Source organism: Pseudomonas sp. H1_A03 (assembly GCF_054685145.1).
The window spans coordinates 2,406,028-2,635,980 of sequence record NZ_CP162829.1 but is presented as its reverse complement, the minus strand read 5'-3'; the positions used below and the strand labels follow the sequence as shown (position 1 = coordinate 2,635,980).

Genomic DNA, 229,953 nt, shown 5'->3' with positions numbered 1-229,953 from the left:
CTCAGTACCACATTGAAATCATCGCAGGCACTGTCGCGCACCTGACGCAGGAACCGTGCATCAGCGCCCTCCCCCGGCCAATCCTTGAGCACACTGATGCTACGTCCATCCGCCAGGCGAAAGCCGGCAATGTCCAGCGCATTGGCGGAGGCATGCTGGCTGAGACGCCCTTCAGCGCGGTTATACATGTTGCGGCAGGCGAAGCTGCCCAGGTGATCGACCCGCGTCACCGCCTGGCCAAACACCGCCTGGGCCGCCGGCTGCAAGCTGTGCCGCTCAAACAAGGCGAACGCGACCGCGAGTGGGCAACTGGCGAGAAAGCTACTGCTGAGCCCAACCGCAGCGCCCTGCACACGCAAGGTATTGCGCAAAGGGCAGGCGGCATCGGCGGGGGAATCGGCCTGACGGCTGACGCGCAGGCCGGAGGTTTGCAGCACTTTGTCGCACAGCGCCGGATCATCCTGCAGACGTCCCAATTTATAACGCGTCAAAAAGTTGGGGCTGGCGCGCACATCCAACGGCGCCCAGGGGTTCCACTCAGCCGGCAACGGCACCCAGCCACGCCAGACACCGACGGCAAACACCCCGCCCAGAACCAGCAGTACGCCGATAACTTTGAAGAAACGCACCGCTTAGTCCTTAAAGAACTGGTTGGCCTGACTGAACGGCATTTTGCGGTCGGTGAAGGTGAACGTGCCCAGCTCATAGACTTCCTGGGCCGCGCGGTAGAACTCACCATAGGCGGCCAACGCCAGCGCCGAGCCGACGCTGATACGCCGCACGCCCATCTCGCTCAACTGCGCCACGCTGAGGTTCAAGCCGCCGGACATCAACACATTCACCGGCTTGGGCGCGACCGCCTTGACCACCGCCAGCACTTCCTCGGCAGTGCGCAGGGCTGGGGCATACAGCACGTCGGCACCGGCTTCGGCGTAGGCTTGCAGGCGGCGGATGGTGTCAGGCAAATCCAGACGACCATGCAGGAGGTTTTCCGCGCGGGCAGTCAGGGTGAAGGGGAATGGCAGGCTGCGCGCGGCGGCAACGGCAGCTTCCACGCGCTCGACGGAAAGGTCGAAGGGATAGATCGGGTCGGCGGCAATACCGGTGGCATCCTCGATGGAACCGCCAACGATACCCGTGGCCGCGGCACGCAGGATCGTCTGGGCGCAACCTTCGGGGGTGTCACTGAAGCCGTTTTCCAGATCGGCCGCCACCGGCAACGCTGTGGCTTTGACGATCATACTGGCGTTGATCAACGTGTCATCCAGGGACAGCGCCCCTTCCGCATCCGGGCGCCCCAGGCTGAACGCATACCCCGCACTGGTGGTGGCCAGCGCCTCAAACCCCAGGCTGGCGAGCATCACAGCGGAACCTGCATCCCACGGGTTGGGCATCACAAACGCACGGTCGCGCTCATGCAAGGCCTTGAAGGTTTCGGCGCGAAGGGTTTGGGCATCCATGTCTGGCTCCAGGCGGAAAAAGGTGCCCTAGAGTAACCCCAGTTGCTCCGCTACGGGAGCTCGATCCAGGGTTGCCAGCGCTGGCAGGCCAGGCAGGCGCACCCTCAACTGGTCGTGAAACCGCAGCGCCAATTGCGCGGCGAGGCGGTTGTCCGAGGTGTGCAGGAACACGTAGGGCGTGCGGCCTTCTTCAATCCAACCGGCAACTTTCTCCACCCAGGGGACCAGGAACGGGTCATTGGCTTCCAATTCGGGATGGCCGATAAAACGCACTTGGGGAAACTGCGTCAGCGCCGCCGGACGCGGTGGCACCTTGGGCTTCTTGGATTGCGCGTGCAGCACGGCCGCCGAGGTGGACGTGCAACTGAACAAAGCGCGCGGGTCAAGGCAGACCCGCTCGACCCCGCGATCACGCAACAAACGGTTGAGCCGGCGCTCGGCATCTCCATTGGCGAAAAACTCAAGGTGCCGCACCTCGACAGCCATCGGACGCTCGAGCCCATCAATAAAACCTGCCAACTCACCCAGACGCTGCGGCGTGAACGTCGCGGGCAGCTGCAACCACAATGGCGATACCCGCTCACCCAGCGGGCTCATCAAGCCAACAAAGCTTTCTGCCGCCGGCAGTTGTTCGATCAGGTTGCCGCTATGGCTGATATCACCGGGAAATTTGGCCGTGAAGCGGAAATCGTCAGGCATGATTTCGGCCCAGCGTTGCACCGTCGCAGCTGAAGGGCGGGCATAAAAGGTGGTATTGCCTTCAACCGCGTTGAAGACCTGGGAATAGAGCGCAAGGTAGTCGCTGGAACGGGCATCGGCGGGGTACAGGTACTCGCGCCAAGCGTTTTCGCTCCAGGACGGGCAACCGAGGTAGTAAGGCAGACGCATCAGATGTGGATGTCGAGGCCCAGCACTTCCATATCCCATTCGACAAAACCGGCAGTGGTCAGGTAGCTGGCCAGGGCGGTGGCGACGCTTTTGCTCATGGAGCGCGGGAAGACCATGTCTTGCTGACGGGCTGGAAGACCGCTGATACGAGCGCCTGCGGAACCCTGGGCATTTTGCTGTGCTTCGGACTGGACTTCGATAAAGTCCGGCGAATCTTCGACGGACTCGTCTACCGTAACGTTTGCCTTGCGTGGCTTACGCTTGATGGGGTAGGACGGTGAGGAAAATCCATCTATACGCATGTATGCGAACTCGGTATCGGTGATGGCATTTTAGTGGCGCAATCCATAACGCGCAAATGCTCTGGTGATAACTAGAACACATAATTTGAAAAAGGTTTAAAAGCGGGGGCAAATTCTGACGATTGGTGAATTTAGCCCCAAAGTGCCAGCATTTTTGACGTCAAATAATCCCGCGTTCAGCTTTAGTCTGCGCAACCTTATCGCGCAGATAAACCGGAGCAGCCTGGTCCGCCGGAATCGCTTCACCCCGCTCGAACGCGAAGCGCGCGAGGGTCAATAAGTCTTCGGCATGAGGCAACATCGCAGCGTCCTGGCCGGCCAACGACACGGCAATGCGTTCGCCATACCCCCAGCCGGTGCCGGCGCCGAACCAATCACCGCTGGCATCCAACGGCAACGCAGACGACTCCGGCGGCTGCACTGCTTCCACGCCCACCAGGCGCATCTCGCCCGCCGTTGCGCGATAGCAACCCCAATACACTTCATCCATCCGCGCATCGATAGCGGCCGCCACCTGCTGCGCGCCGTGTTCGCGCAAGGCACGCTGCGCCAGTACCGCCAGGTTGGACACCGGCAACACCGGGCGCTCCAACGCGAACGCCAGCCCCTGCACCACGCCGATGGCGATGCGCACACCGGTAAACGCGCCCGGGCCACGGCCGAAGGCGATGGCATCGACCGCAGCCAACGTAGTACCTGCGTCTTCAAGCAGTTGCTTGATCATTGGCAGCAGCTTCTGCGCATGCAGGCGCGGGATCACCTCGTAGTGGCTCGTTACCTTGCCATCGTGCAGCAAGGCAACGGAGCAAGCTTCAGTCGCGGTGTCCAGGGCCAGCAGGGTGCTCATCGTTGTGGGTGTCCAAGTCGAAAAAAAGTGCGCCAGTATAAACAACAACGGCCCGCAAGCGGGCCGTTATCCGTGAAGCCAGTCGAGGGATCAGCTCAGTGCTTGCAGCACTTTGGCAGTGATCGCTTCAACCGAGCCGACGCCAGGAATGTGGCTGTACTTCGGCTTGCCGTTAGCGGCGGACAGCTTCTGGTAAAAATCCACCAGCGGTTTGGTCTGGGAATGGTAGACCGACAGGCGATGACGCACGGTTTCTTCGGTGTCGTCTTTACGCTGCACCAGGTCTTCGCCAGTCACATCGTCCTTGCCTTCAACCTTTGGCGGGTTGTAGACGGTGTGGTACACGCGGCCAGAAGCTTCGTGAACGCGACGGCCAGCAATGCGCTGGACGATTTCTTCGTCTTCAACCGCGATTTCGACGACGGCATCCAGCTCGACGCCGGCCTTCACCAGGGCTTCGGCCTGGGGAATGGTGCGCGGGAAGCCGTCGAACAGGAAACCGTTCTTGCAGTCTTCCTGGCTGATGCGTTCCTTGACCAGGTTGATGATCAGGTCATCAGAAACCAGGCCACCGCTGTCCATCACGCTCTTGGCGATCAGGCCCAGCTCGGTGCCGGCCTTGACGGCCGCACGCAGCATGTCGCCGGTGGAGATTTGTGGAATGCCGAATTTTTCAGTGATGAACTTTGCCTGAGTACCTTTACCGGCCCCCGGAGCTCCCAGCAGAATGACGCGCATTGATGTGCTCCTCAATTTTTTATAGAGATGACGCTCGGATTCGCCGCGTGGGGCCAATCTCGTAAAATAGGGTTTGTAACTGTATGAGCCCAGCCGTCCAAAACGGCCAAAGGCTGATCAAGATACACAGCAGGCCCTAACCACACAAGCCGCCGAAAGTCGCAGGAACCGTGCCCGGCTTACGTCATAGGTAGGGTGTGCCTGAGTGCAACCCGGCCGCATAAACGCCAGCCGCCCTTTTCAGGACGGCCGACGTGCTTTATCTGCAAGCCATTGAGAACACGCAAAAAACCTTAGCCGGTGTTACGCAAACCAGCGGCAATACCGGCCACAGACACCAGCAGCGCCTGTTCCAGAGGGCTGTCCTGCGCCGCTTCCTGCTGGCGCGAGCGTGCCAGCAGCTCGGCTTGCAGCAAGTGCAAGGGGTCGAGGTAGGTGTTGCGCAGGCGGATGAACTCAAGGGTGTCAGGGCTATGGGCCAGCAGTTGCGACTGACCGGTCAGGCCAAGCACCACGCTGCACGCCTGCGACAATAGGTCGCGCAGGTGCGCACCCAATGGCAGCAGGTCTGGCTGCACCAGCCGCTCGTCATACAGACGGGCGATATCGGCATCGGCCTTGGCCAGCACCATTTCCAGCATGTCGATGCGGGTACGGAAGAACGGCCATTGCTCACGCATCTGCCCCAGCAGTTCGCCTTCGCCGCGCTCCAGCGCCTTGCTCAGTGCCGCTTCCCAACCAAGCCAGGCCGGCAGCATCAGGCGGGTCTGGGTCCAACCGAAGATCCATGGGATCGCACGCAGGCTTTCAATCCCGCCCGCACGGCGCTTGGCCGGGCGACTGCCCAATGGCAAACGGCCCAGTTCCTGTTCCGGCGTGGACTGGCGGAAGTACTCAACGAACTGCGGATTTTCCCGCACAACGGCGCGGTAAGCGCTGACACCGTCTGCCGCCAATTCATCCATCAAATGGCGCCAGGCCGGTTCAGGCGGCGGCGGTGGCAACAGCGTGGCTTCGAGTACCGCCGCCAGGTAAAGATTGAGGTTCTGTTCGGCGATATCCGGCAGGCCGAATTTAAAGCGAATCATCTCGCCCTGCTCAGTGGTACGGAACCGCCCCGCCACCGAACCCGGTGGCTGCGACAGGATCGCCGCGTGCGCCGGGCCGCCGCCACGGCCGACCGTGCCGCCACGACCGTGGAACAACAGCAATTCCACTTGTTGTTCGCGGCATATATCCACCAGCCGTTCCTGCGCCCGGTACTGCGCCCAGGCAGCGGCGGTGGTGCCGGCGTCCTTGGCTGAGTCCGAGTAGCCAATCATCACTTCTTGCGGGCCCTGCAAACGCGCGCGATAGCCCGGCAGCAGCAACAGTTGCTCGATCACAGGACCGGCGTTATCCAAGTCGGTCAGGGTTTCGAACAGCGGCACCACGCGCATCGGCCGTTGCACGCCTGACTCTTTAAGCAGCAGTTGCACTGCCAGCACGTCGGACGCCGCGCCCGCCATGGAAATGACATACGAACCCAAGGAGGCGGCCGGGGCGGCGGCGACTTCCTTGCAAGTGTTAAGCACCTCGGCGGTATCGGCTGACGGTTTGAAATAACTCGGCAATAGCGGTCGACGGTTGGCCAGCTCCTTCATCAGGAAGCTGATGCGCGCGTCTTCGTCCCAGTCTTCGTAACGTCCCAGCCCCAGATAATCGGTGATCTCGGTCATCGCCGCCGAATGGCGACTGGAGTCCTGGCGCACGTCCAAGCGTACAAGGAATAAGCCAAAGGTCACGGCCCGACGCAGGCAGTCGAGCAGCGGGCCATCGGCGATCACGCCCATGCCGCACTCATGCAGCGACTGGTAGCACAATTCCAGCGGCTCCAGCAGGTCACGGTTGCTCTGCAACACCTCGGCCGGCGCCGGGGTGCTGCTGCTCAACGCCGCGTGTGCCCATTGGCGCGTGGCGCGCAGGCGTTCGCGCAGTTGCTTGAGCAACGCGCGATAAGGCTCGACGCTGTCACCGACCTTGGCCTGCAACGCCGGGCTGGCCTGTTGCATCGACAGCTCCGAGGCCAGGTGATCGATATCACGCAGGTACAAGTCGGCCGCCATCCAGCGCGCCAACAACAACACTTCGCGGGTGACCGGCGCAGTGACATTCGGGTTGCCGTCACGGTCGCCGCCCATCCAGGACGCAAAGCGGATCGGCGCCGCTTCCAGGGGCAGGCGCAGGCCGGTGGCGGCGTGCAACGCCTGGTCAGCCTTGCGCAGGTAATTAGGGATGGCGTGCCACAGCGAATGCTCGATCACCGCAAAGCCCCACTTGGCCTCGTCCACCGGGGTGGGCCGGGTACGGCGGATTTCTTCGGTGTGCCAGGCTTCAGCGATCAGCCGTTGCAGGCGCTGGCGGATCTGCTCGCGCTCGGCGGTCGTGAGGTCGCGGTGATCCTGCAGGGCCAGTTGGGCAGCAATGGCATCGTATTTCTGGATCAGGGTACGGCGCGCCACTTCCGTAGGGTGAGCGGTGAGGACCAGTTCAATCTCCAGGCGCCCCAACTGGCGGGCCAGGGATTCGTTGCTATGGCCTTCGCTTTGCAGGCGGGCGAGCAACTCCGGCAATACGCGGGATTCAAACGGCGCGGGTTGCGACTCATCGCGTCGGTGAATCAGTTGGTATTGCTCGGCGATGTTGGCGAGGTTGAGGAATTGATTGAACGCACGGGCCACCGGCAACAGTTCGTTTTCCTGCAGCTGATTCACGCGGGTACTCAGTTCATCGCCAGCGCCGCGGCGATCAGCCTTTGCGCCTTTGCGGATCTGCTCGATCTTGTCGAGGAAATCATCGCCGTACTGCTCTCGAATGGTGTTGCCCAACAGCTCACCCAGCAGGTGAACATCCTCACGCAAGCGTGCATCGATATCACTCATCAGCCAATCTCCAGCCAGAAATCCGGGACGCGCAGGTCTGCCAGAGTGCCGCCAGCGTCCATTTATGACAAGACTTTAAACCTTGTGAGTTGCAGCTAGTCTCAAGGTTGAGTCGTCGCGTTTACCTACGCAGGCGACTGGTTGCTCATCACCGCCTGCCAACGCAGGCTTTATTGAGGTTGCCATGAAAATCCGAGAATTGGCCCAGCATTGGGAAGAGAACGCCAAGGGTCGCCTGACCAAAACCGAGTACGCGATTCATCTGGATGTAGAGGCGGCCGCGAGGCTGGCGGCCATCGCCGAAATGTACCCCAAGCGTCAGACCGAAGAATTACTGGGCGAGTTGATCGGCGCGGCCCTGGAAGAGCTTGAAGAGAGCTTTCCGTACGTCAAGGGCGAGCATGTGATTGCCACCGACGAAGAGGGCGACCCCCTTTACGAAGATGTCGGTCCAACCCCTCGCTTCCTGTCACTTTCGCGGCGGTTTCTGCACGACCAGTCTGCCAGCGACGAAGACCCGCAACGCTGACCCCCTCTTCAAAACTTCCTTTTCACCCAAGTATTCCGGGCTTTTATCGAGCCCGGCATACCGTTCGTGCAGCAGAAAGTTCCAACTTTTTGCCCTGACCAATCAGTCAAAAAAAATTTTTAGGCAATTCGCCATCTTTGCTGAACTATTCAAAAAAGCCTCGGGTCACACCGAGTAAGCCATCACTTGGAACAGCCGTTTGAATAGGCGTCCGCAGCTTTAAAGCTAGTCCGCCGCCGCTGACCACCTGAGATGGATTTTGATGTTATTAGGAGTTATCTAATGGAGTTGAAGACGATGAAGACCAGCACTGCCAAATCCTCGTTTAACCCTCTGCGCGGGCTCAAGTTGGCCGCGCTGGCAATCGGCACCAGCTTCGTTTTGGCTGGCTGCGCCGGCAACCCTCCGACCGAGCAATATGCGGTCACCCAGTCTGCGGTGAACAGCGCTGTCAGCGCCGGCGGCACCGAGTACGCGGCTGTAGAAATGAAGTCGGCCCAGGACAAGCTCAAGCAAGCTGAGATTGCCATGCACGACAAAAATTACGACGAAGCCCGTCGCTTGGCCGAACAAGCCGAGTGGGACGCTCGCGTTGCAGAGCGCAAATCCCAGGCTGCCAAGGCTGAACAGGCTGTGAAGGATTCCCAGAAGGCTGTTGATGAGTTGCGTAAGGAAGGCATGCGCCCGGCTGCTATCCAGCAGAAGTAAGACGCTTCCTGTGACCGAATCGCACCCGATAAAGAATTGAAAGGACGACACGACTATGCGTAAACAATTGATGATCCCTGCCCTGCTGGCGATGAGCGTTGCACTGGCGGCTTGCTCCACCCCGCCGAACGCGAACCTGGAAAATGCACGGACCAACTTCTCGTCCCTGCAAACCAACCCGCAAGCGACCAAGCTCGCGGCGCTGGAAACCAAGGACGCCAGCGAATGGCTGGACAAGGCTGACAAGGCTTACCGCGACAACGAAGACCAGAAGAAAGTCGACCAACTGGCCTACCTGACCAACCAGCGTGTTGAAGTGGCCAAAGACACCATCGTGCTGCGCGAATCCGAAGCCAAGCTGAAAAACGCCGGCGACGAACGCGCTCGCGCTTTGCTGGATGCTCGTGATGCGCAGATCAAGCAGCTGCAAGACAGCCTGAACGCCAAGCAGACCGATCGCGGCACCCTGGTGACCTTCGGTGACGTGCTGTTCGCCACCAACAAGTCTGACCTGAAATCCAGCGGCCTGGTTAACATCACCAAGCTGGCTCAGTTCCTGCGCGACAACCCGGACCGTAAGGTGATCGTCGAAGGCTACACCGACAGCACCGGTTCCGACTCGTACAACCAGAGCCTGTCGGAGCGCCGTGCAGCCTCCGTGCAACGCGCACTGGCTCAGCAAGGCGTGGACATCTCGCGCATCGTGACCCAAGGCTATGGCAAGGAATACCCGGTTGCCGACAACACCAGCGTGTCGGGCCGTGCAATGAACCGCCGCGTTGAAGTGACCATCTCCAACGACAACCAACCGGTCAAGCCACGGTCTTCCGTTGCTAACTGATTGATTGGCGCCGCATAAAAAAACCCACCTCACGGTGGGTTTTTTTCGGCTCGTCAAACTGAATGGTGCGATTCGTATCCTCGGCTGGCAGTTCAATCTTTGCGCTGGCCGGTTCATCCATCCGTTGATCGCGCTTGTACCTGCGAGCAGCTTCCTGTTCCAGCGCCACATGCTGTCTTGCCATGGCCAACATGTTTTCCAATACAGGAATATGTATTTTCATCCTCGACCCAATCTGAGTAGGTTGCACCTTTTTATGTGAGAGCTTGAGCCGAAACGGTTCCAGACATTTCCTCTGCGAATGTCCCATGCCGCTACGTGACTTGCGTGTGCCACGCGTCACACCGCCTGCTCCGTTGCGGATTGTCGGTCTAACTCAACATGAAAAACCGCCCAATAGAGGCGGTTTTTTGAGGGAGCGCGAATTACCCGCCGACCTTGCCTGAGCCCTGTGTCTCCGGCATTTGGATTTGGCCCTGACTGCCAGCCTGACCCTCTTGTGCGCCTTGATCGCCTTGCGCGCCCTGTGCACCCTGAGCCTTCTGTGCCAGCAGCTTCTCCAGCAGTTTCATCAGTTCGTCGAGGCCAGCTCCGCCCTCGCTACCTTGACCGCCTTTAGCACCTTGTGCCTGCATTTCTTTGATTTTATTTTGAACGTCTCGGATCTGCTGATCGAGGCCTTGGTTTGATTGGGCGCCCCCAACATTGGCACCAGCGCCCATGCTCCCTACGCCCGACACTCCGTTTATACCCGCCATATATGCTCACTCCAGACTAATGAAAAAAATGGGCCGATCAGCATCGCCAATCAGCCCATAATCTGTGGTGAGCGCGCCAGGCTGGTTCCGGCCGGCTGAACGCCTGACAGGCGTTAAATCATTAAACGGTACGCAAAACGGAGCTTTCCCACAGCGCTGAAAACAGCGTTCACTCCTGCAATTGCGGGGTTTCTTGCCCCATGCATCGCACGGCCTGCTTCTTGTTGTTCACCAGCACACCGCTGAGGCCTTTCTGCTCGGTGTCGAACATCACCAGCACGCCATCCACGCATTGCGCCACTTGCGCGGCCGGGGTCAGGGAGATCTTGTAGTCCTCGCCGGGCACGGTCTTGAGCAGGGTGAAATCGCTGAGCAGCAATGCATCTTCGGGTTTGGCAAAGTGCAGGTAACCGTAGAACCACAGGCAACCGACGGTACCGATGATAGTGCCAATACCGGTGAGGATCAGCGGGATCATATTGCGTTCTTCGCTCATTGCGGGCTCTCTGATGAATCAACTTTTCGAGTGGGATAGTTCGGAATTTCGCCCAGGCGACGTAGGCCGTTGAAGTGTTGCGGGTCGTCCAGATAGCGCAGCATCACGGTTTGCCAGGTCTTGTCGGCAAAGGTTTGCACATGGCCGCCCCGGGTCAACTGCAGCACCCTTGGCGGCGGCGCGGCCTGGTACAGGCGGATGCCATTGGCCACTGGCACAATGGGGTCATCCAGACTGTGGAACAACAGTTTCGGCACACCCGTCAGCTGAGGCATGGCGCGGATCGCACTGTCGGCGTCCGGTACCAGCCAGGACAGGGGCACTTGAAACGGCCATGTTAACCAGGAAGTACTGAGGGCGAATTGTCCTACGTCACGATAACTGGCGGGCACGCCGTCCAGCACCAGCGCCTTGAGCCGGGATTGACGTTCCGGATGGGCTGCCAGGTAGTGCACCGCCAGCGCGCCACCCAGGCTTTGGCCCAGAACGATCAGCGGCTGGCCCTGGGTTTCGGGCGCCTTGTCGATCCAGCTGAACGCCGCATCAACATCCTGATAGACCGCGGGTAATGATGGCTTGCCTTCCGACAGCCCATAACCGCGATAGTCCAGCAGCAGTACTTGGTAACCCTGCTCAGGCAACCACCAACTGCCGCCCAGGTGCCAGGCGAGGTTGCCGCCGTTGCCGTGCAAGTGCAGCACCGTGCCCTTGAGCGGCACGCCGGGCTTGGCCGGTAGCCACCAGGCGTGAAGCTTCACGCCATCGGCGGTGGTCAAGGTGACGTCGCGGTATTGCAGGCGGGCTTTTTCCGGCGTGAACGGCAGGCCGGGCTCGGGGTAGAACAGCAGGGAGCTGCAGCCGTTCAAAGTGAGTAGCAGGCACAAAATGCCGAGGATTCTCATCCGTTGAAGCCTCGCTGGAAGGTTGTACTCATTTCTCAAAAACAAATGAGATCAAATGTGGGAGCTGGTTCGCCTGCTCCCACCTGTTTGATCCGGTTTCCTCAAAGAATATTCGAATAATCTGCCTCGATCCGATCCAGGCTCAAGTGGTTGAGGAAGTTGGAGAAGCACATCCACGCCGCCAGCGCGTTCATATCGCGGAACTGCTCCGGCAAGTACTTGGGCGGCACCACCAGGCCTTCGTCGACCAGCTGACGCAGGGTGCGCATGTCTTCCAGGGTGGTCTTGCCGCAGAACAGCAGCGGCACTTGCTCCAGCTTGCCTTTACGCACGGCGAGCTGAATGTAGTTGTAGACCATGATAAAGCCCTTGAGGTAGGACAGATCCTTGGTAAACGGCAGACCGTTCGGCACCGAGCCACGGAATACGCGACTGGCGTTGCCATAGCTTTCGCCCATCTCAAAGCCTTGCTCGCGGAAGAACTCAAACACCTGCAGGAAGTCGGCGCCCTCCTCCACCATGTGGATGGCACGGGTGCGGTTGGTCAGTTTGCGCAGGCGGCTCGGGTAGGAGGCAAAGGTGATGATTTCCATCAGGATCGCCAGGCCTTCCTGGGTCACGGTGGAGGACGGCGGGCCCTTGGACAGGAATGTGCAGATCGGTTGGTTCTGCCCGTTTAGCGTGGTGCCAACATGCACCAGGCCTTCATGCACTTCCAAGGCGCGCACGTCGCGGTCATTGAACATCGCGTCGGCGCGGATCTTGATGTAGTCGGCGCCCGCCGCGGCGTCGGCGACAATACCGTCGGACTCGAACACGCGGATAGTCTCTTCGGCCTCGCCAAATACCTTGTTCAGGCGTGTTTGCAGCAGCGCCACGGCGTCCTTGGCGGTGAGGGTCTTGGCTTCATCCTTCAAATCGCCACGGCCGTCGATGTTGTTCAGATAGTCAGAAAGCATCAGGCCCAGGTCCGCCAGGGTCGGGTCGCCAGCGTGGAACGCATCGGAGGCGGCGCCGTACAGTTCCTGGGATATCAGGCCGAAATCCTCGGTACCGCGCGCTTCGAGCATGCGCACCACCATGCGATATTCCCGGCACATGCGGCGCATGATCTGCCCCACGGGGCTGAACTGGCCGAGGCGACGGGTAATGTCGCGCTCGATGTTCTGGAACTCCAGCTTTACCGCGCTGGAATCAAACGACAGCGGTCGGTTCCGGTAGTAGTCGCGGTCCACCGCGGGCATTTCCTTGCCCTTGGCCTTGAGGAATCCCTGGCGAATGTTGTCGTCCCACTTCACGGCGTCGAGGACGCGAATCGGTGTCTGCGCCAGCACAATGCGATCAGACAAGGTGCGTATCGTCTGCTGGTAATCGTCCACCCGGTGCTTCCTCTTTAAACGTTATTTGCCCGTGCGCTGGTAGCGCACGGCTTCCACGAATACATCGGCGTTGGCCGGGTCATCCAGGTAGGCAAACACTTGGTCCATGGGGCTGTCGACCAATACCCCATCGCCTTCGACGGTTTCCACGGTGTCGCCGTGCAGCACCTGTTGCCCGATGGCCTGGTGAATCTGTTCCAGATCGAGGTTATAGACCACCAATTCGTGCTTATCGTCGAACTCGAATCCTGCCAGGAAGTAATGCCCTCCGAACTTGGCCGGCAACGGTGCCGACAGATACCAGCGGCTGCCATGACGCGAAACCGTAAACAGGTATTCATCGCGCTGGGCCGGTGTGGCTTTAGGGTAGCTCACCGCCTTATAGCGATGCTCACCAGCACCGCTGATTTGCAGATTGAGCGGTTCGCCCCAGGCATTCCTGCTGGTCCAATGGCCCAGCAATTCATCCGGCGCCGCCTCATGAGCCGGCAGCGGGTCCTTGAACGTCACCAAGCAACCGCTGAGCAACAGGAACGACAAGGCGATTACCGCCACACGCCAGGTTTTCATTGGACTCCCCCGGTGTCAGACCGAGGCCAACACCAAATGCATATAACGCTTGAGAATTTCAAGCATCTCTTCACCGGTCAGAGGCTCTGCGCCGCCCAGCAGGCCCTGATATTCCATCCGACTGATTATCGCCGTCAACACTTTGGCATCCTGTTGCGGCTCGCGGGAGCCCAGTACCTGGAAAAACTGCCCTGTGCCCTGCAACAGAATCTGCTGATGGGAACGCACCAGCTCAGCCAACCGCGGGTTCAGCAGCGCTTCCTGGCGAAAGGCCTGCTCGGCCATCAGGTGCTCACGGCGGTTGGTCAGTTGGCGCAACACGTAGTCAGCGGTCAAACGCGCAATATCATCGGCCAGTTGCGAGCGTGACTGCGGGCTGCCGTCGCCATAGGCGACCATTTCACGCAGCAGACCCTCGTTACGCACCCACAGCTTGCCCATGAACGCGGCACTGCGTTCGACGTATTGGGCGAAGGTATCGGTGAGCAAGTCATCGATATCCTTGAAATAGTAGGTGGTGGCCGACAACGGCACCCCCGCCTCTGCCGCGACTGCCCGATGGCGCACGGCCCGTACGCCATCACGCACCACGATGCGCATCGCCGCATCGAGAATGTCTTGCCTGCGTTGCTCACTGCCCCGTCGACTGGCCTTACGGCCCTGGTACTGGACGCTTTCAGCCACGGCAGCAGCAATGCCGGCGGCGCCTTCTTGAGCCATTACGCGGTTCACGACACACATCCTTGAATAGAACAAAACCTGGCGCTGTTTGCTTGACGCTTATAAACGCCGCATAAAAAAGCCGCCTTATAAAGGCGGCTCTGGATTTCGCTACGGTTACGCTTGTGGCCGCATGTGCGGGAACAAGATCACATCGCGGATCGACGGCGAGTTAGTCAACAGCATCACCAGGCGGTCGATGCCGATCCCTTCACCGGCGGTTGGCGGCATGCCGTATTCCAGGGCGCGCACGAAGTCGGCATCGTAGTGCATGGCTTCGTCGTCGCCGGCGTCCTTGTCAGCCACCTGGGCCATGAAGCGCTCGGCCTGGTCTTCCGCGTCGTTCAACTCGGAGTAGGCGTTGGCGATTTCGCGGCCGCCGATGAACAATTCGAAACGGTCGGTGACGTTCGGGTTGTCATCGTTGCGACGGGCCAGCGGCGACACTTCGAACGGGTACTGGGTAATGAAGTGCGGCTGTTCGAGCTTGTGCTCCACCAACTCTTCGAAAATCATCACCTGCAATTTGCCCAGGCCTTCGAAGCCCAACACTTTGGCGCCGGCTTTCTTGGCAATGGCGCGGGCCTTGTCGATGTCGGTCAGGTCGTCAGCGGTCAACTCGGGGTTGTACTTGAGGATCGAATCGAACACCGACAGGCGCACGAACGGTTCGCCAAAGTGGAACACCTTGTCGCCGTACGGCACGTCAGTGCTGCCCAGGACCAACTGTGCCAGTTCGCGGAACAGTTCTTCAGTCAGGTCCATGTTGTCTTCGTAATCGGCGTAGGCCTGGTAGAACTCCAACATGGTGAATTCTGGGTTGTGACGCGTCGAAACGCCTTCGTTACGGAAGTTGCGGTTGATCTCGAACACTTTCTCAAACCCGCCAACCACAAGGCGCTTGAGGTACAACTCAGGCGCGATACGCAGGAACATTTCCAGGTCCAGTGCGTTGTGGTGGGTTTCAAACGGCTTGGCTGCTGCACCACCGGGGATGGTTTGCAGCATCGGGGTTTCCACTTCCAGGAAGTCACGCTGCATCAAGAAGCTGCGGATGTGCGCGATGACTTGCGAACGCACGCGGAAGGTGTGGCGCACGTCTTCGTTGACGATCAGGTCAACATAGCGCTGGCGGTAGCGCTGCTCGGTGTCGGTGAGGCCGTGGTGCTTGTCCGGCAGCGGGCGCAGGGATTTGGTCAGCAGGCGTACGCTGGTCATTTCAACGTACAGGTCGCCCTTGCCGGAACGGGCCAGGGTGCCTTCGGCGGCGATGATGTCGCCCATGTCCCAGGTTTTCACCGAGGCCAGGGTGTCTTCAGGCAGGGTCTTGCGGTTGACGTAGACCTGGATACGCCCGGTCATGTCCTGGATCACCATGAACGAGCCACGGTTGAGCATGATGCGACCTGCCACCTTGACCGGGATCGCCGCTTCTGCCAGCTCTTCCTTGGTCTTGTCCGCGTATTGCTTCTGCAAGGCATCGCAGTAGTTTTCGCGGCGGAAGTCGTTCGGGAAGGCATTGCCCTTGGCGCGCTCGGCAGCCAGCTTTTCCTTGCGCAGGGCGATCAGGGAGTTTTCTTCCTGTTGCAGGGCTTGCGGGTCGAGTTGTTGGTCGCTCATGTCTTTAAATATTCCATCAGGTTCGTTGCCCCCGGCCTGCGGCCGGGGATCGCCGGCATGCCGGCTCCTAAAACGGGGTTACAGGCCTGACTTCAGGCTGGCTTCCAGGTATTCGTCGATATCGCCGTCGAGCACCTTGTCGCAGTCGCTGCGTTCGATGTTAGTGCGCAAATCCTTGATCCGCGACGCATCAAGCACATAAGAACGGATCTGGTGACCCCAGCCGATATCCGACTTGGTGTCTTCCAGCGCCTGGGAAGCGGCGTTGCGCTTCTGCATTTCCTGCTCGTACAACTTGGCCCGCAGCATTTTCATGGCGGTGTCCTTGTTCGCGTGCTGGGAGCGTTCGTTCTGGCAGCTCACCACGGTGTTGGTCGGTACGTGGGTAATACGTACGGCCGAGTCGGTGGTGTTTACGTGCTGGCCACCGGCACCGGAGGAGCGGTAGGTATCGATGCGGAGGTCGGCCGGGTTGATCTCGATTTCGACCTTGTCGTCGATCTCTGGCGAGACGAACACAGCAGAGAACGAGGTGTGCCGACGGTTGCCGGAGTCAAACGGGCTCTTGCGCACCAGGCGATGCACGCCGATCTCGGTCCGCAGCCAACCAAAGGCGTATTCGCCCTTGATGTGTACGGTCGCGCCCTTGATACCGGCGACTTCACCGGCGGACAGCTCCATGATGGTCGCTTCGAAACCGCGCTTGTCAGCCCAGCGCAGGTACATGCGCAGCAGGATGTTGGCCCAGTCCTGGGCCTCGGTGCCGCCGGAACCGGCCTGGATGTCCAGGTAGGCGTTGTTCGGGTCCATTTCGTGGCTGAACATGCGACGGAATTCAAGCTTGGCGAGGTTGTCCTCGAGACGGGCCAGCTCGGCGACGACATCGCCCACTGCGCCTTCGTCGTTTTCTTCGACGGCCATGTCCAGCAGGTCACGGCAATCGGCCAGACCGGTGTTCAACTCGTCGAGGGTATCGACGATCTGCGCCAGCGCAGCGCGCTCGCGGCCCAGTTCCTGGGCGTATTCAGGTTTGTTCCAGACAGCAGGATCTTCAAGCTCGCGATTGACTTCGGTCAGACGCTCATGCTTTTGATCGTAGTCAAAGATACCCCCGAATAGTTTCGGAGCGCTCGGACAGGTCCTTGATGGTGTTAAGGATCGGGTTGATTTCCATGGCGGGCAGCACTCGTTGGCGAACTTTTGAAAGCCGGCGAGTATAACGGCAAACGTCCGGAAACGGCAGTCCGCTTGGCCGAAAAGGCGGGGTTTGTAGGCTATCGACAGAACAATGGAGATCAAATGTGGGAGCTGGCTTGCCTGCGATTGCGGTCCGTCAGTTACCACATCTGTATCTGATACACCGCTATCGCAGGCAAGCCAGCTCCCACAGGGGTTTTACGGTGCTTCGAGTTATTCGATACACACCTGATTGCGCCCATTGTGCTTGGCCGTATACAACCCCTTGTCCGCCGCCATGATCAACTGTCGGCAATCCGTGCCCTGCACCGGTGTCATGGTCGACAGGCCGATACTGATGGTCAGGCTCGCCCCCTCAGCCGGCGCTATGTGCGGGATTTTCAGCGCGGCAACGGCCATGCGTAGCTTTTCAGCCACCAGGCGTGCGCCGCCCGGCGACGTATTCGGCAGTACCAAGGCGAACTCTTCACCGCCGTAGCGCGCTGGCAGGTCCGAGGGGCGACTGCTGGCTTCGCGGATGGTGGTGGCGACTTTGCGCAGGGCTTCGTCGCCTTCGACGTGGCCGAAGCTGTCGTTGTAGGTTTTGAAAAAATCCACGTCGATCATCAGCAGCGACAGCTGGGTCTGGTCGCGCATGGCACGACGCCATTCCAGTTCCAGGTATTCGTCGAAGTGGCGGCGGTTGGACAGCCCGGTGAGGCCGTCGGAGTTCATCAAGCGTTGCAGCACCAAATTGGTGTCTAGCAGTTGCTGCTGGCTGACTCGCAGCGCTCGATAAGCCGCGTCCCGTTGCAACAAGGTCATGTAGGAGCGCGAGTGATAGCGGATGCGCGCCACCAGTTCGATATTGTCCGGCAGCTTGACCAGGTAGTCGTTGGCGCCGGCCGAAAATGCCGCGCTCTTGATCAGCGGGTCTTCCTTGGTGGAAAGCACGATGATCGGAATATTTTGCGTGGCCGGGTGGTTGCGGTATTCGCGCACCAGCGTCAGGCCGTCGAGGCCAGGCATCACCAAGTCTTGCAGGATCACGGTCGGTTTGATGCGGATCGCCTGGGCAATCGCCTGGTGCGGGTCGGCGCAGAAGTGGAAGTCGATGTTTTCTTCATGGGCCAGGCCACGTCGCACGGCTTCTCCGATCATGGCCTGGTCGTCGACCAGCAACACCATGGCAGCATTTTCATCGGTCTTGATGTCGTCGATCTGTAAATCATTCATGTGCAATCACCTGAATTACTTTCCTGCTGGCCAGCACCCTGGAGGGTCTTGATCATTTTGCGAAGACCTCCAGTAATCGGGGCGCAATTCTGTCCAGTGGGCGAATTTCAACAGCAGCATCAATCGCCGCCGCCGCTTTGGGCATGCCATACACCGCCGAGCTCTGCTGATCCTGGGCGATGGTTAAATAACCTTGTTCACGCAGCAACTTGAGGCCTTGGGCCCCGTCGCGCCCCATACCTGTCAGCAAGACGCCAACGGCGTCACCATTCCAATGGCTGGCCACGCTTTCGAAAAACACGTCGATCGAAGGCCGGTAAATCTCGTTCACTGGCTCTGCGGTATAGGCTAGCGTGCCATTCTTCAACAGACGAATATGGTGGTTGGTGCCGGCCAGCAGCACTACACCGCTTTGCGGTGCCTCACCCTCGCGGGCCAGGCGCACCGGCAGGCCAGAGGCGCTGCTCAGCCACTCGGCCATGCCGGCGGCAAACACCTGGTCCACATGCTGCACCAATACAATGGCGGCCGGAAAGTCTTGAGGCAAACCCTTGAGCAGGATTTCCAGGGCCGCCGGGCCACCTGCCGAGGACCCGATAGCCACCAGGCTCTGGCGCTTGCCGGTGGCGCGCGGTGGTGCGGCGTCGGCACGCAGGCGGCTGCCACGCTGGCCGATCAACCAGCCGATATTGAGGATCTTGCGCAGCAGCGGCGCCGCCGCATCCTTGGGGTTGCCCACGCCCAGCGGCGGCGTGTCCACCACATCCAGGGCGCCATGGCCCATGGCTTCGAACACGCGGCTGACATTGGCCTGGCGGTCGACGGTGACGATAACAATGGCACAGGGGGTCTCGGCCATGATCTGCCGAGTGGCTTCCACACCGTCCATTACGGGCATGATCAAGTCCATCAGGATCAGGTCCGGGGTCAGCTCAGCGCAGCGCTGCACCGCTTCCAGGCCATTGGCTGCCACCCACACAACCTGGTGAGCAGGTTCGAAACTCAAGGCACGGCGAAGGGCCTCAACCGCGAGGGGCATGTCATTGACGATTGCGATCCTCATGCGCGCGCGCCTCCGATCAGTTCCACCACCGCGTCGAGCAACGCGTCATCATGGAAACTGGCTTTGGCTAAATAATAGTCGGCGCCGGCGTCCAGTCCACGACGTCGGTCTTCTTCGCGATCCTTGTAGGACACCACCATCACCGGCAACGATTGCAGGCGACTGTCACGGCGCAAGAGTGTGACCAATTCAATACCGTCCATTCGAGGCATATCAATGTCTGTGATCAGCAGGTCAAAGTCTTCGGAACGCAGGGCGTTCCAGCCGTCCATGCCATCAACCGCGACGGCCACTTCATAACCACGATTAAGTAACAATTTGCGTTGCAGCTCACGCACGGTCAGCGAGTCATCCACCACCAGCACCCGTTTACGCGGCGCCTCGGTGGTTTGTTGGCTACGCCGGGCAATACGTTCCAAACGTCCGGTGTTGAGCAACTTGTCCACCGAACGCAGCATGTCTTCAACGTCGACGATCAACACCACCGAGCCGTCGTCCAGCAAGGCGCCGGCGGAGATGTCCTGGACCTTGCCCAGGCGATCATCCAGCGGTAACACCACCAGCGTGCGCTCGCCGATAAAACGCTCCACAGCAATCCCGTACACGGCATCGCGCTCGCGGATCACCACCACTTTCAACGTGTCTGACTGACTCTGCCCCGCCGGGCGCTGCAACAACTGGCTGGCGGCGACCAGGCCGACATGCCGGCCTTCGTGCCAGAAATGCTGGCGGCCTTCGAGTTGCACAATATCGTCGGGCGCCAGGTCGCACATGCGCTCGATATGGGCCAGCGGGAACGCGTAGGCTTCTTCACCGACTTCCACCACCAGGCTGCGTACCACCGACAAGGTCAACGGCACTTCCAGGTGGAAACGACTGCCCTGCCCCGCCGTCTGCTCCAGCACCACGGCACCACGCAGTTGGCGGACCATATGCTGCACCGCATCCAGCCCGACTCCACGCCCGGACACTTCGGTGACCTTGTCGCGCAGGCTGAACCCCGGCAGGAACAGGAACGTCAGCAACTCTTCTTCGCTCAGGCGCAGGGCGGTTTCAACCGGCGACAGATGGCGGTCGACGATGGTGCCGCGCAAGCGCTCCAAGTCGACGCCATTGCCGTCATCGCTCAATTCCAGTACCAGCAAACCGGCTTGATGAGAGGCGCGCAGGCGGATCAGGCCTTCAGCCGGCTTGCCTGCGAGCAGGCGTTGCTCAGGCATTTCGATGCCGTGGTCGACGGCATTGCGCAACAAATGGGTGAGTGGCGCTTCGAGCTTTTCCAGCACGTCGCGGTCGACCTGGGTCTTTTCACCCTCGATTTCCAGGCGCACCTGCTTGCCCAGGCTGCGGCCAAGGTCGCGCACCATGCGCACCTGCCCAGCGAGGACATCGGCAAACGGTCGCATGCGGCAGGCCAGGGCGGTGTCATACAGCACTTGGGCGCGCTGCCCGGCCTGCCAGCCGAATTCGTCCAGTTCAGCATGTTTTTCCGCCAGCAAGGCCTGGGCTTCGCTCAACAAGCGGCGGGTGTCGGCCAGGGCTTCCTGGGCTTCGAGGTTCAAACCCACGGTTTTGAGCTGGCCGTCCAGCGTATCGAGGGCGCGGACACTTTGACTTTGAATGCGTTTTAGGCGCTGCAGGCTGGCCAGGTAGGGCTTGAGCCGCTGGGTTTCCACCAGGGATTTGCTCGACAGGTCGAGCAGGCTGTTCAAGCGCTCGGCGGTCACCCGCAGTACGCGCTCGCCGCCTTCGGTCATGCGTTTGTTCTGACGCGGCGGCTCGGCGGCAACTGGCGGCGCGGGCTCGGGTTCCGGCGGCAGTTCTTCAACAACCGGTGCCGGCGCTGGCGGCGGCGTAGCCTTGACCGGCGCCTGGGACGGGTCCAGCAGGCGCTCCATCAACGCCACATAAGCTTCGATGTCGGCCGACCCCACGTCATTGCCCGGCGTGGCGATGCGCATCAGCAGATCAGTGCCTTGCAGCAACGCATCAATATGTTCGGGTTGCAGGTACAGGCGGCTTTCCTGGGCGCTCACCAGGCAATCCTCCATGACGTGGGACACGCTGACCCCGGCGTCCACCCCAACGATGCGCGCGGCGCCCTTGAGCGAGTGCGCCGCACGCATGCACGCTTCAAGCTGGTCGGCCTGGGTCGGGTTGCGTTCCAGGGCCAGCAGGCCCGCGCTGAGTACCTGGGTCTGCGCATCGGCTTCCAGGCTGAACAGTTCCAGCAGCGAGGCGTCGCGCATCTGGTCGGGGGTCATGTGAGGCTCCGGGTCACGGCGGACAACAATTGCGCCTCGTCCAGCCAACGCAGGCTGCGGCCTTTCCACTGCAACACGCCCTGGGTGAAGCGGCCGCTGGCCTGGGTGCCGGAGGCCGATGCGGCCTTCAGGGTGCGCTCATCGATAGCATGGATACCGTCGACTTCATCCACCGGCACCACCACCGGGCCATCCTGGGCGGCGATGATCAACATGCGCGGCATGATGCGCCCACCGCTGGCGCCCTGGGTGGTGGCGTCCAGGCCCAGCAACTCGACCAGCGACAGGCACGCCACCAGCGCGCCGCGCACGTTGGCCACGCCAAGCAAGGCGCGGGAGCGCTGGTGTGGCAGGGAGTGAATCGGTTGCAACGGCGCCACTTCCACCAGACAACGGGTGGCAATGCCCAGCCATTCTTCGCCGAGGCGGAACATCAGCAGGGAACGTGTGACCACCTCCTCGCCCAATTCGACCGCGTTGTACGCGCGATGCGCGTCCTGCTGCAATGCGTAGCGATCCAGCAAGCGCGTGGCCGCCGCCGAGTACACCGAGCAGTTGCGGCAATGGATATGGTCCGCCAGCAACGGGCAGGACTTGTCGCCATGGATGCCGATGCGGTTCCAACAGTCATCGATGGCCTGGGTGTCAGCCAGGGTCAGGTCCAGGCCTGCGGTGTCGAGCGCCTCGGTGTTATTCATCGCTTGGACTCACTGTCAGCTCGCTCGCTCCGCGCGGCCCGCGCTTGCAAGCGGCGCGCCCCCGCACTGTCACCCTGAGACTCAAGCAACGCGGCCAGGTGCATCAAGGCCTGCGGGTGCTGGGGTTCCAGGTACAAGGCTTTTCGATAATAGCCCTGGGCCTCCAGGGCGCTGCCGGCCACGTCGCTGAGCAGCCCCAGCCAGTAGAACACTTGGGCGGCCGGCGGGTGGTTGTTCAGGTATTGCTCGCAAGCGGCGCGAGCATCAAGGCTTTTGCCTTCATTGGCCAGCGTGGCGATCCGACTGAGCAGATCAGCCGCGTCGGAATGCGCCACCTTGATTGGCATCACTTGGGCGCTGACCGTGCTGAACGGCCGCGGCTTGGTAGGAATCGGTGCCGCACTGCGCTGCGGGATGGGAGCGGCGATAGGCACAAACGCTGGCTCCGGCTTGACCGGCTCAGCCTGCCGACTGAACGCAAAGGACTGCGGCACACCAATCGAACGCATGCCATGGCGCCCCAGCAGGCTGCCCTCGGCCGGGCCGATAAACAGCACGCCGTCCTCATGGGTCAGGCCCTTGAGTACAGCAAACACTTGCTTCTGGGTCGGCTGGTCGAAATAGATCAGCAGGTTGCGACAGAACACAAAGTCGTAGCTCGCCTCATTGGCCAGCAGCGCCGGGTCAAGCAGGTTGCCGACTTGCAGGCGCACCTGTTCGCGCACACGGTCGGCGATGTGGTAGCCGTCGCCGAATTCGGTGAAATGTCGGTCGCGAAACGCCAGATCGCCGCCGCGAAACGAGTTCTTGCCATACACCCCGCGTCGCGCGCGCTCAACCGACAGTGGGCTGACATCCAGGCCCAGCACCTTGAACTGGTGCGGCGCCAAACCGGCATCCAGCAGCGCCATGGCAATCGAATAAGGTTCTTCGCCGGTGGAGCACGGCAGGCTGAGGATGCGCAGTGCGCGCATCTGCTTGATGTCGAGCAGGCGGGCCTTGGCCAGGCGGGCCAGGGTTGCAAAGGATTCGGGGTAACGGAAAAACCAGGTCTCGGGGACGATTACCGCCTCGATCAGCGCTTGCTGTTCATCCTCGGAGCTTTGCAGGTGCTGCCAGTATTCGCCGGCCGCTTGGGCATTGACGGCCTGGCTGCGTTGGCGCACCGCACGCTCGATGATGGCTTCGCCCACAGACGCGACGTCCAGGCCGATGCGCTCTTTCAGGAAGGCAAAAAAACGCGGGTCGTGGCTCATGGGCTCGGCTCTGCAGAAAACAGCAAGGCGCGCACTTCGTCGGTGAGCAATTCGTTAACCCCAATCCACTGCATCAAGCCCAAGGCATCTTCACGCACCAGCCCCAGGTACGGCGCCTCGCGGTTATCCAGGCCATAAGGCTTGAACTCGCCAAGGTCGCAACGCAGGGTGTCGGTGGCTTGTTCCAGGATCAGCCCCAGCCAATGCGCTTGAACCCAAGGCTGCGGCTGGTAATTGACCAGCACCAGGCGCGTGCTGGTGCGCGCCTGGGCCGGCGTGCCGAAGGCCAGGGCGCTGAGGTCGATGACCGGCACCAGCGCGCCACGATGGGCAAAAATGCCCGACACCCACTGCGGTGCATGGGCAATCGGCTTGAGCGGCAAGCGCGGCAGTACCTCGGCGACTTCCGTGGCCCTGAGGGCAAAACGCTCGTCGCCAATGTGGAACACCAGGAACAACGCCTTTTTCGCTGCCGGGACGGCACCGCGTTTAGCCGCGAGATCGCTCATCAGACTTTGAAACGCGACACGCCGCTGCGCAGACCGACCGCAACCTGGCTCAGCTCATCAATGGCAAAGCTGGCCTGGCGCAGCGAGTCGACAGTCTGGCTGCTGGCATCGCCCAGTTGCACCAGCGCGTGGTTGATCTGCTCGGCGCCGGTAGCCTGGGCCTGCATGCCTTCGTTGACCATCAACACCCGCGGCGCCAGCGCCTGTACCTGATGGATGATCTGCGACAGCTGCTCGCCCACTTGCTGCACTTCAAACATGCCGCGACGTACTTCTTCGGAGAACTTGTCCATGCCCATCACCCCTGCGGACACCGCCGACTGGATCTCGCGCACCATCTGCTCGATGTCGTAGGTGGCCACGGCGGTCTGGTCGGCAAGGCGGCGAACTTCGGTGGCAACCACGGCAAAGCCGCGACCGTATTCACCGGCCTTCTCGGCCTCGATGGCCGCGTTGAGCGACAGCAGGTTGGTCTGGTCGGCAACCTTGACGATGGTCACCACCACCTGATTGATGTTGCCGGCCTTCTCATTGAGGATCGCCAGCTTGGCGTTCACCAGGTCGGCGGCGCCCATGACCGAGTGCATGGTTTCTTCCATGCGCGCCAGGCCTTGCTGGCCAGAGCCGGCGGCGACCGACGCCTGGTCGGCAGCGGTGGACACTTCGGTCATGGTGCGCACCAGGTCCTTGGACGTGGCAGCGATTTCGCGGGACGTGGCGCCGATCTCAGTGGTAGTCGCAGCGGTTTCAGTGGCGGTGGCCTGTTGTTGCTTGGACGTGGCGGCAATCTCGGTGACCGAGGTGGTCACCTGCACCGACGAGCGCTGGGCCTGGGACACGAGGGCGGTGAGCTCGGTCATCATGTCGTTGAAGCCGGTCTCTACCGCACCGAATTCGTCCTTGCGCTCCAGGTTCAGGCGTTTGCTCAGGTCACCAGTGCGCATGGTTTCAAGGATGTCGACGATGCGCTGCATCGGCGCCATGATCGCGCGCATCAGCAGCAGGCCACACAGGCCAGCGGCAAGGATGGCGATAAGCAGCGACACGGCCATGCTGATCTTGGCAGACAGGACTGCCTCGTCGATCGCCGCCGTGGCGCGGTCAGACACGTTCTTGTTTTCAGTGATGATGTCGTTGAGCTTCATGCGCCCTTCAGTCCAGATCGGCGTCAATTGCTCCTCGACCAATACGCTCGCGCCCGGCAGGTCGTTGGCTTCGACGCGCTCCAGCACCTGGGCGAGGACTTTGTTGTACGTCGTGTGCGCCGCCTTGAAGTTATCGAATTCCATGCGGTCAGCTTGGCTATGAATGGTTTTTTCATAGTTGGCCATCTGCTGTTCGATACGCGCTTCGAAGGACTTGTAGTTCGACCTGTCGGTGTTGCTGAGCGTTTTTTCGTCGCGCAGACCAATGATATCGACGGTTTCAAGGTAGCTGTCGACCCACGCGCTGCGGATCATCGAGCTGAGGTAAACGCCCGGTACCGCGTCGTCACGCACCAATTCCTGGCTGGTTTCGATCTTCAGCAACCGTGAGTAGGAGACCACAACCATTAACAGCATGATGGCGATAATGACCGCAAAGCTTGCCAAGATCCGTTGGCGCAAGGTCCAGTTCTTCACAGTAATTCCTCGAAGGGCCATTCAAATGGAGGGAGTATAGCTGAGCGGGTGCCCTCATTTATCAATGGGTTTTGACGCAGCGCGCACGGAATGCAAAAACACCCCGGACCGCCAAGGCAGCCGGGGTGCTTGTATTAACAAGCGCGTTTAAAGTGTGGCCTGGCGCACCTGTTTTTCCAGCTCCAACTTCAAGCCAGGCTCCAGTTTCAACTGACGGGCCAGTTCATCGAGGTAGGACTTCTCCATGAAGTTCTCCTCATCCACCAGCATCACACTGGCGATGTACATTTCGGCGGCCATTTCCGGAGTGCCGGCCGCCCGCGCCACATCGGCAGGGTCCAGGGGTTTGTTCAGTTCGGCATGCAGCCAGCTTTGCAGCTCGCGGTCGTTATCCAGCTTGGTGAACTCGCCTTCGATCAGCGCGCGCTCGCGCTCGTCCACATGGCCGTCAGCCTTGGCTGCCGCGACCAGCGCCTTGAGAATGCCTTGGCTGTGTTGCTCAACCTGAGCCGGTGGCAGGCGGTCGATGGTTTGCGGCTCACCCTGGGGGGCATTGGCCTGTTGCGCTTGCCAGTTACCGTAAGCTTTGTAGGCAATCACCCCCAACGCCGCCAACCCACCGTAAGTCAGGGCCTTGCCGCCGAAATTGCGCGCCTTCTTATTGCCCAGCAACAGGCCCATCGCGCCGGCTGCCAGCGCGCCGCCACCCGCACCACCGAGCAGGCTGCCCAGGCCGCCACCGCCGAGCAAGCCGCCAAGAGCGCCTTTATCGTCCTGTTTCCGCTGGCCGCCGGCCTTGTTTTGCAACATGTCCTGGCCAGACTTGAGCAACTGATCGAGCAATCCACGGGTATTCATTCAAAGCCTCCAGACACTTGGGTTCGTAGGACCAATAGGCCTCCAGCGTAAAACTAAGTGCCAAAAAGCCTTTGCCTAGAGTGCTTCCAGATGTAACGCGGCTACCCTTCGCTTAAATCGATATACACTTGAGCAAATCTATAAAAATACCCCACTGGTAATTCCAGCATGATGACCTTGCGTCAAATCCGGCACTTCATTGCCGTGGCCGAGACCGGCTCGATCTCCGCCGCCGCGCAAACTGCGTTCATTTCCCAGTCCACACTGACCCTGGCGATCCAGCAACTGGAACAGGAAATCGGCGTGAACCTGTTCAACCGTCACGCCAAGGGCATGACACTCACGCATCAAGGCCATCAATTCCTGCGCCAGGCGCACCTGATCCTCGCCACCGTCGACAACGCCAAGCGCAGCCTGCAACAGAGCACCGACCAAGTCGCCGGGCAGTTGATCATCGGCGTGACCAGCCTGGTGGCCGGCTATTACCTCGCAGATTTGCTGACACGCTTCCAGCGCGCCTACCCCAATGTAGAAATCCGCGTGATGGAGGATGAGCGCCCGTATATCGAGCATTTGCTGGTCAGCGGCGAGATCGACGTGGGCGTGCTGATCCTGTCCAACCTCGAAGACCGTCACGCCCTGCAAACCGAAGTACTCACCCATTCGCCTCACCGGCTATGGCTGCCGGCGCAACATCCGTTGCTGGAACACGACAGCATCAACCTGGCCGATGTGGCGCGCGAGCCGTTGATTCAGTTGAACGTCGACGAAATGGGCCACAACGCCCAGCGCATGTGGACCGGTGCGGGCCTGCAGCCGCGCGTGACCCTGCGCACCGCCTCCACCGAAGCCGTGCGAAGCCTGGTAGCGGCCGGCCTGGGCGTGTCGATCCAGCCGGACATGACCTACCGCCCCTGGTCCCTTGAAGGCGACATTATCGAAGCGCGGCCGATTGCCGACCTCAGCCAAACCCTCGATGTAGGCCTGGCCTGGCGTCGTGGCACGGCGCGGCCGGCACTGGTCGACCCGTTCCTGACGGTTGCGCGTGAACAGCCGCACCCACGCAAGCCATCTATTTAATCGAATGCTGCATTCAGTATTTAGTATTTGTTGACCTCGCGCCTGACCTCTACTCTCGGCTCATCCATAAGAGAAAGGTCAGGTGCCTCGTAAGAGAACGCCCATGGCCATACAAGAAAAGAGATCGCGAAAAATGTCCGGCGCGCCCACCCCGCTGCTTACTGCGTTGCTGATCGACGGCGAACTGGTCCAAGGCCAGGGTTTTGTCGAGCCGATCCTCAACCCGGCCACCGGCGAAGTCCTCACCCAGATCGCCGAAGCCAGCACCGAGCAAGTGGAGGTTGCGATCCTCGCCGCCCACCGCGCCTTTACCGGCTGGTCACGCACCACACCGCAGCAACGTTCGAACGTCTTGCTGGGCATCGCCGATGCCATCGAAAAACAAGCCGACTACCTGGCCCGCCTGGAATCCCTGAACTGCGGCAAGCCCTTGCACCTGGCGCGCCAGGATGACTTGAGCGCCACTGTCGATGTGTTCCGCTTCTTCGCCGGCGCCGTGCGCTGCCAGACCGGGCAACTGAGCGGCGAATACCTGCCGGGCTACACCAGCATGGTGCGCCGTGACCCAATCGGCGTCGTGGCCTCGATTGCACCGTGGAACTACCCGCTGATGATGGCCGCGTGGAAAATCGCTCCAGCCCTGGCCGCCGGTAATACGCTGGTGTTCAAACCATCGGAGCACACGCCGCTGTCGATCCTGGCGCTGGCCCCTGTGCTTAAAGCGCTCTTGCCACGTGGTGTGATCAACATTCTGTGTGGCGGCGGCGAAGGCGTCGGCAGTCATCTGGTCAGCCACCCCAAGGTGCGTATGGTGTCGCTGACCGGCGATATCGTTACCGGGCAGAAAATCCTGCAAGCGGCATCCAAAACCCTTAAACGCACGCACCTGGAGCTGGGCGGCAAAGCGCCGGTGATCGTGTGCAACGATGCTGACCTGCAAGCCGTGGTCGAGGGCGTGCGCGCCTATGGTTACTACAATGCCGGCCAGGACTGCACTGCCGCGTGCCGCATCTACGCCCAGGCCGGCATTCACGACAAATTGGTTGCCGAACTTGGCGCAGCGGTCAGCAGCCTGCGCTTTGCCGGTAAACGCGACGCCGACAATGAACTGGGCCCGTTGATCAGCACGCGCCAGCGCGACCGCGTCGCCAGTTTTGTCGAACGCGCCCTCGGCCAGCCGCATATCGAACGCATCACCGGCGCCGCCGTGCATTCCGGCGCGGGCTTCTATTACCAGCCCACCCTGCTGGCCGGCTGTAAACAGAACGATGAAATCGTGCAGCGCGAAGTGTTCGGACCGGTGGTTACGGTGACCCGCTTCGACGAACTGGAACAGGCGGTGGACTGGGCCAACGACTCGGAATACGGCCTGGCGTCCTCGGTGTGGACCCAGAACCTGGACAAGGCCATGCAAGTGGCGGCGCGCCTGCAATACGGCTGCACCTGGATCAACAGCCATTTCATGCTGGTCAGCGAAATGCCCCACGGCGGCTTGAAGCGCTCGGGGTATGGGAAGGATCTGTCCAGCGATTCACTCCAGGACTACAGCGTGGTGCGCCACATCATGGCGCGCCACGGCCAGCATCTTTAAAACAACAACTAAGCTCTTGCGTTACCGGCTACACACACTGCCCCGACCATAATTAAAGAAGAGGGAACCCCCATGTCTGCGCACAAGACCGCACTGCTCAGTGCCCTGACCACCGCGCTGCTGGCCAGTGCCAGCCTACAGGCCGCCGAACCGCTCAAGGCTGTTGGCGCGGGTGAAGGCCAACTGGATATCGTCGCCTGGCCCGGCTACATCGAACGTGGCGAAAGCGACAAGGCCTACGACTGGGTCACAGGTTTCGAGAAGGAAACCGGCTGCAAGGTGAATGTGAAAACCGCCGCCACCTCTGACGAAATGGTCAGCCTGATGGCCAAGGGTGGGTATGACCTGGTCACCGCGTCGGGCGATGCCTCGCTGCGCCTGATCGTCGGCAAACGCGTGCAGCCGATCAACACCGCGCTGATCCCCAATTGGAAAAATATCGACCCGCGCCTGAAGGATGCGCCGTGGTACGTGGTCGGTCAGCAAACCTACGGCACCCCGTACCAGTGGGGCCCGAACGTGTTGATGTACAACACCAACGTGTTCAAGACCGCGCCCACCAGCTGGGACGTGCTGTTCAACGCCCAGAACCTGCCGGACGGCAAGCCGAACAAAGGCCGCGTGCAGGCGTATGACGGCCCGATCTATATCGCCGACGCGGCGCTGTACCTCAAGTCGACCAAGCCGGAGCTGGGCATTCAAAGCCCGTATGAACTGACCGAAACCCAGTACAAAGCCGTGCTCGAACTGTTGCGCGCCCAGCAACCGCTGATCCACCGCTACTGGCACGACACCACCGTGCAAATGAGTGACTTCAAGAACGAAGGCGTGGTCGCCTCCAGCGCCTGGCCGTACCAGGTCAACGGTTTGCAGAACGAGAAACAGCCGATTGCCTCGACCATTCCCAAGGAAGGCGCCACCGGCTGGGCGGACACCACCATGCTGCACACCGAGGCCAAGCACCCGAATTGCGCCTACAAGTGGATGGATTGGTCGCTGCAACCCAAAGTCCAGGGCGATGTAGCCGCCTGGTTCGGCTCGCTGCCGGCGGTGCCGGCGGCTTGCAAGGAAAGCGAACTGCTTGGCGCCGAAGGCTGCAAGACCAATGGCTTTGACCAGTTCGAAAAGATCGCCTTCTGGAAAACCCCGCAGGCTGAAGGCGGCAAGTTCGTGCCGTACAGCCGCTGGACCCAGGATTACATTGCGATCATGGGCGGCCGCTAAGCCTTCCTGACAACGCAGGACAACATGTGGGAGCGGGCTTGCTCGCGAATGCGGTGTGTCAACCAACACATCTGTAACTGATCCACCGCTTTCGCGAGCAAGCCCGCTCCCACATTTTTGACCGCGCTCACAGATTCCCCGTTTTTTCAGAAGTCCAGGCCGGGCCGCTGCGACGACCCGCGCCTTTTTGGAGCACCGCACCATGACCCTTGCAGTCCAATTCACCCACGTTTCCCGTCAGTTCGGCGAAGTGAAAGCCGTTGACCGGGTTTCCATCGACATCCAGGACGGCGAGTTCTTTTCCATGCTCGGCCCTTCCGGCTCAGGCAAGACCACCTGCCTGCGCCTGATCGCCGGGTTCGAACACCCGAGCGCAGGCTCGATCCGTATCCACGGCGAGGAAGCCGCCGGCTTGCCGCCGTATCAGCGCGATGTAAACACTGTGTTCCAGGACTACGCGCTGTTCCCCCATATGAATGTGCGCGACAACGTCGCCTACGGCCTCAAGGTCAAGGGCGTCGGCAAGGCCGAACGCCTCCATCGCGCCGAAGAAGCCTTGGCGATGGTCGCCCTCGGCGGTTATGGCGAGCGCAAGCCGGTGCAGCTTTCCGGTGGGCAGCGTCAGCGCGTAGCCCTGGCCCGCGCCCTGGTCAATCGCCCACGCGTATTGCTGCTGGATGAGCCGTTGGGCGCCCTCGACCTCAAGCTGCGTGAGCAGATGCAGAGCGAGCTGAAAAAACTGCAACGCCAACTCGGCATCACCTTTATTTTCGTGACTCACGACCAGACTGAAGCGCTGTCGATGTCTGACCGTGTGGCGGTGTTCAACAAAGGTCGCATCGAGCAAGTCGACACCCCGCGCAACCTGTACATGAAGCCCGCCACTGCCTTTGTCGCCGAGTTCGTCGGCACGTCCAACGTGATTCGCGGCGAACTGGCCCAGCGCCTCAGCGGCAACCCGCAGCCCTTCTCGATCCGCCCGGAGCACGTGCGTTTTGCCGAAGGTCCGCTGGGTGCCGGCGACGTGGAAGTCAGCGGTGTGCTGCACGATATCCAGTACCAGGGCAGCGCCACGCGCTATGAGCTGAAGCTGGAAAACGGCCAGGCGCTGAACATCAGCCAGGCCAACAACCAGTGGCTGGACATCAGCAGCGGCCATCAGGTCGGCCAGTCCATCACCGCCCGCTGGGCGCGGGAAGCCATGACGCCGCTGACCGACATCGCAGGCGAGGTGTGACATGAGCCTGGCCCTATCCCAACCGCCAATGCGCAGGTTTTCCAACCTGCTGTACCGCAAGCCCAACCTCTACCTGGCGATGCTGCTGGTGCCGCCGCTGATCTGGTTTGGCGCGATCTACCTGGGCTCGCTGCTGACCCTGCTGTGGCAAGGCTTCTATACGTTTGACGACTTCACCATGGCGGTCACGCCGGACTTGACCCTGGCCAACTTCGCCGCGCTGTTCCAGCCGTCGAACTTCGACATCATCGTGCGCACCTTGAGCATGGCGATTGTGGTGTCGATTGCCAGTGCGGTGGTCGCGTTCCCGATTGCCTATTACATGGCGCGCTACACCACGGGCAAGACCAAGGCGTTTTTCTACATCGCAGTGATGATGCCAATGTGGGCCAGCTATATCGTCAAGGCGTACGCCTGGACCTTGCTGCTGGCCAAGGGCGGCGTGGCGCAGTGGTTCGTGCAGCATTTGGGGCTGGAGCCCGTGTTGCAGTTCGTGCTGGGCATACCCGGCGTGGGCGGCAGCACCTTGAGCACCTCGCACCTGGGGCGGTTCATGGTCTTCGTTTATATCTGGCTGCCGTTCATGATTCTGCCGATCCAGGCGTCCCTGGAGCGTTTACCGCCGTCGCTGCTACAGGCTTCGGCCGACCTTGGCGCCAAGCCGCGCCAGACCTTCATGCAGGTGATTCTGCCGCTGTCGATTCCGGGGATTGCCGCCGGTTCCATCTTCACGTTCTCGCTGACCCTGGGCGATTTCATCGTGCCGCAACTGGTGGGCCCACCGGGTTACTTCGTCGGCGGCATGGTGTACGCGCAGCAAGGCGCCATCGGCAATATGCCCATGGCCGCAGCGTTCACGTTGGTGCCCATCGTGCTGATCGCGGTTTACCTGTCCATCGTCAAACGCCTGGGGGCCTTCGATGCACTCTGAAAAATCCAGTTTGAGTTTGAAGATCGCAGCCTGGGGCGGCCTGGTGTTTTTGCACTTCCCGATCCTGATCATCTTCCTCTACGCCTTCAACACCGAAGAAGCCGCGTTCAGCTTTCCGCCCCAAGGCTTTACCTTGAAGTGGTTCAGCGTGGCCTTCGCCCGGCCGGACGTGCTGGAGTCGATCAAGTTGTCCTTGCAGATCGCCGCCATCGCCACGCTGATTGCGATGGTGCTTGGCACGTTGGCGTCGGCGGCGTTGTATCGCCGCGAGTTCTTCGGCAAGCAAGGCGTGTCGTTGATGTTGATCCTGCCGATTGCGCTGCCGGGGATCATCACCGGTATCGCGCTGCTGGCGACGTTCAAGACGTTGGGCATTGAGCCGGGGATGTTCACCATCATCGTCGGCCACGCGACGTTCTGCGTGGTGATCGTCTACAACAACGTCATCGCGCGCTTGCGCCGCACCTCCCACAGCCTGATCGAAGCCTCGATGGACCTGGGCGCCGACGGCTGGCAGACCTTTCGCTACATCATCATGCCCAACCTCGGCTCGGCGCTGCTGGCTGGCGGCATGCTCGCGTTTGCGCTGTCCTTCGACGAAATCATCGTCACCACCTTCACCGCCGGCCACGAGCGCACCTTGCCGCTGTGGCTGCTCAACCAGCTCAGCCGCCCACGCGACGTGCCGGTGACCAACGTGGTGGCGATGCTGGTGATGCTGGTGACGATGGTGCCGATTCTCGGTGCGTATTACCTGACGCGCGGCGGTGAAAGCGTGGCGGGGAGTGGCGGTAAATAACTGACAAGACCCTGCCTCTGAAGAAACACGGTCAATGTGGGAGCTGGCAAGCCAGCTCCCACATTTGAATCGCATTTATTCAGGGGTAAACACTCGTTTTAGGAGAGCTGAACCATGCAAACCAAGCTACTGATCAACGGCCAACTGGTAGAAGGCGAAGGCCCGGCCCAAGCCATATTCAACCCTGCACTCGGCCGCGTGCTGGTGGAAATCAAGGAAGCCAGCGAAGCCCAGGTCGACGCCGCCGTGCGCGCTGCCGATGCCGCCTTCGAAGGCTGGTCGCAAACCGCGCCCAAGGATCGCTCGCTGTTGCTGCTGAAGCTGGCGGACGTGATCGAAGCCCATGGCGAAGAGCTGGCCAAGCTGGAATCGGACAACTGCGGCAAGCCTTACAGCGCCGCGCTGAACGATGAAATCCCGGCGATTGCCGACGTGTTCCGCTTCTTTGCCGGTGCCAGCCGTTGCATGAGCGGCTCGGCCGGCGGTGAGTACTTGCCCGGGCACACCTCGATGATCCGCCGCGACCCGGTGGGCGTGATTGCCTCCATCGCACCCTGGAACTACCCACTGATGATGGTCGCCTGGAAAATCGCCCCGGCCCTCGCCGCCGGTAATACCGTGGTGCTCAAGCCGTCAGAACAAACCCCGCTGACCGCGTTGCGCATGGTCGAACTGGCCGCTGAAATTTTCCCGGCCGGCGTACTCAATCTGGTGTTCGGGCGTGGGCCAACCGTCGGCAGCCCACTGGTGAATCATCCGAAAGTGCGCATGGTCTCGCTGACCGGCTCCATCGCCACCGGTGCAAACATCATTTCCAGCACCGCCGACAGCGTTAAGCGCATGCACATGGAGCTGGGCGGCAAGGCGCCGGTGATCATCTTCAACGATGCCGATATCGATGCTGCCGTGGAAGGCATTCGCACCTTTGGCTTCTACAACGCCGGGCAGGATTGCACCGCTGCGTGCCGGATCTACGCGCAAGCGGACATCTACGATGCGTTTGTCGAGAAGCTCGGCGCCGCGGTCGCCAGCATCAAGTACGGTTTGCAGGATGATCCGGCCACCGAACTGGGCCCGCTGATTACCGCTCAGCATCGCGACCGTGTCGCCGGGTTTGTCGAACGCGCCGTGGCACAACCGCATATTCGCCTGGTCACCGGCGGCAAGGCGGTGGAAGGCAATGGTTTCTTCTTTGAGCCGACCGTGCTGGCCGACGCGCAGCAGGACGACGAGATCGTGCGCCGCGAGGTATTCGGGCCCGTGGTGTCGGTGACCAAGTTCACCGATGAAGCGCAAGTGCTGGGCTGGGCCAATGATTCGGACTACGGCCTGGCGTCATCCGTATGGACCGCCGATGCAGGACGCGCCCATCGTTTGGCCGCGCGCTTGCAGTACGGCTGCACCTGGGTGAACACCCACTTCATGCTCGTCAGCGAAATGCCTCACGGCGGTCAGAAACTGTCCGGCTACGGCAAGGACATGTCCATGTACGGGCTGGAGGACTACACCACCGTTCGCCATGTGATGTTCAAGCACTAATGCTGTGCCCCCTGTGGGAGCAGGCTTGCTCGCGAATGCGGTACATCCGGCACACATGTGTCGACTGACACACCGTATTCGCGAGCAAGCCCGCTCCCACAGGGGATCTCCTTATAACAATAAATAATTCGCAGGTTCCCATGGATATCACCCGCCGCGACTTCCTCAACGGCGTCGCTGTCACCATTGCCGCCGGTATGACCCCGCTGCAACTGCTTCAAGCCGCTCCCGATGGTCGTTACTACCCACCCGCCCTTACCGGCTTGCGCGGCAGCCATGTCGGCTCGTTTGAAGTGGCGCACCAGATGGGCTGGGAAAAGAAGGTGTTCGACACCGAAAAACTACCGATCACCGAGGATTACGATCTAGTGGTCGTGGGTGGCGGCTTGAGTGGGTTGTCGGCGGCGTGGTTCTACCGCGAGAAGCACCCCAAGGCGAAGATCCTGATCCTGGAAAACCACGACGACTTCGGCGGCCACGCCAAGCGCAACGAGTTCCAGGCCGGCGGCCGCATGATCATCGGCTACGGTGGCAGCGAGGCGTTCCAGTCGCCCAACCACCTTTACAGCAAGCACGTGAACGGGCTGTTGAAAAAGCTCGGGGTGAACATCAAGCGCTTCGAAACCGCCTTCGACCGCCAGTTCTACCCTGGCCTCGGCCTGTCGCGCGGGGTGTTTTTCGACAAGGAAAACTTCGGCGAAGACAAACTGGTGACCGGCGACCCAACGCCGATGGTGGCCGACGACATCGCCCCGGACCGACTGAATGCGCGCGCCATCGGCGATTTCATCAATGACTTTCCGTTGCCAGCCGCGGACCGCCAGGCCCTGATCGAGCTGCACACAGCGCCCAAGGATTACCTGCTGGGCAAGACCGCCAACGAAAAAGCCGCCTACCTGGCAGCCACCAGCTACCGGGATTTTTTACGCAAGAACGTAGGACTTTCCGAAGGCGCGGTGAAGTACTTCCAGAGCCGCACCAATGACTTCATGGCCCTGAGCATTGATGCGGTGGCGTCGTCCGACGCTTATAACGTGGGTTTCCCTGGCTTTGCCGGGATGAATCTGGCGCCAATCAGTGAAGAAGCGGCGGCGGAAATGGAAGAGCCCTACATCTACCATTTCCCGGACGGCAATGCGTCGGTGGCGCGGTTGCTGGTGCGCAGCCTCATCCCAGGTGTGGCGCCGGGCCATACCATGGACGATATCGTGCTGGCGGCCTTTGATTACGCCAGGCTCGATCAACCCAAGGCGGCGGTGCGGCTGCGTTTGAATAGCACGGCGGTGAGTGTGCGTAACGTCGGTGACGGCGTGCACATCGGCTACAGCCGTGGCGGACAACTCGCACAGGTGCGCGGCAAACGCTGCATCCTGGCCTGCTACAACATGATGATTCCTTACCTGTTGAAGGACCTGCCCGCGCCCCAAGCCCATGCCCTGAGCCAGAACGTCAAATACCCGCTGGTGTACACCAAGGTGGTGATCCGCAATTGGCAGTCGTTCCAGAAACTGGGCGTGCACGAAATTTACGCGGCAACCCAGCCTTACAGCCGGATCAAACTGGACTACCCGGTGAGCATGGGCGGCTACGACCACCCGCGCGACCCGACGCAGCCGATTGGCTTGCATATGGTCTACGTACCCACCAGCCCCAACAGCGGCATGAACGCCCGCGACCAGGCACGCGCCGGGCGAGGCAAGTTATATGGGCAGACGTTCGAGCAACTGGAAGCGCAGTTGCGTGACCAATTGCAACGCATGCTTGGGCCGGGTGGGTTCAACCACCAGACCGATATTCTGGCGATCACTGTCAACCGCTGGTCACATGGTTATGCGAGCTTCTCCAACAGCTTGTTTGATGATACCGATGAGAACGAAGCGTGGATGAAGCTGGCGAGGAAGCCGGTGGGGCATGTGAGCATTGCCAATTCGGACGCCGCGTGGAGTGCGTATGCGCATGCGGCGATTGATGAGGCGTATCGGGCAGTCGCTGAAGTGAGCTGACCTGAGAAGGACCTGGAAATGTCTTGTTTCACATGCAACGCCATCACCCCGCTATCAATCAATTTTCCTGCGTCATCGAACCGCTTAAGCTATCCGGCGTCTGTTTAATGTCCGTTGCGTTTGGCCGAAGGCATGTCCGAACCGTAATTTCTGATCCGCTACGTGCCAGGAACGGCGCGGGATTTGCTCACGACAGGTTGTCTCTATGCACCGCAGGAATTTGCTCAAAGCGTCCATGGCCATTGCGGCTTACACCGGTTTGTCGGCCAGCGGCCTGCTTGCCGCCCAGGCCTGGGCCGGGAACCGTGCCGCCGATGGCAAGGCCGTGGCGTTCGATTTCGAATCGCTGAAGGCCCAGGCCAAGCAACTCGCCGGGACCGCTTACAAAGACACGAAACAAGTGCTGCCGCCCACCCTGGCGACCATGACCCCGCAGAATTTCAACGCCATCGGCTACGACGGCAACCACTCGTTGTGGAAGGAATTGAACGGCCAGCTCGACGTGCAGTTCTTCCACGTCGGCATGGGGTTCAAGACGCCGGTGCGCATGCACAGCGTCGACCCCAAGACCCGCGAAGCCCGTGAGGTGCATTTCCGCCCTTCGCTGTTCAACTATGAAAAAACCACGGTCGACACCAAACAGCTGACCGGCGACCTGGGTTTCTCCGGCTTCAAGCTGTTCAAGGCGCCGGAACTGGACCGCCATGATGTGCTGTCATTTCTCGGCGCGAGCTACTTTCGCGCAGTGGATTCCACCGGCCAGTACGGCCTCTCCGCCCGTGGCCTGGCCATCGACACCTACGCGAAAAAACGCGAGGAATTCCCCGATTTCACGCAGTTCTGGTTCGAAACCCCGGACAAGAACGCCACCCGCTTCGTGGTCTACGCCCTGCTCGACTCGCCGAGCGCCACCGGCGCCTACCGCTTCGATATCGACTGCCAGGCCAACCAGGTGGTGATGGCGATCGATGCGCACATCAATGCGCGTACCGCCATCGAACAACTGGGCATCGCGCCGATGACCAGCATGTTCAGTTGCGGTACCCATGAGCGCCGCATGTGCGACACCATCCACCCGCAAATCCACGACTCGGACCGCCTGGCGATGTGGCGCGGCAATGGCGAATGGATCTGCCGCCCGCTGAACAACCCGGCCAAGCTGCAGTTCAACGCGTTTGCCGACATCGACCCCAAAGGCTTTGGCCTGGTGCAGACCGACCATGAGTTCGCCAGTTACCAGGACACCGTGGACTGGTACAGCAAGCGCCCGAGCCTATGGGTTGAGCCCACCACGGCTTGGGGTGAAGGCTCCATCGACCTGTTGGAAATTCCTACAACCGGCGAGACCCTCGATAACATCGTGGCCTTCTGGACCCCGAAAAAACCCGTGGCAGCCGGCGAATCACTGAACTACGGCTACAAGCTGTACTGGAGCGCCCTGCCACCGGTGAGCACGCCGTTGGCCCAGGTAGACGCGACCCGCTCAGGCATGGGTGGCTTTATCGAAGGTTGGGCACCGGGTGAGCACTACCCTGAGGTGTGGGCGCGCCGTTTCGCCGTGGACTTCAAGGGCGGTGGCCTGGACCGCCTGCCACCCGGCACGGGGATTGAGCCAGTGGTGACGTGCTCCCATGGCCAGGTCAAGGATTTCAGCGTGCTGGTGCTGGATAACATCAAGGGCTACCGCATCCTGTTCGACTGGTACCCGACCAGCGACAGCGTGGAGCCGGTGGAACTGCGCCTGTTTATCCGTACCCAGGACCGCACCTTGAGTGAAACCTGGTTGTATCAGTACTTCCCGCCGGCACCGGACCAGCGTAAGTACACGTGATACCGGTGGGAGCTGGCTTGCCAGCTCCCACCTTGTTTAACGACGATCCTCAGAACCGCGACACACTCTTCATCGCCCCAATCAAATAGCGCATTGCCATCTGATCGTTCTCGGTCAGGGCGCGGTACTGCGCCAGCAATTCCACTTCATCTGAGCTCAACCTTCGCCCCCGCAACGACATCCTGCGGGTCAGAAAAGACGTCACCACACCCGCTACACCATAGGACTTGGCCATGGACTGGTTCTCCTGATATGCATCGAATACTCCTGTTGCCCATTACCCGTCTCCCATGAAGCGCAATGCCTCAGTGAGCAAACCCACTGACTTCCTGGGCCAGAAATCAGGCTTACCCTAAGGGTAGAAAAAATCTGGTCTCGTGTGGGATTTTTTTAGAGTATTAACTTAAATAATTGCTTAGGTAACAAATACCTACAGACATATCCGACACCTGCGCGCGTAAAAAACCCACCGGGTCAGGGTGGGTTTCAGTCAGCGAGTCCAACAGCGGATTAATCGCGCAGATCAGACTCATGAATCGGCTGGTCGCGATGGGTCGCCCTTTGATACTGCGCCGGCCAGATCGCCTTGCGCCCGCCCAGGTCGTCGTCGGCATGCAGCGGCCAGTAAGGGTCACGCAGCAGTTCACGCGCCAGGAAGATGATGTCGGCCTGGCAGGTGCGCAGGATGTGCTCGGCCTGGGCCGGCTCGGTGATCATGCCAACGGTGCCGGTAGCCATGCCCGACTCTTTGCGCACCCGCTCGGCGAAACGGGTCTGGTAGCCCGGGCCGGTAGGGATCTCGGCGTTAGCGGCCGTGCCACCGGACGATACGTCAATCAGGTCCACGCCAAGGTCTTTCAGGCGACGCGCCAGTTCCACGGTTTCGTCCGGGTTCCAGCCATCTTCCACCCAGTCGGTGGCCGACACCCGCACAAACAACGGCAGCTCCTGGGGCCAAGCTTCACGCACGGCCTCTGTGACCTGCAGCACCAGGCGGATACGGTTTTCAAACGAGCCGCCGTACCTGTCCTGACGCTGATTGCTGATCGGCGACAGGAATTGATGCAACAGGTAACCATGCGCTGCGTGGATTTCCACCACTTCAAAACCCGCGGTCAACGCACGCTTGGCGGCGGCGACAAAATCGGCGATCACTTGGTGGATCTGCCCCTCATCCAACTGCTTGGGTTGAGTGTGCTGAGGATCGAAGGCAATCGGCGAGGGCCCTACCGGCACCCAGCCGCCCTCCTCCGCCTGGACACTGCCGTGCTTGCCGATCCAGGGCCGATGGGTGCTGGCCTTGCGCCCGGCGTGAGCCAATTGAATGCCGGCCACAGCGCCCTGTGCCGCAATAAAGCGCGTGATGCGTCGCAACGGTTCGATCTGTGCGTCGTTCCACAAGCCCAGGTCCTGAGCGGTGATGCGGCCATCAGCGGTGACAGCGGTGGCTTCGGTAAAAATCAGCCCCGCACCGCCGACCGCACGGCTGCCAAGGTGTACCAGATGCCAGTCATTGGCCAGGCCGTCGACCGCCGAGTACTGGCACATCGGCGAAACCGCGATGCGATTGAGCAGGGTCAATTGGCGCAGGGTATAGGGTTCGAGCAGCTGACTCATGGCGCACCTCTTCTGGGTTCTATGGGCACTGTTCAACAGTGCTTAGAGCCTAGTCGACAACGGTGGAATGCACAGGGTTCAGAAAGAGAAGCGGGAGCCGATTGCCGGCTCCCGTGTTGCAAAAGCTTACATTTCGACCTGGGTACCCAGCTCGATCACCCGGTTTACCGGGAGTTTGAAGAAGCGCAGGTTGCCGTTGGCATTCTTCAACATGAACGCGAACAACGCCTCGCGCCAGCGCGCCATGCCCTTGATGCGAGAGGCGATCACCGTCTCGCGGCTGAGGAAGTACGTGGTGCGCATCGGGCTGAAGTCCAGGTCATCCAAGTGACACAACTTCAGCGCTTCAGGCACGTCCGGCTCGTCGGTAAAACCAAAGTGCAGGATCACCCGGAAGAAGCCTTCGCCGTAGGCATCCACTTCGAAGCGCCGTGCCGCCGGTACGCGAGGAATGTCCTCATAGACCACCGTCAGCAACACCACTTGCTCATGCAACACCTGGTTATGCAGCAGGTTGTGCAACAGCGCGTGGGGCACAGCGTCCGGGCGCGCGGTGAGGAACACGGCGGTGCCCTGGACCCGATGGGGTGGCTGCACGCGGATACTGCTGATAAAGATCGGCAGCGGCAGGCCGCCTTCGTCGAGACGCTCCACCAGCAATTGTTTGCCGCGCTTCCAGGTGGTCATCAGCACGAACAACACGATCCCCGCCAAAACCGGGAAGGCGCCGCCCTGGATGATCTTCGGCACGTTGGCGGCGAAGTAGAGCCCGTCCACCAGCAGGCAGCAGACCAAGACCGGTACTGCCAGGATCGGCGGCCATTTCCACAGCAACAACATCACCGCCGACACCAGGATGGTCGTCATCAGCATGGTGCCGGTTACCGCCACGCCGTAGGCCGACGCCAATGCGTTGGAGGATTCGAACCCCAGCACCAGCAGGATCACGCCCACCATTAGCGACCAGTTCACCGCGCCGATGTAGATCTGGCCCTGCTCGGCACTGGAGGTGTGCTGGATATGCATGCGCGGGATGTAGCCCAGTTGGATCGCCTGGCGCGTCAACGAGAACGCACCGGAAATCACCGCCTGGGACGCAATCACCGTGGCCAGGGTGGACAACACCACCAGCGGGATCAACGCCCAGCTGGGTGCCAGCAGGTAGAACGGGTTGCGCGCGGCTTCCGGGTCACCCAGCAGCATCGCGCCTTGGCCGAAATAATTGAGTACCAGCGCCGGCAGCACCAGGATGAACCAGGCGCGGGCAATGGGTTTGCGGCCGAAGTGGCCCATGTCGGCGTACAGTGCTTCGGCGCCGGTCAGTGCCAGCACCACCGCGCCAAGGATAGCCACGCCAATGCCCGGGTGAGCCTCGAAGAAGCGCACCGCCCACATCGGGTTCATGGCACTGAGTACCTCAGGATGCAGGGTGATGCCATACACACCGAGACCGCCCAGGACCAGGAACCAGGTCACCATCACAGGTCCGAACAGCTTGCCGATGTGGTCAGTGCCGTGCTTTTGGATCAGGAACAAGGCCACCAGCACAACAAGGGCGATGGGCACGACCCATTTTTCCAAGCCGTCGAACGCCAGCTCAAGGCCTTCAACCGCCGATAACACGGAAATCGCCGGGGTGATCATGCTGTCGCCGTAGAACAGCGCCGCGCCGCACAGGCCACACACCACCAGGAAGCTGCGCAGCTTCTTGCGCTCCCCCGCCGCCCGTCGCGCCAGTGCAGTCAGAGCCATGATGCCGCCCTCGCCCTGGTTGTCGGCGCGCAGCACAAACAGCATGTATTTGATCGAGACGACCCAAATCAGCGACCAGAAGATCAGCGCCAGGATCCCCAGCACACCGTCATGGTTGACCTGAACCCCATAGCCGCCGTTGAACACCTCTTTAAGGGTGTAGAGCGGGCTGGTCCCGATATCGCCGTAAACCACCCCGACCGCTGCCACCAGCATGCCAATCGGCTTTGCGGTGGAATGCTCGGCGCCTGCCGCCGGACTACTTGCCTGACCCATCAACCACTCCTGCCCTTATGACCTGCGGTCTTTATAAACAACGCCTCTAAGCTGACCCTAGCATGCGCTGTTTTACTTCTCGTAACAGACGTTTTATTGACCTTAGGATTTTACCTACGCGCAACGGCGCGAAGCATAGCGCAGCACTCGTCGCTTTTCCCTGCATAAAGCTGGTCAAGTGCGCTGCCCGTCGCTAGAATTGCGCACTTTTTGATCAGAGGCACACTTCAAGTGCCCATCCGTTGTCTCGTCGTGCACGATCGGCAGCGTCATTCAATACCGAGGTTAGACATGTCCACCACCATCGCAAAAGCCAACCCCAAGGTTGGCTTTGTTTCCCTGGGTTGCCCGAAGGCTCTGGTTGACTCCGAGCGCATCCTCACGCAACTGCGCATGGAAGGCTATGACGTTGTGTCCACCTACCAGGACGCTGACGTGGTGGTGGTCAACACCTGCGGCTTCATTGACTCGGCCAAGGCAGAGTCGCTGGAAGTGATCGGCGAAGCGATCAAGGAAAACGGCAAGGTCATCGTGACCGGCTGCATGGGTGTGGAAGAAGGCAATATCCGCAATGTGCACCCAAGCGTGCTCGCGGTGACCGGCCCGCAGCAGTACGAGCAGGTGGTCAACGCCGTGCACCAGGTGGTGCCGCCACGCCAGGACCACAACCCGCTGATCGACCTGGTGCCGCCGCAAGGCATCAAGCTGACCCCGCGCCACTACGCGTACCTGAAGATCTCCGAAGGCTGCAACCACAGCTGCAGCTTCTGCATCATCCCGTCGATGCGCGGCAAGCTGGTCAGCCGCCCGGTGGGTGACGTACTGGACGAGGCCCAGCGTCTGGTCAAATCCGGCGTGAAAGAGCTGCTGGTGATCTCCCAGGACACCAGCGCCTACGGCGTCGACGTGAAATACCGCACCGGCTTCTGGAACGGCGCGCCGGTGAAAACCCGCATGACCGAACTCTGCGAAGCCTTGAGCAGCCTGGGTGTGTGGGTGCGCCTGCACTACGTTTACCCGTACCCGCACGTGGACGAGCTGATCCCGCTGATGGCCGCCGGCAAGATCCTGCCGTACCTGGACATCCCGTTCCAGCACGCCAGCCCGAAAGTGCTCAAGGCCATGAAACGCCCGGCATTCGAAGACAAGACCCTGGCGCGCATCAAGAACTGGCGCGAGATCTGCCCGGAGCTGATCATCCGTTCGACCTTCATCGTCGGCTTCCCCGGCGAAACCGAAGAAGACTTCCAGTACCTGCTGGACTGGCTGACAGAAGCCCAACTGGATCGCGTCGGCTGCTTCCAGTACTCACCGGTTGAAGGCGCCCCGGCCAACCTGCTGGACCTGGCCGTAGTGCCGGACGACGTCAAGCAGGACCGTTGGGAGCGTTTCATGGCGCACCAGCAGGCTATCAGCTCGGCGCGCCTGCAACTGCGCATCGGCAAGGAAATCGAAGTGCTGATCGACGAAGTCGACGAGCAAGGCGCGGTTGGCCGCTGCTTCTTCGATGCACCGGAAATCGACGGTAACGTGTTTATCGACGATGCCAGCGGCTTGAAGCCGGGTGACAAGGTCTGGTGCACCGTGACGGACGCCGACGAGTACGATTTGTGGGCTGAAAAGCGCGACTGATCGGCGACAAAATCAAAAGCCCTGCATCTGATCAAGATGTGGGGCTTTTTTAGGTCTATCGTTTGCCCATCGCCCCTCACTGGCAGGAAGCAGCGGCATGCGTCAGCATTCGGTTATCCATACCCCCAAAACCAGCGATTATCAAAAACTGACTGAAATCTGGGAGTCCTCAGTGCGGGCCACCCACGATTTTTTGCCGGAGAGCTACATCGAGCGACTGAGGCATCTGGTGCTGACGCACTATTTGGACACAGTGATGCTGATCTGCACCAAGGACTCGCATCAATGCATCACCGGGTTCGCTGGCGTGGCCGCGGGCAAGGTCGAAATGCTGTTTATCGACCCGCAGCACCGGGGCCAGGGCCTTGGCCGGCAATTGCTGCGCTATGCCATTGAACGCATGAACGCCGACGAACTCGAGGTGAACGAACAGAACCCCCAGGCCCTGGGCTTTTACCTCATGCAAGGCTTCGAGGTGGTCGGACGCACGGAGCATGATGGCCTGGGCCAGCCTTATCCGTTGCTGCGTCTGCGTTTGCGCCAGGCGCAACAGCAGTCCCGCCAGGGTTAAATGAAATGGGGCCGGGATTAACCGGCTCCAGGCAGGTACAATAGCCGCCCCCTTTTGTTACGGCCCTTGTCATGACTGACCCCATACGCCTCTCCAAACGCCTTATCGAACTGGTCGGTTGCTCCCGTCGGGAGGCTGAGCTGTTCATTGAAGGCGGCTGGGTCTCGGTGGACGGTGAAGTGATCGACGAGCCGCAGTTCAAGGTCACCACCCAGAAGGTCGAACTCGACCCCGAGGCCAAGGCCACCGTGCCCGAGCCGGTGACCATCCTGCTGCACGCCCCTGTCGGCGTGGATGCCGAAACGGCCATGGCGTCGATCAGCGCCGAAACACTCTCGGAAGAACATCGCTTCAGCAAGCGCCCGCTCAAGGGCCACTTCCTGCGCCTGACCGCCAGCGCCGACCTGCAAGCCAAGGCCAGCGGCCTTCTGGTGTTCACGCAGGATTGGAAGATCCTGCGCAAGCTGACCGCCGATGCCGCCAAGATCGAGCAGGAATACGTGGTGGAAGTCGAGGGTGACATGGTTGCCCACGGCCTCAACCGCCTGAACCACGGCCTGACCTACAAAGGCAAGGAGCTGCCGGCCGTCAAAGCCAGCTGGCAGAACGAAAACCGCCTGCGTTTTGCAATGAAAAACCCGCAGCCGGGCGTGATTGCACTGTTTTGCGAAGCGGTTGGCCTCAAGGTCATCGCCATTCGTCGTATCCGCATCGGCGGCGTGTCCATCGGCAAAGTGCCGGTTGGCCAATGGCGTTACCTGTCCGGCAAAGAGAAGTTCTAAGCCGCTCCCCTATTATCGACACCGCCTGCCTGGGCGGTGTCCACCGTTGAAAACCAGGATTGCCCACCATGATTCACAATGACGTACTGCGCAGCGTGCGCTACATGCTCGACATCAGCGACAACAAAATGGTCGAGATCACCAAGCTCGGCGGCATGGACGTAACCAAGGAAGACCTGCTGACCTACCTCAAGAAAGATGAGGAAGAAGGCTTCGTGTTCTGCCCGGATGAAGTCATGGCGCACTTCCTTGATGGCCTGGTGATCTTCAAGCGCGGCAAGGACGAAAGCCGTCCGCCGCAGCCGATCGAAACCCCGATCACCAACAACATCATCCTCAAGAAGCTGCGCGTGGCCTTTGAACTGAAGGAAGACGACATGCACGCCATCCTCAAGGCGGCCGAGTTCCCGGTGTCCAAGCCTGAGTTGAGCGCGCTGTTCCGCAAGTTCGGCCACACCAACTACCGGACCTGCGGTGACCAGTTGCTGCGCAACTTCCTCAAGGGCCTGACGCTGCGGGTTCGTGCGTAAGCCATGAATTACCATGTCTCGCCCGTCGGTTTCGTGCGCTCCTGCTTCAAGGAGAAGTTCGCGATCCCGCGCCAACCGCAGCTGGCACCCGCCGCTCGGGGCGTGCTGGAATTGGTGGCGCCGTTCGACGGGGGTGAGGCGGTGCAGGGCCTGGAGCAGGTCAGTCATGTGTGGCTGCTGTTTCTGTTCCACCAGGCCCTGGAAGACAAGCCGCGCCTGAAAGTGCGCCCGCCGCGCTTGGGTGGCAACACCTCCATGGGCGTGTTTGCTACCCGCGCGACCCATCGCCCCAATGGTATTGGCCAGTCGGTGGTGAAACTGGACAAGGTCGAGCCAGGACGGTTGTGGATTTCCGGGATAGACCTGCTCGACGGCACGCCGGTGCTGGATATCAAGCCATATGTGCCGTATGCCGACATTGTCGACACGGCCACCAACGGGATCGCCAGCGCTGCGCCGCAGCTGATTCCCGTGCAATGGCTGAAGACTGCGCTGCATCAGGCGCAAAGCCATGCTCAGCGCTTGGATGAGCCGTTGGTGGCGTTGATTGAGCAGTGCCTGGCGCAGGACCCACGGCCGGCGTATCAAACGCCGGGGCCGGAGCGAGAGTATGGCGCGCAGTTCTGGGACGTGGATGTGCGTTGGCACTATCCCGAGGCTGGGCTGATTTGTGTGTTGGAAGTGCTTCCAGCCAGCTAAACGCCGAAAACAACTGTGGGAGCTGCTTCTGTGGGAGCTGGCTTGCCTGCGATGCAGACGCCTCGGTCATTCATTTGAACCGAGGTGATGCTATCGCAGGCAAGCCAGCTCCCACAGAAACCAGCTCCCACATTTTTTGATCTGTGTTTATTTCTCGACGAACGCTCGCTCGATCAGGTAATCACCCGGCTCACGCATGCGTGGCGACACTTTCAGGCCGAAGCTGTTCAACACTTCACTGGTTTCATCCAGCATGCTCGGGCTGCCGCACAGCATGGCGCGGTCGTCCTCGGGGTTGATCGGTGGCAGACCGATGTCGCTGAACAACTTACCGCTGCGCATCAGGTCGGTCAGGCGGCCTTCGTTTTCGAACGGCTCGCGGGTCACGGTTGGGTAGTAGATCAACTTGTCACGCAGGGCCTCGCCGAAGAATTCGTTCTGCGGCAGGTGCTCGGTGATGAATTCGCGGTAAGCGACCTCGTTGACGTAACGCACGCCGTGGCACAGGATCACTTTTTCAAAGCGCTCGTAGGTTTCCGGGTCCTGGATCACGCTCATGAACGGAGCAAGGCCGGTACCGGTGCTGAGCAGGTACAGGTGTTTGCCCGGCTTCAAATCGTCAAGCACGAGGGTGCCTGTCGGTTTTTTGCTGATGATGATCTCGTCGCCTTCCTTCAAGTGCTGCAATTGGGAAGTCAGCGGGCCATCTGGCACCTTGATACTGAAGAACTCCAGATGCTCTTCCCAGTTCGGGCTGGCAATGGAGTAAGCGCGCATGAGCGGGCGGCCGTTGGGCTGTTGCAGGCCGATCATCACGAACTGACCGTTCTCGAAGCGCAGGCCCGGATCACGGGTGCACTTGAAGCTGAACAGAGTGTCGTTCCAGTGATGAACACTGAGGACACGCTCGTGGTTCATGTTGCTCATGTACGGGGAACTCCTGGAAATGGGTCTGCGCCAAAGGTGTAGATGCGCAATTGCACAGCATTCTAATGGCGGCGACAATATCTGTTAACTGGATTATTAAGATAAGGGTTATCGGTTATATCGATATGCGATTTACTCTCCGTCAACTGCAAGTCTTCGTCGCCGTCGCCCAGCAGGAAAGCGTCTCACGCGCTGCTGGCCTTCTGGCCTTATCTCAATCCGCCGCCAGCACCTCGATCACCGAGCTGGAGCGTCAATCCAGCTGCCAATTGTTCGACCGCGCGGGCAAGCGCCTGAGCCTCAACGCCCTCGGTCATCAGCTGTTGCCCCAGGCCGTGGCGCTTTTGGACCAGGCCAAGGAGATCGAGGACCTGCTCAACGGCAAGTCCGGGTTTGGCTCCCTGGCGGTCGGCGCCACCCTGACCATCGGAAATTACCTCGCCACGCTGCTGATCGGCAGCTTCATGCAGCAACATCCCGAGAGCCAGGTGAAGCTGCATGTGCAGAACACTGCACATATCGTGCACCAAGTCGCGCACTACGAAATTGACTTGGGTCTAATCGAAGGCGACTGCAGCCACCCGGACATCGAGGTGCAAACCTGGGTGGAAGATGAGCTGGTGGTGTTTTGTGCGCCGCAGCATCACCTGGCCAAGCGTGGCGTGGCGACCATGGCAGAGTTGACTCATGAAGCCTGGATTTTGCGCGAACAAGGCTCAGGCACGCGCTTGACGTTTGACCAGGCCATGCGCCATCACCGCAGCGCGCTGAATATCCGCCTGGAGCTGGAACACACTGAGGCCATCAAACGGGCGGTGGAGTCAGGGTTGGGGATTGGCTGTATTTCCCGGCTGGCGCTGCGTGACGCGTTCCGCCGTGGCAGTTTGGTACCCGTGGAAACCCCGGACCTTGACCTGGCCCGGCAGTTCTACTTCATCTGGCATAAACAGAAGTACCAGACCTCAGCGATGCGCGAGTTCCTGGAGCTTTGCCGCGCCTTTACCGCTGGGGTCCAGCGCAGCGACGAGATCGTGCTGCCGAGCATTGCCTGAGCCTTAGATCAGGATCACGGCCCACACCAGGGTGATCATGGTCAGCGCGACAAACTGCGCAGCGCTGCCCATGTCCTTGGCGTTCTTCGACAGCGGGTGGCGGTCCAGGGAGATGCGGTCGATGGCGGCTTCAACCGCCGAGTTGAGCAGCTCGACAATCAGGGCCAGCAGGCACACGGCGATCAACAACGCGCGTTCGACGCGGCTGACATTCAGGAAAAAGCTCAGCGGGATCAGGATGACGTTCAGCAACACCAATTGGCGGAATGCTGCCTCGCCCGTGAAAGCCGCGCGCAGGCCATCCAGGGAATAGCCACCTGCGTTAAAGATACGTTTGATACCGGTTTGACCCTTGAAAGGCGACATAGACGTAGGCAACTGAACCAAAGAAGTGGGGAAACTAGATCACGCCAAGTCAAAAAAGCGTGAACCGCTGAACGCTTAATGCTGCGAAATTGACTCAAGTTGTTGCAGGAGCAATGCCGCCTGGGTGCGCGTACGCACGCCCAGCTTGCGGAAGATCGCCGTGACATGGGCCTTGATGGTCGCTTCCGATACGCTCAGCTCGTAGGCAATCTGCTTGTTCAACAAACCTTCGCAAACCATGGTCAGCACACGAAACTGCTGCGGCGTCAGGCTGGCCAGTCCATCGCGGGCGGCCTTGGCTTCGTCGGACACGTTAATTTCTTCAAACGCTTGCGGCGGCCAGGACACATCGCCATCCAGCACGGTGCGCACGGCTTTCTGGATATCTTCCATGGCACTGGACTTGGGGATGAAACCGCTGGCGCCAAACTCCTTGGAGCGCACCACCACATCGGCGTCTTCCTGGGCCGAAACCATCACCACGGGGATCTGCGGGTATTGCCCGCGCAACAGCACCAGCCCGGAAAAACCATAGGCGCCGGGCATGTTCAGGTCGAGCAGCACCAAGTCCCAGTCGGACTTTTCGGCAAGGCGGGCTTCCAGTTCGGCAATGCTGGCCACCTCGACCAGGCGCACGTCCGGGCCAAGGCCTAGGGTCACGGCTTGATGCAGCGCACTGCGAAACAGCGGGTGGTCATCGGCTATCAGGATTTCGTATGTGGCCATTGATTAAATGATCCTGTTTTTTATGGGAGTCCTGATGGGTTCAGGGCTCGCCAGTACACAAGGCGGCAGCCAGGCAGCTGTCGCCACAGGGCACGCTCAACGTCAAAAGCACCTGAAACGACGTCGAAAATTCACGGTTGCACCCCAATCGGCGCTCAGCATGCCCAGCGTAGCCTGGGGGGTCAAGCACTACGCCCACGGGCATTTTAGCGACGTGCGGGTTTAGGGGGCCATCATGCAAACGTCGTGTGGCTATCCCGCGTGTATATAGGGCGCAAGACGAGTATGGACGATGTCCGTCGGGTCCAGGGGTAACTGGAATTTGGCCGCCAGGTAATGCGTGCTGAACACGTCGAGGTAGGCATCGAGTACTTCGCAGGCAGCCTGGTCATCGGCCAGTTCAAGGCACAGGGCGGCGACTTCGGCGGTGCAAAAATGATCATCACGCTTGGACCGGCGCAGTTTGTAGCGCGACAGTTGCTCCGGCGCCAGGCTGAGTACCGGCAAATGCTCAAGGTAGGGGCTTTTGCGGAACATCTTGCGTGCTTCACTCCAAGTGCCATCCAGCAAGATGAACAACGGGCGCTTGCCCTCCTCCACCTTTACTTCGCTGACCACGCGCTCGGGCGCCACAAATTCACCGGGGAACACGATGTAGGGCTGCCACTGCGGGTCGGCCAACAAGGTGAGCAAGTCCGGATCGACTTCGGTGCGCGACCAAGCGAATGCGGTGGTGTCCTCGATTACGTCGGCGATCAGCCAGCCGGTGTTGCTGGGCTTCATCGGTTCCACGTCATGCATCAGTAGACACATGGCAGATCGGGCCTCGACCTTGGGGCGCCAGGCACACAGACAGTATTGCGGGATAACCCGGCAACCGGGGCAGCGTTCGGCACGCGAGCCACGATTGAGGAACGGCCGCACGGCGCGAGCCAGACGTTGGGTACGCAGGCGGGAGACGGCGTGGCTCATCGGATGCGCCGGTAAAACGGGTAAATCGACACGGTGGAAACTCGTGGAAGGCTGAAGTGGCCGCAGTTTACCAGCGATACGCCTGGCTGTAGTGGCAAGGGCTCACCTATAATTGCGCGCCACTGAACGCACAGCCCAGTGGCTGGTCTATGCACCAGTAACCGAATCAGGAGAGTTTCATGCTGCGTTCCATGCTGCGTCTTGTCGCCCCATCCGTCGCCCTCGCGCTGGTATTGCCCGTGTGCGCCCAGGCGGCCTCGCTGCTGGAGGCCCAAATGAACAGGAAGCTGCAAAGCGTCGCGGCTGAGAGCAATAAGGACCTGCCCCGGGAAATCGACGAAAAAACCCTGGAAGTGGCCTACACCGTTGAAGGCATGCAACTGATCGATCACCTGAGCGTGATGTCCGACCGCGCCGAACAGATGCGCGCCAACCCCAAGGCTGTGTACTTCCAGCTTGGCCAAAGCGTATGCCTGAACAAAGGCTACCGCGAGCTGATGGCCAAAGGTGCAGTGATGCGCTACGAAATCACCGAGAACAAGACCAACCGTCCCGTGGCGTCGGTCAAATTCGTTGAAGCAGATTGCCCGGCACCGGCTGCGGCGAAAAAGAAAAAGTAACTGTTTTACCTTCGCGCGCTGCTGCCCGGCAGCGCGCACTCCCCCCGCGTCAACTCCTTCCAGGCAACCAAGTGCCCTATTGAGCGACCAATAAGTGGTTGCCAGCCAAGGGTTTTTCGGCCCATGATCAAGTCATTCCAGCCATTTATTCTCAGCACTTTTCATGCTGTTCTGTAACATTTTCAGGGCAAAAGAAGGTTGCCCCCTGCGGCAAGCAGCGACACATGCAGTGTCGTAGCCTCCGGCGAACCTCTCGTCGGCCACCCGGGCCCTGCAAGAAGGAGACGTTGAATGCCTTACGAACCGAATGACCGCCTGCTTCGACATTTTGAAGAGAATGGGGCCGACCTCACGCAGCAGGTCGAAGCTCAACTCCAACTGATCGCTCCCAACAGCCCGAATATCCCCCTGTATCGCGACATGATCCTCACCGTGCTGCGCATGGCTCAGGACGACCGCAACCGCTGGAACGCCAAGATCACCCTCCAAGCCATCCGCGAATTGGACCATGCCTTCCGCGTGCTCGAACAGTTCAAGGGCCGCCGCAAAGTGACAGTGTTCGGCTCGGCACGCACCCCGGTGGAAAGCCCGCTGTACGCCCTGGCCCGCGAAGTCGGCGCAGCGCTGGCACGCTCGGACCTGATGGTGATCACCGGCGGTGGCGGCGGCATCATGGCCGCCGCCCATGAAGGCGCCGGCTTGGAACACAGCCTGGGGTTCAACATCACCCTGCCGTTTGAACAGCATGCCAACCCGACCATTGATGGCACTGAGAACCTGCTGTCCTTCCACTTCTTCTTTACCCGCAAGCTGTTCTTCGTCAAGGAAGCCGACGCATTGGTGTTGTGCCCAGGCGGTTTCGGCACGCTGGATGAAGCGTTGGAAGTGTTGACCCTGATTCAGACCGGCAAGAGCCCGCTGGTACCGGTAGTGCTGTTGGACGCCCCAGGCGGCGGGTTCTGGCAAGGTGCCCTGGACTTCATCCGCAGTCAGTTGGAAGCCAACCGCTATATCCTGCCTACCGACCTCAAGCTGGTACGCCTGGTGTACAGCGCCGAAGAGGCAGTGGAAGAGATCAACCAGTTTTATGCCAACTTCCACTCCACGCGCTGGTTGAAACGTGAGTTTGTGGTACGCATGAATCATCCGCTCAGTGAGCGGGCATTGGCCCATTTGCAGAGCGAGTTTGCCAGCTTGCGGCTGAGTGGGGACTTCCAGCAGCTCGGGTATACCGGCGAGGAACATGATGAGCCGAGGTTCAGCCACTTGACGCGACTGGTATTCAACTTCAACGGGCGCGATCAGGGCCGGCTGCGGGAACTGGTGGATTACATCAATTTGCCGGAGAACTGGGCACAGGCTCAGGGGAAGGCTCAGCAGCGGGTGGCGCCGGAGCCGGCGTGATTTTTTAAGCAAAAAAAAAGGCCCACTATTTTCATAGTGGGCCTTTCTTATGGCGGCTTAGGTATCTACACAATATTGTAGTGAGCGGGCTTGTCCCGCGCTGGGTGGCAAAGCCACCCCAATAAAGACACTGCCAAGTTCCAGATAAAACCAAGTCGCCTGGTTTGGGGCGGCTTCGCCACCCAGCGCCGGACAAGCCCGCTCACTACACCAACTGTGTTCAGTCGTCCATATCCCGACCGCTCAACAAGCGACTGATCATCTCCATCGAAAACCCGCGATAACTCAGGAAGCGTCCCTGCTTCGCACGCTCTCTGGCATCAATCGGAAGATGGCCAGAAAACTTGCGCCGCCAGGTGTCTTCCAACTGTGCCTGCCAGCTGATACCGCACTCACGCAGGGCAAGATCGATATCCGCACGCTGCAATCCACGTTGGCTCAGTTCTTCGCGAATACGCGCCGGGCCATAGCCGGAGCGGGCTCGATAGGAGACAAAACTTTCGAGGTAACGGGCTTCTGAAAGCAGCCCCTCTTCCGTCAAACGGTCGAGGGCAGTTTCGATCATCTCGGGTTCCGCGCCGCGCTGACGCAATTTACGCGTCAGCTCGACTCGACCATGCTCGCGTCGAGCGAGCAGGTCCATCGCGGTGCGCCGAACGGCGACGAGTGTATCCAGTACAACTGTCATCGTTTGCTTCAGATATCAGTGTCGGCTTCTTCCACTTCTTCAACCGGCTCACGGTTGGCGGCAGCTTTCACGTCTGGCGCTGGGGTCAGCAGCTTGTCGCGGATCTGCTTCTCAAGCGTGGCGGCGATGTCCGGGTTGTCTGCCAGGAACTTGGCCGAGTTGGCCTTGCCCTGACCGATCTTGCTGCCATTGTAGGCATACCAGGCACCGGATTTTTCGACGAAACCATGCAGCACGCCCAGGTCGATCATCTCGCCGTTCAGGTAGATACCCTTGCCGTAGAGAATCTGGAATTCAGCCTGACGGAAAGGCGGGGCCACTTTGTTCTTCACGACTTTAACGCGGGTTTCGCTACCCACAACCTCGTCACCTTCTTTCACCGCGCCGGTACGGCGGATATCCAGACGGACCGAAGCGTAGAACTTCAACGCGTTACCACCGGTGGTGGTTTCCGGGCTGCCGAACATCACGCCGATCTTCATACGGATCTGGTTGATGAAGATCACCAGGCAGTTGGCGTTCTTGATGTTACCGGTGATTTTACGCAGCGCTTGGGACATCAGACGGGCTTGCAGGCCCACGTGCATGTCGCCCATTTCGCCTTCGATTTCAGCCTTGGGAACCAGGGCAGCCACGGAGTCGACCACGATCACGTCGATGGCGTTGGAGCGCACCAGCATGTCGGTGATTTCCAGGGCTTGCTCACCCGTGTCCGGCTGGGAAACCAGCAGGTCGTCAACGTTGACGCCCAGCTTGCCGGCGTATTCAGGGTCCAATGCGTGCTCGGCGTCGACGAACGCGCAGGTGGCGCCCATTTTCTGCGCTTGGGCAATCACCGACAGGGTCAGGGTAGTTTTACCGGAAGATTCAGGACCGTAGATTTCAACGATACGGCCTTTTGGCAGGCCGCCAATGCCGAGCGCGATGTCCAGACCCAGAGAGCCAGTGGAAATAGCCGGGATCGCCTGACGGTCGTGATCGCCCATACGCATTACGGCACCCTTGCCGAATTGACGTTCGATCTGACCCAGGGCCGCAGCCAAGGCTTTCTTCTTGTTGTCGTCCATTAAAGTCCTCACGTAATCAATAAGGCCGGGGCGGCCAACACCTGTATAAGTAGACAGTATTGTTCCACAAAGATCGGAGATCGCCTACCCCTGATTTTCTATTTCTGCTGCAGCTCGTCGCAACAACCCCTCTAGCGCAGCCTTTACCGTTTGTCGGCGGACCTCGTCGCGGTTGCCAGGGAAGTGTTCCAGTTCGGCCGTGACGTCCTCGCCCACGCCAAAGGCCAGCCAGACAGTGCCCACCGGTTTGTCCCGGGAACCGCCATCCGGCCCCGCCACACCGCTGACCGCGACGGCAAATCGCGCCAGGCTCTTTTCCTGTGCGCCACGCACCATGGCTTCCACCACTTCCTGGCTGACGGCGCCAACTTTTGGAAACAACGTTTCCGGCACATTCAATTGCCGCGTCTTCTGTCGATTGGAATAGGTGACATAACCCGCCTCGAACCAGGCAGAACTCCCCGGAATCCGCGTGATAGCTTCCGCGATACCGCCGCCGGTGCAGGACTCGGCAGTGGTGACATGGGCGTTGAGCACCTGTAGACGGCGACCCAGTTCAGCAGCCAGTTGAGTGATTTCCTTCACGGTCGTCTCCAGACGTAGGCGGGGGTTTGCCTACCCTACAGGAGCCAATCGCACGCGCAAGTGACGGACTGTCTCAAGAAGCTAGCGGGCGACGGCGCGCACGTACGCCTGACAGGCGCGCAAGGCGATCAGGGCGTTATCACCGTCGTCGGTGATCCCGATAATTCGCTGAGCATGCGCCGGGTCAAGTCGGGCTCGCGGGGCTGCATGAACCACGCCGCCGGGGGGGGTGGTGGCTGGCACTGAACAGTCACTGGAAGCGTCGAGAAGGACTGACAACCGCACATCAGCAGTGGCCAGCCGATCGCGCAGAACAGCCTGGTGATGGTGCGCATCGCTCAACTCCCGAGCATGTTGTGTGTCGCTGGCGCTGAGTTGTTGCTCCAGGGCCAGCCGTTGCTCTTGCTCAAACTGTTGCTGGTGCAGAGCGGCCTGGATCTGTGTTGCCGACAAATGTTCAATCCGCGCCGAGTACCGCCATGCCTGCACCTGCCAGACAACTGCCACCAGCAGGCCCACGCCTATCAGCCGGCACACATTTAGGAAACGCATAACACCGCCTTCGCCCGCGCCCACAGCCGCAGGCGATCCTCCAGCCCATTGAGCCCGCCGTTGATGCGCCGCGTGATGGTGGTGAACTGCCCCTTGTCAGCCAGCTCGTTCAGGCCATTGCTCTGCCAGAACCAGCCGGCCGAGGCGGCGGCCCATTGGGGCAACTCGAGCAGCATCGGCTCGCGCAACAAACGGTCATCGCCGAACAATGCCCGGCTGCAGGCCAGATAATTGTGACTACCGGTAATCTGGATCAGCCCCCTGCCCCGGTATGCCTGGCCGTCGCCATCGGCTTGCGGGGTATTGCCCAGGCGCGCGGCCAACGGGCCGGTGTCGTACCTGCTCAGGTACGCATCACTGCCCAGTTCGCGCACATGGCGCAACTCGGCGGATTCGTGGCCGACCTGGGCGAGGAAGGCGGCGATGCGTAGTGGGCGGTCGATCTCGTAGCGAACGAACGCTGCATTCAGGGCGGTTAAAAACAGGCCCGCACGCGCACGGGCGCCAGGCATCACCTGAAGCAGTTGGGGAAGCGTCATGAGCATGGGTTTGACTCTTGGTGATCACGCCATCTTTGTAGGCAATGGTCGTCATTGGCACACCATCTGGCGGGTGTGTGCATCTGCGTGGCCGTGGAGCAACACCACAGACCACCAGCAACACAGTGCCGGTACCACCATCGCCACTTCATAGAGAAAAGTGGCCGAGGTACGACCTGTACAAATAAGTCAGCTCCAGCAGAACTCCCAGCTCGGAGCAATGGGTGTGGTGGAGTCGAAAACGAAAAGGCTCGCTCAGTGGCAGGCCGTGAATTAGCGTGAACGCCAGAGCAGTCCGCCCTGGCGAAGCTCGGAGCGGATCACCTCTTTGACCTGTTAGTCCAGGTTAAACTCGAAGCCCTCAAGCTCGCCCATGCCAAAACCGGCTGCGTATGGTCGGCCATATGAGCCTAACTTAACTCGAATAGACCAATTCGCTGCGAGACTGTTGTCGATTGTTGCGTCAGAGATGGTGGCCTCGTTGATATAGGCCCTTGCGTCATCAACCTTGAAGGGATCAGGCGGTTCAGGATCTGGCTGGTCCAGCTTGCCGATCATGTACCGTACAACACCATCGTGGATGACAGTCGTCAAGCCGTTCTTGATGCTGACCCGTGTACCGGCAACCTTAGCCTTCTCCAGGCGATCGGCCAGCTCTTCTTCTGTTTCGAGTCGGGCGTAGGTTAGGAAGAGGCGGGAATTGAACGACTCATCGCCGTAGCTCGCATCGAACTCTTCGAATTCGGCGACATGGCGATACCGCTCGGGGAGCTTCTGCAGCTCGGCCTGCATGAACTGGAGCAGGTTGGCGGTATTCTTGGGCAGGTCGTACTTGCTCCAGCTGGCCACTTCGACCGACACCATCTGACGCTCTGGCGCATTGGCCGCGCTGCCGCGGGTGCAAGAGTTAATCTCGAACTCACCGGTGACGGTATTGAGCTTCCAGCCGGAAACGCCCGGCACGCAGTTGCTGGACTGGATAGTGCCGGACATTTTCCTTGCCTCATAACGAGAAAAGCCCAGCGCGACGGCTGGGCTCTATTACGCAAGGAGATAGAAGATCATGGAGTCCAGTAAGCAATCTTGCCGCCTGCACCAACAGCTACAAAATTGCCGTTGCCGTAGGCGACGCTCCGGATATCGGTTCCTGCGAAAGTGTTGACTTGCTGAACCCAGCCGATCCCATCCTCGGAAACGGCTGTCTTGCCGCCGTCGCCGACAGCTACATACTTGCCATTACCGTAAGCAATGTCGCGGATGATGGTTCCACCGAAACTGGTATCTTCAACAGCAGTCCAGTTAAGCCCATCGGATGAATATGCCATCTTGCCATCCGCACCAACGATAAACATTTTCCCGTTGCAAAGCTTCATGGAAAGGATGGTGCTAGTGCCGAAGGTGCTGGTTACGGTCGAGAATGATTGCGAATCATTTGTCGCCATCTTCACAGCGCTAAGCAGCTTCCCATTCGATCCCGCAACCAACACAAAAACGCCAATGACGTTGACGCAGTACACTGTCTCGCTAGAAGTGAAGGTCGTAGTGCGCTCCACCTGGCCTGACCAATCACCATAACGGGAAAAGACTTTACCGTTAGACCCAACCAGTATCCAGGTCGTGTTGCTGCCGTTAATTGGCTGATAATACACAACGCCTTGCAAGTCTCCGGACGCGCGAACAGTTGCCGTAATGTCTGTCCAAGCCCTTTCAGGGCGTGCTGTGCTGCCGTAGGCCACATTGCCGGATTGAGAAAGGGCTTGAAGCTGTGTCCCAAGACCGTTCCAGTACAGGTCGTTGAGGACCTTTCCGCTATCAGAGGTGACGACGTCCTTAAGCTTGGTCCAAGCTGTACCAGTCGCGCCTCCGCTGACAAGCTGAGTGGTTGTGGGAAGACCGTTGCCACCAGCCGCATAAAACTTGCCGTCCCCAAAAACCACGCGCCTAAGCATGCCGGTGTTATCCACCGGTTGCACTTGGGTCCAAAGATCTTGCAAGGTTTGAGACGCCGAATTTGCGTTTTCCATTTTAAACTCCGTTACTTAGCTGATTTAAGTTCAGGCCTCTGTATTGGGCGTATGGCGCTCATGGGCGATTGCTCGAGGCTCGTGGCCTTCACATGATTCAGCGTCCCACATCGGGAACATTTGATCTGGAGCTCTGTAAACCCACCCGTACGGGCGAGAAGTCTTTTGCAGTTACCGCATCTGAATTCGTTCAACATCTGCAAGTCCGTTTATTTATCTGCCAAGCCCCCTCCCGCTCGTGCGAGCAGTGGGGGCCTTGGCTGGCTTGGAAGCTACTGTTGCGATCTGGCAGTATCGAGACCAGGCCGAGGCTATCCCGTAGCAATGCATGGACTACTCCTGCAACGGGCGGTATTGATCCGGATCGTCGATATTCGTGACTTCCCAGGTGCGGGCAAACAGCGGTTTACCTGTGGGATCTTCGAGCAGTGACGGGCCGAGATAGAGGTTTTGGGTGAAAGACACGCTCCAGGTGTCGTAGTCCGTTTCCGCGCCGGTGAGTGCGGAAGGTGCCGCGACAATCGCGGTGGGCAAATCGCACTGATCGGGCGGCAGGCCCCAACGGTTATCCAGGGCCAAGTCCATCAATTGGCTGGCCAGGTCGCAGGCGTCAAAGGGCGCAGCCCCGCTGGCGACCATGGCCTTGAGTGAAACTGACAAAGCGTGTGCCTTGCGCCCGGCAAGGGAGCGAACGCCCGGGCCGTTGCGCTCCACGCTGATCAAAATCCCGGTTTTATCTCCTGTTCCGGAGAAGTCCTGGTGGTTGCCTACTAGCAGTTGTGGGAAAGCGCTTTTCAGCGCGTCCGCAATCGCCACGGGCAGTTGGGAAGGTTTTTCGAGAAGTGTCATCTGCTTGCATCCTTGCAGCCGTTACTGCTGATCCGGGCGAGAGTTCGGGGGCTCGTTGACCCCAATGCGCTTGGCAGCCCAGCGTTCATAGAGGCCGATGGCCACGTCCGCGCCGGCCATGGCGGTCAGGCAACCAATGGCGCCGGAGGTCCAGATCGACATGCCGGCGGCATAGCACAGCATCAACGCCGATACCCCGCAGACCATGCACGCCCCGGACCGCAGCGCCAGGCGCCGGATCAGCGACCAACCGCGAGCGCCCTCCTTGTCGGCACGCCACATTTCGCCGGACACCCCACCCACCAGGGCCAGTGCGATCACCAGCCAGACAGGCATTTCCGCTAACACTTGCTGCTCGTTTGTCATGTCACGCCTCCTGGCTGAGCCTGCCGGCAAGGGGCCGGTATCTGGGTAAATCCATTTATAGGTAGGCATTCCAAAAAGCCCGGTTGCCCGGGCTTTTCAGTAATGCGGTCCCGCTTCGAACTGTCGGCGCTACTGGCGCGGTACGGTTCTTTCCTCAATGTTTTTCCGACCACGATCCCTGTCTGCCGGATAACTGCTTCTGGTGCTTTACGCTGCACACCCGGGTCAGTTGCCAACCCTCTGAACCGTTAAGGCCGGTTCATCGCTGCCTGTTCTTGTAACGTGATGAAACTAAAGAGCGTCGGCATCCTTGCCGGTGTTACTTGGCGTCCCTGCCATCGCTCAGATGGCATCCTTGCCGATGTTGCGTGCCTTCCTTGTCTTCCTTGGCAGCATCCTTGCCGCCTCCACCAGACCATGTTGGCTGGCTTGAGATGGAGAATATGCATGTATGCATATACAGTCAATGCATAAATGCATTTATTTCTGCGCATAAAATGCACAGATGCATTTGAAGCCCTGCAGGCAAAGGCTTTGTCGTTTTTCAGACGAAAAAAAACCCACTCGTTGGTGGGCTTTGTCTTACAGAGGACGGTTAACGGGCGTACATGCCCCACCAGAATACATGGCCGAGGATGCTGATCTGCTCATCCTGGATATCCTGAAAGCTGTAGTCCTCGTCCGGATGCTCATCCCGGTTGAAACTGCGCAGGCGAATCCCGGAAGGCAGGCGGTAGAGCTGTTTAACCCGCAGTTGGCCGTTGTGATTGATGGCATACAAGTCGCCATCGACGATGTCACCAATGCCACTCTTGCCCGCATTCACCCCGACCGTCGCGCCATCACGCAACACCGGTAACATGCTGTTGCCGCGCACCGTCACACACTTGGCCTGGTCGAACTGCACACCGTTATGCCGCAGGCTGCGTTTGCCGAATCGCAGGCTGGCCTTCTCGCTTTCCTCGATGACGAATCTTCCTGATCCAGCAGCCAATTCAACCTCGCGCAAAAAGGGGATCGACACCTCGTCATCATTAACGGGCGTGTCGTCGTCCCACAGGCTTATGTCCTTGAGTTCCGAATGCATCGGGTCGCGCCCGTCATCGCGCAAAGCCCCCACCGCCGCGCGGCCGCGCAGTTGGTCGGTGCTCACGCGGAAGTACTCGGCGATGCGCGAGATGTGCTTGTCCGACGGATCAACGATCTTGCCGCTGAGGATCCGGGACAATGTGGATTGAGGCACGCCAGTGCGCCGGTGAAGCTCCGTGGGGGAGATCCGGTCGCGGTCCAGCAGCTCTCTTAAGACGATAGAAACGTTGCGTTTTTGCATAACGGGGATAGTGACGGGAGTTTTTGGGGTTGGCAAATGCTAATTTGCATTCTTATGCATAAATCATGCATTTACCGGGCCGACCTACCTATATTGATGTGAACTGCGAACCCCCAACCTCGCGTGTTAACCTTGCGCCCATTGCAAAATCAGCCGGGCCGAGTGCCCCACCTTTGCCCCATCACTTTCAACGAATTTGCCTATTACCCAATGAGTAAAAACACCTCCGATCTGTCCTCCCACACCCCGATGATGCAGCAGTACTGGCGCCTCAAAAACCAGCACCCTGATCAGTTGATGTTCTATCGCATGGGCGACTTCTACGAGATCTTCTACGAAGACGCGAAGAAGGCCGCCAAGTTGCTGGACATCACCCTGACCGCGCGTGGGCAGTCGGCGGGGCAGTCGATTCCGATGTGTGGGATTCCTTACCATTCGTTGGAAGGCTACCTGGTCAAGCTGGTGAAACTGGGCGAGTCGGTGGTGATCTGTGAGCAGATCGGCGATCCGGCCACCAGTAAAGGACCGGTTGAGCGTCAGGTGGTGCGCATTATTACGCCGGGGACGGTGAGTGATGAAGCGCTGCTGGATGAGCGTCGCGATAACCTGATCGCCGCGGTGCTGGGTGATGAGCGTCTGTTCGGGCTTTCGGTGCTGGATATCACCAGTGGCAACTTCACTGTGCTGGAGATCAAGGGCTGGGAGAATCTGCTGGCGGAGTTGGAGCGCATCAATCCGGTGGAGTTGTTGATTCCGGATGATTGGCCGAAGGACTTGCCAGCGGAAAAACGTCGTGGGACCAAGCGTCGTGCACCGTGGGATTTTGAGCGCGATTCGGCGTTGAAAAGTCTGTGCCAGCAATTCTCGGTGCAGGACCTCAAAGGCTTCGGCTGCGAAACCCTGACCCTGGCCATTGGTGCTGCCGGTTGCTTGCTTGGCTATGCCAAGGAAACCCAGCGCACGGCCCTGCCGCATTTGCGTAGCCTGCGCCATGAGCGTCTGGACGACACAGTTGTGCTCGACGGTGCGAGCCGTCGCAACCTGGAGTTGGACACCAACCTGGCCGGCGGACGCGATAACACCCTGCAATCGGTGGTTGACCGTTGCCAGACCGCCATGGGCAGCCGTTTACTGACCCGCTGGCTGAACCGTCCGTTGCGGGACTTGAGCGTGCTGCGAGCGCGTCAGTCGTCTATTACCTGCCTGCTGGACGGCTATCGCTTTGAAAAGCTGCAGCCGCAGTTGAAGGAAATCGGCGATATCGAGCGCATTCTGGCGCGGATCGGCCTGCGCAACGCGCGCCCGCGTGACTTGGCGCGCTTGCGCGACGCCCTCAGCGCCTTGCCGCAACTGCAGGTCGCGATGACTGAACTGGATACGCCGCACCTGCAACAGCTTGCGGTAACCGCTGGCACCTACCCGGAACTGGCGGCGCTGTTGGAAAAAGCCATCATCGACAACCCGCCCGCGATCATCCGCGACGGTGGCGTATTGAAGACCGGCTACGACAGCGAGCTGGATGAACTGCAATCCCTGAGCGAAAACGCCGGGCAGTTCCTGATTGACCTGGAAGCCCGCGAAAAAGCCCGCACCGGCCTGGCCAACCTGAAAGTCGGCTATAACCGCGTGCATGGCTACTTTATTGAATTGCCCAGCAAGCAGGCCGAGTCGGCACCTATCGACTATCAACGTCGCCAGACCCTCAAAGGCGCCGAGCGTTTTATCACGCCGGAGCTGAAAGAATTCGAAGACAAGGCACTGTCCGCCAAGAGCCGCGCCCTGGCTCGGGAAAAAATGCTCTACGAAGCGTTGCTGGAAGACTTGATCAGCCAACTGGCGCCGTTGCAGGACACCGCCGCCGCCCTGGCCGAACTGGACGTGCTGAGCAACCTGGCCGAACGTGCGCTGAACCTTGACCTGAACTGCCCGCGTTTTGTCAGCGAGCCGTGCATGCGTATCGTGCAAGGTCGCCACCCTGTTGTAGAGCAGGTGCTGACCACGCCGTTCGTCGCCAACGACCTGTCGCTGGACGACGACACCCGCATGCTGGTCATCACCGGTCCGAACATGGGCGGTAAATCCACCTATATGCGTCAGACCGCCTTGATTGTGTTGCTCGCGCATATCGGCAGTTTTGTCCCGGCCGCGAGTTGCGAGCTGTCACTGGTTGATCGCATTTTCACCCGGATCGGTTCCAGCGATGACCTGGCCGGTGGCCGTTCGACCTTTATGGTGGAAATGAGCGAAACCGCCAATATCCTGCACAACGCCACCGAACGCAGCCTGGTATTGATGGACGAAGTGGGACGCGGCACCAGCACCTTCGACGGCCTGTCCCTGGCCTGGGCGGCGGCCGAGCGCCTGGCGCATTTGCGCGCCTATACGCTGTTCGCCACCCACTATTTCGAACTGACCGTTCTACCGGAGAGCGAACCACTGGTGGCCAACGTGCACTTGAACGCCACCGAGCACAACGAGCGCATCGTGTTCCTTCACCATGTGTTGCCGGGGCCTGCCAGCCAGAGTTACGGCCTGGCCGTGGCACAACTGGCCGGTGTGCCGAACGACGTAATCACCCGCGCTCGCGAGCACCTCAGCCGGCTGGAAACCACGGCGCTGCCCCATGAAACCGTGGTCACCAGCGCTGCCAAAGCCTCCAACAAGCCAGCCGCGCCGCACCAGAGCGATATGTTCGCGAGCCTGCCCCATCCGGTACTGGATGAGTTGGCAAAGCTTGACCTGGACGACTTAACGCCGCGAAAAGCGTTGGAATTGCTCTATGCACTGAAGACACGGGTCTAACGCAGACGCTTGCAAGCTGATATTATCTCGCGCGGTTTGGGATGCTGCGGGCTTTTAGCCTGGCCTGCAGACTATCGCTCCCGAACCTCGCGGACCCCGCCATAAGGGGTTTCGCTGCCGCCGCCTGAGGAGAAAATTAGAAATGACCTTCGTCGTCACCGACAACTGCATCAAGTGCAAGTACACCGACTGCGTAGAAGTGTGTCCGGTGGACTGCTTCTACGAAGGCCCGAATTTCCTGGTTATCCACCCGGATGAGTGCATCGATTGCGCCCTGTGTGAGCCTGAATGCCCGGCCGTCGCTATTTTCTCCGAGGATGAAGTCCCGGCAGAGATGCAGCAATTTATTCAGTTGAACGTCGAGCTGGCGGAAATCTGGCCGAACATCACTGAGCGCAAGGACCCGATGCCGGACGCAGCGGAGTGGGATGGCAAAAAAGGTAAGATTGCAGAGCTCGAACGCTAATAACGTCGCCTCCCCCTAAAAAGGCCCCTTGCGGGCCTTTTCGCGTTTTTGGATGGCGGGTTTCACTTTTCTACAGGCAAAAAAAAGGGGCGGTATGACCCGCCCACATTTTTTCCCTAGTCCCTTTATTCCTTTTCATCATCCTGATGAATCGCATCCTGCGACGTTCCTTCAACCATCGTTCCTTGATGGCTGTGCCAATCCGTGGACACAGGGCTGATGTTAGAGAGTTCCATAGGAAGTTCAAAGGCTTCTAACCCATTGGCTGACAGGCTCTCGCGGAAACCATGAAATAATTAATTGTTATATTTCAATTAGATAGAAAAAGCTCTCGAAGAACTGGGCCGCACAAGACGGGTAAAAAAACCAATCGCTTACGAAAAAGTAAGTAAATGCTTACACGACCAATTGCGTAAATGCGTAACAGACACCGCTTGACCGTCCTCCAGACATGAAAAAGCCCCGACAGGGTCGAGGCTTTTTCCCTGCATCACCCTCAGTCGTCGCTGACGGTAATAGTCGGCATGGCCGGCGCTGCGGCTTCCTGCAGGACGATTCGCGCGCCCACGTGACGTGCAAGCTCCTGATAGATCATGGCGACCGGGCTATCCGGCTCGGCTACTACGGTGGGCTTGCCGCCGTCCGCCTGCTCACGGATCAGCATTGACAACGGCAGCGAGGCCAACAGTTCCACACCGTATTGAGTCGCCAGCTTCTCGCCACCGCCCTCACCAAACAGGTGCTCGGCGTGGCCGCAGTTGGAGCAGATATGCACCGCCATGTTCTCAACCACGCCCAGCACCGGGATATTGACCTTGCGGAACATCTCCACGCCTTTTTTCGCGTCGAGCAGCGCCAGGTCCTGGGGGGTGGTGACAATCACCGCGCCGGCCACCGGGACTTTCTGCGCCAGGGTCAGCTGGATATCGCCGGTGCCTGGCGGCATGTCGATCACCAGGTAATCCAGATCGCCCCAAGCGGTCTGGGTAACCAGTTGCAGCAACGCGCCGGAAACCATCGGCCCGCGCCAGACCATCGGCGTGTTGTCATCGGTGAGGAAAGCCATGGACATCACTTCCACGCCCAGGGATTCGATAGGCACGAACCACTTCTGGTCCTTGACCTTCGGCCGCGTGCCTTCGGCGATGCCGAACATCACACCTTGGCTCGGGCCGTAGATATCCGCGTCGAGAATGCCCACGCGCGCACCTTCACGAGCCAGGGCCAGGGCCAGGTTGGCCGCCGTGGTGGACTTACCCACGCCGCCCTTGCCGGACGCCACGGCTACAACGTTCTTGACGTTGGCCAGACCCGGAATCTGCGCCTGGGCCTTGTGCGCGGCGATCACGCATTGAATGTCGACCTTGGCCGACCGTACGCCGTCCAGGCCTTCGATGGCCATTTGCAGCATCTGCGCCCATCCGTTCTTGAAAAGGCCTGCGGCATAGCCCAATTCCAACTGGACCGACACCTGGTCGCCGTGGACTTCGATGGCGCGCACACAGCCGGAACTGACCGGGTCCTGGTTCAAATAGGGGTCGGTGTACTGGCGAAGAACGGCTTCCACCGCTGCGCGATTGACGGCGCTCATGGGCTACTCCCGAAAAAGACTGACTGAAACAGGCGGCTATCCTAACCGTTCCAGCAGCCCAACGGCATGCTTTCGCAGGTTCGGAGGATTCTGAAACAGCGCCACGGGGTGAAATATATTTCCCGGCGCTTTATAGTGGCCGACCTCCGTTTCATCAAGTAGCCGAGCCCCATGTCCGAGCCACGCAAGATCCTCGTCACCAGCGCCCTGCCCTATGCCAATGGTTCGATCCATCTTGGCCATATGCTTGAGTACATCCAGACCGATATGTGGGTGCGCTTCCAGAAGCATCGCGGCAATCAATGCATTTATGTCTGCGCGGACGACGCCCACGGTTCGGCCATCATGTTGCGCGCCGAAAAGGAAGGCATCACCCCGGAACAACTGATCGCCAATGTGCAGGCTGAACACAGCGCCGACTTTGCCGAGTTCCTGGTGGATTTCGACAACTTCCACTCGACCCACTCCGACGAGAACCGCGAGCTGTCGAGCCAGATCTACCTACGTTTGAAAGACGCCGGGCACATCGCCCAGCGCTCGATCACGCAGTATTTCGACCCTGAAAAGAAAATGTTCCTGGCCGACCGCTTCATCAAGGGCACCTGCCCGAAATGCGGCACCGAAGACCAGTACGGCGACAACTGCGAAAAATGCGGTGCAACTTATGCACCGACAGACTTGAAGGATCCCAAGTCGGCGATCTCCGGCGCCACCCCGGTGCTCAAGGACTCCCAGCACTTCTTCTTCAAGCTCCCGGACTTCCAGCAGATGCTGCAAAGCTGGACGCGCAGCGGCACGCTGCAGGACGCCGTGGCCAACAAGATCGCCGAATGGCTGGATGCCGGCCTGCAGCAGTGGGACATCTCCCGCGATGCGCCGTACTTCGGCTTCGAGATCCCGGGCGAGCCGGGCAAGTACTTCTATGTGTGGCTGGACGCGCCGATCGGCTACATGGCCAGCTTCAAGAACCTGTGCGATCGCACGCCTGAGCTGGACTTCGATGCCTTCTGGGCCAAGGATTCCACCGCCGAGCTGTACCACTTCATCGGCAAGGACATCGTCAACTTCCACGCCCTGTTCTGGCCGGCGATGCTTGAAGGTTCGGGCTACCGCAAGCCAACCGGCATCGCGGTGCATGGCTACCTGACGGTCAACGGCCAGAAGATGTCCAAGTCCCGTGGCACCTTTATCAAGGCGCGCACCTACCTGGACCACCTGTCGCCGGAATACCTGCGCTACTACTACGCCTCCAAGCTGGGCCGTGGCGTCGATGACCTCGACCTGAACCTGGAAGACTTCGTACAGAAGGTCAACTCGGACCTGGTCGGCAAGGTCGTCAACATCGCCAGCCGTTGCGCCGGGTTTATCCACAAGGGCAACGCCGGTGTACTGGTGGCCGAGAACGCCGCGCCGGAACTGACGGAAGCGTTCCTGGCCGCTGCGCCAAGCATCGCCGACGCCTATGAAGCCCGCGACTTTGCCCGCGCCATGCGCGAGATCATGGGCCTGGCCGACCGCGCCAACGCGTGGATCGCCGACAAGGCGCCGTGGTCGCTGAACAAGCAGGAAGGCAAGCAGGCGGAAGTCCAGGCGATCTGCGCCACGGGCATCAACCTGTTCCGCCAACTGGTGATCTTCCTCAAGCCGGTGCTGCCATTGCTGGCCGCGGATGCCGAGGCGTTCCTCAATGTGGCGCCGCTGACCTGGAACGATCACGCCACCTTGCTCAGCAACCATCAGTTGAACGAGTTCAAGCCGCTGATGACCCGTATCGACCCGGTTAAAGTCCAGGCCATGACCGACGCTTCGAAAGAAGACCTGGTCGCCAGCCAGACAGACACCGGCTCGGCTGCGCCAGCCGGCAACGGTGAGCTGGCCAAAGATCCGATCTCGCCGGAAATCGACTTTGATGCCTTCGCTGCCGTGGACCTGCGTGTCGCGCTGATCGTCAAGGCTGAAGCCGTGGAAGGGGCCGACAAGCTGCTGCGCCTCACACTGGACATCGGTGACGAGCAACGCAACGTGTTCTCCGGGATCAAGAGCGCTTACCCAGACCCGTCCAAGCTCGACGGTCGGCTGACCATGATGATCGCCAACCTCAAGCCACGGAAAATGAAGTTCGGTATTTCCGAAGGCATGGTCATGGCGGCCGGCCCTGGCGGCGAAGAGATCTACCTGCTGAGCCCTGACAGCGGCGCCAAGCCGGGTCAACGGATCAAGTAAGCCCATGGGCCTGCTGCAAGCGAATTAGGTCTACTGTAGGAGCCCGGCTTGCCGGGCTCCTACAACTCCACAACACGCCCGTTCGCTCAACGGCATGCCAATGATCACCCCATGAATCTGATTCAACGTATCGACGCGCTGCTGCCGCAAACCCAGTGCGGCAAATGCGGGCATCCCGGCTGCAAACCCTACGCCGAGGGTATTGCTCAAGGCGAGGCGATTAACAAGTGCCCGCCTGGCGGACAGGAGACCATTGCTGGCCTTGCGCAACTACTGCATGTGCCAGTGCTGGAACTGGATACCAGCCGAGGGGAAGCGCCGGCCCAGATCGCCTATATTCGCGAGGCCGAGTGCATCGGCTGTACCAAATGCATCCAGGCCTGCCCGGTGGATGCCATTGTTGGCGCGGCCAAGCTGATGCACACCGTGCTCATCGACGAGTGCACCGGCTGCGACCTCTGCGTTGCGCCATGCCCCGTAGACTGCATTGAAATGCGCCCGACAGCGACCGTATTGCCAATTGTCGGCGGCCTGGCCGCCAATGATCAGCAACGCCATGAACGAGGGCTCAAGCGCGACCGCGCAAGGCGGCGTTATGAACATCGCAATGCGCGGCTGCAGCGGGAAGAAGCGCAAAAACTCGCCGAACGCCTGGCTCGGGCCAAACGCTCAGTACCGGTTTTACCTGTAGAGGTCGGTACCGCACAGGATGCGGCGATAAAAAAAGCCAAAATCACGGTCGCAATGAGTCGCGCCCAACTGCATAAATCCTTGAAGGCTTTCGGTCACCCGCCAACCTATGAACAACAGGCGCAGTTGATTGTCCTGCAGCAGCAGTACGAAGCAGCAGAACAAGCGCTGGCGACCCTGGAACCGGGCACCGCATCGAAGGCCGTCGGTACGACCATGAATATGGCTGACCTGAAACGCGCCAAAATCCAGCTGGCGATGCGCCGTGCGGAATTGAAGAAAGCCCAGGACTTGAACGCCGACGCGCAGCAACTGGCCGAGGCACAACATAACCTCGACGAGGCGCAGCGCCAAGTCGATGCCCATGGCAACATCTGATCCGCAAAAACCTGCTGCGTGTATTACTACAATCCCGCCGACTGACTCCTAGGAACGCCCCACCCCATGAACGCCGCAAAACGCCTGGAAATTTTCCGCAGGCTTCACGAAGACAATCCGGAACCCAAGACCGAACTGGCTTACACCACGCCGTTCGAGTTGCTGATTGCGGTGATCCTGTCGGCGCAATCCACCGACGTAGGCGTCAACAAGGCCACGGCGAAGCTGTATCCCGTGGCGAACACGCCGGAAGCGATTTATGCCCTGGGTGTGGACGGGTTATCGGAGTACATTAAGACCATTGGCCTGTACAACAGCAAGGCCAAGAACGTTATCGAGACGTGCCGCCTGCTGGTCGAGCGGCATGGCAGTCAAGTGCCGCAAACCCGTGAAGAACTGGAAGCCCTGCCGGGCGTTGGCCGTAAGACCGCTAATGTGGTGCTCAACACCGCATTCCGGCAACTGACCATGGCCGTGGACACCCACATATTCCGGGTCAGCAACCGCACCGGCATCGCCCGCGGGAAGAATGTGGTGGAGGTGGAAAAGCAGCTGATGAAGTTCGTGCCCAAGCCCTATCTGCTGGACTCCCACCACTGGCTGATCCTTCACGGGCGCTATGTTTGCCAGGCTCGCAAGCCGCGTTGCGGTAGCTGTCGCATCGAAGACTTGTGCGAATACAAGGAAAAGACGTCCGACGATTGAGGGATCATTGGTTTTCTCGATCAGTCGATTGAAAAAATCTTTTTTACCGGATCATGGATTATCGTTATAAGGAGCGCCAACGGCAGTCTTAGCCCGGAGTGAACCTTATGAGCACTGGCAAAGAACAACTGGAAGTGGAAGACGACCTCGTTGAATCGGATGACGATGTGGCCGAGGCACCAGTGGCAGAGGTCGCCAAGACCAATTTGAGCAAACGCCGCACCATCGACAACCTTTTGGAAGAAAGACGCTTGCAAAAACAGCTGGCCGATTACGACTTCGATCTCTGATCGAGCGGTTGACGGCCGGAAGCCTCCCTCACGGAGGCTTTTTTCTGCCGTTTATCCAAGCAATGCGTGGTGCGCTGCCCTCTTCTATACCAAGCCGTTACGCTGGGCCAGTTCAATCAGGTCTACGAGGGAGCGTGCGTTCAGCTTGAGCAGCAAACGTGTCTTGTAGGTGCTGACGGTCTTGTTGCTGAGGAACATGCCGTCGGCGATCTCCTTGTTGGTTCGGCCCCTGGCCAGCTGCTGTAATACCATCATTTCCCGTCCCGACAGGCGCTCGACCATATCAGCCTCACTGGCATTGCCCATGGTGGAGCGTACCGAGTTCAGCGCCTGGTTCGGGAAGTAGCTGTAGCCCGACAAGACCGCCTTGATCGCACTCAGCAACTCGGTCAGGTCCTGTTGCTTGCACACGTAGGCGGCAGCCCCCGCCTGCATGCAGCGCATGGAAAAATGGCCAGGGGCCTGGGACGTAAGCACCAGCACCTTGAACGGCGCAGGTTGTTTGGTAGAGGACAGCCGGCAAATAACTTCCAGGCCATCAAGTTTGGGTATCCCAATATCCAGTATGACAATGTCCGGCATATGCTCCCGCGCAAGTTGCAACGCATCGACACCGTTATCGGTCTCGGCAACGACCTCATAACCATGACGTTCCATTAGCATACGCACAGCAAGACGAATGACGGGATGATCATCCACGATCAGCACTTTATTCATGAGAAAGTCCAATTTCGCTGTTCGAATTATTTAGAGCAAGCACAATAGCCTAGTCGTTTACTAGTTGGCATAGCATTCACCCCCAAGCATTAGCAAGCAGAGACCCAACCCACAGCGATAAAGGAATTGGCCTACAAAAAAACGCCGTCTCGGACGTATCCAGTTTTATGGATCCTTTCAGACCTTTCCGGGGACTTACATACTTTGAGTGAAATATCCATGGCGTATGGGGGGCAGGGTAAACGCGCCGCACGTAACTCTCAGGAAATGCCCCTTGCCTCTGGCCTGCTGCCGAGAAACCCAGCAAGAAAAAACGAGTCGGTTTAGTTCCATTCAACATATCCACTTACTTCCATATTTCCTACAGACCATTCTGCGATTTATATATTCGCGGTACTTACATGAGTGAATTTTCTGTAAGACCAGTTCCTACGCAGATGTAAAAAATTCATTCCCCCTACAAACTTTCAACAACAATTCATTCAAGGCCTTCATTTGAGAGAGACCTCGGCCAAAAACATCAACACATGTTTAAGCGTTATAAACACCACAAGTACCGACAAAAACCCAGGCAAAAAAAATGGCCCCTTGTACAAGGGGCCATTCTTCACAGCGCGCGCAAACTTAGAACAACGAGCGACCTTTGTTGGCCGCAATGCGCATGCGCAATGCGTTCAACTTGATAAAGCCTGCTGCGTCCGCCTGATTGTAGGCGCCGCCGTCTTCTTCGAACGTGGCGATGTTGGCATCGAACAGCGAGTCATCGGACTTGCGACCGGTCACAATCACGTTGCCCTTGTACAGCTTCAGGCGCACAACGCCGTTCACGTGGGCCTGGGAAGCGTCGATCATCTGTTGCAGCATCAGACGCTCAGGGCTCCACCAGTAGCCGGTGTAGATCAGGCTGGCGTACTTGGGCATCAACTCGTCTTTGAGGTGAGCCACTTCGCGGTCCAGGGTGATGGACTCGATGGCGCGGTGGGCACGCAGCATGATGGTGCCGCCCGGGGTTTCGTAGCAGCCACGGGACTTCATGCCCACGTAGCGGTTCTCGACGATGTCGAGACGGCCGACGCCGTGTTCGCCACCGATACGGTTCAGGGTCGCCAGTACGGTGGCCGGGGTCATTTCGACGCCGTCCAGCGCGACGATGTCGCCGTTGCGGTAGGTCAGTTCCAGGTACTGGGCCTTGTCAGGAGCGTTCTCGGGGGAGACGGTCCATTTCCACATGTCTTCTTCGTGTTCGGTCCAGGTGTCTTCCAGCACGCCGCCTTCATAGGAGATGTGCAGCAAGTTGGCGTCCATCGAGTACGGGGACTTCTTCTTGCCATGACGCTCGATCGGGATCGCGTGCTTTTCAGCGTAATCCATCAGCTTTTCACGGGACAGCAGGTCCCATTCACGCCAAGGAGCAATCACTTTCACGCCTGGCTTGAGTGCATAGGCGCCCAGTTCGAAACGTACCTGGTCGTTGCCCTTGCCGGTAGCGCCATGGGAAATGGCATCGGCGCCGGTTTCGTTGGCGATTTCAATCAGGCGCTTGGCGATCAGCGGACGTGCGATGGAAGTACCCAGCAGGTACTCGCCTTCGTAGACGGTGTTGGCGCGAAACATCGGGAAGACGAAATCGCGGACGAACTCTTCGCGCAGGTCGTCAATGTAGATCTCTTTCACGCCCATGGCTTGCGCCTTGGCACGTGCAGGTTCGACCTCTTCGCCCTGACCCAGGTCAGCGGTGAAGGTCACCACTTCACAGTTATAAGTATCCTGCAGCCACTTGAGGATCACCGAAGTGTCCAGGCCGCCGGAATACGCGAGAACGACCTTGTTTACGTCGGCCATGCCATCACTCCACGGGGTTGTACGGAAAGGCGTCGATTCTACCGACCAAAACCGTGAATTTACAGGGGCGCGACAGCAAATGAAGATAAAGCGACAGATTATGTCGAACGGGCGACTGATGGTCGCACCTGATGCTGGCACTTTATGACGTGTGCGCAGGGTTGCTCGGGCCCGTAGCCTGGGGGGCCGGTTTCTCGGGGGCGGCCACGCGCTCCAGCTGGATATTGACCCGACGATTGCGCGCCCGGTTGGCCGCATTGGTGTTGGGCGCCAGCGGGTAGCTTTCGCCATGAAAGCGCAGGGTGACCTGGGATTCCTGGACGCCATTGGCTTTGAAGTAGTCCATCACCGCCAAGGCGCGGCGGCGCGAGACATCGCGGTTGGTCAGGCGGTTGCCACTGTTGTCCGAATGGCCATTGAGCTCGATATGGTTGACGGTGGGGTCGGCTTTCATGAACGCGAGAATCACGTCGAGTTTCTTCTTGGCAGCCGCGTCCAGCTCGATGCCGCCACCGGGGAATCCGACTTCGGTCTGTTTGACCTGATCGTAATTCATCGGCAACAGCTTGGTGGTACACAACTGGTAGTCGTTGTAGGCCTTGTTGAATTTGACCGGCAACAGGCGGATTTCCGAGTAACCGCCTTCACGTCCGTAATGGCGAACGGTCGGGCTACGCCCTTCCAGCAAGCCATTGAACAGCCGCCCGGCCTGGGCCTGGGAGCTGTTGAACAACACGTCGCCACTGCCGGCACGCACGGCGCCGAGGTTGATATCACCACGCCCCGGCTGCCAAGGGGCGGCGGCGGCCAGCAACGTGGCCGAGCCCGCACCCAGCGAGCCGTTATAGGCTTTGAGACGAAACGTCGCCTGCTCGCCGGCCCGGCGCACGAACTCACCCGAACCGAAGTCGGTGATCGGCTGGGTCAGGCGGCACTCGAACTGGTCCCCTTCTACCTTCCACTCAATATTCTCCAGACGTGTCTGGAACGTGAGGGCCATCGCAGGCAGGCTGGCGAACACACTGAGCAGGGCTAGATAATGCTGGCGCACGGGAGGCTCCACTGGTTTCTACAACACTTCAAAGCGTCATACATCGATAAGGCATACGAAAGGCTATCGGTTGCCTCCTGCAAAACTTGATAGCGAGTGCCTGCAAGAGTCTTTTCCGGTAGCATTCCCACCAGATTGACCCGCCTGGAATCCCCAATGTCCGACCGCCTGACCCTGCTGCGTCCCGACGACTGGCATATTCATCTTCGCGATGGTGCTGCGTTACCCCACACCGTGGCCGATGTAGCGCGCACCTTTGGCCGCGCCATCATCATGCCTAACCTGGTACCTCCGGTGCGTAACGCCGAGCAAGCCGATGCCTATCGCCAGCGAATCCTCGCTGCACGACCGGCCGGCAGCCGCTTCGAACCGTTGATGGTGCTCTACCTCACCGACCGCACCCAGCCCGAGGAAATTCGCGAGGCCAAGGCCAGCGGTTTCGTGCACGCCGCCAAGCTGTACCCGGCGGGCGCGACCACCAACTCCGATTCCGGCGTGACCAGTATCGACAAGATCCTGCCAGCCATCGAAGCCATGGCCGAAGTCGGCATGCCGCTGTTGATCCACGGTGAAGTCACCCGTGGCGACGTGGACGTGTTCGATCGCGAGAAGATCTTCATCGACGAACACATGCGCCGTGTGGTCGAGCTGTTCCCGACCCTCAAGGTGGTGTTCGAGCACATCACCACCGCCGATGCCGTGCAGTTTGTCACCGAGGCCTCGGCCAACGTCGGCGCGACCATCACTGCGCATCACCTGCTGTACAACCGCAACCACATGCTGGTGGGCGGGATTCGGCCGCACTTCTATTGCCTGCCAATCCTCAAGCGCAACACCCATCAGGTGGCCTTGCTGGATGCTGCGACCAGCGGCAACCCGAAGTTCTTCCTCGGCACCGATTCCGCGCCCCACGCCCAGCACGCCAAAGAAGCGGCGTGCGGCTGTGCCGGTTGCTACACCGCCTATGCAGCCATCGAGCTGTACGCCGAAGCGTTCGAACAGCGCAACGCGCTGGACAAGCTCGAAGCGTTCGCCAGCCTCAACGGCCCGCGTTTCTACGGCCTGCCGGTGAATACCGACCGCATCACCCTGGTTCGTGAAGACTGGACCGCCCCTGCCAGCCTGCCGTTTGGCGAGCTGACCGTTATCCCGCTGCGCGCCGGTGAAACACTGCGCTGGCGCCTGCTGGAGGAAAGCAAGTGAGTGAAGACCATTACGACGACGAACATGAGCACAGTGGTGGCGGTTCCCGTCACCCGATGGCCGAGCGGTTTCGCGGTTATCTGCCAGTCGTCATCGACGTAGAAACCGGTGGTTTCAATTGCGCCACCGACGCACTGCTCGAAATCGCCGCGACCACCATCGGCATGGATGAACAGGGCTTTGTGTTCCCGGAACACACCCACTTCTTCCGTGTCGAGCCGTTCGAAGGCGCCAACATCGAAGCGGCCGCCTTGGAGTTCACCGGGATCAAGCTCGATCACCCACTGCGCATGGCGGTGAGTGAAGAAGCGGCGCTGACCGATATCTTCCGCGGCGTGCGCAAGGCGTTGAAGGCCAATGGCTGCAAACGCGCGATTCTGGTTGGCCACAACAGCAGCTTCGACCTGGGCTTCCTGAATGCCGCCGTGACGCGGTTGGACATGAAGCGCAACCCGTTCCACCCGTTCTCCAGCTTTGACACCGCGACCCTCGCCGGCCTGGCTTATGGCCAGACGGTATTGGCGAAGGCCTGCCAGGCAGCCGGTATCGACTTTGACGGTCGTGAGGCCCATTCGGCCCGCTACGACACAGAGAAGACCGCCGAGCTGTTCTGCGGCATCGTCAACCGCTGGAAGCAGATGGGCGGCTGGGAAGACTTCAACGACTGACACCGCAAGCTTTTGTAGTGAGCGGGCTTGCCCCGCGCTGGGTGGCGAAGCCGCCCCAAACCCAGGCGCCTCGGTACTTCTGAGAAACCGAGGTGGCCTTATTGGGGCGGCTTCGCCACCCAGCGCGGGACAAGCCCGCTCACTACAGTCGTTTCCCGCGTATAAAAAAACCGGCCTTCTCAGGCCGGTTTTTTTTCACCGTGAAACTGGCTTACAGCTTGCCAGCGTTCTCGGTCAGGTAAGCCGCAACGCCTTCTGGCGAAGCATTCATGCCTTTGTCGCCTTTTTTCCAGTTGGCAGGGCAGACTTCGCCGTGCTCTTCGTGGAATTGCAGTGCGTCGACCAGGCGGATCAGCTCTTCCATATTACGGCCCAGTGGCAGGTCGTTGATGATCTGGGAGCGAACAACGCCCTTGTCATCGATCAGGAATGCGCCACGGAACGCTACGCCGCCTTCGGACTCAACGTCGTAGGCCTTGGCGATGTCGTGCTTCATGTCGGCAGCCATGGTGTATTTGACTTTGCCGATGCCGCCATCGTTGATAGCCGTGTTGCGCCAGGCGTTGTGGGTGAAATGAGAGTCGATGGAAACGGCTACCACTTCAACGTTGCGCGCCTTGAAATCGTCCATGCGGTGGTCCAGAGCGATCAGCTCCGAAGGGCAGACGAAGGTGAAGTCCAGCGGGTAGAAGAACACCAGGCCGTATTTGCCTTTGATGGCTTCAGACAGTTTGAAGCTGTCAACGATTTCGCCATTGCCGAGAACGGCTGGAACGTCGAAATCCGGGGCTTGTTTGCCGACGAGTACGCTCATTGGGTATCTCCTGATGTAAGGGTGACGATTGAAGTAAAAGGACCGGCCCTGAGTCTGCCGTTTATAAGCGACAGCCCTGTGACGCAGTCACGCTTCGTGAAGACCGGCCATCATACACTGAAAAAACCGTTCGTCAGTGCGGGCGCGATGCCAGCAAATACCTGGCGAATCTACTTTGACAATCATTCTCGTTAACATTAAGATCCATCGCACTTAAGCCTTAACCCGCGATGGTTCTCCCTTATGTATGTGTGCCTCTGTACTGGCGTCACCGACGGACAAATCCGCGAAGCAATCTACGAAGGTTGCTGCAGCTACAAGGAAGTACGTGAAACCACCGGTGTGGCCAGCCAGTGTGGCAAATGTGCTTGCCTCGCCAAGCAAGTGGTACGGGAAACCCTGACGCAGCTGCAGACAGCCCAGGCCGCGCTCCCCTATTCAGCAGAATTTACACACGCCTGATTTGGCCTATTTTAGAGAACCGGACTTAGTGTCCGGTTTTTTTATGCCCGAAATTCAATTAGTTAGCGCCAAGACGCGGAACACAAACATTCTTATTCCGATTAATTTTCATTTATTATTCAATAACTTAGGTTTGACACTAGGGATTGCGCCGCTCAAACTCCGCTCTATATACAGCTATTACAGGGCAGGACCCCAGTCATGAAAGGCGACATCTCAGTCATCCAGCAACTCAACAAAATCCTTGCCAATGAACTGGTCGCGATCAATCAGTACTTTCTGCATGCGCGCATGTACGACGATTGGGGCCTGGAAAAGCTGGGCAAGCGTGAATACAAAGAATCGATCAAGGCCATGAAGGACGCTGACGCGCTGATCAAGCGCATCCTGTTCCTGGAAGGCCTGCCAAACGTGCAGGACCTGGGCAAGCTGAACATCGGCGAACACACCCAGGAAATGATCAGCAGCGACCTGGGTTTTGAGCGCAAGAGCCACAGCGATCTCAAGGCCGCCATCGCTCACTGCGAACTGACCGGCGACTACGGTAGCCGTGAACTGCTGGAAGATATCCTGGAAGACCAGGAAGAACATATCGACTGGCTGGAAACCCAACTGGGCCTGATCGACAAAGTCAGCCTGGAAAACTACCTGCAATCGCAGATGGGTGAATAACCCATCAGCACGCAGGCATAAAAAAGCCCCGCTCTCATACGAGAAGCGGGGCTTTTTATTGCGTCCGGATCAAGCTTCAGTCTTGGCTGCCGCTTTTGCCGCTGCATCTTTGATCAACGACTGCAACGAACCGTCTGCGGCCATTTCAGTGATGATATCGCTACCGCCGACCAGCTCACCGGCGACCCACAGTTGTGGGAACGTAGGCCAGTTGGCGTACTTCGGCAGGTTGGCGCGGATTTCAGGGTTTTGCAGGATATCCACGTAAGCGAATTTCTCGCCACACGCCATGATGGCCTGGGACGCCTTCGCGGAGAAACCGCACTGAGGAGCGTTGGGTGCGCCCTTCATGTAAAGCAGAATGGTGTTGGCAGCAATCTGCTCTTTGATCGTTTCGATGATATCCATGGAACACCTCGGCTGGAACTTTGCGACTCACAGGTCGGCACGGTGGCGCATTGTAACGCAAAATCCCAGCGAGGTGCTCAGGCGGCTGCTACCTGGACCGGAACACCATTGAGCGCCGCATTGCCCGACAACTCGTCCAATTGCCGTTCGTCGGTCAGGTCATTCGCGCTCGCTCCGGGTTGCGCGCTGGCGATGCCCATCTGGACGCCCGGGCGACCATGGCCCCAGCCGTGGGGCAGGCTGACGACACCAGGCATCATGTCCAGGCTGGAGACAACGTCCACCTCGATCATGCCAATCCGAGAACTCACCCGCACCCGCTGGCCATCCAGTAAACGCCGGCTGGCCAGGTCGTCAGGATGCATCAGCAATTGATGACGCGGCTTGCCCTTCACCAGCCGGTGATAGTTATGCATCCAGGAATTATTGCTGCGCACATGGCGACGGCCGATCAGCAACAGTTCGTCGGCCACAGGCCCCGGCTGCGCGGCAAACCGCACCAGGTCGGCGAGGATAACTGCCGGCGCCGCCTGCACCTTGCCATCAACGGTTTTCAGACGCGCGGCAAGGTTGGGCTGAAGCGGCCCCAGGTCCACGCCATGGGGATGGTCGGCCAGCATCGCCACCGATAATTTGTGGCTGGAGGCATCACCGTAAGCGCCCGCGCGCAGCCCGAAATCGATCATCTGCGCCGGCGGCATCGTCGGCTTGAGTGTGGCGCCGGTCTGAGCCGCAAAGGCCTTGGCCAGCCCGACGAAGATTTCCCAGTCATGCAGCGCACCCTCGGGCTTGGGCAAGATCGCCTGGTTGAAACGGGTGACGTTACGCACCGCGAACATATTGAAGGTCGTGTCGTAGTGATCGTTTTCCAATGCTGACGTGGACGGTAGAATCAAATCGGCATACCGCGTGGTCTCGTTGATATAGAGGTCGACGCTGACCATGAACTCCAAGCCATCCAGGGCTTGCTCCAACTGCCGCCCGTTAGGCGTCGACAACACCGGATTACCGGCCACTGTCACCAACGCGCGGATTTGTCCTTCGCCTTCAGTGAGCATTTCTTCCGCCAGGGCCGACACCGGCAACTCGCCACCGTACTCCGGACGCCCGGAAACCCGGCTCTGCCAGCGATTGAAATGCCCGCCACCGGTTGACGCCACCAGATCCACTGCGGGCGTGGTGCACAAGGCGCCACCCACACGGTCGAGATTGCCAGTCACCAGGTTGATCAGTTGCACCAGCCAATGGCACAGCGTGCCGAACGCCTGGGTTGATACGCCCATGCGCCCGTAGCACACCGCTTTGTCCGCTGCGGCAAAGTCGCGTGCCAATTGACGTATCTGCTCGGCGGGCACCGCGCATTGACGGCTCATGGCCTCGGCGGTAAACCCGGCGATCACGCGGCGTACATCCTCCAAGCCTTCAACCGGCAAATGGCTGTCGCGGGTCAGGTGCTCGGTAAACAAGGTGTTGAGCACCCCGAACAACAGCGCCGCATCACCGCCTGGGCGCACGAACAGATGCTGATCAGCCATCGCCGCCGTCTCGCTGCGCCGTGGGTCGACCACCACCACTTTACCGCCCCGCGCCTGGATCGCCTTGAGGCGCTTTTCCACGTCGGGCACGGTCATGATGCTGCCATTGGATGCCAGCGGGTTGCCGCCCAGGATCAGCATGAAGTCGGTGTGGTCGATGTCCGGGATCGGCAGCAACAGGCCGTGGCCGTACATGAGGTAGCTGGTGAGGTGATGGGGCAGTTGGTCGACCGAGGTGGCGGAAAATCGATTGCGCGTCTTCAACAGGCCGAGGAAGTAGTTGCTGTGGGTCATCAGCCCATAGTTGTGCACGCTGGGGTTGCCCTGATACACCGCCACCGCATTCTGCCCGTGGCGCGCCTGAATGCCCGCCAACCGTTCGGCTACAAGCGCGAAAGCCTCATCCCAGGCGATCGGCTGCCATTCGGTACCCACCCGCAACATGGGCTGGTGCAGGCGGTCAGGATCATTCTGGATATCCTGCAGCGCTACGGCCTTGGGGCAGATATGCCCTCGACTGAAACTGTCCTGGGCATCGCCCTTGATCGAGGTGATCGCCAGGCTGCCGTCGTCGGCTCGGGTGGTTTCCAGCGTCAGGCCGCAGATGGCTTCACACAGATGGCAGGCACGGTGGTGGAGAGTCTTGGTCATGGCCAGTCTCTTATAAGGGCTTTGGTCCAACTATGGGCCGCGACCGGCACGCGCGCCACCAACGTTCGCCCCGTGAATCGACAAGCATCAGGCCAGGCCATGGCTAAGCATGAGCAAATGTTTCAGAAACCTCACACACTCGCGCTGAAACCGACGCAGCCTGGCCTGCAGCCGCCCCCGCGCATTGCAAAAGGTTGCTACGCCAGTGTACAAATGGCCCGCTGCTGTCTGGAATTCGTCTTCAAAAGCGCCTTGGCGCCCTGCTTGAACACCCTTTAAAAACGTAGCCCTATTGGTAAGACGCGACATTTAATTATAAGATCGCGCCTTCCCCTATTTCGTCGCCCCGTGCGGCTTTCGCCGCAGGTCTCGCCCGTTGTCACAATAAACAAGGCTTTGAGTATCTGCGGTCTGTTGCAAAAAGGTAGTTAATGATGAGCGCAAGGCACTTTCTCTCCCTGATGGATTGCACGCCCGAAGAGCTGGTCAGCGTGATCCGTCGAGGCATTGAGCTTAAAGACCTGCGTAACCGCGGCGTACTGTTCGAGCCTTTGAAAAACCGCGTGCTCGGGATGATTTTCGAGAAGTCGTCAACCCGCACTCGCGTATCTTTCGAAGCCGGCATGATTCAACTGGGCGGCCAAGCCATCTTCTTGTCCTCGCGCGACACCCAACTGGGCCGTGGCGAGCCGATCGCCGACAGCGCGAAGGTCATGTCGAGCATGCTCGACGCCGTGATGATCCGTACCTTTGCCCACAGCACCGTGACCGAATTTTCCGCCAACTCCCGCGTACCGGTGATCAACGGCCTGTCCGATGACCTGCACCCGTGCCAGTTGCTGGCCGACATGCAAACCTTTCTTGAGCACCGCGGCTCGATTCAGGGCAAGACCGTGGCGTGGATCGGCGACGGCAACAACATGTGCAACAGCTATATAGAAGCGGCGATCCAGTTCGACTTCCAATTGCGCGTTGCCTGCCCGGAAGGCTATGAGCCTGATGCGCGCTTCCTGGCGCAGGCCGGTGACCGCGTGACCCTGGTTCGCGACCCGCGTGACGCGGTGATCGGCGCGCACTTGGTGAGCACCGACGTCTGGACCTCCATGGGCCAGGAAGACGAAACCACCAAGCGCCTGGCCCAGTTCGCCCCGTATCAAGTGAACCGCGCCCTGCTCGACCTGGCCGCGCCGGACGTGTTGTTCATGCACTGCCTGCCGGCGCACCGTGGCGAAGAAATCAGCCTTGACCTGCTCGACGATCCGCGTTCGGTCGCCTGGGACCAGGCCGAGAACCGCCTGCACGCGCAAAAAGCCCTGCTCGAATTCCTCGTCCCGCCGTCGTACCACCACGCATGAGCCAGCCATTACTGCTGAACCTGCGCAATCTGGCATGCGGCTATCAAGATCAACGGGTGGTGCAGAACCTCAACCTGCACCTGAATGCCGGCGATATCGGTTGCCTGTTGGGCTCTTCGGGCTGCGGCAAGACCACCACGCTGCGCGCCATTGCCGGGTTTGAGCCGGTGCACGAGGGTGAAATCAGCCTGGCGGGCGAAGTGATCTCCAGTGCCGGGTTCACCCTGGCGCCGGAGAAACGCCGCATCGGCATGGTGTTTCAGGACTACGCACTGTTTCCTCACCTCAGCGTGGCCGATAACATTGCGTTCGGCATTCGCAAGCATCCGCAGAAAGACCGCGTGGTCGCTGAGTTGCTGGAACTGGTGAACCTGAAGAACCTGGGCAAGCGCTTTCCTCATGAACTTTCCGGCGGCCAGCAGCAACGCGTCGCCCTTGCCCGCGCTTTGGCGCCGGAGCCGGCCCTGTTATTGCTGGACGAACCGTTCTCCAACCTGGATGGCGAGTTGCGACGCAAGCTCAGCCACGAGGTGCGCGATATCCTCAAGGCACGCGGCACCAGTGCGATTCTGGTGACCCATGATCAGGAAGAAGCCTTCGCGGTCAGCGACCAGGTCGGTGTTTTCAAGGAGGGCCGCCTTGAGCAGTGGGACACGCCCTACAACCTCTATCACGAACCGCAGACGCCCTATGTCGCCAGCTTTATCGGCCAGGGTTACTTCATTCGTGGCCAGTTGAGTTCGCCGGAATCCGTGAGCACCGAACTCGGCGAGCTACGCGGCAACCGCGCCTACACCTGGCCTACCGGCGGCGCGGTGGACGTGCTGCTGCGCCCGGATGACATCGTCTACGCTCCAGACAGCACGCTGAAAGCGCAGATCGTCGGCAAGACGTTCCTGGGGGCGTCTACCTTGTACCGCCTGCAACTTCCGACAGGCGCGCAATTGGAGTCGATTTTTCCCAGCCACGCCGACCATCAGGTGGGGGCGGATGTAGGAATTCGGGTGGCGGCTGAGCATCTGGTGTTGTTTCAGGCGTCAGGGAGTACAGCAGCGCAAATCCCTAAAATCGAATCCGGCGTACGCCGCTACAGCCCCGCGCACTGACAAAACCGAATCCAAAAATGTGGGAGCTGGCTTGCCTGCGATAGCATCAACGCGGTGTAACTAACACACCGAGGTGCCTGCATCGCGGGCAAGCCCGGCCCACACATGGGTTATCCACAACCTTCCATAGTAGATTCAGGCCCGGCCAATCGGCGCGAATTTGGCCTGGGTATGCTCAGCCAGCACCGCCGCCGACAACTCCACTTCCAACCCCCTCCGCCCCGCACTTACAAAAATCGTCGCGAACGGCTGCGCCGTCACATCGATAAACGTGCGCAACCGCTTCTTCTGCCCCAGCGGGCTGATGCCGCCTAGCAAGTAACCCGTAGAGCGCTGCGCCGCTGCCGGGTCGGCCATTTCGACTTTTTTCACCCCGGCAGCGTGCGCCAGCCCCTTCAGGTCGAGACTTCCGACGACCGGCACCACCGCCACCAACAATTCGCCTTTCTCACTGCTCGCCAGCAAGGTCTTGAACACCTGCGCCGGATCGAGGCCCAACTTCTCCGCGGCCTCCAGGCCATACGAAGCCGCCTTGGGGTCATGTTCGTAACTGTGGATACGATGTTCGGCGCGAACTTTTTTCAACAAATCCAATGCAGGCGTCATGGTGTCTCCGGGCATGGCAAACAGATGGCCGATTCTAGGCCAAGCCCACGCAAAACGCTCTAGTACGCCCGCTCTTAAGGTACACACGCAAGATGACAAGCGTGATCATTCACCAGACCAATAGTTTGAAAGTGACTGATAGTTCACTTTCGACCTTTGACAGCGGTCATTCTTGTCTATATTTTTTCGTTTCCGAATGCTGTAGGAATAGTCCGCAGCATTCAAGCAGTAAGCCGTGTCCGGGATGGGGATCCTTGCCACGGTGAAAATCGCGCAATAACCCGTTGAGGTTGTGCGCTAGACAAGAACAACAACTGAGGTTTTCCATGACAACTGCTCTTCAACAGCCTTCACTTTCGAGCCAATGTATGGCCGAGTTCCTGGGGACTGCGCTTCTGATCTTCTTCGGTACGGGATGTGTCGCTGCGCTCAAGGTCGCGGGTGCCAGCTTTGGCTTGTGGGAGATCAGTATCATCTGGGGGGTGGGCGTCAGCATGGCGATCTACCTGAGCGCCGGCATTTCCGGGGCGCACCTGAACCCCGCCGTCAGTATTGCACTGTGCATTTTCGCCGACTTCGACAAACGTAAACTGCCCTTCTATATCCTCGCCCAGATCGCCGGTGCCTTCTGCTCGGCCGCGTTGGTGTACACCCTCTACAGCAACCTGTTTTTCGATTACGAACAAACCCACCATATGGTCCGCGGCACGCAAGCCAGCCTGGAACTGGCGTCGGTGTTTTCCACCTACCCCCATGCGCTGCTGAGCACCGCCCAGGCCTTCCTGGTGGAAATGGTCATCACCGCGATCCTGATGGGCGTGATCATGGCCCTCACCGATGACAACAACGGCCTGCCACGCGGCCCGCTGGCCCCGCTGCTGATCGGCCTGCTGATTGCGGTGATCGGCAGTGCCATGGGCCCGCTGACAGGCTTCGCGATGAACCCGGCGCGGGATTTTGGGCCCAAGCTGATGACCTTTTTCGCCGGCTGGGGTGAAATGGCCTTTACCGGTGGCCGCGATATTCCTTACTTCCTGGTACCGATTTTCGCGCCGATTGTTGGCGCATGCCTCGGTGCTGCAGCGTATCGCGGGCTGATTGCCCGTCACCTGCCAAGCACCGCACCTGCTATAGCTGAAGAAACACCTGACACGGCTGTCAACGGCAAAACCCGTATTTCCTGATCACGCCAGCCTGGCCGCTCCTGCCCTTTTGCGGCCCGGCTGACTACCGACTTTCTTATTTTCCAAGGCATTCGACATGACCGATATTCAGAATAAGAACTACATCATCGCCCTTGACCAGGGCACCACCAGCTCCCGCGCGATCATCTTTGATCGTGACGCCAACGTGGTCTGCACCGCCCAGCGTGAATTCACCCAGCACTACCCACAGCCGGGCTGGGTCGAGCATGACCCGATGGAAATCTTCGCCACCCAGAGCGCGGTGATGGTCGAGGCCCTGGCCCAGGCCGGCCTGCACCATGATCAGGTCGCCGCCATCGGCATCACCAACCAGCGTGAAACCACCGTGGTGTGGGACAAAATCACCGGTCGCCCGATCTACAACGCCATCGTCTGGCAATGCCGCCGCAGCACCGAGATTTGCCAGCAACTCAAGCGCGACGGCCACGAGCAATACATTAATGACGCCACCGGCCTGGTCACCGACCCGTACTTCTCCGGCACGAAGCTCAAGTGGATCCTCGACAATGTCGAAGGCAGCCGCGAGCGTGCGCGCAACGGCGAGCTGCTGTTCGGCACCATCGACAGCTGGCTGATCTGGAAATTTACCGGCGGCAAGACCCACGTCACCGACTACACCAACGCCTCGCGCACCATGCTTTTCAACATCCACACCCTTGAGTGGGATGCGAAGATGCTGGAGATCCTCGACGTGCCGCGCGAAATGCTGCCGGAAGTGAAGTCGTCGTCGGAAATCTACGGCCGCACCAAAAGCGGCATCGCTATCGGCGGTATCGCCGGCGACCAGCAGGCTGCACTGTTCGGCCAAATGTGCGTTGAAGCAGGCCAGGCCAAGAACACCTACGGCACCGGCTGCTTCCTGCTGATGAACACCGGCGACAAAGCGGTGAAATCCAAGCACGGCATGCTTACCACCATCGCCTGCGGCCCGCGTGGCGAAGTGGCCTACGCCCTGGAAGGTGCCGTATTCAACGGCGGCTCCACCGTGCAATGGCTGCGTGACGAGCTCAAGATCATCGCCGACGCCACCGACACCGAATACTTCGCCAGCAAGGTCAAGGACAGCAACGGCGTGTACCTGGTCCCGGCGTTCACCGGCCTGGGCGCGCCGTACTGGGACCCGTATGCCCGCGGCGCCCTGTTTGGCCTGACCCGCGGCGTACGCGTGGATCACATCATTCGTGCGGCCCTGGAGTCGATTGCCTACCAGACCCGCGACGTGCTCGACGCCATGCAACAGGACTCCGGCGAACGCCTCAAAGCCCTGCGTGTGGACGGCGGCGCGGTGGCCAACAACTTCCTGATGCAGTTCCAGGCCGATATCCTCGGCACCCAGGTCGAGCGCCCGCAAATGCGCGAGACCACTGCATTGGGCGCCGCGTACCTGGCAGGCCTGGCCTGCGGCTTCTGGGGCAGCCTGGATGAATTGCGCGGCAAGGCGGTGATCGAACGCGAATTCGAACCGCAGTTGGACGAAGTCGCCAAGGAGAAGCTCTACGCCGGCTGGCAAAAAGCGGTAAGCCGTACCCGCGACTGGGAACCGCACGAAGGCGCTGAATAAGCCAAGCGCCGGATCCATATAGGGTTGTAACTGGCAGGGAGCGGATTCCTGCGTCATCATGGGCCACTTTTGTATGGCAGCCCAAAGGACGCCCCATGAATCTGCCTCCCCGCCAGCAACAAATCCTCGAACTGGTCCGCGAACGCGGCTATGTCAGCATCGAGGAAATGGCGCAGCTATTCGTTGTCACCCCGCAAACCATCCGCCGCGATATCAACCAGCTGGCGGACGCCAATCTGCTGCGCCGCTACCACGGCGGCGCGGCCTATGATTCCAGTGTCGAAAACACCGCGTACGCCATGCGTGCCGACCAGATGCGCGACGAGAAACAGCGCATCGGCGAAGCCATCGCGGCGCAAATCCCCGATCACGCGTCGCTGTTCATCAATATCGGCACCACCACCGAATCCATCGCCCGTGCGCTGCTCAACCACAACCACCTGAAAATCATCACCAACAACCTCAACGTCGCCACCATGCTCAGCGCCAAGGACGACTTCGACGTGTTGTTGACGGGCGGTAATGTGCGCCGTGACGGCGGCGTGGTGGGCCAGGCGAGTGTCGACTTCATCAACCAGTTCAAGGTCGACTTTGCCTTGGTGGGTATCAGCGGTATCGATGAAGATGGGAGCTTGCTCGACTTTGACTACCAGGAAGTGCGGGTTTCCCAGGCGATTATCGCCAATGCGCGCAAGGTCATCCTGGCGGCCGACTCCAGCAAATTCGGGCGCAACGCCATGATTCGCCTGGGGCCGATCAGCCTGGTGGATTGTCTGGTGACCGACCAACAGCCGGTGCCGGCGCTGGTGCAATTGTTGAATGAGCATAAGGTCAGATTGGAAGTAGTGTGACCTGTAGTGAGCGGGCTTGCCCCGCGCTGGGTGGCGAAGCCGCCCCAATATGGCCACCGCGGTGCATCTGATCGACTGCGGCGCCTGGGTTCAGGGCGGCTTCGCCACCCTGCGCGGGGCAAGCCCGCTCACTACATAAGTAGCTCCGCCCTCCCATTGATGTTCACAAATTTTCCTTTACCCGCCCTTCGATGAGTTTTTTCAATCGAAGTCAGGTGGCTGTGCGCGCGTTTATCCGCTACTATTTTCGCAAATGAACATTAATGTTCGAATTCCAATACGAAAAAGATCGCGAGGCCAGCCGATGAATCCTTCTACCTTGCCTGCTCCACCGCTTGCCGAAGTCTATGACGTTGCCGTTATCGGCGGCGGAATCAATGGCGTCGGCATTGCAGCAGACGCAGCCGGTCGCGGTTTGTCGGTTTTCCTTTGTGAAAAGGATGACCTGGCCAGCCACACCTCTTCCGCTAGCAGCAAGCTGATCCACGGTGGCCTGCGCTACCTTGAACATTACGAGTTCCGCCTGGTGCGCGAAGCGTTGGCCGAACGCGAAGTGCTGCTGGCCAAGGCCCCGCACATCGTCAAGCAGATGCGTTTCGTGTTGCCGCACCGCCCGCACCTGCGTCCAGCATGGATGATCCGCGCCGGCCTGTTCCTGTACGACAATCTTGGCAAGCGCGAAAAGCTCGCCGGCTCTAAAAGCCTCAAGTTCGGCCCGGACAGCCCACTGAAAAGCGAAATCACCAAAGGCTTCGAGTACTCCGATTGCTGGGTCGATGACGCCCGCCTTGTCGTCCTGAACGCCATGGCCGCCCGCGAAAAAGGTGCGCACATCCACACCCAGACCCGTTGCGTCAGCGCCCATCGCAGCAAGGGCCTGTGGGAAATGAACATGGAACGCGCCGATGGCAGCCTGTTCTCGATCCGTGCCCGCGCACTGGTGAACGCCGCTGGCCCATGGGTGGCCAAGTTCATCAAGGATGACTTGAAACTGGATTCGCCCTACGGCATCCGTTTGATCCAGGGCAGCCACCTGATCGTGCCGAAACTCTACGAAGGTGCCCACGCGCACATCCTGCAGAACGAAGACCAACGCATCGTTTTCACCATTCCGTACCTGAACCACCTGACCATCATCGGCACCACCGACCGCGAATACACGGGCGACCCGGCTGCAGTTGCGATCACCGAAGGTGAAACCGACTACATGCTCCAAGTGGTCAACGCACACTTCAAGAAGCAACTGAGCCGCGACGACATCGTTCATACCTACTCTGGCGTGCGCCCGCTGTGCAACGACGAGTCGGACAACCCGTCGGCCATTACCCGCGACTACACGCTGGCGCTGTCCGGCGGCACGGGTGAGGCACCGATCCTGTCGGTGTTTGGCGGCAAGCTGACCACCTATCGCAAGCTCGCCGAATCGGCGATGGCGCAACTGGCGCCGTATTTCACCCAGATGCGCCCGAGCTGGACCGCCAGGGCCAGCCTGCCCGGCGGCGAGGACATGACCACGCCAGAAGCCTTGGCCGAGGCCATTCGCAACAAATTCGACTGGGTACCGAGTGAAATCGCCCGCCGTTGGTCAACCACTTATGGCAGCCGCACATGGCGCTTGCTGGAAGGCGTGCAATCGATCGCTGACCTGGGCGAGCACCTGGGTGGCGGCCTGTATACCCGAGAAGTCGATTACCTGTGTGCTGAAGAGTGGGTGACCCAGCCTCAAGACATACTGTGGCGTCGTACCAAGCTGGGCCTGTTCACCACTGCGCAAGAACAGGAGAACGTGCAGCGTTATCTGTCCAAGGTCGAGCAGAACCGCAGCAAGATTGAAGCGGCCTGACTGCCAATAACAACAAAAGCCCCTGCACCGTGAGGTCCAGGGGCTTTGTTTTGCATTCGGTTTTCCGAACGCGACAGCCAGCCCTATTCGGTTTGCCGGACCCGGAGATACGGTTTTTTCTGACATATAAAGTTAATTTTCTTAAAAATCATAGCTTTAAGCTTTTAGTACCGGTCTGGCACGACTCATGCTCTACACTCTTGGACGATTGCCTGAGACGCCTCAGGAGCCGTTACGGGCATTCGCTGTACAAGAGAGCCGTTTAGCCGGCTTCATAAAAAAAACAAATGTCGAGGAAGTATTGATGCGCATCGTTCCCCATATTCTGGGCGCAGCTATCGCTGCTGCTCTGATCAGCACTCCAGTTTTCGCCGCCGAACTCACCGGCACGCTGAAAAAGATCAACGACTCCGGCACCATCACTCTCGCTCACCGCGACAGCTCCATTCCGTTTTCCTACATCGCGGATGGTTCGGGCAAACCAGTGGGCTACTCCCACGACATTCAGTTGGCGGTCGTCGAGCAACTGAAAAAAGACCTGAACAAACCCGACCTGAAGGCCAAGTACAACCTGGTGACTTCGCAAACCCGTATTCCGCTGATCCAGAACGGCACCGCGGACCTCGAGTGCGGCTCCACCACCAACAACGCCGAACGCGCCCAACAAGTTGATTTCACCGTCAACATTTTCGAAATCGGCACCCGTCTGCTGGTCAAGAAAGACAAGGATGGCAAGCCGAGCTACGCCGACTTCGCTGACTTGAAAGGCAAGAACGTCGTGACCACCGCTGGCACCACGTCCGAGCGCATCCTCAAGTCGATGAACGCCGACAAGCAGATGGGCATGAACGTCATCTCCGCCAAAGACCACGGCGAATCCTTCCAGATGCTGGAAAGCGGCCGTGCCGTTGCCTTCATGATGGACGACGCCCTGCTGGCCGGTGAAGAAGCCAAGGCCAAGAAGCCGGGTGACTGGGTCATTACTGGTACTCCACAGTCCTTTGAAGCCTATGCTTGCATGGTGCGTAAAGACGACCCAGCCTTCAAGAAGGCTGTCGATGACGCCATTGTCGCCCTGTACAAATCCGGCGAAATCAACAAGATCTACAGCAAGTGGTTCGAGAGCCCGATCCCACCCAAAGGCCTGAACCTGAACTTCCCGATGAGCGAAAAGGTTAAGGCTTTGATCGCTACTCCGAGCGACAAACCGGCTCCGGAAGTAAAAATCTGATACCTGACTAAGCTTATGTCCTGAGGGAGCCAACCCTCCCTCAGGCGTCTGTTACTACCTGCTGGCAATACATTGGAACACTCGACCTGGCGGTTTTCGAGCCGATCGTGTGTGCCTGGCGTTCACCGTCGGGCGGGAAAGGATCTTCCCCAAGCGGGTGCTTGTACATCGATCGATTTCGGGGGAGACCCTAATGAATTACAACTGGGACTGGAGCGTGTTCTTCAAGTCCACTGGCGTGGGCAGCGAGACTTATCTCGACTGGTACATCGCCGGCTTGGGCTGGACCATCGCCATCGCTGTCGTGGCATGGATTATCGCCTTGCTGCTGGGGTCCATTCTGGGCGTCATGCGCACCGTGCCGAACCGTCTCGTAGCGGGCATTGCGACCTGCTATGTGGAACTGTTCCGTAACGTGCCGCTGCTGGTTCAGCTGTTCATCTGGTATTTCCTGATACCCGACCTGCTGCCGCAGAACCTGCAAGACTGGTACAAACAAGACCTCAACCCGACTACTTCGGCTTACCTGAGCGTCGTCGTGTGCCTGGGCCTGTTCACCGCCGCCCGGGTGTGTGAGCAAGTACGTACCGGTATCCAGGCGCTTCCGCGTGGCCAGGAATCAGCTGCACGTGCCATGGGTTTCAAGCTGCCGCAGATCTACTGGAACGTGCTGCTGCCCCAGGCCTACCGGATCATCATTCCGCCACTCACTTCGGAATTCCTCAACGTCTTCAAGAACTCCTCCGTGGCGTCCTTGATCGGCCTGATGGAACTGCTGGCACAAACCAAGCAGACCGCCGAGTTCTCGGCCAACCTGTTTGAGGCCTTCACCCTGGCCACGCTGATCTACTTCACCCTGAACATGAGCCTGATGCTGCTGATGCGCATGGTCGAGAAGAAAGTCGCGGTGCCCGGCCTGATCTCCGTGGGGGGTAAATAATGGACTTCGATTTCAGCGGCATCATCCCCGCCATCCCCGGCCTGTGGAACGGCATGGTCATGACCTTGCAGTTGATGGTCATGGGCGTGGTCGGCGGTATCATCCTGGGTACGATCCTGGCGCTGATGCGCCTGTCGTCCAGCAAACTGCTGTCCCGCGTGGCCGGCGCTTATGTGAACTACTTCCGCTCGATCCCGCTGCTGCTGGTGATCACCTGGTTCTACCTGGCGGTGCCGTTCGTGCTGCGCTGGATCACCGGCGAAGACACCCCGATCGGTGCGTTCACCTCCTGCGTCGTGGCCTTCATGATGTTCGAAGCCGCGTACTTCTGCGAAATCGTGCGGGCCGGCGTGCAGTCGATCCCCAAGGGCCAGATGGCGGCGGCACAGGCGATGGGCATGAGCTATGGCCAGACCATGCGCCTGATCATCCTGCCCCAGGCGTTCCGCAAGATGACCCCGTTGCTGCTGCAACAGTCGATCATCCTGTTCCAGGACACCTCGCTGGTCTACACCGTGGGCCTGGTGGACTTCCTCAACTCCGCCCGCTCGAACGGCGATATCATCGGCCGCTCCAATGAGTTCCTGATCTTTGCCGGTGTCGTCTACTTCATCATCAGCTTTTCCGCCTCGCTGCTGGTCAAGCGTCTGCAAAAAAGGTTTGCCGTATGATCTCTATCAAGAACATCAACAAGTGGTATGGCGACTTCCAGGTGCTGACCGATTGCAGCACTGATGTCAAAAAAGGCGAAGTGATCGTGGTGTGCGGGCCGTCCGGCTCGGGCAAGTCCACCCTGATCAAGTGCGTCAACGCGCTGGAGCCGTTCCAGAAGGGCGACATCGTGGTCGACGGCACCTCCATCGCCGACCCGAAGACCAACCTGCCGAAACTGCGTTCACGCGTGGGCATGGTGTTCCAGCACTTCGAGCTGTTCCCGCACCTGACCATCACCGAAAACCTGACCATCGCGCAGATCAAGGTGCTTGGCCGCAGCAAGGAAGAAGCCACCAAGAAGGGCCTGCAACTGCTTGAGCGCGTGGGCCTGTCGGCGCACGCCCACAAGCACCCGGGCCAGCTTTCTGGCGGCCAGCAACAACGTGTGGCCATTGCCCGCGCCTTGGCCATGGACCCGATCGTCATGCTGTTCGACGAACCGACCTCAGCCCTCGACCCGGAAATGGTCAACGAAGTACTGGACGTAATGGTGCAACTGGCCCACGAAGGCATGACCATGATGTGCGTGACCCACGAAATGGGCTTCGCCCGCAAAGTGGCCGACCGCGTGATCTTCATGGACGCCGGCAAGATCATCGAAGACTGCCCGAAAGAAGAATTCTTCGGCGACATCAGCGCCCGCTCCGAACGCGCGCAGCACTTCCTTGAGAAAATCCTGCAGCACTAAAACAGCATTGTTCTCCCTTTGAGAACCCGGCTAGTGCAGGCACTGGCTTATGTGGGAGCTGGCTTGCCTGCGATGGCATCGCCTCGGTGCAACTGTGACACCGAGGCGCCTGCATCGCGGGCAAGCTCGGCTCCCACATAAGCCAGTGCCCACACAAGTGGGTTTACAGCAGGGCTGACAGCGCTGGTTGACCCAAGGCATCTGTGATGAAATGCGACCCCCACCAATTTCGCGCCGCACCGCCATCACTTGCTGTGAAACCACGTTTGATTCGCCAACTGTTCCTGCCGCCGTTGATCATCGCCCTGATGATCGGCCTGGGTTATATCGGCTTCTGGATCAGTGAGTACTACGGCATCCGCACCCTCAGCGATACAGGCGAACGCCAGCTGGAGCTGCATGCCCGCACTGTCGAAAGCGAGCTGAGCAAATACACCTACCTGCCCAGCCTTCTGGAGCTGGAGTCCAGCGTCTCCAAACTGCTGGCCGACCCAACCCAGGAAACCCGCAAGACCGTCAACGACTACCTCGAAGGCCTGAACCGACGCAGTCGCAGTCGGGCCATCTACGTGATGGACACCACCGGCCGCGTGCTGGCCACCAGTAACTGGCGCGATGCCGACAGTTACCAGGGGGAAGACCTGTCCTTTCGTGCCTACTTCCAGAACGCGGTGCGTGGCCAGCCCGGGCGGTTCTATGGCATCGGCAGCACCAACGGCGAACCCGGCTACTACCTGGCCCACGGCCTGGAAGAACACGGCAAAATCATCGGCGTCGCCGTGGTCAAAGTGCGCCTCGAAGCCCTGGAGGAACGCTGGCAACGCGCGCGACTCGAGGCCTTCGTGAGCGACGAGAACGGCATCATCATCCTTTCCAGCGACCCGGCCCGCCGCCTCAAGGCCGTGCGCCCGCTGAGCGATGACACCAAGGAGCGCCTGGCCCACAGCTTGCAATATTACTGGGCGACGCTGAACGAGCTGGAGCCCTTGGCCCGCGAGCGCTTGAACGAAGGCGCCGAGAAACTGACCTTCCCGGCCAATAGCGAAGTGGTGAATGATGAGCGCGAAGTCAGCTACCTTGCCCAAACGCGGCCGCTCAACGACACGCCGTGGAATTTCACCCTGCTCACCCCGCTCAACGACCTGCGCCAAGCCGCGATCAACCAGGGCATTCTGGTGGCCGTGGCCTTTGGCCTGGTGGCGTTCCTGCTGATTGCCTGGAACGAGCGGCGCAAAGTCATCGCCACCCGCCTCGCCGCGCGCGAAGCCCTGCAGGAAGCCAACAGCCAGCTGGAGCGTCGGATTGCCGAACGCACCGCCGACCTGCGCGCCAGCAACGAACGGCTCAAGGGCCAGATCCGCGAACGCCGCCAGGCCGAAGAAACCCTGCGCCGCGCCCAGGATGAACTGGTGCAGGCCGGCAAACTGGCGGCCATCGGACAGATGTCCACCAGCATCGCCCACGAATTGAACCAGCCCCTGGCCGCCTTGCGCACCTTGTCCGGTAACACCGTGCGTTTCCTCGAGCGCGGCGCCCTGGACACCGCCAGCGCCAACCTCAAGACCATTAACGAACTGATCGACCGCATGGGCCGCATCACCGCCAGCTTGCGCTCGTTTGCCCGGCGCGGTGACGACCAGGGTGAAGCCAGCCTCGTCAAAGCCGTGGACGCCGCGTTCCAGGTACTCGGCGCGCGCCTGGACGGTCTGTCGCTGAGCGTGCACCGTGACTTTGCCCCCGCCCAACTGCAAATCGACCAGACGCGCCTGGAGCAGATCCTGGTCAACCTGATCGGCAATGCCCTCGACGCCATGCAGGCCCAACCTGCCCCCGAGCTGTGGCTGGACGGGAGCAGCAGCGAGGGCAAATATCGCCTGCACGTGCGCGACAACGGCCACGGCATCGACGCCGAGGCGCGCAAACATTTGTTCGAACCGTTCTTCACCACCAAACCCGGCGAGCAAGGCCTGGGCTTGGGCCTGACGCTTTCCGCCAGCCTCGCGGCGGCCACTGGCGGCAACCTTGCCGTGGAACATCCGGCCAGTGGTGGAACGGCCTTTGTCCTGAGCCTGCCGCTGGCGGGTGCTCAAAAAGCTGAGTCGACATGAATACAGACGCTACAGCCCCTAAAGACGACCTCACCGTACTGATCGTCGAAGACGACCCCCATGTACTGCTCGGCTGCCAGCAAGCCCTGGCGCTGGAAGACATCCACAGCGTCGGCGTGGGCAGTGCCGAAGAAGCCTTGAAGCACATCGGCGAGAACTTCGCGGGCATTGTGATCAGCGACATCCGCTTGCCGGGCATTGACGGCCTGGAGCTGCTCACCCGCCTCAAGGCCCTGGATAAAAGCCTGCCGGTGGTGCTGATTACCGGGCATGGCGATATCTCCATGGCGGTCGGCGCCATGCGCAACGGCGCCTACGATTTCATGGAAAAGCCCTTCTCCCCCGAACGCCTGGTGGACGTCGCCCGCCGCGCCCTGGAGCAGCGCGGGCTGGCGCGGGAAGTCTGGTCGTTGCGCCGTCAACTGGCCGAGCGCGACTCCCTTGAGGGCCGCATCATTGGCCGCTCGCCCGCCATGCAGAACCTGCGCGAGCTGATCGCCAACGTCGCCGACACCTCGGCCAACGTGCTGATCGAAGGCGAGACCGGCACCGGCAAGGAATTGGTCGCGCGCTGCCTGCACGATTTCAGCCGGCGCCATTCGCACCAGTTCGTCGCGTTGAACTGCGGCGGCTTGCCGGAGAACCTCTTCGAAAGCGAGATTTTCGGCCACGAAGCCAACGCCTTTACCGGCGCCGGCAAGCGTCGTATCGGCAAGATCGAACACGCCCACGAAGGCACGCTGTTCCTCGATGAAGTGGAAAGCATGCCGATCAACCTGCAGATCAAACTGCTGCGGGTGTTGCAGGAACGCACCCTGGAGCGCCTGGGTTCTAACCAGAGCGTGGCGGTGGATTGCCGGGTGATCGCCGCCACCAAGTCCGACCTCGACGAATTGAGCCGCGCCAGTCAGTTCCGCAGCGACCTGTACTACCGCCTCAACGTGGTCACCCTTGAACTGCCACCTTTGCGCGAACGCCGCGAAGACATCCTGCAGCTGTTCGAACACTTCCTGCAGCAGTCTTCCCTGCGCTTCGACCGTACCGTGCCGGAGTTGGACAACCAGACCCTGTCGAACCTGATGAGCCACGACTGGCCCGGCAACGTGCGCGAACTGCGCAACGTCGCCGAACGCTTCGCCCTGGGCCTGCCCGCCTTCAAGAAAAGCGGCGCCGGCAGCGGCAACCACGGCCTGGCCTTTACTGAGGCGGTGGAGGCCTTCGAACGCAACCTGCTCAACGATGCCTTGCAACGCAGTGGCGGCAACCTGACCCAGGCCAGCCAGGAATTGGGGATGGCCAAGACCACCTTGTTCGATAAAGTTAAAAAGTATGGGTTGAGCCACTGATGGATCTATTCTTGAAAGCCGCCCTGGGCGCGGCAGTGGTGCTGATCCTGGCGGCGCTGGCCAAGACCAAGAACTATTACATTGCAGGGTTGGTACCGCTGTTTCCGACCTTTGCGTTGATCGCGCATTACATCGTCGGCAAGGGCCGCTCGGTGGACGATTTGAAGACTACGATCCTGTTCGGCATGTGGTCGATCATTCCGTATTTTGTGTATTTGGCGACGTTGTATGTGGTGGTGGATCGGATGCGTTTGGAGGCCTCTCTAGCCGTAGCAGCGGTAGCGTGGTTGATGGCCGCAACGGTGTTGGTGAGCATTTGGGTACGCGTCCACACCTGACACAACTCGATCAAACTGTGGGAGCTGGCTTGCCTGCGATTGCGGTATGTCTGCGCCAGATGAGTTGGCTGATACACCGCTATCGCAGGCAAGCCAGCTCCCACATTTGAATTGAGGTGTGTCAGGTAGGTCAGCGGACTATTTTGTCCACTTGAATCCCCAGCTTCTTCAGGCGGTACCAGAAACTCCTCTCGGATATCCCGATCTTCGCCGCCGCCGCAGCCTGCACGCCATTGCTTTCTTGCAACGCCGCGAGTATGTAGGCCTTCTCCACCTCTGCCAGCGCCGCATCCAGATCCTGAGGAATCCCCGGCCCGTCGCTGAGGATCGCAGTCACGCCGCCCTCGCTCGGCGTCGAGGCAAACAAATAACCCGGCAGGTCGATATCTTCGATCACGGGTGAGGCGGCCACGATGGTCGCCCGCTCCACGCAGTTCTGCAATTCACGAATATTGCCCGGCCAGTGATACGCCGCCATCGCCTGCAACGCTTCGGCACTGAAACCCGTAATGCGCTTGCCGGCAGTGGCACTGAGGGTCTGGGCGAAGTGACGAGCCAGGGGCGCAATGTCCTCCACACGCTCGCGCAACGCCGGCAAAGGAATCGGGAACACGTTGAGGCGGTAATACAGGTCTTCGCGAAACTCTTTGTTAGCCACCGCCTCCAGCAGGTTCTTATTGGTGGCGGCGATTACCCGCACATCCACCTTGCGCTCGCGGGGGTCGCCCACCGGTTCGATCACCCGTTCCTGCAAGGCGCGCAGGATCTTGGCCTGTAACGCCAGGGGCATATCGCCCACTTCATCCAGAAACAAGGTGCCTTTATCAGCCTGCTGGAAGCGCCCTACCCGATCAGCCACAGCGCCGGTAAACGCGCCTTTGCGATGGCCGAACATTTCGCTTTCCAGCAAGCCTTCCGGGATCGCCGCGCAATTGACCGCCACGAACGGTTTGTCAGCCCGGCAGCCGTGTTTGTGGATAGCGCGTGCGACCATTTCCTTGCCGGTGCCGCTTTCGCCGGTCAGCAGGATGGTGGCGCTGCTGTCGCGCACCGAGTCGACCGCTTGCAGCACTTTGCGAAACGCCGGACTGTCGCCCACCAGGCTGTCGAACTGCGCGTGCTCATCCAGCTCGGCACGCAGGCGTGCGTTGTCGCGCATGATGTCGCGAAATTGCAGGGCCTTGGCCACGGTGATGTCCAGCTCATCGATATCGAATGGCTTGGCGATGTAGTCGTAGGCGCCGTTGCGCATCGACTGCACGGCGTTTTTCACTGTGCTGTAGGCGGTCATCACAATCACCGGCACGTGCGGGTAGCGCACCTTGATCTCGGCCAGCAGCGCCGGCCCGTCCATGCCGGGCATGCGCCAGTCGCTGATCACCAGGTCGATGTCTTCCTGCTCCAGCACCTTGAGCGCGTGCAGGCCGTTGCCGGCGATAAACACCTGCACGTCGTTCTGGCCCAGGGCCGAGGCGAGCAGGTCGCAGAGCTTGGGTTCGTCGTCGACTACCAGAATGTTATGCGTCATGACTGTCCTCGTCGTCTTCGCCCATCGCCGGAATGTACAGGCTGAACGTGGCGCCGGCATCTTTCTCGCTGGCACATTCGATGCTGCCGTCGTGACTTTCCATGATCGAATAGACTTTAGCCAGGCCCAGGCCGGTGCCGGAAGCCTTGGTGGTGACGAATGGCGTGAAGATACGCTCGACCATTTCCGCCGGAATGCCCTGGCCAGTGTCGGCGATGCTGATCACCGTATTTTCGCCCACGGTGCGAATGCCCAGGGTCAGGCGCCCGCCTTCGGGCATTGCGTCGATGGCGTTGAGAATCAGGTTGAGGCACGCCTGTTTGAGCTGCTTGGCATCCGCGTAAATCGTCGCCCCCGGCGCCTGGTCATCGATGTGTGCATCGATGTTATGGGTGGCCAATTCCGGGCCGCAGAAGCCGAGGATTTCCTCCACCAAGGGTCGCGTTGGCTGCAGCACGCGCAACGGCGGGTTGGGCTTGGCAAAGTCGAGAAACTCGGTGATCAGGTCGTTGATGCGGCTGACTTCACTGATCACGTATTCCAGGTGACGCTTGTCGGTTTCCGCCAGGTCAGCGCGACGGTGCAGCAGTTGCGTCGCCGTCTTGATGATCCCCAGTGGGTTGCGGATCTCGTGCGCCAGGCCCATGGCGACTTCACCCAAGGCGTGCAGGCGATCACGTCGACGCAACTGGGCTTCAAGGTGATGCAACTCGCCCAGGCGCTCGGTCATATGGTTGAAGGTGCTGCTCAACTGCGCCAGCTCGTCGCCGCCGCTGACCTCCACGCGGTGCGCGTAGTCGCCGGAAATCACCGCATTTACACCTTGGGACAGGTCGCGCAAAGGCTTGGTCAGGCGTCGCGACACCAACACCCCGGCCGCCAACGACAGCGCCGAACTGAGCAGGAAGATCAGCACGAACAGATTGCTCTGGTTCACCAGCCCAACCAGGCTGGTGTGGCGCAGCAGGCCGCTGAAAATCACGCCTTGCAGGTCACCGGCATCATTGAAGATCGGCCAGTACAAACCGCTGTAGTTATTGGTGAACTGCTCGCTGGGCTGCCTTGTGGCGCGCATCGCGGTTTCGACGTTCTTGGGGATGCGCGAAGGGTGATCCTCAAACCGTTGGGTCGAGAAAATCTCGGAAAAACCGTCCGGGTTGGCCAGGTACAGGCGCAGGTCGAGGGAATGCACATCGGCCACGCTGGTGAGGAAACTGCTGTCCAGGTAAGTCCCGACCAGCAGCTCGTAATCAACGCCGTCCTGGGAGGTCTCGAACGTCGAGACCACGATGCCGGTGGACACGCCCCCCACCTGCACAGTCTGCAACACCGTATTTTTGGCCAGGCTGATCTGCTTGACGATGTCGGAGGCGGCGGTACTGAACACGACTTTTTGGTCACTGGTGCGAATCAACGCTACCACGTCGATATCGGTGGCATCGGCAATGTCGGCGGTCAGCCGGTCGTGTTTGGCGGCTTGCTTGCTCTCAGGCGGGCTGGTGTAGCGCAGGAACAATTTGGCCATACGCGCGTTGTCATGAAGGATATCGCCGATCTCGTCCTTGACGATCTTGGTGGATTCCTGCAGCCAGATGCGCACGTTGCTGTCGAAGATCTGCGACAACGTGGTGGCGGCCAACTCCGCCGCGATCATGGTCGGGATCACACTGACCAACCAGAACGCCAGCACCAGCTTGCGCTGGACGCTCCAGCGCGAAATGGCAAAGGGGCGGGCTTTCTGGCGGGTCTTGGTAATCATCAGGTTTCGCTTATCGCAGCAGCCATGGCGGGGTCGGAACGGTCCGGTCGAATAAACACTTTTACAAGCTTGAGCAGGCCGTTGACCAGCCGGTTGCGGTGGCGGAAAAACACACGGTTACCCTGGAACTCACAGCCCAGGCGCAGCTTACTGGCATACCCGGCCTGCCCGCACTCATACAACGCAATATTATGCTGAATACAGTAGTCGACGTTGGTCAGCCAACTACGGAAGTACAGGTTGTAGTCGCGGGTGAACGCGACGTCGTGCCCGAAAAACTTGTCCACCAGCCGTTGTTCGTCCACCAGCATCAGGTTGAACGCCACCAGTCGCTCGTCTACCCAGTAAAGAACACAGACCGCGCGCTGATCAAGCCGCTCGAGCACGCCGGTGAAGTAGCCGGCAGGCAGCCGTTCGAACTGCAACTCGGCGCGTGTCAGCGTGGCTTCGTAAAGGCGCATGACTTCGGGCAACACGTCGTCGATATTGCGCCGCCATTCCACCCGCGGCCCCGGCGCACGCAGTTTGCGGCGCAGGTCCTTGCGGGTGGATTTGCCCAGCGAGCCGAGGTAAGCATCTACCGATCCATAAGGCAGCGGCAACACGCCGGTGGGCAGGCTCGGCATGCTTTGAAAGCCTGCCGCCCGGCAACTCTCGAGCCAATGCGGGTCTCTGCTCGGCGCGTCCTTGACCGCCACCAGGCCGATACCCACGTCATCAGCATCCCGGCGCGCGGCTTCCAGCAGGTGCTTGAGCATCTGCGGGCGGCGCGCATCTGCCACACCACTGGCGAAACCCACGTCGCAACGTTCGGCCACCGGAGAGCCGAGGGCATACAACCCCAACTGCAAAAGCCCGGGCCACAGCCGCTCTACACGCTCGGTCAGGCGCTTGCCGGCGCCCGATACCGTGGTGTCGAGGCGATAATGAGTAATGAACGCGGCGGCCACCGCCACCAGCGTTCCATTTTCATAGACAGCCAGGTAACGCCACTGAAAATCATCGATAGCGGCGTTTTCCACGGCGACGTAATAGTCCCAGTCCTCCAGAGCGCCCGGGAAACAGTCGTTCCAGGCACTGCGCTGGATGGCCCGGATGGTTGGGAAGGCTTGGGTGGTAATCACGTATTTCCCTTATTTCTTTGGCGAACGCCGATCCAATGTGGGAGCTGTCGAGCCCCAGCGAGGCTGCGATAGCATCACCCAGGTTTCACTGATAGACCGAGGCGCCTGCATCGCAGCCTCGCTTAAGCTCGACAGCTCCCACACCGACCCGATTTGGCAGAACATAATGCGTGTGCTGGTCGATGAACTCGGCACTCAACTCGATCACCCGGCGGTATTGCAGGTCGACGGTGATCATGTGGTAGCAGTTGTCCAACAGAATCTTGGTCACCGGCCCGCCCAAGTGGCGCTCCACGTAATCGGCGTTCCAGCGGCTGGTGATGTCGTCCTCGATGGAATGCAACACCAGCGCCGGTACGTTGATCGATGGCATGCGTTTTTTGACCACGGCGTTCATCCAGTGCAATTCACGCACGGTCACGCCTTCCATCGTCAACAAGCCCGCTTCGCTGCTTTCGCCCTCTTTCATCTGCCGTTCAACGATGGCCCGCAGGCGTTCGTTCTTGATGCCGTAGGGCGGTTTCTCGGTAAACCGGAACAGGCGCACGCCGAACGGAATACGGATCAGCAACGGCGTGATGAACGCCATTTTGTTGATGCTCCAGCCGTCGTACTTGAGCGTGGTGGAGTACATCAGCAAGCCGGCGACCTGGCCTGGATGCTCCGACGCCAGGTACATCGACATCACCGCGCCCATCGACAAACCACCGACAAAGACCTGCTCGTGCCGCTGTTTCACACCGACGAAGGTCCTGCGCACGCCTTCGTACCAGTCGCGCCAGCCCGTGGCCTGCAGGTCGCTGTTGTCACCGCAGTGCCCGGCCAGGGTGGGCACATACACCGTGCAATTGCCCGCCTTGGCGAGGCCCTTGGCGACCTGGCGCAATTCCGTCGGGGTGCCGGTCAGGCCGTGGATCAACAGGATCCCGACCGGACCTTCACCGAGAACGAAACCGGCAGTACCTTCACCGAGGTCGATCTCTGCCTGGCTCACCGATTAGTCGCCCGCACCAGCAGTTGTTCGAGCAACTTCAGGCCCAGTTCGATTTCCGGGTAGCTGATTTCCAGGGACGGTGCCAGGGTGATCACGTTTTTGTAGTAACCACCCACGTCGAGGATCAGGCCGAGTTTCTGGCCATCTACGACCATGTCGCCTTTCATGCCTTCTTCGACCATGTAGTCCAGGGTCGCCTTGTCTGGCGTGAAACCGTCTGGGCCGCAGATTTCGCAGCGCAGGGCCAGGCCCAGGCCGTCAACGTCGCCAATGATCGGGAAACGTTTCTGCAGGTCTTGCAGGCCTTCAAGGAAGAACTTGCCCTTGGCCATGACCATCGCGCCGTAGTCGACTTCGTTGGTCATCTTGAACATTTCCAGGCCCACCGCCGTGCCCAACGGGTTGGAGGCGAAGGTGGAGTGGGTCGAGCCTGGTGGGAAGACTTTGGGGTTGATCAACTCTTCACGGGCCCAGATGCCGCCCAGCGGGTTGAGGCCGTTGGTCAGCGCCTTGCCAAAGACGATCACGTCCGGCTGCACGTCGAAGTGCTCGATCGACCACAGTTTGCCGGTGCGATAGAAACCCATCTGGATTTCGTCGGAGACCATCAGGATGCCGTGCTGATCCAGCACATGCTTGAGTTCGCGGTAGAAGTTCATCGGCGGGATCACGTAGCCGCCGGTGCCCTGGATCGGCTCGACGTAGAAGGCTGCGTATTCACACTGATTGGTTTTCGGGTCCCAGACGCCGTTGTATTCGGTCTCGAACAAGCGGGCGAATTGCTGCACACACTGGCTGCCGTATTCTTCCTTGGTCATGCCTTTAGGGCCGCGGAAGTGGTACGGGAACGGAATGAAGTTGGCGCGCTCACCAAAGTGGCCGTAGCGGCGACGGTAGCGGAAGCTCGAGGTGATCGACGACGCGCCGAGCGTACGGCCGTGGTAGCCGCCTTCGAAGGCGAACATCAGGCTCTTGCCGTTGGAAGCGTTACGCACCACCTTCAAGGAGTCTTCGATGGACTGCGAACCGCCCACGTTGAAGTGCACGCGACCGTCGAGGCCGAACTTCTTCTTGGCGTCCACCGCGATCATTTCCGACAGCTCGATCTTGCCCTTGTGCAGGTACTGGCTGGCGATTTGCGGCAGGGTGTCGATCTGCTGTTTCAACGCATTGTTCAGGCGCGGGTTGGCGTAGCCGAAGTTGACCGCCGAGTACCACATTTGCAGGTCGAGGTAGGCCTGGTCCTCGGTGTCCCACACGTAGGAGCCTTCGCAACGGCTGAAAATACGCGGCGGCTCGATGTAGTGGACGGTGTCGCCGTAGGAGCAGTATTTGGCTTCTTTATCCAGAAGGATCTGGTCTTCGGCGGTAGCGATACGGATATCAGACATGGTGGAAGAGTTCCTGATTGTCGGAAGAGGTGTTGAAGGTGGTGGCGTTGGCGGCGATGCCTTGTGGCAGCAGCGCCAGCAATGCAGGCACTTCGGCAAAGGTGTCGAAGCGCGCGTGAGGGATGTGGTTGGCCACGCAGTAGTCGGCGAGGCTGCCCTTGGCGAAGACGAAGTCGGCGGTGGAGGCCACGCACATGTCGGACTTGCCGTCGCCGATCACCAGCACGCGTTTGTGGCGCGGGGTGGATTTGCACTTGCAGTTGCCGGAAGCGGCACGGCAGGCGTCGCTGGCGTACGGGAAGTCGATGCGCCAGCTGTTCTGGTCGACCTGGCGCAGGCGGTTGGCGAGGATCGGCAGCAAGGTCACGTAGTTGCGCGAGAGGATCCGCGCGATGCCCTGCTCGATGCCGTCACTGACCACTTCAATGGACGCGCCCAGGCCGATCACGTGATCGACGAAGTCCGGGAAGTCCGGGTCAATCTCGACGCTGTCGAAATACGCCAGCAGTTCGGAGGGCGTTGCCTTGATCAGCGCCAGTTGGCGGCTCAGGCATTCGCGTGAACCGATGTGCCCATCCAGCCATTCCTGTTCGATGGTTTCCCACTCGGGGCCGGCGAAGCGTTGGAGGACGTTGTCGATGACATCGGTGGGAGTAATGGTCCCGTCGAAATCACACACGATATGCCAGTGGATCATCTACGTTTACCTTGTAGGGGCGCGCTCAGTGCGCTTGCACAAGGGGGTAGAGCAGGGAGTGTGCCAACTGGCCGGCGCCCAGCGGGGCCGGGGCTTTGCCTGATGTGCCGAGGCAATATGTGTCGTGCAAGCTACAATTTTTGTAGCTTGCTACAAACAAGATGAGTGCTTGCGTACGGAGGGCCCTTCGCGCGTTCATGCGTGCCTATCCAGACGAGGAAACGGCTCCATGCTCAAGGCTACTTCTGCTGTATTCGCCGGTTTACTGGGGCTGTGCGGCTTCTCCAGCACGGTCCGGGCCGATGCAATCACTGGCGAAGTGGGCGCGGGCTTCAGCTACCAGCCCCACGACCCCACCGGCAGCCGCTATGAAACACGGCCCGTGCCGTACCTGGATCTGGACTGGGGCGATGTCAGCCTGAGCACCGATGACGGCTTGACCTGGAGCGCGCTGAACACCAACGGTCTCACCGCCGGCCCCTATATCAATTACCTGCAAGGACGCACCTCCAACGGCTCGCTGCAAGGTTTGCGCAATGTATCGGACATGGCTGAGATAGGCGGCTTCATCCAGTACGCGCCCGCCGATTTCTGGCGCATCTATGCGCGGCTGGGCCAGGCCGTGGGCGGCGGGCATTCGCAAAGCGGCGCGCTGGGCAAGCTCGGCAGCGAACTCGGGTACCCACTGGGCGGCGGGATCATCGGCAGCACCGGCCTGGCGGCGAACTTCGCCGACGCGCGCCAGACCCAGACGTATTTTGGGGTAGATGCCAATGAATCCGCGGCCTCCGGGATTCGCCCGTACAACGCCAGTGGTGGTTTCCAGAACGTGACGCTGACCCAGAGTTTCGAGTTCCCGCTGGACGCAAAATGGTCGCTGCTGACCAGTGCCAGTTGGGTGCATTTGGTGGGCTCGGCGGCGGACAGCAGCATCGTCAAGCAAACCGGCGACGTGAATCAGGGCCAGGTGCAGACGGCGATCAGCTACAAATTCGATTAATTCCGTAGCAGCTGTCGAGCCCCAGCGAGGCTGCGTCAGGCGCGACTCGATCCTGAATCGGCAGCGCGTCCGACGCAGCCTCGCTGGGGCTCGACAGCTGCTACGAGAGAGTGAGAGAGACCTCAGTTCTCTTCGCCTTCCGCCAGCAAAGCAATCCCGCCAATAATCACCGCTACCCCCACCCAGTGCAGCGGGCTGATGTGTTCCCCCAGCCCCAGCCACGAACCGAGCAACACCACCACAAACACCAGTGAGCTCAGCGGGAACGCCAGGGACAGGCTGCTGCGCCGCAGGATCAGCATCCACACGAAGAACGCGCCGATGTAGCAGGCTATCGCCGCCAGAATGCCTGGGTTGCGGGCCACCTCACCCAGCCATTGCCAGTTGAAATCCATCTGCCCCAATTGATTACCGGCCACTTTGGTAAACAACTGGCCAGCGCTTTCGGTGCAGATCAACAAGGCCCACAACACCACAGTGCCGAAGCGCCCGTGCAGCCATCCGGTATTCATCATTTGCGTATTCATGCCTGACTCCCTGCAATTGCCACCAACATCACACCCAACGTAATCACCAGCGTGCCCATCCAACGGCGGCGGCTGACGGTTTCGCCCAGCACCACCTTGCCCGCCAGCACCACCCCGCAATAGGCGAGCGCCGCCGCTGGAAACAGCAGGCTCAGCGGCGCACGCGACAGGGCTTCAAGCCAGACGAAAAACTCGACGACATACGCACCGATCCCCGCCCACAGCAACGGCGCATTAAACACCTGGCCCCAGAACGCGTTCAGGCGGAAACCGCCGTCCAGCTCGGGTAAACGGTCCAGGCCGAGCTTGAAACACAGTTGGCCGATCACATCGAGCACGATGGAAAACGCCACCAGCAACACCACCGTCAACGTCACGGAAACAGCTCCTCAAACAGGTCGATCAGGGCTTCATTGGTCGCCGCATTGCGCTGCAGATCCTCTGCGCTCCAGCGCTCGGGCGGTGGCTGGTCGGACTTGGCCTCCCAGCGCTTGAACGCATTGCTGAACGCCGGTGTGGCGAACTCGCCGCACACGTCGATACCGATGATGCGTTTGCGCGCCGCCAACGCCCGCAGGGCTTGCAGCAGGTGGGTCAAGCGCATGCCGCCCTGGTCCCAGTTGGTGGCCGCGTCTTCGCTGGCCAGCACATCCTTGTCGAGGGTGATCCAGATCGCTTCGGTGGGCAGGCTGCTGATCATCTGATCGAGGAACGCGGTCCAGTCCAGCTCGGCCAGGTTGCGCCAATGCAAATGGTCTTCGCGCTGCTGATGGCCGGCGCCATCCCCCACCCGCCCCCAGACTTTCGACGGCGGATGCTGCCAGGGAAACAGCTGCAAGTGCCCGCGCTTGAGGGCACCGAGGTTGCCGCCACGCAGTTGTGGGTTATGCAGGTCATCGCTGCACGGGCCGAGGGTGACGATGCGTTTGATCGCCGGCATTTTCAGCGCACGGTTGACCCAGGAGCCACAGTGACGTTTGGGCGCAAAGCGCACCCAGTCGGGGTGGTTGTCGAAGTGGATCAGGCTGATGGGTTCTTTCAAGTCGGCGAGAAACGCCGGCGTCAGGTGGTGATAATCGCCGGAGCCGACAAACAGGATTTCCGGCCGCGCATCCTTAGGCCGAGGCCGCAGGGCCAGGCGTTCAGCGAAGCGCTTCCAGGTTTTTTCGGTGGACCACAGGCGCAGCTTGGGGCCCAGGTCCAGCAGGTCGATACGCGTGGCACGGCCGCTGGCCAAACGCCGGGCAATCGGCGCCTGGCCGGTGAGGCTGTGGTCGAGGTCAAGAATGTTCAAGGCAGTGTTCCCCTAGGGCTTTAGGGGGTCAATGCAAGGGACGGGCCAGCGCCTATCTTGAAGACAATGAGCAAGCCCGCTCCCACACTTTGAACTGCGCTCGACTTTAGGATTTGGCTTCGCTGATGATCTGCCGAATCGCGCCGACAAATGCCTCGGCCGGTTGGCCACCGCTGACGGCGTACTGATCGTTGAACACAATGGTCGGCACCGAGGTCACGCCACGGGAAGTCCACAGCTGTTCCTGTTCGCGGACATCGGCGGCGTATTCATCGCAAGCAAGAATCTCGGCCGCACGTTTGATATCCAGGCCAACGCTTTCGGCGATGATCGCCAGCGTCGCATGATCGGAAGGGTCCTGCCCATCGGTGAAATACGCCTTGAACAGCGCTTCCTTGAGGTTGTACTGCAAGCCTTCCAGCCCGGCCCAATGCAGCAGGCGATGGGCGTCGAAGGTGTTGTAGATACGGCTCTGACCATCGGTGCGAAAAGCAAAGCCCAACTCAGCCCCCATGTCGCGGATTCGCGCACGGTTTGCCTGGGACTCTTCGGCAGTGGAGCCGTATTTTTCGGTGATGTGCTCGACGATGTTCTGGCCCTCGGCGGGCATGTTCGGGTTCAGCTCAAACGGCTGGAAATGGATCTCGGCCTGTACTTCGGCGCCAAGCTGGTCGAGGGCTTCGGTCAGGCCGCGCAGGCCGATGATGCACCAGGGGCAGGACACGTCGCTGACGAAATCGATTTTCAGGGGAGTACTCATGGTAGGCAACCTCGCAGGCTTCAATACGCCGTAAAGGGTGCACGATACACCAATGTCACAGCAGCTTCGAAGGCGCGACCGGGTCAATCTGCGCCCAATGTGCGGCATCTTCGCGATGAGCCTGCAGGTACGGCAACACCGCTGTCAGCAGCGGCGCCTTGAACGCTTCCTGGAAACGATGGGCCATGCCGGGAATCAACTTCAACTGGCTGCCCTGGATATGCGCCGCCAGGTGCACGCCGTGCATCACCGGCAGCAACGGATCGGCGGTGCCGTGGACCACCAGCGTCGGTACACGCAGTTGGTTGAGCAACGGCACGCGGCTCGGTTCGGCGAGGATCGCCATGATCTGGCGCTTCACGCCTTCCGGGTTGAAGGCGCGGTCGTAAGACAGCGCCGCCTGGTGCAGCAACGCCTGGCGATCATCCTTCACGTTCGGGCTGCCCAGCGCCGCGAGCAAATCGGCCTGCTGCTCCAGCGCCACTTCACGATTCGGCGCACTGCGTCGCGACAACAACTGCACCAGCGCCGCATTGGGTGCCGGCAAGCCTTCGGCACCGGAGCTGGTCATGATCAGGGTCAGGCTTTCCACGCGCTGCGGCGCCATCGCCGCCAGGTGCTGGGCGATCATGCCGCCCATGCTTGCGCCCAGTACGTGAAACTGCTGGATCTGCAAGGCGTCCATCAAGCCCAGGGCGTCGTCGGCCATATCCGTCAGCGTGTAGGGTGCCGCCACCGGCAGGCCGAGCTTGTAGCGCAGTACCTCAAAGGTCAGGTTGGCGTTTACCGGCGCCTGGCGCCAGGTCGACAGGCCGACGTCACGGTTGTCGTAGCGGATCACCCGGAAACCCTGTTGACACAGGGCGACCACCACTTCGTCCGGCCAGTGGATCAACTGCCCGCCCAGGCCCATCACCAGCAACAAGGCAGGGTCGGACGCACGACCGATGCTCTGGTAAGCAATGCTCACCTGAGCCAGGTCGACCGTTTGGGTCGGGACATTGACATCACATCGAGAAGCCGCAAAAGACGGCAGGCCGAACAGTAAAGCGGCCAGTAAAAACAACACGCGCATGAAAAACACCGAAACGCAGAACCCCAGTAGAGCGCGAGTCTGATGAAGTTTGTTCAAGCGCGCTGCCACACTTCCATGACAGTTTGATGAAGAGTGCCCAGCGGTCATGGTCGACACACGTTGCAACATGAGACAAACTCACGCCATCCGCCTTCGTCACAAATTATCTTCATGGAGAGCCCGTGCTCGAAATCCGTCACCTCAAGACCCTGCACGCCCTGCGCGAGGCTGACAGCCTGGTCGAAGCCGCCGAACGCCTGCACCTGACGCAATCGGCGCTGTCCCACCAGTTCAAGGAGCTGGAAGAGCGCCTGGGCATGCAACTGTTCGTGCGCAAGACCAAGCCGCTGCGTTTCACGAGCGCCGGCCTGCGCCTGTTGCAACTGGCCGACGCCACCCTGCCCTTGCTGCGCGGCGCCGAGCGTGACATTGCGCGGTTGGCCGGCGGCACCGCCGGGCGTTTGCACATGGCGATTGAATGCCACAGCTGCTTCCAGTGGCTGATGCCGACCATCGACCAGTTCCGCGATGCCTGGCCGGAAGTCGAGCTGGACCTGGCGTCCGGTTTCGCCTTCGCGCCGCTGCCGGCCCTGGCGCGCGGCGACCTCGACCTGGTGGTGACCTCCGACCCGCTGGAACTGCCGGGCATCACCTATGTGCCGCTGTTCACCTACGAAGCCATGCTGGCGGTGGCCAACCAGCACGCGCTGGCGAACAAGGCGTACATCGTGCCGGAAGACTTGCTGACCGAAACCCTGATCACCTACCCGGTGGAGCGCGACCGGCTGGACATCTTCACCCGCTTCCTGGAACCCGCCGACGTCGAACCGGCCCAGGTGCGCACCTCGGAACTGACAGTGATGATGATGCAATTGGTCGCCAGCGGCCGTGGCGTGTGCGGCATGCCGCATTGGGCGCTGCATGAATACAGCTCGCGCGGTTACGTGAAGGCCAAGCGCCTGGGCGAGAAAGGCTTGTTTGCGACGCTGTACGCGGGGATTCGCGCGGACATGCTGGACGCGCCATATATGCGCGACTTTTTGCTGACGGCGAAGGACACGTCGTTTTCAACGCTGGATGGGGTGAGTGCTGTTCGCTGAGCGGCACTCATTAGAAAACATTGAACATCAGTGATCTTCCAGTTCGCGCCACATGTGGATCTTGTCGAAGTATTCAACGCCGACGCGCACTGCCAATGGCTCCAGGCCGTATTGGATAAAACCGCAGCGTTGGTACAAGGCAAACGCCGCGTCATTACCGGCCGTGACGGTCAGCTGGATCACCTTGAGGCGCGGCTGCTTACGCGCCTCATCCAGTGCCGCTTCAACCAACTGACGGCCCAAGCCCTTTTGCTGGTGGCCCGCGTTCACATACATGCCGAACAGCGTCACCTTGTGCCGAGCCTTCTCTCGTGGCTCGTATGCAAGGCCGACAATGCCGGCCAGCTCATCCCCTTCGTAGGCACCGAGCAGCCGGTCCAGCGGACTGCCCAAGCGTTTTTCCCACCAGCTCAACGGCATCGCGGCACGCTCCGCCACGCTGGAGGTGAATGCCTGGGGATAGGCGCCATAGGCCTCGAGCATCAATGCACGATAGGCCTCGGCGTCATGCGTCCCCAGCGTGCGAACAATCATGCGGTCAGCGATGAGCGGTAAAACGGCAGGATCAAATCGCGCGTCAAGGGTGCCAACTGCAAGCCGCCGTCACCGGCCGGGTCAATCCAGCGGACCTCTTCAATTTCGGCGGCGGGGGTCACCGCAACGTCGATCTGCACCTGGAACAACTCGGCTTCCACGGTAAAACCCGGCTCGTTGGCGGCCGGTGCGGAAAACGTGCCGAGGTAGACGGCGGCACTGGGCTCGATACGCAAGTTGAGCTCTTCGTGCAGCTCGCGGGCCAGGGCTTCGACGGGTTGCTCGCCAGCGTCAATCTTGCCCCCCGGTTGCATGAAAGCCTGGGTGCCGCGCTTGCGCACCAGCAGGGTTTGGCCGTCGCTGCCGATCAGGAGGGCGGCGGCGATGCGGATAGTAGAAGTGCTCATGAAAGGTCTGCTGTCTCTTCGGGTACTTTGATAAAAATGGCGTATTTCGCGCCTTCCATTGCCTCGAACGCAATGAGCTTGTCCACCAGCGGCAGGTTCAGCACCTTGCCGGCATTGAGCAGGAGCATGCCGTTATCGGCATTGAGGTTACGCGCCAGGACCATACCGTCAGCCAGCTCACGGGTGGTCAGGACCTTGACGGTGGGATCACCCAGCGTCACATCACTGAGGAACTTGGCACAAGCCTGCACGAAAGCCTCGACCAGGCTCGGATCGTAGAGGCGCCCGGCATACTTTTGGATATAGAGCAGCGCTTCATCACTGTTCATCTGTCGCTCAAGGATCAGCCCTTTCTGCAACTCGATGAAATCCACCGCCAGTTTCAGCAAGCGTGAACCAAACGGGATCGCATCCTCCTTGAGGTGATCGGGGAAACCACTGCCGTCGTAGCGCTCCTGATGATGACGAATGATCCGCGCCGCATCCTTCATCGGCTCCAGCGTCATCAACAGCGACTCGCTCTGCGTCGGATAGGCGCGGTACAGATCGCGGTCGGTGCTGTGCAGTTTATCGGCCGGGGCAGTCATCATGCTGTCGGTCCAGCTCAGTTTGCCGATGTTATAGAGCGCGGCGGCCATGGTGAGGTCGCGTGTGCTGACCTCGTCGATGGCCTGCGAGGCGCAATACACACGGATCAGCTCGATCAACTGGCGGTTGGTCTGCTTGTCCTTGGGCAAGCGCAGGTTGGCCAGCAGCGAAAACACTTCGGTGCCCGTCACGTAGCTGCGCTTGAGTTCTTCGTAAGCCAGGTCGAGCATGTCCGCGGTCTGCTGCAGCTCGCCGGTACGCGACTCCACGCGTTTTTCCAAGGTCGCATTGAGCGCCTTGAGCTGCTCGTTCTGCACCAGGGTCAAGCGTTCAAGCCGCTGATGTTCCAGGGCCTGCTGCAGGATCAGCTTCAGTTCATCGTCATTCCAGGGTTTGCCGATATAACGGTGGATCTGCCCTTCGTTGATCGCCTTGATGATTGTCGGCAGGTCAGCGTAACCGGTCAGCAGGATACGACTGGTGGTGGGATACAAGCGATGGACTTCAGCCAGCAACTGCGCGCCGTCCATACCTGGCATGCGCGCGTCGCTCATGATCAGGTCGATGGGTTGGGCCGCCATTATTTCCAGAGCCTGGGCCCCGCTGCCGGCAAGCACCACATTAAAGGGCTGGCCGCGCAACAGGCGACGCAAGCTGTTGAGGATCGACTCTTCATCGTCGACCAGCAAAATGGTGGGTTGTGCGGTGGAGAGCGTAGCGAATTGTTCATCCATGCCTGCTGCGCCTTCGAATCAAATTGAATTGAGCTAAATTGAACCCGTGTGCCGAGCCGTCTTCCCTCGCTTGGCACGCGGGCTTGATTTGACGCCAAGTAGCCGTCGATATCAAGGGAGTTCGACTATGCTGTCAGAGCAGGCAGACGCCCCGCTCACGATGCACCCAGGGAAGGAACCGTCATGCCGTCGAATCACTTGCAGTTGTGGTGCGCACAATGACCCCGGATTCCGTACGGGCCAACCGGCGCATTCTGATCGTCGATGACACCGCCTCGATCCATCAGGACTTTCGCAAGATCCTCTGTGCCGAAGGCGAACCCTCCCTGGAAAACCTCGAGGAGGCCCTGTTCGGGACCCCGGCCAAAGTGCGTCAGGCGTTCGAGCTCGACTCGGCCTATCAGGGTCAGGAGGCCCTGGCCCTGGTGAACAAGGCCCTGGCCGCCAACGCGCCCTATGCCATGGCCTTCATTGACATGCGCATGCCACCTGGCTGGGATGGCTTGCAGACCATCGAACACCTCTGGAACGTCGATCCCCACCTGCAGATCGCCCTGTGCACCGCCTACTCCGATTACTCCTTCGAGGCCATCGAAGCGCGCTTAAAGTACAACGACCAGTTGCTGATCCTGAAAAAGCCCTTCGATCACCTGGAAATCCGCCAGATGGCCAGCGCCCTGACCTGGAAATGGCAACTCGCCCAGGACATTGCGCTGAAAGTGATCAGCCTGGAACGCACCGTCGAAGAACGCGTGCAGGAGCTGCTCAAAGTCTCGCACCTGCTGCACTACGATGCCCTGACCGAACTGCCCAACAGCACGTTGTTAGGCGACCGGCTGACCCAGGCAATTGCCCTTGGCCGGCGGCATGACACGCAAATGGCGGTGATGTTTATCGGCCTGGACCGCTTCAAGCGCATCAATAACGCCCTGGGCTACCCCGTGGGCGATGAGGTGCTGCAGCAGGTCAGCCAAAGCCTGGTGGCGGCGGTGCGAAGTTCGGATTCGGTGTTTCGCTACGGTTCCGACGAGTTCGTGGTCCTGCTCAACGACATCTTGCATCCCCAGCAAACCCAGCACGTTGCGCAAAAGATCCTCAAGGCCATCCGCGCCACCCGTCACGTCGCCGGGCATGACCTGAGCATCACCGCCAGCCTGGGTATCAGCATTTGCCCCAATGACAGCGGCACAGCGGTGGAGTTGATCAAACAGGCCGAAACCGCCATGCACGCCAGCAAAGAGCGCGGCCCGGACGATTTCAGTTTTTATACCGAAGACATGAACCTGCACGCCCAACACCGGCAAAACCTGGAAAGCGCGATTCACCATGCCCTGGAATGCAACGAATTTGCCCTGCACTACCAGCCGAAGCTGGATCTGAAATCCGGGCAGATCGTGGGGGCGGAAGCGCTGCTTCGCTGGTTTCAACCGCGTTCGGGTTGGGTCAGCCCGGCTGACTTCATTCCGGTGGCTGAGGACACTGGATTGATCGTGCAGCTGACCCAGTGGGTATTGCGCCAGGCCTGTGAACAAACACAAGCCTGGCGTGAGATGGGCCTGCCCGCGCTACGCATCTCTGTGAATATCTCAGCCATCGATTTCCGCCAGCGGGACTTCGTCGACAACCTCGCCGCGATCCTCAAGCAGACGCGCCTGCCGCCGGCCCTGTTGGAGCTGGAGATCACTGAAAGCGTGCTGATGCAGAATGTCGACGACACGGTCGATATCCTGAACAGGATCAAAGCCATGGGCGTGCGCCTGGCCCTGGATGATTTCGGCACGGGTTACTCCAGCCTGAGCTACCTGCGACGGTTTCCCATCGACGTGCTGAAAATCGACCAATCGTTCATTCATGGCCTGAAGGTAAATAGCCAGGACGAACAACTGATCAGCGCTATTATCGGCATGGGCAAAAGCCTGGGCTTGACTATCATCGCCGAGGGCGTAGAAACCCTCGAGCAATTGAACTTCCTGCAACACCAGCTGTGCGAGGAAGGCCAAGGCTATCTGTTCAGTAAAGCGGTGCCCTCAGAGGACTTCGCCCAGTTACTGCAGAAGGGCTGCGCGACACTGATGCCCGATCAATAGCCCTACGCCTGCAAGGAGTGCTCGCTTGAACGACGTTTCAACCTGCCGTACCAGCCTCTTCCTCACGCTGTGGCTGGGCCTGGGTGCGCCATTGATGGCCGCGCCGTTGGAAGAGGCCCTGAAACCGTTGCCCGCGGTCCCTGCATTGGACCCGGCCAAGGTTGAACTGGGCCGCCAACTGTTCAACGAGCCGCGATTGTCGGCCAATAACACGCTGTCCTGCGCCAGTTGCCATCACTTGGCATCGGGAGGCGCCGACGACAAACCCTTCTCCATTGGCTTCGACGGCAAGCCGGTAGAACTCAACACGCCGTCGGTGTTCAACGCCAGCCTCAATTTCAAGCAGTTCTGGAATGGCCGCGTCGACACGTTGGAAGCACAGGTCGAACACGTGGTGATCAGCCCGGTGGAAATGGGCAGCGACTGGAAAACCGTGGTGCAGAACCTCGCTGCCCTGCCCGCCTACCAGGCCGCGTTCAAACAGGCCTACCCGGACGGTGTCACCGCCGCTAACGTACAAAATGCCTTGGCCACCTATGAGCAAACGCTGCTGACCCTTAACTCACGGTTTGACCAATATCTCCTAGGCAATACCGAAATCCTCACGATCCAGGAAAAATATGGCTACCAGCGGTTCAAGGACTACGGCTGTATTGCCTGCCACCAGGGCATCAACATCGGCGGCAACATGTTCCAGAAGTTCGGTGTGATGGGCGACTACTTCAAGGCGCGCGGCAATCCGGTCGAATCGGACCTGGGGCGCTACCTGCTGACCCAGGACGAAGAAGACCGCCACGTGTTCAAGGTGCCCAGCTTGCGTAACGTCGCGGTCACGGCGCCCTACTTTCACGACGCCTCGGCCAAGACACTGCAAGAGGCGGTCGACGTGATGTTCAAGTACCAACTGGGGCGCACCCCGTCCCAGGAAGACAAGGACCTGATTGTCCAGTTTCTCAAGACCCTGACCGGCGAATGGGCAGGCAAGCCTTTATGAGCATACCGTCATGACCCTGTCCCGCCGCCTCTCCAGCCAAGTGTTGCTTAGCCTGATGACGCTGCTGTTGGCGTCCACCCTGGTGTTTCTGTACCTCAAGTCTTCCCGTGACCAGACCGCCACCTACACACACTCACGGGACCTGATCCGCCAACTCCAGCAACTCAATGCCCAATGGGACAGTGAAGTGTTGAAGGCCAGGATCGCCATCACCCACAACTATGATCCGCTGGTGGCACCCCTGCGGGAAATGACGCGGTTATGGGTAGACCTGGAAAACGGCGACGCCTACCACGACCCTGCTGACCTGCAACGTTGGCAAGCCAGCCGGGATGCTTATCAGGCCGCGATCAAGGAAAAAGCGCGGTTGGTGGACCAGTTCAAATCCCACAATGCGGTGCTGCGCAACTCATTGGCTTTTTTACCAACCGCTGAGGACGACATTCAGGCTCAGTTCAACCGCTTTAATGATGAAGACCGGCTGCAACTGCAAGGCGTAGCTACCGACACTTACGACTTGCTACTCAGCAGCCTGGAGTTCGCTCAGGTCACCAGCGACGAGCTCGCGGCCGATATCCTGGTGGGCCTGGGCAAACTGGCGATCAACAAGGAGCGATTGCCCAGTGATTTCCAGGCGCCGGTTGAGATCCTCAGTAATCACATTTCGCTGATCCTGCGCGAACAGCCGGTGGTCAACGGTTTGCTCGAACGAATCGCCGCAGTCCCGGTGGCCGAACGCCTGGACGAGCTGACCACGCATCTCAATCAGGACCAGCAAGCCTCTGACCTCATCGACCATCAATACCATCGCTACCTGCTGATTTTCTCGACCTTATTGGTGGCGCTTTTACTGTACCTGGCGGTGCGCCTGCTGCGCAGTTTCGCCGAAATCAACCGAGTCAACCGCGCGCTGCACGCGGCGAACGAGACCCTGGAACAACGCGTGGAGCGGCGCACCCAACAACTCAAGGATGCCCAGAGTGAACTGCTCGACAGCGCGCGACAGGCCGGCATGGCGGAAATCGCCACCAACGTGCTGCACAACGTGGGCAACGTGCTCAACAGCGTGAATATCTCCGCCGACCTGGTCACGCGAAAGCTGCGCAGCAGCAAGGCATTGGGCCTGGGCAAAGCCATGCAGTTGATCAACGAACGCCAGGGGGACCTGGGCACCTTCTTGACCGAGGATGAAAAAGGCAAGCTACTGCCCGCCTACCTGAACCAACTGGTGGACGCCATTGCGCAGGAACAACAAGGCATGGCGGATGAAATGGCGCAGCTGAGTAAAAGCGTCGACCATATCAAAGACATCGTCTCCACCCAACAATCCTATGCCGGTGCGTCTGCGGTTCGCGAACCGGTGCATATCAGCGCCCTGATGGAAGATGCCTTGCGCATGAACGCAGGGGCGCTGAATCGGCACAACGTCACGGTGGTCAAGCATTACGCGCAACTGCCGGAAATCCTAGCGGACAAACACCGGTTGCTGCTGATCATGGTCAACCTGATCAGCAATGCGAAGTACGCCATGTCCACCCTCTCCGACCGGCCGCGGCAAATGACCCTCACGGTGCAGTCGCTGAATGACGACACCTTGCAGATCAGCGTGAAGGATGAGGGCGAAGGCATACCGGCAGAAAACATGACACGAATCTTCACTCACGGTTTCACCACTCGCAAGGAAGGCCATGGCTTTGGCCTGCACAGCTGCGCCCTGGCCGCCGTGGAAATGAATGGCCAGCTCAGCGCGCACAGCGACGGGCCGGGCCTGGGCGCGGTGTTTACCTTGACCATCCCTCTTACTCTTGTCGGAAGCCCCGCATGAACCAACCTCCCAACCGGCGCATCCTGCTGATCGACGACACGCCGTCGATTCATGACGATTTCCGCAAGATCCTGGTGCCGACCGTTGAATCGAACCCGCTGCTGGATGACATGGAATCGGCGCTGTTCGGCGACACGGCCAAAGCCCAGGCCCAGGTTTTCGAGCTGCACTCGGCGTATGGCGGGGAAGAAGGCCTTGGCTTGCTGACCACGGCCATGGCGGAAAAACGTCCCTACGCGCTGGCCTTTGTCGACATGCGCATGCCCCAAGGCTGGGATGGCGCCCGGACCATCGAAGCGTTGTGGAAAATCGCCCCAGACCTGCAAGTCGTGGTGTGCACCGCTTATTCGGACTACTCCTGGGAAGACCTGCTGGAACGCCTGCACGCCCATGAACGCTTGCTGATTCTGAAAAAACCCTTCGACAACATCGAAGTCCAGCAGATGGCCAACACCCTGGCGAATAAATGGGACATGGCCCGTCGCGCCTCGCTGCAGACCACCCACTTGGAACATTTGGTGGAGCAACGCACCCAGGCGCTGCAACTGGAAATCGACGAGCGCAAGCACCTGGAAAGCCAACTGGTGCAGTCCGAAAAACTCGCGTCGCTGGGGCAGCTTGCGGCGGGTGTCGCCCATGAAATCAACAACCCGGTGGGCTTTATCTCCTCCAACCTCAGCACCCTGGACGGCTACTTCAACCAGCTGCAACAGATACTGGATGCCTATCAACGCGCCGAAACGCTGATTGCGCCGCCGGAACAGCGCGATCAGCTCAAGGCACTGCGAACCGACCTTGAGCTGGAGTTTCTCAAGGAGGACATTCCGATCCTGATCAAAGAGTCCAAGGAAGGCATTGGCCGCGTGGTGCAAATCGTCAAAGACCTGAAAAATTTCTCACGGGTGGACAATGACCAGACCTGGCAGTTTGCGAACCTGCAACAGGGCATCGATTCAACACTGAACATCGTCGCCAGCGAACTCAAGTACAAAGCCGACGTGGTCAAAAACTACGGCGCATTGCCCGAGATCGAATGCCTGGCATCGCAGCTCAATCAGGTGGTGATGAACCTGGTGATCAATGCCGCGCAAGCCATGGGACCGGAGCGCGGCACCATTACCATCAGCAATGGCGTGGAAGGCGATAACATCTGGCTGGAGGTGGCGGACAACGGCTGCGGGATTGCCCCCGACGCCGTGCAGAAGATTTTCGACCCGTTCTTCACCACCAAACCCGTAGGCGAAGGGACGGGACTAGGGCTGTCGCTCTCCTACGGTATCGTCAAGAAACACCATGGCGATATTTCCGTCAGCAGCGAACTCGGCAAAGGCACCAAATTCCGCGTGGTATTGCCGATTCGGCAGACGGCGGCGTAGGGCACGCCGCCGAATAAGCCGCAAAGATCTACGCCGCTTCCTGGAAATCCATCTCCGGTGGCTGTTGCGAGAAGCCACGGGTGAGCACGCCCAAGTAAACCAGGCCAATTGCCAACCACGCTAGGCCCAGGTAGATCGCCAGGTGATCGAGGCTGACCATCAGCCATAAATCCGCGAGCAGGCCGATGGTCGGGAATACCAGGAACAGGATCAGCTCACGCACACCCCGCTGCTTGGCGCCGATCCAGTAATGGAAGATCACCGACAGGTTCACCAGACTGAACGCCAGGAAGGCGCCGAAGTTGATAAACGATGTGGACGTGGTCACGTCCAGCTTCAACGCCAGCAGCGCCACCACCGCGCACAACAGGATGCTGTTGACCGGCGTACCAAAGCGCGCATGCAGGGTGCCAAAGAACGACTTGGGCAACACGCCATCGCGGCCCATCGCAAACAACAAGCGCGAACCACTGGCCTGGGCCGACAGCCCCGAGGCGAACTGGCCGACGATCAGGCCGATCAGGAAGATCGACACAAACAGGTCGCCACCGATGTTGCGCGCGATTTCATACGCCGCCGAATCCACATTGGCGAATTCGAAAGACGGGTGCGCGATCTGCACAAAGTAGGACACCGCCACGAAAATCAGCCCGCCTATCAAGGTGATCAACATGATCGCCCGTGGGATGGTGCGGCGCGGGTCGCGGGTTTCTTCGGTGAGGGTGCTGACCGCGTCAAAGCCCAGGAATGAATAGCAAGCGATGGCCGCGCCGCTCATGATCAGCGGCAGTTGCATCTGGCCGTTGAAGAACGGGGCGGTCGTCCATAAAGGCTTGCTCGCATCACCCCCGATGTAGTGGATACACAGCGCCACAAACGCAATCAACACCAGGAACTGCACCAGCATCAGCAAGGCATTGATGCCGTTCGCCAGCTTAAGGCCGACGATATTGATGGCGCTGGTGATGCCAATAAACGCCAACACCCAGATCCACTGCGGCACCGCCGGGAACGCTGAATTGAGGTACGCCGCACCGATCAGCCAGATCGCCATGGGCAGGAACAGGTAGTCGAGCAGCACCGCCCAGCCGGCGATAAAACCCAGTTTCGGGCTGATGGCTTTGCGCACGTAGCTATAGGCGGAACCGGCGACCGGAAACGCCGAGGCCATGCGCCCATAACTCATGGCGGTGAAGAACATCGCCACCAGCGCCGCCAGATAAGCGGCGGGGACCATGCCCGCAGTGGATTGCGCCAGGATACCGAAGGTGCCGAGCACAATGATCGGCGTCATATAGGCGATGCCGAACAGCACCACCGACCCTAATGACAGGGTGCGTTGCAAATGAGCCATGAGCGATTCTCCGCGAAATTATTAGATTTATGGCAGAACTGAAGTCGGTGAAGCAGGTGTCATTTTTCTTATGTTGATATTGATCGTTCCCACGCTCTGCGTGGGAATGCAGCCCGGACGCTCCGCGTCCGCTCTTAACATCGTGACGCGCAGCGTCACAGGAGGCATTCCCACGCAGAGCGTAGGAACGATCATCAGTGCTAAGGAATCAGCAGTTCGCGCGTGCCGTCAGTGTGCTCGATCACCTCACCCGGCAATTTCAAACGCTGGTCATCCAGGTAGCGGTAGTCCTTGCGCGCCGCTGCCAATTGGTCGAGATCCAGCTCGACCGTGAATTGCCCTTCGTCACGCCCGGCTTCAAACAGCAACGTACCAAACGGGTCCACCAGCGCACTGCCACCGGCAAACAACAATCCGCCATCCCCCTCTTGCACTCGGTTGACCATCAGCGCAAACGCCTGGTTTTCCTGGGCGCGCGCCATGATCGCGGTGCGGTGCGTGGGGCCGTACGGGTCCATGTTGCCGTTGGTGACGATCAGTAACTCGGCGCCCAGTTGCGCGTTGGCACGGGCGGTTTCCGGGAACTCAATGTCGTAGCAGATCAACAGACCGACGCGCACGCCGTTCCAGAGGCAAGTGGCGTAGCGATCGCCTGGGGTGAAGACACCGCGATCCGAGGCCCACAGATGGGTCTTGCGATAACGCAGGGCGATGCCTTCGGGGGTGATCAGCAAGGTGGTGTTATAGAATTGCCCGCCGTCGCTTTCGGCCATGCCGATCACCACGGCGACATTGCGCGCGCGCGCGGCCTGGATCACAGCCTGCACGGTAGGCCCGTCCAGCGGTTCAGCGATGTCGGCGACGGTCTCGGCGCTGGGGAAGCCCATCAGGTGGGTTTCCGGGAAGACGATCAGTTGCGTATCCGCAGCCGCTGCAGCGATCGCCGCCAAGGCCCGCTCAAGGTTGTAAGCTGTACCGTTATCACGGCCCGCCAACTGGGCAAATTCGACCTTCATGGGTATTCCTTGTTCTGTGTACGTGCCGCAGTATGCGCAGGCGCAACCGGCCAGGGAATCACGCGGCGGGGGTAACCCGATAGGGGTAGATCAATGACCATGTCGTTGCAAGACATCGCCTGGCACCGTTCGGTGGGGCAAATGATAGACGCCCTGGACCAGCCCAATTTCTGGACCCAGCTTGTCCGGCTGCTGGACCAATACGTGCCGTTCGACAGTTGGGTCGTATTGCTGTTCAGCAGCGAACACCGCCCGCTGGTATTCGCTGAATGCCCAGGCGCCGATGGCACGCCGGATCATTTGTTCCAGGACTACCTCAACGGCCTGTACCTGCTCGACCCCTTCTACATCGCCAGCCGTGAACACTCGCGCACCGGGCTGTTGCGCCTGGCCGAAGTGGCGCCGGAGCACTTCGAACTCACCGAGTACTACCAGCGCTACTTCCGCCTGAACGTGGTGGCTGATGAAATCCAATTTAATTGCCAGCAGCCGGATGGGCGTACCCTGTGCCTGTCACTGGGCTCCAGGCAGCGCTTTGACCCGGCGCAGATTGCCCTGCTGTCGTTGATCCAGCCCTGGGTGCTGGGCCTGCTGCGCCAGCGCCTGCCCTTTGAACTGCACCAGGTCAGCGCCCCGCAGCCGCCGATCCAGAATGATGAGTGGGGCGCGCAACTCACCGCCCGCGAGCTGGATGTGGGTCGCTTGATGCTCAGCGGTTGCTCCAGCAAAGAAATCGCTCGTAAGCTGGAAATCTCTGTTGAAACCGTGAAAGTCCATAAGAAACACATGTACAGCAAGCTAGGGATCAAATCCCAGTCAGAGCTGTTCTCGATCTTTCTACAGGCGCAAAACGCCTAGCCGATGAGTCCGAACCCAGGAAACCCGTATGAGCCTGTCGCTACTGAGTCGTTACGCTTTCTTTGCCGTGTGCGTCATTTTCACCCTCGCCAGCCTCCCCTTTATCGAACATGAATGGCTGTGGCCGATCACGGTGGTCACTGGCGTGTTGAGCCTGATCGGTATTTTCGACCTGCTGCAAAGCCCCCACGCCGTGCGCCGCAACTACCCGATCCTGGGCAATATCCGTTACCTGGTGGAAGCCATCCGCCCGGAAATCCGCCAGTACCTGCTGGAGTCCGACAGCGACGCCCTGCCCTTTTCCCGGGCCCAGCGCTCATTGGTGTATTCGCGCGCCAAGAATGAATCTGCCGACAAACCCTTCGGCACCTTGATCGACGTGTACCAGTCAGGCTTCGAATTCATCGGCCACTCCATGCGCCCCGCACCGCTCAGCGACCCTAGCGCCTTCCGTGTAATGGTTGGCGGCCCGCAGTGCACGCAACCGTATTCGGCGTCGGTGTTTAATATCTCGGCAATGAGCTTTGGCTCGTTGAGTGCCAACGCGATTCGCGCGTTGAACCAAGGTGCCAAACTGGGCAACTTCGCCCATGACACCGGCGAAGGCAGTATCAGCCCCTACCACCGCGAGAACGGCGGCGACCTGACCTGGGAATTGGGCAGCGGCTACTTCGGCTGCCGCACCAGCGACGGCCGTTTCGACCCGGAACGTTTTGCCGTGCAGGCGCAGAACCCGCAAGTGCGCATGATCGAAATCAAGATGAGCCAGGGCGCCAAACCCGGCCATGGCGGGATTCTGCCCAAGCACAAAGTCACCCAGGAAATTGCCGACACCCGCGGCATCATGATGGGCGAAGACTGCATCTCGCCGTCGCGCCACAGCGCGTTTTCCACCCCTATCGAACTGATGCAGTTCATCGCCCAACTGCGCGAACTGTCCGGCGGCAAACCGGTGGGCTTCAAGTTCTGCCTGGGTCACCCGTGGGAATTCATGGGCATCGCCAAGGCCATGCTCGAAACCGGCATCCTTCCGGACTTTATCGTGGTGGATGGCAAGGAGGGCGGCACCGGCGCCGCGCCCGTGGAGTTCACCGACCATATCGGCGTGCCGCTGCGCGAAGGCCTGCTGTTTGTGCACAACACTCTGGTGGGCCTGAACCTGCGCGACAAGATCAAGCTCGGCGCCAGCGGCAAGATCGTCAGCGCGTTCGACATCGCCAGCGTCCTGGCCATCGGCGCCGACTGGGCCAACTCGGCGCGGGGCTTTATGTTCGCGATCGGTTGCATTCAATCGCAGAGCTGCCACACCAACAAATGCCCGACCGGCGTTGCTACCCAAGATCCGTTGCGTCAACGTGCGCTGGTGGTCCCGGACAAGGCCCAGCGCGTATTCAACTTCCATCGCAACACGCTCAAGGCGCTGGCGGAAATGCTCGCCGCGGCCGGCCTGGATCATCCGTCGCAACTGTCGGCCAAGCACTTGGTACGGCGGATGTCGGCGACAGAGATCAAGCTGTTTTCGCAGTTGCATGTGTTCCTCAAACCCGGTGAATTGCTGACCGGCGAGGTGAATGGCGAGTTCTATTCACGCATGTGGCAGATGGCGCGGGCGGACAGTTTTGAGCCACATGAAGTGGCGGCGGCTTAAAAAGGAGAGACACCGTGTTGAAAGTCATCGCCGAAGATTTCATCAAGCCCGAACACCTGGAAACGGTGCGCCCGTGGTACGAAGAACTGGTGGAAAAAACCCGCCAGGAACCGCTGTGCATTGCCTACGATCTGTTCGTTGATCAAAAAGACCCGGGGCATTTTATCTTTGTCGAGCAATGGCCGGACCAGGCCGCACTCGATACACATTGCCAGACCGAACACTTCACTCGGCTGGTCCCACAGATCAATGCGTATGAAGCCAAGCCCTGCCGGGTGCTGTTGATGGATACGTTCTAAACCACGACTTCCCGCTGAACCGGACCACCGACGGCATCGTTGCAAACAGGAGATTCACATGCCGTTACTGGACTTGGCCGCCATCGCCGAGCAACTGCCTGACAGCTGGAAATCAACGCGCCTGGGCCAGGTCGGCCCGGCGCGGATCAAGGTGTTGCGCATGGATGAGAAGGCCTATGAAGAAGAAACCCACGACTACAACGAAGGTTTGCTGGTGATCGACGGCTGCTTGCGCCTGAGCATCGGTGATACACACATCAACGTGGCCGCCGGCCAGATGTACCTGGTCGAAGCGGGTACCGCCCATGGCGTACTCGCCGGCAGCCAAGGCACGTTAGTCATCATCGATGTCTAGAGACATTCAGTAATACCCAGCCTTTGCAATTGCTTACAAATACCGCCAACCTGCGCCCGCCCGACGGGTGGCGTGCGCCAACGCCCACGCCTGCCTGTCTTTAATAAACATTTCGTACAAGAGCCCGCTGCCATGCTGAACGGACGCGACCCGCGCATCGATTTTTTTCGGGGCCTGGCGTTGATCTTCATTTTCTGGGATCACGTCCCCCACAACCCCCTCGGCCAGATCACGCTGCGCAACTTCGGCTTCAGCGATGCGGCTGAGGTGTTTGTATTTCTTGCCGGCTACGCTGCGGTATTGGCCTACGGCAAGATCCTGCAACGCGATGGCTATTGGATTGCCTCGCTGAAAATCCTGCGGCGTGCCTGGGTGTTGTATGTGGTGCATATCTTCCTGCTGGCGATGCTGATGGGCATCGTGTTCTTCGCTAACAGCCACGTGGAAACCCGCGACCTTGTCGAAGAGATGGGCCTGACGCATTTCGTCACCCACCCGCAGCAAGCGTTGACCGATGAGCTGCTGCTGCGTTTCAAACCCAACCTGATGGACCCGTTGCCGCTCTACATTGTGCTGCTGGCAGGGCTGCCGCTGGTGTTGCCGTTGATGCTGCGCAACACCTGGGCGGTGGTGACCGTGTCTACGACGATCTACTTGCTGGCGCCGTGGATGGGCTGGAATCTGCGGGCGATTGCCGATGGTGTCTGGTACTTCAACCCGGTGACCTGGCAACTGCTGTTCATACTGGGAGGCGCGGCGGCGCTCTACAGCCGACAAGAACGGCCGGTGGACACCCGGCCACTGCGCCGCCAGCCGATGTTTGTCGCGGCAACCCTTTATGTGTTGATGGCCGGCGTGCTCACGCTGTCCTGGCGCTGGCCGCAGATCCACGATGCGCTGATGCCGTCGGTGATCAGCGACCTCATCTACCCCATCAGCAAGACCGACTTGTCACCGCTGCGCCTGCTGCACTTCCTTGCCCTGGCTTATGTCACCGCCAAGCTGCTGCCGGGCCGTGGCTGGACCGAAAACTGGCTGGCGCAACATACCTGTCGCATGGGGCGTTATTCGCTGGAGGTGTTTTGCCTGGGCGTCGTGCTCGCGCCGTTGGCGGACATGATCAATGCCATGGCCGGGGATGCCTTGGCGATGCAATTGCTGACCGCTGTGGCCGGTGCTGCACTGATGGGGTTGCTCGCGCTGTGGCTGGAGTTCAACAAGCGCCTGGATCAGTCGCTCAAGGCAGGCGTGCACGCGGGATAGACTGGATGGCCCGCCGCACGCAGCGGGCCATTTGTGGCGTCAGGCCGAACGCACCGGCGCCGCAGTCGCGTTGTTCGGTTGCAGCTTGAACACGTAGAACAGCACCGTGAGCAGCACCAGGAAGGCCGGCCCCACATACAACGCCACGCGAGTATCCGGGAAGTACGCCATCAGGCCCACCACCAGCACCAGGAACGCCAGCGCCAGGTAGGAACTGACCGGGTACAGCCACATGCGGTACTTGAGGCCGGCCTGTTCAGCGGGGCTCAGGCTTTTGCGGAATTTGAGCTGGGCCAGCAGGATCATCAGCCAGGTCCAGATCGCGCCAAAGGTAGCGATGGACGTTACCCAGACGAACACCTGGTCTGGCACCAGGTAGTTGAGCAACACGCCCAGCAACAACGCAAAGATCGACAACAACAGCGCCTTGCGCGGCACGCCATTGCTCGAGGTGGTGCCAAAGGTGGCCGGTGCCTGCCCGTTCTGCGCCAGGCTGTAGAGCATGCGCCCGGTGCTGAAAATACCGCCGTTGCACGACGACAGCGCCGCGGTGATCACCACGAAGTTGATAATGCCCGCAGCGGTCTTGATGCCCAAGCGCTCGAACGTCATCACGAACGGGCTGCCCTGGGTGCCGATTTCATTCCACGGGTAGATCGACAGAATCACAAACAACGCGCCGACGTAGAACAGCAGGATGCGCCAGAACACCGAGCCAATAGCGCTCGGAATCGTCTTCTGCGGGTTGCGTGCTTCACCGGCGGTGAGGCCGATCATCTCAACGCCCAGGTAGGCAAACATCACCATCTGCAGCGACATCAACACGCCTTGCACGCCGTTGGGCATGAAACCGCCATGGGCCCACAGGTTGGAAATACCCAGCGCCACGCCGTTGTTGCCAAAGCCGAACGCAATGATGCCGACGCCGCCGATGACCATCGCAATGATGGTGACGATCTTGATCAACGCGAACCAGAATTCGAATTCACCGAAGGCTTTTACTGCGATGAGGTTGATCGTACCCATGCTGATCAGTGCCGCCAGGGCCCAGATCCAGCGCGGCGTGTCGGGGAACCACACGCCCATGTACACGGCCACGGCGGTGATCTCCGCAACGCACGTTACCAGCCACAGGAACCAGTAGTTCCAGCCGGTGAGAAAGCCCGCCAACGGGCCGAGGTAATCCTGGGCATAACGGCTGAACGAACCGGCGACGGGGTTGTGCACCGCCATCTCACCGAGCGCACGCATGATCACCAGGATCGCCAGGCCGCCGATGATGTACGACAGCATGATTGCCGGGCCGGCCATTTCGATGGCCTTGGCCGAGCCGAGGAACAGGCCGACACCGATGCAGGCGCCTAAGGCCATCAGGCGAATGTGCCGCTCGCCGAGTTCGCGTTTGAGCGGACCGCCTTGAGCGGTCTCGCCGTGGGGCAGTGGGTTGCCGACTGGCATAAAGGTACAACCTCATTTTGTTATTGGAGTGTCCGCCATTGGGCAAGCTCGGCGGGGCATGCAGTATAAAAAGCCCAGCCCAGGGCCTTTCACTATAAAAGCCATCCAATTTAGTTGAAATGCCCGCGAAAAACGCACTTTACAGGAGCATCTTACCTGCCCCGAGCGACTAAACGTCGCAGGCCTCCTTTATGATATTTCCCACAAACAAAACAGATTTCCCTCACGGGCAGCCCTCAGCGACTAAGCTTCCAGCAAGTCCGATCAATCTGCGTGCAGGGATCAATCGACTATGGGCGCACTGTGGCAAACCGAATCGACCAAGGCTGCGAAAGTACACGGCAGTTCGGACCCAGCGCCGTCACCGAAAAATACCCCCAGGCCCCGTTACGGTCGCCGGCTGTTCTGGCTGATCGTGCTGATGGGGCTTATTGCCCTGGGGTTTGCTGCCGCCAAGGAGGTGCGCACCTCGCGCCTGCAAGCCCAGGAACTCAGCCGTTTGGCCCGCAGCCTCACCTACCAGGTCGAGCCCGGCCCCAGCGATACCATCGCCTACCCCGGCGCCGGCCCGTTCGACCGCCGCCTGGGCTACAGCGACCTCGACAGCTTCCTGCCGCGCCTGCTCAAGCGCGGTTATGTGATCGAGGCCCAGGCGCGCTTTTCCCCGGCCTTGATGGACTACAGCGCCAAGGGCCTGTTTGTGCCCTACGCGGAAAAGATTCAGGCCGGGCTGTCCATCACCGACTGCAGCGCCGTGCCGCTGTATCAATACAACTACCCACAGCAGCTGTACGCCAGTTTTGCCGTGATCCCGCCGCTGGTGAGCAACAGCCTGCTGTTTATCGAAAACCGCGACCTGCTCGACCCCGCCCAACCCCAGGCCAACCCGGCGGTAGACTGGCCACGCTTTGCCAAGGCGGCGTGGTCGCAAGTTGCCAAAGTGCTGCATTTGCCCGGCCAAAGCGCCGGCGGCAGCACGCTCGCGACCCAGTTGGAAAAATACCGCCACTCGCCGGATGGCCTGACCCTGTCCGGTGGCGAGAAGCTGCGGCAGATGTTCTCCGCCGCCGTGCGCGCCTACCACGACGGACCGGACACCCTCGCCGCACGGCAGAACATCCTGCGCGACTACCTCAACAGCGTGCCATTGTCGGCAGTCCCCGGGCACGGCGAAGTGCACGGGATGGCCGAGGGTTTGCGGGTGTGGTACGGCGCCGATTTCAACCAGGTCAACCAGGCGCTGCTGGGGCCGGTGAGCGCTCAACAAGGCCTGGCGTTACGTCAGGTGCTGTCGTTGATCATCGCCCAGCGCCGCCCTTCCCATTACCTGGCCAAGGGCCGCGAAGAATTGGCGCAACTCACCGACAGCCACCTGCGCCTGCTCGCCCAGAATGGCGTGATCGAACCTGAGCTTTTGAAAGCCGCGCTGGCGAGCAAGGTCACTTACCGGGACTGGGTGCAACAACCGACGGTGCAACCGATCGAGACCAATAAGGGCATCAGCGCGGCGCGCAGCCGCCTGGCCGGGTTGCTTCAGCGCCCGCTCTACGACCTCGACCGCCTCGACCTGTCCGCCACCAGTACCTTGCAAAGCCAATTACAAACCGAGGTTAGCGCCTACCTCAGGCAACTGGCCGACCCGGCTTACGCACGCCAGATCGGCCTGTTGGGCGAACGCTTGCTCACCGCGACCAGCACGCCCCAGGTGCGCTACAGCTTCACCTTGTTCGAACTGACACCGGACGGCTCGCGGGTACGGGTGCAAACCGACAACACCGACCAACCCTTCGACATCAACGAAGGCAGCAAGCTGGAACTGGGCTCCACCGCCAAGCTGCGGGTGCTCACCACCTACCTGCAAATCATTGCCGAGTTGCATGACCAATACGCCGCGCGCACACCGGCCCAACTGAAGAAAACCGAGGTCGTCGACCAGGACCGCCTGAGCCGCTGGGCCGTGGATTACCTGACCCAGACCCCGGACAAAAGCCTTAGCAAGATGCTCGACGCCGCCCTCGACCGGACCTACTCGGCCAGCCCCGGCGAACGCTTTTTCACCGGCGGTGGTTTGCACACCTTTCATAACTTTCGCAGCCAGGACAATGGCCGCAACCCCACGTTGCGCGACGCCTTGCGCGAATCGATCAACCTGCCGTTCATTCGCCTGATGCGCGACGTGGTGCGTTACACCACCTATGCCGGGCCCAACAACAGCGCTGAATTACTCAAGGACGACAACGACCCGCGCCGCCAGGAATACTTGGCTAAATTCGCCGATCGCGAGGGCATTACCTTCCTGCAGAAGTTCTGGAAGAAGTACCAGAAAAAAGACACCCAGGCGCGGCTCGAGACGTTCCTCGACAGCATCCACCCCACGCCGATCCGCCTGGCGGCCGTGCACCGCTACCTGCTGCCCGAGGCCAGCCAGGACAGTTTCAACCGTTTCCTGCGCTCGCACCTGAGCGGCGCCAAACCCACCCCCAAACTGACCGATGAACGCCTGCAAAAACTGTATGCGAGCTACGGCCCCGGCGCCTATGACTTGCCCGACCAGGGCTACATCGCCAAGGTCCACCCTCTGGATTTGTGGATGCTGGGCTACCTGCTCCAACACCCCGAAGCGACGTTCAGCCAGATCGTCAAAGCCAGCGAGTTCGAGCGCCAAGAGGTCTATAGCTGGCTGTTCAAGAGCCGCCATCAGGGCGCGCGCGACAGCCGCATCCGAACCATGCTGGAGATCGAGGCGTTCCTGGAGATTCACCAGCGCTGGCAGGCGGTGGGCTATCCGTTCGATCACCTGGTGCCGTCGCTGGCCACGGCGATTGGCAGCTCGGGGGATCGCCCGGCGGCGCTGGCGGAATTGATGGGCATCATTCTCAACGACGGCGTACGCGATAAAGTGCTGCGCATCGACAGCCTGCACTTTGCCGCCGGCACGCCCTATGAAACCCGGCTGGTCAACGACCCCGCCCCCGGCAAGCGCGTGATGCCGATGGAAGTGGCGCGGGCGCTGCGCGGGGCCTTATCCCAAGTGGTGGACGCCGGCACCGCCAAACGCGTGGCCGGCAGTTTCAAACTGGCCGACGACACGCCGTTGGCCATGGGCGGCAAGACCGGCACCGGGGATAACCGCATCGAGGCCGTCGGTGCTGGTGGGCGTATTCTCAGTTCCAAGTCGATCAACCGCACCGCGACCTTTGTGTTTTACCTGGGCGAGCATCACTTCGGCACGCTCACTGCGTTTGTGCCGGGGCGCAGCGCCGAGCACTTCACCTTTACCTCGGCGCTGCCGGTGCAGGTGCTCAAGGGCATGGCGCCGATCCTCATGCCGTACCTGCAGCCGGGCAGCCAGACCTTGTGCCAGCCGCTGGCCGCTAACTATCTAACTCCCGGCCCGACGCTCGCCCAATAGGCTCATGACCTCGTTCATCCAACAAGGTCATCCGCCATGCCGTTACCCGATACCAGCCCTCACGTCGAACTGATCCAGCAGGCCGCGCCCAAATGGTTGCTCAACACCTCAAAGGCCCGCGCCAAGGCGCTGAGCAGCACCGCGCTGGCGATCCAGCCCTGGTACAGCACCGCCGCCGCCGAGCTCAAGCACGCCAACGCCCAGGCCTGGACCACCCAAAATACCGTCGACCAGCAATTGAGCGCGCTGCAGGACCTGCCCGCTTTCGCTGAACCGTTATTGCGCGGGGCGTTGAAAACCCACTACCAGGTCGACGTCGATGTGCGTCAGACCTACTTGTTTCTGGTCAGTGCCAAAGGCCACATCCTGCCAGGCGCCACCAGCCGCAGCGTGTCGCTGCTGGATGCGGCCCTGCATAATTTTTCCAGCAGCGAGCGTTTCTCCGACGCCAGCGACTACATCAGCCAGCCCGATGCCCGTGGGCATTTCACCGTGCTCAAGCTCAAGCCGCGCATCAGCATCGCGCAGTTCACCGCCCTGTGCCGCCGCCTGGATATCGGCGCGCAGTATCAACGCCATCTCAAACGACACCTGTTGCAAACCACCTTGAAAGCATCGGTGATTGCCAACCAAAAAGCCGCCCTGCACGCCGCTGCGCACATGGCGCTGGCGCAGCAGCACATCACGCCCGCCAGCTTTCACCTGCTGCAGCGCACCCTCAAGGGCGAGCGCGGGGTGATGCAGTTCTATCGGCTGGGCATGATGAATACCAGCCTCAGTGGCATCCTGCTGATCGCCGCCGACTTGGATACCGCTCGCGAGGCCGTCAATCTGCTGGCCTACATCCCCCACGACCCGCACACCCCGGTCAAGGAGCACGCCAACACCGTGGCCTTGATGAATGACCTCACCACTCGCCTGCGCGATGCGGACTATCGCCGGTTTTTCAGCCAGTTTGTCGACCAGCAGCAACGCGGGCATTTTTTCAGTGGCTTGGCGCAGCGCTTGAGCACGGTCAAGTGGCATCGCAAGGATGACGTGACAGACCCTCGCCCCACCTGGCGCGACACGCCCGTGGACAGTCCAATCTTGCAGTACCACGTAACCCGCATCGACGGCGACCTGTGGACCCGGCGCTACCAGCAAGCCCTGAATAAAATCCTCAACGATGCCCGTGAACTCGCGGTGTCCACCGCCGACTGCGACAGCCATGCACGCTGGCGCTGGTGGGACAACGTCAGCAAGATGCTCAGCGAGATCTTCGACGCCGCCTTACTGGTGGTCACACCTTTTGTACCGTTGCTCGGCGAAGCCATGCTGGCCTACACCGCGTACCAACTGCTGGATGAAGTGGTCGAGGGCGTGGTGGACCTCGCCGAGGGCCAGGCGCTGGAAGCGGCGCAACATCTTGTCGGGGTGGTGAGCAGCGTGGTGCAACTGGGGGCGTTTGCCGCGGCCGGGAAAATCCTGCCGTCGTTATTCGTCAATCAGCTCAAACCGGTGTGGGTCAAGGGCCGGCAGCGCCTGTGGAACCCTGACCTCAAGCCCTATGTGCATCACGACCTGACGCCGGACTCGAGCCCCGACCGCCTGGGCCTGCACACACAGCAGGGCCGTACGATCCTGCCGCTGGACAACGCGCACTACCGGGTTGAACAACACCCCGTCGAGGGCGACTACCGCATTCTTCATCCCCGCCGTAGCGATGCCTATGCACCCCGCTTGCAGCACAACGGCCAAGGCGCGTGGAGCCATGAGGCGGAAAATCCCAGAGCCTGGGATGAGGCAAAACTGCTGCGCCGCCTCGGCCATTCGGTCAGCGACCTCAGCGACACACAACTGGCTCAGGTCAGTCGCAACAGTGGCACCGAACCCGAACACCTATGCGCGATGCACACTGAACACAGCCCCCCGCCACCGCTGCTGCAAGACAGCCTGCACCGCCTGCGCCTCAACCAACAGGCGCTCACCCTGGCGCAGAACATCCGCACAGGTGTCGCCGCCGATGAGGAGACCTACTGGAGCCCCGCCATGGCCCTGGAATTGCCGGGCTGGCCCGCCAGCCATCGGATAAATGTGTTCCAGGAACCCAGCCTCACCGGAACGGCCACCGAGTTTGGCGATCCCGGCGCCTCCAAGGTCTTGGCCATCAGCCACCAGGACCTCAACAAAGGCCTGTTGCCCGAGCGACTGGTGGACTTTCTCGACGACAACACCCTGCCGGAGCCACGCGCCCAACGAATAGAGGCACTGCGCAATCGCCTTGCCGATAACCTGGCCCAGCGCCAACCCGATGTCTTCGACTACCTCTATGAAAACAGCCAGGCATCGGGCTCGGTACCAGGCGAAGTGATCCGCGCGTCGTTTCCCGAAGTGCCCACCCCCCTGGTGCGCAGCCTGCTCGAGCAGGCACGCCCGGACGAGATCGAGCACATCACCGCACAACAGCACCTACCCCTGCGCGTGAAAAACCTGGCCCGCGCCATGGCTTTGGACGCTCGCGCCAGCCATGCCCATGAAGGTCTGTACGCCACGCAAGCGATCACTCCCGACACCGAACGGCTGATGCTCAATACGCTGAAGCTGCACAGCGATGCCTTTGGCCGCACACGCGTCGAAATCCGCCAGCACAGCCGCGTCGGCAAACTACGCTGCCAGGCCGGGCCCGAGCAGGCCGGACGAGTACGTGTGTTGGTGCGCGACGAGCACGCGCAATACCGGGTGCACGACCACGACGGCAACCTGTTGACCGCCCCCGGCGACCTCTACAGCGCCTTGCTCCAGAGCCTGCCCGAGGTGAATCAGCGTGCCTTCACCGACGGCGCGCAGCTACGCGATTGGCTGATGGACCGCCTGGCGAGCCTGGAGCCGCGGCGCATGCTATTGGATGAACCGATGCAAGCGCCGCTCGGCGAAAACCTGATCCCCCTGCAACGCTTTCGGTGGGTCAGCCGAATGCTCGGCGTCACCCCGCCGACCGTGGAAGACCGTGTACGTGCGCTCTACCCGCACCTGCGCGCCGAACAGGTCAACGCTCGCGCCCAGACGTTTTCAACCCCTGAAGGTCGCCTGGTGCTGCAGGATCTGGAGCGACAGAAAAGACCCTGGTGGACGACTTGGACCATTGGGTCAAGGCCCCCACCGACTTCCATGACGGTGATGCGGAACGCCGCCAGACCGAACGCATGGTCCGCTCGCTGCTGTCGCGTGCCTTGCAACGCAGCTGGGAAACCTCCGGAGGCGGCTACATCGACGACCTTGGCGAGCGACAGGTGGGCAGTCGTCTCGACCTTGAGGGCTGGCCCCTGGGCCCCAACCTGCTGCGCATGCCGACCCTGCGCAGCAACTTCGGCCACATCACCAGCCTGGCCATGCCCAACACCGCCTTGACCGACGCCAATGTGCCGTTCCTGCAATTTTTTCCCAACCTGTTGTCCCTGGATCTGACCCACAACCACCTCACCCAATTGCCGCCGGCCCTGGCCAACCTACCGCGCCTGACCCAGCTGGATATAGGCTCCAACCCGTTGCGCTGGGATACCGCGCAACTGGAGCAGGTGAAAAACCTCAGCCAACTGAAAACCCTCGACCTGTCCCACAACCGCAACCTCACCACCGCCCCGGATGTCAGCGGCATGCGTGACCTGCGCGAACTCTACCTGGGCAATACCGCTATCGCCGACTGGCCCAACGGCCTATTCGAGCACCCGCGACCACGCGGTTTCGTGCTGGATATGCAGAACGCGCCGGTCCACGACGTGCCGCAGTTTTTGCCCTGGCAACCCGAGGCAGACCTGGTGGCGCGCACGCGCCTGGACCGCAACCAGTTGGGCCTGGACGCCGAGGAACGCATGGTCAGTTACCGTCTTGAGGCCGGCCTGGACCCTTATCGCACCTATCCACCGCGCGGCGCGCAGGACAGTTTTTCTGGCTACAAGGCTTCGATGCTCGCGAGCGTATCTGGCGTCAGAACCAATGGAACGATCTGGAACAGGAGCACGGTTCCCAAGGCTTTTTCGAGGTGATCCGCAGCCTGCAACTGCCCGAGCAGGTCGAAACCGAACGTGACCGCGACGCGTTCATCGCCAACCGCACCGGCTTGAGCGCCAATGTGTGGCGCATGCTCGACGCGATGCATCAGGACGAAGGCCTGCGCCGCGAGTTTTTCCGCATGGCCGGCACCCCCGGCAACTGTGCCGATGCCAGTGCACAGATCTTCAATAACCTCGGCGTCGAGACGCTGGTGTACGAAACCTACCGGCGCCGGGCGCAGTTGAGCGCGGACACGTTCGCCGCACACCTGGCCCACCTGGCGCGGCAAAAAGCCCGGCTGGACCACGTCAATCGCCTGGCCGAAGCCGAGGTGAAGCGCCGCCTGGCACCGACCGGGCGCGGTGGCCTGGGCCTGCGCCTGAGCACCGAAGTGCTCGACGGTGTACGCGGTACGGTGGATGAAGTGCAAGTACACCTGGCCTACCAGACTGGCCTCAAGCAGCGCCTGGACTTGCCTTGGCTTGCCGAGCACATGGTCTACCGCACCACCGCCGACGTGTCGGCAAACCTGCTCGACAGCGCCCATCAACAGATCATCAGCGCCGAACAAGGCGACGGCCTGCTGGACCAGATGCTCGACGTGCCGTTCTGGGACGACTACCTGGACGCCACCCACGGCGATGAACTGCAACGCAACGCCGAACGGTTCCAGGAAAAAGCGGGCATGGTCGATGATCTGCAGCAAATCCAGGACACCCTGGCGAACAAACCCCAGGCACCGGAGGAGGAAAAAGTCGCCTTGCGTCAAACCCTGAAAAACCTCGCCGACAGCCTGGGCATTCCCCACAGCGAGGTGCTGACCGGCGCACCGATGACCGACGCCACCTACACCCGCCTGCTGCAAAACCTGGCCGTCGAGCAAAAAGCCTTGCGCCGCCAATTGACGCGACGCGCACTGGCCATGGCCGACCTAACTATCTAACGCCCGGGCGTGTTTGCCGCCCCTAGGCTGATGACCTTGTTTAATAACAGGTCATCCGCCATGTCGCCACCCGATAAAGGCCCGCATTACTCACTGATCACACAGACCCTGCCCGACTGGCTGCGCACAACGTCATGGACACGCGCCCAAGCGCTGGCCAGCGCCCAACTGGCCATCGAGCACTGGCATCCGAGCGCAACGCCCGAGCTCAAGCGCGCCAACGCCCAGGCCTGGAGCACTCAGAATACCGTCGACCAGCAATTGCAGGCGCTTCAGGACCTGTATGCGTTTGCCGAACCGCTGCTGGCCAAGGCGCTCAACACACGCCATGGCCTCAACGACAGCGTCAAGGACACCTACCTGTTCCTGCATACCGAGTCCGGCACGCTGCTCAAGGGCAGCACCAGCCGCACCGTGTCGCTGCTGGATGCGGCGCTGCAGAACTTCGCCAGCCGCGAACGCTTTACCGCCAGTTCCAGCTACATCACCCGGCCCGATCAGCGCGGCCACTTCACGATCAAGCCGCTCAAGCAGCGCATGAGCATCGAGCAGTTCGTCGCCCTGTGCCGCGAGCTGGACCTGGGCAAGCAATACCAGGCGCACTTGCAACCGCCCCTGTTACAGCCGGCATTGCAGGCTTCGGTGATCGCCAGCCAGAAGGCCGCGCTCGACGCCGCCGCGCACGTGGCGCTGGCGCAAAAGGCAATCACTGCGGCCAGCTTTCATGTGCTGCAACGGCTGATCATGGGCGAACGCGGGGTGATGCAGTGCTACCGCTTGCAGATCATGGACAGCCTGTTGACCGGCATCCTGCTGGTCGCCGCCGACCTGGACAGTGCCAGTAGGGTGGTGCGGGTGATCGCCTACATCCCCGATGACCCACAGTGCCCGGTCAAGGAGTACCCAAGCACCCTGGCCTTTAAGCAGGACCTCAGTGCGCGTCTGCGCGAACCGGCCTACCGCACCTTCTTCAGCCGCTTTGTCGACCAGTCGCAACGCAGGCTTTTTCCAGCCGCCTGGATCAACCTGCGCACTACGCCGCCCAGCATATTGGCGGCGACCTGTGGACCACCCGTTACCAACAGGCGCTGAACAAAATCCTCAATGACGCCCGCGACCTGGCCGTGTCCACCGCCGACGCCGACAGCCGCGCGCGCTGGGCCTGGTGGGACAACGCCAGCGGTCTGCTCAGCGAGATCTTCAATGCCGCGTTGCTGGTGATTACGCCTTTTGTACCGCTGCTGGGGGAGGTGATGCTGGGCTACACCGCCTATCAATTGCTTGATGAAGTGGTGGAAGGCGTGGTCGACCTGGCCGAAGGGCAGGCCCTGGAAGCCGCCGGGCATCTGGTCGGGGTGGTCAGCGATGTGGTGCAACTGGGCGCGTTCGGGATTGCGGGCGCGTTGATTCCTTCGGTCTTCGTCAATCAACTCAAGGCGGTAGAGGTCAATGGCAAGACGCGCCTGTGGAACCCGGACCTCAAACCCTACGCGCAAAAAAATCTCGTGCTGCCGGCGGAGTCGACCCCCGACAGCCGTGGGCTGCACACCCATCAGGGCCGTACGCTGCTGCCGTGGAAGGGTGAGCACTATGCATTGGAACCCATAGCGGATAACGGCCTTTACCGCATCCTGCATCCCGAACGACGAGACGCTTACTCGCCGACACTTCAGCACAACGACACCGCCGCCGCCTGGGACGAGCCACGACTGCTGCACGCGCTGGCCCCCGACCTCGATGCCTCACAGCGCAGGCAAGCGCTGACCAGCAGCGGCGTCTCGATTGACGTAGTGCGCGGCGCCTACAGCCTGCGCAAAGCCATTGCGCCATTGCTGGCCGACAGTCTCAAACGCGCGGCCCTCGACCAGCAGGCACGCCGTTTGCCCGAGCAGATCCGCGCCGGCATCGCCGCCGATGAAACCACCTACTGGAGCCCGCACCTGGCGCGGGAATTACCGGGTTGGCCGTCAGCCAAGGCGATTGAGGTGTATGAAAACCCGCAGTTGGAAGGCCCGTGCGTACGCTTTGGCGAGGCGGATGCGGACCTGGTGTTGCGTATCAGCCGCCAGGACCTGAACGCCGGATTGTTACCCGAGCGGCTGGTGGATTTTCTCGACACCGACGAGCGCCATGCCATGCTCGGCGCAGTGCCCGAAAACCGCGCGGCGCAGATCGATGCACTGCGCGAACAGCTTGCGGCGCACCTCGCGGGGCAGCAGGGCGCAGTGTTCGACTACCTCTACCGCAACAGTGAAGAGGTCACCCGCGCACACGATAGGTTGGTACGCGAGGCGCTTCCCGAGCTCCCCAAAAGCCTGGTAGACGACGTGCTGAGCCATGCGCGCCGCGACGAACGCCAGGTCATGGACGCTGAACAACGCCTGCCCCTGCGCCTGCGCAACCTGGCCCGCGAGCGGCTGTTGCAGGCCAGGGGCAGTCACGCCTACGAAGGTTTTTACCAGAAGGGGCCGTTGAGCGCGGACAGCGAACGCATGCTGCTCAACACCCTCAAGTTGCACAGCGATGCGTTCGGCGACCTGCACCTGCAAATCCGTCAGCATTCGCCCGAAGGCTCACTGCGTTACAGCGCCGGACCGCAGCAGGCCAGCCGCCGCCGTGTTCTGGTTCGCAATGATGCCGGGCGGTATGAGGTGTACGACGGCGATCAACAACCGTTGCATGCCGCCAGTGATCTCTACGAGGCGTTGCTCCACTGCCTGTCCGCCCGCCAGCGCACTGCATTGGGTTTTGCCCCAGGCGACGGCGCTGCCTTAAAAACCTGGCTGATGGCAACCCTACAACCGTCCGAGGTGCGTCGCACCGTCCTGGCCGAGCCGCCGCTGCGCGCCGACGTCGCGCCGGACGCTCTGGTGCTGACGCAAAAACCCATGCACCGCGTGCCGCAATGGAGCAGCGAATACCTGCCGCCGACGTTGGAAGACCGGGTCAAATCTCTCTACCCCTTCGCGCCCCAGCCTGATATCGAGGCCTACCTGAGCGGCCTTGAATCTCCTGCCCAGCGCCTGGTGTTCGAAGCCCGCGAACAGGAAAAACACGCCTTGCAGGAAGACCTCAGCAACTGGGTCAACCGCACCTTCGAGCAAGCAACGGCGCAAACCACCCAACGCCGTCTCGACCTGGCCCAGGCGCTGATCCGCAGTTGGGAACACAACCTCAATCCCGGTGAGGAAGGCATCGGCCTGAGTCTCGAAGGCGTGACCCTGGGCGGCCAGTTGAGCGACCTGCCGAGGTTGCGCGCCAGTTTCGCTCATGTGCAGCACCTGGACTTGATCGACGCCGGCTTGCTCGACGCAGACACCGGTTTCATCGCCAACTTCCCGCAATTGGTCTACCTCAGCCTGCGCAGCAACGGCCTGACCCGATTGCCACAGGCAGTGGTCGAGCTGCCTTACCTGACCCAGTTGCGCCTGGACAACAACCCGATCCAGTGGAACGCGGCCAGCCTGGAGCAACTCGCGGGCATGGGGCAACTGCGCCAATTATCCCTGGCACAGAACCGCGCCCTCACCCAGGCCCCGGATATCACTGGCATGCCGCACCTGCGTGCGCTGTCGTTGCGAGGTACCGGGGTCAGTGAATGGCCCATCGGCCTGTTTGACCCACCGCGCCCGGCCAACTTCGCCCTCGACCTGCAAAACACCGCGATCAGCGACGTGCCGCAGTTTCTGCCCTGGCAACCGGAGGCGGAACAAGTGGCCCGCGCCCGCATCGACCGCAACCAACTGAGCCGGGAAGGCGAACAGCGCCTGGTCAGTTATCGCCTGGCCCACGGCCTGGACCCGTACCGAACGTATCCACCCAAGGGCGATATCACGTTCTGGCTGCAGGACGAAAGCACGCGGCACAAACCCTGGCTACGTGAGATGTGGAACAACGTCGAGCGCGAACATGGCTCACAGGGTTTCTTCGAAGTGATCAAGAGCCTGGAACAGCCGGAAGCATTTGAGCACGAACAGGACGAACGCTTATACCGCGCGCACCGCCGCGAGCTGACCAACAAAGTCTGGCGCCTGCTGATCGGGGCCGAAGAGGACCAGGCGCTGCGCACGCAACTGTTTGCCATGGCCAGCCACCCGATCAACTGCGCCGACGCCGGCGCCCATGTGTTCAATGCCATGGGCATCGAGCTGGAATTGTTCGCCGCTCGGGGCCTGTTACGAGGTGAATACCTGCATATCCGCCTGGCTGAATTGGCCAAGGGCAAGGCGCGCCTGGACCTGGTCAACCAAGTGGCCCAGGCCGATATCCGCCAACGCGTCACACCCGTGGCGCAAGGCGGCCAGGGCCTGCGTTTCAGCACCGAGATGGTCGACAGCCTGCCGGGCACGGTGGATGAAGTCGAGGTCTACCTGGCCTACCAAAGCGGGCTCAAGAGGCGCCTGGACCTGCCTTGGGTCAGCGAACACATGACCTACCGCGCCACCGCCGAGGTCGACGACGCCAGGCTGGATAACGCTTATGCCACGGTGCAGGCACTGGAGGCCGGCGAAGGGCTGGTGGACAAGATGCTCGAACAGCCGTTCTGGGACGAGCACCTGCGCAGCACCTATGCCGACCAGTTTCGCGCGAGCATCGAGCATGCCGAGGCACTGACTGATCGGTTGGATGATTTGCTGTTTGCGCAGAAACAATGGGCATCGGCCCCCCCGAACAACGAACGCCACTTGAACCGCAACTGCTGAGCCTGGCCGACGCCCTGCACGTGCCCCACAGCGAAGTACTGACCGGCCGAGAGATGAGCTCACAGACCTACGAACGCCTGCTCGCCGCGGGCTTCACCGACGCACAGCCCAGCGAGCAAACCCTGGCCAGGCGCCTGACCCATGAGGCCTTGCAGCCAAGTGAGATATAGCGATGTGGGAGCGGTTATGCGTTAGTTAGATAGTGGTGGTCTGTCAGACCTCTGAATCCCAGGTCACGGTGACCAACCCGGTGTAGCGGCTGCCGCTGCCCTGGTCGATCATCTCGGCCACGGCGTCGCCCTTGACCTCGAAGTGCAGGGTGCTGGGTTGACGGTCGACGTAGGCGCTGGGGGTGATTAAGTCGGTGCCGCTGCCATCGAGCAGCAACGGCCGCCGCTGGATCGGGCGGCCGGCGCTGTCGCTCAAGTGCGGCGGCAAGGTGACGGCCACGTCCAACGGCACTTGATGCCCGGCGGGGTTGCGCAAGGCGCAGGTGTTGCCCAGGGGCTCGCCGCATTCGAGGGTCATCTTGAAGTGGGTACTGGTCCACAGGTTGAGCGGTTGGTCGCGATACAGGCGCGTGGGTTTGCGCCCCCTGTTGAGCCAGGCCTGCCAGCCGCCCTGGGGCTCGAGTTGCACGCGGTTGCCGCCTGGCGGGATTTCCACCTTGATGTGGTGATCGACTTCCAGGGTGAAGTTGAAGGTCAAGCTGTTGTCATTGGGCATCATCACATCGCCGAAATCGAAGTCACCGCCCGGGCCCAGGGTGTAAGTGATACTGCCTTCGTAATCGCCCGCCTCCATGGTCAGCGGGTTGGGGGTCTTCATGGCGTAGGCATATTCGGTGTGGCTGTAGTTGAGAACTGTCGATGGTGATCTGCGGCGACCGGGAGCACACGCCGGCGTTTTCCGGGACCAGCCAAAAGAACAGTGCATAGTGGGTGAACCCCGTCGCATAACCCACGCCCTGACATGGGCTGGGCGCCTCACGCCAGAGGGCCACCCAGTTGGTGGGATGCCAGGCGGTCACGCCCTGGGGCAAGCTGTTCCAGCGATGGCCAATGCCGGCTATGCGCATCTGCACCACTTCGGTCTTGCCCGTGCCACGGTGGGTCACCGTCACATCACGCCAGTCCGAGGGCACCTTCCACATTGCCCCTTGGCGCGGGCTGGGGTGGTTGGCCACGATGGGCCCGTTGGACTGCGCGGTGATATCCGTGGTGCGGATCGTGAAGATGCCAAGCGCTTTGCACAGTAGCGGAATATGCCCCGGGCACACGCCGCTTTCCGGAGTGGTGTTAACGAAAATATTGTGGCCAGGGTTGCTCGGGTCCGGACGGAACGCGGCGGTGATGTGCTGCACCGCCGCCTCGGCGGTGGCGCATGAAAGGCTCAGCATCAAAGCCAATGTGGCGGGTAAAAACACTCTATTGCTCATGACGGAATATCCTTCACAGGCGCGGCGCAATGGCGTCAAACACCATCTGCACCGTGCCGAAATAATGGCCCGCGCGGTAATCATCGTCGGGCTTGATCGCACGGATATCCAGGGCCACGCGCCTGCCAGGCTTGGCCTCGGCAGCCGAGACCACTTCGACCGACGTGAGCCCCAGGGGCTGGTTGTTGAAGCGCACCTGCAGGTCGATGCGATCAGTACCGTTGGACAGGGAGGGCATCTGCTCAAGCCGCGCTTCGATAGAGCCGCCGATATTTTTCACCTCGTATTCGGCCCGCAACGGGCTCAGTTCGGACGACACCGGGTTGTAGTGCAGCGGGTTTTCGCGGTGCACCAGCTGCGGGTCCATGGGCAGCACGTAAAAGTCTTGGCTGGGAATTTCGGCGAACACTTCGAAGGTTTCCCGCTCGACGGCGGCCTGCAGCGGTTGCAGGCATGCCACAGCCAGGGCAGCGCACGTCAGTCTGTTGAACATGCCGGTCACCCTTCGATCTCGATATGGCGTGTGTCGTTGCCTTCGATCAGGTTGAAGCGGTATTCGCGCCCGGCCTGTTTATCAAAGCCAAACGAGCGCCCGACCATGATGTGGTGCTTGGTGGTGGGCCGGCAGTCGAGGCTGTCGGCCCGGCAGTCCTTGAACTCGTCCACCACGACCACGCTGTTGCCGTTGTTGCGCAGTTGCCAGCGCTTTGCGTCGTTCTGGATCACGCTTTGGAAACGCGTGTTTTTGGGCCGCACGAAAAACACCGTGCCGTAGCCGGCCAATACCTTGACCCCGGCGGACAGGCTTTGCTTGTAGTCAGCGCGCTCCTGTTCGCTGACGGCGAACTCATCTTCGGTCTCGGGCACCACCGGTACGAAGCGCACGCGGAACATGCGCTCCTTGTCACGATTGCCCATGAACAACAGACGCGTGCCCTGGGTGCCGTTGGCCGGCACGATCAGCCGTGCGGGGCTGGCCATCAGGCCGTCGCGCACGGTGGCGCCGGCCTGGGTCTGCACCGGCACCTCGCGGTAGCTGCCGTCGGCGGCGTAGATCATCTCGAGGATGTTGACCTTGACGAACGCAGTGGAGGTGCCGCCGTTGAACACGCGTTTCATATAGGTGCTCTTGGCTCCGTCCAGGTAGTCATAGACCACCCCGACGTTGATCTGCGGCCCGGCCTGGGCGCCGAGCGGCAACAGGCAGCACAGCCAGAACGCGTATATCACTGATGGTTTCATGTTTCAAAATCCTGCATAGGTTGCGGCCAGCGTGTCTGGGGTGCAGCGCAGATCGCCGATCATCAGCACGTCGCTTTCCAGGCGTGCCTGGCTGGGTTCCAGACGGAACTGGCAGAGCAATTGGTTGGCGTAGCGCACTTCGAGGGTGGGCGAGCTGGCGTTCATTTCCATGGAGAAGAACCCGTCGACTTCGCTGACCCCACGGCTGGCGTGGTTGATCACGTGGTGGCCCTTGAGCGGGTTGCCCTGGCCGTCGATCAAGCGGCCGAGCACGGTGACGGTCTTGATCACGCTGATCTTGCGGTAGCCCACCCCGCCTTTGTTCAGGTGGTAGGGGCTGCGCACCGGTTGGATGCTGGCGGCGGGTGGGTGGTTGCCATCGAAGTCGAAGCTCAGGGTGCTGCTGCGATAGGCCGTGATGGGTACGTAGTTGCGGCCCGGACGCAAGGTGGTGCTGCCACCGCTCAAGTCATCGGCACGCAGGGTGATGTCGTCGATGTCGGTGTCCACGTCGACGATCATCCCGGCACCGCCGTTGGGGTACTGGCTGCTGAGCACGGCTTTCTGCCCGCCGACAGCCAGGGTGCTGGAGAGGTTCAGGCCGCCGCTGAGCTGATCGTTGAACGAGGAGCGCTGCACGAAGGCATCGCCCGACATCGCCTCGGTCTGGAAACTGCCGCGCCCGGATAACCCCACGCCGTAGGTATCGGCAATCGCCGTGGCCGAGACGCTTTGCAGCACGTGGTCTTCAAAGCTTTTCTGGTAGGTCAGCGAGCCGTTGTTATCGCGGCCGCCGTCGCGGGCGGTGCGGGTACCGAGGCTGGCGGACCACTGCTCGCCGGGCCCGCCCAGGGCCAGGCTGACGCTGATGTCGATGCCGCGATTGCGCCGGTCGCCGGTGGTAGACGTCGCCGGGCGATCGAATACCGAGAAGCGCCAGTTGGCGTCGCTGCCGAGCAGGCTGCTGCGCAGGTTCCAGCCCAGGTCAAGGCCCACGCCTTCAATATTGCCCTGGCTGTAGGAGAGTCGCGAGTTGATCGAACTCTTGTTGCTCAGGCGATGGTTGACCGACAGCGACGAGTTGCTGGTCTGGCCGATAAACGCCGTGCGCGGCCGCAACCGTGTACCGTCGGGCAACATCTCGTAGGTGCGGCGGGTGTCGAGCCAGCTGCGGTTGTGGCTGAGCACGACGGTGCCATGCCCGTAGCTATATAGGCCTTGCAGGTCAAGACCGGTGCCGTGATCCTGGGTCTGGTAGACGTTGGCGTAGAGGCTCGTGCTGTTGGCCAGGGTCCAGTCGATGGAGGTACCGAACTGCATGGCCTCGCGCACCTTGCGAGTGGACAGGCCGAGGATCACGCGCGGGTGCGCCAGGTAGTTGAGGCCGGCGCCGTAGGTCCAGTCGCCGGTTGGCTGCTCGTCCCAGTTACTCAACAGTTTGGTCTCACGCCCGACAAAGCTGTTGTAGCGCCAGCGCTCGTCGGCGTTGCGCCAATTGTTGGGCTTGTACACCAGCTCCTGGGTGGTGGCGGTGGTGAGGCCATCTTCCACCAGGCGCACTTCCACTTCGTAGATACCGCCGGGCAAGGGCCGGGTGTCAAGGGTTTGCAGGCCGGCAGCCACCGGTTGGCTGTTGATAAGCAAGCCATTGCGGTAGATCTCCACCGAGGCCTGGCGGCTGGCGGTGACGTAGATCGGATAGACGCTGGGCTTGGGGTTGTTGATCAGCAGGCTGTCGGAGCTGCCTAACATCAGGCCCACGGCTGTGTCCGGGGTGTTGCCGAAGTTGCGGATTTGCCGGGTAAGGCCGTCGGAGCCTGGGGTGAAATAGCCCACGCGCAGGAAGTGGCCGTCCAGTTCGCGCTGGCTATAGAGTTCGTGCACGGCGTGGTAGAGCGTGGTGTCGGTGCCGCCGAAGCGCGACAGTTGCAGGTTGAGCGCCTGGGTCCAGTTGCCGACACTGGCGCTGGCGGCGAGGCCGTAGCGTCCGCCGACGGCCTGGTCCTGGCCACCGTTGAGGTTGAGTTGGTTATTAATGATCAGCCCGAAGCTGCCGTCTTCGGGCTGGTCGTAATATTTCTTGATCTCGACGCTGCGTTCCACGTTTTGCGTAAGAATCGAGACCAGAGAGTTTTCCAGGCTGTAGTGCACGGCCAGTAGCTGCGATGGGCAGCGACCTTCGCAACTGCCAAGGGCCATGCCTTGTTGCAGAAGTTGCTCCCACGTGTCGCGCTCGCTGGCGGCGTAGTTGCTGTCTTCGGTGTCGTTGAACTCCAGCAGGGTAATACGATCGTCGCGCCCCAATACAATCAGGGCCTCGCCAAGGAACTGCTGATCCAGTTCAACCCGTACGGCCAGGGGCACATCGAAAAAGTGTTGTTCAAAGTCGGTGGGTAACCCCTTGGACTGCGATAACAGGCTACCAGGCAAAGAACCCGGTGCCGTCGGCGCGGCCAGGGCAGTGGCGCAAAACACTAGCGCGAGCGCACCCGCAATCGGCGTCATAGAGATCATGAACGGAATACTCGCTTATACCTTCAATCGGGTCGGCGGCCAGGACAGGCCACCGACCTTTGATCAAGCTCCGGCGCAAGCCAGAGTCTCTTGCACCGGGCCGTTAAGGCGCCGGAGCACGTGGCACGGCATCGAAGATCACCGTGTATTGGGCGGTGTAGAGACCGTTCTGGGTATCCGCCGGCTTGGCCGGCGTAATCACCAGGTCAGCCTGGGTACCGGGGGTGGATTGAGGGTCGTCGACCACCTCCTGAGGGGTGGCGGTGAGCACGACACCGTTGAAGGTATTGGTCAGCGCAATGCTGTCGCTACCGTTGTACAGCGCGGCCGACGTGGGGCCGCCCTCGATGTAGGCGTGTACCGAACCGTCGGTGTTCTTGACGTCATAGGTGGCGCGCAGGGAACTCAGTTCACCGCTGACCACGTTGTAGTTCATGGTCTCGTCCTTACCGAAGTTCGGGTCGCGAGGCTGGGCATGGAACTGCTTGGTGGGGATGGTCGCCTTGATGTTGATCGACGAACGCGCGTCATCGGCAGCAAAGGCCATGGAGGAACTCAATATGGCCGCGACCAGGGGTGCTGCGACGGCAATTTTCTTAAGCATGGCTGAATACCTGTTTTCTAAACGTATGGGTTTTAGAAGCGATGAAAAGCGTCATTGGGGTTCGTGCTTTCCAACTACTTGCATTGACCGAACCCATGGCTCGATCAACGCAAACAAGTATCCAAAGGCCATCCTTGTAGGTAAGCAGGGCACTTCCTTAGTTGCTGTAGCCAAACAAATTATTTGCCATAGGAAAAAGATGGCCTTTTGCCAAAACTTTTCATTCAACTGTAAGGCAAAGACTACTTCGATTAATTTATGAAGAGCGATTAACTGTAAGAACCATATTACACGGCGCTCTAGTTCGAAACGTCTCTGTCACTTCAATCGCTGTAAGGCATGTCGCTGATTAATCGAGTCGTTATTTTAATTAATAGAACACTGCTCGAATCCTGCCAGCCGAAAGGGGTTGACCGTTGGTCAGACGCGCTTGCCCTTAAGCAAAGATATATCTTACGTTGTATCTTACAAAAGCACAGAGCAGAGAAAATGAGAGAACATCACCCCCATCATCATGACCGTGACGGCTTCGACAAACGCCCCGGCCGCGAACGCAGTAGCCGTGGCCCGCGGGTCTTCGCACCGGGCGATTTGAAGCTGTTGCTGCCGGCGTTGATCGCCGAACAGCCCTGCCACGGCTACGACCTGATCCGTCAGATCGAAGGCCTGTTTGACGGCGCCTACTCCCCCAGCCCCGGCGTGATCTACCCGACCTTGACCTTCCTCGAAGAGAGCGAATTGATCACGGGTGACGCCGAGGGCGGGAAAAAACGCTACACAATCACCGACGCCGGTCGTCTCTTCTTAAGCGAGCAGGCGGTGGCCCTGGACGGCATTCGCATGCGCATCGACGTAAGCAAGCGTTCACTGCGCGGCCACGACCGCCCAGCGGAAATCCACGAGGCGGTGCATAACCTGCGTCATGCCCTGCATTCGCACCACGGGCGTTGGAGCCCGGAAGAAATTCTTCGTGTCGCGGCGCTGCTCAACGGCGCCGCCCAAGCCATTGCCGACGGGAAAGCAGAATGAATACTCAAGCCATCCATCGCGTTACCCACGAAATCAAACGTCGTCGCCTCGAGGTGCTGCGTGTGGTTGATATCACCCCACGCATGCGCCGCATCACCCTGGGCGGCCCTGAACTGGCGGGCTTTATCAGCCTGGGCAGTGACGATCACATCAAGCTGCTGTTCCCGCAGAACGCCGCTGAACAGGCCGCGCTGGAAAGCCCGAGCTTCAGCATCAAGGGCGACGGCCCGCAACCGGCCATGCGCGACTACACGCCACGGCGCTTTGACCTGAGCATTGGCGAACTGGATATCGACTTCGTGCTGCACGGCGATGGGCCTGCATCCACCTGGGCCGAGCAGGTGCAGGTCGGCCAGCACCTGTACATCGGCGGGCCACGGGGCTCGATGATCGTGCCGGATATTTTCGACAGCTACCTGTTGATCGGCGATGAAACCGCCCTGCCTGCCATTGCGCGACGCCTGGAAGAACTGCCGGCGGGCCGCAAGGTGTTGGCCGTGATTGAGATCGCCAATGCGGCGGAGCAACAAGCACTGCAAAGTGCCGCCGATGTGCAGGTGAAATGGGTGGTGCGTGGCCAGGACGATCTGCTCGACACCGTACAGAACCTGACGCTGCCGAGCGGTTCGCTGTACAGCTTCGTGGCGACCGAAACCAAGTTGTCGCGCCGGGTACGGCGAGTGCTGCTGGACACGCACAAGGTCAATGAGGAACACCTCAAGGCCGTGGGTTACTGGCGCGCCGAGGGCAGCGAAGACGAGTAACCCCCTCGAACACACTAAAGATCAAATGTGGGAGCTGGCTTGTCGGGCGCCGCATCGCTGCGATAGCGGTGCATCTGTCGACAGATTCATCGACTGACACTCCGTCATCGCGGGCAAGCCCGGCTCCCACATTAGATTTGTGGTGGCTTCAGAAACCTGTCGAGCCCCACCACCATTAATGCAATCAGCACAAACCCCGCCAAAATCTCCCCGGCATTCACAAACACCTGTGGGTAACCGAGGGTCCCCACATCAATGAACGGGTACTGATACTGCCCGAGCAAATCCCCACGCAGCAGCGCATAGCCAAAATACACCAGCGGGTAAATCACCCACGCCGCGATGTGCCTGACGTGCAAGTTGCCCTTGGGCACACATCGCCACCAGTAGATAAAAAACAGCACCGGCATCACGTCGTGCAGCAACTCGTCAGCAATAAACTGGAAACCTTCAGGCTGCCACAGGTGCCGCAGCAGCAGGTTATAGGCCAGGCCCACTACCACGATGCTCACGGCGATGCCGCTGCTGACCTTGGGCCCGAGAAAAAACCGCTTCGCTGCGCAATCGCGATTCACCCACGCATAGCTCAACACCACCACCGCCAGGGTGTTGGTGAGCACGGTGAAGAAGCTGAAAAAGTTAACCAACCCGCCCATCAGGCTGGCGCCGGACTCCCAGCGCGAATAGAAAATCAGGTATTGCTGGATCGCCAGCCCCGTCCAACCGGCCAGCGCCGCTGCTGCCACGAACCGCTTCATGGGTTCAATCCAACGGGCGTTTGGTGCGCATCAGTTTCACGTACAACCCTTCGACTTTCTCCCGCGCCCAAGGCGTCTTGCGCAAGAAGGTGAGGCTCGACTTGATGCTCGGGTCACTCTTGAAGCAGCGGATATCAATACGCTCGGCAAGGCCTTCCCATTCGTAGTGTTCCACCAGGGTGGTGAGGACGTGCTGCAGGGTCACGCCGTGGAGTGGGTCGTTACTTGTCGCGGTCATGCCAGGCCTATGAAAAATGTGTTCACGAAGGCGCACACCTTATCACCCCGCCTGCTCGTTATAAAAAGTTCCCGCCTCCAACGAAAAAGAGATGTTATATTGTAACGATAAATCTCAAATCTTTTCGTCGTTTTCCAAGGAATGTCCGATGCCCCTCTCTTCTCTGTGGCGCTTGACCCCACTCGCCGCCGCCCTGTTGATCTGCTCCGAAGCCCACGCCCTGGAGTTGCAGCCCCAGGTCATCACCGGCAACCCTCTAGGCAGCGAACAGCTTGCTTCGCCGACCACCGTGCTGGAGGGCGATAACCTGACCCTGCAACAAAAAGGCAGCCTCGGTGAAACCCTGAACAAACAGCCGGGCGTGTCGTCTTCTTACTTCGGCCCGGGCGCGAGCCGGCCCATCATCCGTGGCCAGGATGGCGACCGTATCCGCATCCTGCGCAATGGCGTGGGTGCGCTGGATGCCTCTTCGCTGTCCTACGACCACGCGGTGCCGCTGGACCCGGTTAACGTCGATCGCATTGAAATCGTGCGCGGCCCGGCGGCGTTGTTGTACGGCGGCAGCGCCATCGGCGGCGTGGTCAACACGTTCGACAACCGTATCCCCACCGAGGCCATCGAAGGCATCCACGGTGCCGGTGAATTGCGCTACGGCGGCGCCGACACCACGCGCAGCAGCGCTGGCAGACTGGAAGCCGGTAACGGCACCTTTGCCTTGCACCTGGACGCCAATGCGCGGGCATTCAATGACCTGAAAATCCCCGGCCAGGCGCGCAGCCGCCATGCCCCGGAAACCGACGATGCCCCTGGCAAAAACGGCCGCCTGGGTAACAGCGACGGCCGCCAGGACGGCGGCGCGGTGGGAGGTTCCTACACCTGGGATGACGGTTATGCCGGGCTGTCCTACAGCAACTACGACGCGAACTATGGCTCCCCGGCCGAAAAGGACGTGCGCATTCGCATGCAGCAGGACCACTACGCGTTCGCGTCGGAGATCCGCAACCTGCAAGGCCCGTTTACCTCGGTAAAACTTGACGCGGGCTACACCGATTACGAACACCGTGAAATCGAAGGCGGCGAAACCGGCACGATCTTCAAGAACAAGGGTTATGAAGCGCGCGTCGAAGCCCGTCACCACCCCATCGGCCCGTTCGACGGCGTGGTTGGCGCACAAGTGACCCGCAACGAATTCTCAGCCCTCGGTGAAGAAGCCTTCGTGCCGCAGACCGACACCAACGCCGGCGCGCTGTTTATCCTCGAAGAAATGCAGGCCACCGAGCGCCTGAAACTCAGCCTCGGCGGGCGCCTGGAACACACCAGCGTCGACCCGGATGCCAAGGGCAATGCGCGCTTCGCCGGTGCGGACAAATCCAATGATTTCACCGCCGGCAGCCTGTCCTCCGGGGCGGTCTACAGCCTCACGCCAATCTGGTCCCTTGCCGCGACCCTGGGCTATACCGAACGCGCGCCGACCTTTTACGAGCTGTACGCCAACGGTGCCCACGTCGCCACCGGCACCTACGAGCTGGGCAATGCCAACCTGAAGAAAGAAAAAGCCGTGTCCAGCGACCTGGCCCTGCGCTTTGACAACGGCACCCACAAAGGCAGCTTTGGTGTGTTCTACAGCCGTTTCTCCAACTACATCGGCCTGCTGGGCAGCGGTCGCACACTGAACGATGAGGGTGAAGAAGACGCAGGCGGCATCCCTGAGTACAAATACTCCGGCGTGCGTGCACGTTTCGCCGGCTTCGAAGCCCAGGATCACTGGAAACTTGGCGAAAGCGCCTACGGTAAGTTCGCACTGGAACTGTCGGGCGACTACACCCGCGCGACCAATCTGGATACCGGTGAAGCCTTGCCGCGTATTGCGCCGCTGCGCTTGAACAGCGGCTTGTTGTGGGAGCTGGATCGCTGGCAGGCACGCATCGATGTTGAACATGCCGCAGGACAAGGCCGTGTGCCGGATAACGAGAGTGGCACCGATGGCTACACCACATTGGGCGCCAGCGCCGGGTATCGTTTCAACATGGGTGGCAGCCAGTGGTTGGCGTTTGTGAACGGTGAAAACCTGACAAACCAGACGGTGCGCTACGCCAGTTCGATCCTGCGGGATATCGCGCCGGCACCGGGCAGAAGCGTGCAGTTCGGCGTCCGCACAACCTTCTAAATCTCCCCCAATCCCTGTGGGAGCCGGGCTTGCCCGCGATACAGACACCTCGGTATTCCAGTTGCACCGAGGCGATGCAATCGCAGGCAAGCCAGCTCCCACACACACCCGTTCCCATCGCCTTTTGCAGCGACATTTAGTCACTGTTACCAAATCTGAAATGATGCATCTTGCGATTTGCGCTTTCTCTAACCGCGCACTCCCTTTATCCTTGCCCGCAATAATCTGAAACGTTTCACCTCCCGGTCGACCCCATCTTGCCGAATCATACCGCCCATCAAGACAGCGCTGTCTTACACAGACCTGCGCGTGGGAATAAATCGCCCGCCTGTGGATAACCGTGCTTATCCCCAGAAAAACTGAATTAACGCTGAACCAAGCCCGTGTCGAATCGTCATCTACAGTGAAGAAACACGGGGATACATAATTCCAACGCAACGGAGAAACACAACTATGAGCACTGACGGTGCCTCAAGCCCAAGTCGCCTGCTGCCCAGGCTGCTAGGCGTCTTGCTGCTGATCATGGGCCTGGCCTTGCTGGCCGGTGGTATCAAGCTGACGATGCTCGGCGGGTCGCTGTATTACCTGCTGGCCGGTATCGGCATCGCCCTGACCGGCGTTCTGCTGCTGGCTACTCGCCGCGCCGCGCTGGGTCTGTACGCACTGGTGCTGTTCGCCAGTACCGTGTGGGCCCTGTGGGAAGTCGGCCTGGACTGGTGGCAATTGGTGCCACGCCTGGCGCTGCTGTTCGCCCTGGGTCTCGTCATGCTGCTCCCGTGGTTTCGCCGTCCGTTGCTGCGTGGTCAGCCTGCCCCGCTGGGCACTGGCGCACTGAGCGTTGCCGTGGTGCTGGCCGGTGCCGCCGCCATTGCCAGCCAATTCACCAACCCCGGTGAAATCAAAGGCCAGCTGGACCGCGACGCGGTACCGGGCATGGCCAACGCTGCACCGGCCCAGGCCGACGGCGATTGGAACGCCTACGGCCGTTCGGCCTTTGGCGATCGCTACTCGCCGCTGGCGCAGATCACCCCGGAAAACGCCCACAAACTGGTGCCGGCGTGGACCTTCCGCACCGGTGACATCCCTGGCGCAGGCGACCCGGGTGAAACCACCGCGGAAAACACCCCGCTGAAAGTCAACGGCATGCTCTACGTGTGCACGCCGCACAGCCAAGTGATTGCCCTGGACCCAGACACCGGCAAGGAAATCTGGCGTTTCGACCCGAAGATCACCACCCAAGGTGCTGAAAGCTTCAAGGGTTGGGCGCACATGACCTGCCGTGGCGTGTCGTATCACGATGATGCCGCCTATGCCTCCGAGCAGAGCCCGGCCGCCGCACCGAACGCCTGCCCGAAACGCATCTTCGTGCCGACCGCCGACACCCGTCTGATCGCCCTGAATGCCGACACCGGCAAGATGTGTGAAGACTTCGGTGACAAAGGCCAGGTCGACCTGCATGCCAATATCGGCAGCTTCGCCCCCGGCGGTTACTACTCCACGTCGCCACCGGCCGTGACCAAGAACCTGGTGGTGATTGGCGGTCACGTGACCGACAACGTTTCCATCGACGAGCCGAGCGGCGTGATCCGCGCGTTCGACGTGCACACCGGCAAGCTGGTGTGGAACTGGGACAGCGGCAACCCGGACGACACCACCCCGTTGGCCGAAGGCAAGACCTACACCCGCAACTCGCCGAACATGTGGTCCATGTTCGCCGTGGATGAAAAACTCGGCATGCTCTACCTGCCGATGGGCAACCAGATGCCCGACCAGTACGGCGGCGACCGTACCGACGATTCCGAAAAATACGCTGCCGGCCTCACCGCCCTGGACATCGACACCGGCCACGTGAAGTGGACCTTCCAGTTCACTCACCATGACCTGTGGGACATGGACGTGGGCGGCCAGCCTTCGCTGATCGACATCAAGACCGAAGCCGGCGTGAAGCAGGCAGTGATGGCGTCGACCAAGCAAGGCAGCATCTACGTGCTGGACCGCGCTACCGGCCAACCGGTCGTGCCGATCCACGAAGTGGCGGTACCGCAAGGCGCAGTGGCGGGCGACCGCACCTCCCCTACCCAACCGAAGTCCGACCTGAACTTCATGCCACCGCCGCTCAAAGAGCGTGACATGTGGGGCGTGACGCCGTTCGACCAGATGCTGTGCCGCATCGACTTCAAATCCCTGCGCTACGACGGCCCATTCACCCCGCCATCGCTGCAAGGTTCGATCGTTTATCCGGGTAACTTCGGCGTGTTCGACTGGGGTGGCATTTCCGTCGACCCGGTGCGTCAGATTGCCTTCGTGAACCCAAGCTACATGGCGTTCAAATCGAAGCTGATCCCGGCGGCCGACATCGCCAAGCAAGGCCCACGCGTCAGTGAAACCGAAGGCGTGCAGCCAAACAAAGGCGCGCCGTACGGTGTGATCCTCGAAGCCATGCTGTCGCCAATGGGCCTGCCGTGCCAGGCGCCAGCTTGGGGTTACGTGGCGGCGGTCGACCTGACCACCCACAAAACCATCTGGATGCACAAAAACGGCACCGTGCGCGACAGCTCGCCGGTTCCGATCCCACTGACCATGGGCGTGCCTAGCCTGGGCGGCACCTTCACCACCGCTGGTGGCGTGTCCTTCCTCAGCGGCACCCTCGACCAGTACCTGCGTGCCTATGACGTGAAAAACGGCAAGCAACTGTGGGAAGGCCGCCTGCCAGCGGGCGCGCAAACCACGCCGATGACCTACACCGGCAAGGACGGCAAGCAGTACGTGCTGGTCATGGCGGGCGGTCACGGTTCCCTGGGTACCAAGCAGGGTGACTATGTAATGGCGTTCAAACTGCCGGATTAAGCAACAACGGCGGCAAGACAAAGGCGGCTACCCACGCAGGTAGCCGCCTTTTTTCTGCCCGATCCCATTGCGCCTTCCCGCCGCAACCCTCGCCGTTCCCGCCACACTCGCCACCTTCGCCATCCTCGCCACCCCCGTAGCAGGCGTCGTTATGCGGTTGTTATGCGGTTATTAGGTGGTGGTTCAGAGCGGCAGCCGCTCACGGCGCATCCACATCTCGAACGCCATCACATTCAGCGGTCGGCTGATGAGGTATCCCTGGGCGGTGTCGCAGTTCCACAGCTTGAGCAGCTTCAAGCTGGGGGCGAACTCGACGCCTTCGGCCACTACCTTGAGGCCGAGGTTATGGCTCATTTCGATGGTGGAACGCACGATCACGCCGTCGCCACTGGTGCTGTTCAGGTTGCGGATGAACGACTGGTCGATCTTCAACTCCTGCACCGGCAAGCGCTGCAGTTGCGCGAGCGAGGAATAGCCGGTGCCGAAGTCATCCACCGACAGGCTGATACCGCAGCCGCGCAGTTGCTCCAACACGCTGAGCGCCTGTTGCGGGTTGTGCATGATCGCGCTTTCGGTGATCTCGAAAATCAGTTGCTGGGCGCCCACTTGGTAGTGCATCAGCAAGGCGGTGACCCGGATCGCCAGGTCATCATCGGCCAGGTCATCCACCGAAATATTCACCGACAGCTGGATATGCATGCCCCGCTGCCCCCACTCGCCGATCTGGCGGATGGCTTCTTCGATCACCCACAGGGTCAGGCTGCTCATGCTGCCGGTGCGCTCGGCCAAGGGGATGAATTCGGCGGGAGACACCTGGCCCAGGGTCGGATGCTGCCAGCGCAACAAGGCTTCAGCCTGGCATACATGGCCGTGCTTGAGGTCGAGCTTGGGTTGGTAGCACAGGAACAACTCGCCTTCGACCGCGGCACGCCGCAGGTCACGGATCAGGGTGATCTGGCGCTGGTGAGCCAGGTCGCGGTCCTGCTGGTAGATCTGCAAATGCCCCGGCAGGCTCGCCGCGTCATGCCGGGCAATGGCGGCGCGGCTGATCAACTCTTCCACCTGCTGGCCATCGGCGGGGTAAGCCGCGATGCCAATGCTCACTTCATGGCGCAGTTCGTCATTGCCGATGCGCTGGGGTTCGGTGAGCAGCGCATAAAGGCGATCGGCGCGCGACACGGCGCGGTCGATCTCGGTATTTTCCAGCAACAGCAGGAATTCACTGCCGGTGATGCGCGCGGCGGTGTCGCTGGCCAACAGGCTCATGGACAGGCAGCGGCTGGCTTCACGCAGCATTTCTTCCACACCGGCGGGGCCGAAACCTTCGTTGATCACCCGGTAGTTCTCGATCCCCACGTACAGTAAAACCACCGGCCGCCGAGCACTGATCGCACTGCCCAGGCGCTCCATGGCCAGGGCGCGATTGGGCAGACCGGTGAGAGGATCATGCAGGGCGTTATGGGCCAATTGCCGCTCGCGCATGGCGATGCCGCTTTGCATGGCATTGAACGCCCGGGCCAGCAGGCCAAATTCATCATGGCCGCGCACCCGCACCGGCGTGCGGTAGTCACCGGCGCCGATGCGCTCGGCGGCTTGCACCAAGGCGTTAAGAGGACGCGACACCCGCCGCGCCAGGAACAGCGCGCCAGCCAGCGACACCACCAGCACCGCCAGGGCAATCCCGAGGAACTGCCGGTCCAGGGGCGCGAAGGATTCCAGGGCGTGGTCCAGCGGGCTTTGCAGCAGCACACGCACCTCGTCGCCGTCACCGGAGTTGGCCAGCGGCAGTACCTGGCTGAGCACACGCTCGCCGTAGAACAGGTGGATCTGCGGCTCGGGGTTGACGCGCGCCTCGCGCAAAAGACTGAGGGTGGTGGCCTGGTACGCCTCGGGCTGGGTGCTGAATAGCGCACCGGGTTTACCGTTCTGCACGCTGAGGAAAGACACCTCAAGGCTGCTCATGGCGCGCAGTTCATTGGCAAACAACGTGTCCATGGGAAAGCCCATGACCACGCGTGCGATGGGCAGCGGGTCGAGCACTTCGTGTTGCACCAGCAAGTAAGGGCAACCGTCCATGGCCACGATCAGCATCTGCAAGCCGGTACGACGCGCGTGGCGCATGGCATCGTCATAAGGGAAAACCTGGCCACGCGTGAAGAGGGGCAAGGTGCTGGCCATGACGTTGCCATCCAGGCCCAGCACAAACACTTCGCTGGAGCGAATACCCGTGCCATGCCGGCGCAGGGCCGCGAGCATCGCCACGGTCTTGCCCTCGGCCACCGCCTGCCTGAACGGGCCGTCCACGGTGAGCCAGTCGAGGCCGTATTGAAGGCGACGCCCACGAAGTTCCAGCAAGCGTTCGAACACTTGGCTACCGGTTTTCAGTTGAACTTGCGCCTGGTTTTCCACGGCACGGGCGGTGGCGGCCTTGACGGCGAAATAAGTGGCGGCGACCACCACCAACAGCAAGAGCGCCAGCACGCTGGCAATTCGGGTTTGAAACGTATGGCGCCAGCGCAGTGCGGTGGCTTCTGGCAGCATTCGCCTCTCTCTGCCATTACGTCCCTTCGTCATAAGCGTTCCTGGCAAATGCTGACCCGGCGTCAAAAAAACATCTATTTCGCATGGATATTTGGTTTGCGCAGATTAACCGGGACAAAGCATAAGTGCACCCAATAAAACCGGGGACTTCACTGCCATTTTAATGGCGGCAAGCCATTGACCGACGACTTAGCCGCGAGCACGCATAAAATCCCCCCAACGCCGTACCAGGTAGTTGTGTTCATCCATCACCGAATTCCACACCGCAATATGCCCCATGCGTTGCTCATAGGAACCGCCGTCGCGCACTTCACCGATATCGATCAACGGCAGGCCATCGCTGCCCGGCAGCTCCTCTCGCGCAGGCTTGCCGGCATACCAGTAATCCCACTCGGCGCGGCTCAGATGGTCTCGGCTACGCGCCGGGTTGCCGATGTAGTAACCCTGGCGCGCCATCACCGCACCGGGCCAGCCGGACAGCCACCAATTCAGGTAGGCATACGCGGCATCCAGCACCGGCCCCTTCGCATGGCGCGACAATGACAAACCACCAAACCAGGCGCGATAGCCTTCGCGTGGCACCGCCAGGCGGTATTTCACCCCGGCGCGGTGCAGGCGCATCAAGGTCGGCGACCACAGGCTCTGGATATCGATGCTGGGGCTGAGCATCAATTGCGCGGCCTCTTCGTCATCGGACCAGAACGCCGCGAAGTGCCCCTCCTTTTGTTTGCGCACGAGGATGTCGGCCAGTACATCGATCTCTTCGATGCTCATGTTGCCGATGTCCTTGAAGCTCGCCAGCCCCGCGCCCTGCACTGCCAGCGCAGCGTCCAGCGCACCGATCGCAGCGTCGCTTTGCAGGGCGGTACGTGCGCGCCAGGCCGGGTCGAGCAACCAGCCCCAGCTTTCATTGCCATGGCAAAAACCTTCGGGCAAGCGCTCAGGACGGTAGGCGAAACTGTCGGCGTTGTGGGTCAGGGGCAACATGCTGATGCGCTCGGTGACCGTGCTGCCGAGGCTGCCGTCGTGCTGCACGAACAGCCGCTCGCTGGGCACGCTGCCGCTGCCGAGGCGGTCATCGGGCGAAAGGCGCCCGCGCTTGGGCAGGTCATTGATCTCGTGCCATAGCGCGATGCGTCGGGTGTCGATAGGCTGGATGGCCCGGGCCGGCCACACGAAGTCGACGTTGTGGAACCACTGGTCATACAGGTCGTAGCTGTCGGGTTGCATCACCGCGATGCGTTGCGCCTGCTCGACGTCGTGCACCTGGTAGACCAGGCGAATGCCCAGCTCCTCTTCGGCGCGTACCCGCAGGCATTCAAGCAGGGTGACCGACGTGCCGAGAACGCGGAGTGTGATCATGCAGCGAACCGCCGCGAGAACGCTTCAAACGAACGCTTGAGCAGCGCAGGCTCGAGGCCACGCAGGATAAACACCAGGCGTGATTGCCGGTCGCTGCCCGGCCATGCAGGCAAATGCACCGGCGCATGCAGGCAATGCTGCACGCCATGAATGACGATGGGGGCGTTACTGGCGTTCACGTTGAGCAGCCCTTTGACGCGGAGAATTCGTTCGCCGTGGCATCTTAACAGCATCGACAACCATACCCCGAAACCCACCCAATCAAGAGGCTGGTCGAAGGTCAGGCTGCAGACTTGCGCAGCGCCGTGGGTGGCCGTGGTGGTGTGATGCAGCTGCCAGCGGCTGACTTCCATGGCGGGCTCGGCACTGCGCAGGCCTTCGCCCAGCAGCAGTTGGTCGCCGCTATGGATGTCATGGGTATTGAGGATCGGCGTACCGGCATTGAGCGCCTGTAAATGGGCGCGCAGTGCAGCGCAGTCACCCGCCAGATCAGTCTTGCTCAGCAGCAAGCGGTCCGCCGCCGCTACCTGGGCCAGCCATTCCGGGTGCAGGCGTTCTTGCAGGACGGCATGGCTGGCGTCCACCAGGGTGATCACCAAGCCAATATGAAAACGCCCGCGCAACTGCACGTCGTTGTTCAGGGTGGCCAGGATCGGCGCCGGGTCGGCCAGGCCAGTGGTCTCCAGGATGACCCGCTTGAACGCCGGGATTTCACCGCGCTCACGGCGTTGAAACAAGGTCAACAACGCCTCTTTCAACTCGCCACGGATCGAGCAACACACACAGCCGCTGGGCAGCAGCACCGTATCCGGCGCCACTTCTTCCACCAGCAGGTGGTCGATGCCGACATCACCGAACTCGTTGATCAGCAACGCGGTGTCGCCCAGGCTTTCACCCTGCAGCAGGCGCTTGAGCAAGGTGGTCTTGCCGCTGCCAAGGAAGCCGGTGATGACGTTGAGGGCGATGCTCATCGGGCTGTCTCCAAGTGCTCCAACAAACGCGGATCGAGGGGATCCAGTGGCTGGCCGAGCATGTTTTCGGCGGCTTGCCAGAGTTGATCCAGACCGCTGGCCAGCGCCTGCTTGCCAGTGGCGCCGAGCAGCAGATAGGACGCGCCCTGGAAGTCTTCGACCTTGAGCCGGAACACCGCCAGCACCTGGTTGATCGCCGCGATCCGGCGCAGGCGTTCACGGCGCCGGGGTAACTCATCACCCAGGGGATCGCTCCAGTGCAGGTCCTCGCCGAGCAGTCCGCAGAGTCCGCACATGGCTACACCTCACTCATGGCATGACATCGCCGGAGTTCGGGCCCAGTGTCTGGCCAACGAACAAGTTGCCGCCGGGCTCGCTGGCCAGCAGCACCGCCACCGGCGCCACTTCATCGGCCAAGCCGAAACGGCCCAGCGGCAACTCCTTGGCCTTGGCGCGTTTCCATTCCTCACTGATACCGCCCACCAATGGCGTTTCAATCGGGCCCGGTGCGATGGCGTTGACCAGTACGTTGTCTTTTGCCACTTCCAGCGCCAGGGACTTGGTAAAGCCGATCACCCCAGCCTTGGCGGCGGCGTAGTGAGTCAACTCGGCGCCGCCTTTGATGCCCAGTTGCGAGGCGACATTGATGATCCGCCCCCAACGCTGCGCGAGCATGTGCGGCAAGGCGCGCTGGCTGGCGACGAACACACTGGTGAGGTCGACGCGCAGCATGTCGTTCCACATGTCGATGGTCAGGTCGACGCAACGCGCCTGGGTGAGCATGCCGGCATTGTTGACCAGGATATCGATACCGCCGAACTGCTCGACGCAACGGTCAACACTGGCCTGGGCGCCTTCGACGGTGCCGACGTCGGCCAGGCATTCGAACACCTCGGCGCCAAGGTTGCGGCAGGTGATCGCGGTTTCGGCGAGGCTGGCGGCGTTGCGGTCGGCCAGCACCAGGCGCGCGCCTTCGGCGGCGTAGGCACGGGCGATGGCAGCGCCGATGCCACTGCCGGCGCCGGTGATGACGGCGCGGCGGTGAGTGAGTTGAGGCATGTAAATTCTCCCGAGACAAACACGGTTCTAATGTGGGAGCTGGCTTGCCTGCGATGGCGGTGGGTCAGCCACACATGTATTCACTGATACACCGTTATCGCAGGCAAGCCAGCGCCCACATTTTTAAATGGGGTGCAGTCAGTCGGGCCAGCGTACGGTCAGGCCGCCGTCGATGACGATGCTCTGCCCGGTCAGGTAGCTCGACGCTTCACTGGTCAAAAACTGCACCAGCGACGCGACTTCATCCGCTCGCCCTACCCGCCCCAGCGGAATCGCGCGCGCCGCCTTGGCTAAACCTTCCGGCCCCAGCGAGTTCTTTGCATCCAGCGACTGCGGCGTTTCAATCAACCCTGGAATCACCGCATTGCAACGAATCCCCAGCGGCGCCAACTCCACCGCCAGAGACCGGCACAACCCCGGCACACCGGCCTTGGCCGCCGCGTAATGGCTGTGTTCCTGCCAGCCATACACGCCACCGGCAATCGACGAAATCGCGACCAGCGCGCCGCCTTCATGCATATGCCGGGTCGCCGCGCGGAAGGTGCGCATCACCCCCGTGAGGTCGACGTTGAGCATCTCGTCCCACAGCGCATCGGTCATTTCCAGCAACGGTGCGCGACGCAGCAGTCCGGCGTTGGCCACCGCATAATCCAGTCGCCCGAAATGCTGTATGGCTTGCGCGGCCAGTGCGTCGACCGAGGCAGTATCGCCCACGTCCAACGGCAGCATCAGGCATTCGCCACCAGCGGCTTCCACCAGGCTGACGGTGGTCTGCGGGTCATGGGGATCAGCCGGGTAATACCCGCCCACCACCGCCACGCGGTGGCGGGCATAGGCCACGGCGAGGGCTTGGCCGATGCCGCTGGCGGCACCGGTAATCAAGGCAACTTTACGGCTCATCACTCACTCCTTACTGAACGGTTTCCGGGCGCACATGGCGCGCGGCAAACATCAGCACGCCAGACAGGAAGCACGGCAATGCGCCAAACCACAGCGCGGCGGTTTGCCAGTCGCTGCCGGCGGACAACACTTGGGTCGCACCAAAACCTGCGACCACCGCGCCGATCGGGCCCATGGCATGGATGATCGCGCCCCCCGTGGCGCGAATGCTGGTAGGGAAACTCTCACTGATAAAGAACAGCGCTGCCGAGTACGGCCCGATCAGGAAGAACAGGCCCAGGCTGTAGAGCCCGACCACCATCGGCATATTGCTCGGGCCAAACAGCATCCCGGCAAACGCCAGGCCGCCAAGCATCCAGCCCAGGCCGATCACGTTGCGACGGCCGATCTTGTCGCCCATCCAGCCGTGGCTGAGGTAGCCGCAGTAGCCCACCAGGTTCGACAGCACGAGGATGATCAGCGAGTTCTCGAACGAGATGTGGTGCACGCTGACAATCACCGACGTCCCGAGCACGCTGAACACCTGGATAGCTGCCCAGTTAAGCAACAGTGCAGCGCCAATCACCAGGGTGGCGCGGCGCGCCGGGCCACGGAAGGCGGCCTTGAGACCGGCCTTGCTGTGTTCGTCATAGTCCACGCCGTAGGTCACGGCGACATTTTGTGCTTCAGTCACCGCGCCGCTTTTACGCAGTTGGCTGATGCGTTCATGGATCTGGAACTGCGGACTCTCCTTGAGCTTGCGCGCCATGATCGCAATCACCAGCGCCGGGATTGCAGCGAAGATGAAGCAGCCCTGCCAGCCAATGATCGGCAGCAGCAACGCGGTCAACCCGGCGGCGATCAACGCACCGACCGGCCAGCCGCCCTGCACCAGGCTGTAGATAAAGCCGCGACGCTTGGTCAACCGCGGGTCTTCCGAGGCGCCATACAGCTCGCTCAAATACGTCGCGTTGACGGTTTCCTCGGCATAGCCCAGGCCGCCCAGCGACCGGATCAGAATCAGCGGCGACTTGCCCCACGCGCCGCCGATTGCAGTCAGTGCCGAGCAGAGCGCGGAACCTGCCACGGTGAAGATAATGCCTTTGCGCCGCCCCAACTTATCGACGACGGGGCCGATGGCAAAGGCGACCACCGCCGTGCCCACCGCTACCCAGGTCGCGATTTCAGCTTGCTCCACTTCCCCCCAGCCAAAATGCCGGCCGATCTCCGGTAGCAAAGTGCCGAACAGGATGAAGTCATACACCGCGAACACCCAGGCGAAAAACGCGATCCAGGTGGCGAAACGTACTTCCTTGGACGTCAGTTGCCGGGGTTTCCAGCCAGTCAGGTCAAGCTTGTTATAGATGGACATAATCGCGCCTCAAGGGGGGAGCAAGGGTGGGTGTCAGGTACGCGGTTGGCGGCGGATAAAGTCGTCGGCGATTTCGTCAAAGGTGACGAAGCGCACGCCGGCATGGCTCTGGATGTGTTCGATCAGCCGCTCAAGCATCAACAGCACTTGCGGGCGGCCGGAAACATCGGGGTGGATGGTCATGGTGAACACGGCGTGTTCGTGCTCGCGGTAGACCCAATCGAACTGGTCGCGCCACATTTCTTCGAGGTGACGCGGGTTGACGAAGCCGTGGCTGTTGGGGGCCTTTTTGATGAACATCATCGGCGGCAGGTCGTCGAGGTACCAATTGGCCGGGATCTCCACCAGGTCGGTTTCTTCGCCGCGTACCAGTGGTTTCATCCAGATGTCGGGGTGCTGGCTGTAATCGATCTTGGTCCAGCTGTCACCCTTGCGCACGTAGTAGGGGTGGAAGTCGTTGTGCATCAGGCTGTGGTCGTACTTGATGCCTTTTTTCAGCAGCAGTTCGTTGGTGACTTTGCTGAATTCCCACCATGGCGCGACGTAGCCAGTGGGGCGTTTGCCGGTGACCTGGGTGATCAGCTCGATGGATTTATCGAGGACGATTTCTTCCTGCTCGGCGGTCATCGCGATGGGGTTTTCGTGGCTGTAGCCGTGCACGCCGATTTCGTGACCGGCGTCGGCCACCGCCTTCATCTGCTCGGGAAAGGTTTCCATCGAGTGGCCGGGGATGAACCAGGTGGTGCGCAGGCCATAGCGCTCGAACAATTTGAGCAGGCGCGGCGCACCGATTTCACCGGCAAACAAGCCGCGGGAAATGTCGTCCGGCGAGTCTTCACCGCCATAGGAACCGAGCCAGCCGGCGACGGCGTCAACGTCGACACCAAATGCACAAAGAATGTCTTTAGCCATGATGAATCTCCTTAAACGTTAAGTACGGTTTCGACGGACAACGCCGCGCGCAGCAGGCGTGCGTCTTCTCCCGCCGGGGCACTGAGCAGCAGCCCGGTGGGCAGGCCCTGGGCATCGCGGCCGCTGGGCAGGGTCACGCCGGGCATGTCGAGCAGACTGCCGGGCATGGTCAGGCGCAGGGTGGCAAGGTTGGTTTTCACGAACAGGTCGTCGTCGGCTTCCAGCGGTGCCAATGCGGGCGCCACGTGGGCAACGGTTGGGGTGATGAGAATGGCGCCGTCGAGGTCATCGATCAGTTGCTGTTGCAGACGCCGACGCGCGTCGGTCAGGTGGATCAGTTGGCTGGCCGGCAGCGAACGCGCGGCTTCGAGGCGGCGGCGTACGCGAGGGTCGAGTTGTTCGGCGTCGCGGCTGTCGAGCAACCCTTGGTGCAGCGCGAAGGCTTCGAACGAGCCGAGCCAGCCGTGGTGGTTGATCAGGTCCAGGGTGGCCTGGAAGGTCGGGCATTCGCGCTCTTCGATCAGCGCACCTTGGGCCTTGAGTTGCTCGACTGCACGCAGCAGGTTGTTGCGCACAGCAGGCTCGACATCCTGTTGCGCCAATACGAAGCGTTGGCCCTTGAGGCTGCGGGCGTGGTGGGTTTGGGTGCGCCCATGCAGCAAATCGTCGATGGCCAAGGCGTCGCGCACACTGCGGGTCAGCGGGCCGAGGCTGTCGAGGGTGTGGGCCAGGGGGAATACGCCATCGCGGCTGTAGCGTCGGCTGCTGCTGCGATAACCGACCAGGCCGTTGAACGCCGACGGGATGCGGATCGACCCGGCGGTGTCGGTGCCCATGGCGATAGGAACGATCCCGGCCGCAACGGCCACTGCCGAACCGGACGACGAACCGCCAGGAATACGGGGTTGATCAGTGCCATGGGGGTTGTGCGGCGTGCCGAAATGCGGGTTCAGGCCCAAGCCTGAGTAGGCCAATTCGCTGAGGTTGGTCTTGCCCACACTGACCATCCCGGCGCGACACAACAGGCCCACAGTGGGCGCGTCGAGCAAAGCGGCAGGCGCATTGCGGCGATAGGCGGCGCCAGCAGTGGTGGTGCTGCCAGCCACATCGAACAGGTCTTTCCAGGCCAGCGGCACGCCATCGAATACGCTCAAGGGCTGGCCGGCGCGCCAACGGGCGGCGGCGGCGGCGGCTTCACGGCGGGCGCGCTCGGTGGTCAGGCTGATGAATACTGACGGCACCTGGCTTGCCCTCTCGAGTGCCTGTTCGAGGGCTTGAACCGGATCGCTGCGACCGCTGGCAAAATCCTCGGCCATTGAAGTGGCGTCTGACATCAAGATGACCCTCAAAAACGTACATATTAATAAAATGTACATTTTACAAAGGCAGCTTTCGTGCCAGTCTCAAGTCAGGTGCTTTTGCACTGTGAGGGTTTTTCGCTGAGAGCAACGGGATAGATGGTTTTAATAGGCGCGAAAAAACCGCGTCTGAGCTAAGCGCAATGCTGCCAACGAAATAATGTACCTTTTATTAATAAGTACATTTTGGTGCAGAAAAGTAACATTCACAGTTTTCAGGCCCCAAAAAAGTGCCATCGACGTGGCCCAGAGTGACAGTGCAACTTATGAGAGAATCCCCGGCCACCGTCCTCCCTCCTTTAGAGAAATCGATGAAAGCAGTGTCCGCCTCGGCCTCTCGCTACGCGATGATTCACCAAGTGTTGCGTGACGCGATCGTCAACGGCACCGCTCGCCACGGCCTGGTTTTGCTGGAAGCGCCGTTGGCCGAACTGTTCGGTACCAGCCGTGTACCGGTGCGCAAGGCCCTGGACCTGCTGCACGCCGAAGGCCTGATCTGCCGCTTCAATGGCCGGGGTTACCTGATCAACCCTGAAGGCCTGGCAATGGAGCCGCTGCGCCTGCCTTTGAGCCACACACACTTGGGTCTTGATGGTAAGGATGAGCTGGTGGATACGCGGCCGCTGGGGGAACGTATCGTCGAGGAAATCGGCGCGGCGCTGTCCACCTGCATTGCCTTCGGCCATTACCGCCTGGATGAGCAGGCCGCCGCCGATCACTACGGCGTCAGCCGCGCGGTGGTGCGTGAAGCACTGATGCGCCTGCGCGATCGCGGCCTGGTGGAAAAGGAGCCCTATTCCCAATGGCTGGCGGGGCCGTTGACGGCGCGGGAAGTCACCGAAGACTACGAACTGCGCGCCTGCCTGGAACCCGAAGCCCTGCGCCAGAGCGCGCCGAACCTTGATCGCGAGTTGCTGGAAGCCATGTTGCAGCGTGTGCTGGCCGCCCAGGACAGCCCTCATTGCAGCCTTGAGGCCATCGAACAGATCGAGGAAGACTTGCACCAGCACTGCCTGGCCGGCTTGCAGAATCGCAAGATCGCTGCACTGATCCGCCAGGGGCAGAGCCCGATGATCATCAGCCGGATTTTTTATCGGTTGCTGGGGATCGGCGCCGATCCGGCGATGTTGGCCGAACATCGGTTGATTCTTGAGCTCTTGTTGCATGGTGCGGTGGATGCAGCGGCGCTGAATCTGCGTGAGCATCTTCAGCGGGCACGCCAGCGCATGTTGCAACGGCTGAAGGTGCTCTCAGTCCTGCCAGAACAACCCTTGCCGACGTACTTGCACAAAATCAGCTGACCGTACGCAATACAAAATGTGGGAGCTGGCTTGTCGAATCGTCGAACCGCTGCGATAGCGGCGCATCAGCCACATCTTCATCAACTGACACACCGCCATCGCAGGCAAGCCAGCTCCCACAGGGGTACCACGGTGCTGTCGAGAATTTCATGCAATATGTTGCGATCTCGCCGCTGCCATTGAAACCACCGCCCCCCCGCCCCATCTAAGCACCATACTTCCTGATGCAGGTGCCCCATGAGCGACCAGCAAGAATTCCCTGATTACGACCTCAACGACTACGCCGATCCCGAAAACGCCGAGCACGCAGCGTCCTCCAACACCGGCCTGGCCCTACCCGGGCAAAACCTGCCGGACAAGGTCTACATCATCCCGATCCACAACCGGCCCTTCTTCCCGGCGCAAGTGTTGCCGGTGATCGTCAATGAAGAGCCGTGGGCCGAGACCCTGGAGCTGGTGAGCAAATCCGACCACCACTCCCTGGCCCTGTTCTTCATGGACACCCCGCCGGAAGACCCGCGCCACTTCGACACTTCCAGCCTGCCGCTGTACGGCACGCTGGTGAAGGTGCACCACGCCAGCCGCGAAAACGGCAAGCTGCAATTCGTGGCCCAGGGCCTGACCCGCGTGCGCATCAAGACCTGGCTCAAGCACCACCGCCCACCGTACCTGGTGGAAGTCGAATACCCGCACCAGCCCTCGGAGCCGACCGACGAGGTCAAGGCCTACGGCATGGCGCTGATCAATGCGATCAAGGAACTGCTGCCGCTTAACCCGCTGTACAGCGAAGAGTTGAAGAACTACCTCAACCGCTTCAGCCCCAACGACCCGTCGCCGCTCACCGACTTCGCCGCCGCGTTGACCTCGGCCACCGGCAACGAATTGCAGGAAGTGCTGGACTGCGTGCCCATGCTCAAGCGCATGGAAAAAGTGCTGCCGATGCTGCGCAAAGAAGTCGAAGTTGCGCGCCTGCAAAAAGAACTCTCCGCTGAAGTGAACCGCAAGATCGGCGAGCACCAGCGCGAGTTCTTCCTCAAGGAACAGCTCAAGGTCATCCAGCAGGAGCTGGGCTTGACCAAGGACGACCGCAGTGCGGATGTCGAGCAGTTCGAGCAACGCCTGGAAAGCAAAGTACTGCCGGCCCAGGCGAAAAAACGCATCGATGAAGAACTGAACAAACTGTCGATCCTCGAAACCGGCTCGCCGGAATACGCGGTGACACGCAATTACCTGGACTGGGCCACCTCGGTACCGTGGGGCGTGTTTGGCGAGGATAAACTCGACCTGAAACATGCGCGCAAGGTGCTGGACAAGCACCACGCAGGCCTGGATGACATCAAGAGTCGCATCCTCGAATTCCTCGCGGTGGGCGCCTATAAAGGCGAAGTCGCCGGTTCCATCGTGCTGCTGGTCGGCCCGCCGGGCGTGGGCAAGACCAGCGTTGGTAAATCCATCGCCGAGTCGCTGGGACGGCCCTTCTACCGCTTCAGCGTCGGCGGCATGCGCGACGAGGCCGAGATCAAGGGCCATCGCCGCACCTACATCGGCGCCATGCCCGGCAAGCTGGTGCAGGCGCTCAAAGATGTGGAAGTGATGAACCCGGTAATCATGCTCGACGAGATCGACAAGATGGGCCAGAGCTTCCAGGGCGACCCGGCGTCAGCGCTGTTGGAAACCCTCGACCCCGAGCAAAACGTCGAATTCCTCGACCACTACTTGGACCTGCGCCTGGACCTGTCCAAAGTGCTGTTCGTGTGCACCGCCAACACCCTGGACTCCATCCCTGGCCCGCTGCTGGACCGCATGGAAGTGATTCGCCTGTCGGGCTATATCACCGAAGAAAAAGTCGCCATTGCCAAGCGCCATCTGTGGCCCAAGCAGCTGCAAAAAGCCGGCGTGTCGAAAAACACCCTGACCATCAGCGACGGCGCGTTGCGCGCGTTGATCGACGGCTATGCCCGCGAAGCCGGTGTGCGCCAGCTGGAGAAACAGCTAGGCAAACTGGTGCGCAAGGCTGTGGTCAAGCTGCTGGATGAGCCGGATCTGGTGATCAAGATCGGCAACAAAGACCTGGAAAGCTCACTGGGTGTACCGGTGTTCCGCAATGAGCAGGTGCTGTCCGGCACCGGCGTGATCACCGGCCTGGCGTGGACCAGCATGGGCGGCGCGACGCTGCCGATTGAGGCGACACGTATCCATACGCTCAATCGCGGCTTCAAGCTCACCGGGCAGTTGGGTGAAGTGATGAAAGAATCGGCCGAAATTGCCTACAGCTACATCAGCTCGAACCTGAAGTCGTTTGGCGGTGATCCGAAATTCTTTGACGAAGCCTTCGTGCACTTGCACGTACCGGAAGGTGCCACGCCGAAAGACGGCCCGAGCGCCGGGGTGACCATGGCCAGTGCGCTGTTGTCGCTGGCACGTAACCAGCCGCCGAAAAAAGGCGTGGCCATGACCGGTGAGCTGACGTTGACCGGGCATGTACTGCCGATTGGCGGGGTGCGCGAAAAGGTGATTGCGGCGCGGCGTCAGAAGATTCATGAGCTGATCCTGCCGGAGCCAAATCGGGGCAGTTTTGAGGAGTTGCCGGAATACCTGAAGGAAGGGATGACGGTGCACTTTGCCAAGCGGTTTGCGGATGTGGCGAAGGTGCTTTTCTGACAGATCTGTAGTGAGCGGGCTTGCCCCGCGCTGGGTGGCGAAGCCGCCCCAACCCAGGCACCCAGTTTTTCCAGTTAAAACGAGGTGCACGGTTTTAGGGCGGCTTCGCCACCCAGCGCGGGGCAAGCCCGCTCACTACAACAAGTCAGGTCTAGCCCATCTGTCACACCTTGTCCCATCTTCGGTTATGCTCGCCCTTCGTCGCCAATCAACGGAGCCCTCATGACCGCTGCTCGCCTGCTTCTCCCCTTGAGCCTTGCCCTGCTGGCCGCCTGCGCCAGCGCCCCCAAGCAAAACGTCAGCGTGGACAACCAGAGCGCCTGCCCGCTTCAGCTTAAAACCGGACAAAACCTGATCCTCACCCTGCCGAGCAACCCCACCACGGGTTACCGCTGGGCCATCCAGGATTCCGCTGGCGGTGTGTTGCGCGCCTTGAGCCCTGAGGTCTACAGCAGCTCGGAATCCGGCGTGGTCGGCGGCGGTGGCCAGTCCACCTGGCGCTTCCAGGCCTTCGCGGCCGGCCAGGGGCGCTTGCGCCTGACCTCCCAGCAACCCTGGGAGCCGGAAGCCGAACCCGCCGAAACGTTCGACTGCGCCATCACGGTGAACTGATATGCCATGGCTGATTCTTGCGTTGATGGGCGCCGGCACTTTCATCTACGGATTGACCACCCATGCCACGTTGCTGTGCTTGCTGGTCAAGCCGCTGCCGGTCCTCGCGCTGTTGGGCTGGCTGCATGATGCGCCGCCCAGCGACTATCGACGCTGGATCAGCCTGGGGCTGATTTTTTCCCTGGTGGGCGATGTATTACTCGCCTGGCCAGGCGACCTGTTTATCTTTGGCCTGGGCGCGTTTCTGTTTGCACACTTGGCGTATCTGAAAGCTTATTTCAGCGACTGCCGCCGTCTTGCACTGCTGCCGCTGGTATTGGCGCTGGGCGTGGGCGCGGTCCTGCTGAGCATCCTGATCTCCCATGGCCTGGGCGACCTGCTGATTCCAGTGGTGGTTTATGCCCTGGTGATCAGTGCCATGCTCTGGCGTGCGTTGGCACGGCTGGGCAGTGACGTGCCGAAACGTTCGGCATGGCTGGCAGCGGCGGGTGCGGCGTCGTTTGTGTTTTCCGACACGCTGATAGGCATCAACCGGTTCGTGGTGACGTTTGAAGCCGCGCCGTATTTGTTGATCAGCACGTATTGGCTTGGCCAGTGGGGCATTACCGCCTCGGCTTTCCATCAGACAACCCGCGCACACGAGGGCCAACTTGGCTAAAATGCCGGGCTTTCCCCCTCGTCGCCGGAACAACCGTGAGCAAAGAACCCGATCGCCTATTCGCCCAGCCCCTGCCCCAGGTGCCGGACTTCGCCTTTAACGAGGACGTGGTGCGGGTGTTCCCGGACATGATCAAGCGCTCGGTGCCGGGTTATCCGACCATTGTCGAAAACCTCGGCGTGCTCGCGGCGCAGTTTGCCCAGCCGGGCAGCGTGCTGTACGACCTGGGCTCGTCCCTCGGTGCAGTGACCCAAGCCCTGCGCCGCCATGTACGCACGGACGGGTGCCGGGTGATTGCGGTGGATAACTCGGCGGCGATGGTGGAGCGCTGCCGCGAGTACCTCAATGGCCAGGATTCGATGTTCCAGGAGTTGCTGCCGGTCGAGGTCATCGAGGGCGATATTCTCGCGCTGCAATTCCAACCGGCCTCAGTGGTTGCACTCAACTTCACCCTGCAATTTATCGCACCGGATGAACGCCTGGCCTTGCTCTCGCGTATCCGCCAGTCGCTGCTGCCAGGCGGTGCGCTGATCCTCTCGGAAAAGCTGCGCTTCAATGACCTTGAAGAACACGCGCTACTCACCGACCTGCATATCGCGTTCAAACGCGCCAACGGCTACAGCGAACTGGAAATTGCCCAGAAGCGCAGCGCCATCGAAAACGTCATGAAGCCCGACAGCCTCGAAGAACACCGCGAACGCCTGCTGGCAGCGGGGTTCTCGAAAGTCGTGCCGTGGTTCCAGTGTCTTAACTTTGCCTCGTTGATTGCCCTGCCATGATTGATCTCTCCCCCCTTGCCCGCCACTTGGTGGGCACTCCTTTGGCCGTTTGGGCCCAGGGCCTGCAAGCGCAACTCGATAGCAAGATGGAGAAAGGTCATGGCGACCTGGAGCGTTGGCAGAGTGCGTTGGATGCCTTACCGAAAATCATGCCCAGCGAAGTCGATTTGCTGAATGACCTGACCCTCGACACTGCCTGCGACGACGCTACCCGCGCGCAAATGCACACCGCGTTGATGGGCCTGAGCCCGTGGCGCAAAGGTCCGTTCCACTTGTTCGGCGTGCATGTCGATACCGAATGGCGTTCGGACTGGAAGTGGTCGCGGGTCGCACCGCACCTGGATCTGAAAGGCAAGCGCATCCTTGATGTCGGCTGCGGCAATGGCTACTACATGTGGCGCATGCTCGGCGCCGGCGCGGACAGCGTGATTGGGGTCGATCCGAACTGGTTGTTCTTCTGCCAGTTCCAGGCGGTGCAGCGTTACCTGTCCGAACCCAAAGCCTGGCACTTGCCGTTCCCGTTCGAAGACTTGCCGTCGAATCTGGAAGGGTTCGACACGGTGTTTTCCATGGGCGTGTTCTATCACCGCCGCTCGCCGATCGAGCACTTGTTGGCGCTGAAAGACACACTGGTCAAAGGCGGTGAACTGGTCCTGGAAACCTTGGTGGTGGAAGGCGATCAGCAGCAAGTGCTGGTGCCGGAAGACCGCTATGCGCAGATGCGTAACGTATGGTTCCTGCCGTCGGTGCCGGCGTTGATGCTGTGGCTGCGCCGTGCTGGGTTCAGCGATGTGCGCTGTGTGGATGTGAGCGTGACCACGGTTGAAGAACAGCGCGGGACCGAGTGGATGAAGTTTCAGTCGCTGAGTGATTTTCTTGATCCGGAGGATCACAGCAAGACGATTGAAGGTTTGCCGGCGCCGATGCGCGCGGTGATCATCGCCAAGAAGTAACCTTCAATCTGCCTGCCAAGTGGAGATCAAAAATGTGGGAGCGGGCTTGCTCGCGAATGCGGTGTATCAGTCACACATGTACCGACTGACCCACTGCATTCGCGAGCAAGCCCGCTCCCACATTTGCTCACCCGTGTTCTTTAGAGTGCGGGCTTGGCCCGCCGGGCCTTGAAGAACTCACTCAGCACCGTCCCGCATTCTTCAGCCAACACCCCACCTTCAAACAACACCCGGTGATTCAGAAATCCCTGGGTAAAAAACTGCCCCTGGCTTTGCACAATCCCCGCCTTGGGCTCCAGCGCGCCATACACCACCCGCGCAACACGCGAATGCACGATCACGCCGGCGCACATGCTGCACGGTTCCAGCGTCACATACAGCGTGCTGCCGACCAGGCGGTAGTTGCTGATCGCTTGCGCGGCGGCGCGGATGGCGACCATTTCAGCATGCGCGCTGGGGTCATTGCCGCTGATCGGGCAGTTGAAGCCACGGCCGATGATCTCGCCATCTTGTACGAGCACTGCGCCGACGGGCACTTCGCCGAGTGCAGCGCCCTGGGCAGCAAGGGCCAGGGCTTCACGCATGAAGTCCTGGTCGCGGCTGCGGTCGATGATCGCCGCTGGGCGAAACTGGCGCATCACGCCACCTCGATGGCGGCCATCAGGCCGGTTTCCATGTGGTCGATCACATGGCAATGGAACATCCACACCCCCGGGTTATCCGCCACCAAGGCCACGCGGGCGCGTTCGTTTTTGCCCAACAAGTAGGTGTCGGTGAAGTACGGGATCACCTTGTGGCGGTTCGAGGCGATCACCTTGAAGCTCATGCCATGCAGGTGGATCGGATGCTGGTACTGGGTCATGTTCTTCAATTCGAAAATGTAGCTCTTGCCCTTTTCCAGCTTGGCAATCGGGCGGTCGGCACAGGTTTTGTCTGTGATGTCCCACGCCTTGCCGTTGATCTGCCACAGGCTTGGTGGCTTGCCATCATCGACTGAAACGCTGCCAACCCATTCGAAATTGAAGTTGAGTTTCTCCGCATTGGCCAGGTCCGGTTCGCTGATCGGGTTGGCGGGCAACGCGGGCGGCCACTCACTCGGTGCATCGGAGTTGGCCACCGAACGAAACGTACCGAGGCGCACCGGGCCGTTGCGGATCGACAGTTCTTCACCGGCAGGCGGTGCCTTGATCGCCAGGCAAATGCGCATGCCGGGGCCCAACCAGTATTCCTTGCCCAGCGGGCGTGGCTCGATAGGGTTGCCGTCCAGCGCGTAGATCTGCGCTTCAACGTCTGGAATATTGATGCGATAGGTCAAGGTGTTGTCGAGGTTGAGCAGGCGCACACGGGTGATCTGCCCCGCAGGCAAATCGATGACCGCCTGGGACACGCCATTGATCGTCGACAAACGCCCCGCGGTGCCGCCACGCGCCGCTTCACGCGGGATGCTGAAGGCCACGAAAGCGCCCTCTTCGTCGACGTGCCAGCTTTTCAGGCTCAGGGTGCGTTCGTGTTTGAAACCGGTAGGCTCGCGTTCTTCGATGATCAGCGGGCCGACCAGGCCACGGCCCAGTTCTTCACTGCTGTTCACATGGGGGTGATACCAGTAGCTGCCGGCGTCCGGCACGCGGAATTTGTAATCGAAATATTCACCGGGCAGTACCGGCAATTGCGAGACGTAGGGCACGCCGTCCATTTCCAACGGCAGGCGGATGCCATGCCAGTGGATGGTGGTGGCGACGGGCAGATGGTTGATAAAGCGCACCCGCAGCCACTCACCCTGGCGCACGCGCAACTCGGTGCCCGGCGCTGAGGGGCCGAATGCCCAGGCTTCGGTCTTGTGGCCCGGTACCAACTCGACGTCCAAGGGTGCCGCGATCAGTTCGTAATCGTGCCCGGCCTCAGCCTCGGCGACTTTCCCCAGCCAGTAGCGGTAGGCGCCACCGGCCCCCACACCCACTACGGCCAGGCCTGCAAGACCACCCAGGATTTGTCGACGGGAAAAGGATCGGGACACAACAACCTCACGTATCTGCCGCAGAGCCAGGGCCTGCAAAGGGCAGATACGATACACCTGCACCGGCTGTAGGAGCGAGCTTGCTCGCGAAAAACTCGAAGGCCCCCCGGACATTCAGGCAACCCACGTCATCGTTGAAGTTTTTCGCGAGCAAGCTCGCTCCTACAGTGTCAGCGTTTCATTGTGGCGGCCGCCAGGATCAGCGCTTTCATCTCGGCCACGGCACCTTTGAAACCGACGAACAACGCGTGCGCCACCAAGGCGTGGCCGATGTTCAGCTCGTTGATGCCCTTGATCGCAGCCACGGCCTCGACGTTATGGTAGTGCAAACCGTGGCCGGCGTTGACGATCAGGCCTTCCTTGAGGCCGCAGTTCACACCGTCAATGATGCGTTGCAGTTCGTCGGCGACTTCGGTCGGTGTGGTAGCGTCGGCGTAACGGCCGGTGTGCAGTTCGATGGCCGGCGCACCGACACGGCGCGAGGCTTCGATCTGGCGCTCGTCGGCGTCGATGAACAGCGAGACTTCGCTGCCGATCTTCGACAAGCGCTCTACCGCAGCCTTGATCCTTGCCTCCTGGCCCGCCACGTCGAGGCCGCCTTCGGTGGTCAGTTCCTGACGAGTCTCCGGGACCAGGCAGATGTGCGCCGGGCGGATGCGCTCGGCGAACTGCATCATTTCTTCGGTGACGCCCATCTCGAAGTTCATGCGGGTTTGCAGCACGTCCTTGAGCACCAGCACGTCGCGCTCCTGGATATGGCGGCGGTCTTCACGCAGGTGCACGGTGATGCCGTCGGCGCCCGCTTCTTCGGCGTCCAGCGCGGCCTTGACCGGGTCAGGGTAACGGGTGCCCCGGGCCTGGCGCAGGGTGGCGACGTGGTCGATGTTGACGCCAAGAAGAATGCGATTGCTGGTGGTCACGGAAGCGCTCCTGAATAGGGAAAGAAACGCTGCACAGCATACACGGGGTTGTCAGGGCTTTCGAAACAACTCGCGGCTGACCAGCGGCCGCCCGCCCAGGTGCACGGCCAGCGCTTGGCGCATCAGGCGCTTGGCGGCGGACAAAGCACCCGGGGCGCTCCAATCGGCTTCGCTCATCGCCAGCAACTCGGTGCCCTGGAACAGGCCAGGTTGCAGCAGGTACACGCGCTCAAGGCCGGCATCGACTTGCAGGCGATACATGCCGTCGGCGGCGATGGGGTCGCCGTGCAGGTCGTTGGCGAGTTCGAAGCCGTAGCCCAGGTCGTCGAGCAGGCGCCATTCAAAAGCGCGCAGCAGCGGCTCCAGCGGGCGGCCTTCGGCGAGGGCGAGCAAGGTGGCGGCGTAGTGATCGAAGACGCTCGGGTGCGGGTCTTCGGCGGGCAGTAGGCGGATCAGCAGTTCGTTGAGGTAGAGGCCGCTGAACAACGCATCACCGTTGAGCCAGGCCGACGTACCGACGCTCTCGAGCCGCCCAACGTTTTTCAGCTCGCCCTTGCCGCGAAATTCCACGTCCAGCGCCACGAATGGCCTTGCCAGCGTGCCGGCCTTGCCACGCGCGCTGCGCAATACCGCGCGCAGGCGACCTTGAGGCGTCAGAAAGTCCACCAGGGCGCTGGTCTCGCGGTAGGCACGGCTGTGCAGGACGTAGGCGAGTTGGCTGGGGGGTGGGGATTGGGACATGGAAGTCTCTTCGCAGAACTTAAGAACAGCGACAAACCAATGTGGGAGCTGGCTTGCCTGCGATGCAGGCACCTCGGTTTTTCAATTGCACCGAGGTGATGCTATCGCAGGCAAGCCAGCTCCCACACAAGCCCGCTCCCACAAAGGTATGCGGTGTTTACAGGTCGCCGTAGCCCAGCGAGCGCAGTGCACGCTCATCATCGGACCAACCACCCTTAACCTTCACCCACAGGTTGAGCATGATCTTGGAATCGAACAACAACTCCATGTCCTTGCGCGCTTCGGTGCCGATGCGCTTGATGCGCTCGCCCTTGTCGCCAATGATGATTTTCTTCTGGCCGTCACGTTCGACGAGGATCAGCGCATGGATGTGCAAGGTCTTGCCCTGCTGCTTGAACTCTTCGATTTCGACGGTGATCTGGTACGGCAGCTCGGCCCCCATCTGGCGCATGATTTTCTCGCGGACCAGTTCGGCGGCGAGGAAACGGCTGCTGCGGTCGGTGATCTGGTCTTCCGGGAAGAAGTGCTCGTTCTCCGGCAGGTAGCCGGCGATCACGCGTTCCAGGGCTTCGAGGTTATGCCCGTGCTGGGCCGAGATCGGCATGATCTGGGCGTTCGGCAGTTGTTCCTGCAGCCAGCTCAGGTGCGGCATCAGTTCGGCTTTGTCTTCGATACGGTCGGTCTTGTTCAGCGCGACGATCAAGGGGCCGGTTACGTATTGCACACGCTCGAGGACCATCTGGTCTTCATCAGTCCACTTGGTGCGGTCGACCACGAAGATCACCACGTCGACGTCTTTCAACGCCGCCGAAGCGGTTTTGTTCATGTAGCGGTTAAGCGCTTTCTCGCCGCCTTTGTGCATGCCCGGGGTGTCGACGTAGACCGCTTGTACGTTGCCTTCGGTCTTGATGCCCAGCATGTTGTGGCGAGTCGTCTGCGGCTTGCGCGAGGTGATCGCGAGCTTCTGGCCGAGGATGTGGTTGAGCAGCGTGGACTTGCCCACGTTGGGGCGGCCAACGATGGCAACATAGCCACAGCGTGTTGCGGTTGAATCAGTCATGGCCATTCTCCACGCCCAGGGCAATCAGTGCTGCAGCGGCCGCTACCTGTTCGGCAATACGACGGCTCACACCCTGACCTCGGCTTTTTTCATTCAGTAAGGTGATTTCACATTCCACGAAGAACACGCGGCAATGCGGCTCACCCTGGATATCCACCACTTCGTAACGTGGCAGTTCGCAACCACGGGACTGCAGGTATTCCTGCAGGCGGGTCTTGGGATCTTTGTTGGTGTCGACCAGCGTCAGGCTTTCGATTTCCGAGGCCAGCCAGGCGACCACGCGCTCCTTGGCTGTCTCCATACCTGCATCGAGGTAGATCGCACCGATCAACGCTTCCAGGGCATCCGCCAGGATCGACTCGCGACGGAAGCCACCGCTTTTCAATTCACCGGAACCCAGTCGCAGGTATTCGCCCAGGCCGAAACCACGGGCCAGCACGGCCAGGGTCTCGCCTTTCACAAGGCGTGCACGCAAGCGCGACAGCTGGCCTTCGCGCGCTTGAGGGAAACGTTCGAAGAGCGCCTCACCGGCGGCAAAGTTAAGGATGGCATCACCGAGGAATTCCAGGCGCTCGTTGTTGCGCCCAGCAAAGCTGCGGTGTGTGAGGGCAAGGACCATCAATTCCTGGTCCTTGAAGGTGTAGCCGAGCTGGCGCTCGAGACGACTTAAAGAAACGCTCACGGTTTACCCATATCTGTTTGGTGGCACCGGCGGCCATCGACGATTGACGCAGTGTTCAAATTCAAATCCTGGTTGGTGCTGCATGGGGCCGGGCAAATAATTGTCCCAGCCCCAGAAAAGCATTCGGCGCTGTGTTCACAGCGCCGCCTGTATTACTTGATCAGCCCGACCCGCGAGAAGTTCGGCAGGTGGCTGAGTTTGGACTCCGGCCAACTCATCCAGACCGCGAAGGCCTTGCCGACGATATTTTCGTCGGGGACCATGCCCAGCAAGTCCTTGGGAATAGCGGGATCATTCCAATAGCGGCTGTCATTGGAGTTGTCACGGTTGTCGCCCATCATGAAGTAGTGCCCGGCAGGCACTTTCCACTCACCGTCAGGCTGGCGGTAGCGCGACATTTCCTTGCGGATCTCATGCTCTACCGCGCCGAGTTTTTCCTGGTACAGCTCGGCGCTGCCCAGGGAACTTGGCTCGGAGCCGAGCAGCTTCTCGGCCACCGACTCACCGTTGATCAACAGACGCTTGTCGCCCGTGTAGCGAATCACATCGCCCGGCAGGCCGATCACGCGCTTGATGTAGTTGACGTTCGGGTCGCTCGGGAAACGGAACACCATCACATCGCCGCGCTGCGGGTCACCAATTTCGATGACCTTCTTGTCGATCACCGGCAGGCGAATCCCGTAGGCAAACTTGTTCACCAGAATGAAGTCGCCCACGTCCAGGGTTGGTTTCATCGACCCCGAAGGAATCTGAAACGGCTCCACCAGGAACGAACGCAGCACCAGCACGATGAACAATACCGGGAAGAACGACTTGCCGTATTCAACCAGCAAAGGCTCTTTGTTGAGCTTCTCGACCACCACGGCATCGGGCTGGCTGACGCTGCCCTGATACGAAGCGATAGCCGCCCGCCGACGCGGGGCGAAGAACACCAGATCAAGCAACGCCAGGAGGCCACAAACGGCAACGGCGATGACCAGCAACAGCGGGAAATTTAGTGACATAGGACCTAACTATCCAACCTGAGCACCGCAAGGAAGGCTTCTTGTGGAATTTCCACGTTGCCCACTTGCTTCATGCGTTTTTTACCGGCCTTTTGCTTCTCAAGCAGCTTGCGCTTACGGCTTACGTCACCGCCGTAGCATTTGGCCAGTACGTTCTTTCTGAGTGCCTTGACGGAGGTCCGTGCAATGATCTGCCCGCCGATGGCGGCCTGGATCGCGACGTCGAACATCTGGCGCGGAATCAGTTCTTTCATCTTCTCGGTCAACTGGCGACCTTTATAGTGCGCATTGTCCTTGTGCACGATCAGTGCCAGGGCATCGACCTTGTCGCCGTTGATCAACACATCCAGCTTCACCAGATTAGCCGACTGGTAACGGTCGAAATGGTAATCCAGCGAAGCATAGCCGCGACTGGTGGATTTGAGACGGTCGAAGAAGTCCAGCACCACTTCGTTCATCGGCAAATCATAGGTCACTTGCACCTGGGTACCGAGGAACAGCATGTCGTGCTGTACGCCACGTTTTTCGATACACAGGGTAATGACGTTGCCCAGGTGTTCCTGCGGCACAAGAATATTGGCGCGCACGATCGGTTCGCGCATGTCTTCGATGGAAGACAGGTCTGGAAGCTTCGACGGGTTATCGACGTAAATCGTTTCACCGGTTTTCAACGCCAGCTCAAAAATAACCGTTGGCGCGGTGGTGATCAGGTCCAGGTCGTATTCGCGCTCAAGGCGCTCCTGGATGATCTCCATGTGCAGCATGCCGAGGAAGCCGCAGCGGAAGCCGAAGCCCAGGGCGTCGGAGCTTTCCGGGGTGTACTGCAACGACGAGTCGTTGAGGGTCAGCTTTTGCAGGGCTTCGCGGAAGTCTTCGAAGTCGTCGGAGCTGACCGGGAACAGGCCGGCGTAGACCTGCGGCTGGATGCGTTTGAAACCCGGCAGCACGTCGACGTCAGGGGTGGAGCTCAAGGTCAGGGTGTCACCGACCGGCGCACCGTGGATGTCCTTGATACCGGCAATGATGAAGCCTACTTCACCGGCTTTCAGATCAGTGGTAGCCGTGTGCTTGGGGTTGAACACACCGACGCTGTCCACTAGGTGGATCTTGCCGGTGGACTTGACCAGGATCTTGTCGCCCTTTTTCACACGGCCATGGCGTACGCGTACCAGGGAAACAACGCCCAGGTAGTTGTCGAACCAGGAGTCGATGATCAACGCTTGCAGCGGATCTTCGTAGTTGCCGGTGGGGGCGGGAATGGTCTTGACCAGGCGCTCAAGCACTTCGTCGACGCCCAGGCCGGTCTTGGCGCTGCACTCGACGGCGTCGGTGGCGTCAATGCCAATGATTTTTTCGATTTCTTCTTTGACGCGGTCCGGATCGGCTTGTGGCAAGTCGATCTTGTTCAGCACCGGCATCACTTCCAGGCCTTGCTCGATGGCGGTGTAGCAGTTGGCTACGGACTGGGCTTCAACACCCTGACCCGCGTCCACCACCAGCAATGCGCCTTCGCAGGCCGCCAGGGAACGGCTGACTTCATAGGTGAAGTCGACGTGGCCCGGGGTGTCAATGAAGTTCAGCTGGTACTTGATACCGTCTTTGGCGGTGTAGTACAGGGTGACGCTGTGGGCCTTGATGGTGATCCCGCGCTCGCGTTCGAGGTCCATGGAATCCAGCACCTGGGCTTCCATTTCACGCTCGGCAAGGCCGCCGCACATCTGGATGAATCGATCGGCCAGCGTCGACTTACCATGGTCAATGTGGGCGATGATGGAGAAATTGCGGATATGACTCAAATCACTCACGGATCAACACTCAAAAAGGCTGCAGGCAGATTGCCCGCTGAAAAATAGCCGGGAATTGTACCTGATGCTCAGGCCAGGCGTCATCTTTGCTGACCAGAACAAAAATGCCCCGAACTCTCGACCGGGGCATTTTTTGTTCATAAGCGTGGTATCAACCGGCTCGACGCAATAGCCAGAAGCCAGCCAAGGCGCAGATGGCCGTGGGCACCAGCACCGCAAACAGCGGCGAGAAGCCGAACAGCAGGCTAGAAGGGCCGAGCAGGTCTTGGGCAAGGCGGAACGCAAAGCCCACCAGCACACCGGTAAACACGCGCTGACCCAGGGTCACGGAGCGCAGCGGGCCGAAGATGAACGAGATTGCCATCAACACCAGCGCAGCGGTCACCACCGGTTGCAATACCTTGACCCAGAATGCCAGCCAGTAACGGCCATTATTCAGGCCCTGGTCCTTCAAGTAATGGATATAGCTCCAAAGCCCGGAGATCGGCAAGCTTTCGGGGATCATCACGACGGTATTGAGCAGTTCGGGCTTAAGCGCAATATCCCACTGTTCGGTCGGCACTTTGATCACTTCAGTGCTGGCCTTGATGCCTTGACCGACATTGCGGAAGTAAGTCGTGGTGATGTCGGTCAGTTGCCATTGATCGGCACCGTACTGCGCACGTTTGGCGAAACTCGACGACAGCAGGTGGCGTTCCTTGTCAAAGGTGTAGCGAGTGACACCAATCAACAGGCCGCCCGGTTGCACCGCGTTGATATGGATGAACTCGTCGCCCTGACGGTGCCACAGGCCACGCTTGGAACTCTGCGCATTGCCCGCCCCCTGTGCCAGAGCACGGTTGGCCTGGGCAGTGGTTTCAGCCGGTGGCGCAATGTATTCGCCGACCAGGACGCTGCACAGCATCAGCAGCAGCATGGGTTTCATGACAGCCCAGACGATGCGTCCAATCGAGACACCGGCGGCACGCATGATGGTCAATTCACTGTTGCTGGCCAGGGTGCCCAGGCCGATCAGGCAGCCGATCAGTGCGGCCATCGGCATCATCTCGTACACACGACGCGGCGCGGTGAGTGCGACGTAGCTCAACACGTCCCAGACCGTGTAGCTCGCGGTGGCGTTACCGACTTCATCGATAAAGGCGAACAACGAGGCCAGGCCAAGGATGATGCCCAATACCGCCAGGATGGCAATAAGTACGCTGCTGCCAATGTAACGATCGAGCTTAACCACGAGCCAACTCCTTCTGGCCACGACGGCTCAACATGTTCAAACGAATAGGCTCCCAATACAGCAGCCCGAGGCCAATCAGCAAAAAGATGCCGTGAATCCACCACAGGCCCAGGGTCGGCGACAGCTTGCCCTTTTCCATGGAGCCACGGGCGATAATGAGGATGGTCAGGTACGCCATGTACAGCAGGATGGCCGGCAGCAACTTGAGGAACCGACCCTGGCGCGGGTTGACGCGAGACAGCGGCACGGCCATCAAGGTCACGATAAACACCAGCAGCGGCAGGGAAATGCGCCACTGCAGCTCGGCAATCGAGCGCAGCTCCTTGCTGCCGATCAGGTCTCGCGTAGGGATAGCGTCACGGTCGGTGACTTCACCGCTGATGTCTGGTCGCTCCAGCAACACGCCATAGGTATCGTACTTGATGGCCCGGTAATTGGCTTCGCCGGGGTTGCCGTCGTAACGGTAACCGTTCTCCAGGATCAGGTAGCGGCTGCCGTCGGGCCGCACTTCCTGGCGGCCCGAGTCGGCCACCAATACGGAAATGCTACGGTCTTTATTATCATCGTCCAGACGCTTTTCGGAGATGAATACCCCACCCAGGTTGGCACGGTCATCGGACAGGGTTTCGGTATAGGTCACCCGCGTACCGTCACTGTTGGGCGCCTGGAAGCGGCCCGGCTCGAGGGTGTCGAACTCGGTCATGGCGTCCTGCTTATTAAGCACCAACTGGAATTGCATGGCGCCCTGGGGAGCCAGGCTCAGGCTCAACCAAGCCACGAGCAACGCGACGCCGGTGGCCGGGATCATGGTCATGCCCAGCAGGCGCTGCTGGCTCATGCCCGTGGCAGATAGCACGGTCATTTCGCTTTCGAGGTACAGGCGGCCGTAAGCCAACAGGATGCCCAGGAACAGGCCCAGCGGCAGGATCAGTTGCAGGAACCCGGGAATGCGAAAGCCCATGATCAACAGCAGGGCTCCCGGATCGAGGGCGCCGGAGGCAGCCTGGGCCAGGTACTTAACGACACGACCACTCATGATGATGACCAGCAATACCGCACTCACGGCACTCAGGGTCAACAGGACTTCGCGGGACAGATAACGGAAGACGATCAAACCAGACACTCCAGGGTTGTCAGGCTAAGGCGGCCAAACAAGCAAGCATACCGAGTCAGCCCCGTTACACAGGGCCGGCTAAAAAGATGGCGCATTATCCTGTGATTGACCGCGCCTGTCACTGCGCAACCTCATGCACGTGCACAAAGCTGGTGGCAAGGGTTGTCAGGCTCCGCCGGCGAGGTTCAAACTGCGGCCTTTGTCGCCGGCGGTTTACACAGCTGCCGGGTATTAAAGCCGGAGTACAGACTCCTGGCTAATAGACCTTTATAAGGGACCCGAAAATGGAATTGGTTGTAAAAAGCGTTAGCCCCGAAACGTTGAAAACCGCCACCCTCGTGGTCGCCATTGGCGAAGGCCGCAAACTCGGCGTTGCCGCCAAGCAACTCGACGAACTCAGCGGCGGCGCTATCAGCGCAGTGCTCAAGCGCGGCGACCTGGCCGGCAAAGTCGGCCAGAGCCTGCTGCTGCAGAGCCTGCCCAACCTTAAAGCCGAGCGTGTATTGCTGGTGGGCGTGGGCAAGGACGCCGAACTCGGCGACCGCCCTTTCCGCAAGATCATCAGCGCCATCCTCACCACCCTCAAGGGCCTGGGCGGCAGCGATGCAGCGCTGGCACTCGATGAAATCGTCGTAAAAGGCCGTGACAGCTACGGCAAGACCCGCCTGCTGGCTGAAACGTTGGTGGATGGTGGTTACTTCTTCGACCAGTTCAAGAGCCAGAAAGCCGAACCGCGTGCCCTGAAGAAAATCACCCTGCTGACCATCAAGGCGGCCCAGGCTGAAGTCGAGCGCGCCGTCACCCACGCGACAGCAATCGCCAATGGCATGTCGTTCACTCGCGACCTGGGTAACCTGCCGCCGAACATCTGCCACCCGACCTTCCTGGGCGAACAAGCCAAGTCACTGGGCAAAGAGTTCAAGGGCCTGAAAGTTGAAGTGCTGGACGAGAAAAAGATCAAGGAACTGGGCATGGGCTCGTTCTATGCCGTAGGCCAGGGCAGCGACCAGCCGCCACGCCTGATCGTGATGCAATACAACGGCGGCAAGAAGTCCGAGAAGCCTTACGCCCTGGTCGGCAAAGGCATCACCTTCGACACCGGCGGCATCAGCCTCAAGCCGGGCCTGGGCATGGACGAGATGAAGTACGACATGGGCGGCGCCGCGAGCGTGTTCGGCACCCTGCGTGCCGTGCTGGAACTCAAACTGCCGATCAACCTGGTGTGCATCCTGGCCTGCGCCGAGAACATGCCAAGCGGCGGCGCGGCGCGCCCGGGCGATATCGTGACCACCATGAGCGGCCAGACCGTCGAAATCCTCAACACCGACGCCGAAGGCCGCCTGGTGCTGTGCGACGCCCTGACCTACGCCGAGCGCTTCAAGCCGCAGGCCGTGATCGACATCGCCACCCTGACCGGCGCCTGCATCGTCGCCCTGGGTTCCCATACCTCGGGCCTGCTGGGCAACAACGACGAACTGATCGAGCAATTGCTCAGCGCCGGCAAGGCTGCCGACGACCGCGCCTGGCAACTGCCGCTGTTCGATGAGTACCAGGAACAGCTGGACAGCCCGTTCGCCGACATCGCCAACATTGGTGGTCCGAAAGCCGGCACCATCACGGCTGCCTGCTTCCTGTCGCGCTTTGCCAAAAACTTCAACTGGGCCCACCTGGACATCGCCGGCACGGCATGGACCAGCGGCGGCAAGGACAAGGGCGCCACTGGCCGTCCGGTTCCGTTGCTGACCCAATACCTGCTGGATCGCGCCAAGGCCTGACGCTAAAACGCCGGGGTCGCCATTGCGTCACCCCGGCCGTAGCAGCTGCCGAGCGCAAGCGAGGCTGCGTTGGCGGAGTATCTGACACACCGCAACGCAGCCTCGCTTGCGCTCGACAGCTGCTACGCCAAGCTCAGACTCCTTTGCGGCGAAGGGTGATCGATTTAATTGCGGCGCGGCTATAAGGACCCCAATGACCCAAGTCGACTTCTATATATTGCCCAGCGCCGACCCACTCGCGCGCCTGGACTTTGCCTGCAAACTCACCGAAAAGGCCTGGCGCATGGGCCACCGCATCTACCTGCATTGCAGCGATGCCGCCCAGCGCGACGAGCTGGATGCCCGCCTGTGGCGCTTCAAGGGCGAAAGCTTCGTGCCCCACGGCGCCGCAGAATCCGAACCCGAAGGCCAGGTGGTATTAGGCCTGGGCGACAACTGCGGCGATCACCAGGACCTGCTGGTCAACCTTGACCTGAAAGTCCCCCCCTTTGCCAAGGCATTTGCCCGCGTGGCCGAGGTGGTGGTGGAAGATCCGGCTATTCGTCAGGCCGCGCGGGAGAGTTTCCGTTTCTACCGCGAACAGGGCTATCCTCTGCAAGATCACCGGCTACAACGACTTTGAGCACACGATGGACACTCCCAATTCTGTAAAAAAAGACGACCACCTGCTGGACGACCTCGAGTCGATCCGCCAGTTGCTGGGTGATGATGACTTGCAGCCGCCGCTGCTGACCGAGACGGTGGAGAGCGAGGTACAGATTCCACTGTTATTCGACATGGTCGGTAATAAGCCCGCAGCCCCGGTGGCAGTCACTGCAGCAGCAGAACCCGCCCCCGCTGAAAAAGGCCCGGACGCCCTACTGCTGCACCTGGATAACGAGCTGCGCGCCGCTGCGCAATTGATCATGCAAGACGTGATCGACGATTTCGCACCGCATATCGAGACCGAGATCAAGCGTCGGTTGGATGCGCGGATGGAAAGGTTGCTTAACCAGTACCAGTCTTAATAGCTGTCCAGATCCTTGTGGGAGCTGGCTTGCCTGCGATCGCAGTGTCTCAGTCAACATCTTCAGTGGCTGGCATACCGCTATCGCAGGCAAGCCAGCTCCCACATTGGTTTTGCATAGGCCTTTAGTCCGTCTTCAACTCGCCCTCCACGCCCTCCCCCGTTATACTTGCCGGCTTTCCTGAATTAATGCCAACTAGGGTCCCGCCGCGCATGGATAAGACCTACCAGCCCCACGCTATCGAAACTTCCTGGTACAACACCTGGGAGTCCGAGAACTATTTCGCCCCACAAGGTGCGGGCGACTCGTACACCATCATGATTCCGCCACCGAACGTCACTGGCAGCCTGCACATGGGCCATGGCTTCAACAATGCGATCATGGACGCGTTGATCCGTTTCCGCCGCATGCAGGGCCGCAACACCCTGTGGCAGCCAGGCACCGACCACGCCGGTATCGCCACGCAGATGCTGGTGGAACGCCAACTCGAAGCCACCGGCCAGAACCGTCACGACCTGGGTCGCGAGAAATTCCTGGAAAAAATCTGGGAATGGAAAGACCAGTCCGGCGGCAACATCAGCCGTCAGATCCGCCGCTTGGGCTCGTCCGTCGACTGGAGCCGCGAGCGCTTCACCATGGACGATGGCCTATCGGAATCCGTGAAAGAAGCCTTCGTGCGCCTGCATGAAGACGGCCTGATCTACCGCGGCAAGCGCCTGGTCAACTGGGACACCAAGTTGCACACGGCGATTTCCGACCTCGAAGTGGAAAACCACGACGAGAAAGGCTTCCTGTGGAACCTCAAGTACCCACTGGCCGACGGCGCCAAGACCGCTGAAGGCAATGACTACCTGATCGTCGCCACCACCCGTCCGGAAACCATGCTCGGCGACGCCGCCGTAGCGGTTAACCCGAACGATGAACGCTACCAGGCGCTGATCGGCAAGTTCGTCGAGCTGCCTTTGGTTGGCCGTCGCATCCCGATCATCGCGGACGACTACTGCGACCCTGAATTCGGCACCGGCTGCGTGAAAATCACTCCAGCCCACGACTTCAACGACTACGAAGTCGGCAAGCGGCACAACCTGCCGCTGCTGAACATCTTCGACAAGAATGCCGCCGTACTGCCTGCCTGCCAGGTGTTCAACCTGGACGGCACGTTGAACGAGAGCATCGACGGCAAGATCCCGGCCGAATACGCCGGCCTCGACCGCTTCGAAGCGCGCAAGCAGATCGTTGCCGCCTTCGACGCCGCCGGTTTGCTGGTGAGCGTTGACGACCACGGCCTGAAAGTGCCGAAGGGCGACCGTTCCGGTACCGTGATCGAACCGTGGCTGACCGACCAGTGGTACGTGTCCACCAAGCCGCTGGCCGAGCCTGCGATTGCCGCAGTGGAAGATGGCCGCATCCAGTTCGTGCCGAAACAGTACGAAAACATGTACTTCTCGTGGATGCGTGACATCCAGGATTGGTGCATCAGCCGTCAGCTGTGGTGGGGCCATCGCATTCCGGCCTGGTACGACGAATCAGGCAAGGTCTACGTAGGTCGCGACGAAGCCGAAGTGCGTGCCAAGCACAACCTCGGCCCGGACGTTGCGCTGCAACAAGACAACGACGTACTGGACACCTGGTTCAGCTCGGGCCTGTGGACGTTCTCTACCCTGGGCTGGCCGCAGCAGACCGAATTCCTGAAGAAATTCCACTCCACCGACGTGCTGGTCACCGGTTTCGACATCATTTTCTTCTGGGTTGCCCGGATGATCATGCTGACCATGCATTTGGTGAAAAACGAAGACGGCACGCCGCAAGTACCGTTCAAAACCGTGTACGTGCACGGCCTGGTGCGTGATGGCCAGGGCCAGAAGATGTCCAAGTCCAAGGGCAACGTCCTGGACCCGCTGGACATCATCGACGGCATCGACCTGGAAACCCTGGTGCAGAAACGCACCTCGGGCCTGATGCAGCCAAAACTGGCGAAGAAGATCGAGAAGCAGACCCGCGACGAGTTCGCCGACGGCATCGCCAGCTACGGCACCGACGCCCTGCGCTTCACCTTCTGCTCGCTGGCGTCCACCGGTCGCGACATCAAGTTCGACATGGGCCGCGTCGAAGGCTATCGCAACTTCTGCAACAAGATCTGGAACGCGGCGCGCTACGTGCTGGATAAGGGCGAAGACTGCGGCCAGAACGGCGAAGAAGTCGAACTGTCCCTGGCTGACCGCTGGATCATCTCGCAACTGCAACGCACCGAAGCCGAAGTGACCCGCCAGCTCGACCAGTTCCGCTTCGACCTGGCCGCACAGGCCTTGTACGAGTTCATCTGGAACCAGTATTGCGACTGGTACTTGGAACTGTCCAAACCCGTGCTGTGGGACGAGAACGCACCGGTCGAACGCCAGCGCGGCACCCGCCGCACCCTGGTGCGTGTGCTGGAAGTCGCGTTGCGCCTGGCGCACCCGTTCATGCCGTTCATCACCGAAGAAATCTGGCAGCGCCTCGCGCCGCTGGCCGGTATCGAAGGCAAGACCATCATGCTGCAGCCTTGGCCGGTGGCCAACGAAGCGCGTATCGATGAGGCGGCCGAAAGCGATATCGAATGGCTCAAGACGCTGATGATGGGCACACGTAACATCCGCGCCGAGATGAACATCGGGCCGGGCAAGCCACTGGCAGTGTTTGTGAAGAACGCCAGCGCTGAGGATCAGCGTCGTCTTACTGAGAACGATGCACTGCTCAAGAAGCTGGCGAAGCTGGAGTCGATCACTGTATTGGCGGCGGGCGAAGAAGCACCGCTGTCCGCCACCGCTCTGGTCGGCGACATGGAAGTGCTGGTGCCGATGGCTGGCCTGATCGACAAGGGCGCTGAACTGGCCCGCCTCGACAAAGAAATCCTGCGCCTGCAAGGCGAAGTGCAGCGGGTGGGCGGCAAGCTGTCCAACGCGGCGTTCGTCGACAAGGCGCCGGCTGAAGTGATCGAAAAAGAACGCGCCAAGCTGGCCGAGGCTGAACAGGCCTTGGGTAAGCTGGCGGAGCAACATGCGCGGATTTCCAGCTTGTAAGGTGTAAACCGCGTGAAAAAGAGACCTTCGGGTCTCTTTTTTTGCCTTTTGTGGGAGCTGGCTTGCCTGCGATGCAGACAACTCGGTGTACCTGCACGACAGCGTTGATGCCATCGCAGGCAAGCCAGCTCCCACATTTGACCGAGATCACCTCAAGAATGTGTGACAATGCCCACCACTTTGAGCCAACACCAGAATCATCATGACCACCCCCAGCACGCCAAAACCTCCGCGCAAGAAGCCTAAAACCGCAGCCACGGCCAAGCCCGTCGTGCCGCGCAAAGAGGCCACCCTGCACCCGCGCAACCGTCACACGGGCCGTTACGACTTCCCGGCGTTGATCAAAACCACGCCGGAACTGGCGCAGTTCGTGATCCTCAACCCCTACGGCAAGGAAAGCATCGACTTCGCCAGCCCGGATGCGGTGCGGGTGTTCAACCGGGCGCTGCTGAAAGCTTTTTATGGTATCCAGCACTGGGACATCCCGGCGGATTACCTGTGCCCACCGGTGCCGGGACGTGCGGACTACGTACACTTCCTCGCCGACCTGCTGGCCAGCGTCAACGACGGCAAGATCCCGCGCGGTTCAATCGTCAAGGTGCTGGACATCGGCATGGGCGCCAATTGCGTCTACCCGTTGATTGGCTACATGGAGTACCGCTGGAACTTCCTGGGCTCGGAGGTCGACCCTACTGCCGTGGCCGCAGCCAAGGCCATCGTGCAGTCCAATGACTTGAGCAAGGTCATCCAGTTGCGCCTGCAGGCTAACCCTAAGCAGATCCTGCTGGGCTTGCTGGAACCGGGTGAGCGCTTTGACCTGACCATGTGCAACCCGCCATTCCACGCGTCCATGGACGAAGCCACCAAGGGCAGCGAACGCAAGTGGCGAGCCTTGGGCAAGGCTGACCCGAAACGCAAGTTGCCGGTGCTGAACTTCGGCGGCCAATCGGCCGAGTTGTGGTGTGAAGGCGGTGAAGTACGCTTCGTGACCCAGTTGATCGCCGAGAGCGCGCACTTTGCCCACAAGGTGTTGTGGTTCAGCACTCTGGTGTCAAAAGCGTCGAACTTGCCCGCCATCGAGACTGCGCTGAAAAAAGCCGGCGTGCTGGAAAGCCAAGTGGTGGAAATGTCCCAGGGGCAGAAGCAAAGCCGCTTTGTGGCCTGGACCTTCCAGACCAAGAACGAACAGCAGATCTGGCGCCAGCGCTGGGTGCGCGACTGATCCATTTGGCGAGGGAGCTTGCTCCCGCGGGACCGGGCTGGCGCTCCAGTGCGAAGCGCTCCCAGACTTTTGGGGCCGCTGCGCAGCCCAGCGGGAGCAAGCTCCCTCGCCACAGCAACCCCGCAACCACAGTAAATCGCAGGCAACAAAAAACCGTGCCCGGATCGCTCCGGAGCACGGTTTTTTTGCTGCGTCTTACTTGTTAACAGCGTCGGTCAGGCCTTTGGCCACAACCAGCTTGATAACTTTCTTGGCAGCGATTTCGATGGCAGCGCCAGTCGAAGGGTTACGGCCAGTACGGGCAGGACGCTCGGTCACTTTCAGTTTGCCAACGCCTGGCAGAGTGATTTCGCCGCCGTTTTCCAGCTGATCAGCAACGATCTGGCTCAGTTGGTCCAGCAGAGCGCGCACGGTGGTCTTCGGTGCGTCTACTGCTTCAGCCAGGTCAGCGATCAGTTGGTCTTTAGTAATAGCCATTGTGGTGTTCCTTCCCTATCAAATTCATATGGATTGCAGAGTGCAGTGTCAGCCGTCGAGCCCGACCGTCATGGCCTGGCACCCCCGGCTATAACCACGGAGATCGGGGTTATAGATGCTTGAAACGGGGATTGGTTCGACCTGACAGATGCTGAATGCACGCTTATCGCCGAGACTTGGCGTAAGACGGGGCAAAACTAGCACAGAGACGGGGAAATATCCGCCTCTACCTACCCATTTGGTCAGCTTTATCGCTCTAAACCGTGAAAAAAAGGCATATGGACCGTCGGAGGGTGCCCAAAACCGCCTTCGAAGCGCGTCTTGCCCAATGGGTGCGGTACACTGGGCAACTTTTTGGGGAGGGCGCACCGCTCCCCTTCAACCAGCCGAGAAGCCTATGCCGATCCGTCATTGCATCGTCCACCTGATCGACAAAAAACCCGACGGCACACCTGCAGTTCTTCACGCGCGTGACTCGGAGTTGTCCGAATCCGCTGCCATCGAGAACATGCTTGCCGACCTTAACGAGAGCTATAACGCCAAACAAGGCAAGGCCTGGGGCTTCTTCCATGCCGAGTCCGGCGCGCACCCGTTCAGCGGCTGGTTGAAGGAATATTTCGACGGTGGCCAGGATTTCACCACGTTCAGCCGCACTGCCGTCGAGCACCTGCAGAAGCTGATGGAAGAGTCCAACCTCTCCGTCGGCGGTCACGTGCTGTTTGCCCACTACCAACAAGGCATGACCGACTACCTGGCCATCGCCCTGCTGCACCACAGCGAAGGCGTGGCGGTGAATGATGAGCTGGACGTGACCCCTTCTCGTCACCTGGACCTCGGCCAACTGCACCTGGCGGCACGCATCAACGTCTCCGAGTGGCAGAACAACAAGCAGTCCAAGCAATACATCTCCTTTATCAAAGGCAAGAACGGCAAGAAAGTCTCGGAGTACTTCCGCGACTTTATCGGCTGCCAGGAAGGCGTCGACGGCCCGGGCGAGACCCGCACGCTGCTCAAGGCCTTCAGCGACTTCGTCGAAAGCGAGGACCTGCCGGACGAATCCGCTCGCGAAAAAACCAAGACCCTGGTGGATTACGCCAGCAGCCAGGCCAAGCTCGGCGAGCCGATGGGCCTGGAAGAACTCTCGGGGCTGATCGATGAAGATCGGCCAAAAGCGTTCTACGACCATATCCGCAACAAGGACTACGGCCTGTCGCCAGAGATACCGGCTGACAAACGCACGCTCAACCAGTTCCGTCGCTTCACCGGCCGTGCCGAAGGCTTGTCGATCAGCTTTGAAGCGCACTTGCTGGGCGACAAGATTGAATACGACGAAGCCGCCGGTACCTTGATCATCAAGGGCTTGCCGACCCAACTGACCGACCAGCTCAAGCGCCGCAACTGATGCTCGGCGGGGTTTTCAAGAAAGTCCTGCTGGTGTTGCTGGTCGTGGTGGTGATTCAGAACTGGGGCAAGATCGAGCGGGTGTTCAACCCATCGCAGGTGGTACCAGAGCAGACCCGCGCCTCGGCGCGTGTGGTGCTCTATTCCACCGAGTGGTGTGGTTACTGCAAGCAGATCCGCCGGTTCCTGGACCAGAAGGGCATTCCGTACCAGGCGTTTGATATCGAAAAAGACGCCCAGGCGCGCAAGGCGTATGAGGCGTTGGGGGGCGGTGGGATTCCCTTCGTGGATGTAAACGGCACACTGATCCGCGATTACAGCCCCGAGAAGATCATGGCTGCGCTGAAGTAATCAGCGCACCACGATCATCCGGCCCAATACCGTGTGCTGCTCAAAGCCAAGCACAGCCTGCAACGCATTCAACACCGCCTGCGGGTCTTTGCTCGGGAAGCTGCCGCTGACCCGCTTGGCGCCCATCTCTTCGTTGAGCAACAGAATGCGGCCCGGATAGTAGCGCCCCAAGTCATTGATCACATCGGCCAGCGGCGCCTTGTAGTAGTTGAGCCAGCCGTCACGCCAAGCCAGGCGTGATTCGCTGTCGACCGCATGCAGAGGGTCGGCGACACCGTCGACGTAGGTCACTTGCTGGCCTGCCGTAAGAATTTGCTGCTGGCCCTGCCTCGACGGTATGACGCCAACGCGCCCGGACAACACGGTTACCTGAGCCCCCTCCGGTTGCAGGCGCACTTCAAACTGCGTACCCAACACCCGCGCTTCGCCGCTGCCCGCCTCCACCACAAAGGATTGCCCGGTGTGAGTTACGCTGAAAAAACCGGCGCCGCGACGCAACTGGATATGCCGCTCACCCTGGCTGAAATCCACCGCAATGGCACTGTCGGCATCGAGGGTGACTTGGGACTTGTCGGCCAGCGTGACGGTTCTGACCTCCCCCGGCGCTGTCACGTAGTCGGCGCCGAAGTCATCGACCCAGCGCGACGGCTGCCAACCGGCGCCCATCGACACCATCAACACCAGACAGGCGGCCATCGCCAACGCGCCAGACCAGCGCACAACCCGTGAGCGCTTCGAGGTGTTCATCGCATTGAGATAGCCCTGCAAGGCCATGGCCTCTTCATCCGCCAATTTGCGTGCCGGCACTTCGCTCAACTCCCACAGCACCTGAGCCTGTGCGTAGGCCTCGACGTGCGCGGGATCGGCGCGCAGCCAGTGGCTGAACGTGGCCTGGTCGCCGCTGCTGGGTTGGTCATGCAACAGGCTCAGCCAAGCCAGTGCGGCCTGCTCCTGCGCGGGCGTGGGGGTGACGTTCACGGAGCTTTCCCTGGCGTGCGTGGGGGCGATGGTTCGCGAAGGCTGGCTTTGCAGGCTTCGAGGGCACGCATCATATGTTTTTCCACGGCACTTTGGGACAGGCCCATGGCCTTGGCGATCTCCGCGTATTTGCGGCCGTGAATGCGGTTAAGCAGGAAAATCTGCCGCGTGCGTTCGGGCAAGCTGCGCAAGGCGGCTTCGACGTGGCGCAAATCGTTGCCGGCTTCCAGCGCTGCCTGCGGTTCGCAACCCTGATTGTCCTGCTGCTCGGGCAGCCAGCCTTCGCTGCTGCGCACCCGCGCGCCTTCGCTGCGCAGGTGGTCGATGGCAATATTGCCGGCGCAGCGCAACAGGTAGGTGCTGAGTTCTTCGACCTGCACCAATGGCCGACGCCAGAAGCGCAGGAACAGGTCCTGCACCAGGTCGGCCGCCGTGGCGCGACATCCCACGCGACGGCTCACCAAGGCCTCCATCTGCGAACGCTGGGACAAAAACACCTGCAGGAAATGCGCACGTCCACCTGCCGCGTCAGCGTGCGGGCTGTCCTGGGATTCGGGTGGCGTGCTGATCATCAGGCTGAACTCAAAGAGTGGCAAAGGCCGCAACAGGGCTGGCGAGCAGGCCGACGCCCGCCAGGATCAAGGCCAGCCTTGGCCGATACGGCAACAACAGCACCAGCAACAGCGCACTGAGCATTAACACCGCGCACCACTCCACCAGGCCCTGGCCCCAACCCGCGATATTCACGGCGGGCCAGATCGACACCGTCAGCAGCACCCAACCAGCCACACGCAGGCCCAGCCGACGACGTGGCGATGGCGTGCTGTGCAGCAGTTCGCCGTGATGTCGGTCGGTAGACAAGCACAATGCGGTGAACCCCGCGTAGCACATCAGCAGTGCGAGCAGCATTCAGTTCGCCTCCTGCTTGAGCGTCAACCGGCGTGCGCGTTCAGGCTTGGAGGCAGGCACCGTACGCTGCTGCATTTTCCAGGCGGCCCAGGCGAGGAACACACCGCTGGCCAGGCAAGTCAAGTCGAAGCCGGCCATGGCCCAGTCGCCCGTTGCCAGGGAAACGCCCAGGTGATGGGAGGTCGTGAGCGCATTGAGCAGTGGAATGGCGATAAACAGCAGCGCGCCAAGGCTCAATTGTTCGATCCACCCCTGGCGACCGCGGCGCAGCATGGCGTGCAACAGGCTCAGGCCCCAGGCGATAAAGAAGGTTTGCACTTCCCAGTCGGAACGCTCGGCGAAGCTCACCGGCAACAAACGGTTGGCCCAGAAAAACGCCGCGATGGCGATCATCAGCCCGGACATGCTGGCGATGTTCAGCACTTCCACCAGGCGCAATTCAAACGGCATCACCGCGCTTTTTGCGTGCTTGAGCTGGCGTTTGCCAAGCCAGATCACCAGCCCGGTGCCAATCATCACCGTGCCCGCCAGACCACAGATAAAGTACAACCAGCGCAGCACCGGGCCGGCGAAATGGCCCATGTGCAGGCCATAAAAACTGCCGCCGATCACGGCCGGCAGTGACTGCTCACCACTGACCCGCAACAGCTCGCCCGTGGTGCCGTTAAAGGACACCGTGCTGCCGAAATCATGCACCACGCTGTCAGAGCCGGCGCGAAACACATTGACCGAAGCGTTCACATCACTGGGGTTATTCACCGCCACACGCCCGACATGTCCACCCGCCCAATGCTCACGCGCCTGTTCGTACATCGGCACCAGCGGCTTCAACTGCCCGGGTTGCCCAAGCGCCGGTGCATTGTTTGTTGCCGGGAACACCTCACTGAAGAAGGCGCGGGTGTCGTTGCCGTACGAGGCCAGGATCGGTGCCGGCATTACCAGGCTCATGAAAATCACCAGGCTGCTGTAGGTGATCATCAGGTGAAATGGCAGCACCAATACACCCACCGCGTTGTGCCCGTCGAGCCAGGAACGCTGGCCTTTGCGGGGGCGGAAAGTGAAGAAGTCCTTGAAGATTTTCTTGTGGGTGATGATCCCGGTGATCAGTGCAACAAACATCACCATCGCGGCAATGGTCGACAGCCAGCGGCCCCAGGGATGCGGCATTTGCAGTTGGAAGTGAAAGCGATAGAAGAACTCGCCACCCATGCTTTCACGGGCCTGCACCGCCTGGCCGGTGACCGGGTCGAGGGTTTTCTGGATGAAGTTGCCACGCTTGCCGGGGTCGACTTTGTCCTGCCACATTACCGACAGACCGGGGTCGCGGCTGTCCGGCAGGGTGATAAACCAGCGGGCAGCGGTCGGCGCGACATGCTGCAGATAGGTTTGAGCGACGTTCAGGCTACGTGCATCGTCCAGAGGACGAGCCTGCACTTCGGGCTGCATCCAGTGGCTGATTTCGTCTTTGAAATACGCCAACGTGCCTGTCAGAAAAATCGCAAACAACAGCCAGCCGAAGATCAATCCAGCCCACGTGTGCAACCAGGCCATGGCCTGGCGAAAGCCCTCTTTCATGTGCGCGCCATCCAAAAGCCCACGCCCGCCAGCGTGGCAAATGCTGCGCTCGGCAGCATCACGCCGAACCAGGCGCGTGCGGCGCTGCGGCAGGCGAAACACCAGAGCACGGCCAGCAAATAGAACACGAATGAACTCATCATCCCGGTGATCACAGCGTCGGCACGTGACGTGGGCATCCACAGCGCGAGGCAGATGCTGGCCAGTGAAGCCATCAGGTAACCGCCCACCACAGCAGCCAGTACGCGCGAGGTCACGGCGAGACGGTAGGAGACAGGCAGCGAGGTTTTGCTTTTCATGCGGAAGGCGCCAGGTTCATCAGCACGCGATATTAATGATAAATATTCTCATAAGCAAAAGAGAACAGATGAATCACCTGTGCAGATGGATTGCCGAAGCCCTTCATGCGCCCTACAATGCGAACAATTCTTGTTCTCTAAAGCATGCCGATGCTTGCGGAGCGTTCCCGTTGAGCCCGTCCAATACCGTCGAAGTTTTGTACAACGACCATCACCACTGGCTCACCGGCTGGTTGCGACGCAAACTCGGCTGCCCGGAAAGTGCCGCCGACCTGGCTCAGGACACGTTCATCCGCGTGCTCACCGGGCGGGAAACACCAACGCTGATCGAACCCCGCGCGTTCCTCACCACTGTCGCCAAGCGCGTGCTGTTCAACTTCTACCGTCGCCAGGACCTGGAACGCGCCTATCTCGATGCCTTGGCGCAAATGCCCGAACACGTGGCACCGTCGGAAGAAGAACGCGCAATCATCCTGCAAACCCTAATCGAGCTGGACCAACTGCTCGACGGCCTGCCCACGCAGGTCAAGCGTGCCTTCCTGTTGGCCCAACTCGATGGCCTGACTTACGCGCAAATCGGCGCTGAGTTGGGCATTTCCATCGCCACTGTTAAGCGCCACTTGAGCAAAGCGGCGATGCGCTGCTACTTCGCGCTATGAATTTTTCCACGCAAGTCGCCGAACAAGCCGTGCATTGGTTGATGGAAATGCAGCAAGGCGCCCTCAATCCGCGCCAGCAAGCCGCCTGGCAACAATGGTTGAACGCCCACAGCGAACACCAGCGCGCGTGGGACCACATGCAGCGCGTCAACCAGCGCCTGCGCGGCATGCCGTCGCCGCTGGCCCACGCGGCACTGAACGCCCCCACCTCCACCAGCCGACGCCAGGCCCTGAAGCTGCTGCTGATACTCGGCGCAGGTTCAGCCGCCGCCTGGAGCCTGCGCCAGCAACATATAGTGCCGCCGCTGAGCGCCGACTATCGTAGCCCCGTCGGCCAGCGCCGTAAGGTACAACTGGCGGATGGCAGCCAATTGCAGCTCAATACCGGCAGTGCGGTGGATGTGCATTTCGACGGCCAGCAACGCCTGATCCGCTTGCTCGAAGGCGAGATCCTGTTGACCAGCGCCGCAGGCAATACGCCGCTGCAGGTGCTGACCGGCCAGGGCCTGCTCAGCAGCCAGGCGGCGCGTTTGAACGTGCGCCAGTTCAACGATCACACTCAACTGTCGGTGTTTGAGGGGCGCGTCGACGTCATGCCCAATACCTATAGCGGCCTGCCGCTGACAGTCCAGGCTTCGCATCAGGTCAATTTCACGCGCAAAGGCTGGGACACCCCGCGCCCTACCGACGCCAACAGCGGCGCCTGGGCCGACGGCATGCTGGTCGCGGCTCACATGCGCCTGGAAGACTTCCTCGGCGAACTCGGCCGTTATCGGCGTGGCCAGGTTAATTGCGACCCACAGGTGGCCAATCTGCTGATCTCCGGCAGCTATCCACTGGACAACAGCGAACGCATTCTCGACCTGCTGGAAGTGAGCCTGCCGGTCAAAATCCGGCGGTTTACCCGCTACTGGGTGACCGTCCAGGCCCGCGCCTGAACTTTTTCTTAAAAACGATGAGCCGTTTTCCACACCTCGCGTGACAGAGAAGGAAAGCCACCTAGATCCTTCCTTCTCAGGACCGCCCGTCATGCCCCAGCAACCGACGCTTCTCGCCCGCTCACTGCGCCAACTCCTACTCGGCGCCAGCCTGAGTCTTACCGTACTGCCTCAGGTGATGGCCGCCGACGCCAAGCCTTTTCACATCGCGCCGACTTCGTTGGAAGCCGCACTGAATCAATTTGGCCGCGAAGCCGGCGTATTGATCTCCTTTGGTTCCGAAGTGACGGCGGGCAGGCAGAGCCGTGGCTTGACGGGCAACTACAGCGCGGCTGAAGGCCTGCAAAAACTGCTGGAAGGCACCGGCCTGCAAGCCCGCGCCGAAGGCGACAATGCCTACAGCCTGCAACCGGCCACTGCCCCAGCCAGCATTGAGTTGGGCACCTCCAGCGTGGTCGGCGACTGGCTCGGCGACGCCGCGCAAACCAACGTCTTCGAACACCCCGGCGCCCGTGATGTGATCCGCCGTGAAGAATTCGAACGCCAGGGCGCGACCCAGGCCAAAGACGTGCTCAACCGCATCCCTGGCGTCAACGCGCCGGAAAATAACGGCACCGGCAGCCATGACATGGCGCTGAACTTCGGTATTCGCGGCCTCAACCCGCGCCTGGCATCACGCTCCACGGTGCTGATGGACGGCATCCCGGTGCCTTTCGCGCCTTACGGCCAGCCACAGCTTTCGTTTGCACCGATCAGCATGGGCAACATGGACGCGGTGGACGTCGTCCGCGGCGGCGGCGCCGTGCGCTACGGCCCGCAAAACGTCGGCGGTGTGGTCAACTTCGTGACCCGCGCAATTCCGGATGCGCCCACTGTCAAAGGCGGCTTGCAGACCGAAACCAGCCCGTCCTCCAGCCATGACGGATTCAAGACCACCGGCAACCTGCTCGCCGGCGGCACCGCCGACAATGGCCTGGGCGGGGCGATTTTGTACTCCGGTACCCGTGGCGGCGACTGGCGCGAACACAGCGACACGCAAATCGACGACCTGATTCTCAAGGGCAAATACCAACTCGACGACGCCAACAGTTTCAACGCCATGGCGCAGTACTACGAAGGCCAGGCCGACATGCCTGGGGGCTTGAACGTCGCGAACTACAAGGCCGACCCGTACCAGTCCACCCGCCCCTACGACAAATTCTGGGGCCGCCGTACGATGTTCAACATCGGCTATCGCTATGAGCAGGACCGTCGCGAATTTACCGTGAACAGCTTCTTCACCAAGACCCTGCGCAGCGGCTACCTGGACCAGGGCACGTTCCTTTCGCTGTCCCCGCGTGAATATTGGGTACGTGGCATCGAGACCCGCTTCGCCCAAGGTTTTGACCTGGGTCCGACCAGCCATGAAGTCGGCGTCGGTTACCGCTACATCAACGAAGCCGGCCACGAACTGCGTTACCGCACGCCGATCGCCGCCAACCAGCAAATCCCCAGCACCGACAGCCGCAACGACCGCGACACCCGTGGCGGCACCGAAGCCAACGCCTTCTTCGTCGATGACCGGATTGATATCGGCAAGTGGACCATCACCCCGGGCATTCGCTACGAGATGATCGAGTCCCAGCAGACCAACAACCTCACCAACGTCAAATACAAGGGCGACTACAACACCGCGCTGCCGGCGCTGAACGTGCTCTACCACCTTACCGACAGCTGGAACCTTTACGCCAACACCGAAGGCTCGTTCGGCAGCGTGCAGTACAGCCAGATGCCCAACCGCGTGACCAGCGGCGAAGTGAAACCGGAAAAAGCCCGCACCTGGGAACTGGGCACCCGCTACGACGACGGCACCTTACGTGCGGAAATCGGTGCGTTTCTGATCAACTTCGACAACCAGTACGAAAGCAACCAGACCAACGACTCGGTGATTGCCCGTGGCGAAACGCGCCATCAGGGTATCGAGACCAGCGTCAACTATGCGCTCGACGGTTTGAGCCCGGCACTGGCCGGCTTTGATGTCTATGCCACCTACGCCTACGTCGACGCCACCATTCGCGAAGACGGCCCGAACAAAGGTAACCGCGTGCCTTTCTCCTCCAAGCACAAGGGCACTCTGGGCGTGGGTTACACCGAAGGTCGCTGGAAGCTCAACCTGGACAGCAGCTACCAGAGCAGCCAGTTCGCCGACAACGCCAATACCCAAAAGGAAACTGCTGACGGCGCAAACGGACGCATCCCGGGCTACATGTTATTCAGCAGCCGCGCGGCATATGACTTCGGCCCGCAGCTGTCGGACTTGAACGTGGCAGTCGGGGTGAAAAACATCTTCAACACGCAGTACTTCACCCGCTCGTTCGACGATAACAACAAGGGCAAATACATAGGCGAGCCGCGCACGGTCTACGTGCAAACCTCCATCGCGTTTTAAGCCTGAAACGAAAACGGGCCTGCAAATGCAGGCCCGTTTTTAGTGGGGTGTGAAAAAACTGTCAGCTGTTAAGTGCAGCATTTTCGTTTTCCAGGAATTCCTCTTCAAGCGCGTCATCGTTCACTTTATTGGCCGGCAGGTTTTTACCGGCAGCGCGTGGCTTGCCTTGCAGCTTGCCAAACAAATGTTCCAACGCATGGTCCAGCTTGGTGGCTGCACCGTCGATCGCCTGTTCCAGGGTATCGGCCTTGTGCAGGACCGACACTGGCTGATGGCCTTTTGGCCGTGCTTCCAGGCGGCAACTTAAATCGTGGGGACCGGGCTTATCGCCGTTCTCATCTTTCAGGTAGACCTCAACGCGGGTCAGGTCTTCTTCATAACGTTCGAGCGTGCTTTCAATGGTAGTACGTACCCACTCCTCCAGTCGGATGCTGCTTTCAATATGGTTATCGCTATTGACTTGGATTTGCATAGTTTTTCCCTTATTTCAGCTAGCTCGCGAGAGATCACGACTGCTTTACCAGGCAGGTAAAACCATGACCTCTTGATTACACAATTGGGCAGACCGCGAAACAATTCAACCCCTTTGCAAAGATAAATCACACATTACAAATTAAGTCTGACAACGATCAAACACGCTGTTATCGTCGGGAGTTGGGTACATCTTCTCACTCGCCCAATTTCCTACAACTGCCCCTCTCCCAGGGGGTGCAATCCGCGAAAAATCATCGCTTCTTCCACCAGCCAATCATGGACCGCCCGCACGCCCGGATGGTTCAGCGCGCCTGGCGCATACAACAATACGTAGCGTTTGTGGTTAGGCACGGCCAAGCCGAACGGCACGATCAAAGTACCGCGCTCCAGCTCATCGTTAAGCAAAGTGCGCCGCGCAATGGCCACGCCCATGCCGGCGATGGCGGCTTCGATGGTCAGGTGGTTGCGGTTGAAGGTGTGGCCACGACGCACATCGGCAACGTGATAGCCGATGGCATTCAGGTAGAACTCCCACTCCGCGTACTCATAACTCCCACGCCACGCAGTGATGTCGTGCAGCAGCGGGAAATGCACCAAATCAGCCGGGCCATGCAACGGTGGGCGACCACGCAACAGGCTGGGTGCGCAGACCGGGAAGATCTGTTCGTCCAGCAGGGCTGTGGATAACAGGCCGGGGTAGCTGCCGTCATTCAAGTCGATGGCCAGGTCGAAGTCGCCCTCATGCAGGGCAATGCTGCTGTCTTCGGCGACCATGCGCAGTTGGATATCCGGAAAACGCTGCTGCAAGCGCGGTAAACGTGGGGTCAGCCATTTGCCGAGAAACGACGGGATCGAGCGCAGGCGCAGGGTGCCGCTGATCATCCCCACGTCCAAGCGCTGCAATTCAGCATCGATGCTGCCGTAGGCTTCACCCACCGTTGCTGCCAACCGCTGCCCCTCGGCACTCAGCTCTACGCCACGTGCGCGTCGATGAAACAAGCGGAAACCTAATCGCTCCTCCAACTGACGGATTTGCTGGCTCACCGCCCCCGGCGTGATGTGCAGTTCTTCGGCGCAGCGGGTGAACGACAAATGCCGCGCCGCACAGGAAAAAACGTGCAGCCACACATAAGTCTGACCATGGAGGGGTCGGGTCATAGCGTTTAGTCCAGCTAAAGGGTGTCTTAGGATAATTCGTTGGTCAGTGCCGATCCAGAGCCTCAGTATCGCGCTAATTCCGCTCGTCCTACAAAAGATGGCAGCGATTTCCACTCCATTGCTTGTAAGGCTTTAGCATGGCTATCAGTGTTTTCGATCTATTCAAGGTAGGCATTGGCCCTTCCAGCTCTCATACCGTCGGCCCCATGCGGGCGGCGGCAACGTTTGCCCAAGCGCTGATCGACACCCAATTGCTGCGCGATACCCGCCGCGTTGAAGTGCGCCTGTATGGCTCGCTGTCCGCTACAGGCGTCGGTCACGCCACCGACCGTGCCTGCGTGATGGGCCTGATGGGCGAATGGCCAGATCAGGTCGATCCGACCTCAATCAATGCACGCATCCAGCAATTGCGCGAGTCCGGACGACTGCTACTCGCAGGCCAGCAGGAAATTGCCTTCAACTGGCATACAGATCTCCTACTGCTGGACGAAAGCTTGCCCTACCACCCCAACGCCATGTCCCTGCACGCCTACGGCGAAAACGGCCTGCTGAACGAGCAAACCTATTACTCGGTGGGTGGTGGTTTCATCATAGAGGCAGCCGAAGCAGCCTCGGGCATCGCGCCGACCAGCGATGTGGAATTGCCCTACGACTTTTCCAGCGCCGCTGAACTGCTGGCCCTCTGCAACAAGCACGGCCTGCGGGTATCGGAGCTGATGATGGCCAACGAACGTGCGTGGCGCAGCGACGACGAAATTCGCAGCGGCCTGTTGCATATCTGGTCGGTGATGCGCGAATGCGTGGAACAAGGCCTGCGCGATGAAGGCATTCTGCCGGGTGGCCTGGACGTGCCCCGCCGTGCAGCGAAATTACACCGCAGCCTGTTGGAAATCGGCAAACCGAATGTCATCACGTCAACCTTGTCGGCCATGGAGTGGGTCAACCTGTTCGCCCTCGCCGTCAACGAAGAAAACGCCGCTGGCGGGCGCATGGTCACCGCACCGACCAATGGCGCCGCCGGCATTATCCCGGCAGTGCTGCATTACTACATGAAGTTCAACGCCGACGCGTCTGACGACGACGTGGTCAATTTCTTCCTGGCCGCGGCGGCAGTGGGCATTCTCTGCAAGAAAAACGCCTCGATCTCCGGTGCTGAAGTCGGCTGCCAGGGCGAGGTCGGCTCGGCCTGCGCCATGGCCGCTGCCGGGTTGGCGGACATTCTTGGCGCCACGCCGGAGCAACTGGAAAACGCCGCCGAAATTGGCCTTGAACACAACCTCGGCCTCACCTGCGACCCGGTCGGTGGCCTGGTGCAAGTACCGTGTATCGAGCGCAATGCCATCGCCGCCGTCAAGGCGATCAACGCCACGCAAATGGCCCTGCGCGGTGATGGCAAACACTTTATTTCCCTCGACCGGGTGATCCGCACCATGCGCGATACCGGCGCCGATATGCATGACAAATACAAGGAAACTTCACGGGGCGGCCTGGCGGTCAGCTGGGTGGAGTGCTGAGGAGCACTCCCTGACTGCCCCAACGTGAGCCCGCGCAAAAATAATAACGAGGCAATAACGATGACCGATGTACGTACACCTGCTGCTGATAATCCTGCTGTAGAGAGCACCGTCACAACCGGCTGGACCCAGCACGACACCACCTGGATGCTGGGCCTCTACGGCACCGCCATCGGTGCTGGTACCTTGTTCCTGCCGATCAATGCTGGCCTCGGCGGCTTCTGGCCGCTGATCATCCTGGCACTGCTGGCCTTCCCGATGACCTTCTTCGCCCACCGTGGGCTGACGCGCTTTGTGCTGTCAGGCAAATCCGGTGATATCACCGAAGTGGTCGAAGAGCATTTCGGCGTCGGCGCCGGCAAGCTGATCACCCTGCTGTATTTCTTTGCAATCTTCCCGATCCTGCTGGTGTACGCCGTGGCGCTGACCAACACCCTGGGCAGCTTCATGGAGCACCAACTGCACATGACCCCGCCGCCGCGGGCGATCCTGTCGCTGGTGCTGATCCTCGGCCTGATGGCCATCGTGCGTTGCGGCCAGGGCGTGATCATCAAGGCGATGAGCGTGCTGGTGTACCCGTTCGTCGCTGCCTTGCTGTTACTGGCGTTGAGCCTGATCCCCAACTGGAACGGCGCGTTCTTCGCCTCCGCCAGTGAGGGCATGCCGTTGCCACTGTTCTTCAAGACGCTGTGGCTGGCGATCCCGGTGATGGTGTTTTCCTTCAACCATTCGCCGATCATCTCCGCGTTCGCCGTCGACCAGAAACGCGTGTATGGCGCGCAAGCCGAGCGCAAAAGCAGCGGCATTCTGGCCACCGCCCACGGCATGATGGTGTTGACCGTGATGTTCTTCTGCTTCAGTTGTGTACTGGCACTGTCACCGGCAGACCTCGCAGCAGCCAAGGCGCAGAACATCTCGATCCTGTCGTACCTGGCCAACCACTTCCAGACCCCAGTGATCGCTTACGCCGCGCCGTTGATCGCGCTGGTGGCCATCACCAAATCCTTCCTCGGCCACTACATCGGTGCCAGCGAAGGCTTCCAGGGCCTGATCGTCAAATCCCTGCGTGGGCGCAATCGTTCGATGTCGTCCAAATGGCTGGAACGCTGCACCGCACTGTTCATGGTGCTGACCTGCTGGGCCGTGGCCACTTTCAACCCGAGCATCCTGGGCATGATCGAGACCATGGGCGGGCCCATCATCGCGTGCCTGCTGTTCCTGATGCCGATGTACGCAATTCGCCGCGTGCCATCCCTGCGCCAGTATTCGGGCCAAGTCTCGAATGTATTTGTAGTGGTGATCGGGCTGATTGCGCTGTCTGCGATCGTTTTTTCCGTACTGCCCTGAAATAGCCCACAACGTCCATTCAATGTGGGAGCGGGCTTGCCCGCGATAGCCGTCCGTCAGTCAGAAATTAACAAGCTGACGAACCGCAATCGCGGGCAAGCCCGCTCCCACATGGGTCAGGCGCAGTCAGGTAGGTCGCCACACGGCACGCCCCTTGCTGTACAGCTTATGAAGCAAACGGATCTTGTGACGCTTCAGCGACGAAGTGGCCGGTGGTCAGGAGACACGAACTAATCCCAACACCGGTCGTCAATGACTGCATGTTCTTATCAGGCGGTAACGCACCATGGACAATCCTTTTCAGATCATCACCGACACCTTCACCCCGGAATATCGGGTCAACCTGAGCATCCAGCGGTTGGACGGCAGCATTATGCTCACCCTCTCCAATGAGGACGGGGTGGTAGCCAAACGCATGATCAGCGCCGAACAGCGCAACGATCCAAAGCGGCTGAAGCGTTTGGTGCAGAGCATCCAATTCGGTATTGCCATCGAACAGGGTCACAGCGCCATGGAAATCCTGGCGGTGATGACAGATGGCGATCACAAAGTGCTACAGCGACCGCCCACCCGCCCCCTGCCCTTCAGCGTCGGGCTTTAAAGCTCGCCCTTCTCGGTTTCCAGGCTCGCCCCGCCCTTGCGACGCGGGCCTTCGACCTTCACCGACGGGAACGCCGACGACGCGTAGCGCACCACCAGTATGGCGAACGCCAGCAGCAGAATCCCGCCGCACAGGTAGATGATTCCTACGTCTGGTGGGTTGTGGTGCGACACGTTGGAGATCAGCAGGCGCGTCAGGGCGGTGATCGCCACGTAGATCAGAAAGCGCACCGGCATGTGGTTGGTCTTGAAATAAATCCCGACCATGGCGCCCAATTCCAAGTAGATGAACAGCAGCAAGATGTCATCAATCTTGATGTGCCCGTTCTCCAGCATCCCCAGAAATTCCATCACCGCTGCCCAAGCGGTCACCGCACCAATGGCGAACAACGCCAGGTAGTGGAACGACTCGACAAACAGATTGCCCAGGGACTCGGCCAGACCATGTACTTGCTGGCGCAGCCTTTCGGCCCAGTTGATTTTCACGATGATGCTTCCTTAGGTCGACTCGACCGGATAATGCGGGTTGGACGTGACGGTTGTTCTGCATGCAGAAAAAAGGCCAGGGCAGGTATGAGATGATGGCCGGGTGACATGAGACACGCTTAACCTGTATTTACGGGCTACATTAAAAACTGCTATCCAAACCCCACGGTTTGGCTTACTCTTTTTGCTGTATATAAATACAGTAGTCGCAAAAGACAACTATCGTGAAGGCATGTGAGGTGGTGAATGGCCGTCGAAGTGGTATACCGCAGCAGCCGAGATCTGGAGCGTTTGTTCATGGATAAAGCCGAAGCTGACCGTCATGACAAAATGCTTGAGCTCGCTGAGCTGCTGGCAGAAGTGTTGCAAAAAGCCGTGCCGTCCCTGAGTGAGCAGCAGGTGGAAGAAGCCGGGATCTACATGGCGAAGAACCGCGATGTATTTGCCAAGGCGTTCAAGAGCCAGCCGGACGCGTTGTCCGAGTTGCTCAACGCTGCGGCGGAATAAAGCCAGAATTGAACAGGCCCTGAATCATCGATTCAGGGCCTTTTTAATAGCGGGTTATTGGTACAGCAACCGTTCGGCCAGTTCATCCGCCACCCGTGCGGGGGAGCGTTTTTCGGCCTGGGCGTGGGCGAAGATTTCGGTTAGGCGCGTACCGATGTTGGACAGGTGCGCAGTAATGGTCGCCAGTTCTGCGCCGCTGTGCTTGAGGGCCACGTAGATCAGGCCACCGGAGTTGATCACGTAGTCGGGGGCGTAGAGGATGCCGCGCCCTTCAAGTTGGTCGGCCACTTGCAGGTTGGTCAGTTGCGCACTCGCGGAACCGGCCACGGCGGCGCAGCGCAGTTGGCCGACGCTCTGGCGGTTGAGCACGGCGCCGAGGCCGCAGGGCGCGAGGATGTCGCACGGCGTGCTCATTAACGCCTCGTTGGCGATGGGGTGCGCGCCCAGTTGCTCCATGGCCAGCTGCACCTTGCCATGGTCGATGTCGCTGACCAGCAATTCGGCGCCGGCGGCGTGCAGTTGTTCGGCCAGGGCGTAGCCGACATTGCCCAAGCCTTGGATGGCCACGCGCAAGCCTTCCAGGTTGTCGCTGCCCAGGCGGGCCATGGCGGTGGTGCGGATGCCGGCGAACACGCCCATGGCGGCATGGGGTGAAGGGTCGCCCGCGGCGGTGGTGCTGGTCACGTAACGAGTGTGCTGGGCGATGCAATCCATGTCCGCCACCGAGGTGCCACTGTCGGTAGCGGTGATGTAGCGGCCGTCGAGTTGTTCGATACAACGGCCAAACGCTTCAAACAGTGCCGCGCGGTTTTCCACGTGGCCTGGGCGCAGGATCACTGCGGTGCCGCCGCCCACCGGCAATCCCGCCAGTGCGGCCTTGTAGCTCATGCCCTGGGCCAGGCGCGCGGCATCGGCCACGGCACTTTCGTCGTCGGGGTAGGAGAGGTAACGGCAACCACCGAGGGCGGGCCCAAGGCGACTGTTGTGGATGGCGATGACCGCCTTCAGCCCGGTGACCGGGTCGACGCTCAAGTGCAGCGATTCAAGGCGGGTGCTATGCATGAGAGCAAACATCGTCAAGCTCCCGAATCACTTCTGGTAGTGGGCCAAGTATAGGCGTGTGGCAGAAAAGTGCCGGACCACGCTGGAATAAGACGCCCGTTTTTGCGGGACTTGGGAAATAAGCGCAGGATATTTTCTAAGCCACTGGACGAAAAATCCCAGCAAGGCTAAAACGGGGGCATATGCCGGAGAATGCAATGAATCCCCGCAAAGCCTTTTTCGCCTGCCTGGAACGCTCACCACCTGCGCTGTTTGAAGCGGCGCTGTGGATTGCCGCCGAGCATGACCCGGCGGTGCAGCCGTTGCTGATCCTGCAGGAGCTGACCCTGTTGCAACAGCAGGTGAGCCTGGGCATGCCCATGCTGCCAGCGGATGAGCAGGCCCAGCCGCTGCTGCGGCGCATGAATGACCTGGGGTTTGCCCAGGATGAATTCACCCCCTTGCGCCCCGCCGCCGCCCTGCTGGACAAGGTCTTGCAACGCAAACGTGGACAACCCTTGGCCATGGGGCTGATCGCCATGGAACTGGCGCGGCGCCTCGACATCCCCATGGTCGGCGTGAATTTCCCCGGCCACTTCCTGCTGCGGGTACCCGGTGCCGATCACCTGCTGGACCCCTGCGGCGGCCGACGTCTGTACCCCAATGATTGTCGCGACCTGCTGCAACGCCAATATGGCCCCAACCTCAAGTTGCAAGCCGACCACCTGCACACCGCCGACCCGCGTTCGATCCTGCAACGGCTGTCGCGCAACCTGCGGCAACTGCACCTTTCCAATGACGCCCCGCTTGAAGCGCTGGTCGATGCCGAACGCGTGCTGGAACTGGGCAATGCCAGCGCCGCCGATTACCTGGCGAGGGCCAGCCTGTATCAGCGCCTGGACTGCCCTAACGCCGAACGCTTCGACCTGGAGCACGCGTTGATGCTCAGCGAAGACCCCATCCAACGCCTGCGCCTGACGGAGCGGCTGGGGCACCTGCCGCCCAATTCAGTGGTGCATTAAGCCTGCGGCGTCTTGAGAATATCCCCAGTCATCGGGTTCTTCGGCAGCTCAACCCCGGGCGAACGCACCTGAATAATCAACAACGCCGCAATCACCGCCGGTATCGCGCAGAAGAAGAAAATCTGCTCCACCGGGATATGCATCGCGAGCAGCATGCTGCCAAACAGCGGCCCCAGGATTGAGCCAAATCGCCCTACCCCCAATGCCCAGCCCGTACCGGTAGCGCGCACATGCGCCGGGTAGAAGTTGCTGGCAAAGGCATTGAGGGTCAACTGGCCACCGATGATGCAAAACCCGGCCGCAAAGACGCAGGCCACCAAATAGCGAGGGTTGTCATGGTTCAGGCCGAGCAAAACGGTGCACACCGCAGCCGCCGCCAGCACGCCTGACAGTAGTCGTACTTTGCTTTTCAAGCGGTCGGCGAACCAGGCCATGCCGATGGCGCCCAAGGTGCCGGCGAACAGGAACATCGATGTCACCAGATTGGCGTCTTTCAGCGTCAACCCACTTTCCAGAAGCAGCGACGGCAACCAACTGATCATGAAATACAGCAGGATCAGGCTGACAAAAAAGGTCGCCCAGATCAGCACGGTCGGGCGCGCGTAGCCGTTACGGAACAACTCCACGACCGTCAGTTCGCTGCCTTGCTCCTGTTGGTTTTCTGCCTGTGTCGCCAGCGGCGGTTGCCAGTCGGGCAGCATACGCACCGTCACCGTCCGCAAACGTGCATAGGGCGGGGCATCACGCAGCAAACGCGGCAGGGATTCCGGCAGCAGCCACACCAGAAACGGGAACAGCAGCAACGGCGTCACGCCTCCGGCAAGAAACACTGCCTGCCACCCGAAGCCTTCAATAAACCCTGCCGCCACGAAACCACCTGCGGCCCCGCCAAACGAGAAGCCACAAGCCGCCAAGGTCACCATCAGCGTGCGCAAGCGTGGTGGGGAATAGTCCGACATCAACGCCATCGCACTCGGCATCGCGCCTCCCATGCCGATACCGCAGATAAACCGTGCGGCCATCAGCGTGTTCAGCGAGTTGGCAAACACCATCAACACGATGAGGCTGGCGTAGATCAGCACACAGCCGAGCAGGATGCGGCGTACGCCAAAGCGATCGGCCAAGGGTGTGACCAGCAATGAGCCGAGCGTCAGCCCCAGCAGGTTGGCGCTGAACACCGGACCAAATGCAGCTTTCTCCAGCCCCCAATCCTTGGCCAGCGCTGGCACGACATATCCCAGCACTTGGGCGTCATAGCCATCGGTGACCAGCAGCAGCGCGAGCAACAGGAGAATCAACCACTGATAGCGCGATACCGGACGGGCGTCGAGTGCCGCGCGAAAGCTGGCAATTTGGTTGTGCATCGCAAGGTACCTATTATTTTTATAAGGATCACGCCGAACAAATGTGGGAGCGGGCTTGCTCGCTCCCACATTTAGGGTTGGGGTGTGTCGGGTTGATTGGCAGGGTGGGCCTGGATAAATGCCGGATGCTGCGCCACCAGCCCCGCCACCCGCCCAATGCGCGGGTACGCCGCCAATGGCACTTTGAAGCGTTCTGCCGCATACAGCTGAGGGATCAGAAACGCATCAGCCAACCCCGGCTGGTCGCCAAAGCAATAACCTTGGTCACCAATCAATTGCTCCACCGCACCCAGCCCCTGGCTGATCCAATGACCGATCCACTCCAACACCTTCGTCTCGTCATGCCCCCATTGCCGCAGCAGGTTCTGGGTGCTCGAATTATGCAGTGGGTGGATATCACAGCCGATAATCGACGCCACCGCACGCTCATGCGCGCGGGTCGCCAAGTCTTTGGAGAGCAACGGCGCCTGTGGATAACGTTCCTCCAGGTATTCGATGATCGCCGGTGACTGAATCAGCAACTCGCCCTCATCAGTACGCAACGCCGGCACGCGACCTTGTGGGTTGATCGCCAGGTACTCCGGCTGGCGATTGGCACCACCCGCCGGCACCAGCAGGTTGACTGGCACGGCACTGAAATCCAGGCCCTTGAGTGCCAAGGCGATACGCACCCGGTACGACGCGGTGGAACGGTAGTAGGTATAGAGTTCCATCGCCCTGCCCTCCTAGCGCGCCGCGACCACGGTGCCGCGGCATTCGCCGAAGCCGATGGAAGCAAAACCTTCGCGGCTGCAACGGGCGCGCAGGATGATTTCGTCACCATCTTCCAGGAACTTGCGCACTTCGCCGGACGGCAACTCGATTGCCTTTTTGCCGCCTTCAGTCATTTCCAACAGGCTGCCGAACTGGCCTTCTTGCGGCCCCGACAAGGTGCCCGACCCAAACAGATCACCCGCTTGCAACTGGCAGCCGTTGACGCTGTGATGCGCAACCAGCTGCGCGACGGTCCAGTACATGTGCAGGCTGTTGCTCAGGGCCAGGCGATGCGCCGGCAGGTTCTGCTCGCGCATGGCGGCGGTGGTGAGCAGTACTTCCAATTCGATATCCAGCGCACCCGCAGCCTGGTCACGTTTATCCAGCAAGTACGGCAGTGGTTGCGGGTCGCCCTCAGGCCGCGCCGGTTGCGCCTTGCGGAACGGCTCCAAGGCCTCGGCGGTCACCACCCACGGTGAAATGGTGGTGATGAAGCTTTTCGACAGGAACGGCCCCAGCGGCTGATATTCCCAGGCCTGGATATCCCGCGCCGACCAATCATTGAGCAGGCAGAAACCGGCGATGTGCTCGGCCGCGTCACCAATGGGGATCGAATCGCCCATCGCATTGCCCTGGCCGATCCAGATGCCCAGCTCCAGTTCATAGTCCAGGCGCGCACATGGGCCGAAAGTTGGCTCGGTCTGGCCGGCTGGCAAGGTTTGGCCTTTGGGACGACGCACCTCGGTGCCCGAGGCACGGATGGTCGATGCGCGGCCGTGGTAACCAATCGGTACGTACTTGTAGTTAGGCAGTAGCGGGTTGTCGGGGCGGAACAGTTTGCCGACGTTTTGCGCGTGTTCGATACCGACGTAGAAGTCAGTGTAGTCATTGATTTTCGCCGGCAGGTGCATCTGGCAATCGGCGGCGCGGTGCAGCACCTGTGCCTCGCGGGTTTGCAGTTTACTGCCTTCAGCCAGCAGTTCCAGCAGACGCTCGCGCAAGGCCACGCGCGGGCCACGGCCGAGTTCAAAAAACTCGTTCAGTTGGCCGCCAGCGGTCGCTTCAACGGCGCGACGCGCTTCACCGTCGAACTCATCCAAGGCGGCGTGCAGATCAAGGATGGAATCACCAATCGCCACGCCACTGCGCGGTGCCGAACCGTTGAGGCTGAACACCCCCAGCGGCAGGTTTTGCAGGGGAAAATCCGCGTGACCATTGGCCGAGGTCACCCAGCTGCGCGTTAGTGTTGGCTGAGTCATGGGTTATCTCCGATTCGGGTTGAAGGTGGCGGGCAGCGAGGCCCAGCACGCGTCGTAAGTGTTTTGCAGTTGCGGGCATTCCAGGGCGAACTGTGTGGGACGCAGCACTTGGCTGGTCTCGAACATGAAAGCCATGGTGTTATCGATCTTGTGCGGCGCCAGCTCGACGTTGATCGCCTTGGTGCAGGTCTCGCCGTCCGGGCCGTGGGCGCTCATGCAGCTGTGCAGCGACGCGCCGCCGGGCAGGAAGCCTTCGGCCTTGGCATCGTAGGCGCCCTGGATCAGGCCCATGTATTCGTTCATCAGGTTGCGGTGGAACCACGGCGGGCGGAAGGTGTTCTCGGCCACCATCCAGCGCGGCGGGAAAATCACGAAGTCGAGGTTAGCCAAGCCGTGGGTGCTGGTCGGCGAGGTCAAGACAGTGAAAATCGAAGGGTCCGGGTGATCGAAACTCACCGTGCCGAGGGTGTTGAAACGGCGCAGGTCGTATTTGTACGGCACGTTATTGCCGTGCCAGGCGACGACGTTGAGCGGGGAATGGTCGAGTTCGCAGGCCCAGAGTTCACCGAGGAATTTTTGTACCAGCGTCGTAGGCTTTTTTCAGGTCTTCGTAGTGCGCAACCGGCGTGAGGAAATCGCGCGGATTGGCCAGGCCATTGCTGCCGATGGGGCCCAGGTCCGGCAGGCGCAACGGCGCGCCGTGGTTCTCAGCGACGTAGCCACGCGCCTGGGCATCCAGCAGTTCGACGCGGAACTTGAGGCCTCGCGGCAGCACGACGATCTCCAGCGGTTCCACCTCCAGCACGCCCAATTCCGTGGCGATACGCAGCCGACCTTGCTCGGGGACGATCAACAATTCGCCATCGGCGTTGAAGAACACGCGCTCCATCGAACGGTTGGCACAGTAGTGATAGATGCTGATGCCAGAGGGTTTTTCCAGCGCCGAATTGGCGACCATTCCTACAAGCCCATCAACGAAGTCCGTCGGTTCACTTGGAACATCCAACGGGTTCCAACGCAAGCGATTGGGCGTTACCGCGCCCAACGGCCCACCAGCCAATTGCCGCGCAAGCTTGACGAACGCAGGGTGATTAGCCGACGGCTGAATGCGGTAAAGCCAGGTACGCCGGGCTTCGCTGCGCACCATGGTGAACGCTGTGCCGGAGAACAGCTCGGTGTACAGCCCATAAGGCGCTTTTTGCGGGGAGTTCTGGCCGACCGGCAATGCGCCGGGCAGCGCTTCGCTGGCGAATTCATTGCCGAAGCCCGACAGGTATTCGAGGTTCATGGATCATCCTCTACACGGAAGTTGTTTTTATCGTAATCCAGTTACGCATAACGTAATTTGATCACTATCGACCGTCAAGCTATAAAGACGCCCATTCATCTCTCGGACTCTCGCCCCTCCATGGAAAAGCCTCGCGACACCGGTAAACAGAAAGTCCGCTCGGCCGAAGTGGGCACCGACATCCTCAAGGCCTTGGCCGAACTGTCGCCGGCGACCTCATTGTCGCGCTTGGCCGAGCATGTGCAGATGCCTCCGAGCAAGGTGCACCGCTACCTGCAGGCGTTGATCGCCTCGGGATTCGCCGAACAGAACACCGCCACCAACCACTATGGCCTGGGCCGTGAAGCCTTGCGCGTGGGCCTGGCGGCGCTGGGCAGCATGGACGTATTGAAAGTCGGCGCAATGCCGCTGGCAGAGTTGCGCGACGAATTGAATGAGACCTGCTTTCTGGCGGTGTGGGGCAACCAGGGCGCGACCGTGGTGCAGATCGAACCCGCCGTGCGCGCCGTCACGGTGGTGACGCAATTGGGTTCCGTATTGCCGCTGCTCAGTTCGTCCACCGGGCTGGTGTTCAGCGCCTTTCTGCCGTCGCGGGAAACTGTGGAATTGCGTGACCGCGAGATCCAGGCCGGTATCGCCCATGCCCTGGCCGATGACCAGGCTTACACCACCGTCTGCCAGCAGATCCGCAGCCGTGGCCTGCATTTTGTGCATGGTTTGCTGATGCCTGGGGTGGACGCCTTGTCGGCCCCCGTGTTCAACGCCATCGGCCAAGTGGCGGCGGTGATGACCGTGGTCGGCCCCACCTCACTGTTCCACGCCGATGAAGATGGCCCGGCGGCGCAACGCTTGTTGGCGGCGACCCAGGCCGTGAGTTGGCGAATGGGCTATCAGCCCTGAGCTAATCATGCCATTGAGTCAGGGCCAGTGCCACGCGGTTCTCCAGCGCGCGGATCGGCGCTGCATCGCTCAGGTAGTTGTTGCTGATCATTGAGAACACCAAGCGTCGCCCGTCAGCATCGGTGATATAGCCGCTCAGCGAGGAGACCCCGGCCATAGACCCCGTCTTGGCGTGCAGGTTGTTCTCAGCCGCGGTGCCGCGCAAGCGATAACGCAAGCTGCCGCCGGTCATGCGGTCCGGGTTGCCGGCGATCGGCAAGGCGGTGTACCACGCCTCGAACCAGGGCTGTTTGGCCGTGGCCAGCAGCAGGTCCGTGAGGTTCTGCGACGACACCAGGTTGCGCCGCGACAAGCCCGAACCATCGACCTGGCTCAGCGTCATCGGGTCCAAACCCTGGTGGCGCATGAAGTCCGCCACTGCCGCGACACCGGCCTGCGCCGTACCTGTATTCGACGCCTTACGGCCCATGGCCTTGAGCAACGCCTCAGACATGTTGTTGTTCGACAGCTTGAGCAGCGGCGTGATCAGTTCCTGCAACGGCGCCGATTGATGCTCGGCCAGGACCCTGGCCGTCACAGGGCTTGCACCGCCGATCACACGCCGTCCCATCACCTGAATGCCCTGCTGTGCCAACGCCTGTTCAAACAGATTGGCCACCAGTTGTGTCGGCTCCCACACACTCACCCACTGTCGACTTTGCTTACCCGGCGCCAACGCACCAGTGAGCTGCAGCAAATTGGTGCCGTGCTGGCGGGTGATGCCGTAGTTGTTGCCGGGTCCGCTGACGGCGCGATTGCTCAGTTGTACGTAATCGGTGGACGGGCTCAACATCACGCTGACCGGTTGGCCAACCACAGCGGGCGCCTTCGCCGTAACCAGCAATGTTCCTGCATCAAAATCCGTGTTGGGTGACACGGTCAGCGCTGAAATCTGCGCGCCGTAATAGGTGCTTTCATCGTCCTGTGCCCAGTCCACGCCCAGCCGTTCGGCGTCGAAAAAGGTGTCGTCGAATACCAGGTCGCCCTGGATCTGGCGCACGCCTTGGCCTGCAAGCTGTGCCGCCAGTGCCTGGTAATCGGCGAACTGCGTGGTCGGATCGCCGAGGCCTTTGAGGTACAGGTTGCCGGTGAGGCGCTCACCTTGCTGCGTGCCATTGCTCAACAACTGGGTAGAAAAACGGTACTGCGGCCCCAGCACATCCAGCGCTGCCGCAGTGGTCAACAGCTTGAGGTTGGACGCGGGAATCAACCGCGTACGCGGGTTGTGTTGATAGAGGGTGTCGCCGTTGCGGGCATCGCGCACCATCACCGAAACGGTGGCGCCATTGAAGGCCGGATCGGCCAGGAGCTGGTCCAGGGTTGCCGGGGTGGAAGTCGTCGAAACACTCGCGCAACCACCCAGCAACACGCTCAAGCACAACAGGTGTATCCATCGTCCAAACGGCATCGGTATTGTTTTCCGCCCAATCATCAATGGCGGCAACGCTACCACATCGCCCTTAGAACTCCAGGGTGCTGGACACCGACACTTGTCGCGCATCGCCCATGGACACGAACAACCGGCTCGCCGCCGAGGTGTAGTAGACGCGGTCGAACAGGTTCTTCACGTTAAGCTGGAACTTGACCTTTTGCCCATCGATTTTGGTGTCGTAGGTGGCAAATGCATCCGCCACGGTATAACCCGGCAGGGTGAAATCGTTGGCCGCATCACCTGCGCGTTCACCGACATAGCGCGCACCGGTACCCACACGCAGCTGATCACCGCCAAAAATGTTGCCAAAGTCATACGCCACCGACAGCGAGCCGGTGTGCTTGGCGACATTTTGCAGGCGGTTGCCTTCCAGTGTCGGGTCGTTGTCCTTGACGTCCAGTGCGTCGGTGTAGGCGTAGCTGCCGATCAGGCTCCACTTGTCGGTCAGTTGGCCACTGGCGTCGAGTTCCAGGCCGCGCGAACGCACCTGGCCGGCAATGCTGTAGACGGTGTTCGCGCCGGAACCGACCGAGACCAGCACATTGCGCTTGTCGATATTGAACAACGCGGCACTGGCAGTGATACGCCCTGGGATGTCGAGCTTGGCCCCCAGCTCCCAGGACTTGGATTCCTCGGGCGTGAGGTCGCCGGTCAAGGTGCTGCCATCGGCCAATGCGGCAATGGTGGAGTTGGGTTTGAACGATTCGGTGTAGCTGCCATAGAACGACAATTCATCCGTGTAGCGGTACACCAGGCCCGCACGCGGCACCCAGGCCTGGCCATTGCCGTTGGTGTTGGCCTTGAACGGCACGCCTTTGCCCGCGTACTGGTCATACATCTGATAGCGCGCGCCGGCCACGAAAATCCACTGGTCGGTCAGGTGGATCGCGTCCTGGAAGAACAGCGAGTCGCTGCGCAGCAGGTCGGTCTGGGCGCTGTCGGCGGCGCTGACGGTGGTGCCCGCCACTTCGTTGCCGTACACCGGGTTGTTGTAGTTGAAGCTGGCGGCGCGCGAGTTCTGACGGATCAAATCGGCGCGATAGATCTTGCGGTATTCATCATCCAGGCCAAACACCAGGTCATGCTGCATGCCCAGCACATTGACCTTGCCTTCCAGGCTGGCCGTGGCGAAACGGTCGGTGGTGATCGCACCTTTGGTGCCGTCCATCTTGCGGGTCAGGGTACCGTTGGTATTCACGGCACTGACGCGCACCTGGCTGGCGTCATAGGTTTCGCGGTTCCAGCTGTAGCCGAAGTGAGCTTTCCAGTCGTCGTTCAAATCATGGTCGGCTTCGAAGCGGTACAGGTCGGAGCGGCCTTCCATGTTGTTGAACGGCTCGTCCAGACGCCGGGTAGACGGGATATCCAGCGGGTGGTTGGACTTGTCGATGGCGGTGCCACGGTCGAACGGCGAGAGAAACTCGCGATGTTCGTAGGCCAACAGCAACTGGGTGGTGTCCCCATACCAGGCCAGCGACGGCGCGATCAGACTCTCACGGTGAGTGCCGAAGTTACGCCAGTAATCCTCGTCTTCATGGTCAACGATCAACCGATACGCCAGGCCGCTGTCGCCAATCGGGCCGGTAGTGTCGAGGCTGCCGCCGCTGCCGTTCTTGCCGTCACCGAAGGTTGAACCGCGCACGGTCAGGGCCGTGGACTGCACCAGCTCAGGCTTTTTGCTGACGATGTTCACCACGCCGCCCGGGTCCTGGATGCCGTACAGCAGCGAGGATGGGCCCTTGAGCACTTCGACGCGCTCCGCCGTGGCATTCAGCGCACGCCCCTGCACGATCGGCATGCCGTCGCGCATGATCGAGCCGTTACGGTTGTCGCCAAAGCCGCGCAGCATCACCGCGTCCTGGGTGCTGGCCAAGGTGTTGGCCTGGGTGATGCCGCTGATGTTGGCGAGGGCGTCATCCAGGTTGCGCGGGGTCTGGTCACGCAGTACCTGGGCGGGGACGACGTTGACGGTTTGCGGGGTTTCGAGCAGCAAGGCACGGGAGCGCATCACCGAACTGGTCGGCGGTGGCTGGTAGCTGGTGCTGTCCTGAGTCTGTTGGCCGACGCCACTGATGGTGGTGGCACCGAGGTTGACCGCACCCTCGGTGGGCACCGGTTCCAGGGCCAGGGTGCGTGCGTCGATCTGGCGAAAGGTAAAGCCGCTGTTACCGAGCAGGCGTTGCAGGGCCTGGGTCGCGCTCATCTGCCCACTGACTGCCGGGGCGGTGAGGCCGTAGGGCGCTTCATCGGTGTAGATCACGCTGATCCCGGTGACCCGGCTGAAGTCGCTCAGGGCCTGGGGCAGCGGTTTGGCCGCCAGGGCAAAGCTGAACTGGGCGCTTTGCTGCTCCTGCGCCTGCGCCACGCACAGGGGTAGCAACGCCAGCCCCGACGCTGCCAATACCGAGGCGCCCAACCACTGTTTAACCAAACCGCCCGCCGTCGACTTCATGCTATGAGAACCCGTGTAGAAAACGCTGTTAATGCGAATAGATCGCAGTTTCATGCACTACACGGATGGGCCGGCAATTTACCTCACTCTTATTTGCAAATATTTTTACTTATTGCGCCTGAATGTGGAAACCGAAGCGTGGGAAATGCACATTCACGGTGCCCGCGCGCTCATCGGTGCGCCTCAGGATCAGCTCTTCGCGGCCCGCAAATAGCAACTCGCCTGCCACGGGGTCAGTGCCATAGTCAGTTGCGCAAATGGTGACCTGCTGGCCTGGCTCGAAGCCGTTCAAGTCCTCGAACAGTTCATGCGGCACTGCCGCCGGCGTCGCGCTGCGCGCCACGTCCAAGGCTTGCTCGGCGCTCATCTGAGTGGAGGTCCCATGGCCAAAACCCAGCACACGGTCCAGCCACGCAACAACGCAGGGATACCCATCCACCAAAGGCGCCGTCACCGAAGAGCCCTTGAGGAACCACAACGGGTGAGCCAGGGAGAAGTCGGCAATCGAAGACTCACCGAACAGGAAGTCCCCCGACTGGTGCCGCAGTTGCTGATCAATGCGGTTGATGATCGCCGGCCATTGGTGCTTGGCCTGGTCCAGTTGCAGACGGGCCGCCGTGCCACCGCTGAACAGTTTGCTGCGATCCGCCACCAATACCTTGATCATTTCCGGCGGCACCTTGGCGAACTTGACCGCCAGGGATTCGGGCTGGAACACCAACGCAACCGAGTGGGCAAACACTACCGAATCAGCCCAGGCAGCGAAGCCTTGGGCGACCATTTCCAGGCCTTGGGGAAACAACGCAGGAGCGGCTTTTTCCTGTTCCAGACGACGCGCAATCATAGCGGTGTCACAGTAGATATCCGCGCCGACCTGCAACACTGGCGTCTTACGATAGCCGCCAGTGAGGGCGGTAAAGTCAGGCTTGGGCATCACCGGCGGGATCAACACCGAATGCCAGGACAAGCCCTTGAAGCCCAGCAACAGGCGGGCTTTTTCAGCGAAGGGGGACTGCGGGTAGTGATGAAGAATCAACTCAGACATGCCAGATTCCGCTCTTGAAATGAGCCGCTAGCTTAGCCTGCAAAAACCCGATTGGGGGCGATGAGAGCCCATCAGTCAAATCAATGAGCCACTCGCCGCCAGGCATTCCTTGGCGCTCTTCTTCAACTTCTTGATCAACCGCTCCTGACGCAACGCCTCGCCCTTGCTCGCGCACTGCTCGGTGTACACCAGCGCCACGGCCGGGCTGGACAGGAAAAACCGCGCGCCCCTGCCGCTCTGGTGAGCAGCAAAGCGGCGCACCGGGTCATTGCTGATGCCGCAGTACAGCGAGCCATTGGCGGCGCGCACCAGGTAGACAAACCAGGGTTTGGGTTCAGGCGTGGTCACGGGTGCATTCGGCAAGACCAAGGGACGCCAATCTTATCAACGACTGGCCTGGAATGCCTTCAAGCCTTTGAGCGCCTGGGCACGCACGGCGTTTTTCAGCGCGGGCGACCAACCCAGCAGCAGGCCCTTGAGGCCCAAGGCCTGACGCGACCAGCGCCACAGGTCGAAGTGATCGTGGTGCTCACAAATCTTGCCGTCGCGAAACACGAACCGCGCACCGATGTCGTTGACCACCGTGTTGCCGGTCGCGCTGAACAAATAAGTCGCGACCCAGTGCGCGCTGCCGGTGGTCTCGTCGCTGCGCACATGATCGAACGTCAGCGAAAAGTCCTTGGCCCGTGTGGTGAGCATGCGCCACATATCGCCGGCATCACGCCCGCGCAGCTCGCCGAATGCAGGGTCGCTGAACACCACATCGTCGGTGTAGCAGGCAACCATGCCTTCGGCGTCCAGGCGTTGGAAGGCTTGGTAGAAGCGGGTGATCAGGGCGTCGTGGGCATCACTCATGGGCAGGCTCCGGGAAAATTTTGTTGTGAGGCCCGCACGATAATCCGCCCGGGCGGGAAAGACTATCGGCATTCCTCACAACAATAGGCACGCGATGGACCAGCCCTGAGTGGCGTGCACGTCTTAGAGGTAAACAACCTCAAAGGTTGCACTGCCGTCCATAGGGATAGCCTGACCCACCGGCAAGGTACGCTTGAGCGCAATGGTCGTCGCCACCTTGAGATCAACCACCAGGTTTTGCATCGGCAGTGGGGCTCGATTTATTTAATAAGTATTCAGTGTCATGCGCCGATCAACCTGTACCGGAGCATGCACACATTTTACTGTTTCAACCCTCTCAACCCCTGCAACTAACACGAACTTAAAAGCGTTCACAAAAGTGTAAAACTTACCAACTAAGGCACCATCCCCGTGTCTCGCGCATACGCAAATAACGCCACATCAGTTGAAATACACAACCGCTGCATGGCAGTACTTTTCTGTTTGCTGATGGTGGAGATGCTGCGATTGACCCGCGCGGCGATCTGGCTGACGGTCATACCGCTGGCGAGCATGCGGACCACCTCCTGTTCCTTGCCGGACAACTGGGGTTCCTGAGTCGGCTCGGCCACGCACGCCTGGTCCAGTTGCACCCGCAGGCACTCACTGACAAACACACGCCCGGCGGCCACGGTGGCGAGGGCCTGGGGCAACTCCCTGGCCGACGCACTTTTGGCCACAACCGCCTTGGCGCCTTGGGCCAGCGCAGTGCGCAGGGTGGTGATATTGGCAAACATCGTCACTAGAATCACCGGCAAGTTGGGATACTGGCGATGCAGCAACCCCAGCAAGCCATAACCATCAGCCTGTTGATTTCCGGGCATGGCGAAGTCCGTCACTATGACGTCACACGGGGTGCTGGCAATCAAGGCCAGCAGTTGGTCGGGGCCATTGGCCTCTCCTACGACTTTGCATTTACCACTCGCCTCAATCACCACTTTTTGTCCAACTCGGACGATCGGGTGGTCGTCAGCAATTATTATGCGAAGCATTGGCTTTTCCATGATGGCAATTTGGGTATAAGCAAAATACAACGGTAAACCTTTAGTAACAACTGCGCGCTCGCCGCTCAATTTACGCCCAGCCTTTATTTAATGGGCCTCACACTTTCACCTACAAAATAAAAAGAAATTGAATACAGAAAAGTACTACATGCCAAATAGATAAATTCCCACGGCACAAAGTCAGAAAATTCAGAGAGCCGCCAAACACTCCAAATACTGTTCAACATCCCGATGAAACTGTTCAAGGCCCGTCAACTGCGTGGCGACGCCGGATTGATTCACTTGGGCAATCAAGTGCACCGCCCGTTGCTCAAGGATCGTCGCACCAAAAAACGCGATGCTGCCGACAAGGCGATGCAACCGCTGGGTCGTCAATGTCGCATCAAGGCGGGAGCGTGCCAGGCTGAGCACGGCGAGATCTTCGCGGGCCTCCTGCAGCAGGCAACTCAGCAGCGGCTGCACCACGGCCCAGGAGCCGAAGGTGGCGATAAGGCTGCTGCGCGTGGGCACCCGCTCCTGCACGGCGGCAGGCACGGGCTCACGCCAGCCACCCCGTGGCCGTGACTGCGGAGCCGGCAGCCAGTAAAGAAGCACCTCGCGCAGTTGCTCCAGAACGACCGGCTTGATCAGCCAACCGTCCATGCCGCAATCGACACAGCGCCGCACTTCATCCGGGCCAAGGCAGCCGGTCAAGGCCAGCACCGGAATGTGCGGCGTCCCGGTTCGCGCCTCACGGCACCGCAATTCGCGGGCCAGGGTATAGCCGTCCATGACCGGCATGCGGCAGTCGGTAATGACCATGTCGTAGCGTTGCGCGTTCAGGGCCAGCAAGGCCATGCGCCCGTCGGCCACCGCGTCATGTGCCAGCCCGAGCCGATGCAACAGCGAACTCATTAACAAGCGGTAAGTGCGTTGATCATCGACCACCAGCAACCTGGCGCCTTGCCAATGCAATGGCATAGCCACCGCGGGCGCACGTTTGCGCGCCCCACGGCCTGGAGTCTTGCCCGGCATATCGACCTCATACGGAGCGATCAGCTCACCGCCCCCCCGACAGGGCGCGGCTGTATGTTGTCGCCCAGGTGGGCGACCGCACTCGAACTTCTCGCACATAAACGTTCGCCACATTCATTTGAATAAGGTGCGGCCAACAAAGTGCGCGAAAAATATCTGAATGGACGAACTGCAGCGATACAACAACTACGACAAGTTGGTTTTTCCTACATACACGACGATAAGTTCCACATCGCCCGACAGTATCGTAATAGTTGCATTCCCCCTCCCCGCCCCGGGCGATAAATTTCTCCCCGTCCTGAACTGACGTCGCCCTTTAAAAAATAACGACTGCCCACTGACGCATCAGCGCGCCCTGAACCTCTACGCCTTTACTTCACCTGGAGCCTCTTTCCTATGAACGCATCCCGCGCCACCCTCGCGGCTGCTCTATTACTGACCGCCGCTGCATGCGCCCACGCTGCCAGCAGTGTGGACCTGTCGGTCACCGGCCTGATCACCCCCAGCGCCTGCACGCCCACCCTGAGCAGCGGCGGCGTGGTTGAGCTGGGCAAAATCGCCGCCGGCGACATTCTTCCCGGCGACATCACCTACCTGCCCAAGGCGGCAATGGACCTGGCCGTGAACTGTGAAGCGGCCACCCTGTTTGCATTAGCCCCCCAGGACAATCGCCCGCAAATGTTCACGCCCTGGGCGTTCGGCTTCGCGTTGATGCCTTCGGGCAAACCCATGGGCGGCTACTGGCTGGACTTTGTCGACTCACTGGCAGATGGCGTCGAACTCACCCGCTTGTATTCGGAAAACAACGGCCAGACCTGGCGCGTCGCTGACCCGCTGGACCTGATCGAGCCGCGCAAGCTGACCGCTTTCGGCGAGTGGATCATCGGCCCGGCCAACGTGCTGCCGATCCAGAACCTGAATGTTTCGTTCCTGGTCAGTCCGTTCTTCTACCCGGGCGGAACCTGGTTGCCGGCCAACGAAGAAATCCCCATCGACGGTTCCACCACCTTCGAACTGCGCTACCTGTAAACCCCACAAGGATTTGTGCCCATGACCAGACCCACCCCAGCCACCCTCGCCCTGCTGTTGGCGACCTGTGCCCCCGGCGTGTTCGCCGCCAGCAGCCTGGACCTGAGTGTCACCGGGACCATCACCCCCAGCTCGTGCGCACCGAGCCTGTCCGGCGACGGGGTGATCGATCACGGCAAGCTCACCGCCCGTGACCTCGACCTCGAACTGCCCACCCGCCTTCAGGCGGGCGAGATGGCCTTTGAAGTGCACTGTGAAGGGCCGACGTTTTTCACCCTGACCATGGTGGATAACCGTTCGGGCACGGCGGCAGGGCATTACTCCCACCACGGCCTGGGCATGGCCAACCCCGACCAGAAACTGGGCGACGTCGCATTTGGTGTATTCGAGCCGATGGCCGATGAATTGCCGGTCAACACCATCATGTCCCGTGATGGTGGCGCCAGTTGGGGGCCGTCTTCCTACGTGGGCCACGCTGCGCTGACCTCGTTCGCCGCGCCGAGTGCCCCCTACACGCCCATCGCCATGCAAGACCTGAGTGCGCGGCTGCGCGCCTTCACCACCATCGCCCCTTCAAAGGGGCTGACGTTGCTCGATGAAATCCCCATCGACGGTCACGTCACCCTGCAACTGAAGTACTGGTAACCCCTGTCCCTGTCCCCCTACGGAGCCCTGAAAATGAACAAGTCCCTCACTACCCTGATCGCTGCCGCCCTGCTGGCGTTCACTGGCCAGGCCGTTGCCGCCTCCAGCGTCGACCTCACCGTCAAGGGCCTGATCACCCCGAGTGCCTGCACACCGGCGCTGTCCAATGGCGGCGCGATTGATTACGGCAAGATTTCGGCCAAGGACCTCAAGCCTGACCTGCCGACCCAATTGCCCCAGCACATCCTGCAACTGACCGTGACCTGCGACGCCGCCACGCTGATGGCCATCGAAGGCAAAGACAACCGCGAAGGCACGGACTACGGCAACGACCTGATGTATTTCGGCCTGGGCCTGATCAACGGCACGGAAAAACTTGGGCGAATGTCCATCCGCCTGCTGTCGCCCCTGGCCGATGGCGTCGCGGCACGCACCATTGCCTCCATGGACAACGGCCTGACTTGGTACCTCGACCGCTACGTGATGCGCGACAACATTCTTTCGGTGGCCGATTCCACCACCGTGGCGCCGGTGCCGGTGCAGGTGTTCTCTTCGGACTTCGCCGTGGTCTCCGACATCGCGCCCGCCAGCCAACTGACCCTGAACAACGAAGTCGCTATCGACGGCTCCGTCACCCTGACCGTGCGTTACCTGTAAGCCGCCATTGAACCGAGCAGCGGCACGGCAGGACGCCGGGCCGCGCTCACCTAGTGAACACACTTTATGAAGACCACTCCTTCAACGCTGTTTGCTCTGTTGGGCCTGATGAGTATCGGGCCCTCGGCGCTGGCGACGTCCAGCACGGAGCTGAACGTCACCGGGCGGATCACGCCCAATGCATGCACCGTATCGCTGTCGGCCGACGGAATTGTCGACCACGGCAAGGTGCCGGCACGCGGGCTCAATCAATGGGAGTTCAGCCAGTTGCCCAGCCAAAACCTGGACCTGAGCGTGAGTTGCAACGAGCCCGTGCTGTTTGTGCTGGTGGGCGTGGACAACCGCGCCGATTCGTCCCTGGGCCCAGGCTTTTATTACGGCCTGGGCAACAACATACATGCCCCGACCGAGCGCTTGGGCACCGTGTCCCTGGCCTTTCGTGACGTCATCGGCGACGGCGACGGCGTGCTGGTATTGGCCTCGAGCAACCAAGGCCTGACCTGGTTTCCCGAGTCCAACGCCTATCCCAATAACTACATGGGTTTTGCCTCCCCGGGCACCTTGGTGCCCGAGCCCCATCGCCTGCTGACCGCCACCCTGAACGTCAATACGTCGATCAACGCCGCCGCCTACCTGACCCTTAACCAAGAGGTGCCGTTGGACGGCTCCATCGTGCTTGACCTGAGGTACTTGTAGCCATGCCCCCCTTCCCTTGTGTTGCCTTGTTCAACCGCTTTCTGAACCTGTTGTTTTCTACCCTGATGCGCTACGCATGCCTGTATATAGGCGCGCTGGCCCTGGCATTGGGCGGCCCGTCGCTGGTGCTGGCCGACGGCATGGTGCCGGACACTTCGGTGGTGATCGTGCATGAAGAGGACGGCGAAGCCTCGGTGTCGGTGACCAACACCGACAACAAGCTCGCCCTGTTGCACGTCACCCTCGAGGATATCCCCGAGGACACTGCGTCACTGTTGTTCGTCACCCCACCGCTGGCGCGGGTTGAGCCCTCCAAGAGCCAGCTGGTGCGCTTCATCCTGCAGAGCCCCGAGCCACTGACCACTCAACGCCTCAAGCGGGTGATCTTCGAAGGCATGCCCCAGAACCGCTCCGCCACCCAGGCCGGTCATGCTCGCGTAGGCGTGACCGTGCGCCAGAACCTGCCGGTGATCATTCATCCCAAGGGCCTTGAGCCCAATCGCACGCCCTGGACCGGCCTGGCCTGGCGCCTGGACAACAACCAGTTGAGCGTGCACAACCCCACGCCCTACGTGGTGCGCCTGGCCCAGGAACTGCGCTTGCTGCCGGGTGATGGCGCCGCGCTGTTGCCGCGCACTTATGTGTTGCCCGGCGAAACCCTGCACGTGACCGCCAGTGCCAGCGGCGCGACCCGTGTGCAGTTGCAACCTGCCACGGTCTACGGGTTCGCCGTGGCGCCCTACGAAGCCCCCATCGCTCTATGACAAGCGGGCGCCCAAGGACCTAAGCCGGCGCCCAGACAAAAAGAAGTGGCCTCCCATTGAACGCCACCGGCACGCGGCGTGAACCGATAGGAATCGGTAGCACGCGTCCAACACTTGAGTACGACCTTGTGAGCACAGTAACCACTGACCGCGACGGCGAAGCCGTGCCCGGTCGTCCTACTCGCCGGTCCCGCAGGTTTCTGGCGGGACTGGCCTTGACCCTGGGTGGCACACTGCCCGCCAACGACCCACTGGCCGATGAGTTGTTGCTCGCCGGTTCATTTGATCCGCAAACCTTGTCCCAACGCGGCATCGACCCGGAGCTGGCCAACCTGCTGTTGGACGCGCCGCGCTTCACCCCTGGCCGGCATGCCGTCAACCTGAACGTCAACGGCCAACGCCGCGGCCGGGTCGATGTGACGTTCGAGCGCGACGGTACGCTGTGTTTCAACCGTGCGTTGCTCGATGTCGGCAACCTGATCGTCCCCGACGATGGCGCCTGCGACAGCTTTCTCGCGCGCTACCCGCAGACGGTCATCGAGCAAGACCCGGCCAGCCTCAACCTGGCCCTGGTGGTGCCCACCGAGGCCCTGCGCCCGGCGCAGCGAGATGTGTCTGGCTACCAGAGCGGCGGTTTTGCCGCGCTGCTCAATTACGACCTGACTGGGCTGCACAACGAATACGGCGGCGACACCAGCCGCTTCGGCTCGGCCAACACCGAAGTCGGCTTCAATGCCGGCGACTGGATCGTGCGCAGCCGCCAGGTACGCACCTGGCAAGAGAGTCGCTCGCGCACCACCCACTTGGACGCCTACGCCCAGCGCACCTTCGCTGAACAGCAGGCGGTGCTGCAGGCCGGGCAGATCAACCTCTATAACCCGGTGCTGGCCGGCACGCAAATCACCGGCGCCCAGGTGCTGACCGAGACCGCGCTGCAGGACCAGAACCAGGGCGCGACCATCAATGGCATCGCGAATAGCCCGGCCCAGGTGGAGATCCGTCAGAACGGCACGCTGATCCATTCCACGGTGGTTCCGGCCGGGCCATTTTCGCTGACCGATGTGCGGCGCTTGAACAGCCGCTCCGACGTGGAAGTCACGGTTAAGGAAACCAGCGGTGAAGAGCGCCGTTTCACCGTACCGGCGGGCATGCTCGGGCTGGGCTTGCCGGCGCCGGGCTTCTCGGTGGCGGCCGGGCGGGTGCGGCAGATTGGCGACAGTGCCGGAGCCGAGCCCTGGGTGGTCAGCGCGGGCTGGAGCGGTGCGCTGCACCCGCAAATCAGCGTGGGCGCCGGCGTGCTGGTGGCGGATGCGTACCGATCCAGCGGCGTCAGCCTGGGCTGGCTGCCGTGGCAGGACAGTCAGCTGCAATGGTCGACCCAGGCCGCCCAAGCCAGCCGCGTCGGCCAGGACCAAGGGCTGCAGACCGACCTGTCGTGGTCGCAGCGCCTGTCGGATCGCTGGGGGTTCAGTACCGCGGCGTCGTGGCGCTCCCTCGGTTACCGCGACCTGGAGGAGTCGACCTTCGACGCCAACACTCGCGACCAGCAACGCCTGCGCTACCGCGATCAACAGAGCTTCACCGCCTCCTGGGCGCACCCGACACTGGGCGCATTCAGTGCCGGGATTTCGCGTTCGTCATCCTATAGCGGCGACAACAGCAGCCGCGCGCTGGCGTCCTGGGGCACCAGCTTCGGGCGGGTGTCGGTATCGGCCAGTGCCGAGTGGCAAGTCGGCGGGCGACACCAGAGCGATGACAGCCTTTACCTCAACGTCAGCCTGCCCTTGGGTGAAACCCGCCGGGCGCGTACCTGGGTACGCAATACCGGCGGTGAACATCGCCTGGGCGCCGGGCTCAGCGAGCAACTCAACGACCAACTGAGCTACCGCGTCGACGTCGAACGTGACAGCCGCGACCGCGAAGTGGAAGCCACCCTCGGCGTCTCGGCCCTGCCGTATTACAGCCAGCTGGACTTCAACTACACCCGCTCCGACGATCAGCGCGCCAGCTACCAGGGCGGCGCACGCGGCGGTTTGGTGGCCCACGGTGACGGCCTGACGTTCTCGCCCTATCCGGTGCGCGACACTTTTGCCGTGATGTCGGTGGGCGACATGGCAGGGATCAAAGTCAGCACCCCGAGCGGGCCGGTGTGGACCGACTGGCAAGGCCAGGCCGTGGTCCCGCAACTGAGCGCCTACGGCCGCAGCCCGGTGGAAGTGCACACCCGTTCGCTGCCGCGCAATGCCGATATCAGCAACGGCTTGGCGGTGCTGACCGCCGGACGCGGCGCGGTCGACAAAGTGCAATTCGGCGTGGCCGTGACCCGTCGCGCGCTGCTTACGGTAAGCCGCGACGACGGCTAGCCGCTGCCCAAAGGCGCAGCCGTAACCACGGCGGACGGCGAGTTCATCACCCTCGTCCAGGACGGCAGCCAGGTGTTCCTGCCCAACGTGCTCGACGAGCGCCCGCTGTGGGTCAAGGCCCCGGGCCAACCCCGTTGTCGCCTGAGCTACACGTTGCCGAACAAGGGCGACCCCGATGTGTATTTCGAAAGCGCAGCCGCCCGCTGCCTCCAGCCATGAGGAACATCGTCATGAAGCCTACCGGGCTGTTGTTAGCCACCCTGTGCCTGAGCAGCGGCGCCTGGGGTGCGCAGGAGTGCCAATTGAACATCAGCGAATCGACCCTGGATTTCGGCCTGATGAACCGCGCCGCAGCCCTGGTGCCGACGCCGGAACGATTGCTGGGCGAACGCCGGCTCAGCCTCACCTTGAACTGCGCGCAAGCCACCGATATGAGCCTGTTCTACCGGGGGCTGGCCGCCGGGCCGGAGCGTTTTCGCTTCACCGAGCGCGGCAGCTATGGCCTGAACGTCAGTGACGCTGTGCTGGATGGCGAGGCCGTTGAACTGGGCTTGCTCAGCGCCAGCGGCCAGGCACCCAGCCTCAGCGGCGCCAGCCTGGCGTGGCGCGCCGACCACGGCATTGTGCCAATGCGCGGCGGTGCGGTGGTCACTGGCCGCAGCCTGTCGTTGCAGATCGACGCCAGTGCCTGGGCCAGCGAAGACGCCCTGCGCGTGCGCGACGCCGTGACCTGGGACACCAGCGGCGTGCTGGATGCCACCGGCGCCGGGCGCTCGCGGGAGTTGCGCCTGCAAGCGCGCTTTGCCCCGGCGGCGTGTACACCAAGCCTGTCCAATGGCGGCAACGTCAACCTCGGCAAACTCTCGGTCAGCGACCTGCACACAGACCGTGACACCGCCCTGCCCCCCCGCGACCTGCTGGTGACGGTGGCGTGCGACGCCCCCACCCACTTCGCCCTGCGCCTGCAGGACAACCGTGAGGGCTCAGCGACCGGGCCCGCCGAGGCCGGCACCTACGGCCTGGGCCTGGATGCTCGCCAGCAAAAAATCGGCCGCTACGCGCTGACCTTCGACCCAACCCGGGCCAGCGCCGACAGCCTGCCTGCGCTGTACCGCACCGACTCCGCCAGCGGTGGCGTGCCCTGGAGCACCGCCAGCAGCAGCCCCCTCGCCATCGCCGCGAATCGCTACCTGGGTTTTGCCGCCACGCCCGGCAGCAGCGCCGGCCCGGTGGCGATTCAAACCCTCAGTGCCACCGCAAGCCTGGAGGCGGTGATTGCACCGCTCAACAGCCTGGACCTGGGCAACGAAGTGCGTCTCGACGGCGCGGCGACCCTCGAAATCACTTACCTCTGACCCCCTACTGGAGCTCACCATGAACCGTTACCTGATTCCTCTCGCTGTGTACCTGTTGTCCCAGGGCAGTTCCGCCCACGCCGCGTCCACCGTTGAGCTGACCGTCACCGGGCTGATCACGCCCATGGCCTGCACACCGGTGTTGTCCGGCGGCGGGCTGGTGGATTTCGGCAAGATTTCCCAACAGGACCTCAACCAATCGGTCGGCACGCGCCTGCCGCTCAAGTCCTTGACCCTGAGCATCAACTGCAACGCGGCGGGCCGTTATGCCCTGCGCATGCGCGATAACCGCGACGGCACCGCCCACGTCAACAGCGAGATTTTCTACGGCCTCGGCCTGGATAACAGCGGCGGCAAGATTGGCGTGTATTCCGTGAGCTTCGACCCGAAAAAACCGTGGTCGATGATGTGCCGGTGATCTACGGCACCGAGTCCACCACCGGCGGCGTGGCGTGGCGCATGGCCAATACCAACCCCATCGACATCGGCTCGCGCAGTTTGTTGGGTTTCACCGATGTGCAGGGCAGTACCGCCGGACCATCGGCAATCCAGACCCTGACCAGCACCCTGACCCTCGAAGCGGTGATCAACGCCAAGCAGAACCTGGACCTGAGCACCGATGTGTTGATGGACGGTTCAGCGTCGTTGGAAGTCGTTTACCTGTAACCCTTTTCCCTGCCACACAACCTTCCCTAGAAAGGAGCAACACCATGAGCAAGTCCCTTCCCATCCTGGTCGCCACCCTGGCAATGGCCTGCGCCGCGCAAACCCAGGCAGCCTCGGCTATCGACCTGAGCGTGAGCGGGTTGATTACACCGAGTGCGTGTGAATTGAATTTGGCCAATGGCGGCCAGTTTGAAGTCGGCAAGATCGCGTCCAAAGATCTATATCCCGAACAGCCGACCGACCTGCCAAGCATGACCACGGCCCTCACCGTCACGTGCGAGGCCGCAACCCTGGTGGCGATCGAAACCCAGGATAACCGCGCAGGCTCGGCCTACTTCGATGACGCCCAAAGCCTGGGACTGGGGCTGATCAACGGCAACCAGAAGCTCGGCAACATGTATGTGGTGCTCAGGTCCATACTGGCCGACGGCGACAGCGGCTACGGTATTCACTCGAATGACGGCGGCCTGACCTGGAACACTGGCGGCTACTTCAGGAACGGTGGCCTGGTATCGATCTACAAGGCCTCACCGCTCATGCCGGTCCCGGTGCAAGTGCTCACGGCCTCGATGCAAATCGACGCGGCCATTGCCCCGTCCAAGAACCTCACACTCACCAGCGAAGTGCCCATCGACGGCTCAGCCACATCGACGGTGCGCTACCTGTAAGGCACTAGACCTTCTCGCTGCTCACCCCCACATACAACGCCCGGCCTGCCCCCAGGCCGGCAACGATCGCACCCACGCCGATCACCGCAAAAATCCAGCCCACCGCGGCCCAACCACCGGTCCAATCATGCACCAGGCCCACCGCTAACGGCCCCATGGAGGCCAGGGTGTAGCCGATGCCCTGGGCCATGCCCGACAGGTTGGCGGCCACGTGGGAGTCCCGCGAGCGCAGCACGATCAAGGTCAGCGCCAGGCTGAAGGTGCCGCCCTGCCCCAGGCCGAGCAGCACCGCCCACCCCCACAACCCCTCAAGCGGCGCATACAGGCAACCGAACAGGCCGGCAAGGGTCAGCAGCATCACCACCACAATCGCCAGCCGCTGGTCCTTGCCACGGGTAGCCAGCCACGGCGCCGTCAGCGCGCTGAGCAGTTGCACGATGATCGAACCGGACAGCGCCAAACCGGCATCGGTGGCACTCAGGCCACGATCGATCAGGATCGACGGTACCCAACCGAACACGATATAGGCCAGGGACGATTGCAGGCCCATGTACAGGGTCACCTGCCAGGCCAGCGGGTCGCGCAGCAAGCCCTTTACGCGATAGGCGACTTGATGGGCGCCGTGCTTTTGGCCGACCTGTGGCAACCAGAACAACGCCGCCACCAGCGCGGGCACAATCCAGAAGCCCAGGCCGACGCTCCAACTGTCGCCGAAGTAATGACTGAGCGGCACCGTCGCCCCCGCCGCCAACGCCGCGCCCAGGCACAGGGCCATGGTGTAGACGCCGGTCATGGTGCCGGCCTGCTTGGCAAAATCACGCTTGACGATGCCCGGCAGTAACACGCCGATAATGCCGATGCTCGCGCCGGCGATCAGGCTGCCGGCGAACAACCCCACTTCGCCGAACGCACTGCGCAGGGTGATCCCGCCCGCCAGCGTCAGCAGAATTCCCAACACCACCCGCTCGGCGCCAAAACGCCGCGCCAGCAGCGGCGCCAAGGGCGCAAACAGCCCCAGGCACAGCACGGGCAAAGTGGTCAGCAAACCCGCTTTGGCCGCCGACAACCCCAGGCTGTCGGACACCGCACTGAGCAACGGCGACAGGCTCGACAGTGCCGGGCGCAGGTTCATCGCTACCAGGATCAAGCCCATGATCAACAGCCACGGGCGGCTCACCACCGGTGGGGTGTGTTGCACCCCCTCGTCGTCGGCTTCAGCGTCGATCAACAGTTCTTCAAGCTTGGTTTCAGGGTTCATTGATCAACTGCCGGCAAAGGGATTTGGCGCGTTCCGGGTCTTGGTGCTCCACGGCTTCGAGCAGGGCGATATGCAGGTCGAACACCGCTTGGCGACGCGGCGAGATGTTCAGGGTCTGGCGCAATTGGGCGCCGACGACGGCGGAAAAATACTGGTACAGCTCGCTCAAGGCCGGGTTGTGTGCGGCGTCTACCAGGCGCTTGTGGAACACCAGATCAGCCCTGATGTACGCCTCCAAATCGCCGTGATACAGCGCGGCGCTCGCGTCCAGGGCTTCGCGCAAACCTGCCAGGTCGTCATGGGTTCGGCGCAACGCCGCAAGGCCGATGGCCTCCACTTCAAGAATCTGCCGCGCCTCCTGCGCCTGGGTGACCGTGCAATGGGACAACGCACGCATCGCGCCCAGCGGATCGGTCATCGAACGCAGGTAACTGCCGTCGCCCTGGCGAATTTCAATCAACCCGGAAAAGGCCAATACGCGCATGGCTTCGCGCACGGTATTGCGGCTGATGCCCAACTCGGCGGACAGCTCAGGCTCGGTGGGCAGGCGTTCGCCAATGGCCCACACCCCTCGACTGATGCGTTGGCGCAGTTGCTCCAACGCCTGGTCGACCAGGGAGCGTTTGATCAGGGGGGCGATGTCTGTCATGGCTTTTGCATTTTCGTCCAATCATAGGATGAATTTTCCTACAGCCTATTCGGAGCAGCCTACAAAGGCAACGGACTAGGGTTTTGAGGCAGGAAAAGGAGCAGTATTTTCGATTGGTAAAATTACCCTCAGAGGGTAATTATTGGACTCAGGTGTCTTATGGAAAAGTACACACCTCATTACGATCTGGCGGTGGTAAAGGCGGATGTGAAGCGGCTTGGCAGG

Annotated in this window: 209 protein-coding genes and 5 pseudogenes (2 of these 214 cut by a window edge); 98 read left to right on the top strand and 116 right to left on the bottom strand. The window is 60.7% G+C overall.

What is annotated here, in order from left to right:
- The 7 genes from AB4O35_RS12130 to ppc all read right to left on the bottom strand — a co-directional run.
- A protein-coding gene (locus AB4O35_RS12130; protein WP_065945373.1) for an extensin-like domain-containing protein crosses the window boundary here: on the bottom strand, positions 1-629 show its 5' portion. It extends 70 nt beyond the left edge of the window; 629 of the gene's 699 nt are visible here — the first part of the coding sequence; its start codon is at positions 627-629; its stop codon lies off the left edge, out of view.
- 3 nt (positions 630-632) lie between these two features.
- Complete coding sequence (locus AB4O35_RS12125; RefSeq protein ID WP_065872467.1) at positions 633-1,460, bottom strand: isocitrate lyase/PEP mutase family protein; 828 nt, start codon at positions 1,458-1,460, stop codon at positions 633-635.
- A gap of 27 nt (positions 1,461-1,487) precedes the next feature.
- Positions 1,488-2,348, bottom strand: coding sequence for a DUF72 domain-containing protein (locus AB4O35_RS12120; protein ID WP_460149604.1), 861 nt, complete (start codon positions 2,346-2,348; stop codon positions 1,488-1,490).
- Entirely contained in the window at positions 2,348-2,650 is a 303-nt protein-coding gene (locus tag AB4O35_RS12115) for a hypothetical protein (RefSeq protein WP_049709694.1), read from the bottom strand. Before AB4O35_RS12115 ends, AB4O35_RS12120 begins: the two co-directional genes overlap by 1 nt.
- A 160-nt stretch (positions 2,651-2,810) precedes the next feature.
- A complete protein-coding gene (gene tsaB / locus AB4O35_RS12110; protein ID WP_065880088.1) occupies positions 2,811-3,497 on the bottom strand; it encodes a tRNA (adenosine(37)-N6)-threonylcarbamoyltransferase complex dimerization subunit type 1 TsaB in 687 nt (228 codons plus the stop codon).
- Between the two features lie 90 nt (positions 3,498-3,587).
- Entirely contained in the window at positions 3,588-4,235 is a 648-nt protein-coding gene (gene adk / locus AB4O35_RS12105; RefSeq protein ID WP_049709696.1) for an adenylate kinase, read from the bottom strand.
- A gap of 293 nt (positions 4,236-4,528) precedes the next feature.
- On the bottom strand, positions 4,529-7,156 hold the full coding sequence (gene ppc / locus AB4O35_RS12100) for a phosphoenolpyruvate carboxylase (protein ID WP_065945372.1): 2,628 nt from the start codon (positions 7,154-7,156) through the stop codon (positions 4,529-4,531).
- A 184-nt stretch (positions 7,157-7,340) separates the two neighbouring features.
- On the opposite strand from ppc, the gene AB4O35_RS12095 reads away from it, so the two are divergent.
- The 3 genes from AB4O35_RS12095 (at position 7,341) to AB4O35_RS12085 (ending at position 9,234) form a co-directional block, all read left to right on the top strand.
- Positions 7,341-7,685, top strand: a complete 345-nt coding sequence (locus AB4O35_RS12095) for a pilin assembly protein (protein ID WP_065872471.1) — start codon at positions 7,341-7,343, stop codon at positions 7,683-7,685.
- Between the two features lie 297 nt (positions 7,686-7,982).
- Complete coding sequence (locus AB4O35_RS12090; protein ID WP_175402981.1) at positions 7,983-8,393, top strand: DUF4398 domain-containing protein; 411 nt, start codon at positions 7,983-7,985, stop codon at positions 8,391-8,393.
- Between the two features lie 55 nt (positions 8,394-8,448).
- On the top strand, positions 8,449-9,234 hold the full coding sequence (locus AB4O35_RS12085) for an OmpA family protein (RefSeq protein WP_065872473.1): 786 nt from the start codon (positions 8,449-8,451) through the stop codon (positions 9,232-9,234).
- Here AB4O35_RS12085 and AB4O35_RS12080 read toward each other — a convergent pair.
- The 17 genes from AB4O35_RS12080 to AB4O35_RS12000 form a co-directional block, all read right to left on the bottom strand.
- Positions 9,227-9,457, bottom strand: a complete 231-nt coding sequence (locus AB4O35_RS12080; RefSeq protein WP_460149602.1) for a hypothetical protein — start codon at positions 9,455-9,457, stop codon at positions 9,227-9,229. The genes AB4O35_RS12085 and AB4O35_RS12080 overlap by 8 nt on opposite strands.
- Before the next feature lie 202 nt (positions 9,458-9,659).
- Positions 9,660-9,956 (bottom strand): hypothetical protein, encoded by a 297-nt coding sequence (locus AB4O35_RS12075; protein ID WP_175402980.1) that lies wholly within the window; start codon positions 9,954-9,956, stop codon positions 9,660-9,662.
- Between the two features lie 205 nt (positions 9,957-10,161).
- On the bottom strand, positions 10,162-10,488 hold the full coding sequence (locus AB4O35_RS12070) for a hypothetical protein (RefSeq protein WP_064451038.1): 327 nt from the start codon (positions 10,486-10,488) through the stop codon (positions 10,162-10,164).
- Positions 10,485-11,390 carry an alpha/beta hydrolase gene (locus AB4O35_RS12065; RefSeq protein WP_065872476.1) on the bottom strand — a complete coding sequence of 302 codons (906 nt, stop codon included), beginning with the start codon at positions 11,388-11,390 and terminating at the stop codon, positions 10,485-10,487. Before AB4O35_RS12065 ends, AB4O35_RS12070 begins: the two co-directional genes overlap by 4 nt.
- Positions 11,391-11,491: 101 nt before the next feature.
- Positions 11,492-12,769, bottom strand: coding sequence for a flavohemoglobin expression-modulating QEGLA motif protein (locus AB4O35_RS12060; protein WP_065872477.1), 1,278 nt, complete (start codon positions 12,767-12,769; stop codon positions 11,492-11,494).
- 21 nt (positions 12,770-12,790) lie between these two features.
- A complete protein-coding gene (locus tag AB4O35_RS12055) occupies positions 12,791-13,339 on the bottom strand; it encodes a hypothetical protein (RefSeq protein ID WP_065872478.1) in 549 nt (182 codons plus the stop codon).
- 15 nt (positions 13,340-13,354) lie between these two features.
- A complete protein-coding gene (locus AB4O35_RS12050) occupies positions 13,355-14,071 on the bottom strand; it encodes a TetR/AcrR family transcriptional regulator (protein WP_083207060.1) in 717 nt (238 codons plus the stop codon).
- A 105-nt stretch (positions 14,072-14,176) separates the two neighbouring features.
- Positions 14,177-15,679 carry a lysine--tRNA ligase gene (gene lysS, locus AB4O35_RS12045; protein ID WP_065872480.1) on the bottom strand — a complete coding sequence of 501 codons (1,503 nt, stop codon included), beginning with the start codon at positions 15,677-15,679 and terminating at the stop codon, positions 14,177-14,179.
- A gap of 78 nt (positions 15,680-15,757) precedes the next feature.
- Positions 15,758-16,853, bottom strand: a protein-coding gene (gene prfB / locus AB4O35_RS12040) for a peptide chain release factor 2 (protein WP_139113184.1) whose coding sequence is annotated in 2 segments (ribosomal slippage) — positions 15,758-16,780 and positions 16,782-16,853 — 1,095 coding nt in all. Because the reading frame shifts where the segments join, the coding sequence is not laid out codon by codon here.
- Between the two features lie 236 nt (positions 16,854-17,089).
- A complete protein-coding gene (locus tag AB4O35_RS12035) occupies positions 17,090-18,091 on the bottom strand; it encodes a response regulator (protein ID WP_065872481.1) in 1,002 nt (333 codons plus the stop codon).
- A gap of 52 nt (positions 18,092-18,143) precedes the next feature.
- Complete coding sequence (cheB, locus tag AB4O35_RS12030; protein WP_065872482.1) at positions 18,144-19,154, bottom strand: chemotaxis response regulator protein-glutamate methylesterase; 1,011 nt, start codon at positions 19,152-19,154, stop codon at positions 18,144-18,146.
- Entirely contained in the window at positions 19,151-21,418 is a 2,268-nt protein-coding gene (locus AB4O35_RS12025) for a hybrid sensor histidine kinase/response regulator (protein WP_065872483.1), read from the bottom strand. Before AB4O35_RS12025 ends, cheB begins: the two co-directional genes overlap by 4 nt.
- On the bottom strand, positions 21,415-22,116 hold the full coding sequence (locus AB4O35_RS12020) for a chemotaxis protein CheW (RefSeq protein WP_065872484.1): 702 nt from the start codon (positions 22,114-22,116) through the stop codon (positions 21,415-21,417). Before AB4O35_RS12020 ends, AB4O35_RS12025 begins: the two co-directional genes overlap by 4 nt.
- Entirely contained in the window at positions 22,113-23,372 is a 1,260-nt protein-coding gene (locus AB4O35_RS12015; protein ID WP_065872485.1) for a CheR family methyltransferase, read from the bottom strand. Before AB4O35_RS12015 ends, AB4O35_RS12020 begins: the two co-directional genes overlap by 4 nt.
- A complete protein-coding gene (locus AB4O35_RS12010; protein WP_065880091.1) occupies positions 23,369-23,881 on the bottom strand; it encodes a chemotaxis protein CheW in 513 nt (170 codons plus the stop codon). Before AB4O35_RS12010 ends, AB4O35_RS12015 begins: the two co-directional genes overlap by 4 nt.
- Positions 23,881-25,503 carry a methyl-accepting chemotaxis protein gene (locus AB4O35_RS12005; protein WP_065872487.1) on the bottom strand — a complete coding sequence of 541 codons (1,623 nt, stop codon included), beginning with the start codon at positions 25,501-25,503 and terminating at the stop codon, positions 23,881-23,883. Before AB4O35_RS12005 ends, AB4O35_RS12010 begins: the two co-directional genes overlap by 1 nt.
- A 147-nt stretch (positions 25,504-25,650) precedes the next feature.
- Positions 25,651-26,361 carry a tellurite resistance TerB family protein gene (locus AB4O35_RS12000; protein WP_065872488.1) on the bottom strand — a complete coding sequence of 237 codons (711 nt, stop codon included), beginning with the start codon at positions 26,359-26,361 and terminating at the stop codon, positions 25,651-25,653.
- A 168-nt stretch (positions 26,362-26,529) separates the two neighbouring features.
- Between AB4O35_RS12000 and AB4O35_RS11995 the strand changes: the two genes are divergently transcribed.
- From AB4O35_RS11995 to AB4O35_RS11955, 9 genes are all read left to right on the top strand, one after another.
- The gene (locus AB4O35_RS11995) at positions 26,530-27,441 is read left to right on the top strand and encodes a LysR family transcriptional regulator (RefSeq protein ID WP_003209548.1); all 912 of its coding nucleotides are present in this window, start codon (positions 26,530-26,532) and stop codon (positions 27,439-27,441) included.
- 133 nt (positions 27,442-27,574) lie between these two features.
- Positions 27,575-29,032: a gamma-aminobutyraldehyde dehydrogenase gene (locus tag AB4O35_RS11990; RefSeq protein ID WP_065880092.1), complete on the top strand. Its 1,458-nt coding sequence runs from the start codon at positions 27,575-27,577 to the stop codon at positions 29,030-29,032.
- 72 nt (positions 29,033-29,104) lie between these two features.
- Positions 29,105-30,256, top strand: coding sequence for a putative ABC transporter substrate-binding protein YdcS (gene ydcS, locus AB4O35_RS11985; protein WP_065872490.1), 1,152 nt, complete (start codon positions 29,105-29,107; stop codon positions 30,254-30,256).
- A 202-nt stretch (positions 30,257-30,458) separates the two neighbouring features.
- Positions 30,459-31,493: an ABC transporter ATP-binding protein gene (locus AB4O35_RS11980; RefSeq protein WP_065880093.1), complete on the top strand. Its 1,035-nt coding sequence runs from the start codon at positions 30,459-30,461 to the stop codon at positions 31,491-31,493.
- A gap of 1 nt (position 31,494) precedes the next feature.
- Positions 31,495-32,424, top strand: a complete 930-nt coding sequence (locus AB4O35_RS11975; RefSeq protein WP_016977918.1) for an ABC transporter permease — start codon at positions 31,495-31,497, stop codon at positions 32,422-32,424.
- The gene (locus tag AB4O35_RS11970) at positions 32,414-33,223 is read left to right on the top strand and encodes an ABC transporter permease (RefSeq protein WP_049709717.1); all 810 of its coding nucleotides are present in this window, start codon (positions 32,414-32,416) and stop codon (positions 33,221-33,223) included. Before AB4O35_RS11975 ends, AB4O35_RS11970 begins: the two co-directional genes overlap by 11 nt.
- Positions 33,224-33,337: 114 nt before the next feature.
- A complete protein-coding gene (locus tag AB4O35_RS11965; RefSeq protein ID WP_065945371.1) occupies positions 33,338-34,762 on the top strand; it encodes a gamma-aminobutyraldehyde dehydrogenase in 1,425 nt (474 codons plus the stop codon).
- 140 nt (positions 34,763-34,902) lie between these two features.
- Positions 34,903-36,765 (top strand): NAD(P)-binding protein, encoded by a 1,863-nt coding sequence (locus AB4O35_RS11960; RefSeq protein WP_065945370.1) that lies wholly within the window; start codon positions 34,903-34,905, stop codon positions 36,763-36,765.
- Positions 36,766-36,970: 205 nt separating this feature from the next.
- A complete protein-coding gene (locus tag AB4O35_RS11955; RefSeq protein WP_065910507.1) occupies positions 36,971-38,596 on the top strand; it encodes a glucan biosynthesis protein D in 1,626 nt (541 codons plus the stop codon).
- Between the two features lie 49 nt (positions 38,597-38,645).
- Here the strand turns inward: AB4O35_RS11955 and AB4O35_RS11950 are convergent, their stop codons facing one another.
- From AB4O35_RS11950 to AB4O35_RS11940, 3 genes are all read right to left on the bottom strand, one after another.
- Entirely contained in the window at positions 38,646-38,831 is a 186-nt protein-coding gene (locus AB4O35_RS11950) for a hypothetical protein (RefSeq protein WP_049709721.1), read from the bottom strand.
- Between the two features lie 275 nt (positions 38,832-39,106).
- Positions 39,107-40,213 carry an NADH:flavin oxidoreductase/NADH oxidase gene (locus AB4O35_RS11945; protein WP_065945369.1) on the bottom strand — a complete coding sequence of 369 codons (1,107 nt, stop codon included), beginning with the start codon at positions 40,211-40,213 and terminating at the stop codon, positions 39,107-39,109.
- Positions 40,214-40,339: 126 nt separating this feature from the next.
- Positions 40,340-42,241 carry a potassium transporter Kup gene (locus AB4O35_RS11940; protein WP_065872496.1) on the bottom strand — a complete coding sequence of 634 codons (1,902 nt, stop codon included), beginning with the start codon at positions 42,239-42,241 and terminating at the stop codon, positions 40,340-40,342.
- Positions 42,242-42,532: 291 nt separating this feature from the next.
- On the opposite strand from AB4O35_RS11940, the gene rimO reads away from it, so the two are divergent.
- From rimO to tsaA, 5 genes are all read left to right on the top strand, one after another.
- Positions 42,533-43,873 carry a 30S ribosomal protein S12 methylthiotransferase RimO gene (rimO, locus tag AB4O35_RS11935; protein WP_046384502.1) on the top strand — a complete coding sequence of 447 codons (1,341 nt, stop codon included), beginning with the start codon at positions 42,533-42,535 and terminating at the stop codon, positions 43,871-43,873.
- Between the two features lie 97 nt (positions 43,874-43,970).
- Positions 43,971-44,444: a GNAT family N-acetyltransferase gene (locus AB4O35_RS11930; RefSeq protein ID WP_065945368.1), complete on the top strand. Its 474-nt coding sequence runs from the start codon at positions 43,971-43,973 to the stop codon at positions 44,442-44,444.
- 71 nt (positions 44,445-44,515) lie between these two features.
- Positions 44,516-45,226 carry an rRNA pseudouridine synthase gene (locus tag AB4O35_RS11925; protein WP_065872498.1) on the top strand — a complete coding sequence of 237 codons (711 nt, stop codon included), beginning with the start codon at positions 44,516-44,518 and terminating at the stop codon, positions 45,224-45,226.
- 68 nt (positions 45,227-45,294) lie between these two features.
- Positions 45,295-45,756 carry a YehS family protein gene (locus tag AB4O35_RS11920; RefSeq protein ID WP_049709728.1) on the top strand — a complete coding sequence of 154 codons (462 nt, stop codon included), beginning with the start codon at positions 45,295-45,297 and terminating at the stop codon, positions 45,754-45,756.
- 3 nt (positions 45,757-45,759) lie between these two features.
- Positions 45,760-46,455 (top strand): tRNA (N6-threonylcarbamoyladenosine(37)-N6)-methyltransferase TrmO, encoded by a 696-nt coding sequence (tsaA, locus tag AB4O35_RS11915; protein WP_065872499.1) that lies wholly within the window; start codon positions 45,760-45,762, stop codon positions 46,453-46,455.
- A gap of 147 nt (positions 46,456-46,602) precedes the next feature.
- Here the strand turns inward: tsaA and fpr are convergent, their stop codons facing one another.
- Positions 46,603-47,382 carry a ferredoxin-NADP reductase gene (fpr, locus tag AB4O35_RS11910; RefSeq protein WP_003189055.1) on the bottom strand — a complete coding sequence of 260 codons (780 nt, stop codon included), beginning with the start codon at positions 47,380-47,382 and terminating at the stop codon, positions 46,603-46,605.
- A gap of 125 nt (positions 47,383-47,507) precedes the next feature.
- On the opposite strand from fpr, the gene AB4O35_RS11905 reads away from it, so the two are divergent.
- On the top strand, positions 47,508-48,434 hold the full coding sequence (locus AB4O35_RS11905) for a LysR family transcriptional regulator (RefSeq protein WP_049709730.1): 927 nt from the start codon (positions 47,508-47,510) through the stop codon (positions 48,432-48,434).
- A 3-nt stretch (positions 48,435-48,437) separates the two neighbouring features.
- Here AB4O35_RS11905 and AB4O35_RS11900 read toward each other — a convergent pair whose 3' ends face one another.
- The 3 genes from AB4O35_RS11900 to AB4O35_RS11890 all read right to left on the bottom strand — a co-directional run bounded on the left by AB4O35_RS11900 (position 48,438) and on the right by AB4O35_RS11890 (position 50,498).
- Positions 48,438-48,800, bottom strand: a complete 363-nt coding sequence (locus AB4O35_RS11900) for a diacylglycerol kinase (RefSeq protein WP_003172176.1) — start codon at positions 48,798-48,800, stop codon at positions 48,438-48,440.
- A gap of 75 nt (positions 48,801-48,875) precedes the next feature.
- Positions 48,876-49,526 carry a response regulator transcription factor ErdR gene (gene erdR, locus AB4O35_RS11895; protein WP_065872500.1) on the bottom strand — a complete coding sequence of 217 codons (651 nt, stop codon included), beginning with the start codon at positions 49,524-49,526 and terminating at the stop codon, positions 48,876-48,878.
- Between the two features lie 252 nt (positions 49,527-49,778).
- Positions 49,779-50,498 (bottom strand): tRNA-uridine aminocarboxypropyltransferase, encoded by a 720-nt coding sequence (locus tag AB4O35_RS11890; RefSeq protein ID WP_065872501.1) that lies wholly within the window; start codon positions 50,496-50,498, stop codon positions 49,779-49,781.
- Between the two features lie 179 nt (positions 50,499-50,677).
- Between AB4O35_RS11890 and AB4O35_RS11885 the strand changes: the two genes are divergently transcribed.
- Positions 50,678-51,118 (top strand): PA3611 family quorum-sensing-regulated virulence factor, encoded by a 441-nt coding sequence (locus AB4O35_RS11885; protein WP_049709734.1) that lies wholly within the window; start codon positions 50,678-50,680, stop codon positions 51,116-51,118.
- 291 nt (positions 51,119-51,409) lie between these two features.
- Positions 51,410-52,522 (top strand): LOG family protein, encoded by a 1,113-nt coding sequence (locus AB4O35_RS11880; RefSeq protein WP_065890139.1) that lies wholly within the window; start codon positions 51,410-51,412, stop codon positions 52,520-52,522.
- A 220-nt stretch (positions 52,523-52,742) separates the two neighbouring features.
- Here the strand turns inward: AB4O35_RS11880 and recX are convergent, their stop codons facing one another.
- The 11 genes from recX to AB4O35_RS11825 all read right to left on the bottom strand — a co-directional run bounded on the left by recX (position 52,743) and on the right by AB4O35_RS11825 (position 60,522).
- Positions 52,743-53,210: a recombination regulator RecX gene (recX, locus tag AB4O35_RS11875; RefSeq protein ID WP_016977936.1), complete on the bottom strand. Its 468-nt coding sequence runs from the start codon at positions 53,208-53,210 to the stop codon at positions 52,743-52,745.
- Positions 53,211-53,218: 8 nt separating this feature from the next.
- Entirely contained in the window at positions 53,219-54,277 is a 1,059-nt protein-coding gene (gene recA / locus AB4O35_RS11870; RefSeq protein WP_048720087.1) for a recombinase RecA, read from the bottom strand.
- 84 nt (positions 54,278-54,361) lie between these two features.
- Positions 54,362-54,862, bottom strand: a complete 501-nt coding sequence (locus AB4O35_RS11865; protein ID WP_065945367.1) for a CinA family protein — start codon at positions 54,860-54,862, stop codon at positions 54,362-54,364.
- 81 nt (positions 54,863-54,943) lie between these two features.
- Complete coding sequence (locus AB4O35_RS11860; protein ID WP_065880099.1) at positions 54,944-55,414, bottom strand: lysis system i-spanin subunit Rz; 471 nt, start codon at positions 55,412-55,414, stop codon at positions 54,944-54,946.
- Positions 55,402-55,959, bottom strand: a complete 558-nt coding sequence (locus AB4O35_RS11855; RefSeq protein WP_065872505.1) for a glycoside hydrolase family 19 protein — start codon at positions 55,957-55,959, stop codon at positions 55,402-55,404. Before AB4O35_RS11855 ends, AB4O35_RS11860 begins: the two co-directional genes overlap by 13 nt.
- 330 nt (positions 55,960-56,289) lie before the next feature.
- A complete protein-coding gene (locus AB4O35_RS11850; RefSeq protein WP_139113185.1) occupies positions 56,290-56,946 on the bottom strand; it encodes a DUF1983 domain-containing protein in 657 nt (218 codons plus the stop codon).
- Positions 56,947-57,014: 68 nt separating this feature from the next.
- Positions 57,015-57,977: a hypothetical protein gene (locus tag AB4O35_RS11845; protein WP_065945366.1), complete on the bottom strand. Its 963-nt coding sequence runs from the start codon at positions 57,975-57,977 to the stop codon at positions 57,015-57,017.
- Positions 57,978-57,988: 11 nt separating this feature from the next.
- Complete coding sequence (locus AB4O35_RS11840; protein ID WP_083207058.1) at positions 57,989-58,174, bottom strand: zinc finger domain-containing protein; 186 nt, start codon at positions 58,172-58,174, stop codon at positions 57,989-57,991.
- 136 nt (positions 58,175-58,310) lie between these two features.
- Positions 58,311-58,826 (bottom strand): hypothetical protein, encoded by a 516-nt coding sequence (locus tag AB4O35_RS11835; protein ID WP_065872507.1) that lies wholly within the window; start codon positions 58,824-58,826, stop codon positions 58,311-58,313.
- 21 nt (positions 58,827-58,847) lie between these two features.
- Positions 58,848-59,192, bottom strand: coding sequence for a phage holin family protein (locus tag AB4O35_RS11830; RefSeq protein WP_065872508.1), 345 nt, complete (start codon positions 59,190-59,192; stop codon positions 58,848-58,850).
- Positions 59,193-59,787: 595 nt separating this feature from the next.
- The gene (locus tag AB4O35_RS11825; protein WP_005785382.1) at positions 59,788-60,522 is read right to left on the bottom strand and encodes a LexA family transcriptional regulator; all 735 of its coding nucleotides are present in this window, start codon (positions 60,520-60,522) and stop codon (positions 59,788-59,790) included.
- Between the two features lie 210 nt (positions 60,523-60,732).
- Between AB4O35_RS11825 and mutS the strand changes: the two genes are divergently transcribed.
- Positions 60,733-63,324 (top strand): DNA mismatch repair protein MutS, encoded by a 2,592-nt coding sequence (gene mutS / locus AB4O35_RS11820; protein ID WP_065945365.1) that lies wholly within the window; start codon positions 60,733-60,735, stop codon positions 63,322-63,324.
- 142 nt (positions 63,325-63,466) lie between these two features.
- Positions 63,467-63,790: a ferredoxin FdxA gene (fdxA, locus tag AB4O35_RS11815; RefSeq protein ID WP_065872510.1), complete on the top strand. Its 324-nt coding sequence runs from the start codon at positions 63,467-63,469 to the stop codon at positions 63,788-63,790.
- Between the two features lie 496 nt (positions 63,791-64,286).
- Here fdxA and apbC read toward each other — a convergent pair whose 3' ends face one another.
- Positions 64,287-65,381: an iron-sulfur cluster carrier protein ApbC gene (apbC, locus tag AB4O35_RS11810; protein WP_065945364.1), complete on the bottom strand. Its 1,095-nt coding sequence runs from the start codon at positions 65,379-65,381 to the stop codon at positions 64,287-64,289.
- A gap of 171 nt (positions 65,382-65,552) precedes the next feature.
- Here apbC and metG point away from each other — a divergent pair, with 171 nt between their 5' ends.
- From metG to AB4O35_RS11790, 4 genes are all read left to right on the top strand, one after another.
- Positions 65,553-67,604: a methionine--tRNA ligase gene (gene metG / locus AB4O35_RS11805; RefSeq protein WP_065872512.1), complete on the top strand. Its 2,052-nt coding sequence runs from the start codon at positions 65,553-65,555 to the stop codon at positions 67,602-67,604.
- Between the two features lie 48 nt (positions 67,605-67,652).
- Positions 67,653-68,672, top strand: coding sequence for an electron transport complex subunit RsxB (rsxB, locus tag AB4O35_RS11800; RefSeq protein ID WP_256530429.1), 1,020 nt, complete (start codon positions 67,653-67,655; stop codon positions 68,670-68,672).
- Positions 68,673-68,738: 66 nt separating this feature from the next.
- Positions 68,739-69,377, top strand: coding sequence for an endonuclease III (nth, locus tag AB4O35_RS11795; RefSeq protein WP_065872514.1), 639 nt, complete (start codon positions 68,739-68,741; stop codon positions 69,375-69,377).
- Between the two features lie 107 nt (positions 69,378-69,484).
- Positions 69,485-69,667, top strand: a complete 183-nt coding sequence (locus tag AB4O35_RS11790; protein ID WP_058423775.1) for a PA3496 family putative envelope integrity protein — start codon at positions 69,485-69,487, stop codon at positions 69,665-69,667.
- A gap of 84 nt (positions 69,668-69,751) precedes the next feature.
- On the opposite strand, the gene AB4O35_RS11785 is transcribed toward AB4O35_RS11790, so the two are convergent.
- From AB4O35_RS11785 to AB4O35_RS11775, 3 genes are all read right to left on the bottom strand, one after another.
- Entirely contained in the window at positions 69,752-70,384 is a 633-nt protein-coding gene (locus AB4O35_RS11785) for a response regulator (RefSeq protein ID WP_460149600.1), read from the bottom strand.
- 624 nt (positions 70,385-71,008) lie between these two features.
- Positions 71,009-72,226, bottom strand: coding sequence for an argininosuccinate synthase (locus tag AB4O35_RS11780; protein ID WP_065872515.1), 1,218 nt, complete (start codon positions 72,224-72,226; stop codon positions 71,009-71,011).
- A 142-nt stretch (positions 72,227-72,368) separates the two neighbouring features.
- The gene (locus AB4O35_RS11775; protein ID WP_065890430.1) at positions 72,369-73,277 is read right to left on the bottom strand and encodes a flagellar protein MotY; all 909 of its coding nucleotides are present in this window, start codon (positions 73,275-73,277) and stop codon (positions 72,369-72,371) included.
- Between the two features lie 156 nt (positions 73,278-73,433).
- On the opposite strand from AB4O35_RS11775, the gene pyrC reads away from it, so the two are divergent.
- Together pyrC and rnt are read left to right on the top strand one after the other, a co-directional pair.
- A complete protein-coding gene (gene pyrC, locus AB4O35_RS11770; protein ID WP_049709751.1) occupies positions 73,434-74,480 on the top strand; it encodes a dihydroorotase in 1,047 nt (348 codons plus the stop codon).
- The gene (gene rnt, locus AB4O35_RS11765) at positions 74,477-75,148 is read left to right on the top strand and encodes a ribonuclease T (RefSeq protein ID WP_017137041.1); all 672 of its coding nucleotides are present in this window, start codon (positions 74,477-74,479) and stop codon (positions 75,146-75,148) included. Before pyrC ends, rnt begins: the two co-directional genes overlap by 4 nt.
- Before the next feature lie 211 nt (positions 75,149-75,359).
- On the opposite strand, the gene AB4O35_RS11760 is transcribed toward rnt, so the two are convergent.
- On the bottom strand, positions 75,360-75,962 hold the full coding sequence (locus AB4O35_RS11760; RefSeq protein ID WP_003172097.1) for a peroxiredoxin: 603 nt from the start codon (positions 75,960-75,962) through the stop codon (positions 75,360-75,362).
- A gap of 243 nt (positions 75,963-76,205) precedes the next feature.
- On the opposite strand from AB4O35_RS11760, the gene AB4O35_RS11755 reads away from it, so the two are divergent.
- Together AB4O35_RS11755 and bfr are read left to right on the top strand one after the other, a co-directional pair.
- On the top strand, positions 76,206-76,424 hold the full coding sequence (locus AB4O35_RS11755) for a bacterioferritin-associated ferredoxin (RefSeq protein ID WP_010564137.1): 219 nt from the start codon (positions 76,206-76,208) through the stop codon (positions 76,422-76,424).
- 201 nt (positions 76,425-76,625) lie between these two features.
- Complete coding sequence (bfr, locus tag AB4O35_RS11750; protein WP_065872518.1) at positions 76,626-77,096, top strand: bacterioferritin; 471 nt, start codon at positions 76,626-76,628, stop codon at positions 77,094-77,096.
- Between the two features lie 69 nt (positions 77,097-77,165).
- On the opposite strand, the gene grxD is transcribed toward bfr, so the two are convergent.
- Together grxD and AB4O35_RS11740 are read right to left on the bottom strand one after the other, a co-directional pair.
- Positions 77,166-77,504: a Grx4 family monothiol glutaredoxin gene (grxD, locus tag AB4O35_RS11745; RefSeq protein WP_049709752.1), complete on the bottom strand. Its 339-nt coding sequence runs from the start codon at positions 77,502-77,504 to the stop codon at positions 77,166-77,168.
- A 77-nt stretch (positions 77,505-77,581) separates the two neighbouring features.
- Positions 77,582-79,690 carry a molybdopterin oxidoreductase family protein gene (locus AB4O35_RS11740; RefSeq protein WP_065872519.1) on the bottom strand — a complete coding sequence of 703 codons (2,109 nt, stop codon included), beginning with the start codon at positions 79,688-79,690 and terminating at the stop codon, positions 77,582-77,584.
- 434 nt (positions 79,691-80,124) lie between these two features.
- Here AB4O35_RS11740 and argF point away from each other — a divergent pair, with 434 nt between their 5' ends.
- Together argF and AB4O35_RS11730 are read left to right on the top strand one after the other, a co-directional pair.
- Positions 80,125-81,045, top strand: coding sequence for an ornithine carbamoyltransferase (argF, locus tag AB4O35_RS11735; protein WP_065872520.1), 921 nt, complete (start codon positions 80,125-80,127; stop codon positions 81,043-81,045).
- The gene (locus AB4O35_RS11730) at positions 81,042-82,151 is read left to right on the top strand and encodes an ABC transporter ATP-binding protein (protein ID WP_065872521.1); all 1,110 of its coding nucleotides are present in this window, start codon (positions 81,042-81,044) and stop codon (positions 82,149-82,151) included. Before argF ends, AB4O35_RS11730 begins: the two co-directional genes overlap by 4 nt.
- 135 nt (positions 82,152-82,286) lie before the next feature.
- Here AB4O35_RS11730 and ybaK read toward each other — a convergent pair whose 3' ends face one another.
- Positions 82,287-82,757, bottom strand: a complete 471-nt coding sequence (ybaK, locus tag AB4O35_RS11725) for a Cys-tRNA(Pro) deacylase (protein WP_065872522.1) — start codon at positions 82,755-82,757, stop codon at positions 82,287-82,289.
- Between the two features lie 326 nt (positions 82,758-83,083).
- Here ybaK and AB4O35_RS11720 point away from each other — a divergent pair, with 326 nt between their 5' ends.
- From AB4O35_RS11720 to AB4O35_RS11670, 11 genes are all read left to right on the top strand, one after another.
- The gene (locus tag AB4O35_RS11720; protein ID WP_065880101.1) at positions 83,084-83,941 is read left to right on the top strand and encodes an MIP/aquaporin family protein; all 858 of its coding nucleotides are present in this window, start codon (positions 83,084-83,086) and stop codon (positions 83,939-83,941) included.
- Between the two features lie 76 nt (positions 83,942-84,017).
- A complete protein-coding gene (gene glpK, locus AB4O35_RS11715) occupies positions 84,018-85,523 on the top strand; it encodes a glycerol kinase GlpK (RefSeq protein ID WP_065872523.1) in 1,506 nt (501 codons plus the stop codon).
- 95 nt (positions 85,524-85,618) lie between these two features.
- The gene (locus AB4O35_RS11710; protein ID WP_049709759.1) at positions 85,619-86,374 is read left to right on the top strand and encodes a DeoR/GlpR family transcriptional regulator; all 756 of its coding nucleotides are present in this window, start codon (positions 85,619-85,621) and stop codon (positions 86,372-86,374) included.
- Between the two features lie 304 nt (positions 86,375-86,678).
- Positions 86,679-88,217: a glycerol-3-phosphate dehydrogenase gene (gene glpD, locus AB4O35_RS11705; RefSeq protein WP_065872524.1), complete on the top strand. Its 1,539-nt coding sequence runs from the start codon at positions 86,679-86,681 to the stop codon at positions 88,215-88,217.
- Positions 88,218-88,521: 304 nt separating this feature from the next.
- On the top strand, positions 88,522-89,448 hold the full coding sequence (locus AB4O35_RS11700; RefSeq protein ID WP_049709761.1) for a glutamate/aspartate ABC transporter substrate-binding protein: 927 nt from the start codon (positions 88,522-88,524) through the stop codon (positions 89,446-89,448).
- A 193-nt stretch (positions 89,449-89,641) separates the two neighbouring features.
- Complete coding sequence (locus AB4O35_RS11695) at positions 89,642-90,388, top strand: amino acid ABC transporter permease (RefSeq protein WP_065872525.1); 747 nt, start codon at positions 89,642-89,644, stop codon at positions 90,386-90,388.
- Positions 90,388-91,059, top strand: a complete 672-nt coding sequence (locus AB4O35_RS11690) for an amino acid ABC transporter permease (protein WP_065872526.1) — start codon at positions 90,388-90,390, stop codon at positions 91,057-91,059. The genes AB4O35_RS11695 and AB4O35_RS11690 overlap by 1 nt, the downstream gene beginning before the upstream one ends.
- Positions 91,056-91,790, top strand: coding sequence for an amino acid ABC transporter ATP-binding protein (locus AB4O35_RS11685; protein WP_049709764.1), 735 nt, complete (start codon positions 91,056-91,058; stop codon positions 91,788-91,790). The genes AB4O35_RS11690 and AB4O35_RS11685 overlap by 4 nt, the downstream gene beginning before the upstream one ends.
- Before the next feature lie 206 nt (positions 91,791-91,996).
- Positions 91,997-93,898, top strand: coding sequence for a two-component sensor histidine kinase AauS (aauS, locus tag AB4O35_RS11680; protein WP_065880102.1), 1,902 nt, complete (start codon positions 91,997-91,999; stop codon positions 93,896-93,898).
- Positions 93,895-95,244, top strand: a complete 1,350-nt coding sequence (gene aauR, locus AB4O35_RS11675; RefSeq protein ID WP_065872528.1) for a two-component response regulator AauR — start codon at positions 93,895-93,897, stop codon at positions 95,242-95,244. The genes aauS and aauR overlap by 4 nt, the downstream gene beginning before the upstream one ends.
- Positions 95,244-95,582, top strand: a complete 339-nt coding sequence (locus AB4O35_RS11670) for a GlpM family protein (protein WP_049709767.1) — start codon at positions 95,244-95,246, stop codon at positions 95,580-95,582. The genes aauR and AB4O35_RS11670 overlap by 1 nt, the downstream gene beginning before the upstream one ends.
- A 130-nt stretch (positions 95,583-95,712) precedes the next feature.
- Here AB4O35_RS11670 and AB4O35_RS11665 read toward each other — a convergent pair whose 3' ends face one another.
- The 6 genes from AB4O35_RS11665 to AB4O35_RS11640 all read right to left on the bottom strand — a co-directional run bounded on the left by AB4O35_RS11665 (position 95,713) and on the right by AB4O35_RS11640 (position 103,075).
- Positions 95,713-97,110, bottom strand: coding sequence for a sigma-54-dependent transcriptional regulator (locus tag AB4O35_RS11665; protein ID WP_065872529.1), 1,398 nt, complete (start codon positions 97,108-97,110; stop codon positions 95,713-95,715).
- Complete coding sequence (locus tag AB4O35_RS11660) at positions 97,100-98,869, bottom strand: sensor histidine kinase (protein ID WP_065872530.1); 1,770 nt, start codon at positions 98,867-98,869, stop codon at positions 97,100-97,102. Before AB4O35_RS11660 ends, AB4O35_RS11665 begins: the two co-directional genes overlap by 11 nt.
- The gene (locus AB4O35_RS11655) at positions 98,869-99,993 is read right to left on the bottom strand and encodes a GNAT family N-acetyltransferase (protein WP_065872531.1); all 1,125 of its coding nucleotides are present in this window, start codon (positions 99,991-99,993) and stop codon (positions 98,869-98,871) included. Before AB4O35_RS11655 ends, AB4O35_RS11660 begins: the two co-directional genes overlap by 1 nt.
- Positions 99,994-100,078: 85 nt before the next feature.
- Positions 100,079-100,987 carry an alpha/beta hydrolase gene (locus tag AB4O35_RS11650; RefSeq protein WP_065880104.1) on the bottom strand — a complete coding sequence of 303 codons (909 nt, stop codon included), beginning with the start codon at positions 100,985-100,987 and terminating at the stop codon, positions 100,079-100,081.
- A complete protein-coding gene (locus tag AB4O35_RS11645) occupies positions 100,984-102,378 on the bottom strand; it encodes an aspartate aminotransferase family protein (protein WP_065872533.1) in 1,395 nt (464 codons plus the stop codon). The genes AB4O35_RS11650 and AB4O35_RS11645 overlap by 4 nt, the downstream gene beginning before the upstream one ends.
- Positions 102,371-103,075, bottom strand: coding sequence for an MtnX-like HAD-IB family phosphatase (locus tag AB4O35_RS11640; protein WP_065872534.1), 705 nt, complete (start codon positions 103,073-103,075; stop codon positions 102,371-102,373). The genes AB4O35_RS11645 and AB4O35_RS11640 overlap by 8 nt, the downstream gene beginning before the upstream one ends.
- Positions 103,076-103,304: 229 nt before the next feature.
- On the opposite strand from AB4O35_RS11640, the gene AB4O35_RS11635 reads away from it, so the two are divergent.
- The gene (locus tag AB4O35_RS11635) at positions 103,305-104,075 is read left to right on the top strand and encodes a MipA/OmpV family protein (RefSeq protein ID WP_065945362.1); all 771 of its coding nucleotides are present in this window, start codon (positions 103,305-103,307) and stop codon (positions 104,073-104,075) included.
- Between the two features lie 122 nt (positions 104,076-104,197).
- On the opposite strand, the gene AB4O35_RS11630 is transcribed toward AB4O35_RS11635, so the two are convergent.
- The 5 genes from AB4O35_RS11630 to AB4O35_RS11610 form a co-directional block, all read right to left on the bottom strand.
- A complete protein-coding gene (locus tag AB4O35_RS11630) occupies positions 104,198-104,602 on the bottom strand; it encodes a DMT family transporter (protein WP_065872536.1) in 405 nt (134 codons plus the stop codon).
- Positions 104,599-104,979 carry a DMT family transporter gene (locus AB4O35_RS11625; RefSeq protein ID WP_065872537.1) on the bottom strand — a complete coding sequence of 127 codons (381 nt, stop codon included), beginning with the start codon at positions 104,977-104,979 and terminating at the stop codon, positions 104,599-104,601. Before AB4O35_RS11625 ends, AB4O35_RS11630 begins: the two co-directional genes overlap by 4 nt.
- Positions 104,976-105,896, bottom strand: coding sequence for an arginase family protein (locus tag AB4O35_RS11620; RefSeq protein ID WP_065872538.1), 921 nt, complete (start codon positions 105,894-105,896; stop codon positions 104,976-104,978). The genes AB4O35_RS11625 and AB4O35_RS11620 overlap by 4 nt, the downstream gene beginning before the upstream one ends.
- Positions 105,897-106,002: 106 nt before the next feature.
- Positions 106,003-106,656, bottom strand: coding sequence for a DsbA family oxidoreductase (locus tag AB4O35_RS11615; RefSeq protein WP_065872539.1), 654 nt, complete (start codon positions 106,654-106,656; stop codon positions 106,003-106,005).
- A 55-nt stretch (positions 106,657-106,711) separates the two neighbouring features.
- Positions 106,712-107,731: an alpha/beta fold hydrolase gene (locus tag AB4O35_RS11610; protein ID WP_065872540.1), complete on the bottom strand. Its 1,020-nt coding sequence runs from the start codon at positions 107,729-107,731 to the stop codon at positions 106,712-106,714.
- A 182-nt stretch (positions 107,732-107,913) separates the two neighbouring features.
- Between AB4O35_RS11610 and metR the strand changes: the two genes are divergently transcribed.
- On the top strand, positions 107,914-108,831 hold the full coding sequence (gene metR, locus AB4O35_RS11605) for a transcriptional regulator MetR (RefSeq protein ID WP_049709781.1): 918 nt from the start codon (positions 107,914-107,916) through the stop codon (positions 108,829-108,831).
- Positions 108,832-108,858: 27 nt separating this feature from the next.
- On the opposite strand, the gene AB4O35_RS11600 is transcribed toward metR, so the two are convergent.
- The 3 genes from AB4O35_RS11600 to AB4O35_RS11590 are packed head-to-tail and all read right to left on the bottom strand — an operon-like array spanning position 108,859 to position 111,094.
- Positions 108,859-109,365 carry a GNAT family N-acetyltransferase gene (locus AB4O35_RS11600; protein ID WP_065872541.1) on the bottom strand — a complete coding sequence of 169 codons (507 nt, stop codon included), beginning with the start codon at positions 109,363-109,365 and terminating at the stop codon, positions 108,859-108,861.
- Entirely contained in the window at positions 109,362-109,772 is a 411-nt protein-coding gene (locus AB4O35_RS11595) for an NUDIX hydrolase (RefSeq protein ID WP_065872542.1), read from the bottom strand. The genes AB4O35_RS11600 and AB4O35_RS11595 overlap by 4 nt, the downstream gene beginning before the upstream one ends.
- Positions 109,769-111,094 (bottom strand): response regulator c-di-GMP phosphodiesterase, NosR family, encoded by a 1,326-nt coding sequence (locus AB4O35_RS11590; protein ID WP_049709784.1) that lies wholly within the window; start codon positions 111,092-111,094, stop codon positions 109,769-109,771. The genes AB4O35_RS11595 and AB4O35_RS11590 overlap by 4 nt, the downstream gene beginning before the upstream one ends.
- Before the next feature lie 218 nt (positions 111,095-111,312).
- On the opposite strand from AB4O35_RS11590, the gene AB4O35_RS11585 reads away from it, so the two are divergent.
- From AB4O35_RS11585 to AB4O35_RS11565, 5 genes and pseudogenes are all read left to right on the top strand, one after another.
- The gene (locus AB4O35_RS11585) at positions 111,313-113,181 is read left to right on the top strand and encodes a putative bifunctional diguanylate cyclase/phosphodiesterase (RefSeq protein ID WP_065945361.1); all 1,869 of its coding nucleotides are present in this window, start codon (positions 111,313-111,315) and stop codon (positions 113,179-113,181) included.
- A gap of 25 nt (positions 113,182-113,206) precedes the next feature.
- Positions 113,207-114,175, top strand: coding sequence for a cytochrome-c peroxidase (locus tag AB4O35_RS11580; protein ID WP_049709785.1), 969 nt, complete (start codon positions 113,207-113,209; stop codon positions 114,173-114,175).
- Between the two features lie 10 nt (positions 114,176-114,185).
- Positions 114,186-116,000 (top strand): DAHL domain-containing protein, encoded by a 1,815-nt coding sequence (locus AB4O35_RS11575; RefSeq protein WP_065945360.1) that lies wholly within the window; start codon positions 114,186-114,188, stop codon positions 115,998-116,000.
- Positions 116,001-116,569: 569 nt separating this feature from the next.
- A pseudogene (locus tag AB4O35_RS11570) lies at positions 116,570-116,653 on the top strand (hypothetical protein); the annotation flags it as partial.
- The gene (locus AB4O35_RS11565; protein ID WP_371915015.1) at positions 116,654-117,376 is read left to right on the top strand and encodes an ATP-binding protein; all 723 of its coding nucleotides are present in this window, start codon (positions 116,654-116,656) and stop codon (positions 117,374-117,376) included.
- A 28-nt stretch (positions 117,377-117,404) separates the two neighbouring features.
- On the opposite strand, the gene AB4O35_RS11560 is transcribed toward AB4O35_RS11565, so the two are convergent.
- The gene (locus AB4O35_RS11560; protein WP_065872548.1) at positions 117,405-118,730 is read right to left on the bottom strand and encodes an APC family permease; all 1,326 of its coding nucleotides are present in this window, start codon (positions 118,728-118,730) and stop codon (positions 117,405-117,407) included.
- A 200-nt stretch (positions 118,731-118,930) separates the two neighbouring features.
- Positions 118,931-119,746: a carbon-nitrogen hydrolase family protein gene (locus AB4O35_RS11555; RefSeq protein ID WP_065945359.1), complete on the bottom strand. Its 816-nt coding sequence runs from the start codon at positions 119,744-119,746 to the stop codon at positions 118,931-118,933.
- Positions 119,747-119,839: 93 nt separating this feature from the next.
- Between AB4O35_RS11555 and AB4O35_RS11550 the strand changes: the two genes are divergently transcribed.
- From AB4O35_RS11550 to AB4O35_RS11530, 5 genes are all read left to right on the top strand, one after another.
- Positions 119,840-120,604, top strand: coding sequence for a helix-turn-helix transcriptional regulator (locus AB4O35_RS11550; RefSeq protein ID WP_065872550.1), 765 nt, complete (start codon positions 119,840-119,842; stop codon positions 120,602-120,604).
- A gap of 28 nt (positions 120,605-120,632) precedes the next feature.
- Positions 120,633-122,252, top strand: coding sequence for an FMN-binding glutamate synthase family protein (locus AB4O35_RS11545; RefSeq protein WP_065872551.1), 1,620 nt, complete (start codon positions 120,633-120,635; stop codon positions 122,250-122,252).
- Positions 122,253-122,266: 14 nt separating this feature from the next.
- Positions 122,267-122,551 (top strand): putative quinol monooxygenase, encoded by a 285-nt coding sequence (locus AB4O35_RS11540; RefSeq protein WP_049709792.1) that lies wholly within the window; start codon positions 122,267-122,269, stop codon positions 122,549-122,551.
- 58 nt (positions 122,552-122,609) lie between these two features.
- A complete protein-coding gene (locus AB4O35_RS11535) occupies positions 122,610-122,906 on the top strand; it encodes a cupin domain-containing protein (RefSeq protein ID WP_065880113.1) in 297 nt (98 codons plus the stop codon).
- A gap of 132 nt (positions 122,907-123,038) precedes the next feature.
- Positions 123,039-124,169 (top strand): OpgC family protein, encoded by a 1,131-nt coding sequence (locus AB4O35_RS11530; protein WP_065890446.1) that lies wholly within the window; start codon positions 123,039-123,041, stop codon positions 124,167-124,169.
- Positions 124,170-124,208: 39 nt separating this feature from the next.
- On the opposite strand, the gene AB4O35_RS11525 is transcribed toward AB4O35_RS11530, so the two are convergent.
- A complete protein-coding gene (locus AB4O35_RS11525; protein WP_065872554.1) occupies positions 124,209-125,627 on the bottom strand; it encodes an amino acid permease in 1,419 nt (472 codons plus the stop codon).
- Positions 125,628-125,919: 292 nt separating this feature from the next.
- On the opposite strand from AB4O35_RS11525, the gene AB4O35_RS11520 reads away from it, so the two are divergent.
- From AB4O35_RS11520 to AB4O35_RS11490, 7 genes are read left to right on the top strand one after another with little or no spacing between them, the layout of a single operon-like run.
- Positions 125,920-129,039 carry a transglycosylase domain-containing protein gene (locus tag AB4O35_RS11520; RefSeq protein ID WP_065945358.1) on the top strand — a complete coding sequence of 1,040 codons (3,120 nt, stop codon included), beginning with the start codon at positions 125,920-125,922 and terminating at the stop codon, positions 129,037-129,039.
- A gap of 36 nt (positions 129,040-129,075) precedes the next feature.
- Complete coding sequence (locus AB4O35_RS11515) at positions 129,076-132,429, top strand: dermonecrotic toxin domain-containing protein (protein ID WP_460149599.1); 3,354 nt, start codon at positions 129,076-129,078, stop codon at positions 132,427-132,429.
- Positions 132,312-133,064 (top strand): leucine-rich repeat domain-containing protein, encoded by a 753-nt coding sequence (locus AB4O35_RS11510; protein WP_460149598.1) that lies wholly within the window; start codon positions 132,312-132,314, stop codon positions 133,062-133,064. Before AB4O35_RS11515 ends, AB4O35_RS11510 begins: the two co-directional genes overlap by 118 nt.
- The gene (locus AB4O35_RS11505) at positions 132,998-134,014 is read left to right on the top strand and encodes an NEL-type E3 ubiquitin ligase domain-containing protein (protein ID WP_460149651.1); all 1,017 of its coding nucleotides are present in this window, start codon (positions 132,998-133,000) and stop codon (positions 134,012-134,014) included. The genes AB4O35_RS11510 and AB4O35_RS11505 overlap by 67 nt, the downstream gene beginning before the upstream one ends.
- Before the next feature lie 60 nt (positions 134,015-134,074).
- On the top strand, positions 134,075-135,106 hold the full coding sequence (locus AB4O35_RS11500; protein WP_460149597.1) for a dermonecrotic toxin domain-containing protein: 1,032 nt from the start codon (positions 134,075-134,077) through the stop codon (positions 135,104-135,106).
- A 32-nt stretch (positions 135,107-135,138) separates the two neighbouring features.
- Complete coding sequence (locus AB4O35_RS11495) at positions 135,139-138,717, top strand: NEL-type E3 ubiquitin ligase domain-containing protein (protein ID WP_460149596.1); 3,579 nt, start codon at positions 135,139-135,141, stop codon at positions 138,715-138,717.
- Entirely contained in the window at positions 138,666-138,887 is a 222-nt protein-coding gene (locus AB4O35_RS11490; RefSeq protein ID WP_460149595.1) for a hypothetical protein, read from the top strand. The genes AB4O35_RS11495 and AB4O35_RS11490 overlap by 52 nt, the downstream gene beginning before the upstream one ends.
- Before the next feature lie 43 nt (positions 138,888-138,930).
- On the opposite strand, the pseudogene AB4O35_RS11485 reads toward AB4O35_RS11490, so the two are convergent.
- The 5 genes and pseudogenes from AB4O35_RS11485 to AB4O35_RS11465 form a co-directional block, all read right to left on the bottom strand.
- A pseudogene (locus AB4O35_RS11485) lies at positions 138,931-140,116 on the bottom strand (hypothetical protein).
- A gap of 52 nt (positions 140,117-140,168) precedes the next feature.
- A complete protein-coding gene (locus AB4O35_RS11480; RefSeq protein WP_065872574.1) occupies positions 140,169-140,648 on the bottom strand; it encodes a CS1 type fimbrial major subunit in 480 nt (159 codons plus the stop codon).
- A 5-nt stretch (positions 140,649-140,653) separates the two neighbouring features.
- A complete protein-coding gene (locus tag AB4O35_RS11475; protein WP_065872558.1) occupies positions 140,654-141,397 on the bottom strand; it encodes a pilus assembly protein in 744 nt (247 codons plus the stop codon).
- A 3-nt stretch (positions 141,398-141,400) separates the two neighbouring features.
- Entirely contained in the window at positions 141,401-143,911 is a 2,511-nt protein-coding gene (locus AB4O35_RS11470; RefSeq protein WP_065945354.1) for a TcfC E-set like domain-containing protein, read from the bottom strand.
- Between the two features lie 103 nt (positions 143,912-144,014).
- The gene (locus AB4O35_RS11465; RefSeq protein ID WP_065945353.1) at positions 144,015-144,515 is read right to left on the bottom strand and encodes a CS1 type fimbrial major subunit; all 501 of its coding nucleotides are present in this window, start codon (positions 144,513-144,515) and stop codon (positions 144,015-144,017) included.
- 489 nt (positions 144,516-145,004) lie between these two features.
- Between AB4O35_RS11465 and AB4O35_RS11460 the strand changes: the two genes are divergently transcribed.
- On the top strand, positions 145,005-145,544 hold the full coding sequence (locus AB4O35_RS11460) for a PadR family transcriptional regulator (protein ID WP_065872561.1): 540 nt from the start codon (positions 145,005-145,007) through the stop codon (positions 145,542-145,544).
- Positions 145,541-146,308, top strand: coding sequence for a siderophore-interacting protein (locus AB4O35_RS11455; RefSeq protein ID WP_065872562.1), 768 nt, complete (start codon positions 145,541-145,543; stop codon positions 146,306-146,308). Before AB4O35_RS11460 ends, AB4O35_RS11455 begins: the two co-directional genes overlap by 4 nt.
- A gap of 131 nt (positions 146,309-146,439) precedes the next feature.
- Here AB4O35_RS11455 and AB4O35_RS11450 read toward each other — a convergent pair whose 3' ends face one another.
- On the bottom strand, positions 146,440-147,066 hold the full coding sequence (locus AB4O35_RS11450; protein WP_065872563.1) for a Pr6Pr family membrane protein: 627 nt from the start codon (positions 147,064-147,066) through the stop codon (positions 146,440-146,442).
- Between the two features lie 4 nt (positions 147,067-147,070).
- Entirely contained in the window at positions 147,071-147,304 is a 234-nt protein-coding gene (locus AB4O35_RS11445; RefSeq protein ID WP_012722427.1) for a VF530 family protein, read from the bottom strand.
- A gap of 148 nt (positions 147,305-147,452) precedes the next feature.
- Between AB4O35_RS11445 and AB4O35_RS11440 the strand changes: the two genes are divergently transcribed.
- Together AB4O35_RS11440 and AB4O35_RS11435 are read left to right on the top strand one after the other, a co-directional pair.
- Complete coding sequence (locus tag AB4O35_RS11440; protein WP_065945352.1) at positions 147,453-149,471, top strand: TonB-dependent receptor; 2,019 nt, start codon at positions 147,453-147,455, stop codon at positions 149,469-149,471.
- Between the two features lie 453 nt (positions 149,472-149,924).
- Complete coding sequence (locus AB4O35_RS11435) at positions 149,925-152,318, top strand: glucose/quinate/shikimate family membrane-bound PQQ-dependent dehydrogenase (RefSeq protein WP_065945351.1); 2,394 nt, start codon at positions 149,925-149,927, stop codon at positions 152,316-152,318.
- A gap of 183 nt (positions 152,319-152,501) precedes the next feature.
- Here the strand turns inward: AB4O35_RS11435 and AB4O35_RS11430 are convergent, their stop codons facing one another.
- The 9 genes from AB4O35_RS11430 to AB4O35_RS11390 all read right to left on the bottom strand — a co-directional run bounded on the left by AB4O35_RS11430 (position 152,502) and on the right by AB4O35_RS11390 (position 162,748).
- A complete protein-coding gene (locus tag AB4O35_RS11430) occupies positions 152,502-154,838 on the bottom strand; it encodes a putative bifunctional diguanylate cyclase/phosphodiesterase (protein WP_065872575.1) in 2,337 nt (778 codons plus the stop codon).
- Positions 154,839-155,048: 210 nt separating this feature from the next.
- A complete protein-coding gene (locus AB4O35_RS11425; RefSeq protein ID WP_065872566.1) occupies positions 155,049-156,221 on the bottom strand; it encodes an ABC transporter substrate-binding protein in 1,173 nt (390 codons plus the stop codon).
- A complete protein-coding gene (locus AB4O35_RS11420; RefSeq protein WP_065872567.1) occupies positions 156,218-157,192 on the bottom strand; it encodes a CobW family GTP-binding protein in 975 nt (324 codons plus the stop codon). The genes AB4O35_RS11425 and AB4O35_RS11420 overlap by 4 nt, the downstream gene beginning before the upstream one ends.
- Positions 157,189-157,488: a hypothetical protein gene (locus AB4O35_RS11415; protein ID WP_065872568.1), complete on the bottom strand. Its 300-nt coding sequence runs from the start codon at positions 157,486-157,488 to the stop codon at positions 157,189-157,191. The genes AB4O35_RS11420 and AB4O35_RS11415 overlap by 4 nt, the downstream gene beginning before the upstream one ends.
- A 13-nt stretch (positions 157,489-157,501) precedes the next feature.
- Positions 157,502-158,251, bottom strand: coding sequence for an SDR family NAD(P)-dependent oxidoreductase (locus AB4O35_RS11410; RefSeq protein WP_065880122.1), 750 nt, complete (start codon positions 158,249-158,251; stop codon positions 157,502-157,504).
- Positions 158,252-158,389: 138 nt separating this feature from the next.
- Positions 158,390-159,151 (bottom strand): SDR family NAD(P)-dependent oxidoreductase, encoded by a 762-nt coding sequence (locus AB4O35_RS11405; protein ID WP_065880123.1) that lies wholly within the window; start codon positions 159,149-159,151, stop codon positions 158,390-158,392.
- 10 nt (positions 159,152-159,161) lie between these two features.
- Entirely contained in the window at positions 159,162-160,502 is a 1,341-nt protein-coding gene (locus tag AB4O35_RS11400; RefSeq protein ID WP_049709816.1) for an MFS transporter, read from the bottom strand.
- A 33-nt stretch (positions 160,503-160,535) separates the two neighbouring features.
- On the bottom strand, positions 160,536-161,414 hold the full coding sequence (locus AB4O35_RS11395) for a polysaccharide deacetylase family protein (protein WP_065880124.1): 879 nt from the start codon (positions 161,412-161,414) through the stop codon (positions 160,536-160,538).
- Positions 161,415-161,425: 11 nt separating this feature from the next.
- Positions 161,426-162,748, bottom strand: a complete 1,323-nt coding sequence (locus AB4O35_RS11390) for an amidase (protein WP_460149594.1) — start codon at positions 162,746-162,748, stop codon at positions 161,426-161,428.
- A gap of 335 nt (positions 162,749-163,083) precedes the next feature.
- Here AB4O35_RS11390 and AB4O35_RS11385 point away from each other — a divergent pair, with 335 nt between their 5' ends.
- The 6 genes from AB4O35_RS11385 (at position 163,084) to cmoB (ending at position 169,736) form a co-directional block, all read left to right on the top strand.
- Positions 163,084-164,073, top strand: a complete 990-nt coding sequence (locus AB4O35_RS11385) for a GntR family transcriptional regulator (protein WP_065879562.1) — start codon at positions 163,084-163,086, stop codon at positions 164,071-164,073.
- Between the two features lie 237 nt (positions 164,074-164,310).
- On the top strand, positions 164,311-166,734 hold the full coding sequence (gene lon, locus AB4O35_RS11380; protein WP_065871758.1) for an endopeptidase La: 2,424 nt from the start codon (positions 164,311-164,313) through the stop codon (positions 166,732-166,734).
- Between the two features lie 222 nt (positions 166,735-166,956).
- On the top strand, positions 166,957-167,346 hold the full coding sequence (locus AB4O35_RS11375; protein ID WP_065871757.1) for a protease inhibitor I42 family protein: 390 nt from the start codon (positions 166,957-166,959) through the stop codon (positions 167,344-167,346).
- A 1-nt stretch (position 167,347) separates the two neighbouring features.
- A complete protein-coding gene (locus AB4O35_RS11370) occupies positions 167,348-168,004 on the top strand; it encodes a lysoplasmalogenase (RefSeq protein WP_065871756.1) in 657 nt (218 codons plus the stop codon).
- A gap of 35 nt (positions 168,005-168,039) precedes the next feature.
- A complete protein-coding gene (gene cmoA / locus AB4O35_RS11365) occupies positions 168,040-168,783 on the top strand; it encodes a carboxy-S-adenosyl-L-methionine synthase CmoA (protein ID WP_049709823.1) in 744 nt (247 codons plus the stop codon).
- Positions 168,780-169,736: a tRNA 5-methoxyuridine(34)/uridine 5-oxyacetic acid(34) synthase CmoB gene (gene cmoB / locus AB4O35_RS11360; protein ID WP_065945336.1), complete on the top strand. Its 957-nt coding sequence runs from the start codon at positions 168,780-168,782 to the stop codon at positions 169,734-169,736. Before cmoA ends, cmoB begins: the two co-directional genes overlap by 4 nt.
- A gap of 140 nt (positions 169,737-169,876) precedes the next feature.
- Here the strand turns inward: cmoB and tadA are convergent, their stop codons facing one another.
- The 10 genes from tadA to lptF all read right to left on the bottom strand — a co-directional run bounded on the left by tadA (position 169,877) and on the right by lptF (position 180,307).
- Positions 169,877-170,374, bottom strand: a complete 498-nt coding sequence (gene tadA / locus AB4O35_RS11355) for a tRNA adenosine(34) deaminase TadA (protein ID WP_065871753.1) — start codon at positions 170,372-170,374, stop codon at positions 169,877-169,879.
- On the bottom strand, positions 170,374-171,750 hold the full coding sequence (locus AB4O35_RS11350) for a multicopper oxidase family protein (RefSeq protein WP_139113170.1): 1,377 nt from the start codon (positions 171,748-171,750) through the stop codon (positions 170,374-170,376). The genes tadA and AB4O35_RS11350 overlap by 1 nt, the downstream gene beginning before the upstream one ends.
- A 170-nt stretch (positions 171,751-171,920) precedes the next feature.
- On the bottom strand, positions 171,921-172,670 hold the full coding sequence (gene pdxJ, locus AB4O35_RS11345; RefSeq protein ID WP_065871751.1) for a pyridoxine 5'-phosphate synthase: 750 nt from the start codon (positions 172,668-172,670) through the stop codon (positions 171,921-171,923).
- 51 nt (positions 172,671-172,721) lie between these two features.
- Entirely contained in the window at positions 172,722-173,411 is a 690-nt protein-coding gene (gene recO / locus AB4O35_RS11340) for a DNA repair protein RecO (protein WP_065879564.1), read from the bottom strand.
- Positions 173,412-173,568: 157 nt separating this feature from the next.
- Positions 173,569-174,471, bottom strand: coding sequence for a GTPase Era (gene era / locus AB4O35_RS11335; RefSeq protein WP_029297473.1), 903 nt, complete (start codon positions 174,469-174,471; stop codon positions 173,569-173,571).
- A complete protein-coding gene (gene rnc, locus AB4O35_RS11330) occupies positions 174,464-175,153 on the bottom strand; it encodes a ribonuclease III (protein ID WP_017136295.1) in 690 nt (229 codons plus the stop codon). The genes era and rnc overlap by 8 nt, the downstream gene beginning before the upstream one ends.
- 152 nt (positions 175,154-175,305) lie before the next feature.
- The gene (gene lepB / locus AB4O35_RS11325) at positions 175,306-176,157 is read right to left on the bottom strand and encodes a signal peptidase I (RefSeq protein WP_049709829.1); all 852 of its coding nucleotides are present in this window, start codon (positions 176,155-176,157) and stop codon (positions 175,306-175,308) included.
- 5 nt (positions 176,158-176,162) lie between these two features.
- On the bottom strand, positions 176,163-177,962 hold the full coding sequence (gene lepA, locus AB4O35_RS11320) for a translation elongation factor 4 (protein ID WP_003210439.1): 1,800 nt from the start codon (positions 177,960-177,962) through the stop codon (positions 176,163-176,165).
- Positions 177,963-178,113: 151 nt separating this feature from the next.
- Entirely contained in the window at positions 178,114-179,193 is a 1,080-nt protein-coding gene (gene lptG / locus AB4O35_RS11315) for an LPS export ABC transporter permease LptG (RefSeq protein WP_065871749.1), read from the bottom strand.
- Positions 179,186-180,307: an LPS export ABC transporter permease LptF gene (gene lptF / locus AB4O35_RS11310; RefSeq protein ID WP_065871748.1), complete on the bottom strand. Its 1,122-nt coding sequence runs from the start codon at positions 180,305-180,307 to the stop codon at positions 179,186-179,188. Before lptF ends, lptG begins: the two co-directional genes overlap by 8 nt.
- Positions 180,308-180,591: 284 nt before the next feature.
- On the opposite strand from lptF, the gene AB4O35_RS11305 reads away from it, so the two are divergent.
- The 5 genes from AB4O35_RS11305 (at position 180,592) to rlmF (ending at position 187,370) form a co-directional block, all read left to right on the top strand.
- Positions 180,592-182,082 carry a leucyl aminopeptidase gene (locus AB4O35_RS11305; protein ID WP_065879565.1) on the top strand — a complete coding sequence of 497 codons (1,491 nt, stop codon included), beginning with the start codon at positions 180,592-180,594 and terminating at the stop codon, positions 182,080-182,082.
- 193 nt (positions 182,083-182,275) lie between these two features.
- Positions 182,276-182,704, top strand: a complete 429-nt coding sequence (locus AB4O35_RS11300; protein WP_065871746.1) for a DNA polymerase III subunit chi — start codon at positions 182,276-182,278, stop codon at positions 182,702-182,704.
- Positions 182,705-182,711: 7 nt separating this feature from the next.
- Entirely contained in the window at positions 182,712-183,089 is a 378-nt protein-coding gene (locus tag AB4O35_RS11295) for a DNA polymerase III subunit chi (RefSeq protein WP_065871745.1), read from the top strand.
- A 212-nt stretch (positions 183,090-183,301) separates the two neighbouring features.
- Complete coding sequence (locus AB4O35_RS11290; protein WP_065871744.1) at positions 183,302-186,148, top strand: valine--tRNA ligase; 2,847 nt, start codon at positions 183,302-183,304, stop codon at positions 186,146-186,148.
- A 202-nt stretch (positions 186,149-186,350) separates the two neighbouring features.
- The gene (gene rlmF, locus AB4O35_RS11285) at positions 186,351-187,370 is read left to right on the top strand and encodes a 23S rRNA (adenine(1618)-N(6))-methyltransferase RlmF (protein WP_065871743.1); all 1,020 of its coding nucleotides are present in this window, start codon (positions 186,351-186,353) and stop codon (positions 187,368-187,370) included.
- A 195-nt stretch (positions 187,371-187,565) separates the two neighbouring features.
- Here the strand turns inward: rlmF and AB4O35_RS11280 are convergent, their stop codons facing one another.
- The gene (locus AB4O35_RS11280) at positions 187,566-187,847 is read right to left on the bottom strand and encodes an HU family DNA-binding protein (protein ID WP_003212743.1); all 282 of its coding nucleotides are present in this window, start codon (positions 187,845-187,847) and stop codon (positions 187,566-187,568) included.
- A gap of 397 nt (positions 187,848-188,244) precedes the next feature.
- Here AB4O35_RS11280 and yejK point away from each other — a divergent pair, with 397 nt between their 5' ends.
- Both yejK and AB4O35_RS11270 read left to right on the top strand, forming a co-directional pair.
- Positions 188,245-189,249 (top strand): nucleoid-associated protein YejK, encoded by a 1,005-nt coding sequence (gene yejK / locus AB4O35_RS11275; protein WP_049709838.1) that lies wholly within the window; start codon positions 188,245-188,247, stop codon positions 189,247-189,249.
- A complete protein-coding gene (locus tag AB4O35_RS11270) occupies positions 189,249-189,599 on the top strand; it encodes a glutaredoxin family protein (RefSeq protein ID WP_065871742.1) in 351 nt (116 codons plus the stop codon). The genes yejK and AB4O35_RS11270 overlap by 1 nt, the downstream gene beginning before the upstream one ends.
- On the opposite strand, the gene AB4O35_RS11265 is transcribed toward AB4O35_RS11270, so the two are convergent.
- The 5 genes from AB4O35_RS11265 to AB4O35_RS11245 are packed head-to-tail and all read right to left on the bottom strand — an operon-like array spanning position 189,600 to position 193,360.
- A complete protein-coding gene (locus AB4O35_RS11265; protein WP_065871741.1) occupies positions 189,600-190,577 on the bottom strand; it encodes a FecR family protein in 978 nt (325 codons plus the stop codon). It lies immediately after the preceding gene.
- Positions 190,574-191,152: an RNA polymerase sigma factor gene (locus tag AB4O35_RS11260; RefSeq protein WP_049713413.1), complete on the bottom strand. Its 579-nt coding sequence runs from the start codon at positions 191,150-191,152 to the stop codon at positions 190,574-190,576. The genes AB4O35_RS11265 and AB4O35_RS11260 overlap by 4 nt, the downstream gene beginning before the upstream one ends.
- 7 nt (positions 191,153-191,159) lie before the next feature.
- Positions 191,160-191,486, bottom strand: a complete 327-nt coding sequence (locus AB4O35_RS11255) for a DUF3325 domain-containing protein (RefSeq protein ID WP_065945335.1) — start codon at positions 191,484-191,486, stop codon at positions 191,160-191,162.
- The gene (locus AB4O35_RS11250) at positions 191,487-193,061 is read right to left on the bottom strand and encodes a PepSY-associated TM helix domain-containing protein (RefSeq protein WP_065879570.1); all 1,575 of its coding nucleotides are present in this window, start codon (positions 193,059-193,061) and stop codon (positions 191,487-191,489) included.
- On the bottom strand, positions 193,058-193,360 hold the full coding sequence (locus AB4O35_RS11245; RefSeq protein WP_025858985.1) for a DUF3649 domain-containing protein: 303 nt from the start codon (positions 193,358-193,360) through the stop codon (positions 193,058-193,060). The genes AB4O35_RS11250 and AB4O35_RS11245 overlap by 4 nt, the downstream gene beginning before the upstream one ends.
- A 170-nt stretch (positions 193,361-193,530) precedes the next feature.
- Between AB4O35_RS11245 and AB4O35_RS11240 the strand changes: the two genes are divergently transcribed.
- The 3 genes from AB4O35_RS11240 (at position 193,531) to fecA (ending at position 197,385) form a co-directional block, all read left to right on the top strand.
- Positions 193,531-194,019, top strand: a complete 489-nt coding sequence (locus AB4O35_RS11240; protein ID WP_065871738.1) for a sigma-70 family RNA polymerase sigma factor — start codon at positions 193,531-193,533, stop codon at positions 194,017-194,019.
- The gene (locus AB4O35_RS11235; RefSeq protein ID WP_065879571.1) at positions 194,016-194,957 is read left to right on the top strand and encodes a FecR domain-containing protein; all 942 of its coding nucleotides are present in this window, start codon (positions 194,016-194,018) and stop codon (positions 194,955-194,957) included. Before AB4O35_RS11240 ends, AB4O35_RS11235 begins: the two co-directional genes overlap by 4 nt.
- A gap of 91 nt (positions 194,958-195,048) precedes the next feature.
- Complete coding sequence (fecA, locus tag AB4O35_RS11230) at positions 195,049-197,385, top strand: TonB-dependent Fe(3+) dicitrate receptor FecA (protein ID WP_065871736.1); 2,337 nt, start codon at positions 195,049-195,051, stop codon at positions 197,383-197,385.
- 61 nt (positions 197,386-197,446) lie between these two features.
- Here the strand turns inward: fecA and AB4O35_RS11225 are convergent, their stop codons facing one another.
- Positions 197,447-197,857, bottom strand: coding sequence for an HPF/RaiA family ribosome-associated protein (locus AB4O35_RS11225; protein ID WP_065871735.1), 411 nt, complete (start codon positions 197,855-197,857; stop codon positions 197,447-197,449).
- 212 nt (positions 197,858-198,069) lie between these two features.
- The gene (locus AB4O35_RS11220) at positions 198,070-199,017 is read right to left on the bottom strand and encodes a LysR substrate-binding domain-containing protein (RefSeq protein ID WP_065910562.1); all 948 of its coding nucleotides are present in this window, start codon (positions 199,015-199,017) and stop codon (positions 198,070-198,072) included.
- A gap of 137 nt (positions 199,018-199,154) precedes the next feature.
- On the opposite strand from AB4O35_RS11220, the gene AB4O35_RS11215 reads away from it, so the two are divergent.
- The 3 genes from AB4O35_RS11215 to AB4O35_RS11205 all read left to right on the top strand — a co-directional run bounded on the left by AB4O35_RS11215 (position 199,155) and on the right by AB4O35_RS11205 (position 202,479).
- Positions 199,155-200,531: an L-serine ammonia-lyase gene (locus AB4O35_RS11215; protein ID WP_065879573.1), complete on the top strand. Its 1,377-nt coding sequence runs from the start codon at positions 199,155-199,157 to the stop codon at positions 200,529-200,531.
- A gap of 60 nt (positions 200,532-200,591) precedes the next feature.
- The gene (locus tag AB4O35_RS11210) at positions 200,592-201,878 is read left to right on the top strand and encodes a serine/threonine transporter (protein ID WP_065910563.1); all 1,287 of its coding nucleotides are present in this window, start codon (positions 200,592-200,594) and stop codon (positions 201,876-201,878) included.
- A gap of 286 nt (positions 201,879-202,164) precedes the next feature.
- A complete protein-coding gene (locus tag AB4O35_RS11205; protein ID WP_065871731.1) occupies positions 202,165-202,479 on the top strand; it encodes a DUF3509 domain-containing protein in 315 nt (104 codons plus the stop codon).
- On the opposite strand, the gene AB4O35_RS11200 is transcribed toward AB4O35_RS11205, so the two are convergent.
- Positions 202,476-202,964, bottom strand: coding sequence for a phosphate-starvation-inducible protein PsiE (locus tag AB4O35_RS11200; RefSeq protein ID WP_049709853.1), 489 nt, complete (start codon positions 202,962-202,964; stop codon positions 202,476-202,478). The two genes, AB4O35_RS11205 and AB4O35_RS11200, sit on opposite strands and share 4 nt — an antisense overlap.
- A gap of 246 nt (positions 202,965-203,210) precedes the next feature.
- On the opposite strand from AB4O35_RS11200, the gene AB4O35_RS11195 reads away from it, so the two are divergent.
- Positions 203,211-203,471, top strand: a complete 261-nt coding sequence (locus AB4O35_RS11195) for a YebG family protein (protein ID WP_003171979.1) — start codon at positions 203,211-203,213, stop codon at positions 203,469-203,471.
- A 54-nt stretch (positions 203,472-203,525) separates the two neighbouring features.
- Here the strand turns inward: AB4O35_RS11195 and AB4O35_RS11190 are convergent, their stop codons facing one another.
- Positions 203,526-204,545 carry a Leu/Phe/Val dehydrogenase gene (locus tag AB4O35_RS11190; RefSeq protein ID WP_065871730.1) on the bottom strand — a complete coding sequence of 340 codons (1,020 nt, stop codon included), beginning with the start codon at positions 204,543-204,545 and terminating at the stop codon, positions 203,526-203,528.
- A 185-nt stretch (positions 204,546-204,730) separates the two neighbouring features.
- Here AB4O35_RS11190 and AB4O35_RS11185 point away from each other — a divergent pair, with 185 nt between their 5' ends.
- Positions 204,731-205,534, top strand: coding sequence for a SirB1 family protein (locus tag AB4O35_RS11185; protein WP_049709855.1), 804 nt, complete (start codon positions 204,731-204,733; stop codon positions 205,532-205,534).
- Here AB4O35_RS11185 and AB4O35_RS11180 read toward each other — a convergent pair.
- From AB4O35_RS11180 to hmgA, 4 genes and pseudogenes are all read right to left on the bottom strand, one after another.
- Positions 205,531-206,898 (bottom strand): MFS transporter, encoded by a 1,368-nt coding sequence (locus tag AB4O35_RS11180; protein WP_460149593.1) that lies wholly within the window; start codon positions 206,896-206,898, stop codon positions 205,531-205,533. The two genes, AB4O35_RS11185 and AB4O35_RS11180, sit on opposite strands and share 4 nt — an antisense overlap.
- A 71-nt stretch (positions 206,899-206,969) precedes the next feature.
- The gene (gene maiA, locus AB4O35_RS11175) at positions 206,970-207,611 is read right to left on the bottom strand and encodes a maleylacetoacetate isomerase (protein WP_065910565.1); all 642 of its coding nucleotides are present in this window, start codon (positions 207,609-207,611) and stop codon (positions 206,970-206,972) included.
- Positions 207,612-207,623: 12 nt separating this feature from the next.
- The gene (gene fahA, locus AB4O35_RS11170; RefSeq protein WP_065910566.1) at positions 207,624-208,910 is read right to left on the bottom strand and encodes a fumarylacetoacetase; all 1,287 of its coding nucleotides are present in this window, start codon (positions 208,908-208,910) and stop codon (positions 207,624-207,626) included.
- Positions 208,911-208,913: 3 nt separating this feature from the next.
- Positions 208,914-210,198 (bottom strand): annotated as a pseudogene (hmgA, locus tag AB4O35_RS11165) (homogentisate 1,2-dioxygenase).
- Positions 210,199-210,318: 120 nt separating this feature from the next.
- On the opposite strand from hmgA, the gene AB4O35_RS11160 reads away from it, so the two are divergent.
- The gene (locus AB4O35_RS11160) at positions 210,319-211,098 is read left to right on the top strand and encodes an IclR family transcriptional regulator (RefSeq protein WP_065910567.1); all 780 of its coding nucleotides are present in this window, start codon (positions 210,319-210,321) and stop codon (positions 211,096-211,098) included.
- Position 211,099: 1 nt separating this feature from the next.
- Here AB4O35_RS11160 and dacB read toward each other — a convergent pair whose 3' ends face one another.
- From dacB to AB4O35_RS11125, 7 genes are all read right to left on the bottom strand, one after another.
- Complete coding sequence (gene dacB / locus AB4O35_RS11155) at positions 211,100-212,545, bottom strand: D-alanyl-D-alanine carboxypeptidase/D-alanyl-D-alanine endopeptidase (protein ID WP_065890474.1); 1,446 nt, start codon at positions 212,543-212,545, stop codon at positions 211,100-211,102.
- Positions 212,546-212,597: 52 nt separating this feature from the next.
- Entirely contained in the window at positions 212,598-215,021 is a 2,424-nt protein-coding gene (locus AB4O35_RS11150; RefSeq protein ID WP_065910568.1) for a TonB-dependent siderophore receptor, read from the bottom strand.
- Positions 215,022-215,130: 109 nt separating this feature from the next.
- On the bottom strand, positions 215,131-216,066 hold the full coding sequence (locus tag AB4O35_RS11145) for a glutathione S-transferase family protein (RefSeq protein ID WP_065945334.1): 936 nt from the start codon (positions 216,064-216,066) through the stop codon (positions 215,131-215,133).
- A gap of 75 nt (positions 216,067-216,141) precedes the next feature.
- Positions 216,142-216,414: a GIY-YIG nuclease family protein gene (locus AB4O35_RS11140; protein ID WP_065890478.1), complete on the bottom strand. Its 273-nt coding sequence runs from the start codon at positions 216,412-216,414 to the stop codon at positions 216,142-216,144.
- 36 nt (positions 216,415-216,450) lie between these two features.
- On the bottom strand, positions 216,451-216,921 hold the full coding sequence (locus AB4O35_RS11135) for a nuclear transport factor 2 family protein (protein ID WP_065945333.1): 471 nt from the start codon (positions 216,919-216,921) through the stop codon (positions 216,451-216,453).
- 395 nt (positions 216,922-217,316) lie between these two features.
- Positions 217,317-217,952, bottom strand: a complete 636-nt coding sequence (locus AB4O35_RS11130) for a response regulator (RefSeq protein ID WP_065871719.1) — start codon at positions 217,950-217,952, stop codon at positions 217,317-217,319.
- A 201-nt stretch (positions 217,953-218,153) separates the two neighbouring features.
- Positions 218,154-218,978 (bottom strand): response regulator, encoded by an 825-nt coding sequence (locus AB4O35_RS11125; RefSeq protein ID WP_065890480.1) that lies wholly within the window; start codon positions 218,976-218,978, stop codon positions 218,154-218,156.
- Between the two features lie 396 nt (positions 218,979-219,374).
- On the opposite strand from AB4O35_RS11125, the gene AB4O35_RS11120 reads away from it, so the two are divergent.
- The 9 genes and pseudogenes from AB4O35_RS11120 to AB4O35_RS11080 all read left to right on the top strand — a co-directional run bounded on the left by AB4O35_RS11120 (position 219,375) and on the right by AB4O35_RS11080 (position 227,821).
- On the top strand, positions 219,375-220,007 hold the full coding sequence (locus AB4O35_RS11120; protein ID WP_065871717.1) for a DUF1120 domain-containing protein: 633 nt from the start codon (positions 219,375-219,377) through the stop codon (positions 220,005-220,007).
- Positions 220,008-220,028: 21 nt separating this feature from the next.
- Positions 220,029-220,652 (top strand): DUF1120 domain-containing protein, encoded by a 624-nt coding sequence (locus tag AB4O35_RS11115; RefSeq protein ID WP_065879577.1) that lies wholly within the window; start codon positions 220,029-220,031, stop codon positions 220,650-220,652.
- A gap of 33 nt (positions 220,653-220,685) precedes the next feature.
- Positions 220,686-221,309 (top strand): DUF1120 domain-containing protein, encoded by a 624-nt coding sequence (locus tag AB4O35_RS11110; RefSeq protein WP_065871715.1) that lies wholly within the window; start codon positions 220,686-220,688, stop codon positions 221,307-221,309.
- Between the two features lie 66 nt (positions 221,310-221,375).
- Positions 221,376-222,005 (top strand): DUF1120 domain-containing protein, encoded by a 630-nt coding sequence (locus AB4O35_RS11105; protein ID WP_065879578.1) that lies wholly within the window; start codon positions 221,376-221,378, stop codon positions 222,003-222,005.
- Positions 222,006-222,007: 2 nt separating this feature from the next.
- Positions 222,008-222,769 (top strand): fimbria/pilus chaperone family protein, encoded by a 762-nt coding sequence (locus AB4O35_RS11100; RefSeq protein ID WP_083207054.1) that lies wholly within the window; start codon positions 222,008-222,010, stop codon positions 222,767-222,769.
- Between the two features lie 128 nt (positions 222,770-222,897).
- A pseudogene (locus AB4O35_RS11095) lies at positions 222,898-225,351 on the top strand (fimbria/pilus outer membrane usher protein).
- Positions 225,352-225,362: 11 nt separating this feature from the next.
- Complete coding sequence (locus tag AB4O35_RS11090) at positions 225,363-226,487, top strand: DUF1120 domain-containing protein (RefSeq protein ID WP_460149592.1); 1,125 nt, start codon at positions 225,363-225,365, stop codon at positions 226,485-226,487.
- 19 nt (positions 226,488-226,506) lie between these two features.
- Positions 226,507-227,153: pseudogene (locus AB4O35_RS11085) on the top strand (DUF1120 domain-containing protein).
- 44 nt (positions 227,154-227,197) lie between these two features.
- Positions 227,198-227,821, top strand: a complete 624-nt coding sequence (locus AB4O35_RS11080) for a DUF1120 domain-containing protein (protein ID WP_460149591.1) — start codon at positions 227,198-227,200, stop codon at positions 227,819-227,821.
- 4 nt (positions 227,822-227,825) lie between these two features.
- On the opposite strand, the gene AB4O35_RS11075 is transcribed toward AB4O35_RS11080, so the two are convergent.
- Positions 227,826-229,079, bottom strand: coding sequence for a CynX/NimT family MFS transporter (locus AB4O35_RS11075; RefSeq protein WP_065945251.1), 1,254 nt, complete (start codon positions 229,077-229,079; stop codon positions 227,826-227,828).
- On the bottom strand, positions 229,069-229,728 hold the full coding sequence (locus AB4O35_RS11070; RefSeq protein WP_065945252.1) for a FadR/GntR family transcriptional regulator: 660 nt from the start codon (positions 229,726-229,728) through the stop codon (positions 229,069-229,071). The genes AB4O35_RS11075 and AB4O35_RS11070 overlap by 11 nt, the downstream gene beginning before the upstream one ends.
- A 159-nt stretch (positions 229,729-229,887) precedes the next feature.
- On the opposite strand from AB4O35_RS11070, the gene AB4O35_RS11065 reads away from it, so the two are divergent.
- Positions 229,888-229,953: the beginning of a type II toxin-antitoxin system MqsR family toxin gene (locus AB4O35_RS11065; RefSeq protein WP_049709879.1), read on the top strand. It continues 246 nt past the right edge of the window; 66 of the gene's 312 nt are visible here — the first part of the coding sequence; the start codon lies at positions 229,888-229,890; the stop codon falls past the right edge of the window.

Bases quoted from the DNA above. Each gene is read 5' to 3' on its own strand.
- AB4O35_RS12125 (WP_065872467.1), bottom strand. From the start codon at position 1,460: ATGGATGCCCAAACCCTTCGCGCCGAAACCTTCAAGGCCTTGCATGAG.
- AB4O35_RS12120 (WP_460149604.1), bottom strand. From the start codon at position 2,348: ATGCGTCTGCCTTACTACCTCGGTTGCCCGTCCTGGAGCGAAAACGCT.
- AB4O35_RS12115 (WP_049709694.1), bottom strand. From the start codon at position 2,650: ATGCGTATAGATGGATTTTCCTCACCGTCCTACCCCATCAAGCGTAAG.
- tsaB (WP_065880088.1), bottom strand. From the start codon at position 3,497: ATGAGCACCCTGCTGGCCCTGGACACCGCGACTGAAGCTTGCTCCGTT.
- adk (WP_049709696.1), bottom strand. From the start codon at position 4,235: ATGCGCGTCATTCTGCTGGGAGCTCCGGGGGCCGGTAAAGGTACTCAG.
- ppc (WP_065945372.1), bottom strand. From the start codon at position 7,156: ATGAGTGATATCGATGCACGCTTGCGTGAGGATGTTCACCTGCTGGGT.
- AB4O35_RS12095 (WP_065872471.1), top strand. From the start codon at position 7,341: ATGAAAATCCGAGAATTGGCCCAGCATTGGGAAGAGAACGCCAAGGGT.
- AB4O35_RS12090 (WP_175402981.1), top strand. From the start codon at position 7,983: ATGAAGACCAGCACTGCCAAATCCTCGTTTAACCCTCTGCGCGGGCTC.
- AB4O35_RS12085 (WP_065872473.1), top strand. From the start codon at position 8,449: ATGCGTAAACAATTGATGATCCCTGCCCTGCTGGCGATGAGCGTTGCA.
- AB4O35_RS12080 (WP_460149602.1), bottom strand. From the start codon at position 9,457: ATGAAAATACATATTCCTGTATTGGAAAACATGTTGGCCATGGCAAGA.
- AB4O35_RS12075 (WP_175402980.1), bottom strand. From the start codon at position 9,956: ATGGGCGCTGGTGCCAATGTTGGGGGCGCCCAATCAAACCAAGGCCTC.
- AB4O35_RS12070 (WP_064451038.1), bottom strand. From the start codon at position 10,488: ATGAGCGAAGAACGCAATATGATCCCGCTGATCCTCACCGGTATTGGC.
- AB4O35_RS12065 (WP_065872476.1), bottom strand. From the start codon at position 11,390: ATGAGAATCCTCGGCATTTTGTGCCTGCTACTCACTTTGAACGGCTGC.
- AB4O35_RS12055 (WP_065872478.1), bottom strand. From the start codon at position 13,339: ATGAAAACCTGGCGTGTGGCGGTAATCGCCTTGTCGTTCCTGTTGCTC.
- lysS (WP_065872480.1), bottom strand. From the start codon at position 15,679: ATGAGCGACCAACAACTCGACCCGCAAGCCCTGCAACAGGAAGAAAAC.
- AB4O35_RS12035 (WP_065872481.1), bottom strand. From the start codon at position 18,091: ATGAATGATTTACAGATCGACGACATCAAGACCGATGAAAATGCTGCC.
- cheB (WP_065872482.1), bottom strand. From the start codon at position 19,154: ATGAGGATCGCAATCGTCAATGACATGCCCCTCGCGGTTGAGGCCCTT.
- AB4O35_RS12025 (WP_065872483.1), bottom strand. From the start codon at position 21,418: ATGACCCCCGACCAGATGCGCGACGCCTCGCTGCTGGAACTGTTCAGC.
- AB4O35_RS12020 (WP_065872484.1), bottom strand. From the start codon at position 22,116: ATGAATAACACCGAGGCGCTCGACACCGCAGGCCTGGACCTGACCCTG.
- AB4O35_RS12015 (WP_065872485.1), bottom strand. From the start codon at position 23,372: ATGAGCCACGACCCGCGTTTTTTTGCCTTCCTGAAAGAGCGCATCGGC.
- AB4O35_RS12010 (WP_065880091.1), bottom strand. From the start codon at position 23,881: ATGAGCGATCTCGCGGCTAAACGCGGTGCCGTCCCGGCAGCGAAAAAG.
- AB4O35_RS12000 (WP_065872488.1), bottom strand. From the start codon at position 26,361: ATGAATACCCGTGGATTGCTCGATCAGTTGCTCAAGTCTGGCCAGGAC.
- AB4O35_RS11995 (WP_003209548.1), top strand. From the start codon at position 26,530: ATGATGACCTTGCGTCAAATCCGGCACTTCATTGCCGTGGCCGAGACC.
- AB4O35_RS11990 (WP_065880092.1), top strand. From the start codon at position 27,575: ATGTCCGGCGCGCCCACCCCGCTGCTTACTGCGTTGCTGATCGACGGC.
- ydcS (WP_065872490.1), top strand. From the start codon at position 29,105: ATGTCTGCGCACAAGACCGCACTGCTCAGTGCCCTGACCACCGCGCTG.
- AB4O35_RS11980 (WP_065880093.1), top strand. From the start codon at position 30,459: ATGACCCTTGCAGTCCAATTCACCCACGTTTCCCGTCAGTTCGGCGAA.
- AB4O35_RS11975 (WP_016977918.1), top strand. From the start codon at position 31,495: ATGAGCCTGGCCCTATCCCAACCGCCAATGCGCAGGTTTTCCAACCTG.
- AB4O35_RS11970 (WP_049709717.1), top strand. From the start codon at position 32,414: ATGCACTCTGAAAAATCCAGTTTGAGTTTGAAGATCGCAGCCTGGGGC.
- AB4O35_RS11965 (WP_065945371.1), top strand. From the start codon at position 33,338: ATGCAAACCAAGCTACTGATCAACGGCCAACTGGTAGAAGGCGAAGGC.
- AB4O35_RS11960 (WP_065945370.1), top strand. From the start codon at position 34,903: ATGGATATCACCCGCCGCGACTTCCTCAACGGCGTCGCTGTCACCATT.
- AB4O35_RS11955 (WP_065910507.1), top strand. From the start codon at position 36,971: ATGCACCGCAGGAATTTGCTCAAAGCGTCCATGGCCATTGCGGCTTAC.
- AB4O35_RS11950 (WP_049709721.1), bottom strand. From the start codon at position 38,831: ATGGCCAAGTCCTATGGTGTAGCGGGTGTGGTGACGTCTTTTCTGACC.
- AB4O35_RS11945 (WP_065945369.1), bottom strand. From the start codon at position 40,213: ATGAGTCAGCTGCTCGAACCCTATACCCTGCGCCAATTGACCCTGCTC.
- AB4O35_RS11940 (WP_065872496.1), bottom strand. From the start codon at position 42,241: ATGGGTCAGGCAAGTAGTCCGGCGGCAGGCGCCGAGCATTCCACCGCA.
- rimO (WP_046384502.1), top strand. From the start codon at position 42,533: ATGTCCACCACCATCGCAAAAGCCAACCCCAAGGTTGGCTTTGTTTCC.
- AB4O35_RS11930 (WP_065945368.1), top strand. From the start codon at position 43,971: ATGCGTCAGCATTCGGTTATCCATACCCCCAAAACCAGCGATTATCAA.
- AB4O35_RS11925 (WP_065872498.1), top strand. From the start codon at position 44,516: ATGACTGACCCCATACGCCTCTCCAAACGCCTTATCGAACTGGTCGGT.
- AB4O35_RS11920 (WP_049709728.1), top strand. From the start codon at position 45,295: ATGATTCACAATGACGTACTGCGCAGCGTGCGCTACATGCTCGACATC.
- tsaA (WP_065872499.1), top strand. From the start codon at position 45,760: ATGAATTACCATGTCTCGCCCGTCGGTTTCGTGCGCTCCTGCTTCAAG.
- fpr (WP_003189055.1), bottom strand. From the start codon at position 47,382: ATGAGCAACATGAACCACGAGCGTGTCCTCAGTGTTCATCACTGGAAC.
- AB4O35_RS11905 (WP_049709730.1), top strand. From the start codon at position 47,508: ATGCGATTTACTCTCCGTCAACTGCAAGTCTTCGTCGCCGTCGCCCAG.
- AB4O35_RS11900 (WP_003172176.1), bottom strand. From the start codon at position 48,800: ATGTCGCCTTTCAAGGGTCAAACCGGTATCAAACGTATCTTTAACGCA.
- erdR (WP_065872500.1), bottom strand. From the start codon at position 49,526: ATGGCCACATACGAAATCCTGATAGCCGATGACCACCCGCTGTTTCGC.
- AB4O35_RS11890 (WP_065872501.1), bottom strand. From the start codon at position 50,498: ATGAGCCACGCCGTCTCCCGCCTGCGTACCCAACGTCTGGCTCGCGCC.
- AB4O35_RS11885 (WP_049709734.1), top strand. From the start codon at position 50,678: ATGCTGCGTTCCATGCTGCGTCTTGTCGCCCCATCCGTCGCCCTCGCG.
- AB4O35_RS11880 (WP_065890139.1), top strand. From the start codon at position 51,410: ATGCCTTACGAACCGAATGACCGCCTGCTTCGACATTTTGAAGAGAAT.
- recX (WP_016977936.1), bottom strand. From the start codon at position 53,210: ATGACAGTTGTACTGGATACACTCGTCGCCGTTCGGCGCACCGCGATG.
- recA (WP_048720087.1), bottom strand. From the start codon at position 54,277: ATGGACGACAACAAGAAGAAAGCCTTGGCTGCGGCCCTGGGTCAGATC.
- AB4O35_RS11860 (WP_065880099.1), bottom strand. From the start codon at position 55,414: ATGCGTTTCCTAAATGTGTGCCGGCTGATAGGCGTGGGCCTGCTGGTG.
- AB4O35_RS11855 (WP_065872505.1), bottom strand. From the start codon at position 55,959: ATGCTCATGACGCTTCCCCAACTGCTTCAGGTGATGCCTGGCGCCCGT.
- AB4O35_RS11850 (WP_139113185.1), bottom strand. From the start codon at position 56,946: ATGTCCGGCACTATCCAGTCCAGCAACTGCGTGCCGGGCGTTTCCGGC.
- AB4O35_RS11845 (WP_065945366.1), bottom strand. From the start codon at position 57,977: ATGGAAAACGCAAATTCGGCGTCTCAAACCTTGCAAGATCTTTGGACC.
- AB4O35_RS11840 (WP_083207058.1), bottom strand. From the start codon at position 58,174: ATGTTGAACGAATTCAGATGCGGTAACTGCAAAAGACTTCTCGCCCGT.
- AB4O35_RS11835 (WP_065872507.1), bottom strand. From the start codon at position 58,826: ATGACACTTCTCGAAAAACCTTCCCAACTGCCCGTGGCGATTGCGGAC.
- AB4O35_RS11830 (WP_065872508.1), bottom strand. From the start codon at position 59,192: ATGACAAACGAGCAGCAAGTGTTAGCGGAAATGCCTGTCTGGCTGGTG.
- AB4O35_RS11825 (WP_005785382.1), bottom strand. From the start codon at position 60,522: ATGCAAAAACGCAACGTTTCTATCGTCTTAAGAGAGCTGCTGGACCGC.
- mutS (WP_065945365.1), top strand. From the start codon at position 60,733: ATGAGTAAAAACACCTCCGATCTGTCCTCCCACACCCCGATGATGCAG.
- fdxA (WP_065872510.1), top strand. From the start codon at position 63,467: ATGACCTTCGTCGTCACCGACAACTGCATCAAGTGCAAGTACACCGAC.
- apbC (WP_065945364.1), bottom strand. From the start codon at position 65,381: ATGAGCGCCGTCAATCGCGCAGCGGTGGAAGCCGTTCTTCGCCAGTAC.
- metG (WP_065872512.1), top strand. From the start codon at position 65,553: ATGTCCGAGCCACGCAAGATCCTCGTCACCAGCGCCCTGCCCTATGCC.
- nth (WP_065872514.1), top strand. From the start codon at position 68,739: ATGAACGCCGCAAAACGCCTGGAAATTTTCCGCAGGCTTCACGAAGAC.
- AB4O35_RS11790 (WP_058423775.1), top strand. From the start codon at position 69,485: ATGAGCACTGGCAAAGAACAACTGGAAGTGGAAGACGACCTCGTTGAA.
- AB4O35_RS11785 (WP_460149600.1), bottom strand. From the start codon at position 70,384: ATGAATAAAGTGCTGATCGTGGATGATCATCCCGTCATTCGTCTTGCT.
- AB4O35_RS11780 (WP_065872515.1), bottom strand. From the start codon at position 72,226: ATGGCCGACGTAAACAAGGTCGTTCTCGCGTATTCCGGCGGCCTGGAC.
- pyrC (WP_049709751.1), top strand. From the start codon at position 73,434: ATGTCCGACCGCCTGACCCTGCTGCGTCCCGACGACTGGCATATTCAT.
- AB4O35_RS11760 (WP_003172097.1), bottom strand. From the start codon at position 75,962: ATGAGCGTACTCGTCGGCAAACAAGCCCCGGATTTCGACGTTCCAGCC.
- AB4O35_RS11755 (WP_010564137.1), top strand. From the start codon at position 76,206: ATGTATGTGTGCCTCTGTACTGGCGTCACCGACGGACAAATCCGCGAA.
- bfr (WP_065872518.1), top strand. From the start codon at position 76,626: ATGAAAGGCGACATCTCAGTCATCCAGCAACTCAACAAAATCCTTGCC.
- grxD (WP_049709752.1), bottom strand. From the start codon at position 77,504: ATGGATATCATCGAAACGATCAAAGAGCAGATTGCTGCCAACACCATT.
- AB4O35_RS11740 (WP_065872519.1), bottom strand. From the start codon at position 79,690: ATGACCAAGACTCTCCACCACCGTGCCTGCCATCTGTGTGAAGCCATC.
- argF (WP_065872520.1), top strand. From the start codon at position 80,125: ATGAGCGCAAGGCACTTTCTCTCCCTGATGGATTGCACGCCCGAAGAG.
- AB4O35_RS11730 (WP_065872521.1), top strand. From the start codon at position 81,042: ATGAGCCAGCCATTACTGCTGAACCTGCGCAATCTGGCATGCGGCTAT.
- ybaK (WP_065872522.1), bottom strand. From the start codon at position 82,757: ATGACGCCTGCATTGGATTTGTTGAAAAAAGTTCGCGCCGAACATCGT.
- AB4O35_RS11720 (WP_065880101.1), top strand. From the start codon at position 83,084: ATGACAACTGCTCTTCAACAGCCTTCACTTTCGAGCCAATGTATGGCC.
- glpK (WP_065872523.1), top strand. From the start codon at position 84,018: ATGACCGATATTCAGAATAAGAACTACATCATCGCCCTTGACCAGGGC.
- AB4O35_RS11710 (WP_049709759.1), top strand. From the start codon at position 85,619: ATGAATCTGCCTCCCCGCCAGCAACAAATCCTCGAACTGGTCCGCGAA.
- glpD (WP_065872524.1), top strand. From the start codon at position 86,679: ATGAATCCTTCTACCTTGCCTGCTCCACCGCTTGCCGAAGTCTATGAC.
- AB4O35_RS11700 (WP_049709761.1), top strand. From the start codon at position 88,522: ATGCGCATCGTTCCCCATATTCTGGGCGCAGCTATCGCTGCTGCTCTG.
- AB4O35_RS11695 (WP_065872525.1), top strand. From the start codon at position 89,642: ATGAATTACAACTGGGACTGGAGCGTGTTCTTCAAGTCCACTGGCGTG.
- AB4O35_RS11690 (WP_065872526.1), top strand. From the start codon at position 90,388: ATGGACTTCGATTTCAGCGGCATCATCCCCGCCATCCCCGGCCTGTGG.
- AB4O35_RS11685 (WP_049709764.1), top strand. From the start codon at position 91,056: ATGATCTCTATCAAGAACATCAACAAGTGGTATGGCGACTTCCAGGTG.
- aauS (WP_065880102.1), top strand. From the start codon at position 91,997: ATGAAATGCGACCCCCACCAATTTCGCGCCGCACCGCCATCACTTGCT.
- aauR (WP_065872528.1), top strand. From the start codon at position 93,895: ATGAATACAGACGCTACAGCCCCTAAAGACGACCTCACCGTACTGATC.
- AB4O35_RS11670 (WP_049709767.1), top strand. From the start codon at position 95,244: ATGGATCTATTCTTGAAAGCCGCCCTGGGCGCGGCAGTGGTGCTGATC.
- AB4O35_RS11665 (WP_065872529.1), bottom strand. From the start codon at position 97,110: ATGACGCATAACATTCTGGTAGTCGACGACGAACCCAAGCTCTGCGAC.
- AB4O35_RS11660 (WP_065872530.1), bottom strand. From the start codon at position 98,869: ATGATTACCAAGACCCGCCAGAAAGCCCGCCCCTTTGCCATTTCGCGC.
- AB4O35_RS11645 (WP_065872533.1), bottom strand. From the start codon at position 102,378: ATGTCTGATATCCGTATCGCTACCGCCGAAGACCAGATCCTTCTGGAT.
- AB4O35_RS11640 (WP_065872534.1), bottom strand. From the start codon at position 103,075: ATGATCCACTGGCATATCGTGTGTGATTTCGACGGGACCATTACTCCC.
- AB4O35_RS11635 (WP_065945362.1), top strand. From the start codon at position 103,305: ATGCTCAAGGCTACTTCTGCTGTATTCGCCGGTTTACTGGGGCTGTGC.
- AB4O35_RS11630 (WP_065872536.1), bottom strand. From the start codon at position 104,602: ATGAATACGCAAATGATGAATACCGGATGGCTGCACGGGCGCTTCGGC.
- AB4O35_RS11615 (WP_065872539.1), bottom strand. From the start codon at position 106,656: ATGAGTACTCCCCTGAAAATCGATTTCGTCAGCGACGTGTCCTGCCCC.
- AB4O35_RS11610 (WP_065872540.1), bottom strand. From the start codon at position 107,731: ATGCGCGTGTTGTTTTTACTGGCCGCTTTACTGTTCGGCCTGCCGTCT.
- AB4O35_RS11600 (WP_065872541.1), bottom strand. From the start codon at position 109,365: ATGATTGTTCGCACGCTGGGGACGCATGACGCCGAGGCCTATCGTGCA.
- AB4O35_RS11595 (WP_065872542.1), bottom strand. From the start codon at position 109,772: ATGAGCACTTCTACTATCCGCATCGCCGCCGCCCTCCTGATCGGCAGC.
- AB4O35_RS11590 (WP_049709784.1), bottom strand. From the start codon at position 111,094: ATGGATGAACAATTCGCTACGCTCTCCACCGCACAACCCACCATTTTG.
- AB4O35_RS11585 (WP_065945361.1), top strand. From the start codon at position 111,313: ATGACCCCGGATTCCGTACGGGCCAACCGGCGCATTCTGATCGTCGAT.
- AB4O35_RS11575 (WP_065945360.1), top strand. From the start codon at position 114,186: ATGACCCTGTCCCGCCGCCTCTCCAGCCAAGTGTTGCTTAGCCTGATG.
- AB4O35_RS11560 (WP_065872548.1), bottom strand. From the start codon at position 118,730: ATGGCTCATTTGCAACGCACCCTGTCATTAGGGTCGGTGGTGCTGTTC.
- AB4O35_RS11555 (WP_065945359.1), bottom strand. From the start codon at position 119,746: ATGAAGGTCGAATTTGCCCAGTTGGCGGGCCGTGATAACGGTACAGCT.
- AB4O35_RS11550 (WP_065872550.1), top strand. From the start codon at position 119,840: ATGACCATGTCGTTGCAAGACATCGCCTGGCACCGTTCGGTGGGGCAA.
- AB4O35_RS11545 (WP_065872551.1), top strand. From the start codon at position 120,633: ATGAGCCTGTCGCTACTGAGTCGTTACGCTTTCTTTGCCGTGTGCGTC.
- AB4O35_RS11535 (WP_065880113.1), top strand. From the start codon at position 122,610: ATGCCGTTACTGGACTTGGCCGCCATCGCCGAGCAACTGCCTGACAGC.
- AB4O35_RS11530 (WP_065890446.1), top strand. From the start codon at position 123,039: ATGCTGAACGGACGCGACCCGCGCATCGATTTTTTTCGGGGCCTGGCG.
- AB4O35_RS11525 (WP_065872554.1), bottom strand. From the start codon at position 125,627: ATGCCAGTCGGCAACCCACTGCCCCACGGCGAGACCGCTCAAGGCGGT.
- AB4O35_RS11520 (WP_065945358.1), top strand. From the start codon at position 125,920: ATGGGCGCACTGTGGCAAACCGAATCGACCAAGGCTGCGAAAGTACAC.
- AB4O35_RS11515 (WP_460149599.1), top strand. From the start codon at position 129,076: ATGCCGTTACCCGATACCAGCCCTCACGTCGAACTGATCCAGCAGGCC.
- AB4O35_RS11500 (WP_460149597.1), top strand. From the start codon at position 134,075: ATGTCGCCACCCGATAAAGGCCCGCATTACTCACTGATCACACAGACC.
- AB4O35_RS11490 (WP_460149595.1), top strand. From the start codon at position 138,666: ATGGGCATCGGCCCCCCCGAACAACGAACGCCACTTGAACCGCAACTG.
- AB4O35_RS11480 (WP_065872574.1), bottom strand. From the start codon at position 140,648: ATGTTCAACAGACTGACGTGCGCTGCCCTGGCTGTGGCATGCCTGCAA.
- AB4O35_RS11475 (WP_065872558.1), bottom strand. From the start codon at position 141,397: ATGAAACCATCAGTGATATACGCGTTCTGGCTGTGCTGCCTGTTGCCG.
- AB4O35_RS11470 (WP_065945354.1), bottom strand. From the start codon at position 143,911: ATGATCTCTATGACGCCGATTGCGGGTGCGCTCGCGCTAGTGTTTTGC.
- AB4O35_RS11465 (WP_065945353.1), bottom strand. From the start codon at position 144,515: ATGCTTAAGAAAATTGCCGTCGCAGCACCCCTGGTCGCGGCCATATTG.
- AB4O35_RS11460 (WP_065872561.1), top strand. From the start codon at position 145,005: ATGAGAGAACATCACCCCCATCATCATGACCGTGACGGCTTCGACAAA.
- AB4O35_RS11455 (WP_065872562.1), top strand. From the start codon at position 145,541: ATGAATACTCAAGCCATCCATCGCGTTACCCACGAAATCAAACGTCGT.
- AB4O35_RS11450 (WP_065872563.1), bottom strand. From the start codon at position 147,066: ATGAAGCGGTTCGTGGCAGCAGCGGCGCTGGCCGGTTGGACGGGGCTG.
- AB4O35_RS11445 (WP_012722427.1), bottom strand. From the start codon at position 147,304: ATGACCGCGACAAGTAACGACCCACTCCACGGCGTGACCCTGCAGCAC.
- AB4O35_RS11440 (WP_065945352.1), top strand. From the start codon at position 147,453: ATGCCCCTCTCTTCTCTGTGGCGCTTGACCCCACTCGCCGCCGCCCTG.
- AB4O35_RS11435 (WP_065945351.1), top strand. From the start codon at position 149,925: ATGAGCACTGACGGTGCCTCAAGCCCAAGTCGCCTGCTGCCCAGGCTG.
- AB4O35_RS11425 (WP_065872566.1), bottom strand. From the start codon at position 156,221: ATGATCACACTCCGCGTTCTCGGCACGTCGGTCACCCTGCTTGAATGC.
- AB4O35_RS11420 (WP_065872567.1), bottom strand. From the start codon at position 157,192: ATGAGCATCGCCCTCAACGTCATCACCGGCTTCCTTGGCAGCGGCAAG.
- AB4O35_RS11415 (WP_065872568.1), bottom strand. From the start codon at position 157,488: ATGTGCGGACTCTGCGGACTGCTCGGCGAGGACCTGCACTGGAGCGAT.
- AB4O35_RS11410 (WP_065880122.1), bottom strand. From the start codon at position 158,251: ATGCCTCAACTCACTCACCGCCGCGCCGTCATCACCGGCGCCGGCAGT.
- AB4O35_RS11405 (WP_065880123.1), bottom strand. From the start codon at position 159,151: ATGAGCCGTAAAGTTGCCTTGATTACCGGTGCCGCCAGCGGCATCGGC.
- AB4O35_RS11400 (WP_049709816.1), bottom strand. From the start codon at position 160,502: ATGTCCATCTATAACAAGCTTGACCTGACTGGCTGGAAACCCCGGCAA.
- AB4O35_RS11395 (WP_065880124.1), bottom strand. From the start codon at position 161,414: ATGGCTAAAGACATTCTTTGTGCATTTGGTGTCGACGTTGACGCCGTC.
- AB4O35_RS11390 (WP_460149594.1), bottom strand. From the start codon at position 162,748: ATGTCAGACGCCACTTCAATGGCCGAGGATTTTGCCAGCGGTCGCAGC.
- AB4O35_RS11385 (WP_065879562.1), top strand. From the start codon at position 163,084: ATGAAAGCAGTGTCCGCCTCGGCCTCTCGCTACGCGATGATTCACCAA.
- lon (WP_065871758.1), top strand. From the start codon at position 164,311: ATGAGCGACCAGCAAGAATTCCCTGATTACGACCTCAACGACTACGCC.
- AB4O35_RS11375 (WP_065871757.1), top strand. From the start codon at position 166,957: ATGACCGCTGCTCGCCTGCTTCTCCCCTTGAGCCTTGCCCTGCTGGCC.
- AB4O35_RS11370 (WP_065871756.1), top strand. From the start codon at position 167,348: ATGCCATGGCTGATTCTTGCGTTGATGGGCGCCGGCACTTTCATCTAC.
- cmoB (WP_065945336.1), top strand. From the start codon at position 168,780: ATGATTGATCTCTCCCCCCTTGCCCGCCACTTGGTGGGCACTCCTTTG.
- tadA (WP_065871753.1), bottom strand. From the start codon at position 170,374: ATGCGCCAGTTTCGCCCAGCGGCGATCATCGACCGCAGCCGCGACCAG.
- recO (WP_065879564.1), bottom strand. From the start codon at position 173,411: ATGTCCCAATCCCCACCCCCCAGCCAACTCGCCTACGTCCTGCACAGC.
- era (WP_029297473.1), bottom strand. From the start codon at position 174,471: ATGACTGATTCAACCGCAACACGCTGTGGCTATGTTGCCATCGTTGGC.
- lepB (WP_049709829.1), bottom strand. From the start codon at position 176,157: ATGTCACTAAATTTCCCGCTGTTGCTGGTCATCGCCGTTGCCGTTTGT.
- AB4O35_RS11305 (WP_065879565.1), top strand. From the start codon at position 180,592: ATGGAATTGGTTGTAAAAAGCGTTAGCCCCGAAACGTTGAAAACCGCC.
- AB4O35_RS11300 (WP_065871746.1), top strand. From the start codon at position 182,276: ATGACCCAAGTCGACTTCTATATATTGCCCAGCGCCGACCCACTCGCG.
- AB4O35_RS11295 (WP_065871745.1), top strand. From the start codon at position 182,712: ATGGACACTCCCAATTCTGTAAAAAAAGACGACCACCTGCTGGACGAC.
- AB4O35_RS11290 (WP_065871744.1), top strand. From the start codon at position 183,302: ATGGATAAGACCTACCAGCCCCACGCTATCGAAACTTCCTGGTACAAC.
- rlmF (WP_065871743.1), top strand. From the start codon at position 186,351: ATGACCACCCCCAGCACGCCAAAACCTCCGCGCAAGAAGCCTAAAACC.
- AB4O35_RS11280 (WP_003212743.1), bottom strand. From the start codon at position 187,847: ATGGCTATTACTAAAGACCAACTGATCGCTGACCTGGCTGAAGCAGTA.
- yejK (WP_049709838.1), top strand. From the start codon at position 188,245: ATGCCGATCCGTCATTGCATCGTCCACCTGATCGACAAAAAACCCGAC.
- AB4O35_RS11270 (WP_065871742.1), top strand. From the start codon at position 189,249: ATGCTCGGCGGGGTTTTCAAGAAAGTCCTGCTGGTGTTGCTGGTCGTG.
- AB4O35_RS11255 (WP_065945335.1), bottom strand. From the start codon at position 191,486: ATGCTGCTCGCACTGCTGATGTGCTACGCGGGGTTCACCGCATTGTGC.
- AB4O35_RS11250 (WP_065879570.1), bottom strand. From the start codon at position 193,061: ATGAAAGAGGGCTTTCGCCAGGCCATGGCCTGGTTGCACACGTGGGCT.
- AB4O35_RS11245 (WP_025858985.1), bottom strand. From the start codon at position 193,360: ATGAAAAGCAAAACCTCGCTGCCTGTCTCCTACCGTCTCGCCGTGACC.
- AB4O35_RS11235 (WP_065879571.1), top strand. From the start codon at position 194,016: ATGAATTTTTCCACGCAAGTCGCCGAACAAGCCGTGCATTGGTTGATG.
- fecA (WP_065871736.1), top strand. From the start codon at position 195,049: ATGCCCCAGCAACCGACGCTTCTCGCCCGCTCACTGCGCCAACTCCTA.
- AB4O35_RS11225 (WP_065871735.1), bottom strand. From the start codon at position 197,857: ATGCAAATCCAAGTCAATAGCGATAACCATATTGAAAGCAGCATCCGA.
- AB4O35_RS11220 (WP_065910562.1), bottom strand. From the start codon at position 199,017: ATGACCCGACCCCTCCATGGTCAGACTTATGTGTGGCTGCACGTTTTT.
- AB4O35_RS11215 (WP_065879573.1), top strand. From the start codon at position 199,155: ATGGCTATCAGTGTTTTCGATCTATTCAAGGTAGGCATTGGCCCTTCC.
- AB4O35_RS11210 (WP_065910563.1), top strand. From the start codon at position 200,592: ATGACCGATGTACGTACACCTGCTGCTGATAATCCTGCTGTAGAGAGC.
- AB4O35_RS11205 (WP_065871731.1), top strand. From the start codon at position 202,165: ATGGACAATCCTTTTCAGATCATCACCGACACCTTCACCCCGGAATAT.
- AB4O35_RS11195 (WP_003171979.1), top strand. From the start codon at position 203,211: ATGGCCGTCGAAGTGGTATACCGCAGCAGCCGAGATCTGGAGCGTTTG.
- AB4O35_RS11190 (WP_065871730.1), bottom strand. From the start codon at position 204,545: ATGTTTGCTCTCATGCATAGCACCCGCCTTGAATCGCTGCACTTGAGC.
- AB4O35_RS11185 (WP_049709855.1), top strand. From the start codon at position 204,731: ATGAATCCCCGCAAAGCCTTTTTCGCCTGCCTGGAACGCTCACCACCT.
- AB4O35_RS11180 (WP_460149593.1), bottom strand. From the start codon at position 206,898: ATGCACAACCAAATTGCCAGCTTTCGCGCGGCACTCGACGCCCGTCCG.
- maiA (WP_065910565.1), bottom strand. From the start codon at position 207,611: ATGGAACTCTATACCTACTACCGTTCCACCGCGTCGTACCGGGTGCGT.
- fahA (WP_065910566.1), bottom strand. From the start codon at position 208,910: ATGACTCAGCCAACACTAACGCGCAGCTGGGTGACCTCGGCCAATGGT.
- AB4O35_RS11160 (WP_065910567.1), top strand. From the start codon at position 210,319: ATGGAAAAGCCTCGCGACACCGGTAAACAGAAAGTCCGCTCGGCCGAA.
- dacB (WP_065890474.1), bottom strand. From the start codon at position 212,545: ATGCCGTTTGGACGATGGATACACCTGTTGTGCTTGAGCGTGTTGCTG.
- AB4O35_RS11150 (WP_065910568.1), bottom strand. From the start codon at position 215,021: ATGAAGTCGACGGCGGGCGGTTTGGTTAAACAGTGGTTGGGCGCCTCG.
- AB4O35_RS11145 (WP_065945334.1), bottom strand. From the start codon at position 216,066: ATGTCTGAGTTGATTCTTCATCACTACCCGCAGTCCCCCTTCGCTGAA.
- AB4O35_RS11135 (WP_065945333.1), bottom strand. From the start codon at position 216,921: ATGAGTGATGCCCACGACGCCCTGATCACCCGCTTCTACCAAGCCTTC.
- AB4O35_RS11130 (WP_065871719.1), bottom strand. From the start codon at position 217,952: ATGCTTCGCATAATAATTGCTGACGACCACCCGATCGTCCGAGTTGGA.
- AB4O35_RS11125 (WP_065890480.1), bottom strand. From the start codon at position 218,978: ATGCCGGGCAAGACTCCAGGCCGTGGGGCGCGCAAACGTGCGCCCGCG.
- AB4O35_RS11120 (WP_065871717.1), top strand. From the start codon at position 219,375: ATGAACGCATCCCGCGCCACCCTCGCGGCTGCTCTATTACTGACCGCC.
- AB4O35_RS11115 (WP_065879577.1), top strand. From the start codon at position 220,029: ATGACCAGACCCACCCCAGCCACCCTCGCCCTGCTGTTGGCGACCTGT.
- AB4O35_RS11110 (WP_065871715.1), top strand. From the start codon at position 220,686: ATGAACAAGTCCCTCACTACCCTGATCGCTGCCGCCCTGCTGGCGTTC.
- AB4O35_RS11105 (WP_065879578.1), top strand. From the start codon at position 221,376: ATGAAGACCACTCCTTCAACGCTGTTTGCTCTGTTGGGCCTGATGAGT.
- AB4O35_RS11100 (WP_083207054.1), top strand. From the start codon at position 222,008: ATGCCCCCCTTCCCTTGTGTTGCCTTGTTCAACCGCTTTCTGAACCTG.
- AB4O35_RS11090 (WP_460149592.1), top strand. From the start codon at position 225,363: ATGAAGCCTACCGGGCTGTTGTTAGCCACCCTGTGCCTGAGCAGCGGC.
- AB4O35_RS11080 (WP_460149591.1), top strand. From the start codon at position 227,198: ATGAGCAAGTCCCTTCCCATCCTGGTCGCCACCCTGGCAATGGCCTGC.
- AB4O35_RS11075 (WP_065945251.1), bottom strand. From the start codon at position 229,079: ATGAACCCTGAAACCAAGCTTGAAGAACTGTTGATCGACGCTGAAGCC.
- AB4O35_RS11070 (WP_065945252.1), bottom strand. From the start codon at position 229,728: ATGACAGACATCGCCCCCCTGATCAAACGCTCCCTGGTCGACCAGGCG.